Raw genomic sequence first — 229,011 nt, 5'->3', positions numbered from 1 at the left:
GAATATATCTTGTTTCATCTTGATTTTAATTGAGCAACCCTCAGGTTGCAAATATATATGCAACTTTTGAGTTGCGCAAATATGTTTGCATTTTTTTGGCGAGGTATAGTGACGGGAGATTGATGTTAGAAAAGACCTTAAAAAGATTTGCACAACCAAATGGTTGTATTATATTTGGCAACCATTTGGTTGTATTATGATAGAAAGAAGAGATGTTTTTCAGGCAATTGCCGATCCGACAAGAAGGGCTATACTTTTATTGGTTGCCTCGCAATCTATGACAGCAGGTGCATTAGCCTCAAACTTTGATACAGCAAGACCAACCGTTTCAAAACACTTGCAAATACTCACCGAATGCGAATTGCTTAAACAAGAGCAAAATGGCAGGGAGATTCACTATCATATTAACGCAAAAAAAATGAAAGAAGTAGCTGACTTCATTGAGCCATTCCGCCAAATGTGGGATGATAGGTTTAATAAATTGGAAACAATAATGAAAAAATATAAAAGCGAATAATATGGAACTAAAAACAAAAATTAATGCCGAAGATGGCAAACAGGACCTACTTATTACAAGGGAGTTTGATTTACCCCTAGAATTACTTTTTAAAGCGTATGCAGAACCCGAAATTGTTGCGCAATGGATGGGAACGAAAGTGCTGAAACTTGAAAACAAAAAGCACGGCAGTTACCAATTTGAAACATCCGATACTAAAGGAAATGTGGTATTTCGGGCTAATGGGGTAATTCATGATTTTGTTCCAAACCAAAAAATAATACGAACATTTGAAATGGAGAATACCCCTTTTGGAGTTCAGATTGAATTCTTAGAATTTGAACAACTTACTGACGACACCAGCAAATTGAGTATGCACGTAGTATATGAATCTAATGCAAAAAGAGACCAGATGCTGCAGTTGCCTTTCGCCCAAGGCATAAATATGGCACATAACCGATTGCAAGACATTTTAACCAAATTAAAATAACACATTATGCCAAAGAGAAATAAAATTATTTATTGGATCGCTACTATTTGGCTTGCCTTAGGAATGATATCAACCGCAATAGTACAGTTATTGAAACAGAAAGCGGGAGCCGGAGGACTAGATAGTATCACGCATTTGGGCTATCCCACTTATTTTTTAACGATATTAGGTATATGGAAAGTTTTAGGACTTGTAGCAGTGTTTATTCCTAAATTACCTTTACTAAAGGAATGGGCTTATGCGGGCTTTTTCTTTGCTATGTCGGGTGCTGTTTTTTCGCACCTGGCCGTTAGGGATAGTGCTAAAGAATTTTTTGGACCGATATTATTACTAGTTCTGACTGTGGTATCGTGGTATTTCAGGCCTAATGATAGAAAGATTAGTTCAGTAAATCAATAAAAGTATGGACAATAGCAATAACAAGTACTTATCGCCAGAACAACGTGAAGAACTATTAAGCACGCTGAAAGCCCGGTTTGAGAAAAACATCAGTCGTCATAAAGGTCTTGAATGGGCTAAAGTACAAGCAAAGCTGGAAACTAATACTGCAAAGCTATGGTCGCTTAATGAAATGGAAAGAACCGGCGGCGAACCAGATATTGTTGGTCATGATGAAAAGACAGGCGAATACACTTTTTATGATTGTTCAGCAGAAAGCCCTAAAGGCCGAAGAAGCCTTTGTTATGATGGCGCAGCCTTGGAGTCAAGGAAAGAATATAAACCAGAAAATAGCGCTGTTGATATGGCGGCGACTATAGGCATTGAACTTTTAACAGAAGAACAATATCGTGACCTTCAGAAACTTGGAAACTTTGATCTAAAAACATCAAGTTGGGTAAACACACCTGCCGATATCAGGAAACTTGGCGGGGCCCTTTTTTGTGACCGGCGCTATAACACGGTGTTTCTTTATCACAACGGAGCAGAGTCTTATTACGCCGCCAGGGGTTTCCGCGGCTCGCTAAAGGTCTAAATTTTGTACAGACAGTTAATATTAAACAAAGAGTGAAATGAATCCGAAGGTTGATTTTTATTTTACCAAAGCCCAAAAGTGGCAGGAAAAGATCACAAAATTAAGAGCTATTGTACTTGATTGCGGGCTTACCGAAGAGTTGAAGTGGGGTTGCCCGTGTTACTCGTTTAATAAAAACAACATCGTTTTAATACATGTGTTTAAAGACTACTGCGCGCTTTTATTTTTTAAAGGTGTATTGTTAAATGATGCAGATGGCATGCTGATCCAACAAACGGAAAATGTGCAGGCGGCGCGTCAGATCCGGTTCACCAGTCTTATGCAAATAGTAGAGATGGAACCTGTTTTGAAGGCCTATATTTTTGAAGCCATTGAAATTGAAAAAGCCGGCTTGAAAGTAGAGCTTAAAAAGACGGCAGAATTTAACATGCCTACAGAATTTCAATATAAATTAGATACTATTAAAGCTCTGAAAACTGCTTTTGAGGCATTAACACCTGGACGGCAAAGAGCATATTTGCTGCATTTTTCTGCTGCCAAACAATCAACAACCCGCCTGGCAAGGATTGAAAAATATATGCCGCAAATCCTTAATGGAAAAGGTTTAGATGATTAGATCATGAATAAATTATCAAACTTTATGATTATTTTACCTTTCAAATAACGTTATCCCGTTATATGTAACGGACATATCTTTACTAAACAGTCCAACCTGTGATGCAGGCCACGATCCTTTGATCTCGGCAACTTGTTTCCCATCAAGAAAGAGAATTACTTTGTCATCCAATTTAACAGTCCTTAAATTATAGTCGGATGTTTTTTCCTCGGTAACATAAAGTTTATAAACATGGACTGAATTATCAGCAGCCGAACTGACCAGCCTAAGCGCATTCGCAGTTATTTTACCGAACTCAATTTTATTCACAGCCTGATTATCACGCGCTGCTACTTTAAAATCCAAAGGATGCCATTCTCCATTATATCGGTAAACTATTTTCAAAGAATCAAACTGATTAACCAGAAACTCCCCTTTGTTATAAACCGATTTTACAATCTCCAATGATGATAGCTCCGTGTTTTTCTTTAACGGGTAAAACTTCATTAATCCATCGCCATATTTAGGATCGGGATATTTAACTACTTTTCGTTTCAATGGAAGCACTGAATTTACAATAGCTGCACCCTTTAATTTTCCGGAGATGTCCAGGTTACCGCTTTTAAAATTTAATCCTATTTGCAAATAATTGTCTTTATCAACATACACCGGATAGATACCCGCCGTTCCTTTATCGGGTTGGGCATTCTTATTTAAGTTCTTGTAAATCTGAATATCAAATTCATACTGGTTCAGCAAGTCGCCCTTAAAAGCCGAAAAACTTCCTTTATCTTCAGATTGAGAGATGCCATTTTTCGAAACTGTCCACCTTCCGGTGGCCTTTTCACCATTTGCCGAGTTATTCCATCCTGCGATAGTAGAATTGTATTCGTCCCATCCGGGAGTATAGATCGCTCCGTCAAATGAAGCGCTGCTGTTTTCGGTAAATAGCCCGGGGATTCCCTGTGCAGAGAAAGTAGAAGTTATTTTGTTGTTACCCGGTGCAGGGTTATCATCAATCAATACATCAAACTGTTGAGCATTTTTATATACCGACAGGCTATGGTAAACACTAAAATTGAACTCCTTAGATAACTTATTCTTTTTAACCAGTTCCTTCCCGTCCTTCATCAATCTTGAATACCACGTCCCCTCTTTGGGGTTAAACCCTACCTCCAAAAAATTTGCAGCACCCAAGTAATAAGCTATAACACCTGCATTTCCTTTTTTTGGTGAGTCGTTCTTTACACCAACCTTGAAAAGATAATTATCTGATTTGTGGCTTTTAATTAAGGCAAGAGTCTTGTTTAATGCATCGGTTTGTTTTAGTTCATTATTCTGTATCTGCCACTTACCTGCCTTAACCTCCCATTTGGTTTTAAGTTCCGTTTTATCAGCAGATTCAAAGCCATCACCAAATATGGGTAATGAAGGATTTGGATGATAACCAGATGTTTTATTGCCGGTTGGTCCGTCTACGGTTAATTCATGGTCGTTAAAAACAACACGGTTTACAAACTGGCCCCGTCTTCCTCCGTTTTTAATTCCAAAATATACCAGCCACCATCAAAACCGTTAGGCCCTTTAACAATATTAGGCTGCCCGGGGTTTAACAGAATGTCATCACCTGGTTTTGTCAATGGGTCTATTAATTCTACATCCACATTGGCAGATCTTCTTCCCTTTTTACTATGTACCGCAATTACGTTATTGCCGGCTTTTAATTTTTGTATGATATCGCTTTTAAGATCAATTGTCGCGTAGTTGGTTACTACACCGGTATATACCAGCTGCCCGTCAATATATACTTCAGTTGGCCCGGCATGGTTAACCAGTAGTTGTAGGTTATCTGATGGTGCAGGAGTCATAGTAAAACGCTTCCTTATCCAGATATCATCACTGTTCCATAAGGTTTGTCTTCTTATTAGGGTACTACCCTTTACCTCCTGGTTTGCAAATCCTTTTTCTCCGCTTTTCCAATCCGAATCTGTAAAGCCGGGTTTCATCCAATCGTCAGCGGGTTTATCAAAGGCATATTTCCAGTTACTAAAAGCTTCAAGGGACGAGGTGAAGAAGTATCTCATTTCATCCGGGTTATCCGTTAAATTTTGTTGTACAACAGGTTGCAAATATTTATTGCCACTGTTAAAACCAAGCGGATCATCAGCTTCGGCCACCCCCAACGCATAGTTACCGTATAGGTTTGCGCTATGGTTTGCATTGTACATCATGTAGTATTTTGAGCGGTATTTCATAACCCAGGGGCCCTCCGTCACATTATTATCGTACCGTTCCCAGGTTTCGGGTAATGAATTAAATATGTACTTGGGGTCTCCTTTAAGTGTCCATGGGTCGGCCATGGGCTGCCCCCAAATAGTATTGCCATCGGTAAACTTTACCGAATAGAAATAAAACGTACTATCGGTATTGATAAACAAATTTGCATCGATACGGTTGTCAAACCAGGTTTTTTTATTCGGCTCAATATAGGGGCCAAGGATATTGTCGGCAACGGCATGCCCTATATGCACAGTCATGTTTTTTATACCCCAAAAGTTAACAGACCAGTAAAAATGAAACTTCCCGTTCCAATATTTAATATCAGCAGCATGGATCTGGTTGTCGCCAAAAGGTTTTCCTTTTGTCCATTCATTATCCATTGAAAAAACATGGACCGGCCCGGTCCACTTTATAAGGTCGTCTGATATATAAAAACCGCCATTTGTAGCAACACCAGCCAGATAATATTTACCGTTAAAATTTATTACCCCGGCATCAGCAACCCCTTCAACAACCGGATTGCTCTGCGCATATAAGGAGTAATTTGACAAACCTGAAAACAGGAAAAACAGGATGAGTAAGGCGATTTTTAGATCTTTCATTTGGTTTACTTTGATCTAAATGTACAAATTGTTTTTTATCAGGTATTATATTCCCCGCCCTTGTGATGATAACACCAACAAAGGCGGGAAAATAAACGCGAGCGGATAATACGGTCCGGCTATACGCGGAAACGCCCTGTTTATTTCCTATCACTTCGCCCGGTATTACAAAGCACGGAAACCTCGCTTAATAAAATGGTGGCGTAACTTTGTTACCACATTTTAAGTTAAGTTTTTTAACCGGGGAGGGTGTTATTGTTAAGGCACCAATGAGTACGCATAAAGTATGGTAAAATATGGCAGTTTTGTGCAGTTACAGGTTCATATCGTGTGCACAAATGGAGGGTACAAGTATATAAATGACAGGTGCCGGTAGTTTTATATAAAAAACTATAAATCAATAATATAACAATAAAAAATCGCCCGGATTTCTAAATTATTCTGACATTTTTTGGCCCTTATTGGAGTTGTCAATACAAGGACGCAAAAATTAAAAAACGGCCATAAAAAAAGCCTATTCACTATACGCGAACGGGCTTTATTTTTTATTACATAGGTTACCTTCGCCTTTATTGATGCTATCATCAACTAAGGCCAGGGACTTTTCTATTTAGAAAGTTTGACTTTTACCGCGGTAGGTCCTTTTGCTCCCGGCTCTATCTCAAAGGTCACTTTGTTGTTTTCCTTGATGGGCTCGGTCAGGTTATTGACGTGAACAAATATGCTTTCCTGAGTTTGCATATCCTTGATAAAGCCATAACCTTTGGCTTCATTAAAAAAGCCAACAATACCATTCCTGACGATCTCCTGCACAACGTCCGCCTGTTTGGGGATAGCGATTTGAACATCTTCCGACTTGATCTTTAACTTTTTGGTAGGGTCCGGCGGTGTGGAGGTGATGTTCCCATATTCATCAATATAGGCCATCATATCTTCCAGAGTCTTCCCCTTAACAAAATTAGCTTTACGATCTTCGGCTTTTTCTCTTTTGTCCTGCGATTTTTTAAGTCGTTTCTTTTCTTTTTCTTTTTTACTGAAGGTTGCTGTTGATTTTGCCAAGACTAATTACGCTATTTTAACATTAACCGCGCTCGGACCCTTTTTGCCATCTTCTACTTCGTAAGTTACCGAATCACCTTCGCGGATCTCATCGATTAAACCCGTTACGTGTGCAAATACTTCTTTGCCACCTTGATCCGGAGTAATAAAGCCGAAGCCTTTTGATTCATTAAAAAATTTTACTGTTCCTGTTGCCATGATTTATATTGATTAAGCGTGCAAGATACGGCTTATTATTGATGACTTAGCATAAAACCGTCAATCACTAAAAATTCACCTGCTTGTCACACCTATTTATTGTAATTTTTAACCCTATAGGCAACCTTTTGCAAGCAACGCTCGTGTTCATAATAATCAATCCTGTTAAAAACATAATTAGCAATTTCATGATACCTGTTTCGGTTATTATTATTACCAAAAATGAAGCTGACATTATAGCCGACTGCATTGCTGCAGCTAAAATGATCACGGATGATATAGTGATAATTGACAATTACAGCACAGACGAAACGCTAAATATTGCCTTAACAGAGGGCTGCCGCGTATATCAAAAAAACTGGGACGGATACGGCACTAATAAAAACAAAGGCATTGAGTTAGCCAAATACGACTGGATATTAAGCGTTGACGCCGATGAAATAGCTGACCTGGAATTGGTGATGTCTTTACACAGTTTAAAGCTGAACGACCCAACTATGGTATATGATATCAGGTTCAAATCCTACTTCGGTAAAAAATTGATACGTTATGGTAGTTGGGGACGAGATCATCATATCCGCTTATTTAACCGAATATTGGTAAAGTGGGCGCAGTCTAATGTACACGAAACATTAATATTGCCAGACAATGCAAAAATGCAGCGTTTAGATGGCTACATCCACCATTACTCTGTAAAAGACAGCACCGAATGTAATAGCAAGGCCCTATACTACGCCCGCCTTAGCGCCGAAATGTATTTAAGTATTGGTAAAAAAGCAAATGCTATTAACCTACATATATCACCTCTATTTGGCTTTATAAAGGGCTATATTTTATTTGGCGGATTTTTAGATGGTAAAGAAGGCCTGCAGATTGCCCGCATTACCTACAAAAACAAATGGCTTAAATACCATTACCTGCTTCGACTGGAAAACAATCTCAAGAAAAAGCAATACATAAAACCTAATTTAGTAGTTGAATATTAAGTATTTAACCGGCTAGTGAGCAGCAATAATCTTAAAAACCTATCAGCGAATGCCTTGCAGCTTGTTGCCAACCAGGTTTTTGGGTTAGTCATATTTTATATCCTCTCTACTACCCTAAGTAAAGATGGCTTTGGGCAAATTAACCTGGCCTTAGCAATCTTACTATCGGCATTTAATATTCTTTCTTGCGGGATTGATCAGCTCATCATCAAAAAAATTGCCGCAGGGGATGATAAACAATCGGCGTTATCCCTATACATTACACATACATTATTTACAGGCTTGGTATTTTACGGGATATTGGTAGCGGTGTTATTTGTATTTCCGCACCCGCCGACTATATATAATTTATTGCTATTGATAGGAATTGGCAAACTAATGACCTATCTGTCTACCCCTTACAAGCAAGCAGCCAGCGGATTAGAATTATTTAAACTATTGGCTTGGCTATCAATCATATCCAATTTTGTAAGATGTATTCTTTTAGTGGTTTTTTTATTCCTCCATAGGCTTGACCTATATACTATTGTCGCTATTTTTATTATTGGCGATACTTTAGAATTTGTATTAGGGGTACCTTTATTTAAAAAATGGGCCAAAATACCGATAGCTATAAAATGGGATAAAACAAACTACGTTAACCTTGTTCGCGAAGCGCTGCCACAAATTGGCGTAGTGTTGATCACTTCCTCATTAGCCAGGTTTGATTGGATATTTATCGGCTTCATCCTGTCAGCGGCAAAACTGGCCGAGTATAGTTTTGCTTATAAGTTATTTGAGATCGCTACGCTACCCCTATTAGCTATCGCGCCATTGCTTATCCCCCGTTTTACCAAAATGTTTAAACAAGACGAGGTTAATACTGATGGCTTAAAGTTTTTAATCAGAATGGAAATGATCCTGGCTGCTTTTACTGTGCTGCTGTTAAACGTATACTGGGCACCTGTTATCGACTGGTTAACGCATAATAAATACGGAACAGTGAATATTAACACCATTTTTATACTATCGCTCTGTTTACCATTGTTGTACATAGAAAACTTTTTTTGGACCATCTTCTTTGCGCAAGGGCGGTTAAAAATGATCCTGAACGCGTTTATGGTGACACTGGCAGTAAACATCGCGGGTGATATTGTGCTTATTCCCATTTACAAAAATGAGGGAGCCGCTATAGCATTTCTATTGGCCTGTATTGCACAAATTGTATTTTACCTCAACAAAAACACTTTGCCCGAATTAAAAAAAACAGGGCAACCGTTAATTATTTGCACCATTTGTGCCTTATGCAGCGGGTTTGCAACCAAAGCCATTTTTGCAGATAATTGGCTGGTAATACCAACTGCGATATTAGGTTATTTGGCGTTGCTAATTATTACCGGGCAATTGCAATTAAAAGACAGGCAAAGACTTAAAGCAATTATCGGTTAATATGCCTCAACATAGTCGTTAGCAGGCAACCAAACTCCTTTTTTAATCGTAATCCCTCTATCGGGATTAACCATTTTATCGGGCCCCGAAAAACGCGGATGACCCAACTACTATCAGCTTTAAATTTAAAAAAACTAAAAAGTTATGCAGACTGGAAACTGCTGTTGTTTTTGCTGTTGTTTTTAAATGTGAAGCTGGCAGTAAAAATTCCGGCCATAGCTATAATTTATTTATTACAGTTTGATTTCAAATTTGGCTTTCAGTTAAAAAATTCAAGGCTGCCGCTGTTTTACCCGTTAATAATTATTGTGGCGCTGGTAGGTTTTGTAATCAATGGCAATTATTTCAACAGCAATTATAACCTCGTTTTTATAACAGGGATTGGATTTTGGTTAATCTGTATACTGGCCATACACCAGCTTAAATTATCGGTAGAAAAAAATGATGCGGAAGTAATTCACCGTACTATTGCGCTTTTCTTCATTATTAATGCGGTGGCCTCACTATTAAACCTGGCATTCATCGTATTAGAAATACATGCGCTTAACCCATACACTTATCAGGGTCAATATCAAAAATATTTTATCAGTACCGGCGATTTTGTTAAAGGGATCACCTTTGACACCTCGACAACCAATGCTGTATTAAATGCATTCGGGGTAATTTATTTCCTGACCAAAAAAAACACAGCGATGACGTTGGTTTGCATGGCTACTTTGTTATTTACGGGTAGCAACTTCACCAATATATTTACGCTTATAATACTTGCTGTTTTATTTATTTTTAACAGCAACAGAGATCAAAAAAGCGTTATAGTTATCTGCCTAATGTTTTTGGTGATATTTATGGCCAAAGTATCGCCACAGAATAATAATTATGTGGTAAACACTATTAAATCGATTTTTTACAAAAAGCAGATCATATCTCCCTGGCCTACTGACAACCATATACCTATTACCCAAAGGGCGGATAGCACATTAAATTCCGAAGAAAAAAGAGTAAAGTTTGCTACGCTTTATTTAGATAGTTTAGCCGCCTTACCTATTAACCAAATAAAACGCGAACCGCTACCACCGAATGTTTTGGCAACACCCACAGGGAAAATAGTTCTTCCCTGGCCTGATCTTAATGGGCCATCATATCAATGGCTTAAAACAACACCGCCCGAGCAACAGCAGTTGGTTGATTTTGTTCAGGCTCATAAAGAAAGGCTTCCTATTTCAGGCAATTCGCATTGGGGAACTGTGCCGGGAAAAGTTACAGGATTACTGCAAACAGTCAACTTTTTAAAGCAACATCCTACCAAAATTATAGCAGGTGATGGCATTGGTAATTTCTCTTCGAAACTGGCATTTAGGGCAACAGGGCTAAAGTTTACAGGTGAATATCCGCAAAAACACATTTATATCAATCCTGATTTTTTAACCAATCATTTAGATATCTATTTGAACTTTTTTAGCAAGGGCGCCAGTGCACATTCATTAACCAACAGCCCGTTTTCTGTATACGATCAGTTACTAGCAGAATATGGTTTAGCGGGATTACTGGCACTGTTTGTTTGCTACCTGTTTTTTTTTGCAAAGCATTATTTAACACTTACTTATGGCATACCCTTAGTTGCATTTGTGATGTGTATTTTTTTTATTGACTACTGGTTTGAGCAGTTATCGGTAGTAATATTTTTTGAATTACTGCTGTTTTTAAATATTAAAGAAGGACAAGAATTATTAAGCCAAAAATTGCCAATTACAAAATGAAAGCCACGCCTAACATAACTGTTTTAATGCCTGCTTATAATGCCGAAAAGTATATACGCGAGGCTATTGAATCTGTTTTGCTGCAAACGTATACAGACTTTGAGTTGTTGATTGTCAATGATGGATCAACCGATGGAACCGTGGCTATCATTAACAGTTTTAAGGATGATCGGATCGTATTGATCAATCAATCTAACAAAGGCGTGGCCAATGCTCTTAATACCGGTCTTAAATATGCAAGGGCTCCCTATATTGCAAGGTTTGACGCGGATGACGTGTGTTATCCCTATCGGCTTGAAAAACAAATACGTTTTTTACATGATAACCCCGAGTATATTTTAATAGGCAGCGAGGCTAAATATATTATTGAGAATGGCGATTTCCTGTTCGATTTTCATTGCATAGCCTACTCGCATGAGCAGATCATGGATAAGCTGTATTTCTATTGCCCGTTTGTGCATCCAACCGTCATGTACAAAAAAGAAAATGTAATTAATGCAGGTGGCTACCCTACTCACGCGCATAATTTTGAAGACTATTTATTGTGGACTAACCTGGTAAACGAAGGCCATTTTTGCAATTTGACAGAGCCGCTGATAAAATACCGCCTCAATTCATCATCAGTAACTATTGACGAAAAATGGCGCGGAAGAAGGTTCCGCGAATTAAAACGAGAGATAGTTTTACGTGGCTCTATCACCGCAGCAGAAGGCAACGAATTACTGGCAATTATCAAGGACCAGGATATACAAAAAATAAAGGAAGGCGCCTATAATGCCTTATGCGGCAAAAAATTCCTGACAGATAATCATCAGCCTGAAAGGGCGCGCGACTATTTTAACAAGGCGATAAAAATATACCCTTTACGGTTGGAAAACTACTTATTGTACTTGCTAAGCTATTTCCCGGAAAGCCTGGTGGCATGGTTACATAAACTAAGCCCGAACAAACTATAAGCAGCCATGAAAGTAGCCATCATAACCCGATCAACTTTATATAATGCCCCTGGCGGGGACACCATACAAGCTATGGAAACCGCCCGGCATTTAGCGGATATGGGGGTGATTGCGGAGATCAAACTTTCTAATGAAACAATAGCTTATGATAATTATGACTTGTTGCATTTTTTCAATCTGATACGCCCTGCTGATATTTTACACCACAGCAAAAAAGCGGGAAAGCCGTTTGTAGTATCAACCATATTGGTAAACTATAGCGAATATGATAAACATCACCGCAAAGGTGCAGGGATAGTGTTTAGCTATTTTTCATCGGACAGTATTGAGTATTTAAAAACTATGGCCAGGTGGTTCTTAGGCCGCGACCATTTAGCAAGCCTGAGCTATGTATGGAAAGGGCAACGCAAAAGCATTATGGAGATATTGAATAATGCCGCGTTTATACTGCCTAATTCAGAATCAGAATATAAGCGTGTTATACAAATGTATCCTGCGCCTGTAAGATACAGTGTGGTGCCTAATGGTATTAATACTGATCGTTTCCAATATAACGATGGGCTAAAAAAAGATGACTTATTAGTCCTTTGTGTAGCGCGAATTGAAGGGATTAAAAACCAGCTTAACCTTATTAAAGCATTAAACAATACCCGGTTTAAACTATTATTGATAGGCAATCACAGCCCCAACCAAACCGCTTACTATAATCAATGCCGCAGTATTGCCGCAACCAACATCAGCTTTATTGACCATCTGCCGCAGGGCGAACTGGTAAAATATTACCAGCGGGCAAAAGTGCATGTATTACCCAGCTGGTTTGAAACTACCGGCCTAAGTTCGGTTGAAGCTGCGGTAATGGGTTGTAACCTGGTAATTACCGATAGGGGTGATACTAAAGAATACTTTGAAGACTACGCCTTTTACTGTGATCCGACACAGCCGCAAAGCATATTCGCCGCCATTGAAAAAGCAAGCGCAGCTGCCCCCGATTATCAGCTCCGCGAAAAAATATTAGATAAATACACCTGGACCAAAGCCGCAGAGCAAACTTTTAAAGCATATCAAAAAACTGTTGTCGCATGAAACTTAAAATAGCCATATTAGGAACAAGAGGTATACCCAACCATTACGGTGGGTTTGAGCATATATCAGAGTATGTATCGGCAGGCTTAGCTAAACGTGGGCATAATATAAGCGTGTACAACTCGCATAATCATCCTTACACTAAGGATAGTTGGAACGGTGTAAACATTATTCATTGTTATGATCCCGAATATCTAATTGGCTCTGCCGGGCAATTTGTGTATGATCTGAATTGTATCCGTGATGCCCGCACCCGTAATTTTGATGTAATTATTGTAATGGGTTATACCAGTAGTTCGGTTTGGGGAAGCCTGTACCCGGAAAACAGCGCCATCATTACCAATATGGATGGGCTGGAATGGAAACGATCAAAATATTCGAAACCAGTACAAACGTTTTTAAAATATGCCGAGAAACTGGCGGTAAAACATAGCCAGTATTATGTATCAGATTCTATGGTGATAAAATCATACCTGGCCCGCAAGTATGATATCAACAGCCGTTACATACCTTATGGCGCTGATATGATCACCGAGATTGAAAGGGAACAGCTCTTCCCAGCCGAAGCTGCTAAAGAAGATTATTTTTTGTTGATGGCCCGCATGGAGCCCGAAAATAATATCGAAACTATTTTAGAGGGGTATAATCAAAGCAACTCTGATAAACCATTTAAAGTTTTAGGCGATACGCGTAACCGGTTCGGCAAGTTCATTACGCATAAGTTTCAAAACGATAGCCGTATTGAATTTAAAGGGTCAATTTTTGATACGGCGAAAGTACGCGCGTTGCAAAACAACTCATACCTGTATTTTCATGGGCATAGTGTTGGGGGCACCAATCCATCGCTTTTAGAAGCCATGGCCAGCGAGGCTTTAATAGCCGCGCATAATAACCCTTTTAACCAGGCTGTTTTAAGTACCGATGCCTTTTATTTTTCAAACCCTAATGATGTTAAGCAACTGGTAGAAACCGTGAAACACCAGGACACCGAGAAAACAATGGTTAGTAACAACCTCCAAAAAATAAAGCACCTGTTTAACTGGGAAAGCGTAGTTGATGGTTATGAGCAATATGCTATAGAGTGTTACCTGCATTACAATAATGGAAAGACTATTTATTAAAAACGATACGCTGGCTAATAAAATAAGCTATTACCATTTGATGGTATTTATGGCCAGCTTGCCGTTTGATTTTTTTTATAGCCACATTATACTGATAAGTTTTATTATTCACACCTTAATTCAGTTAAATAAAAAAGATATTAAACCTGTTTTTACGGTTAGGAATCTGTTATTGCAATCGGTATTTTTTGTTACGCTGCTAAGTACCATTTATACCATTAACCGCCAGCAAGCTTTTAATGAATTGGGGCGACATATTAGCATTTTGCTTTTTCCTATACTGTTCTGTTTAACATCATTTGATATTAGAAAATACCGATTTCAATTACTATTAGCCTTTTCATTGATCTGTACGGCCACGATAAGCTATTTGTATTTAAATGCTTTCCATACCATTAGGTTTTACAACCTACCTTACAAAACTATTGCAACATCCGCGTTTACCAATCAAAACTTTGCCGAGCCTATTGATATGCATGCTACATTTTTTTCATTGCAGGTAGCTATCGCGTTGATCTATTTATTGTCGGTATTACTAAAAGAACAATCTAATTATTACCGGGTTTTTTATGGTATTTGCATAGGCATCCTTTCTGCAGGTCTTATCCAGTTATCATCAAAATCTGTTTGCGTGCCTTTGTTTTTCATTATAAACCTGGCGGTTCCCTACTTTTTATTGCAGGGAAAGAGCAGATTTAGATTTATTGGAATTACAGCTTCATTATCTGTATTGGTCATTGCGACAATATTTACGTTAGGCATTTTAAAAGTGCGATATATTGCAGATTTTAAATATGATCTCAGGCTAACATCAAAAGATAACCGTTTTGATTCGCGGCTTGACAGGTGGAGTACAGCCGTTGATCTAATTAAGAGATCGCCGATTATTGGTTACGGTGCAGGTTCGGAGTTAGGCTTATTACACGAAAGTTTTTTCACCCGGAAATATTATAACTCATTTATAAACAACCTAAATGCGCATAATCAATATTTAAGTTTCCTGATAAAATCGGGCATAATAGGTTTGTTGGTCTATTTGGCTACGCTATGGTTCGGTTTTAAGCAAGCCTTGCAAAGAAAGGATTTGTTGTTTTTTACCTTTATAGCGCTGATAGTATCGGTGTCGTTCTCAGAAAATCTGCTGGATGTAGATAAAGGAATTATATTTTACGCGTTCTTCTTTTCGTTTTTCTTGTTCTCTGCAAAAGCTGAAACACGCAAAGCGTTATAGCGAGGCTTACTTTTTCCTTAACGAAATAATATAATAATCGCCGATAAAACGCCAGGGCCAGCTTAACCTATAACGGCCTTCCAACTTCTTTAGCCAACGATAGATTCGGGGATATTTTTCGGCAAAATGTTCTATGTATGATGGCGGTACAATAGTACATAAACCCTCTACAGACAGCAAATCAAATGAACCTTTAACCGTCTTAATGATGTAAGATGGGTTGTAATACCAACAAGTAAAATATGTACCTTCTACATGCGCCTTTACGCCGTTTTTGCTGAACCACCGGCGGATAGCCGGCTTAAATTTACCTCTAAACAACAATAACGACTCCCACAAACAAAACTTAGGCAAAATAACCAATGTAGCCACGCCATCTTTATTTAACAGCCCAGGTAACGATAGTAGAACTTTATCTAATTCGCCCGTGCAATTAAGACCGGCAAAGTTGGAAAAGATATAATCGTAAGGGCCTCTATTTCTAAGACTATCCAGTTGGGTAAATGAGCATAACTCGGTTGATATTAAATTATCCAGTCGGTGCCTCACCGCTTTTTCCCGAAGTTGTTGCTGCATGCCTTCGGCAATATCTGTAGCATGTACGGCATGGCCCAGGCCTGCAAAAAATATAGCGTCTTCGCCGGTACCGCTATTTAACTCCAATATAGATGCGTTGGGATTTATGTATTGCAAAACATGCGCCCTTACCCTATCGCGTTTGTATTTTACAATAGTGTTATCAGCATATATATCATCAAATACATTCGACTGTGCGGAAAAAGCTCTTGCCGCATATTGCTCGTTTATATTGTCTGCAACTGGCGTCATCACACTTTTTCTAATTGGTTAAGTTTTATACGCTCAATGTAAGTGGCCGGCGTGTAGTACAATACAGATGCAGCTTTTTTTAAGCTACTTACATTAACACCTAATGGGTTTTTAAGCAACTTAACCAAGCTATTTTTTGCCAGGTGCATGTGGTAATTTTTATGCACGTATTTATGTAATTGCTTATAATAAGTGGCAGGGAAAGTATTGGTAAACATTAAGGCCATTTCGTCACTATCTGTCCAATTGGTTTTTTTCTTCAGATCAGCTTTTACCCTATCATAAAAAACAGTACCCGGCAGTGGGTATGATACGGATATACCTATCTCGAACGGCAGCAATTCGTTTATCATTTTTATAGTTTGGGCTATATCGGTCTTCTCCTCGCCGGGATAACCAAACTGGATAAAGAACGAAGGTTTTATTCCCGCTTTCTTCATCGCTTTGGTGGATTTTCGTATCTGATCAACCGTAATGCCTTTATCCATGGCATCCAGTATTTTTTGTGAGCCACTTTCGGCGCCTATCCAAACATTTTCGCAGCCTGATGCAGCCAATGCGTTTACCAGTTCTTCATCAACCAACAGGTCGGCCCGCGATTGTATTTTAAAACGGGTACATAAATTTTCTTTTTGAATTAACTGCGAAAACTCCAGTACCCAACCCGGTTTTAACCCAAAAATATCATCGCAGAACCAGATATGATCAATAGGGTAGCGCTCTTTTAGCATTTTTAACTCTGCTATTACATTCTGCGGGCTGCGCGAATTATAGCGATTACCATAAATGGGTTTAGCGCACCAATTACATTTAAATGGGCAGCCGCGTGTAGTGCCCATGTTGATAGAAAAGTAACCGGCATTTTTTAACCAGCTATCGCGATAAAGTTCTATATCCACCAAATCCCAGGCAGGTAGTGGTAGGCTATCCAGATCTTTTAAAACATGGCGGGGTTGTGTTTTAACAACTTTGTTATCCTCACCTATAAAAGCTAAGCCTGGTATAAAAGCAACATTTTGTTCGCCCGCTTTAATGTTATTTGTTAATTCAAGCAATGTTTGTTCGGCTTCGCCGATGATCACAAAGTCGGCGCCTTCTTTTAAATATTCTTCGTACCGGTCTGTAGAGTCTGAACTGGAAACAATTACCGTACAGCCTTTAGCCTTCGCCATTTTACACATACTAAAGGCTGCCTCGCGCATATTGGTAAGGCACATTTTGGTGAGGTAATTAAAGCCATCATCGTAGATCACAAAAAAATCAGGGGCAGTTTCTTGTAATACAGGTTTAACTTCGGCGGGGTCGGTAACAAACATAGTATCGAATAACGAAACCTTGTAGCCATTTTCGCGCATTAAAGCCGCCGCGTATAGTGTACCCAGTGGTGCATAAGGCTGGCCTAGCGCCCATTGTTTGGGATCAAATCGTAAAAAATAGGAATGTGAAAATAATATATTATTCATAACCTATAATGTTGCAAAAGGCGATAGACTTAAACTGCAAACACACTTTACGCAAGTTGCATTTGTGCTCATATTTAATTCTTTTCTGAAACTTATGGCCTCTTTAGTATTCAATATATCCGCAAGTGAGCTATCCCTGATATTACCGATGCTATCGTGAAAAAAGCAAGGCCGCACACTACCATCAGCCTCAATAACGGTTGATACCCAGGGCGCATTACATTTTTTAAACGGGAACGCGTTTAAACCATAAAAGGCCGCGTAGTAATTATATATGTCCTGTATCTTCTCTTTTGATTCGGCAATAAACCGATTTTCAAAATCAGCCTCATTATCATTAATTATATTCGTAATAATTGATTGTAATTCGGGTAGTTCATGCTCATCAATTAATATTTCGTGCTGTTTGGGTTCGGCCCAGGCAGTTTGGCGGTTAAAGGCATGGCTGCTAACATCAGCAGGTAAAAAACTTACCTGGTCAATTCCCATTGCCTTTGCCGCGCTAATAATAGCCGGCCAGTTCCTGAAATTTAAACGATGAATAACCGTACGCGCCGTAATGCGATAGTTTGGATTGATTGATTTAATATGCTCCACTCCTTCTTTCAACTTTTTAAAAGCGTTGGGGATATTACGGATAGCATCATGCATAGCCTCATCACCATCTAATGATACCACCATATCATCAACCCATTTTAAGAGTTGATCTGCATTGTTTTTTATAGAAAGGCCGGTAGTTAACAGGCTGATCTTTATATTTTGCTTTTTAAGGATCTCACAAAGCTTAAAAAAGTTGGCATTCAGCAATGCCTCACCGCCAGACATAACCACTTGCTTTGTATCAAATTTTTTTAATGAGAAAAGCAGATCTGTTATATCACCCTCGGTAAGCTGTTTCAGGTTTTTATTATCTTTCCATATATCGCACATTACACAGCGGCAATTGCAGGCACTATGCGGCATCAATATAACAACCGGCAAAGCCGATATGTAGTGCGTTTGCAGTGTGCGGCAGCGCTTGTAGGTATGTACTATGGATGAAAACTGCATAATAGTTAAATTTTAAAACCCTTGTATTTCAGGCTGGCGGTATTTCCATACCTTTTGCAGTAGTTTTATCTCATAAGGGTATTGGTATACGTTTATTTTATAACGTAATGTTGATACCGCTTTTATTGCCGCGCGTTTTAGCTTGCTTAACCTTATATCGGTTGTTGTAGGGTAAACGCCATTTAATACCGTTTCAAAATTCCGTATCTTATCAATCATTTCGGCAGTTAGCCATGGAGTAAGCGGGTTTTTCCGCAGATCGAAATTCTCCCATGCCGGGCTTATCCAATCCTCCAGTGTTTGCGGGAATTTAAAGCCACTGGCTAATACCTGCTTATACATTTCTGACCCTTCGGTAGGTACCGGGCTATAGGTATAAATAATTATTTCTGTTTTGGGATTGATAGCTTTTACCTGCTTAATAAAATCAATCTCAAAATCTATCTGCGCCATTACCTGCTCTGGTGTTGGTGCAGGTGTACCTAGTACAAATGAATATTCGGGTATAATATCAAATTTCTTTAGTCGCTCGGCAAATTCCAGTATTTGGTCGCCGGTTTGTGTACCGCCTTTATCCATCTGCTCCAATATGGCATTGTTACCACTTTCGGCACCGAAGAATATTATTTTACAACCACCCCGGCGTATAGCTTCTAATGATGAGTCTTTAAATTTGCTCATGGTATCAATACGGGCCATGCCCCACCAGGTCATATTTTCAGGTTCTATCAATCTTGAAAACTCAACCGCGCGCTTTTCTGATACAAAGAAGTTGTTATCATGAAATTCTATAGCGGTAGCACCCCATTTATCCTTAATATATTTAACATCATTATAAACCGTTTGTGCCGACTTTGCCTTCCATCTTGCTTCATAAATAGGCACCACTGCACAAAAAGAACAGGTGAAAGGGCAACCGATGCTTGAGTGATAAGCCAGCGTTTTTTCGCCCAGGTAGGTTTTGCCTAAAAACTTGGGTATAGGATAAAGCTCATTTAACTTGTTATAAGGTAATGGCGGTAATGAGTCCTGATCTATCAGATCTTCTTTAGCTGTTTTAACTATACGGCCATCAGTGCCCTGGTATATCAGGTTCTTTATAAATTCAAATGGTTGATCATTCTCTAACGCATCTATCAATGCAGGGAAGGCATGATCGCCAGGGCCGTTGATAATAAAATCGACATAGCTTGAATACAATACTGACTCCGGCTGGTTTGATGGAAAGTACCCTCCCCATATCATTTTGGTAGCAGGATATTTTGCTTTAATTGATTTAGCGGCTATTATGGCCTGCCTTAATTGCGGGCCGGGCATTACCGTAAAGCCCAGATATTTAAACTCGCCGGTATCTAAATAAGATTCTATTTTTTTCTGCGGATCAGCCTCGCAATTGCCGTCAACAATAACCCATTCGTACTTTCCTTCAACGGATGCGGCTATGTTTAAAATAGAATTTGGGATCCTATATTTAGCATTGGCGCTTTTGGGATTGAACAATAATATCTTATTCATTTTTTTTATTAGGCGGCTAAAGTAAATAGTGGTGGATTTGCACCCCACCACTATTTATGAGAAACTAAAGTAACTATGAACTACTATCAAAATAATTACGCCCCATACTAAATAAAGGTTGCCCGATAGCCTAAATAAACTGCAGGGGGCAACCATTATAAATAACAGTCCGTAATTGGTTGTAGAAGTGCTTTAAGCCCTATATGGCATCTAATTAATACAGACCGATGATATTAAATAACGTTACAACAATCACCGGCAATACCCCTGTTAATATCCAGCTAAAAAACGGGGAGATGATACCTGTAAACAAGGGCTTTTATAGTGATGGGATACAGTTAACGTTTGATAACGCATTGGTTTTTCCGGGGCTTGTTAACTCGCATGATCACCTTGATTTTAATTTGTTCCCCCAACTAGGTGATAAGATCTATAGTAATTACACCGAATGGGGCAAATACATCCATGAAAATTACAAACAGGAAATAGCTGCCGTTTTAAAAGTACCACTTGCATTGCGTGTTAGCTGGGGGATATTTAAAAACCTGCTATGCGGTGTTACCACAGTAGTAAATCATGGCGAACAGCTAGCCATAGATAACCCGCCTATCAATGTAGAACAAAGCCATAGTATACACTCGGTACAGTTTGAAAAACGATGGAAGGTAAAGCTCAACAATCCTTTTAAACGCAGAGGGCCGGTAGTGATACATGTTGGCGAGGGTAGTGATGATAGCTCGAACAATGAAATTGACCAACTAATTAGATGGAACCTTCTTAACAAGAAATTGATAGGTGTGCATGGGGTAGCTATGACCGAAGAGCAAGCTAAAAAATTTGAAGCTTTGATATGGTGCCCTGAATCTAATTACTTTTTGCTGAATAAAACCGCGGCGGCGGATCATCTAAAAAAGCATACCACTATCTTATTTGGCACAGACTCGACCCTTACCGGTAACTGGAATATATGGGACCATATACGCCTGGCCCGCAAAACAAAAATGCTAACCGATACAGAGCTGTATAATTCGCTACACCTGGGCGGTTCCACCAGTTGGCAAACAACCACCAATAATGAAGGAACAGTTGTTGTTGTAAAAAAGAAAGATGATGAAACATCGTTGGAGTCTTTTTACGCTACGGATCCCTCAGATATTTTGCTGGTTGTGCATAACGAACATATCAGGCTGTTTGATGCCAGTTTATTAAATCAGTTAAACCATATCAACTTAAATGAGTTTAGCCAAGTTTATATAAACGGAACCTGTAAATATGTGCAAGGAGATTTACCAGGTTTAATGAAACGGATAAAAGAATATTACCCCGAAGTAGTTTTCCCTATAACCGTTAACTAATCCCCCCGCATGTCCCTCTCTATCATAAAGTACGTTCAAAACGGTGCAGCTACGAATTAAATTCGCCTTAACTGATATTGATTTTTTAATATTTAGCATCAATGCTTTGGTAACTACTGTTTTGATATTGCAAAAACCCAACATGATAAAGCGATGCAGGATTGGGGTTAATAACTTTGGTATTAACCACTTTTCCTACTAATAACATGTGGTAACCCATTTTTCGGTTAGCTATAATTTCAACTTCTTTATATGAACCAATAATGGCAGGCACCGGGAAGCCAAATAACTCGCTATCATTTATAGCAAAAGGCATTTCGTTCTTTTTAGTTGGCGATGTGCTGGGGTGTTTCCCTAACGCATAAACAGTTTCAATATCAATGGTATCAGTATCGCAAATAACCACCTTTTTTGCAGCCAGTATTTTATCAAGGGTAACGTTGGTGGTTCTTAACCCCAATATATAAATATCTTCTTCGGCAATATATCCTTGTATATCCATTGGGAATATATTGTAATAGTCTTCATCCTGGTAAGAAACAATAATAATTTTTCGGGGATACGAATACAGCGCGCTTATAACCCTGCGGCTTTGGTAAGTATTCTTTTTAGAGCGTAACAACCAGGCAAACAAAACCAGCCGGTGTATAGCATTGATCTGATAATTTTTTACACTTTCAATTTTATATAATAATAACGCGCCATTTGCTGTTGGCAAGATTTCTATTAAATCAACATTTATTTCGGCCATTGTTTTATCTGCTTTTGTAAAGTTGATCCCTACATTTTTAGGATCAAACAAATCCGTTTGATCTGACGGCAACCATACCGACATACAAAACGGATCAAGGCAGATCATGCTATGTTTGGCTGTTATGTCAAACCGTAGTTTATTCTTACAGAGCCATACTTTTTCTTCGATCTGGTTTTCGTGTAAACGGGTTATAAAAAAGGTATTTATAGCAGTATTTTTGAAAAATATATTTTTTACAGACAACCCCATCGGTTAGTTACAAGTATATGTTAGGTATGCTTTATCTAAATACGAATATAGCTGGCTTGAGGTTGCTTAAACAAGTATCTTACAAAATCAAAAACTTTAAATTGCACCAATAATGAACATTGTTTTTGTAAGTTATAATTACGACCCCGGCTATAATTCGCCCGAAAAATGGATCACGCGCATTAAAGGCTATTCGGGAGTGTTAACCTGCCTAAGCCAAAACAACAACGTTACCCGCATAAAACAAATAAATTATGAGGGCGATGAATTATACAATGGTGTTAATTTTAAGTTTGTAAACTATCATGACTACACTTTACGCTTTCCTTTAAAGCTACACCGGCTTATTAAAAGTTTATATCCCGATGTGGTGGTTGTACATGGTTTACATAACCCGTGGCAAGTTATACAACTACGATTTCATTTAGATAAAAAGACAAAGATCATTGCCCAAAACCATGCAGAAAAACCGGCCCGGGGCTTAAAAAAACACCTGCAAAAAATAGCCGATAAATATATTGATGCCTACTTGTTTGCATCAAAAGCTATGGGGTTGGATTGGATTAATAAAGGCAATCTATCATCTCCCGAAAAAATTCACGAGGTAATGGAAGTATCATCGGTTTTTTATCCGATAGATAAAGCAATTGCAAAGGCGAAAACTAATGTGGATGGCAATAATGTATTTTTATGGGTAGGCCGGTTAGATGAAAATAAAGATCCTTTAACTGTAGTTAAATCATTTTTAAAGTTTACAGCTATAAATCCGCAAGCCCGGTTGTATATGATCTATCAGACTGAAGGACTATTGCCAGAGATAAAAGCATTATTAGTTAATGAAACCAATACATCGGCAATTACTTTAATAGGTAAAGTACCTAATGACGATTTGCTTTATTGGTATAACAGCGCTGATTTTATTATTTCAGGTTCGCATTACGAAGGCAGCGGTACCGCGGTTTGCGAAGCCATGTCATGCGGATGCGTACCCATTGTTACAGATATATTTTCGTTCAGGATGATGACTAATGATGGGCAAATAGGCTTGTTATATCCTGCCGGGAATGAGACCGCTTTACTTACCGCCTTAACTGAAACACAACAAATAGATCTGCAACATGAGCGCGAAAAAGCATTATCTTATTTTGAGTCAAATCTTTCCTTTAAAGCTATTGCTCAAAAAATTCAGGATATAGCGGCTTCTTTGTAGCTCGGGTCGTCAAATAAATTCATAATACTGTTTGCCATTTGGGTCATTTCGTTTATTAGTACGGGTTCATGCCCCCTATCGGTATCATTTAACAAAGACAAAACTTTATCGCTCATTTCATCGGTACTATCAACAATATGGTGATGTAAAAATGAATCTTCCATCGGTTTAAAAAAAGAAACCACGTGTGCTCCGGCATACAACGCTTCCAACAGAACAGTACTAAAACCCTCATATTTTGATGGATGCAGCAATATTTTTGAACGCTGCATATATTCTAATACTTCTGGATGACTTAATTCACCTTTAAAAGTTATATTTTTTTCCAGTTGATAAGATCCTGCCCGGTCTTTTAACTTTTGCATTTCCGGGCCCTTACCGCATATCACGGCTTTAATATTGGGCAAATGATTTTTTAAGAATTTAACAGTTTCAATAAATAACTCAAATTGCTTTAAAGGGATTAACGAGCCTACGCCTAAAATATCAATATCTCTTTGGGATGTTGATGGTTTAAATAGTGCTGTATCTATTGCACCCGGCACAACATATTGCGGTGTAATACCATAGTTTTTGTTAAACTCATTTACCAGGTAATCAGATAAGGCTATTAAATTCTCGCCATTAGGCATAATGTGGTAAACATATTTATTTCCGGGCCGGGCATCCTGCCCCAGCAGCCATATATAATGTTTCAGCTTAAATTTATTAGCAAACCTATCAGCTATAAAGGCACATTCGTCCAGCCAAAAACTCAATAGGCCGATAACGTTATATTCTAAATCTATCTTTTTAAGTTTGCGCCAGGCATGTAGCCATGTCATCCGGCGGTACAGGCCGCTTTTGTTCTTTCCGCCCAGGGCAATAATTTTTATGCCATTCCAGTGGTATTCACGCGCTTCATAAGGATATTGAAAAGCTAATACCACAATATTTACATCCGGATAGGTTTCTTTTAAAACCCGTACAAATATTTGCCTGTCTGGCATACAGGTACTATCCGCCTCGTCTTTAGGGAAACCCGGAGTAACTATAACCAGCGTTTTACGCATAAGCTAAATCCAATGATATTACTCTGTCGCAAAAATCAAAGCTGGCGTTATTATGTGTTATCAGCATCACCATTTTACCCTTTTGTGTAAGTAATCTTAACTTTGAAAGAATGTTGTTTTCTGATTCAGTGTCCATTTCAGAAAAAGCCTCATCTAATATCAACAAGTCAAAATCATGATATAGCGCTCTTGCCAACATCAGCCGTTGCCGCTGACCGCCACTTATATTTTTGCCATTTTCTTTTATAAATTCATTTATTCCATTAGAATATTGAGCAATTATATTTTCCAGTCCGCAAAATGCTATCACATCATCCAATCTGGCCTTATCAAATCCATCATCACTAAGCGTAATATTTTTCAGTATGGTATCATTTATAATAAATGATTGCTGTTTAACGTATGATATCCGACTCAAATATTCCTGTCTTTTTATCCAGTTGGTTTTTACATCATTAAAATAAATATTGCCTTTATGGTGTTTTAAAAAACCAAGCAGCAAATGTATTATAGTTGTTTTGCCTTTACCTGATGCCGCGGATATTCCAACAAAATTGCCTGCTTGTATCTCAAAACTAATATTGTTTAATACTCTATTATCTTTATACTTAAATTTAACCTGCTCAAATATTATTGATCTGATAGGTTCAGTTTCGTCAGTTATAATAATTGCAGGTTCTACAGGTTGCAGATCTGTTATGGTAAATTGGTAAGTTTTTATCTGGCTGGCACTGTTTAATATCTTTACAACACCGGGAATGATCTTATAACTGGCTGCCATAAAAACACCAATGGTTAACAGGCTTACAGTTGGTGTACCTGCTGATAGTTTATTAATAGCTATCAAAATAAAAAAGCCAAGTATGACAAAAACCTCCACCAGTCTTGAGGTTAAGCCCTGCAAAGTTTGCTGGGTTGCAATATTGTTATTTAACTGTAATTGCTGTTTATAATATCTGTCAACAAAAAAATCACCTTTTCGGTAAATATTGCTGTCCATATACCCGGCAAGCGACTCCTGTAAATGCTGTATGGTTTTTTGGCTCACCACACGGTTATTTGCACGTATGGCTTTTAACTTATTCCGTATAAAATTGCCTAATAAAATTACCGGGGGCAGCAGTAATAAAAACAACATAAAAAAAAGGTCGGGGTGCCAAAAAAATATCCCGATAATAGTTACCAGTATCAATATACTTTGCGATACAATTTGCTGTAAATTGGTGAGTATATAGTTACTAAACTCTATTGGTTGCTGGCTTATTCGTCGGATAAGTACCGATGAATCAACATTCACAAAACGCAGGTAATCATCCGTTAAATAGCTTCGAATATTACGTTTAGATAGCCTTGAAGATATGCCGTAAAAAAAATGCTGTTGTAGTTTAGAATTTAAATACCCTATCCAATTTTTAAAACCAAATAAAATAACGAATAGCCCAATAAGCAGCAGCGAATCTCTGTTTGCTAATTTAGCAGGCAGAAAGGAAACTATTGCCGGTTGCTGGTTTTTAATGTAAAAGTTAATTACAACCAATATCATCCCCAAAAAGGCAACATCAAGCACACCCATTACCAGGTCAAACAAAATCAGCTTAGCCAATTTTATCCTTTCCTGTTTTTGCAGGATATTTAAAATATCGGTTAAAATTTGTTTCAAACTGACAGTAAATAGCTCAGTAATTACATTATTACTGCTACTTAACCATACGTATAAAAAACTTTATGCGTTGCCTGATATAATTGGATTACTATATATGAGATAAGCTAGTGTAATATTCCCCTACAACTTCACTTTGGTCGTCCCGCCCTGTTCCAGTAAAATATCTACCGGTTTATTGGTTTTCCACGAACCATTGGTAAAATCGGGGATATCAACAGCGGTTGAGCGGTTGGCTACAGATTTCTCGCTTAAAGGCGAAATTGAGCTCCAAAGCGCAGCATCATACACATCCTGATCAAGCGGCAAACCGTTGCGCAGGCAATCTATCACGCGCCAATCCATCAGGAAATCCATCCCGCCATGGCCGCCGACTTCTTTTGCCAGCTCACCCATTTTTTTAACTATAGCGGGTTGATACTTTTTCTCCAGTTCCTGCATCTCTTTATCAGATAGCCAGCTTTCTTTTGTATCGTTAGATATTTTACCCGGAAGCGGATACTTTAATGCAGTCCCCTTTGTACCAGTAATTTTATGTATCCGCGAATAAATGTTAGGTGAACTTACATCATGTTGTATCATAATAGTGCGGCCACTTTTAGTACGAATGCTGGTTGTATTCATATTGCCCCGATAATTTTTACCAGTAAAAGGTTTAAAGAAATCATCCTTGGCGGCCAACTCTTCCGCCTTTTTTTCCATCGAAAAATCATTACCCGACATAGATACCAGGTAATCCATCTTATCTCCCCTGTTAATATTCATCAACTGGCATAGCGGGCCCAAACCATGCGTAGGGTAGATATTTCCGTTCCGGGTGGCATTTTGTTTTAAGCGCCACATATCATAATAACCGTTCTTATCAAAATTCAAACCTAACAGGTTATGTAAATAAGCGCCTTCTGCATGCACAATTTCGCCAAAGTACCCCTGGCGGGCCATATTTAAAGTAAGCAATTCAAAAAAATCATAACAACAATTTTCCAGCATCATGCAATGCTTACGTGTACGTTCTGATGTTTCGACCAATTGCCAGCATTGCTCCAGGGTAACCGCCGCCGGTACTTCTACAAAAGCATGTTTGCCATGCTCCATAGCATACAAGGCCATGGGTACGTGCATATCCCAGGGTGTAGCAATATAAACTGCATCAATATCTTCACGCTCGCATAATTTCTTCCACGCATCCTTATCGCCCGAATAGAGAGTGGGCTGGTGTGCAGTACCATCCAATAACTTAGCAGCCTTTTTAACACTCGACTCGCGGATATCGCATAAACCATTAATCTTTACGCCCTCCAACTTGGTCATGTTGTTTAAATGGCCCGGGCCGCGTTGGCCCAACCCAATAAACCCTATGCGTACCGTATCTAATTTAGGCGCTGCATAGCCGGACATGTTAAATTGCTGTTTATAACCGGTGAGTTCTGAAGTACTCTCAGCTTTGCCTGGCATATCTTTAGCAAATCCTTTTAAAATACCACTGCCAAATACACCAAAGCCTGCCAGCCCGGTGAGTTTTAAAAAATTCCTGCGTTTGTTTTCCATCTTCTTAGTTTCAGTTGATGCGTTATTATTATGTATGATTATTTTTTTGTGCTGATGTGTTTCTGCTTTACTTTGGTTTGATTCCAAAAAATAAAAGTACCACGATCTGCAGAAGCTATAATATCAATTGCGCCATCATTATTTAGATCGGCAGCAGCAACGTCCGACCCTGCACCAGATCGATTATGGATCAATTCCGGAACAAACCTTGCCCCGCCAGGAGCTTTTTTATCTCGTACCGTTATATAAGCATATAATACGGCCGGGCCGTATGGGTCGGGATCAAAATAGCTATCCAAATGCGTCCAATAACGTTTACCTACAATAAAATCGGGTATTCCATCGCCATTAACATCAGCATAAGTTGAGCCATGCGATTGGGAAAATGTAACGCCACCTGCATTTTTATCCGTGCTTGAGTAATCATCCATTATCATATGTTGTACAAATGATATATTACCGCCCTTATCGCGTTTTTGCTCAAACCAAGCCATACCGAAACCATGTACATTTAAACTGGTTACTACATCATTTAAGCCATCGCCATTAACATCATATACAGCCATTACACTACCGCCAACACCCGAACTGCGATGCCCGTAACGGCCAAACGCTACCGGATGGTAGGTCCATAAAGCGGCGCTGTTAATATCTTTGGGTTGTTCCCACCAACCATTTGGATTAATAATATCTACCCGGCCATCACCATTAATATCGCCTGCACCCACGCCGTGGCCCAAGCCATAACCCTTTGCAGATACTGCGTGTTCTGTCCAGGGCTTAGTAGCATCTGCGGGGTTAGCTTTAGCATAACACATAGCATTACCGCCCGAGTAAACTAATTCAGGTTTACCATCACCATCAATATCTTTAAATATAGTTACTTCTGATTGTATCTCAATACCTATTTCGTATTTATCCCAACGCCTTGACTGGCCTTTAGGGTTAATATATATCGCTGATTTGGCACCGGGTCCGGTTAAAATATCCGGCCAGCCATCACCATTAAAATCAAAAGTGTACTGGCAGTTAATATTTGGGAACTCTCTTGATGGATTATAAGCCTGGGCAAAAAGCACTTCCCGGTAATGAGTATAATCAGGGCCATAATAAATATACGGCCCGGCCACTATGTCCATATGGCCATCTTTATTAAAATCAGCAGCGTTAGCGCTAAATGAATAAGACATATCACTTATGCGTTGTGCCTTAAAGCGCGGTGAAGATGCCTCTGCAGGCGTATACATTACATGCGCATCTTTGTATTTGATATCTTTAAACTGCACCTGCCCGGTACCATTAGCGTATAAAGTTATCGAGCCGTAACCGGTACCGTCATCATCTGTAGCGCCACCTGTAAAATCACCACTATCATTAATAAACTTACGGATGATGGTATAATCAATTACTATCTCAAACTGGTTCCAGTCGTTAGCTACTATAGTAGTTACCGGGCGTTGCATAGGCAGATCAGCAGGGCTAGCGAGCCTGTTGTTGGTATTGCCGCCATTACCGACCCGGCGTGGCGGAGTAGCTTTGGGATCAATCTTGGGCGCGGGAGGAGCCACACGTATAATATCCCCGGCTGTTCTTAGTTTATCGCGCGATAGTTCTTTCCCCTGCGCATCCATAGTAACACGATAGGTTGAGGCATCGCCATCTTTTACAGCAACCAAGAATGCTTTATAGCCATTAGCCGTTTTCTCCATCCGCACTAACACACCGGCTTCGCTGCCTGCAGGCGCTTTCATTAACAGGTGTATTGCTACATCCTGGTAGGATTTGTTTAAGGCCAATAATGCCGTGCCACCATTTGGATTCACCGCAATTTCGCCATTATTGGCTTGCCATGTAGAAGTGCCTATATTATGCCAACCACTAAGGACCGATCCTGTAAAAGAATAATCGGGCTTAAAACTTAGGCCGCGGCCATTTACCTCCCATGGGATCTCTTGCCCAAATGATAAAGCGGCTATGCCAAGCAATAAAGCAATGGATAAAAAGTATTTCATTATTTATTGGTTACCATTATTTCATATTATCAAACATATCGTTACGGACAGGTATCAGTTGCAAGCCTTTGGCCACAGTTTTTACGCCCCCTTTGGGTACTTCTATTCCGGCGGTCCAAACAATGGAATTTAGCATAAAACGTAAATAATTTTCATTCAATAAAGCAGAGTGGTAATCCATTCCTCCCCAAAGAATACCACGAGCTATGCCATTTTCATAGGCTGATGCTATGCCTCGTGGAGCTATTGTGCCCTGGTTAGTTTTAACAGCTTCGCCCATAAGTAAGTCGGTTCTGTTTGGGTCGCCCGGAGCTACAACCATTCTTGAAAATATCTCATCCTTATAATAAAACGGACCGACACCGCGCATTATAGGATGTCTTTTACCGCTTTCAATGGGTGTGACCGACCAATAGCCTAACGGATTTTGTGTATAATCCGGCATTGATGATTCGCCGAACCAGTTGATATAATAATCTCGCGCGCGTTGGTTATCAGTAACCACGCCCCAATGTATCACCATAATGCCCATTCCTGCTTTATGCAGGCTATCAACCTGTTTTAGATAAGCCAGCACCGCTTTATCGTATGTATTATTTTTTGGCGATGTATTAGGCGGGAATAAAGGATGGGTACGCTCTTTCGAGCTGGTTTCTGAACTACATTCAATAATAAGTGCCGCAGCATCTTTCAAATCGGCTATATCCAACGCGGTGCGTTTATATAGGAATTTGGTTATTATTTTAACGCCTTTAATATTAGTTACGCTATCTATACAACGTTGCAATACCAGCAGATCCTTCTCGGTTTCGTGTCTTGATGGTGGACCATGGTCTTTAGGGCCGGCCAAAAAATAGATCACTTTTGTTGCTTGTGCCGATGCCGAATTAAAGCAAAGCATAAAAGCAAAGAAGGTAGCTATAGTACATAAAATGACTTTATTCCTCATGATACGGGTTATGTAAATTGGTTTAAATTATTTCTTATCGGGTAAAGCATAAATAACATAGCTGCCCTTAGGTTTTGGCCCATTGTTGCCCTTGCCCAAGCTTGCAACTGTTGTTGCACACACAATTAAATATTGACGGCCATTTACCTCGTACATGGCTGGTTGCCCCTCGGTACCTGCAGGCAAGGCTATACTCCATAGCGTATTACCATTATCAACATCAAAAGCATATAAATGACCATCCTTAGAGGTTGCGAACAGAATGCCTGTTGCTGTAACTATCATCCCCTTACGCTGCCCGCCACCTGTAAGACCAGATGGCTTGCCTCCTTGCTTTTCAACATCTTTATCTATACCCAGTGGCACCTTCCATTTAATAGTTCCTTTGTTTAAATCATAGGCTACTATAAATGACCAGGGTGGTGCAACAATATAAGGAAAAAGCAATCCATTGTCAGAAATGTATCTATTAGTAGGGTGTTCTACTCCGGTAGGATAATCGCGCATACCGGCATTCCGGTCAGCAGTTTCTTTTACCGGCGCCCCGCCCGATGCTACAACCGGGCCTTCAATTTTAACATTGTCAGTAGGTTGTTGTCTGCCGCCACGCCGGGCTGTTTCCGGTTGCCCCCCTAAAAATACATGTATATCGGCGATGTCGGTTTCATTTAAATGCGGGAAACCCGGCATCTGCCCTTTACCTGTAGATAGTAATATTTTCAAACTTTCAAGCGTGAGTTTTGTACCGGCAGTAACAATATTGGGCCCAGCAGCTCCGGTACGCTCAACGCCATGACAGCCCTGGCAATTTTGTATGTAGATGATTTTTGCCCGTGCTGTTTGATCAGCTACATTTGGCGACCGTGTTTCAACATATTTTTTTATGCTGTATACTGATGGGTGATCCTGTCCTATTATAAATACCAAACCCTTATCCGGCATAGCTGCGGTATTACCAAAATTGGCGCCGCCAACGGCGCCCGGTAATCCAAAGGTTTCGCCATTTAATAATATTGGTTGAAACATACCCTTGCCTCCCGCCGCTATTCTTTTTTTCCATGACGCCTGATCTTCCGGTTTCATATAAGGAGAAACATCATCGGCAGTAAGCGTTTGCCTGCCAAATGGCGGCAACACCGTTGGGATAGGTTGTGTTGGCGAAGCTACCTCGCCGGGTACATCACTTTTTGGCACGGGCCTTTCCACAATCGGCCATAAGGGTTCGCCGGTTACACGATCGAAAACGTAAAGAAAACTGGTTTTAGAGGCTACAGCCACGGCATCAACACGTTTACCATTATGGGTTACGGTTATTAATTGCGGCGCGGTACACAAATCGTAATCCCAAAGATCATGATGCACGGTTTGGAAATGCCATAAGCGCTTACCTGTATGTATATCAATAGCAATAATACAATCACTAAACAGGTTATCGCCAATGCGGTCTCCGCCATAATAATCATAGGTGGGTGATCCGGTAGGGAAATAAGCTATACCTCGTTTTTCATCTACTGATATTTCGCCCCAGGTATTTGTGCCGCCTATATACTTATAAGCATCCTTTGGCCATGTTTTATAACCGTATTCGCCGGGCAGGGGGATGGTATGAAATACCCATGCCATTTTACCGGTAACAATATCATAAGCTCTCAGATCGCCAGGGCCTGAAAATATATTTTCGCCGGGCGATGAGCCTATCATATAAAAGTTCTCAAAAACAACGCCCGGTGTAGTGGGCTGTATGCGGTTAAATGTTGAAGGGTCGCGAATGGTGCCCAGTTTCAAATCTACTACCCCGTTATCGCCGAAGGTAAGAATTGATTTGCCGGTGACTGCGTTAATTTCCTGTAAGGTGCCGCCTAAGGTAAATATCAATCGGCGGTCAGTTTTATCTTTGCTTTCCCAATAATTAATACCTTTCCAGGTGATAGAATTCAGGCCCGCATGTATCCATATTTCTTTACCCGTAATAGCATCCAACGCAACTAACGAATGATTTTTAGCCAATACATACATTACGTTCCCTATAATTATAGGGTTAAACAGGTAGCCCGAATTATCATTAGTTGGATAGCTCCATGCTACTTTTAATTGGGTTACATTTTTCTTAGTGATCTGCTTAAAATCCAGGTACCTTGACTGATCTGCGCTGCCACCATACTGTTTCCAGCTTTTATGCTGACCTGTACCGGCAGGATCATCATTGACAGCATTGTGCGAAAAAATACTACAACCCACAAATACAGTAACTGCCGCGCCTGCGCACAATAAGGCAATACGCACACCCGGAAATGCTTTTTTATAACTACCGAAACTCATTAGGCTGTAATGTTTGCTTTTAGATGATCTATTGTCCAGGCTGCAACTTTTTCATAGTCTATATCAGGCGTGTTATTACCCCATTGGGCTACCATATAAGTACCTTTAAAGCCAAGGCTTTCTGCAAGGCGCACGCATTTATCAAAATCGTACGAGGTATGTTCAACCCCGTTTGCTGTATTTTTAAATAGGGCTACTTTTGCCGATACAATGTGGGCATAAGGAATGATCTTTGCCAACGAGTCGTACATATCAGGCGCGCCGTTGTAGTTTCCAAAGTCAGGCTCGGTATATAATCCCGTGCCGGCGCCTTTAACAATTGCCACATGCTTATCAGCATCAGTTTCAATCCCGAAATGGTTAGCCGCTATTATTATCAAATTTTTACTTTTTGCATAAGGGATAAGTTCCTGATAAGATTTAATACTTTGCTGTACCGTACCTTTTACCGTACCAGGATTTACCCGCACACATTTTGAACCCAGTAAAGCGGCAATATCCATCCAGTCTTTAACTTTTTGGATACTTGCAAGCCTTAGTTCTTCATTTAACGAAGCAAGATCGCATGGCCGCTTATCAAAAGGCGAGCTATCAACCTGTACATCCAACAATTCGCAGCCTGCTGTTTTAATTTTTGCCTTCAGGTCAGTTAAATATCCTTTATCGTTTGATGCAAAATGCTCACTCCAAAACTCCAGTTTTTTAACGCCATATTTATCCCGGTGATGTTGAGGGATATCCATCAGTGTTAATGTATCGGCAGGTAAAACGTTTTTATTGGTTTCTTTAAACCTATCATGATACAAGAGTGTACCCATAGCAATGCGGTCCATCTTATCTTTAGGCAAAGCTATTTTTGCTAATGCAGGCGACACGCAAGCCGTAAGCACTAAGCCCGATGACTGGAAAACAAATGATCTTCTGTTCATAATATTAAGCAAGTAATAACCATATTAAAGACAAATCTGTAGCAAAACACTAAACAATAAATGTTATTTTATTACTAATTGGTAACCAAATATATCATAATAATGATACATTTTTTTGGTTTCTTGTCAGGAAGTTAAGCTATTATCTAAGCTTCGAACTTTTATTGTTTAAACCAATTTAGCCGCCCAAAGCGTAAACTATAATATTTACCCCAAACTTGGTATTATCCTCGGCCAAAAAACGCTTGTTTCGGAAATCGTAATCCCATTCGCAACCGTAGTCTTTATTGCTATATAAAACTCCTATGCGGCCATTTATTTCAATAGCTTTAAGGTATTCGTGTACCAGGTCATCGCCCCAGCCATTTAATTCGAATGAGGTATTAGGCGGTCCTTTTTCGAATTTAAAAAACGAATGATAAATGGGATGGTTATTAGGTATTTTCTTTAATGCCGTCGGCCCAAATAATGAAGTCATTTGCGCATCGAAAGATTTAGCGAACAACCCATCTATATCATGATTACAGTCATCAACAAACACAAAGCCGCCATTATCTATATACTTTTTAAAGTTAGCACGTTCCTGCGTATTAAACTGCACCAGCTTATGCCCGCTCAGGTAAAAAAATGGATAGTTAAATATATCGCTACTACTTAGCGGTACCACTTTTTCTTTAGTATCTAACGGGATGGTAGTATACTCTAACAACGAATTAAGAATATTAGATGGCATGCGCTGATCTGTATCCCAATCGCCGGAGTGATAACTTAATCTTGCAAAAGTAAATTTTGAGCTGACTGGCATCTTATCCTTAAAACTCTAAAAATACTTTAAAATTTCATGCCATTCTCACTTTTACTTATCGAAGTTGTAATTTTTCAGATACTTTGTTAAAATATTTACAACATGCCGCTTTTTTGTGTAAAAAGTGCCTTATATTGTGATATTGAATAAATAGTTGCGTCCACGCAACTTATTACAAGAATAAAAATTAACTGATGACCGCTGAACTGACTGAAAAAGAGATTAAAACCCTGCTGGATAAACTCCCACAATTAAAAAACGAAATACAGAAAGTTATTGTAGGCCAGGATCATATACTGGATGAATTGCTTGTAGCTTTCCTGGCGGGAGGACATTGCTTACTGGAAGGTGTCCCAGGATTGGCAAAAACGTTGATCGTTAAAACCATGTCGCAGGCACTTAAACTAGCATTTAGGCGCATACAGTTTACGCCGGATTTAATGCCAACGGATATTGTCGGTACCGAAATATTGGAAGAAGACCACGCCACCGGTAAGCGTTTTTTTAAGTTTAATAAAGGCCCATTATTTGCCAATATTATACTGGCGGATGAGATCAATCGTACGCCGCCTAAAACGCAATCGGCACTTTTGGAAGCGATGCAGGAGTTTGAGGTTACTTATGGCGGGCAAACCTATCCTTTGGATAAACCTTTTTTCATCCTGGCTACACAAAACCCTATTGAACAGGCCGGCACTTATCCCCTGCCAGAAGCTCAACTGGACCGTTTCTTACTACTGATAAAAATAGGCTACCCTACCGATAAGGAAGAGTTTGATATATTGAACCGTACCACTGGCATCCAAAAAGCCGATGTACAAGCTATTATAACTGCCGAAGAAATACAACAAGCACAAGCTTTGGTAAGGCAGGTAAATATTAACGAAGATTTGGTTAGATATGTAAGCCAAATTATCAGATCTACCCGGCCAGATACCACTACCGTACCTTATATTAAAGAATGGGTACGCTGGGGTGCAGGCCCGCGCGCCGGGCAGGCATTAATACTAACTGCCAAAGCACGAGCGTTGTTAAAAGGCCGGTATGCGGTACTACCCGAAGATATTCATGCCATGGCCTACCCCGTGCTAAGACATCGTATATTGATGAATTTTAAAGCCGAGGCGGAGGATATAACATCTGACAGGGTTACCGAAGAACTGATCAAAGTAATTGAGCGGCCGAAGGCATTATAACCTGCACCGGCGAACTGATCTCTAATTAACTAATCTCCAATCATGCTTGATCCTAAAGTATTAATGACCATTAAGGATTTGCCATTACTGGCAAAAACGGTTGTTGATGGCTTTTTAAATGGGTTTAACAAAAGCACTGTAAAAGGCCCGGGACTAGAGTTTAGCCAATATCGCAGTTACCAACCCGGCGATGATCTCCGTTGGCTGGACTGGCGTATGTTTGCCCGGTCTGATCGATATTACATCCGCGAATCGGAGGTAGAAACCAGCATATCCGTACGTTTTTTGGTGGATGCCAGCGCAAGTATGAACCATGATGATAACGGTATAAAAAAAATAGATTATGCTCGTTTCCTTACCGCGTCATTAGCTTACCTGGCCAATTTACAGGGTGATGCTGTTGGTTTATATGTGTTCCAGGATGGCGGCTTATTTTCGCTCGCATCCAAACCCGACCCGCAGCATTTAAAGCGGCTTTACTATCAGCTTACACAAATTGAACCTGCCGGTACTTTTACCAAACCGGTACATTATAAAGAATTGTTTACTGGGTCAAACCGCAAAGAATTGTTGGTTTTCATAACCGATATGTACCAAACAAACGGCGAGATCAGTAAACTATTAGACTCGTTAGCAGCATTAAAGCACGAGGTTATTGTTTTCCAATTGATGGGGAAAAATGAACTGGAACTTGATTTCAAAGGGTTCTCTACCTTAGAAGATCTGGAAACCGGCGAAACCATACAGGTAAACACCGAACTGGCCAAAACTTATAAAGAAAACCTGCAGCAACACCTCGCGACGATCCGCATGGAACTGCTGGGTAAACACATTGTACACCAACTGCTCAACACTGCCGAACCACTGGATAAGGCCCTGCGCGATTTTTTAGTTGCCCGTAATAAAAGTTAATATGCTGCTTACAAACCCCATATGGCTATTGGCGCTGGCTGCTATCAGCATTCCGGTTATCATTCACTTATGGAACATTAAACCGGGCAAAACGCTCAAGGTGGGTAGTATTTCATTGTTTACGGAGTCTTCACCATCAAGCAGCAGGAGTTTTAAATTATTGGATATTTTATTGCTGTTATTACGCTGTTTATTGTTAACGTTATTAGCATTTTTATTAGCCGTTCCCCTTTTGCAGCAGCATTTAAAAACCAGCAAATCCAAAGGTTGGATATTGATACCTTATGCCGATTTTAACCAGGCTTATCGCAAATTTCAACCTAAAATAGATTCGCTTGCTAAAACAGGTTATGAGGTTCATTTTTTTAGGCCTGATTTTTTGAAGCAGGATTTGAACGAATTAGTGAATAGTAAAACAGTACCTGATAGTACACAAAAGAAAGACAACTTAAACTACTGGTCGCTTATTAACCAATTAACTGATAGAGTATCATCGGCTACTCCGGTTGAATTATTTACACCAAACACAATAACACACTTCAGAGGTGAAAAACCTGTAACGTCATTACATATTAACTGGCATACCTATACTCCGGCTGATTCGGTGAGCAATTGGTTGGCAGGTGCATGGCTTACTGATAACGGAAGTATCAGGGTTATGCAGGGCACTTCAACCCCATCGGGTACAACATATCAATATAACGATGTAAAAAATGGCGGTCAAAATAGTTCAGCGTACAGCGTTGCTATTGATAAAGGGTTGCCATTTGTAAACTTACAGGATACTAAAATACCTGTTGATACCGCTATTACCCACATTGCCATTTATACAGATAAGGCGGAGGTTGATGCAAGCTATTTAAAAGCCGCGTTGCAAGCCATCGCTCAATTAACCGGGCGCAATACGGTTATTAAATTATATAACCAGGCAGATGCTATTCCGGCTAATCAGGATTGGATCTATTGGTTGTCCGAAAAACCTGTAGGTACTATCCTATCAGCAAAAACAAAAAACCTGTTTAGTTATGAGGCCGGTAAAATAACCGAGGTGAACTCATGGATAAGCAATAACGAAAGCCATACTATTACTCAACGACAAACTAAAATAGCACTATATAAAACCATCGTTACAAAAACAACAAACGGCAGACCGATATGGACAGATGGTTTTGGCAATCCCATATTAAGCGCCGGGCAAAAAGGCAGCTCGATCCAATATTATTTTTACAGCCGCTTTAATCCAACCTGGAATGAGTTAGTTTGGAACGATGAGTTCCCAAAATGGTTATTAACACTTACACAACCAATAGTTAATGATGTAATGGAACATGACCACCGGATAATAAGCAACGCCCAATTACAACCCGATTTTATTGCAGATGCAAAAAAAGCACCGACACAACTAAACACCTATACAGATTTAACCCATTACTTATGGCTGGCCCTGGCATTAGCACTTTTTACTGAGCGCTGGCTGGCTACTAAAAACAAAACGGTATTAGCAAATGGGTAAACAAGGCATAGACATAATAAATAGCTTAAAGCAAAAATGGATTGGCTACCAATTACTGGCTGATGTTATTTTGGCGGCGGCGTATGCTTTGTTTGCTATCGCGATATTACATTGGTTGCTGCCTATATCGGGATGGTGGTCGGTGTTTATTTTTGTGATAGTTGGATGCGTATTATTATATCTACACCGCCCCTGGCAAATAACATCGCTTACTGTCGCAGCTTTTTTAAATCAGCATTATCCTATACTAGAAGAAAGCGCGGAGTTAGCTATCAAACCACCTGACGAATTAAATTTATTGCAGCGGTTACAATTAAGTAAAGTGGATTCTGCATTAAGCGGGATACCCGCCCTGCCCAAGCAATTTACTATTCATTTAAAACGCGCTTTGTTGCTGGTGATAGTTGCTGTTATAGTTTTTATTACAGCAAATAAATTCGCCCATCATAGTTATGTATCTAATAGTTTATTTAGCAATAATCAGCAACAAAAAGCAAGCCCGCCCGAAAAAGTATTACCACAAATCGATGCAGTTGATCTAACCATAACTCCCCCGGCCTACACCGGAAAACCCAAACGCAGTCAGGATAAATTTACTTTATTGGCCGAAGATGGTTCGACAGTTACCTGGGAGATCAGCACCAATATCGCGCTTAAACAGATAAGCCTGGTATTTAATGATAATGAACGCGTCCCGCTAAAACCCAATACCGATCATACCAAATGGGTCGTCCAAAAAAACATTAACAAACCCAGCTTTTATCAGGTTGACATAGATGGCAAATTATCAGACTTGTATCAGATAGAAATTATAAAAGATAATGCGCCCCAAATACGGGTTAAAACGCCCAAACAATACACTTATATAGATGCCGGCGAAACTTCAAAAGTTATGTTAAATACTACCCTTACCGATGATTACGGCGTTAGTAATGCCATGATCTACGCAACCGTTGCCAAGGGCAGCGGCGAGGCAGTAAAGTTTAAAGAGTATAAGATTGGTTTCGGTGACTCATTTGCGGCCCATAAACCGCAGTACGAGTTACAGCATTTGTTTGACTTGCCCAAACTGGACATGGAACCTGGCGATGAGCTTTATTTTTATATTGAAGCGACAGATAATCATCAGCAAAAAACACGTACTGATGTTTACACCGTTTCTATACAGGATACTGCCGCTTTATTAAGCATGAATGGATTGGTAAGCGGCGGCAATATTAAGCCGGAATATTTCCGAAGCCAGCGGCAGATCATTATGGATACCGAGCAATTGCTCAAACAAAAGGACAGTCTGAATAAAGACAATTTTAACAGCACCTGCAATAATATCGGCATGGACCAAAAACTACTGCGCTTGCGATATGGCAAGTTTTTGGGCGAGGAAGATGAATCAAATGTTGGCGGACTGGGAGAAAATACTGAGCTAAATAAAATTGAAAATTTCAATAATGCGGCCATGCTATTTGATGCCATAACCGACAAGCATGATAACGCCGAAGATGCCACTTTTTTAGAACCTGCAATTAAAGCCCAGCTAAAAGCAACCCTAACCGAAATGTGGAACGCCGAACTTCGCTTGCGTTTATACAAACCACTGGAAGCTTTACCTTTTGAATACAAGGCGCTGCGTTTACTAAAAGACCTACAGCAAAAGTCAAGATCGTACGTAGCTAAAACAGCTTATAACCCATCGCCAATAAAGCTGGAGAAACGCTTAACCGGCGATCTGAGCAAAATTACTCAGCCTGTAAATAAAGATAATATAAAAGCAAAGGCAGACCAGTTTGAAACACTTAAAACCGCCATACAATTATTAGAGCAAATTAAAACAACACGTTTGTATAGCAATAATGACAAGCATGTTTTACAGTTAGCCAAACAACAGTTAAGTGTAAAAGCATCTGCACAACCAGGTATTTACTTGCCGGCGGTTAATGCTATTAATCGCATCCTTTCAGCAACAAATCCTCAATTACAGGATATTGACCTGGTAGAACACAGCATACAAAAAACACTGCCAATAAGCGCGCAATTACCGCAAAGCAATTCGGCTAAACCTGATATGGGTTTGGCCCAACATTATTATCAAAACATTAAAAACAACCGCTAATAATGAGCTGGAATAGTATAGTGATCCTCATCTGCATAGCATTGGCCGCCTTCGGGGCGTACCGGGAATATGCGCGCGAGATCAGATCATACTTAACCTGGCGTATTCTGGCAATATTAATAGCGGCAACTATATTAGCTTGTTTGATATTGCCAATAAGTTACCCGGGCAACACAATACAAACAACAGGGAAGCATAAAATACTGTTGACACAGGGTTTTGATAAAGACAGTCTACAAGCAGAAAAAAGTGACAGCATCTACACGTTGGATAGATCAGTATTACAACAATATCCAAAAGCCATGTTTATAAATGATGCATCCATATTCTCTGATAATTTATCCTTAGACATTTTTGGGTTTGGATTAAATAAAGAAGAGCTTAACCAATTAGTCGGGCACCATATTATTTTTCACCCTTCGCCTATTCCCTATGGGTTTATTGCCGCCAACTGGACAGACCAATTAAAAGTCGGCGAGGTATTTGAGGTACAGATTAAGTATAAAAACACATTGGCAAAAGCCTGCAAAATTGTATTGAAAGGATTAAATACTACGCTTGATTCTGCCGAAATTTCTGCAAATACCAATTCGGACCTTACACTTAAATCTACACCAAAAAATATAGGAAAAGCAGTGTACACTTTATTAGTAATTACCAATAAAGACACGCTTGAGCAAGAACAGTTGCCGGTTATTATTAATCCTATAAAACCATTAAAAGTTCTTATTCTTTCGGCTTCGCCGGATTTTGAGACCAAATTTTTAAAAATATGGCTGAGCCAAAATGGTTATGGCGTGGCCTCACGGTCAACCATTACCAAAGGTAAATACAGCCTGGAATATATTAATATGGCTAAGCCGGATCTTACCCATCTATCCGCAGCTGTATTAGAAAAATTTGACGTATTAATTGGCGACCTATCCCTACTAAAAGGACTTCCCGTTACCGAAAACGCCGCATTACAACAACAAGTACAAAAAGGCATGGGTATAATTATCCGTGCAGATAGCTCGGGTAAGGCATCTTCATGGTTGCAGCGATATTTTTTGGTTACTTCCACATCGGGTAAGCAAACAATTTCAACCACACTTAACATACAGGGCAAAGGCAAAACTGCTAAATTAAATCTCGACCCTGCATACATCAACGCCCATACCAATACCCAAACATTGGTAACTGATGAGCATAACCACATAGCAGCGGCAGCGGCATTATTCGGCGCAGGCAGGTTGGTTTTCACTACCATAAGTAATAGCCATAACTGGTTATTAAATGGAAATAATAGTGATTATTACTTGCTATGGTCATCACTTATTAATAAAGCCGTCCGCAAAGAACCTATTACCGAAAATTGGGCTGTTAAAGGTGATTTGCCAGTCCCTAATAAACCGACAAGGATAGTTATTGAAAATACATCAATCATAAATAGTATTAAGATCAATCAAAGTAGTGTATATCCTTCGCAAAACCCGGCTGTTCCTTTTGAAGTGCTGGCCACTTATTGGCCAAACGCTCTTGGCTGGCAGCAATCTATATCAAATAATGGCACACCTTATTGGTGGTACGTATGGCGAAATAATGCGTGGAAAAGCCTTACAGCGGCAAATAAATTAAATACCACAAACCAATATGTACAGGAGCATAAAGGCACTACAATTGTAACAAAACAAATACGCCAAAAAAACTGGGTGTTGGTGCCCAAAATATATTTTTTTATACTATTTTTAATGGCTATGACTTTTTTATGGGCCGAGAGCAAATTCCTGGCCCGCTAAACATTTTTATAGCAAACAATTAACTGATTTCATAAAAACAAGGAGGATTAAATTGAGACGTAAAGATTTTATCTATTTAACAGGAATTGGTGCGGGAGCTATGATGCTGCCAAACTTTTCTGCCCTGGGCAGCCCTGTCGATGCTTCCAGGCTATTAGCCGAAGGCATGGACGTAGCAACCAAGAAAGCACTGGCCGACGTAGCGCTAAATACGGCAAAGGCAGCAGGTGCATCTTATGCCGATGTGCGCATTGGCCGCTACCTGTCGCAGTTTGTTGCTACACGCGAGCAACGGGTACAAGGTGTTGCTAATACGGAGTCATTCGGAGTAGGCATACGCGTACTGGCAAACGGATGTTGGGGCTTTGCTGCAACTAACGATGTAACTAAGGACGGTATGGCGAAAACTGCGGCACGAGCTGTAGCGGTGGCCAAAGCAAACGCCAAAATTGGCGGCAAACCTGTTGAACTAGCCCCGCAAAAAGGCTATGGCCAGGTAAGCTGGAAAGCGCCAATCGAAAAAAATGCTTTTGAAGTACCTATTAAAGAAAAGGTTGACCTGTTACTGGCTGCAAATGCCATTGCAACAAAAGGTGGTGCCAGCTTTGTAAACTCGTTCCTGGCCATGATCAATGAGCAAAAGTATTTTGCTTCCACAGATGGTTCTTATATCGACCAGGATATTCATCGTATATCACCTAATTTCCAGGTCACTAAGATTGATCAGAGTGCCGGCAGTTTCCAAACGCAATCATCCTTAAGTTCGCCGATGGGTTTAGGATATGAGTACCTTATTCCATCAGCAGCCGAGAAGGTTACCGGCGTTGTTACCCGCTATAAACAACGTTATGATATGTTGGAAGACATAGCCCAAGCGGCCAAAAACGTTAGTGAAAAAATAACCGCCAAATCTGTTGAGCCGGGTAAATATGACCTGGTGCTTGACCCATCACACTTATGGCTAACTATCCATGAATCGGTAGGCCACCCTACCGAGCTTGACCGTGTATTGGGCTATGAGGCCAATTTTGCCGGAACCAGCTTCCTGACATTGGATAAATGGAAATCTAAAAACTTTAAGTTTGGCAGCGAGCATGTAAATATCCATGCCGATAAATTGCAAAAGGGATCATTGGGCCAGGTTGGTTATGATGATGAAGGCGTAAAATGCGGCGAATGGGAATTAATAAAAGACGGCATATTGGTTAACTATCAAGCCACACGCGACCAGGCACATATTATTGGTTTAGATAAATCGCAGGGCTGTTGCTATGCTGATAACTGGGATTCTGTACAGTTTCAGCGTATGCCTAACGTATCGTTAAAGCCGGGCAAAACACCGTTATCACCAGATGACATGATTAAAAATGTTGAGAAAGGGATTTTTATCGTTAATAATGGTTCGTTCTCTATTGATCAGCAACGTTATAACTTCCAGTTTGGCGGCCAGTTGTTTTACGAAATTAAGAATGGCAAAATCATCGGCCAGATAAATGATGTTGCCTACCAGGCTAATACGCAAGAGTTCTGGAACTCATGTGTAGGTGTTTGTGATGAGAGCGACTATCGCCTTGGCGGTTCATTTTCTGATGGTAAGGGCCAACCGCAGCAGGTAAGCGCTGTGTCACACGGTTCATCAACCACGCGTTTTAATGGAGTAAATGTTATTAACACTAAAAGAAAGATCGGATAATTAGATATGGCGATATTAACTAAAGAACAAGCACAAGCTTTGTTAAAGAAGGTGCTTAGCTATTCAAAAGCCGATGAGTGTGAAGTGGCTTTGGGTGGCCGTATGGGCGGAAACATCCGTACAGCATTAAATGCGGTTTCAACCGCGTCAGAAACCAGCGGTACAACTTTATTTGTAAACTCAACATTCGGCAAAAAAACAGGGTCGGCAAGTATTAATGAGTTTGACGATGCATCATTAGAGAAAGTAGTGCGCCGTGCAGAAGAGCTGGCTCAACTTGCTCCTCCAAACCCTGAATTTATGCCGGCCCTGGGCCCGGCTACCTTTAAAGAATCTATAACCTGGAACGCGGACACTGCGGCAATGACCCCGGACACCCGTGCCGAACTAATAGCCCAGAGTATGAAGGCGACTAAAGAAGCCGGCTTAGTACAGGCAGGATTTTTAGAAAACACATCTGGCTTTAGCGCGGTAATGAACTCTAAAGGTTTGTTTGCATACAACAAATCATCAGATGTTACTTTCTCGGTAACTACCCGTAGCGAAGCAGGCACCGTATCAGGCTATGCAGCCCGCGGGTTTACAGATATTAAAAAGCTGGATACTTATGGCGCTACTAAAATTGCTGCCATGAAAGCCAATGCGTCTAAAGATGCAAGAGCTATTGAGCCCGGTAAATATACCGTAATATTAGAACCTACTGCCGGCGCTTATATGTTGGAAAATATGTTTCGTTTTGACGCGCGCAGCGCGGAAGAAGGTCGTAGCTTCCTGAGTAAAAAAGGCGGTGGCACACGCTTAGGCGATCAACTGGTAGATGAAAAAGTGACCATCTATTCTGATCCGTTTAATACGGAACTGCCCGGCGCAACCTGGGACAGAGAAGGACTATCACTTGAAAAAACCTATTGGATAGATAAAGGTGTAGTAAAAAATCTAAGCTACTCACGCTACTGGGCCGAAAAGAAAGGCGTAAAACCTGTACCCTTCCCAAGCAATATTATAATGGAAGGCGGCAATAGCAGCGTTGAAGAAATGATTGCCAGCACAGAGCGCGGTATCCTTGTATCGCGTTTATGGTATATCCGTATGGTCGATCAGCAAACATTGTTACTAACCGGCCTTACCCGAGATGGTACTTTTTATATTGAGAATGGTAAGATCAAATTCCCGGTTAAAAATTTCAGGTTTAATGAAAGCCCGGTAATTATGCTGAACAATGTAGAAGCATTAGGTAAACCAGAACGCGCTATAAGCGTTGAAAGTTACCGCAGCTACATGATCCCGCCAATGAAAGTAAGAGACTTTACCTTCAGCTCACTGTCTGACGCGGTATAACGTTTTTTATATCTATAAATTTAAAGACCGGCCAAACAGCCGGTCTTTTTTGCTTAACTTGTTCCTAAACTATATTTGATAATGAAAATTAAGGATGAGCTTAAAAACCTGATATTAGTAATTCTGGGTATACTATCTGCCGGTATGGGTTTAAAAGGTTTTTTACTTTCAAGCCATTTTATTGATGGCGGAGTTACAGGTATATCTATGTTATTAGCTGACATAACGGGTGTCCCTATAGCTATTCTTATCTTTATCCTCAATATACCTTTTATTTTTGTTGGTTACCGAAGGTTGGGTTCGCATTTTGCAATAAAAAGCGCGTTGGCTATAGCGGGATTGTCACTTTGTTTGGCCTTTATTAATTTTCCTGACATTACGCCCGACAAATTGCTCACAGCTGTATTCGGCGGATTTTTTATTGGAGTTGGTATTGGTTTAGCCATTAGAGGAGGTGCCGTGCTTGATGGCACCGAGATAGCCGCTTTGCTGGTTAGCAAAAAGCTGCAATTATTAAAAGTAAATGATGTGATCTTGCTGCTTAACGTAGCTATATTCTCTGCCGCTGCTTTTTTTCTGGGGATCGAATCAGCGTTGTACTCTATCCTCACTTACCTATCCGCATCCAAAATGATAGACTTTATTTTGAATGGTATCGACCAGCATACGGGGTTAACTGTGGTTTCGGCAAAAAGTGAAGAGATCAGGATAGCCATAACCGAAAAATCGGGCCGTGGCGTTACCGTTTACCAGGGCAAGCACGGCTACGGGAATGATGGGCATGTTAATGACCCACGGGATATTATTTTTACTGTGGCAACCCGTTTAGAAATACCTGCATTAAAACAGCAGATATTAAGGATAGACCCATCCGCATTCATAGTTCAGCAAAGCATTGATGATACTACCGGCGGCCTGTTGAAAAGGAAGGGACTACATTAATCAAACCAACCGCTTTCTAAAACAAATACTATCCGGTAGATCAACGTACGGCTCATACTTAGGTATATTTTCATATCCCATTTTTTGATATAGCCCAAGTGCTTCTATTTGGCGGCTACCAGTTTCGAGTATGGTAAAATTAAATCCTATCTCAAGCGCCCACTCTTCCAACGCTTTAAGGATAGCGGCGCTTATGCCTTTCCCGCGGAAGTTGTGCCGTACAAACATTCGCTTTATTTCTACAGCATTGGCGCTAAATTTCTTAAAACAGCCGCAGCCGGCGGGTATATTATCAACATAAGCTATAACTACCGTATCAATTTGCTCAATGATATTATGCTGGTCATAAATATCCATTACCTCGCCGTTGCGCAGGCGCAGATCTGCATCAAGTTCGCCTACTAATAATCTAAAGTCCGGGTCAGAGCTTGCGGTCCTTTTAAGTTTGATAGTTTCCATTAGTATTTAAGGAAGTATAGGCGCGGCCATTTCGGCTTTGGCTTCGCGCATTACAAATGTACTTTCTATAGAGCCGATAGAGAATTTTTCGAACAAATTATTCATCAGGAAAATATGATAGGCATCCAGATCTTTAACCGCCACCCGTAATATAAAATCATATTGGCCAGACATGTGGTAGCACTCCAACACCTCGGGCAGTTTTACTATTTCGCTTTCAAAATGATTAATAATTTCCTTGCTATGATCCTTTAAATGCACATGGGTAAAGGCGGTGAAACCACGACCGATCATTTTAGGATCAAGCACCGCAACATACTTTTTAATGTAACCCTTATCCTGCATCCGCCTTATGCGGTCATTAATAGTGCTGGCGCTTTTAAAAAGCTTCTCGCCTATTTCTTTATTGGTTAGGCGCGCGTTATTCTGCAAAATTTGCAGAATACGGATATCCGTTTGGTCTAGTTTATCAAGCATGTCGTTTATAATTCGGTTAAAACAAAAATAAAGTTAATTTTTCGTTTTACATCCAATTTATTGCCACAATATCGGACAAACAACGGATTATTTATAACCATACATACTTCTGTCCTGTAAAGCGCGAACTTTAGGTTATGAAATTGGTAACCTATCAAATCAATAACGAAGAGCGGGGAGGTAAAGTTGTAAATGAGCAAATTTATGATTTGCAGACTAATCAGCCAGTGTATAGCTATGAGCTTTTAGCCCCGGTACCGCACCCTACATCTTGTCGTGATGGTTATGCTTTTCGCCAGCATGTAGCATCGGCCCGCCGTAACCGCGGACTCGAAATGATAAAAGAGTTTGACCAGTACCCTATCTTCTATTTTACCAATCACAATGCTATCTACGGCCCCGGCCCTATTTACTGCATGCCCGATCATTTTGAGAAACTGGATTTTGAATTAGAGGTGGCCATCGTTATTGGCAAACAGGGCCGAAATATCAAAGCAGCAGATGCCGATAGCTATATAAAAGGCTATACCATTATGAATGATCTAAGCGCACGCACCCTGCAAATGGAAGAAATGCTGCTAAACCTCGGCCCCGCCAAAGGAAAAGACTTTGCCACCGTTATTGGCCCCTGGCTGGTAACTCCCGATGAGTTGGAACAATACAAATGCAATCCAAAACCCGGCCATGTGGGCACTAGCTATAATTTAACCATGACCTGTAAAGTTAACGGCATAGAAGTATCGCGCGGTAACATGGCTGATATGGACTGGACCTTTGCCGAGATAATTGAACGAGCGTCATACGGTTGCAACCTTTATCCCGGCGATGTTATTGGCTCGGGTACGGTAGGTACAGGTTGCTTTTTAGAATTGAATGGCACCGGCTTACTAAACAGCCCCAATTATAAAACCCAATGGCTTAAAGATGGGGATATAGTTGAAATGGAAATTACCGGGTTAGGAACATTAACCAATACCATAGTTGCCGAAGCAACCAATTGGTCTATATTAAAGCAAAAGAAATAGCCGATGAAAACCTTTGAAACCAACGAGATGACTACAGCGCAGGTACATAATTACCTACAGCATGCCATTGCGCCGCGGCCAATTGCGTTGGTATCAACCATTGATAAAGATGGTAAGATTAACCTAAGCCCGTTTAGCTTTTTTAATTTGTTTAGCGCTAACCCGCCGGTGTGTATCTTTTCGCCATCGCGCAGGGTTAGGGATAATACTACCAAACACACGCTGGAAAATGTTCAGGAAGTAGCAGAGTGTGTGATCAATATTGTGGATCATAACATTGTTTACAAAGTAAACCAGGCCAGCGCCGAATACGCTAAAGGTGTGAATGAATTTACTGAGGCCGGTTTAACAGAGTTAGCCTCGATACATGTAAAACCACCCCGCGTTGCCGAATCGCCGGTGCAATTAGAATGTTTGGTTAAACAGATCATTCCGCTAGGCAATGGCCCCGGTGCAGGCAACTTGGTTTTGGCCGAAATTAAGACAATCCATTTTAGAGAAGACCTTTTGGATGAAACAGGCAAGCCCATACAAGAAAATTTTGACCTGGTTGCCCGCCTCGGCAGCGACTGGTATACCCGCGTAACGCCGGAGAGTTTGTTTGCGTTACCCAAACCTATTAATGAAACATTAACTCAATAAATTATGCCAAGCTATCATACCTTAGGGAAAATCCCGCACAAACGGCATACCCAGTTCAGGAAGCCGGATGGTACTTTATATGCAGAGGAACTGGTTTCGACCGAAGGGTTCTCCAGCGTGTACTCGCTGGTTTATCATACCTACCCGCCAACGATGGTTAAAGAGTTAGGCGAACCATATTCGGTTGAACCAAAAATAGCCCGCGAAAAACATCTCAAACATACCAGCCTGATGGGATTTAACATAAAGCCCGAGGATGATTACCTGCAAAGCCGCAAACCGGTTTTGGTTAACAGCGATCTGCATATTTCGCTGGCTGCTCCACGCAAATCAATGACCGACTATTTCTACAAAAATAGCCAGGCCGATGAGGTGGTATTTATCCATGAAGGAACAGGCACGCTAAAAACCGGCTTTGGTAATATCAAGTTTGCTTACGGCGATTACCTGATAATCCCTCGCGGCACTATTTATCAGATGGAGTTTGATACCGAAGCTAACCGTTTGTTTATTGTGGAGAGCTTTAGTCCCATACGCCCGCCAAAACGCTATTTGAACAGTGCCGGGCAATTAATGGAACAAGCACCTTATTGTGAGCGCGATATCCGCCAGCCTGAAAATTTGGAGACTCATGATGAAAAAGGCGATTTTAAAATTCTGATAAAAAAGCAGGGTCTAATATATCCCTACATCTACGGCACACATCCTTTTGATTTTGTAGGATGGGACGGCTTTCATTATCCATGGGCATTTTCTATCCATGATTTTGAGCCCATAACCGGGCGCTTACATCAGCCGCCACCGGTACATCAAACTTTCGAGGGGCATAATTTCGTGATCTGCTCATTTGTACCACGCAAGTTTGATTATCACCCGCTTTCAATCCCTGCACCCTACAATCATAGCAATGTAGATAGTGATGAAGTATTATACTATGTAGATGGCGACTTTATGAGCCGAAAAAGTGTAGTAAAAGGACAAATCACCCTGCACCCCGGGGGTATACCTCATGGCCCTGCGCCGGGTTCGGTAGAGAAATCTATCGGTAAGGAATCAACCGATGAACTAGCAGTGATGATAGACCCTTTCCGACCGTTGATGCTGACGGAAGATGCGATTAGAATAGAGGATGAGAATTATTATAAGAGTTGGGTAAGCTAATAACTCAACTAACCCTCTTTACGCCAAGGGCGAAGAGAGGGTGGTCAAGTGAAGCGATGACTGGGTGAGTCGACGGCTCGCGTTTAAACATGGCGGCGAGGACTCACCCCGCGACCCGCGTACGGCGAGCGCGACCCTCTCTTTCGCAAGCGGGAAAGAGGGTTGTTTGAAATACAATAAAAAAATGCAAATATCTCCACATCATGACAACACAAACAATCGAAAATAAAAAAGTCTCCCCTACCGGGGGAGATTTAGAGGGGGCTGCCGATTTCCTACCCCTCAACGGCACCGACTACATTGAGTTTTACGTAGGCAACGCCAAGCAAGCCGCGCATTATTATAAAACGGCTTTCGGTTTCCAGGACCTGGCTTATGCCGGGCCCGAAACTGGTGTGCGTGACCGCGCATCGTATGTTTTGCAACAAGGTAAGATACGATTGGTACTGACCACTCCCCTGCACTCTGACCATCCAATTGCCGAGCACATTAAAAAACATGGCGATGGTGTAAAGGTGCTTGCACTTTGGGTTGATGACGCTTATGATGCCTTTAAACAAACAACCAGTCGCGGTGCCGAGCTTTACCAGCAACCCCAAACCATCACCGATGAGTTTGGCGAAGTGCGTACCAGCGGCATCAAACTGTATGGCGAAACGGTACACCTGTTTATCGAACGCAAAAATTATAAAGGTTTATTCCTGCCGGGATACCAGGCGCATCAGACTGCTTATCAGCCAACTGATACCGGTTTATTATATGTTGACCATTGCGTAGGCAACGTAGGCTGGCATAAAATGAACGATTGGGTTAATTTTTATGAAGACATTATGGGCTTTAAAAATATCCTGACGTTTGATGATAAAATGATCTCGACAGAATATTCTGCTTTAATGAGCAAGGTGATGAGCAATGGCAATGGCTACGTAAAGTTCCCGATAAACGAACCGGCCGAGGGTAAAAAGAAATCGCAAATAGAAGAGTATTTAGAGTTTTATGAAGGCGAAGGCGTACAACATCTGGCATTAGCCACACATGATATTGTAAAAACAGTAACAGAACTGCAAAGCCGTGGGGTTGAGTTTTTAACTGTACCGACATCGTACTATAAAGAACTAACCGCGCGTGTCGGCCATATTGATGAAGATTTAGGTCCGTTGGAGAAACTAGGTATTTTGGTTGACCGTGATGACGAAGGCTACTTACTCCAGATCTTTACCAAACCAGTTGAGGACAGGCCTACTTTGTTCTTCGAGATCATACAGCGTAAAGGTGCCAAATCATTTGGTGCAGGTAATTTTAAGGCTTTGTTTGAAGCGATTGAGCGGGAACAGGAATTAAGAGGAAACTTATAAGCAGCAATGGATAGCTTCGAAGATTTAAATAATCCGCAAGTAAAAGCGTTACCCAAACACTTGCGGCAATACATTGTAGACCAGCATTATGAGCATTATACGCCAATAGACCAGGCCATTTGGCGCTACGTTATGCGGCAAAACTATAGCTATTTAAAAGATGTAGCTTACTATCCGTATATCCCCGGTTTGGAGAAAGCGGGCTTAACTATCGAGCGTATTCCCAAGCTACAGGAAATGAACGATGCATTGGCTAAAATTGGCTGGGGTGCGGTTACGGTTGATGGCTTTATCCCGCCGGCTGCCTTTATGGAGTACCAGGCTTACAAAGTGTTGGTTATTGCTGCCGATATCCGACAGTTAAAGCATATTGAATACACGCCAGCACCAGATATTATCCATGAATCCGCAGGCCATGCGCCTATTATTGCCGACCCGGACTATCACCAGTATTTAAGTTATTTTGGGTCGATAGGTGCTAAAGCCATGTTCTCGGCGCAGGACTATGAGTTGTATGAGGCTATCCGCGCGTTATCCATTTTAAAGGAAATGCCCGATGCCGATCCTATCGACCTAAAAAAAGCCGAAGACCAGGTAGCCTACTGGCAAAAAAACATGGGTGAACCGTCTGAAATGGCTCTATTGAGTCGCTTACATTGGTGGACGGTAGAGTATGGATTGATAGGGAATTTGGAAAATCCAAAGATCTATGGTGCGGGCTTGTTGTCATCTATCGGCGAAAGCGCCACCTGTATGCGGCCTGATGTAAAAAAGCTATGGTATAACCAATACGCGGTAAATTACCCTTATGATATTACCCAGCCCCAGCAGCAGTTGTTTGTTACGGAAACCTTCCAAAATTTGATAGACGTTTTAGAGCAATTTGCCGACAAAATGGCGTTTAGGGTTGGTGGTGTTTATGGTTTGCAAAAAGCGATGGAGAGTAATAATACCTGTACCGTTGTATACAGTTCGGGCTTGCAGGTTACGGGGACATTAACTGATTTTATAAAGCATAATGGCAAACCATCATTTATAAAAATGACAGGCCCATCTGCTTTGGCTTTTGAGGATAAGCAACTGGATGGGCATGGCAAAAACTATCATAAAGACGGCTATAGCTCGCCGGTTGGAAAACTGATCGATGAAAAAGTTCCGCTTGAGTACCAATCTATCGAAATTGGGAAACTGCTTGTCCTACATTTTGAAAGCGGTATAATGGTTATGGGTACTGTTACCAAAATATTGCAACAGAATCATAAAAACATATTGATCTCCTTTGCCGATTGTACGGTTATGAATAAAAACGGCGAGTGCTTGTTTGATCCGTCATGGGGCGCTTATGATATGGCGGTTGGCGAGTATATAGTGTCTGTTTTTAGTGGCGCTGCCAACAAAAGCACTTTTGAAGAAATCGGTTATCGGCCCAAAACCACAACTTATCATCCTACTTATTCAGAAAGCACGTTAAACCTGCATCGTTTATATCAACGGGTAAGAAATTGTAGAGAACATAAAACAGGGCACGAACGCTTGGATCATTTATGGCAGACGTTGCATAAAGATTTCCCGAATGATTGGCTATGCGCAATGGAAATATTAGAATTATTGGATCAGCAAACAGCATTAGCCCAAACTATAACCGGCTATTTAAAAGACAAGGCTGCCCAACAACCCGAATTAAATAAATTGATCAATGACGGCTTATCCCTATTAGTTAACCAATAAACGCCTAAAAGAAAGGCTGTCGCCTTTAAAAGCATCAAAATCAACGGTATGAGCTATGCCGTTGATTTTGGCAATGTCTGAGTGCTGCCAAAACCACCAGTTAGTATTTTTCCCCATTTGCAACTCTTCCTGGTGATAATGCGCTATCCATAAATGATAATGATCAAAGTAACCATCCAGGTAGTCGTTATAAAAGCTTAAACCGGAATATATAATGGGCCTTACACCAGTGCTTGATTCAACTTTTGTTAAAAAAGCCTTTAGCTCCCTGCGCATTGTTTCGGGTGTCACTCCGTCTAATTGTTCAATATCAACTACCGGTGGCAGATCACCTTTTTCTGGTTTTACATTTTGCAAAAAGAAACGGGCCTGCCATAAACCGTTCTTTTCTGGTCTGAAAAAATGATAAGCGCCACAAGCAATACCAGCTTTAGGGCCTTCGCGCCAATTTCTTTTAAAATAAGGATCAACAGTTAGTAATCCTTCGGTGGCTTTTATAAAAGCAAAACTAATATGCACACTGTCCTCCCGCATTTTGCTTACCTTTTGCCAATCTATTTTTCCCTGTGCGTAAGATACATCAATACCATGAATAGTGTATTTAGACGGAATGGGGATGTTAAAACTTTTATAGGTGCGGTAATGAGGATTCTCGCCTATATCCCTGAACCATTGCCAGGTGCTGGTAAATAACTTTAACACATAACCATAATAAAACGGAGACAGTAATACAAGCAATATACCAAACCCCAACCATCTCCACGAAAATTTATACGATGTAGGTTTTTTCTTTTTTATTACCGCTTTTTTACGCGGACTTGACCTGGGTTTAGGTTTTGTTAACGGATATTTCTTTGGTATAGCCACACAGCTAAATTACTAACTTACATCCTACCGGATGAAATATACCGAACATTATATTTGTAGGATCATAGGTAACTCTTCATAAACGTAACGCAATTTTAACAGATTGCAACAGGTGCAAATCAAATTGTCGCGATTTTGGCTAAAGCCCTGTTTTAATGGCCCTTTATCCGTTGGCTAAAGCCAACGGCAATGAACTGATAAAGAATTGCCGCCCCTTTTAAGGGGCGGGTAAGAATAAATAAGAAACTAACGGCTTTAGCCAAAAGATCGTGGCGACAGTTTGATTTGCACCCGATTGCAACTTCCGTTTAAGCATCTGACTAAAATTTTATAGTTTCGCAAAATTATGTTGACTGTAGAAAAAATAGGCGGCACCTCTATGAGCGCGTTAGCCGATGTGATTAAAAACATTGTTTATTTTAATGACCAGCCCTATAACCGGGTATTGGTGGTATCCGCTTTTTCGGGCGTTACTAACCTTTTACTGGAAAATAAAAAGACCAAGGCCCCGGGCGTCTATCATCGCATAGTACAGCATGAAGATTTCCATACACCTTTACAAGAGCTAGTTTCAAAGCTAAAGGAGATCAACCAGCAATATCAATCACTAGGGCTTGACTTGGCTATTGCCGATGCTTTTATTGAGCAGCACGTAGCTAAAGCACAAACTTATTTAGAAAGTGCTGCCATTATGCTGGCATCAGGTTATGTTAACGAGGGGGTATTACAAGCCGCCAGAGAGATACTGGCTTCAATAGGCGAAACACATTCGGCTTACGTATTAACCAATATTTTACAAAATAAAGGGCTTAACGCAAGGCTGGTTGACCTGAGCGGCTTTGATGACCAAAAGCCTTTTACTATAGATCAACGCATTAAGGACGCTTTTGCAAACATCGACCTGCAAAATTGTATTTGTATAGCTACCGGCTACACCAAGGGTACCGAAGGCATTATGCGCGAATTTGACCGGGGTTATTCTGAAGTTACTTTCAGCAAGATAGCAGAGATCTTAAAACCGCAGGAAGCTATCATCCATAAAGAATACCATTTATCAACGGCCGACCCGGCATTGGTGGGTATTGATAATGTACAGCCCGTTGGTAATACCAACTATGACATTGCCGATCAATTGGCTGATGTAGGCATGGAGGCTATCCACCCGAAAGCATCAAAACCATTGGAGATAAACGGTATTCATCTCCGCATAAAAAATACTTTCGAACCTGCACACCCAGGCACGCTTATTACGCGCGAATATGTATCGACATTAAAACGTGTTGAGGTAATTACCGGCACCGATCAGCTATTGCTGATAGACATTTACGACCCATTGATGGTGGGCAACGTAGGCAGCGATATGCAAATTATGCAGCTGTTTTACCAACACAATACCAGCTATACCTTTAAAACAACCAGCGCCAATAGCATCACCATTGTTATTTGGGAGAATGATTTCAAACAGGAGCTAATTGACGACTTGCAAGCATTGTTTGAAAAAGTAACTTATGAACCCGTAGCCATGGTTTGCCTGCTAGGCACCAATATGGATCAGCCGGGATTATTGGCAAAAAGTGCTACCGCGTTGGCAAAAAGCGATATCAATATCATCAGCGCCGGTGTTGCTTTACGCAAGGTTAACATCCAATTTTTAATTGCGCGCGAGCAGTTTAAAACTGCAATTATCGCTTTGAATAAAGCGGTTGGGTAAGGTAATATTCATTTGATATCTTCTATGCAATCGATTGCATAAACATGTTACAGTAAGTAACTGGCTGATAGATTTTAATGATTGGATTTTATTTGTAAGTTTACCCTTACCAATATTAACCAACTATTAATAAATTGTTATAAACAAGCCGATGTTTACTTACCCGATGCTGAAAAACCTTGTTTTTTTAAGTTTGCTTTTTATATTTCCGGGCAAACCTCCAATTAAAAAAACTGCAGTAGCTACCCCTAAGTGGGTGCAAATGTTTAATGGTAAAGACCTTGCAGACTGGCACCCCAAGATAAGATACCATGATTTGGATGATAATTTTAAAAACACTTTTCGTGTAGAGAATGGATTGCTGGAGGTTAGATACGATCAGTACGATAATTTTAACGAAACTTACGGCCACCTTTTTTATAAAAAACCATATTCATATTATTTAATAGGTGTTGAGTATCGTTTTGTTGGCGACCAGTGTAAGGGCGGGCCGGGTTGGGCTTTCCGTAACAATGGTATCATGATCCATGGCCAGGCACCCGAGACCATGAAAAAGGACCAGGATTTCCCAAATTCGATGGAGGTACAATTGCTTGGCGGCTCGGGCAAAGGCAATCGCTCTACTGCAAATTTATGTACCCCGGGTACACAGTTTGAAAGGGATGGCAAAATAATTACACAGCATTGCACCGACTCTAAAGCGCAAACTTATAACGGCGACCAATGGGTACGTGTGGAAGCTTTGGTTTTGGCAGACTCATTAGTAGTACATTATGTAAACGGCGAAGAAGTAATGCGCTATCAAAAACCGCAAACTGATCCTCCGAAAGGCGAACATGGCGAAGGCACAATGCTTAAAAGCGGTTCAATTTCTATCCAAGGCGAAAGCCACCCTACCGATTTTAGAAAAATTGAGATCATAGACCTGGAGAAATATGCCAAAAATCCTAAACAGCTTCAGGAAGTGATAGCCAAGTTAATGTCAGAAAAAAGAGTAGCAAAACAATAACACTATACAACAGCAAATACAATGTTTAAATTAACTATAAGCCTTGCGTCAACCCTTATCCTGTTTATGGGAGTACAAGGGTTCTTTACTAAGCCTAAGCCGATGTCAAAACTGGCAGCACAAAACCCGCCTGAATTAAAAATCACGCCATTTACCGGCCCGGATATTACACCAAGCCCTGCTTGTTTAGCAGTTGCACCAACCGGCGAAGTTTTTGTTGGTGTAGACATGATCGGATCGTTAGGTAAAGATCCAGACAAAGGCAGTATTATTAAGCTGATAGACAGCGACAATGATGGCAAACCGGATAAGCATACCGTATTTGCTATGGTAGATAACCCTCGCGGTATAATTGTTAAAGGCGATAAGGTTTTTGTATTGCACACTACCTTCTCTAAAGAAACCAAAAAAGCTACCGGCATGGCCCTTGTAGTTTTTGAAGATAAAAATGGCGACGGCGTAGCCGATGGCCCTGAAAAACCGTTGATAGAAAACTTTAGCAATACCAGGTATCTGCAAGAACGTGGTACCGACCACGCTACAAACGGCATACGGATGGGTATTGATGGCTGGATCTATGTTGGTGTAGGCGATTTTGGCTTTTATAATGCTGTAGATCGTTCAGGCAAAAAATTGACCATGTTGGGTGGCGGTATTGTACGTGTTCGCCCGGACGGAACAGAGATGGAGATTTATACTCATGGTACACGTAACGTATATGATCTGGCTATTGATCCTTACATGAATATTTTCACACGCGAAAACACCAATGATGGTGGTGGCTGGAACATCCGTTTCTCGCATCATATACAATCGGGCGAGTATGGTTATCCAACCCTGTTTCAACATTTTACAGACGAAATATTACCGGCATTAGTTGATGTTGGCGGCGGCTCCGGAACAGGCGCGCTTTATATGGCCGAGCCTAACTGGCCCGAAAAATACACCAATGTGCCTATGATGGCCGATTGGGGACTTAGCATGTTGTACATCCATCGTGTAACGCCTGATGGCCCAACCTTTACTCAAAAGGACGAAGAGTTTATTAAACTACCTCAAATTACCGATTTGGACGTTGACGGATCAGGCAGATTATACCTTTCGGCATGGGATGGCGCGGGTTATAGCGGCAGCCCAAGTAAAGGTTATGTAGTTAGGGTTGTACCTAATAACTGGACCTATAAAGCATTCCCGGACTTGCCAAAAGCATCTGTAAATGAATTGGCAGAACTGTTAAAATCGCCAAGCGCGGTTGCACGTTTAAATGCTTCCCAAGAACTATTGGGACGTTCCGAAAAACAAGCCGCTGCTGCGGCTTTAAAGATCGCGTCAGACAAAAGTCTTCAATTATACAGCCGCGTAGCAGGTTTATATACCTACGCTCAAACAGCAGGCGAAAGCGCAATACCTACGCTGGTTAACCTATCACACGAAAGTGTGATGAGAGAATTTGCGCTACGCGCGTTAACAGATCGTAAAGGATTTTTAAAGAACGTACCTAACCAACCCTTCTTATCGGGATTGAATGACCCTGACCCTCGTGTACGTGTTGTTTCTATAGTTGGCCTGGGCCGTTTGGGTAACGCTGCTGTTGCACCTACCCTATTAAAAACTAAAGTGCCTGCATCATTTGTAGCGCCTGGTAAAGATGTTGCTGAAGGGCCGCATGCTACGCCAAACTCGCCTATTGTGCTTCCGCATTTGGCGGTAAGGGCGTTATTAGCACTTAACGCTGTTGACGCTTGTGTTGCGGCTATCGGCACACCAAATTCAACCCTGGCATTGTGGGCATTACGTTATATGCACGATGAGAGGGCAGTTAACGGTTTAATTGCAGCTTATAAACGTTCACAAAACGCGCAACTAAAAAAACAGATCACTATTACCCTATCACGTTTGTATAAAGAAGAAGCGCCTTATGACGCCTCATGGTGGTGGGGTACCAGGCCGGATTCGCATGGGCCATATTATAAAGCCATACTTTGGAAAGAGTCGCCTGTTATTGAGACATTCTTAAAGGCCCAATGGAACAAAGCTAATGCTAACGGCAAACAATTTCTTACTGATCTGAATTTCCGCCATAGAATGGGAATAGACGAATTTGGTGTAGAAGCAAAACCAATTGCTGCAGGTAACGAGCGCAAAGTAGATTTGGAGAAAATAAAAAACGATAAAGGACAGGTTGGTAAATCATCTATAGAAGATGTGTTATTGGCAGTAGCCAAAATAGAAGGCGACCCGGTTGTAGGTAAGGCCCTATTTAGCAAACAAGGCTGTATAACCTGCCATAGCCTTAACAAGGGCGATAAGTTAAAAGGTCCGTTTATGGGGCAAATAGGTGCTATTATGAATAAAGAGCAAATAGCCGAATCTATCCTTAAACCTAACGCGTCTATTTCGCAGGGCTTTGCTACCAATGTAATAACCGCTAAAGGCAACCAGATCTATATGGGTTTTGTAACCGAGCAAACAGCCGACCAGATTACCTTACGTAATATTACCGGCGATGTATTTACCGTTAAAACAAGCGACATCATATCACGCAAAGAACTGGAAACATCTATGATGCCGACAGGCCTTGCCAACCCATTATCATATAAAGAACTGGCATCGCTGGTTACTTTCTTATCTCAACAGAAAAAGTAATTAGCTATAGACTATAACAAAAGAGGCACCTTTCGGTGCCTCTTTTGTTTGCTTACTATTTCTTCTTTGGTAAAAAATCCTTCTCATCATCCTGGTATTTTACCTGTAGCGCTTTTAGGTGCGCTTTAAGATCGGTTACCGTTGCCTGGTATTCGGGTTTATCATAAACGTTGGTCATTTCGTGCGGATCGTTTTTAAGGTCGTATAGTTCCCAGCCATCAACCGGGTTATAAAAATGCATTAGCGCATATTGTTTAGTGCGGATACCGTAATGGGCAGTCAAATTAAACGATAATTCGTAATAATGATAGTAGATCTCATCGCGCCATTTTTTAACCAATGGCTTTTTATTGAGTAATGGTTTGATGGATTCGCCCTGCATATCGGCGGGTGGCTTTATTCCGGCAAGGTCAAGCAGCGTTGGGGCCACATCAAGGTTTAGTATAAATTGGTTTAATTGGGTACCTGCCTTTATCGCTTTAGGGTAGCGGATCATCATCGGTGTGCGGAATGATTCTTCGTACATAAACCGTTTATCATACAAGCCATGTTCGCCCAGGTAAAATCCCTGGTCGGACATATAAACTACGATGGTATTTTTTGCCAGCCCGGTTTTGTCCAAATACTTTAATACCCTGCCCACATTATCATCTAACGACATAATGCACCGCAAATAATCTTCCATGTAGCGCTGGTATTGAAAGCGGGTTATCTCGGCTTTGGTATGCAGCGTCTTAAATATCTCATACTTTTTCTGATAGGCTTTATCCCATATCACACGCTCGGCAGGTGTTAAACCGGCCAATTCTTTTTTATATTCGCCCGGTGCCCAATTGTTTATTTTGGTTATCTCGCAAGTGTCGCATGGTATTTTGGTATCGTAGCGTATATCCAAATCGTTTTTCATGGTGATGCTTTGGCGTTGCAAGCCGACCTTATTTTTATAATCATCATAAAAACTATACGGCAGTAGAAATTTCACATCGTTGAACTTATCCAAGTATTTAATAGGCGGCATAGCGTTACGGTGCGGGGCCTTATGGTGCAGCATCAAAAAGAAGGGTTTGCTTTTATTATCATCGATCCAGTTAATAGCCATATCGGTAATAATATCAGTTACATAACCATTGTACACGGTATCCTTACCCATTTTAATAAAGCGGGGATGATAGTAATTTCCCTGGTCGGGCAGTATGTTCCAGTAATCAAAACCAGTTGGTGTACTAAACAAATGCCACTTGCCCACAATAGCTGTTTGATAACCATATTGCTTAAATATCTTCGGCAAGGTTTGCTGCGCGCCGTTAAAATAGGTGCCGTTATCTTTCATCCCATTCAGGTGCGAATACTTCCCCGTCAATATAACTGCTCTGCTTGGACTGCATACCGAATTAGTAACATAGGCCGACCGCATTAACGCTCCCTCATGCGCTATCCTATCAATATTTGGCGTTTGTATGAATTTCGATCCGTACGCGCTTATGGCCTGATAGGCGTGATCATCGGCCATGATAAATATAATATTGGGTCTGTCAGTTTTAGGCGATGGGAATTGTTGTGCAAATAGTTGCTGTTGCGATAGCAGCAATAAAAACAAAAATAAACCGGTCTTTATTTTCATTATTTCTTTATCGAAAAACTATACGTACCCGATCCTATTTCTAAGGTTCTATGTCCATCGCTATTTACGGTTGACAGTATCATTTGTATTTTACCAACCTCATAAACCTGACCAGTTGCCGCATCAGGGAAATATACAACCGCTTTGGTATTAGCCGGAATTCTCACCTGTAGCTTAAACTCACTTTTACTGCTTTGCCATGAGGACGAGATAGCGCCATAAGGCGATTTAAAATGCCCACGTGCATAGGTTACATCACCAACCACACTTGGGCGAATGATGATCTCTTTTGATGCTATAATATCTTCGGATTGGCTTATACCGGCCAGGTTATTATAAAACCATTCCATTAAATGCCCTAACATAAAGTGGTTGTTTGACACAAAGCGATAGGCCTGCCATGATTCGGTAAGTGATGTAGCACCATGAGCCAACTGATAACCATAGCCCGGTACATCATCGCGACTATTCATTGCAAATATCACGTCAGATCTGCCTTCGTCTGCCAATACTTTTAATAAGTATCTAAAACCTATATCCCCGGCGGTGATGGCATTATTATGCGCCTGCAGATCCTTCACAATATTATCTACAACAGCTTTTTTATACTGCGGCTCTACCAAACCCATATAAACCGATATGGCGTTAGCTGTTTGGCTGCCTGTAGCGTATTGATTGGTAGCAGTATTAAAGAATACTTTATTATAGTTGTTTCGTACCCGTGCTGCCAGCGCGCCATAATGAACAGCATCGGCTTCATTACCTGTAATTTTGGCTATACGTGTTAAAATAGAAAGGTCATAAAAATAATAGGCCGTAGCGGTTAACGACTTCGGTGTAAGCTGTGCCGGACCTGGATTTTTAGGGCCGATATCAAACCAATCGCCCAAACCATAATCCAGTATGTCATTATTCGCTTTCGATTTTAAATACTCGACATAGCGTTTGATCATATCGTAGTTCTGTACTAATACATCTTTATTACCATACCATTGGTAAAGGTACCATGGCAGGATCACCCCAGTACTCCCCCATTCAGGCGAGTCTACAAAACCACCATCAAATTGCACATATTCGGGCGCTATATCCGGTATCATCCCATTTTCGCGTTGCGATGTGCGGATGTTCTCTATCTCCTGCAAAAACAAGTTGGTCATATCAAAATTATAACGGATAGAGTTCGCCATCAGGTGTGCCTCTTCCAGCCAACCTAATTTTTCACGGTGCGGGCAATCGGTCAATACGCTTACCATATTACTTTTAATCGCCCAGTTAATTAAGGTATAGGTGCGATTAAACAGATCATTAGAACAATAAAAATCGCCTGCTTTTGCGGCACTGTTGCGGATGTGTAAGCCACACAATTCAATTACTTCCGGCAGTTTATTAGCTCCGGCTTGGTTGTGCGGTTTGGCACCTGTTATCTGTAAATATCTAAACCCGTAATAACTAAACTTGGGTTGCCAGGTTTCAATAGCTCCACCTTTTAAGGTATATGCAAAATAATTAGGGGCGCCTGTTGCTTGTTGTGTAACCAGGCCATTATCATCCAACAACTCGCCGGGCACTATTTTTATGGCAGAGCTTTTTGCTCCCTTTATTTTTAGCTGCGGTATGGCTGATGAGTTTTGCCCCAGATCATAAACCCAGGTGCTGTCATTGGGGTGAGTGATCTTTTTTGTAGTAAGCGTATCCATCACCGTAACCGGGTCAGCAATTTGCGCCTTTAAGCGTGGCGATCCGTTAACAATCAGAGCCCGTTTCCAAGCGCTATCGTTAAAATTGGCGGTGTTCCAGCCGCTTTTTTCTAGCCTTGCATCGTAGTCCTCTCCCCCGTAAATACTTGAAAAGGTAATAGGCCCGGCGGTAGTTTTCCAGCTTTCGTCAGATATCACATTCTCGATACTGCCATCACTATATTCCAGTTTTACCAGGCATATCATTTTTGGGTAACCAAATGCCCCGGTTATTTTTCGGTACCGCTCGCGCGGAATGTAATACATACCGTTGCCCAACATTACACCAATGGCATTTGAGCCGGGTTTTAGTTGTTTAGTGATATCAAAACTAACATACATAGCCTCTTTATCATAGCTTGTCCAGCCGGGGTCCAAAAAATGGTCGCCAATTGTTTTGCCGTTTAGGCTTGCTTCAAAATGCCCTAACCCGCTAATAAATAAGGATGCTTTTTTTATAGCTCTATTAACTTTAAAATCCTTACACATTAAGGGCAAAACATCCTTACCCGGCCCTAAATTCTTTGGGCCATTGCCATGTATCGCGGGTACAATACGTTGTGCTGACGGTAGCTCCTCATAAGCTATCCATTTAGCGCCTTTCCAGTCGGTTGTCGATAAAAGGCCCATTTGCCATGATGAAACCGCGCTCCATGCGGATGCTTCTTTTTTATTATCCCAAACACGCACTTTCCAATAATAGGTTTTAGCAGATTGTAACTCCTTACCCCCACAAGGCACCATTATAGATTGGTCTGAATTTACTTTATGCGAATCCCATACATTGCCTTGGTTTTTATTAATTGTCGATAAATTATCAGCAACTATAATTTGATAGCCGGTTTGTAAAACATCGCGTTGGTCAGAATTTAGGTTCCAGCTTAGTTTTGGAGCAACAGCGTCAATGCCCAATGGGTTAGTTTTATTTTCGCATGTTAAATTATTTACGGTTAAGTGCTGTGCATTTACCATACAACTGAACATTAATAGCAAAGCCGCGCCTATATATTTCATAACAAATAAGTAATAATTGGTTATCTAATATAAGTTTTAACTTATCAGAATTAACTTAATAATAGAAATTAATTAGAGGTCGGCACCTATTTTTTTGTGTAAAACCTAAGCCTCTCCAATAAGATGTAGGGTTTTGCTGTCGGGTTCGCCGTTAAAAAATTTATCCAAGATAGATTGAAATACCGGATAAGCATCCGGCAATGAAGCAAACAACGTCATGGATGATTTAAGTTTCATATCGTCCGGACTACCAAATATGGCATAGGCATCATTGCTTTTTAATTGCAGCAGGGCGGTGCAGATCTCAATCAGGCGTTGACCTAAAACCGGATGCTGGATATAAGCTTCAGCTTCATCCAGGCTTTTTATGCCATAACGTTTAGCCATCTCGCTAAAGCCCAAACCCTGGATCTGCGGAAAGATATACCACATCCAATGGCTGCGTTTGCGGCCATTTTTAACTTCTGCAAGGGCAATAGCATAGTCCTGCTCCTGGGCTTTGATAAATCTTTCTAAATCTTCCATAAGCCAATTACAGCAATAAATCAGCCATTTTCAAAGCATTAATTTAGCCAAACAAATAATACATTTGTTAATAGCCATTTATAAAACCCCTGTTAATATGCAGTTCGTAAAAGTTTTACTATTGATCATACTTGTTTCATGCACTCAATTAGCCATATCTCAGCAAAAAACATACAATATAACCAACTATGGGGCTAAGTTTGATCTTAAAATAAATAATGCGGCAAGTATCCAAAAAGCCATAGATGCGGCAGCAGCAGGTGGTGGTGGCAAAGTGCTGGTACCTACCGGCGTATACATTACCGGCCCAATAGTACTTAAAAATGGCGTAGAACTGCATTTGGATGACAACGCCATTTTAATGGGGAGCAGCAAACGGTTAGATTATCCAAACGACCAATTATTTGTAATATCAGCCCGTAATCAAAAAAACATAGCTATAACGGGCAATGGTATTATTGACGGCAATGCGCACGAGTTAATGGCAGACGTTTTTAAATTATTGCGCGCCGGTACAATTATAGATCCTGAATATTTGTTAAAACGACCAACTGAACGAAACCGGCCCGAGATTATATCACTGGTTAGTTGCAGTAATATTGTTGTTAAGGATATCACTTTGAAAAACTCGGCCTCATGGGTGCAGGATTATACTAACTGTACCGATATGCTGATAGACCATATAAAAGTGGAAAGCACCGCTTACTGGAACAACGACGGCATTGACCTAACCGATTGTAAAAATGTAAAGGTTAGCAATTCATTTATTAATTCGGCTGATGATGGGATTTGCCTTAAATCGAGCGATAAAAACTCATGGTGCGACCATATAACCATAACTGATTGTACTATCCGATCGAGCGCCAGCGCGTTTAAATTAGGTACCGGCTCTACCGGTGGTTTTAAGAATATTACCGCCCGCAATTTGACTATTTACGATACTTATCGCTCTGCCATAGCGTTGGAAACCGTTGACGGCGCATTTATTGACAATGTAGACATCAGAAATATTATAGCCAAAAATACCGGCAATGCAATATTTATACGGCTTGGTCATCGAAACAAAGACAACCGCTATGGCTCCATCAAACACGTTTACATAAGTGATGTTAAAGCTGATATACCAAACGCCAAACCCGATATTGGTTACCCGATAGAAGGCCCCGCGCCAAAACCACTTATACAGAGAAATTTAACATCTGCCATAATCGCCGGTATTCCTGGTCATGCAATTGAAGATGTAACATTGGAGAATATAGAGATAACTTACGGAGGCGGTGGCAGTAAAAATATAGCTTATGTTAGTACCGATTCTTTGAACTATGTAAAAGAAAATATACCAGGCTACCCCGAGTTTACTATGTTTGGCGAGGTGCCATCCTATGGGTTATATGTTAGGCATACCGATAACATCAAGCTAAAAAACATAAAATTGCTATTAGCTGCTGATGATTTTAGGCCTGCGTTTATTTTTGACGATGTAAAACAAGTTGCCATACAAGGCCTGAGTTTACCTGCGACAACCACCTTGCCGGCTATTATTTTGAACCATATTACCGGGTCATCATTAAAAGAATTAAATATACCCGCCGACAACCGTTCTATAAAAAAACAATAACCTACGGCCGGCTTGCTATACCTGTTCCAAATTTATAATTAGGTTTACTGCCCATTACAATTTTCATAGTACCGCCTTTCATCATATTAGTATAGGTGATATAGCTATAAGGGTAATTTTTGCCGTTGAGCGTTATTTTTTGGATATAGATATTTTGCTCATTATTATTTACGGCTTCTACAATAAATGGCTTGCCTGATGTAGTTTGCAGCGTAGCCTTTTTAACAACCGGGCTGCCAATAACATATTTGCCCGAAGCCGGGAATACCGGGTAAAAACCTATTGACGAAAACACATACCATGCCGACATCTGTCCGCAATCTTCGTTACCGATAATTCCATCGGGATTATTCAGATAAAAGTTTTTCATGATATAACGCACTTTCTCGGCGGTTTTCCATTGTTGGCCGGTAAAGTTGTACAGGTAAGTTATATGATGGCTGGGCTCATTACCATGCGCGTACTGGCCTATTAAACCAGTCAAATCATCCAGCCCCTTAATATCACTTTGAACGGTAAACAAACTATCCAATTTATTATTAAATTGTTTTTCGCCACCTAACAGATTTACCAATCCTTTAACATCTTCGGGCACTAACCAAAGGTACTGCCAGGCGTTACCTTCGGAGTATTCATTACCGCCTGATTTAAAAGTCGAAAACTTAGCCGGAAAAGTTCCATCGGCAAGCCTGCCTCTCAAAAATCTATCTTCGGGGTTAAAATAGAGTTTATAATTTTTTGATCTTTTCAGGTAGTAGTTGTAATCGTCTTCCTTTTTTAATTGTTTTGCCATTAGCGCCGTACTGGCATCGCTTATAGCATATTCAAGCCCCCTTGCTGTAGAGCTGCCGATGGTATTTGAAGGGATATACTGAAAATCCTTAACATATTTTAATCCTAACAGATCAAGATTAGAGGTAGTTTTTATAGCATCAAACGCTCTATGCGCATCAAAACCTTTAATTCCTTTCAGGTAAGCCTCGGCAATTACCTGCATGCTGCCAATGCCAACCATTGTGCCGGTTTCATTACCCATCAGGTGCCAGATAGGTAAACGACCCTGCTGATCATAAATAGCCAGCATAGAGTTAACCATGTCACCTACCCTTTTGGGTTGTGTAAGCGTATAAAGCGGGTTTGCCGCGCGATAGGTATCCCATAAAGAGAATACTGAATAATTAGTAAAGGGCGCATTTTTATAAACTTTTTTATCCGTCCCCCTATAATCGCCATTATGGTCATTAAACATGGCAGGGTCTATCATAGTATGGTATAATGACGTATAGAAAATACGTTTATCTGATAAATTAGAAGTTTCAACTTTTATGGTACTTAACTCTTTGTTCCATTTAGCATCAGCCTGTTTTGCTACGCTGTCAAAATCCCAGCCGGGGATTTCGGCATTAATATTATCCAGCGCGTTTTCTGAACTTACCGGCGATATACCAACTTTTAATTTTAACGTAGACGGGGCCTTGTCAAAGCTAATGAGACCCTTAATGGCGTTGCCCTGCCCACTATTTCCATCTAATAATTGGCTGTTATTATAAACCGCGAATTTTGTCAAAGGCTCTGATGAACGGATAGCAAAAAATATCCATTGATCTTTAGCCCATCCTCTTGATTTACGATAGCCTTCCAGTGTATAGGGATCAACCTGTTTAATATAAGTGTCTGGTGTTTGGTCGTTAATCCCTTCTTTCAGATCAATAATTACATGCGCTTCCTTGCCCGCAGGGAAATGATATTGATGAAACCCAACCCTTTCGGATGCTGTAAGTTCAACATCAACATTATGATCTAATAACTTAACCGAATAATACCCTGGCCGGGCCTTTTCTGTCGCGTGCGAGTAACGCGACGCGTACGATCCTGTTTCTATTTGCTCATGATCTTTAGCGCCGTTCAACCCTTTAATTACCCTTACACCTTTATCTAGTTTCACACCGCCGGTATACGGCATCATTAAAATATCAGCCAGATCACCAATACCGGTCCCGCTTAAATGTGTTTGAGCGAAACCTATCAATATACTATCGGCATAATTATAGCCCGAGCACCAGTCCCAACCTTTATATAAATTATCGGGCCCAATCTGTACCGCGCCAAAGGGTACGCTTGCACCCACAAACACATGCCCATGGCCGCCTGATCCAATATATGGATCGACAAACGAAGTTAGCTTTTGTGCATTGGCTTTATTAATTGCACTTATTGAAAACAGGATCAACAGTGTAATTAATATCTGTTTATAGTTGCGGGAAAATTTCATATCAGGGTGTGGATTATTGGTTGATCAAACATAAGGAAACGAGCTTGTATATACAGAACTTTATAAGCCGAATTATTTGGTAGCTATTTTATAATTACGGCAGATGTTACCTGAAGCTTTACTTTTTATCATCTACAGATACCAATAAAACCGCATCGGCTACAACAACACCGTCCGCGCCCTGGTTAGATACCTGCACATAAGCTTTTTTACCTGCTGAAAACTGACTTATACCCATAGCTACCCATTCGCCCGATGTTTGGCCCACCACCTGTACATCTTTTTTATTGATGGTTTTTGCAGTGGTGTTTTGTCCGTCAAATATTTGTACCTGAGTGATGGTAGCGCTATGCGATACCTTGGGGACATATATATAAACCTGGTATTTGCCTGCCTTTTTTATTTGCGGCATAAACTTAATTTCGGTGGGTGCCTTTGCGGTATCCAATAAAAATGACGGACCGTAGCCGCCTACGGTTTCGCGTTTCCATTGGCCTGTTTTAATGATATTTTCGGTATCATCATTATCAACCAAAATTTCGGCGGTGCTATGGTCAACTAGTGGATTATTAGTTAATTCGGACTGCAATTGTTTAATATCTATTTGTTGCACGCCAACTTTTTTATCAATAGCCTGGCAAGCCGCAACAGCAGCCGACTGCGCCAATACCATAAACACTGGCTCCATCCGTATAGACCCATAGGCCATGTGGCTGGCAGACAAACAAACCGGTACCAATAAATTATTGCACTCCGCATTTTTAGGTGTGATAGACCTGTAAGCTATTGGGTACGGACTAATGCCCCTCAACTGCACATCGCCCTCATTCTTAACCATGCCATTAACCACCAAGCGCTCTGCATTGTGCGAGTCCATATTGTAAGCACCCATCCCTACTCCATCTTCAACTACTTCTTTACGCAAGCAGTTTGCTTCGGTCATGGTGTAGGCACCTAACATACGCCTTGCTTCGCGCACATATAGCTGCGGGGTAAAGTTGCCGTTGTTGATGTACTCGTCTTTTGGGTAGCCCCATTTAAGCATTTGCTGGCGCAGGTTTAACGGCATACGCGGGTCATGGCCTACAAAATACAGCAAGCCCTTGGTATAAACTTCATGATCTTTAATAATAGCCGTACGGGTTGCATAATCACCATCAGGATAGGCATAATTCATCCCTATCATATCGGTACTAAAAGGGCCATTATTGTTAATATCCGTTTTATGATTTGGCATCATATCCGGCTTTAAAAACGCGCTCCAATCTTTTGATGGTTTGGCGGCAAGGTAACGTAGCAACAACTCGTAATGTGTCGAGTCATACCCTTCAGGTTTGGTAATGTCTACCTTATTGGCCGGGTCATTGGTTAGGCAAAGCCTGAAATTGTAAGATTGGATCTTTTTGTCGCCACTGCCAATTGGTGCCAGCGTTTCATTACTTATCCCCCAAAGTAAACCACTCTCGGGCTTACCCGGAATTTTATATGGATCAATACCATCAGGAAACTGGTGCCCCTCTCTTATCTCAACCCCATTAACCGTTTCGTTATAAACAGAATTTGCTTCACGGCCCGTGGTGTAGCTAACACCAGCTTTAGCCATTAAATCACCCTCGTAGGTACAATCTATAAACTGGCTTGCTTTTATGATTTGGGGTTTTGATGCAGGATTTATCGAGTTTTCCAGTTCGATAGCCGTAATATGATTACCGGCTTTACTTACCTTTCTAAGTCGGTTATTATAGATGATCTTAAAGTTTCCTCTTTTTACATAGTCCAGGAAAATTGTTTCGGCTACTTTTGGCTCAAAGGTCCATTGCTCAAACTTGCCGTAATGTTGGCCTATGCGGCGATAAAAATCGCGGGCAAGGCCGGTAACTACGTATTTATTGCCAATGTCGGTAAAACCTAGTCCACCTGTTGAAAGGCCGCCCAAACGATTACCGGGTTCAATCAGCACCACACTTTTACCCATTTTAGCAGCGGCATAAGCTGCAATTACGCCTGCCGATGTGCCGCCATAAACGCATACATCAATTCCCGCCACTTTGGGCTTTGATTGCGCATACGCCGAATTAAATAACGATATAAAAGCGAGATGAATTAGAAAGGCTGATCTGTACATTTTCTATTGGTTAGAGAATAGTAAATGTCGCATAATTATTTTAGTTTGAAAATTTATAACTGCCGGTTTTAATATCAATACTCCATGGCTTTGGTTCATTTAGCCATAGCTTACCATTACTAATCTCTAGCGGCATCCATAAATAGCGCGAATCCCATTGTGCTTTTGGGTTCCATTTATCTGCCATAAAAATTACAGTAGTTGACTTTGTACCAACTACCTTTATCATCATGGTGGATTGCGACTGGTAAGTTTTGGTTTCCGGTAGTGCAATATCTTTAAATTCACTCCATGGGCCTTCCAATGACGTAGCTGTAGCGTATTTATTAGCATTAGGATTCCAACCTGTTAATGATGATCCGATGGCGTAATATAAACCATCATAATGAGCTATTGCCCCGCCTTCTAAAGGCATACGCACCAGGCTCATTTCTTTTTCAACGCCCATGTAGTCATCGGCTAGTTTAACTATATGAAATCCAAGCGCACGATCTTCGAAAACTAAATATGCCGTGCCGTCATCATCAATAAACTGCCCTATATCACGGCTTTGATGATCTAATGGCCTAAAGCTTTTTACGAATGTAAAATTGCCATCGGGTTTATCGCTCACCGCAATACCCACCCTTGCATACTGGTAATTCTTGGTATCGAGGTGAAAATACATGACATATTTTTTGGTTGGTTTGTTGTAATAAACTTTGGGGCGTTCTAATATCCAGCCCGCACCTAAATTCTCGGGGTCAGACATTTTCACAACATCACCCTTAAATTTCCAGTTCATCAAATCTTTTGATGAATAACAGCTTACGTACCGGTAACCGGGGTCTAATCCTTTTGAGCGTTCCTCGCCATACCAATAATAAGTATTTTTAATTTTAATGATACCGCCCCCATGCGCCTGAATATGGTTGCCCTTATCATCAGGCCATACCGCTCCCGGATCAATAACTTTGTTTTGTGCAAGCCCGGTTAATGATAAAAGCAAGAACAATGTAAATAGCGAGGTTCTCATCTGACAGGTAATTATTAAAAATTATTCTATCACCCTATCCAAATGCGTATAGCCGCCATCCACATGTATCAACTGCCCGGTAGTATGGCTTGATACTTCTGATAGCAGGAACACTACCATATTGGCAATCTCGCCGGCAGTGGTCATGCGTTTTCCTAACGGGATGTTTTTTACAATATCTTTTAGTTTTTCTTCGGGATTCGGCAGTGTCTTGATGAACATTTCATAAAGCGGTGTCCAGCATTCGGCTACAATTACGGCGTTTACCCTTATCCCATACGGTAAAAGTTCAACGGCCCATTCGCGGGTTAAGGCATTGCGGCCACCATTTGCGGCAGCATAGGCCGATGTATTTCCCTGCCCGGTATCGGCCACTTTAGAGCCGATGTTTACGATATTACCTTTTGATTTTTTAAGTTCGGGCAACGCGTATTTAGCCATCAGATAGTAATGTACCACGTTACGATGCAGGCTGCGTATAAAATCATCGTAGTTGCCTTTTTCCAAGCCAACGCTATCATTAACACCCGCATTGTTTATCAGGCCTTCAATACGGCCATATTTGGCTATTACCGCTTTTACTGCATTTTCACATTGGTCGGGGTCTGTTAGTTCGGCAACTACCTGGAAGGCTTCATGACCTTTTGCTTTCAGATCATTCACGATCTTTAAATTATCTTCTTCTTTACGGCCAATTATTACGGGGATAGCGCCCTCATTTGCCAGTAATCTAACTATACCTTCGCCAATACCTTTAGCACCACCGGTTACTATAACAACTTTATTTTTTATCTGCAGATCCATCTGTTTGTATTTTATTCTGTTTAAAGACTATAAAATTTAATCGCGTTATCACCCCAAAACTTACCCTGCTCATTCGCAGAAAGTTTGGCGACATATCCTTCACTAATGCTTAGCATTTCGCCATAAGTAGCAGCTACCCGACAAACCGGCCAGTCTGACCCAAACATTACCCTGTTGGCACCAAAAGCTTCAAATACCACATCCATATAAGGCGTAAAATCTTCGGGCTTCCAGGCTTTCCAATCGGCCTCGGTAACCATGCCTGATACTTTACAGCTTACGTTTTGGTTTTGGGCTATGACCTTCATATCCTTTGCCCAATCAGTAATATCACCATCTTTGATCTTTGGTTTTGCCAAATGATCTATTACAAAAGGCTGATCAGGGAAAGCTGCCGCAAACTCATTAGCATACCCCAACTGATCGGTATAGATCAAAATATCATAAGCATATTCAAATTGTTTTAGTTTAGATATACCCCTTTTAAAATCAGCATTTAGCATGTAGGCTCTATCAGTTTCGCCTTGTAAAATATGGCGGAAGCCTTTTAGTTTTTTAAATTGCTGATAGTAAGCTAATCTATCTTCAATATTTTCGGCTTTAAAGTCAACCCAACCTACAACGCCTTTTATAAAATCGTGCTTTGCAGCATCATCTAAAAGCATGGTATTTTCTTCTTCGGTTTGATCTACCTGTACTGATATACAACCATTAAAACCATATTCTTGCAAAATAGGTTCCAGATCTTCGGGCAAAAAATCTGCCTGGATGATCTCCATATCGCCATTGATCCAGGCGTGTTTTACCGGATCATAGTTCCAAAAGTGTTGATGTGAATCAATTCTTGGCATAGGCTTTTAACACTTGTTTTGATTCGCCTAAGCCATCAATACCCAGTTCCATTACATCGCCCGCTTTTAAATATATGGGTGGGTTAAAACCCAGGCCTACGCCCGCAGGTGTACCTGTTGATATGATATCGCCAGGCAAAAGCGTCATGAACTTACTTACATAAGCTATAACAAATGGCACATTAAATATAAAGTTTGATGTATTGCCATCCTGCATTGTTTTGCCATTAACTTTTAGCCAAAGTCGCAGGTTATTAATATCGCCCAACTCATCAGGCGTTGCCATAAACGGACCAACCGGCGCAAAGGTATCGCAACCTTTACCCTTATCCCAGGTACCGCCGCGCTCTATCTGGAACTCGCGTTCTGATACATCATTGTGCAAAGCATAGCCCGCCACATAATCCAGCGCGTCAGCCTCATCAACATAACTTGCTTTTTTGCCGATAACAACAACCAGTTCTACTTCCCAATCAGTCTTTACCGAATCTTTAGGGATGATCACATCATCATTAGGGCCAACCAACGCGGTAGTCGATTTCATGAACAATACCGGCTCGGCAGGTGGGGTGGCACCGGTTTCTTTAGCATGATCTGCATAGTTTAAACCGATACAAAGTATTTTTGACGGCCTGGCAATAGGGCTGCCTAAACGCTCGCTATCATTTACTTTTGATAGTTTGCCTTCATTATCAGTCAGGAATTTTTCAAGTCTTGCTAGTCCGTCAGTTTCAAAAAACTGCTCGTTATAATCTTCGCCGAAGGCGGATGTATCGTATTTGGTATCGTTAATAATTACGCCGGTTTTTTCTTTGCCGGGATTACCCCATCTTATTAGTTTCATTGTAGTGTGTTTAGCCTCACCCTAAATCCTCTCCAAAGGAGAGGGACTTCGATGCAGGGTTTATATTTATTTTCTTTTTTTTATAATTCTTTATTCAACCCCCTCTCCTTTGGAGAGGGTCGGGGTGAGGCCTAATTGTTCAATTTAACAAAGCCGCCATCCAACAAATAATCGCAACCGGTTACAAAACCTGCTTCATCACTGCATAAGTATAATGCTAATGAGGCAACCTCTTCCGGTTTACCCATGCGGCCTATGGGTTGGCTTTTTGATAATTTATCAAATATCGCGTCCTCTTGCCCTGCATAGTTTTTAGCGATAAAGCCATCAACAAATGGTGTATGTACACGTGCAGGTGATATACTGTTGCAGCGGATATTATCGTTCAAATAATCGCGCGCTACGGATAAGGTCATGGCAGATACCGCGCCCTTACTCATAGAATAAGCAAACCTGCTGGTGATACCAACCACCGCGGCTATTGATGCCATATTTAAAATAATACCGCCGCCTTGATTTTTCATTGCCGGGATAGCAGCGTACAGCGAGTTGTATACACCCTTTACATTGACATTAAATATCCTGGTAAAATCTTCTTCACTGGTTGTAGTGGCCTCGCCAATATGGGCTATGCCTGCATTATTAACCAAAATATTGATCTCGCCTATTTTACCATACGTATCAATAATTTGCTGCTGATCGCTCACGTTGCAGCTATACGCAAATGCAGAACCACCCTCTTTCGCTATCTCATCAACCGTATCTTTTGCGGCATCAGCATTTAATTCGATGATATGTACAATAGCGCCTTGCTTTGCAAAAAGCACCGATATCGCTCTGCCTATCCCACTGCCGCCGCCGGTTATTACAGCCGATTTTCCTTTTAAACTGAACATTATATTTACTTACAGATCAAAAATTTTATTCATTAACACCCATTTCTCGCCGGGTTTAGCGCCGGGTAGCGCCTGTTGGTATTTCCACATCAGGTCTTCCCACTCTTGTACTTTTGGATTGGCCGCATCTGCCGCACCTTTTTTATCAAAGCTGAAACTAGCATCCGTTTCCATTATCATAAACAAACGGTTAAAGCACCGGTATATTTCCAGCCCGGTGATACCACTGCAGGTAATACTCTCCTGTATCTCGGGCCAAATCGACTCATGATATTTTTCGTATTCGGCAATTAATTGCGGGTCGTCTTTCAAATCAAGCGCTAAACAATACCTGGCCATATTAGTGTTTAAATTCAACTTTTACTGAAGAGTTATCGCCACCCTTAACAAGATAGCCTTTCCAACCGTACCAGGCTACAACTATAAAGCAAATCAATGGTACGCTATAAGATGTAGCTGTCGAATATTTCTCGGCCAATAAACCCATTGCATAGGGCATTAATGCACCGCCAACTATCGACATAATAATAAATGATGAGCCTTTTTTTGTATGGTGACCTAAATCTTTTACACCTAATGCAAAAATTGTTGGGAACATGATCGATTCGAAAAAGAAAACTCCTAATAATGCGTAAACAGATAACCATTCTTTATTAGCTATAACCAATACACACAATAAAACGTTAATAACCGCATATATGGTTAGTAATTTATTAGGTGCAACCACCCGCATTAAAGCAGTACCAACAAAGCGCCCTGCTGTAAATAATATTAAACCAGCCGAAAGTAAACCGGCAGCCTTGGCATTGCTTATACCTATACCTGCTTCGGTGCAATAATTAATAAATAGTGCTGCAATACCAACTTGCGCTGCTACATAAAAAAATTGCGCTATAACACCATTGGTAAAATTACTATGGTTAAATAATGGTTTTTTAATTTGTTCTGTTGACGAAACTATTTCGTCTTCTTTAATTTCGGGTAAAGGAGTACGTATAAATAGCGCGGCAATGATCAATACTACTATACCAATAATAATATAGATCATTTTAACCGAATCAAGATTACTACTTCCTTTTTCACCACCAAAAAACAAATATGCTGCTATTATAGGGCCTAAAAAAGAGCCAACGCCATTAAAGCATTGCGAAAGATTTAACCTGGTTTCGGATGTTTCAGGACTACCTAAAACAGTAACGTATGGGTTTGCAGCCGTTTCTAAACAAGTTAGACCGGATGCAAGGATAAACAACGCAATAAGGAAAAAATTAAAACTTGATTGTTGTGCGGCAGGATAAAATAAAAATGCACCTGCTGCATAAAGTAACAAGCCCATAATAATGCCTTTTTTGTACCCATATTTATTCATGAAAATACCGGCTGGTAGGGCTATTAAAAAATACGCGCCAAAGTATGCTCCTTGCAACAAGGTTGACCTGCTTTTAGTAATGTTTAGCGTTTCCTGGAAATGTTTGTTGAGTACATCAAGTAACCCGTACGCAAATCCCCACAAAAAAAACAACGAGGTTACTAATACCAGTGGTATCAGGTATTTATTTTTCTGCATAATTAAGTTTAGTTTATAAATGGTTATAACAAAGAAAGCATATAAAGCAATTGCAAAGTAATGTTTTATCGTCAAATTATTAAACAATATTGGCATGGGCAGGCCAATTGTATCAATAATTAGCCAATTTATAGTTGATAACCGGACATTTTTCAAGTAAAATCTACGCAATCGTTGCCGGTTGCAATTTTAAAATTGAAGTGCTTTTAATAAACCGTATTTTTGGCTGACTTCTATAAACCAGGAGTTTGTTTTGGTTAATTTAATTGCCCCATTAATCTAATAATGTATAAGCCTGCTACCATAAAAGATATCGCACTTGCATTGAAACTGTCACCTTCAACCGTGTCAAGAGCTTTGCGTGATGGTTATGAAATTAGTACTGCCACCAAAAAGGTTGTTATGGAGTATGCAAAAAAGGTTAACTACCAATCAAACCCAATTGCATTAAGCCTTAAAAACCGGCGCAGCTATTCAATAGGCATAGTAGTACCTAAATTGGCTAATAGTTTTTTTTCGCAGGCGATTGCAGGTATTGAATCTATTGCTTACGAGCGGGGTTATCATACCATCATCACGCAAACACATGATTCGTCCGAAAGAGAATTGATCAACGTTAATCACCTGGCGCAACGCTCGGTTGATGGGTTGTTGATATCCATGTCGGCAGGCACATCTGATTATGGCTTTTTAAAACAACTGCATAATGATGGGTTGCCAATAGTTTTTTTCGACAGGATCATTGATGAGATTGAAACGTTTAAGGTAACGTCTGATAATTTTAGCGGTGCGTATAAAGCCACTGAGTCCCTTATCAAATCTGGACGTAAAAAAATAGCGCTGCTATCAAACGCTCCCCAGCTATCTATCACCAATGAGCGACTATCAGGCTACATGAAAGCGTTGGCTGATTACCACATCCCTTTCAGGGCCGAATTGATAAGAAATTGCAGCAAAGGCGGCAATGATTACCAGGAAGTTGAAGACGCGGTTAAAGACCTGTTAGCCACGCCAAATAAACCCGATGCGATATTTATCAGCAGTGATCGTATCAGTATATCCTGCATAAGAGCTTTAAAAAACCTAAACTTCGATCCAAAAGAAATAGCTATTGCCGGTTTCTCCAACTCGGACGTGGTAGATCTTTTACACCCCTCGCTATCCTATGTAAAACAAAAATCTTTCGAAATGGGTCAGATCGCAGTCGAAATGTTATTGAGATTAATCGAAAGCAAATACCCCATCACAGAATTTGAAACAAGAGTCCTGGATACAGAACTACATCTGATCAAGTAACAGATCAAACGCATTAAAAAATTTATTTTTTACAACCAATGTTATTAAAGGCGGCTCCTATGGAGCCTTCATTTTTGGATGTGTTGTTTCTATAAACAGGTAGCTCCTATGGAGCTAATGGTTACAACAGGGCTTCATAGGAGCCTCGTGTTTATAGCAAACACAAACAACGCGCCAGAGCTCCATAGGAGCCTCCTTTGATACTATTTTAATGTGTTTGTATTTAACTTTTACAACTGTTTTTTATCAGCTTCGGCCAGTTTGGTGTTGGGTAGTTGATCGCTATTGAACACTTTAAAGTTCTTCACTTTATTCAGCATAAATATAGATGCACCGTCTGCTTTTTGAGCACGGATATGTTGAAAGTCTACTCCATCTACATTATCTAAAACGAAGGCCGGGCGTAGGTCCTCCTTCATATAACTAACCTCAACATCGCTCATTTTTAGATCTTTTACATTACGGATAAAGAAACCGTAAGCTGGTGTGGTGCCAAATTGGTCGGGCTCCGGATAGCTTTTTATTAACGCGGGAACTTCGTTGGCAGCCTGCTCTTTGGTACCACCACCTTTAAAATAAATGCGAATGTTATTTAATGTCAGGTCCTCAATATCATGACCGGGTATCCCGCTGATAATTGCGCCTTGTTTGGCAGAAACATTATAAGCAACAATATTGCTCAATATCACCCTATGTAGCTGGCTGTATTGGAAACCTTCTGGGCCACGCTGGCGTGCGCCCAGGCGTATAAATATAGGCGCATTGGGGATGTCGCGCATGGTAATATTGCTGATGGTAATATCCTCCAGGGCGGCACCGTCAACAGTTTCTAAACAAAGGCCACGGCAATAATCAAAAGTGCAATTGGTTATGGTGATGTTTTTAAACCCACCGTTTGATTCTGTGCCCAGTTTGATGCGGCCTGTTGGCGATTTACCGCCCTTTACAAAAGTACCGTCTAAAAGGGTCCCCTCGTTATAGCCCGAAACCTGGCAATTGGTAATGGTAACATTTTCTAAAGCGCGGGGATAGTTTAAAGCGAAATCGCATTTCAACACAATACCATCATCGCCTGGCGAATTAACACTACAATTAGAAATATGTACATTCTTGCTTGATATCAGGTCAATACCGTCGCGGTTAGTATCCATTTTAATGTTATCGATAGTGGTATTATCAACAGCAGTCAACAAAAAACAAAACCAGCCCCCATGCGCAATGGTAAAGTCTTTAAATATTACGTTACGGCATAATTTAAGGCAGATAGATTTATTGCCCGAGCCATTATTCAAATCCTTTTTATCGTCCTTTATTAATCCTTTGCCCCAAATACGGCCCGGACCCAATATGGAAATATCATGCAAATTCTCACCAAGTATTAGGCTGTTATGGAAATGGCTGTGGCCGTAATCCTGGTAAACCTCGTTCTCGCCTTTTTCGGGCAGGTCATATTGTCCCTCACTCATAGCGGCTGCAACTATAGTAGCGCCCTGATCAATATACAAAGCAACATTGCTTTTAAGGTGTATAGTTACAGATAAATAATCGCCGGCAGGGAAATATACCGTGCCGCCACCCGCCGCGCTAGCCGCGTCAATTGCTTTATCAATGGCTTTGGTGTCGATGTTCTTACCATCGCCTTTGGCTCCATATTTTTTTACGTTGTAAACCGGGGCCTGTGCCGATGAAAGGTCAACAATTGAAAAAAGCAGGATAAATGTGCCCGTAAGTGCGCGATATAGTGTGGTCATAAATAATTGGTCTATTAAATTGGTTTACTTAACTGTGGCTATATTAGTACTTTATAATTATATAAATACTTTATGCCTAATTAAAATCTATGCAATCGATACCAATTAAGCTAAGTAAAATGTAAACAGGCGGGTTATAAATTATATTAGCATGCCTGCTTAGTAATTGGTTATTGAGTAGTTATAACTAACGTTTTTCCCTTTTTCAAATCGGCATCATCAACAAAATAATCTTTTATCTTTTTATCGCCGATTGTAATGCCGGTTATTTTTTTACCATGATTTTTTCTGAGGATGGTTGCTGTTCTGTCGCCCAGGTTTAAAGTAACTTTGGCAAACAGCGGTACAGAAACTATGTATTTAGGGTCAGCAGGCGAGAACGTGTAAATGCCCATAGCGTTAAATACAAACCAGGCAGACATTTCGCCGGCATCATCCATACCCGCGTAAGCCAGTTTATCTTTGCCCATATCATAATAATGATTCATCACACTATCTAACAGCACCTGTGCCTTTGGTTGCTTGTCTACAAAATAATAGTAGAATATAGTGCTATGATCAGGCTGGTTACCCTGGCAATAATTACCTATAAAACCCGACATGTTATCTGCTTCATGGCCATCATACGGCGTAGTAAACATATCATCCAGTTTCTTCTCGGCGGCGGCTTTGCTGCCGAACAATGATATTAAGCCGTGAGGGTCCTGAGGAGCAAAGAAAGTTTGCTGCCAGGCGTTGCTTTCGCGGTACATGTATTCGTAATAAACATAGTTGGGGTCAAAATTCTTAACCCAACTGCCATCAGCCAAACGTCCTTGCATAAATCCGGTAGCTGGATTAAAAACATTTTTATAATTACTTGTACGCTTCATCAGCATATTATAATTATCCATGTCGCCCAGTTGTTTGGCTAATTGTGCAGTTGCGTAATCATCATAAGCATACTCAAGCGTTTTGGTCACCGCTGCCTTTCTTACCGTGTTAACAACCGGGTGCTCTACTTCAGCCTCGGATATATATCCTTTGGTATTGTATTCATCCACATATTTACGGGTACCTTCAACTGTGGCATTTTTTAACATCAAATCATAAGCACCTTTTACATCAAAACCTTTTAAGCCTCGCAAATACGATCCGGTTACAATAGCAGATGCGTGATCGCCATGGAAGAATGTTGGCATAAAACCGCTTATCTTCCCTTTATCAACTAACGACTGGATAACGTCATTCATTACTTTAGGTGATAGCAAGCCTAACAATACATCTTTATTACGGTAATCATCCCATATTGATGGATCGGTATAATAGCTAAAGCCTTTATTCTGTACATTACCGGCTGCATCGGTAAAATCGCCATTGGCATCGCTTCGCAATGCAGGCCATAAGAATGAGCGATACAAACAAGAATAGAACAGGCCTTTTTGTTTATCAGTTCCACCTGTAACCTGGATCTTGCCCAGTAGGTTCATCCAGGTTTGGTTGGCTTCCTGCCTTACTTGCGTAAAGCTCTTGCCCAGCATTTCTTTCTCCAGGTTTTCTTTAGCATTTTTTACGCTTACGTATGAAAAACCTATGCGTAACTCAAGAAGTGGGTTGGCACTATTGGCAAAACTCAACACAGGTGTTTTTTTAGGGCCTGCCGGTGCCAGATTTTTTTGGCGTGCTCCGGCAGGCCTACCCATAGGATTGGTAGCCGAAGTTAACGTATCTATTGTTGTTATTTTTTGGTTAGATACCGCGTAGAAATACATCTTTTCGCCGCCTTGTTGGAAACCCGAAAAAATATTATCGCTTTCTTTTTTAATATCCCAGTTACGGATTCTTTCATTAGCCATAGCCAGATCGGCAATTAATCTTTTGCTTGCCCCCGCCTTAAAAGTGTATTTATGGAACGCGCAGCGCAAGGTTGAAGTCAGCTCGGCATTTACACCGTAACGCGGTAAATAAACCTGGTAATAGCCCGGATGTGCTGATTCGTTTTTATGGCTAAAGGCCGATTTATAATCATCGGCAGTAAAATTGTTTCCACTTGCAGGCATTAATGGGATATTAGCCAAATTCCAGTGCCCTTTACTGGTATGAGCAAAGCCATAGATCACGGTATCTTCATACTGGTACCCAGAACCACTATGAAACTGGCTTACCGGGGTTAACTGCACCATCGCATTTGGTACCGATGATCCGGGGAATACTTCGGCACCCCAGCTTCGGTGGGTCGGTACAAAACCCAGGTCCTTAGGGTCCCATAAAGTAGCGGTACCCAGCAATGGGTTAACATAGGCCGTAACCGGTTTTGGCGCAGCCGATTCTTGAGCCTGCGATGCTACAACTGTCAGCAAAAGTAACGCAACAAAAAGTATATTTTTCTTCATCGTTTTTAGTTTATCGGTTTTATATGACAACCGTGTTTTAAATTTTTGAACTACCATTCCAATCTCACTTTTATTCCATCAGGGCTATTATCAAAGCTTAAAAAACTTGTTTTTCCAATAGCATCCCATGAGGTTTTAACATCAGCGATAATTTTACCCGTGGCATCGGTCACTATTATCTTTTTTGGTTGCGATGGCAGTAATACCCGCATGGCGTTAGTGGTATTCAACGGGCTTTTTGCAATAAACGAGTAGCTGTTTTTTTCTACCTGCTCGTCATATACGCGTGCTGCTGTGGTCAATACCTGCGGTGTTTGCGGGTTAGGCACTTTATCAATATTATATAGATACCCTTGCTGGCCCGGCATAACCTGTTTTTGGGCGATGACAGGCAACGTTGGGTCAAACAGGTCTATCAGTTTTCCTTTTATCGTAAACGGATCAGCATTAACACTTTCGTCCATAACCGATATGATCTCGTAGGGGCCGCGGTTTAGATAAAGGCTGTTCTTATATTCTACTTTTTGCCCGGTTGCTTGTTGATAAAGTGTTTCTACTTTTTCGCGCAGCTCGTCATCTCTGTCGCTTTCCATTACAAATTCCTTAGGGTCCCTGCGGATAATACAGATCTTCCCTTTACCTACTGTATACGTTCCTGCTTTGGGGTTTTGGCCGATACCTAATTTATCAAACAGGTCATCAGCCGGGCATTTATATTTTTTATTGCCTTTGTTCCACCATTCCTGTACAGATTGGAAAGCATCATCGTCACGCCCCGAGTAAACAATTATGCCACCGTTACGCACCCATTTAGCCAAGTGCTCGTGTGGTTCTTCGGTCAACGGCTTCATGTTCGAGTATGACATCAGCAGGATTTTGGTATCAGCCAGAGCCTTTGCATACCCTACATTTTCTATATGCACAATATCCATCGGCACCCCTCTTTTCAGGAATGGCAATGCCTCGCCAAAAAAGTTTGACAGTTGCGGGTCCATCAGTTTATTGTTGGACGGAACACGGTTAAACATGCCCGATGTTTCGTAAAAACTGGTATAATATGGATCGGCCCAGGCCTTGCCGTCATCATGTGTTGGCAGGCGTTGAAACATCATGGAGTTACCCATCATCACACTAATACCTTGTGTACCTGATGTTTTATTTTTTGAGGTTTTGATATCATTTAATGAGTTGATCATCACCATCATTTGGGTCGAATAACTCTTTGGCATACCTGCCCGCTCATTACTGGTTCTGCTGGTAAAATACTTACCATCGAATATGCGATCGGGCCACGGCATTACCTCATAATTATCCACATCCGGGAAAAACAACTCGGCGGTAAAAGTGGTTTGATAGTTCTTTTTGTAATCGCTCCAGTCGCGGCGGGTATCTTCTACGGGGTCGTTCTCGAAGAAAAGTTTACGGCCTGTAGGGGCTGTCATCGATTTCATACAACAATATTCAAGGAAGGCTGTCTCAAATGATCGTTCTTTGGCAATGCCGTTAAAATAAGTAGGCTCGCGGGCAGTACCTGTCCATGATTGAACGATGTACCCATCTACACAATCCAATGATGCCAAACTGGCTTCGGGACTAACAATTTGCCACATCGAATAATTGATGAGCGAGTGCGTAGGCACATAGCATCGCACAGTCATCCCTTTACTTTTACCGTACTCTTTAGCGTAAGTAAATGATTCTTTAAGCGCCCGATAGAATAAATAGTACTTTAATTTGTTTGACAGGTAGGTATTCTCTGCCGACTCATGCTGGGGTCTCCAATCGAACCCATAATACTCTTTCCACTCACGTTTAAAACCTTCGCTATAGCCCGATTTTGCCCAAAATTCAGGTTCTTCCAGGTAAATAGCATCAACACCTGCATCTATTACTTTCTTGATTACCTGTTCTTTATAATATTTCAAAAAGTTCATGGTAGGCACTACGTAGGGCGTGTTTTTGCCATGCCATACGGTATCGCCATTCATCATCTTCTGCCCTTCGTCAAAATGCGGCTTGCCGTCCCATTTACCCATAAAATAGTCCTGGTAACCGCCCCATGCCATGCCGGTCATAAAGGCTACCTGGTACCCATGGTCGCGCCATGATTTTACCCTTTGCTCAAATTGTCCCGGCCTGCCCCCGGCACCGTATACAATAGCCACATCAGCCCTTGAATCGGTAGTAGCTTTCCATGCCGCACCTGTTTGAAAGGTTGTCTTTTCTTTATTGACGACTGTAGTCGGCTGTTTTGCTTTTGTTTGAGCCCAACCTGGTACAGTTGTAAACGACAAGAGAATGATTGCTAGCGCGATTATTCTCCTACCATTTTGATGTGCCTTTTTTGACATAAATGGTTCTTTAGGGTTATAATTATTGGTACCACTAAATTAGTCTTTATTGGCATTGCACTGTGTATCAATTTTGTTTCGGTTTGTGAAATCTAGTTTAAATTATAGTGACTTTCTAACCAGGCGTAACGAGCCAGTATTTCTAACATTCCGCCGTGCTCTACTAAATTTTGCACCCCGTCACGGCCGGTAAATAAGCCCTGTTCGTTCTTTTCATTTTTTAAAGAATTATCTAAACATTTTTTAAAGCCTATAATGTATTTGGTGTCTTTGTTATATTTTAACAAATGCTGATATGCTCTTAATAATACGGCATTAAACCAATAGCCGTCCCTAAACTTATCACGGCCATAAAAGAACTCCAGCGAGCTATCGGCAATAACATTTGCTTCATTCAGATATTTTTTATCACCCGTAATTTCGTACAGATACACATACGATTCGAGCATAGTACCTGTATTGTAAGAGAATGTAGCTTTACCAATGCTACCGTTTCTTACACGGATGTTATCATAATATAACTTTGCCGGGGTTTGCAGCTTACTATTTGTCCAGTTCACAATCTTTAAGGCAGTGTCCAGGTAAGCTTTATTTTTTGTAGCCTGATACAATTGCAATGCTACCAAAGCCGCCGGGCCATTGGAGCAAGTATTTTTTGAGCTCAGGTCGCCCTCTTTCCAATATACCCCACCGCCTAAAGCCTGATCATAGCCGGTCATAACAAAATCATACATCATTTTACCAAGCGCAAGGTCTGATTTTTTCTTGGTTCTGGCATAGGCATCCAAAGCAGCAATACCTATCCATTCGTTATCATCATAATAACGCTCGCCGGGTTTTAGTTTCATGATATAATCGGTATAACCCGGTGCCGGTGGAGCAGTATTTAAATAATAGCTCATGTTCTTCACCAATGGGTCCATCAGGTTGGCTTTCGGTTCTAACTTTTCTATCTCGTTAGCGGCCTGGTACATGGCGCAAAGCGACCATAAGTAGGTGTATTGACGGGTATAACCGTTCTTTTTTTCGCGCTTTGCAGAGTCTACTACTACAAAGTAATACCCGGACGCTTTGTCGTAAAAGTTTTTATTAATGGCAGCCTGTAATGCTTGCATTTCTTTTTTGTAAACGCCATTATTTTTAACGCTTTGCGCAAAAAGCATGCTCGAAAAACAGGTTAAAAATAAAACAAGAAATAAGGCTTTCTTATTGAAGATCATAATTAGATAGTTTAATGTTTAATAAATATATAATAGCTGTATGGTTGACAAAAATTGTTTTTCTGACCTTTTCAATATTGGTTTATTAGTGCTATTGGGATAGCCAACAATTGTAACATTAATATGCAATTATTCCAAACCAAATTCTGTAATACAGACGCAATACAGAAGTTTGTATCCATAAGTTTGCAAAACAGGCCCGTAATAGTTTTACTATAAATTATGCGGTTTCATATAAATTTATAAATTTGACATCACCATTTAAACATTAAATTAACAGCATAAATTCATGAAGAATGATCAATTATCAAGGCGCCGGTTTATTGGAACAGGTGCGCTTGCAGGTGCAGGGATGTTGTTCCTGTCAAAATCATCATTTGCACACTCAGTTTTGGGTGCTGCTGATAAGCCGGACTCGAAGATTGAAGGCGTACAGATAGGCGTAATAACTTATTCATTTAGAAGCATGCCGGGATCTGTTGAAGACCTGTTGAAATATTGTGTAGAATGCAATATCAATGCTATTGAGCTAATGGGCGATGCCGCCGAAGTTTATGCAGGCATACCTAAACGCGAGCAAGGCCAAAGCAATGCCGACCATAACAAAGCCGTAGCAGATTGGCGGGCTTCAGTTTCTATGGATAAATTTAAAGAGCTGCGCAAAATGTACAAGGACGCCGGCGTAACCATTTACGCCTGGAAACCAAGCGCGCTTGAGGCCCGCAATACTGACGAAGAAATTGGTTACGCGTTTAATGCCGGTAAAGCTTTAGGTGCAAGCCATTGTACCGTTGAATTAGGTAACGAAGCTCAAACCAAACGCCTTGGCGATCTGGGTACCAAATATAAAATGAAAGTTGGCTATCATGCCCACACTCAAGCTACCCCGACATTATGGGATACCGCTTTAAGCCAGTCAGAATACAATTGTATTAACCTGGATATCGGTCATTACACATCAGGCACCAGCAGCAGCCCGGTACCTTTTATTGAAAAATATCACGACCGTATAGTAAGCATGCACCTGAAAGACCGCAAGTTTCATGACGGCCCAAATACCCCATGGGGCGAGGGTGATACACCAATAAAAGAGGTATTGCAACTGGTTAAGAAAAATAAATATAAATTCCCGGTTACTATCGAGCAGGAGTATAACATCCCTAAAGGATCAGACGCCGTTACCGAGGTTAAAAAATGCCGCGAGTTTGCAGTGCAGGCTTTAAAAGCATAAGTAAAATGATAAAGAGACCTATTATAATGCAACTATCACTGATAGCTTGCATTATAACTATGGCTTTTTCTGCGCATGCAGCCAAATGGGGTTACGTACGCGCCATAGCCATAGAAAACCCGGCCAGCCCGGCCAATAATGTCGTGGTGCAGATACAGCTTACCGGGTTTGATTACTCAAAAACTGTTGCCGGCGGTGCCGATCTTCGCTTTGCAACTGGGTAATGCTTTATACCGGTGCCAGCATTAATAAAGTTGATGAGTCCCCGTTGGTTAAGGTAGCCAATAAAAAGATAACCGCTAACTGGCGCAAGGCCGCTTATTGGTACGATGGTACCAACCTTAATGGTAAGCAAGATAATGTGACAGCTACATTTACTACGCCGGATGCATCGTCAAAACTGGCATTGCGCACGTTGGATAATGACCAATGGGATAATTTTGGCTACGTTACTGTAAGCCCATATTCCGGCCCCGAACCGGTTGTTACTATTGGTGAGGAAAAGAAAAATTAGATAAAACTTGCTTCGTTAGGATCATCACCAGAGTGCAAAAAGAATCCTGATGGAATACAAGGGGTGTTAACTGCGTGTTAATTTAAATATATGCCGTCTCTTTTCTTAATATATTAGCCCAACAAAACCTAAAAAGTCTACTATGAGAACCTTCTTATTTATATTTCTTCTATTATCAACACCTTGTTTAGCGCAACAATCTAATGGAATCATCTTTCAGTCTGGTTTAAGTTGGCTTCAAATCCAGACAAAGGCCAAAGCAGAAAAGAAATACATTTTTGTAGATACCTATACCACTTGGTGTATCCCTTGTAAACAAATGGCGGCAGAAATATTTCCACAAAAAGAAGTTGGTGATTTCTTCAACAGTAATTTCATAAATTTTAAAGTGCAAATTGATAGATCGAAAAGTGATAGTTACGCAGTAAAAAAAGCTTATAGCGATGCAAAATTAATTAAGGAAACTTACAAGATCAGCGCTTATCCAACTTATCTTTTCTTTAATCCAGAAGGGGAGCTCGTACATTCTATAATCGGCACCAGTAGTGGCAAAGAATTTATCGTGAAAGCCCGCCAGGCACTCGACCCTTCAACACAGTATACTAAATTACGTAAAGAATTTGAAGAAGGCAGAAGAGACACTGCTTTTTTAAAATTGTTAATACGAATTTCTCGTTCAGTAAATGATATGATGAATTTGCCGAAGTATAGAAAAAGTTACTTAGAAACACAGGTAGATCTTTTAACTCCTCAAAATATTCGATTGATAGCTCAGAGTATTTCAAGCAGCAAAGATATTGGCTATAATGTTTTAATAAATTATCCAGAGAAGGTAGATGAAGTTATTGGAGCTAGATGGAGGAACGATTTAATAAATGATATTGCATTTGACGAATATATATTACCGAAAATAAGATTGGGTGGCAAGAAGGAAATTTATCCTGGCGGGATGGCAGGATATGTCGGAGAGCTTAATAAAAGTATTGACTGGGTTGCGCTGAATGACTCGTTACAGGTTAAATTTAACGAAAGGGCTGACAGGCTGCTGTTGGATGCGAAGACCCATTACTTTCGCTACAACAATGATTGGGGAAACCTTAACAAAACATTATTACAATATGTTTCTCAACATCAAAATACAGAAATATATATTATTAGCGATTGGCTTCAATATTTTACCTCATTTTGTAAGGAAAGTAAATATTTAGAAGATGTATTAATTTGGGCAAGAAACGTTCAATCAAATATAGAAGATCCAACAGCTATAAAAAACTATGGTTTAGTATTATACAAAGTAGGTAAAAAAGAACAGGCTATTGCGATGCTATTGAAATGCCAAAATTTGTTACCTAAACCTGATGAGAGCATAACAGCGCTTATAGCTAAAATCAAAAATGGGCAAAAAATTGATCAACATTAACTAGAATGATTACATTAATTTCCGTCCTCGCAGGGTCCTTTTCAATAGACCCTGCGGAAATTGTCAAATACATATGCTGGACCGAAAGAGTAATGGGCAGGTGTTTAGTTATACATTAAATTATTGGGAGTGCCTGCAATTGAGAATAGAAAAAATATACGTTGGGCCGCTTTGGGGGATTGTAGTGGGGCTAAATATTAATTAGATCAAAGTTGCTTTTAGCAACAAGTAGATCAATGCCACTCAATTGAAAATTAACAACATGCCATAAAACATAAACTCAGTACTACACCATAATAGATGCTAAAATCCCCATTCTATAAACAACAAGATCAGATGGATTGCGGCCCGTCATGTTTACGCATGATTATTAAACATTACGGACGCAATTATCCGATACAAAAATTAAGGGCACTATGCCAAACCAATAGGCGTGGTGTAAACTTGTTGGGTTTTAGCGAAGCGGCAGAAATATCGGGTTCAGGTCTTTAGGTGCTAAGCTTACTATCGATCAGTTAAAAACAGCTAAGCTCCCGGAGCAAAAGGTCGGTAGAAAAAAATTTAAATAATCTTCGCTCCGTTAGGTGCGAAACTTAAACGATAGTCTTTAATCACTCAGGTTAGTCGGCTGTATGGCGGATAAGTAATGTACCTACGGCACATATTATTCATTTATTTTCTTTTCTACCGACCTTTAACCCCTACGGGGTTTTATTTAAAACCCTACCACTATGCCCTCTTTCAACACCACATTATTTACACCTGCATTAGGCAGCCGGGTACCGGCATTGCTCATGTGCCTTAGGCCAAATCTTACATCGGCATATAGATTTTTGTAGATCTTTAGATTAACACCTGCAAAAAAATTATTCGAAAACAAAAAGCCGCTCATTTGCCTATGTGGTGTACCCGATGCATAATGCGGGCCGCTGCTTAATGAAATATACCAGCTAAGTGGTAAAGCCGACAGATGTTTACGATACAAAACACCCAGGTTTAATCCAAATTCATAGCCATCCAAATAATCGGCCGATGCAGATTCGGGGTACATGCCATACCTGTTGATGTTGTATTGCGGCTGCACCAAAACATCCCATTCTGCTGATCTTTTCTTTTTTATGGTGCGATAATATTCCAGCTCGTAAAAAGTTACGTGGTAGTAATAATTGGTAGCCACCGCAAAACCTTTGCTGCCATCCCCTACCAACTGCCCTATGTATTGATTGCCTGTGCCGATGACAAAACCCAGCCGGTTCTTCTTCGTAAATAAACTGTCTTGCGCGTATGCCGATTTAGAGGCAACAAAAACGATCAGCCCCAATAATATGATAAATACTTTTTTGCGCACGTTGTAATAGGTTTATCAATGCATTAATTACGGTAACCGATACAAATTAGTTGCTTTGGCTGCGGCTCTATCGAAATGACATTTTTTTTTCGTATATTAGTGTGATTCGAAACATCAGCCTTCAAAAAAACGAAGCCTTTTATAAAAAATTTATTTTTCGCTAAAACGAGCGTGCAATAGTGGGTAAATTATTCAAACAATTGACAATCAGTATATTAAACCAATATCTTACTACCGGCATTAACCCCTATACCCGATAAATGCCCTAAATTACTACCAGCATTAAAGCTAATACTTGAAAAATAGCAAAAATTACTACCGGCAAGATCCCTGATACCCGATAATTGCCTGAAATTACTACGCGTATAAGTTATTACACTGGTGTGAAATAAAAACAAAAACGGGCAACTTATGGTCGCCCGTTTAATAATAAGATTGGTTATTGCCGACCCTTTATTTTGTATTCCTTTGGCGGCTCGGCACCCAGTAAGTTCTTTACAAAATAATCCCAACGGCGGCGCATCATATAAGTAGAGTGCTGCCCGTAGCCATGCGGGCTATTAGGGAAGATCACCAGGTCATAATCTTTATTGGCTTTTTCCAACGCCTCTACAACCAGCAATGTATTTTGCGGTGGTACGTTATCATCCATTAAACCATGGGCCAGCATTAGTTTACCTTTCAGGTTCTTGGCCAGGTTTTGGTTGGCCTGCGCAGTATAATCAGAATTGGCAACTAAGCCGTTATAACGCTCGCCCCAGTTATCTTCATAGTTCAGGTTTTCGTGGTTGCCAGACTCGGCTATCCCAACTTTAAAGAAATCAGGATAACGGAACATAGCACCCGCGGTAGCAAAACCACCACCCGAGTGCCCCCAGATCCCTACCCTATCCAGGTCCATATAAGGATATTTGGCAGCCAGTTGTTTAATGCCGGTTACCTGGTCTGATAAAGTATTGTCGGCCATATTACCATAGCTCATGTCATGGAAACTTTTTGAGCGTAATGGGTTGCTGGTACCTTCAATTTCAACCACCACAAAACCAAGATCAGCTAATGCGCCGTTATCGCCCCTGGCGCTTGCAAACGACCAGCTACCCACGCTACCACCCTGCGGACCAGGATAGATATAGTCAACAACAGGGTATTTTTTATTGGGATCTAATTTAGCTGGCACCCACATTAAGCCATAGATATCGGTTTTTCCGTCATGAGCTTTTACCGAAAAAGGTATCACCGCTTTCCAGCCTGTGGCTGCTAGTTTTGAGATATCTGTTTTTTCCAGTTCAGTAATTGGTTTACCCTGCATGTTGCGCAATACGGTTACTGCCGGTACATCAGGTTTCGAATAGGTATCAATTATATAATTACCCATCGGCGAAAAACTGGCCGTATGGTTTCCGGCACCCGGCGTAAGTACGGTAAAACCTTTACCATCAAAACCAATTTTGCATAACTGGCTGTAGTAAGGATTCTCTGCTTCTAATCCACCTGCGGTAAAGTAGACAACCCGATTCTTTTCATCAACCTTAACAATGTTGGTTAAAACCCAGTCGCCTTTGGTTACCTGGTTCTTTAGCTTGCCGGTAGCGGCATCATATAAATATAAATGGCCCCAGTTATCACGCTCAGAGAACCATAGTATCTCGTTAGTTTTACTCAGGTAGCGCCAGTTAACATCGGCCCAGCCAGACTCAAATTGAGTTTTCACGGTTTCTTCAAAAACCTCACGCACGACACCTGTTTCGGCATCGGCTATGCGTACCTTTTCTTGTTTATGATCACGGTTGGTTGATACAAAAGCAAGTTTGGTTGCGTCATCGCTCCAATAAACATCGGCCCAGCCTGCACCACCTTTAATATCATCACTCAAGGTTGATCTATGCGGATCAGGATCACATTGCAGTTTAATAACTTTATGATTATCTACATTAATAATTACCCGCGTAAGCATTGGTATTTCCTTATCACCGGGGAAAGGATATTTCCACGCCCTTAAAGTTGGCGCACCTACCGCAGTTGGCACCAGGTACATATTATTCACTTTACGCTCGTCCTGTTGAAAGGTGGCTATCTTTTTTGAATCAGGAGACCATACCAATATCGGCCTGTCACCTTGTGCCCAGCCGGCATTATCGGTTCCATAACCATCGTCTGTTACACCATCAGTAGTTAGTTGGATTTGCTGATTGGTTTTAACATCGCGCATCCATAAATTAAAGTCTTTTATAAAAACTGCCTTTTGTTTGTCGGGCGATAAAACCTCGTTGGGATTACCACCAACCATACCTGCGCCACGGCGGCCACGTGCACCGGCGACAGCTATCGCCTTTATCGTGCTGTTATCAGCAACTACCTGGTTATTCTCAAACTTCCATTGCTTACCATCAACCGAGAAAATAACACCCTTACCATTTTCTGCAAAGCTAAAAGATTGAAAAGGCAGATCAGCAGCGGTATATTGTTTACCTGTTGCCGATGATAGCGCGGCAGCCAGTTTTTGATGATCAAACGCTGGCTCTTTGGTTCCCCTGGCCGGGTTAAATAACATAAATTGATTGCCGTCTGCAACTGATGTACGGTAATAAAACCGATCATCAGGCAGCCACGTTGGATGTATGCCTGTGCGTTGTATCAGGGGTTCTGTATTGTAAATCAGCATGCTTTCTGCATGCTCATAATCTTTAGCGGTTAAAACTGGCCTTTGCTGGGCATTAGCAGTTAAGGCTATTGCCAAAGGGATAGCGGTAAGTAAAAACTTATTCATTGCGTATAATAAAGCAGTTAATTTTAGACAACCAATATACGGCTATTAATAAATTTTTCAGGCAACATGATAAATTGTATATTGCAGTATGAAAACTATCCTTGAAAACCCTGTAGTTATTACTATTGCAAAAATTGCAATGTGCCTTATTATTATTGGTTTAGTACGTCGTTCTCTTGACTTAGGCACTGTTATACATTCTGCAGAATCTGTTGCTTATAAGATGGGTAATATCGCTGCATTAGCGATACAGTTGCTGGGGGCTATAACCGTATTGTTTTTATTGTTTAAAAAGCCTGAACAAGTAGCGGCTTAATCTTATTATAAAAAAAGCTACCTCATTCCATTTTTCAATATCTAATTTTCAATGCGTTACCCTGAGCTATCACTAAGGCATGTTTGTAATAGGTTATATTACTTTTCTGCCAATAGAGCAGTTAACTCTGCGGCTACTTTTTGGGCTAACGCCGTAAATCCGGCAGGAATTGGGTGCGTACCATCACCACCCTGGTAATATTCAGGACGATCAATAACCAGCGCCCATAGGTCATCCACCTTAATATCTTTTTGTGTGCTTATGTAATCCAAAGCTATTTTATTACGCTCTTTAACGCGATCTGTTTTGGGGTCTAATATTTTAGCATCTGCACGGGTATGCATTGGCGTTGTGCTTGCCCAAATCAACTTGGCATGCGACGCGCCTTTGCGTATGGCTTTAACAAAACCGGGGAATGCTTTTTTGTATTCATCTTCCGTATAATCAAACCCGTGCAGGCCATTATTAAAATGTACGATATCAAATTTATAATAGCTCATAATAAGGGCTATTTCTTTATTTAATGCCGGGTCGCAAATGCTTTTTGATGTTGCCAGTCGGGCAACATAGGCTTTACCGGCCATCAGCTTTACTACTTCGGGATAATAGCCGCGGGTAATAGAGTTGCCTATTAAAAGTATGCGTGGCAGGGCTGCATCATTGGTGTTAGGCATAAAAGCGTCAATCCACTCTGTACCTTCTCTTTTTGGTTGATCGTCCTGCGCCATTACAGGCATTGCTATAGCAAACAAAAGGACAGTGGTTAAGATTGATAATAAACTCTTACTTCTCATAAATATATTTTTAGCTGTTCGTTTCTTCTTTTTTACTTTCTTGAGGATCATGCCTTTCAACAATAACAGTGCACTCGCCAATTAAAGCTGCCAGTGCGCCCACGGCAGCAAACATAGGTAATAATAATACCCCTACCACACCTAGTGTTAGCGGGAAATTAACAATTTCCTTCCCTTCTTTATCAGCAATAGTTATACGGGTTACATTGCCTTCGGCTATTAATTCTTTTACCTTTTTTAAAAGGTTTTCGCCATTTATAGAGAAATGCTCTTTGTTGGCCATGTGCTTATTTTTTTATTCTCCAAAGGTCAATGTAATCATTTACAAATAAATCTACCCCATAAAAACTATTACCGCAATAGTTGGTTACATTTTTATGGAAACTAACAGATTATCAGCAACACTTGCAAGCGCGTTAAACAACCAAATGACCAACGAGGCACATAACGCGCAAATATACCTGGCTTACGCCTCATGGGCCAGTGATAATGGATATGATGGTATTGCAAATTTCCTTTTCAGGCATGCTAACGAGGAGCGTAATCACATGATGAAATTCCTGGAGTATATTTTAAAGCGTGGCGGCAAGGTGGTTGTTACAGCCATACCAGCGCCCGGCCCTGATCCGATAAGTGTAAATGATTGCTTTGAAAAGGTTTTTAAATCTGAAGTAGAAAATACTGCAAGCATATATGCCATTGTTGACATGAGCATGGCCGAAAAAGACTGGGCGACCTGGAATTTTATGCAATGGTTTGTAAAAGAACAAACAGAAGAAGAAACACTGGCTATGGACCTGTTAAGCAAAATAAAAGTTGCCGGCGGCGCTAATGCAAAAGACGATTCGCTTTACGCGCTTGACCGTGATCTGGGTACAATGCCAGATGATGCCACATTAGCGCAGGACGTAACGGTAGAAAAACCTTAAAGATAAATGTGATTGGCCCCGATGGAGAAATTCGAAATATCAGTAACTGTTGATAATGAAAACCAGCATTTTGAGGTGCGCGATTATATGCACCACGAGGGCGAACAGTGCAAATACGAGATATTTAAAGACGAGCAATTTATTGGCAGTTTTGAGCCCGATAATCATAAAATTCTGCACATCTGCAAAAATCCGGGTGTTGTACCCGAAGACACTTTGCACCTTATAGCAGAACAGTTAGAAGGTTATAATATTTAGATATCGCATAATTTTACCATACATTTAGGATATGAAAAAGTATTATATCCTGATCATTTTTTTCTTTGCCGGGTTACTAGGTTCTGCAGTTTATCCGCATGATTATTTTACCTGGATATTGGAGGTTTTTCCGGCAATAATAGGTTTCCTTATTTTAGTTTTCACTTTTAAACGTTTCCGGTTTAGCACATTAACCTATGTTATGATATTGGTACACTGCTATGTACTATTTATTGGGGGACATTATACTTACGCCCAGGTACCGTTGTTTAATTGGATAAGAGACATTTTTCATCAATCACGTAATAATTATGACAAACTGGGCCATTTTACACAAGGATTTGTTCCGGCAATAATAACAAGAGAACTCTTTATCCGTCAAAATGTGATACAGAAAAAAGCGTGGTTACCAATTTTAACAGTAACCGTATGCATGAGCATTAGTATGCTTTATGAATTTTTAGAATGGTTTGTATCTGTTACATCTGGCCAATCGGGCGATTCGTTTTTAGGCACGCAGGGCGATATTTGGGATACACAATCCGACATGCTTTTTGCCACTATTGGTGCTATATGTATGGTAGTATTGTTTACTAAGTTTCAGGATAAACAAATAAAACAACTTGATAAGCATTGATATTGACCTGTCTTTAATCAACCCCAAAAATGTCCCATACACACCCTGTTAATGCAATTAAACGGGGCTAACTTTGTTTATCACTAAAACAATAAACTTATGAGCAAGATAACCCCATTTTTATGGTTCGACGATAATCTTAGTGAGGCCATAACATTTTATTCCTCCGTTTTTAAAAACTTTAAATTACTTTACGAAGTAAAATATGGCGATGCCGGTCCCGGACCAAAAGGTAGCATCATGACCGCCACGTTTGAGTTAGAGGGCCAAAAATTTATGGCATTAAACGGTGGGCCGATGTTTAAATTTACAGAAGCCATTTCACTATTTATAAGTTGCAAGAACCAGGAAGAAATAGATTATTACTGGGAAAACCTTTCCGCAGGCGGCGAAGAAAGCAGGTGCGGCTGGTTAAAAGATAAGTTTGGCCTCTCATGGCAAGTTATACCCTATAATTTAGGGGAGCTACTACATAACAGCGACCCTAAAAAAGCCAACAATGTAATGCAGGCCATGCTTAAAATGGGTAAGCTGGATATAGCGATATTAGAAAAAGCCGGGGAATAACAGCCAGCGACAAATAAATTCCCTACATTTACTGTATGGAATCTACACCATCAACAGATCAGGCAAAACAGCTAAGGCTATCTATGTTTATTAACCTGGCAATGGCTATTTATGCCATTTGCACGTTTATTAAAGCCTTACAAACCCATGTAGCGTGGCGTATTATTATCTCGGGGGTTGGATCGGTATTTTTTGTCGCAATGTTAGTTATCTTGGTATTAAGGCTGGTCAAATTGCGTAAAGCCGGTTAGACATCACATAATTAGAACATAGTACGGATAATTATCATCAGACTTTAAGTCGATGCTAATTATCCGTATTTTTTTTGGAACTTTATCGCCGTAAATAGGTTCCCGAAATAATAAAAGATGAAGAAAATAACAGAACAAAACGCTGCAAAATATACGCTGGTACTAATTATTGTTACTTTTTTCATTCGCTTACTGATTGCAGCCTACACCGGGTTAGGTAATGGCGAATCTTATTATTTCCGCGGAGCGGTACATTTAGACTGGAGCTATTTTGATCAACCCCCATTATTCTTTTGGTTAGGTGGCGCAAGTATAAGACTTTTAGGATTAACCAACTTAGGCTTACGTTTCCCCAGTGTGTTAATGTTTGCTGGTACAAGCTGGTTGTTATTCATCTTATCCCGCAAATTATTTAATGCCGCCGCCGGGTTTTGGGCCGTAACCATCATGAATTTAAGCGCCTTGTTTACCGTAGGTGTTGCCTGCTGGTATCAACCCGATGCGCCGCTGATGTTTTTTTGGCTATTAAGTACCTGGTACATTGTTAAAGTATTAGGCATCCGCCAAGAAAAACCGTTAGACCCTAAAATAGATAAAAGCAAAATATATTGGTTGTGGATAGTTATCGGCACCTGTATGGGGCTGGCTACTTTAAGCAAGTATCACGTGCTGTTTTTATTCGCGGGGGTATTTATGTTTATCCTCACCAATAAAAAACAGCGGCATTGGTTAGCTCATCCCGGTCCATATTTGGCTATAATAATAACTATTATAATGGCTACCCCGGTAATATGGTGGAACTATAAAAACAACTGGGTATCATTTGTTTGGCAGGGATCAAGGGCTGGTACAAGGCATGAGCCATTTCAATTACATTTCGATTGGTTTATCCGCAGCATTGCCGGCCAGGCTGTTTGGCTATTACCGTGGATCTGGTTCCCTACTATAAGGCAAATGTTTGTAGCCTATAAAAAACGCATCCAGGCCGAGTATGGCTTTAACTTCTGGATGTCGGTATTGCCGATAGTATTTTTTACAGTGCTTACTTTATGGGCCGATCTGCAATATCATTTTCATTGGCAGGCGCCCGGCTATATGATGCTGTTTATGCCCCTTGGTTTTGCCATAGACCAAACTTTAAACGGTGCTAACGAGAAAGCTAAACGCCTTACACGCCGCTGGTTGAGGTTCTCTGTATACTTTACAGTAATAACTATAACTATTTTAGGTGCGCATTTGGTTACCGGGTTTTGGCAGTATTACGGCCCCAAATGGGTGGCAAGCCTGGGCGGCGGTAAAATTGACCCCACTATACAAGGTGTTGATTATGATGACATCATGGCCCGCTTTGAAAAAGAGGGTTGGATAAAAAATCCGAACGTATTTGCAGGAAGTACCCGCTGGTGGCTTGCCGGTAAAGTTGATTGGGCGCTGAAAGGTAAAAAAGACATCATCTGCTTTAACCGCGACCCGCGTAACCTGGCTTTCCTGGTCGACCCGAAAACATTATTAGGTAAAGATGCCGTTATTATTGGCGAAGCCCATGCCTATGATGAAACCATTTATGACGATGGCAAACCGTTCTTCGATAGCATTACCAAACTGGCTGATATCCCCATTATACGTGGCGGGATAGTAGAAGAACACTTACAGGTTTATTATTGCAAAAATTTTCATGAGTCGGCTAACAAGTTGCCTGATTATCCGTTGTACCGTCAGTTGATAGGATTGGTGCCATTTGGTAATTAGAGAACACAATCGTGTTCTATTACTTACTATTCCATTTAAATTTTTTAATGCCGATGCCTGCAAAAACAATAATATAACCTAAGCAAACCCAAACGGTAATAGTAGTATCATGAGTCCATTTAGCGGGTTCCATACTGGCGGCCAGCATTAACTTAACAGAACCGTAAGGCGACCAATGCACCCCCTCTTTTACTTGTGGGCCAAGTGTACCCATTTCGCCAAACATACCCACCATTATGAATAAGAAATAAGTAAGGCGCGTTACAGCGTTTATAGTTTCGGCGGTTTTTATCAGGCCAACAATTAGTTGGCCCAAGCTAAGATAAACCGCACCGCCTAAAATGGCTACGCCAAAGGTTAGCAAATAACCCTCCGTGCTCAATGTTATTTTATCATATTGATAGCCGACAATAAAGACCAACAACGTCAACACCATGATCATTACCAATTGGATAAAGATGCGGCTGGACATGATGGCCCAGGTTGGCACCGGCGCTACACGCAGACGCTGAAAGATGCCTTTATCCCTATCTCGCGATACGGATAGTGTGTAACCCATCAACCCAATAGCCATTAAACCTATGGTAATAGCTGTTGACAGCGCGAACGGACCGCCCATTACTTTTACTAATGGTTTCCATGATACCAGGATAATAAGCGGCACCAATAATGATATGACAACCGACCGGCGGTTACTAAACAAGGTTGCCATATCTGCCCTTACAAGGGTCTTAAATACGGCTGATGATTTAGGTATAACTGTAGTTTCCATTTTTATTTCCTGATTTAATCGCGAACCGCGGTACCTGTTAACCCAATAAACACATCCTCTAAAGTAATCTTTCCACGGCGCGATACGGCAATTACTTCCGGGTCGTCGCGGTGCTTATCAACCAATGCCTGCGGCGTGTCAATAGCGATAACCCGACCATGATCTATAATAGCAATTCTGTCGCAAACGGCTTCGGCCTCTTCCATGGAGTGTGTGGTTAGCAAAACAGCATGGCCCTTTGCTTTAATAGCCTCAATGCGCTCCCAAAGCTGGCGGCGCGATTGCGGGTCAAGGCCTGTTGTCGGTTCATCTAACAATACCAATTTAGGGTTATGAATAGTCGCTATCACTAACGATACACGCTGCTGTTGACCACCGGATAGTTGACCAAATTTCTTATGAGCGTGATCCTCCAGCTTAATATCTTTCAGCATCTCTTTTATCTCGTCTTTGTTTTTGGGCACGCCATATATGCCGGAGAACAGTTGTAGTATTTGCACCACGTTTAACTCGGGCTGGAAGCTTGTTGATTGCAGCTGTACCCCCATCGATGCTTTTGCATACAATGGCTTTTGCTGCACATCCTGTCCATCAACTATTATAGTGCCCTGTTTAAATTTTAGCAGGCCTTCGATAGCGCTCAACGTGCTGGTTTTGCCTGCGCCGTTAGGCCCAAGCAAGCCGAATATCTCGCCTTGCAACACGTTAAAGCCAACGTCCTTTACGGCAACAAAATCGCCATAGGTAACACCCAGGCCATCTACTTTTAAAATATACTTATCAGGATCAGCAGTCATAGTTAATTGTGCTTTATTGTTTAGAGTGTGATAGCGTTATATTATTACAATTCTATCGAACTAAATATATAAAAAAACTCCTGTAAAGCCCGCTTCCATAAAAGAAGTTTGCAGGCACTACAGGAGTTAACTGTTTAATTGATTGATCTTAAAATTCAAACCATAATGTATTGCTAATAGGCTCGCCGGTAGTATGATTTTTCTGGCTTTGCGGCCCCATTTGTTTAGCGGCCTGGAACTTGGTACCAATGGCACTAATGCCATTTAAAAATCCAATATTACCATCAGGAAATGGTGGCTCTACATTGTTATTCTTCAACGCGTCCTGTTCCCTGGCCGGGTGATACATTTGCAGGTACATGTTTTTATTATCCGTATAAACCGTAAACGGCGATTCTTTATTTTCTATCACCGCCCAGTTAACTTCGCCATGGTAGCCTTTAAATTCGGGATAGCCCCAGTCTTGCCCTGTTATGGTATTATTGTAGGCTTTATGCCATACACCAAACTGCTGCCCCGGTACACGGTTTTTCCAAACGCGATACGGGCCACGACCCAGCCATTTCATACCTGTAACTTTTTCTTCGGGATAATTAAAGGTGATGCCCATAAAATCAAAATCACCGGTTTGAGCGTAGGTGTACTCCAGTTTAACCGGTTTGCCCGGCGTGAAGGTCCATTTTACATTTAGGGTTGCATCGCCCTGGTAATTGGCCTCAACAATAAATTGCTTGCCTGCAGTTTTATAGGTAAAATCTTTTAAAGTAGTATTCACTCCTGCCAAAACAGGTCCACCAGATAGCGAGATCTCGGTTTTACTTTTAATCACCTTCTCAATATACCCGGTAGTTTTATCGAAATAATATTTTTTACCATCGCTGCTAACAACCAGCTCATTGCCGTTAACCGCACCTGCTATGGTTGATTTAGCAGCCAATATCGGCGCCTTAGCTATCGCCGCAGGCGACTTAATAGCCCAGCTCCAGGTAAATAATTCTTCGCCATGCGGACCGTAGGCAGTTAGGTATAGCGCATCGCTTTTTGCCCAGGTTGCAGGTAGATGCAGGTTGAGGGTACCCTTTTCACCGGGAGCCAGTTCTAATGGTAATGGTAAGCCGATAGCGGTGGTTATTGCCCTAGTACTTTTGTCTTGTGCCGATGGTAGTTTTACCAATTGCCATTTAAACTTACACTGGCTTAGTTTGGTAAAAGTGTAACGGTTCTCTACCTCGATTTTACCATTAAATGTTTTATCAATAGGTGCAGGGTGGATGTATACCGGCGACCAGATCTCTTTTATCGTATAAAAGCTGCCTTCCTTTTCACGGTGCGGACCTAATATGCCGTCTGGTGCGCGGTTACCCACGCCGTCATAGGTGTTATTCTTATCGGTACGGATCACATCTTCATCTATCAAAGCCCAGATAAAGCCACCCGCCGCATGTGGGTATGACATCATCTGCCCCCAAAAATCTTCTAAAGCCGCGCCTGCCCCGCCATCATATAACCCGTGCATAAATTCGGTAGGCATAAATACTTCTTTGCCGGATGTTGCTTTTAGTATTGCATTGTAATCAGGGTAGTGGTGCGTATCAACATTGCCAAATAATGCCCATGGATGCAATACGTTACGTTTCTGCGGATCATACAATGCGTAGTCATTATCCAGCATTACGTTCCAGCCGCCCTCGTTACCATTATCCCAAAACAAGATAGAAGGGTGGTTAACATCGCGTACCAACATTTCTTTAACCAGTTTATGTCCCACTAACGTGTCGTATTTATGTTGCCAACCAGTTAGCTCATCCAACACATAAATACCAAGCGAATCACATACGTCCAAAAAATCCTGATCGGGCGGATAATGCGACATACGTACTGCGTTACCATTCATATCTTTCATTGCCTTAACATCCATCAAGTGAATCTTATGGCTAAGTGTACGGCCCGTTTCCGGCCAGAAACTATGGCGGCAAACACCTTTTAATATTTCTTTTGTCCCGTTAACATACAAGCCATCCTGCGGGCGAACCTCGACAGTACGAAAGCCAAATTTTTGTTTTACACTATGCCCGCCACCTTGTTTACTTTTAATGTTTACTACAACCTGATATAGGTTAGGATACTCGGCACTCCATAATAATGGTTTATTAAAACTGGCTTTTAGTTCTGAATGATCGGCTGACAGATCGGCGGTTACAGAAAAAGGCTTGCCTACATTTTCGCCATTTAATTTTTTAACCTGGCCTTCAATTACATCGCCATCTTTAAGGTTTTTGGCATAAACATCTAATTGAAAGGAGCCATCGGCCTTAGCATTTACTGCGGTATGGTCGATATAAGTTTCTGGTACCATCTCTAAATAAACCGGGCGATAGATGCCGCCGAATACCCAAAAATCGCTGTAGTTACGCTCGGCATCGTTTACACCGGCGTTTGCCGACATCTTATCAACCGTAACCTCTAACAGGTTTTTGGCGTTAAACTTTACCAGGTCGGTTATATCATATTTAAACCGGTAAAAACTGCCCTGGTGTATGGGGCCGGCTGATTTACCGTTTATTGTCACTTTAGTATCGGTCATAGAGCCTTCAAAGACAATAAAGACACGTTTGCCTGTATAGTTGCCTACAGCAAATTCATGCTTGTACATGCCTGATTCATGAGCTTTGTTTCTATCGCCGCCATAGTTATAGGCGCCAAATCCTTGTAGTTCCCAGTTAGATGGTACCGGTATGGTTGTCCATTTACCGCTTAACCGGCCATCGGTGCAGAAAAAATTCCATTGTACAGTATGGTCTTTATCTTTACCTGATAAATATTCGGTGATGGTTGTTTGCGCGAATGAGCTTATAGCAAAAAATAGCCCGAAACAGGCTAAGGGAAACTTCTTCATAACTAAAAACTAAAATTGGTTTAATTATGCTAAGCTAATAATACTAACGCGTATTAAAGATTGTTAAAAAACGGTATCGATTGCGTAATAAATATGTTGCAAACAGCGTATTCCACTTTGAGTGAGCGGAACAACTTAATAGTTAAATAAATTACCTCTATACTCATTTTATAAAGGAAAGCGCCGGATTTCTATACAACGGCTTTTGCAGTTGAAGCTTTAATTTTTTAAAACTTTGCATTGGCCCATCGGATATAAACAGATTGATAAGCCATGTAGGTGCGCGGCCATCCGGTTCTATTTGCAGGTAATAGATTACGTTAACCTGATTTTTACCGACCGGTGTAAGCACCCATTTACCAACTGATTTACGGACGCGTGTAACCCCTTCCTTCTCGGGCACTAAACCTGTTACCGAAGGTGCATCAACGGTAATAACTTTAGTATCGGGGTTTTGAGTTGCGGTAATGTGTGCCGAAAAATCGCGGTTTTGAGCAGGCCATGGCATATTGATCTCGGCATAATAAAACAGCTCGGTTGGCGATACTTGTTTAACCAAGGCGGTCAGTTTGGTTTTATAAATCCAATCGGTATAGTTTTTAATATCCAGTAGTACAGCGGCCAATTGTATAGGTGTAGCGTTAAAAGTATATTCAACTTTAACCGGCTTAACTTTTAAGGGCGATTTGGTGTTACTATAAATCTTAATGCCATCACTTTCGGTTTTGAAGGTCCATTCGTCTTGCGCGGTGGCAAGTTTGGCGGTTAGGGTTAGGGTTAGGAATATTAGTGTGTTTAGTTTCATAGTTTAATTCATTAGTTTAAATGCGTACCGTTTACTCACCCGCCAACCACTTACCCACAACCGGCAACTTACTCAATAACCACACCAACAATAACGACAAAGTAAAACATATAATTGCCGTTACCGGAATGCTTACCAAAGGTGTACATAGTTTAAAGCTTATGCCAAACAGGTCATCCAAAAAATACAGCACCAACGCATGGCTTAAATAGATGCCGAAGTTAAATTTGCAGGCGAAGTCTTTTGCTTGTTTTAAAAATGCGGGCAACTGTATTTTACTAAATCGCCCTATTAAAAATACGGTTGACGCTAATAATACAATGGCAGGGCCAAGCGGCTCGTACAATAAGGTTATTAATCCGGTAGGGTATTTATACAGCAAGTACGTCCCCCAGGTTATAATAATTAGCATCACCAAAAACAACATAACCATTAACGATATTATGTTCCTTTTTCTGTCGAAATTAAAGGTAAGATAATGCCCTAAAACCAGGTAGCCAACATAGCCTGCAAAATTATGAAGATCGACCTGAGGGTTAAATCTTGATATTAATGGCTGGCTAATAATCATAGCAATCAGCCACATCACCAAAAAGTATTCTATTTCGCGCTTGCTGGCGTTACGGACGAACTTGCTGATAATCGGTATGAAAAAATAAAGACCTATCAGCATATAAACATACCAAAGGTGATATGAGCTGCCATATTTTAGCTGATGTAATACCGTTTTAGTATTCGTCCAGGCATCCCCATCAAAAGGTAATTCTTCGTTATACCACGAGTAACCTACATATACCAAACTCCAGAATAAAAAGGGAATCACTACCCTGCTTAGCCGTTTCTTCAGGAAATCGCCCAGTTCATATTCGCGATGCAATGACAATGCGCCGGTTATCATTACAAACACGGGTACGGCAAAACGTACCAGGGCGTTATAAAAATCGGCAGTAAGCCAGGTGTTAAGGAGTACATGGCCATATTGCCCTAACGGGATAGCGGCAACGTGCAGCACAATTACAGCAAATAAGGCAATAAGCCTTAAACTATTTATCCAATCAAGGTTTTGGGATCTTGCTGTAGTCATTCAGTGAAAAATAATGGATTAAAAGTAACACAATTCTATATAAAACAGGTTAAGTTAAATGTAAGCACAACTAACACAAACTTAATTAAGCCTTAACATTGGGGCATTACTTTTGTGGTGTTATTCATTTGATGTACTAACCAAATCGTTCTTTTTTCATTGAACTAATAAGATCAGTTAATAGTAAAGAGAGCTCGGCCGCTCTCTTTATTTATTTAAAACTATTTCCTCTCAAATTATCCCCCTATATAACCATGAAAATTTTATATGCCATACAAGGAACAGGTAACGGCCATTTAAGCCGATCAATGGATATTGTGCCCCTGTTAAAAAAGATGGGCGATGTTGATGTGCTGGTTAGCGGTACGCAAGGAGATTTGAACCTGCCCTTCGCTATAAAATATAAGCTACATGGTTTTGGCTTCGTTTTCGGCAAATCTGGCGGGGTTGATCTATGGGGGTCATTTTTAAAATCGCGGTTTCGCAAGTTTATTAAAGAAATCAATACTTTGCCTGTTGATAAATACGATCTGGTGATCAATGATTTTGAGCCGATATCTGCCTGGGCCTGTTATTTAAAAAACAAGCCTTGTATTGGATTGAGCCACCAGGCTGCCGTGTTGCATGATAAAGCACCCAAGCCGGATGAAGCAGATATGATAGGTCGCCTCATTCTTAAAAACTATGCACCGGTTACCGCGCAATATGGTTTTCATTTTAAATCATTCGATAAAAATATATTTACCCCGGTAATACGCCAGCAAGTGCGCGAGCAGGAGATTATGAACAAAGGGCATTATACTGTTTACCTGCCTGCTTATGACGATAAGCGATTGATAAAGCGATTGTCGGAATTTAAAAATGTGGAGTGGGATGTTTTTTCTAAACACAATAAAAAGGTGTACAAACATAAAAACGTTTATATACAGCCTATAGATAATAAGGACTTTATAAAAAGCATGGCCCAAAGCGCTGGCGTATTATGTGGCGGTGGTTTTGAAACACCCGCCGAGGCTTTATTTTTGAAGAAAAAGCTATTGGTTATACCGATGAAAAACCAATACGAGCAGCAGCTAAACGCTGCCGCGTTAAAGGCTATGGGTGTACCGGTTATTAAAAGCCTTAAACCCAAGCATGACGAAAAGATACTGGATTGGTTAAATAACGGCCAACCCATAAAAGTAAACTACCCGGATAATACCCAACAAGTGCTGGACCTGTTGTTTGAGCAATTTGCAGAGACAAGCTATTTTAAGACGGGTTTGGTAGCGCAGTAGTAAATTTTTATAATTGAAATACCTGCTCAAGCTGAACAGCAACCGGCGAGTTATCAGGGTTTACATCCATCAAATCGGCCATGTGGGCCCACCATTTTTCTAAGATTTCTTGTTTTCCAAAAATGGCCCCTTGTTCATCCGCATTATGCACGGCAAATAAAATATCGGTTTCCTGATCGTAAAAGATATGATAATCACGAATACCGCCATCTGCTAACAGTTGGCGTATCTCGGGCCAGATCAAAGCGTGCCTGCGTTTATATTCGGCTTTGGCTCCGGGCTTTAATTTCATTTTAAACGCTACCTGGTTCATAACAGATCTTATTTCGTCAACTCTATCAACTTAACGGCAAATGGTTTCATCTCAATATTCTCGTCATTAACTATTGATCGGGTTGCTTTATTATCGCCAGAGTCGCCATCAACCGTACTTATCTTTGCACCTTTAAATCCGGCAGGTAGTTTAACAAAAATGCCCTTGTTTCTTTTATTAAGGATTAGTACCTTTTTCACACCACCGACAATAAATCCCTGTGCTAAAATATTATCGCCGTTGTTACCACTTATATCGGTTTTTATCAGGATACTACCTGATTTAATATTATCCTTTATCATTTTTAATACCCAGAAACGGGCGTTAGGCTTGTTATTGATATAGTTGATCATGCTCACATCAGGAAATTGCGTTGGGAAGCCAACCAGTTGTGATTCGCCTATTACATCAATTCCTCTTTTGCTTAGCTCAATAAAAAAATAGGCATAAACACTTGCAGAGAGATTCCAGTAAGCAGGCGTAATTGGCTGATTGCGCATTTCATCACTTACAAACGTACCAAGTTCATCGATATCCGTTTTGGTATTTGGCGATAAGCGTTTACGAATACTTTCTATATAGTTAACCGAGTTTATAAAATTTTCGGCCTTATCAAAAACAGCATATTCATAAGCATCAAATTTTTGATTGCTGTTTGCATTTGCATAGCAATGATAAGATATCATATCCAACGGGATACCGGATTTATGATTAGCCGGATTAAGGAAATACTCAAACCATTCGGGGTTTTCATAAGCCAGCGCCATACCAATAAATTTAGTGTTGGGCAATACTGCTTTAATAGCGGTAACCATTGCATCATATATCCTGGTATATGTTTGCGGCGACATTTGATGTTCCAAATCCGGCTCATTTAATACTTCCCAATATGGGATATCGTAATGATGGCCTGATTTATGATATTTTCCAAGTTCGTCTGTAAAGCCACCCTTTGCATACCAGCTGATTAATCTGACGTAATAATCAGTTAATTCTTTCATTGTAGTATCTCGCAACTGCGTCCCTCCGGCATACCCCCATCCTACTTGGTTAGCATCAGCAGGATAAGCTACCGGCTTATCGGTTTTAAACATCCACTGGGGTATGGTACTAAAATTTAATATTACGGAGTGCCCTTTGGTATTTTCCAGGAAGTCGATCGTCATCGGATCAATCAAACTAAAATCCCAAGATGTTTTCTCCGCAGGAGGTTCCAGCTCAGCAACCGCTAATTTGGGATACGGAAACCATGGGACATATCTAACAAAGTCGGCATTAAGATTTTTTAACGCACTAAACGAGGCGTCATGCATGGCAGCCTTACGGCGCAACATTGGGTTGCCAACCACCTGCAAAGTAGGGGTCGATTTTGATACAGATACAGTTTGGTCCCAATTAACCTTGAGTGACTGGCTTTGTGCTTTGTAATTGGCCAGAAAAAATAAACATAGAATAGTGGCAGTTATCTTTTTCATATCCTAATAAGTTTAAAGCTAATATAGGCATATTGATTATTTTAATACCACCCTTGTAGCCCCATAACCAAACTTCTCTTTCAAGGCATCCATAAAAGTTTGTACTTTGGGATGTTTGCTTAGCACCTTTTGTATCTCATGACGTAACGTACCATTGCCTGCCCCATGTATAAAAACAACATCGTTCAACTGGTGCACAATAGCGGCATCAAGGGCCTTATTAAAATAATCAAGTTGAATCTTTAATATCTCGGCGCTATTAATAAATTGGTAATCATCGCGCAGCTTTTCTATATGGAGATCAATTTCACGGGCGGGTTTATTTATTGTCACTTTTTCTTCAGTCGATGAGTAAAAGCTTTCTTTTAGCTGTTGCGCGTCAATTATAAAATCGGGATCATCCAGTTGTATTAACCAGCCTTGTTCTTTTAAAACAGGTAATTGCTTTTTACTGCCGGCGAAATCTTTAGCCTTAAATTTTTCGGTTATTGTTAACGGTGCAGGTGGCTCAACATTTTGCGTGGTGTAATACAACACGTTAACCATAAACTTTGGCCATAATTGCAAATCGGCCAACTGTGCCGAGTATATTTTAACTGATGAGCCCGGCGCTACTATCCCGGCATACTCTCCTTTAAAGGTGTGCTTCTCGGTTGTGAGGGTAGTCAATAATTGGAACGAGGTATCATTTATCAGATAAAAATGCACTACCGAATTTGCTTTGGCATCGTTAACAAAGCCCAGGTATACGCCTTTGTTTTTAAACTCGGCCTGCGGTATTGTTGGTTCATCGGCTGTAGCAACTGTTTTACTTCCTGCGGCTTCATAGCCATGCACCAGGGTTACTTTGCGGGCCAGTACCGGTATCTCGAAATCATCCTCGCCGGTTACACCTATCATTTCCTCATCAATAATGCGGGTAATAAAACCCTCCATCTTCTCGTCAACAAACCTTACAAAGTCGCCTAATTTATATTTCATGTGTAGTAGTAAAGAGGCAAATCTACCTTATAATAATGCTATTAAAGAATGCTTTGATGAGTGTGTGTATAACGATAAGCTTTTTGTACCGATTGCGAAGGATTATGTGCAGTAAGTGGATAGAAATCCCACTAAAAAATTAAGCCGCTTGTATAATACAAGCGGCTCGTTATAGCTATTTAATACCCCTATTAAAATAACCTGATGTAAAGTAAAAGATTATTTTATTCGCTACCAAAATAACTGACCAACTATTATTAAAAACTGACGTATTAGTCAGTTTTTAGACTGTTTTAGGATATTTTTTGAGGTGACGAATCAATGCTTTTACGTTTTTGGCTATAAAACCATCCCTTATCATGGCCATCCGATCATCAGCTCCCATTTCATTTTTATCATTTTAGTATATAATATAGTGTGGTTAAAATCATAATTTAGACGCCTCAAACATCATCGATCGAATATCGATAGTAATGGGTAAACAAGAACAAAAAATGAAAGTTTTAAAATTTGGTGGCACGTCAGTAGGAAGTCCGGAGCGAATGAAGAAATTGCTGGACATTATTGATGCTTCAGAAAGGCAAATTGTGGTGCTGTCAGCCGTATCGGGCACAACAAATAGTTTGGTTGAAATTGGACAAGCCTATCAAGCCGAAGATAAGACCAAGGCCGCCTCACTCATTGCCACATTAAAAGGCAAATACGAAGTTTTTATAAAAGAACTATTTGCCAAACCCGAGTTTTTAGTACAAGGCAAGGAGGTTATTGATTACCATTTTTCGTTACTAAGCGGCGTAGCTAATGATCTGTTTACATCTATTGAAGAAAAAATTATACTGGCACAAGGCGAGTTATTGTCAACCACGCTATACCACGTTTACTTAAAGGAGATAGGCATATCATCTGTTTTATTACCTGCTTTAGCGTTTATGAAAACCGATGAGGACAATGAGCCTGTTGTTGATCATATCACATCGCACCTTACCCCTTTACTGGATAAAGCTCCGGATAATAAACTATTTATTACCCAGGGATACATTTGCCGCAACGCTTTTGGCGAGATTGACAACCTGCGCCGTGGCGGCAGCGATTATACCGCATCATTAATTGGCGCGGGCATACGCAGCGAAGAGGTACAGATTTGGACCGATATTGACGGCATGCACAATAATGATCCGCGGATTGTTAGCGGTACCAAACCTATAGCGCAATTATCATTTGATGAAGCGGCTGAGCTGGCTTATTTTGGAGCCAAGATATTGCACCCTCAAAGCGTTTTTCCGGCGCAGAAATATAAAATACCGGTACGTTTGTTAAACACTATGGACCCGCAAGCAAAGGGAACTCTTATAACTAATGATAGCGAAAAAAACCAGATCAAATCAATAGCCGCTAAGGATGGCATAACAGCGATCAAAATAAACTCGAGCCGTATGTTGCTGGCTTATGGTTTTTTACGCCGCGTGTTTGAGGTTTTTGAGCGTTATAAAACATCCATAGATATGATCACCACATCAGAAGTCGCGGTATCATTAACTATTGATGACACCACGCACATTGCTGAAATATTGAGTGAGTTAAAAGCCTTTGGCGATGTTGAGGTAGATACCAACCATACCATTATTTGCGTAGTTGGCGATTTTGCTGCGGATAAGCATGGTTTTGGCTCGCGGGTGTTGGAGGCGATAAAACATTTACCACTGCGCATGATATCATACGGAGGCAGTAACCATAACTTATCTGTACTGGTTAAAACCGAGGATAAGGTGGAAGCTTTGAGGAGTTTGCATAGCAGGCTGTTTTAAGCCCCATCTAAATCTCCCCCGGTAGGGGAGACTTTTAAAAATCGCCCTTTTGGGCGAGGGAGCAAATAATTATTATGTTTAAAAGATTTAACAGATATATTTTACTAAAACAAAATTAAAGTCTCCCCTACCGGGGGAGAATTAGAGGGGGCCCAATGTTCAATCCAAATACTATAACTCGTTTTAACAATACCGAAACACCTTTTTATTATTATGATATGGAGGTGTTACGCCAAACTTTACAGGCTTGCCATATTGCTTCGGCTAAATATGGTTTTCATGTGCATTATGCGCTGAAGGCTAATTTTAATCCAAAGGTTTTGGACATGATACAGTCGTTTGGTTTTGGTGCCGATTGCGTAAGCGGCGGCGAGGTTAAAGCGGCTATTGAACATGGCTTTAGCAATAAGCAAGTTGTGTTTGCAGGTGTGGGTAAATCAGACAAAGAAATAAACCTGGCGCTTGACGGTGATATATTTTGCTTCAACGTAGAATCTGTACAAGAGCTGCATATTATTAATGATCTGGCGAAAGCCAAAAATAAAACTGCTAAAGTTGCTATCCGTATCAACCCTAATGTTGACGCGCATACCCACCATTTTATTACTACCGGATTAGACGAAAACAAATTCGGTATTAACACCTGGCAATTGGATGATGTTATTATAGCCTTACGTGCTTGCAGTAATATTCAGTTTCTGGGCATTCATTTCCATATCGGCTCACAAATAACAGATATGGAGGTTTACAAAAGCCTTTGTATACGGATAAATGAAATACAGGACTGGTTTGAAGATCATGGCTTCCCTGTAAAAATTTTAAATGCCGGTGGTGGCCTGGGGGTTGATTACCATAATCCGGATACCAATACCATAAGCGATTTTGAAAGTTATTTTAAAGTATTTAAAGACTTTTTAAATGTAAAACCGGGACAAGAGGTTCACTTCGAACTGGGCCGCGCGTTAGTGGCACAATGTGCTTCTTTAATATCAAGAGTACTATACGTTAAAAACGGCCAGAAAAAGAACTTCCTGGTGTTGGATGCTGGCATGACCGAATTAATTCGCCCAATGCTATACCAGGCTTATCATGAGATAGAGAACCTAACTCAACACTCAAAACTCAAAACTCAAAACTTAGCTTACGATGTTGTTGGCCCGATATGCGAAAGCACAGATTGTTTCCGTAAGGATGTGGAGTTGCCGGAATCATTTCGCGGCGATTTGATAGCTATACGCACCGCAGGCGCTTATGGCGAGGTGATGGCATCAGGCTATAACTTACGTGATAGGGTGCAAAGCGTGTACTCAGACTAGGATTTAATCAGGATTTAGGACGGGAAGATTATAAGATGGATTGTATAATTGTTATCCTATAATCTTTTCATCCTGAAAATCCTAGTCAGAACTTATACCCCACCCTCAACAATACCCCACTACCGGCTTCTATTGTGCCGAAGTAATCTTTAAACTTTATAAAATAGCTGGCTTTTGGATAAAGGCTACGAAACATTTTAGTAGTGGCAGTTTCGTGTGTATAGTAAGTATCATTTAAATTATTGTGGCCAAAGGTGGTGCCTAAAAAGCCACGGATGCCATGTTGAAAATCGGTATTATCGCGATTGTGGAATATCACTTCGGTAGTTAGGCCTATACTAAACAAATCAACACGCGGATCAACATAAAAGCCGCCTAAGTTTTGCAGCATCTGCCGGTATGGAGCATAATCGCCAAACTCATGGCTAAACGCGGCCTCTACACCAATAAACCTAAAGTCGGCCCTATCATTGTGTATATAGGCATTAATGGATGCCCGGCCACCTACGGCTCCAAAAAACTTGTCCTTAAAATAAGCTGCCGATTTGGTATCGCTTGACCCGTTTTGATAATCACCAAAAGACGCGAAAGCACCATAAGAAAAGTTAAAATTATCAAACACCATACCCTGACTTAAATTAAGCTGGCCACTTACCACCGCATCGTTAAAGCTACTGTTAGTATAAGTATTCATCCCTGCCGAAACATAAGTAGCTATTTTTTCTTTATCAAACGAGGTTGGCTTTGGCTGATACGCGATATCCTGGTGATAAAGCGCCGGTGAATAAACACGGGTACATGAGGCAAATAATGTGGCCACCCCGCATAGTAACAACAGATATTTATTATTCATAGATCTAAGATAAACTTACCCTAATATACAACATATTTAATTTGGCATTAATAATTTACCAGCTTATGGTACCGTTCAGGTCGAAAATAAATGCTTTCATTAAATAATCCAACTACTGCAGTTTTATCTGCAAGGTATCCGTAATCATAATTTCCGGTTTGCCTTTATAATCAATTATTTGCCCGGTTATACATACCTTTTTGCCTTTAAAGGTTTCTTCGGGGGCTGTCTTAAACTTTTTGCGGTCATCGCCTTTGATAATCAGGGTAAGTAACTCGTTAGGATGACTGCCACCTACATCTATCAACGTAATATTTGAACTGCTTAAAAATTTACCGCCGTAAACCTGGTCGCAAACCATTACTTTTTCGTTTAAATGCTTGGCCGCTTCTTTTGCAGTTATACTTTGAGCTGATGAGGTTATGGCAAATGCCGCTATAAAAAGGCCCGCAAGCCCGATGATTTTTTTCATGTTTTATATTTATGATCTACCGTAAAAATACGATTTATAACGGCTGATAAAAGCCGGGTATTATAGTAGCGCCCATTATAATTACTTGTGCATTGCAATTGTTACAGATAATTATGCGTACCTTGCGCACTTTAATAAATAAAATAATGCAAAAAGAAGGAACAGTAAAATTTTTTAATGAAACAAAAGGATTCGGATTTATTACACCAAACAGTGGTGGTCAGGATGTATTTGTTCATTCAACAGGTCTAATCGATGAAATCCGTGAAAACGATAAAGTTGAGTTCGAAGTAGAGAACGGCAGAAAAGGCCTTAATGCGGTAAATGTAAAAGTTATTTAATTATAATATTTTCTAGACGTATTCAAAAACATCCGCCCAATGGGCGGATGTTTTTTTTTGCCTCACCGCGGCCCTCTCCAAAGGAGAGGGAGTGATTTGCAGGGTGCAATTAACGTTATTATTACACTTGCTAAACATAGAGTGCAATTTTAAATACATATTAAAGCCCCCTCTCACTTCGAAAGGAGTTGGATTGAAGCTTGGCACTGTTGTTGTATTAATTATAACAGCAACACAAATGAACAATATTATGAAAGATCAATCAAAACTTATAGCAGCCTTATTAGTAGGTGCAGCCGCAGGAGCGGTATTAGGATTATTATTTGCACCGGATAGTGGTGAAAGCACAAGAGGCAGTTTAGCTGGTTATGCGGATGATTTAACCGGCAAAGCAAAAGATAAGGCCCGTACTGCATCTGACAGTTTAAAAGACTATGGCAGTAACTTAGTAGACCGGGTTAAATCAAAATACAGCGATGCTGTTAATGATTTGTATAACTACAGAGACGGCGTATCAGACGAGATCAGATCGAAAGTAAATGATGTTGCTGATGATGCCCGTAATCATGTTGAAAAAACAAAATCAAAAGTAAAAAGCGCATCTGATGATGTGAATGATTCTATTCAACAAGCTTAAAATGCATTATTGTTCAATAGAACGGTAATCAACATAAAAACAAAAAAAAAGACTGCCTTAAATAAGGCAGTCTTTTTTTTTGTTTTTATGTTGGTAATAATTTTTTATGAATTAAAAAAAATAATGTTATATATTTAACACATGTCATTGATTTGTTAGATACAAATAATAACACACCCGGTAACTGCTAAGTACCGACAAACCATTATAAATTATAAAAGTATTAAAGGAAGCTGTTAGCGTTATTGCTGTGCATTTTCCCCGGTATCCATACTGGGATTTATGCACTATTTTTCATAGTAAACTACTGTTTCATGAAAGGAATGACTATTATACTTAATATTAGAACCCCTATATGTTAAAAATTTACGTAGCTATTTGCTGTATTGCTATTTTATCCGGGTGTGGCCGTTCAGACAAGGATAATTCAAATATCGCGACAGAAAAACCACTCTTTACATTACTGGATTCTTCTAAAACAGGTGTTTTGTTTAATAATCAGATCACAGAAGATTTTAACAAAAATATTTTAAACTATCAGGCCTTCTATAATGGCGGTGGTATAGCCGTTGGCGATATTAACGGCGATGGCTTAGAAGACATATATTTTTCGGGTAATATGACTCCGAATAAATTGTATCTAAATCGTGGTAATATGAAGTTTGATGATATTACCGACCAAGCTGGCGTAGCAGGACGAGACGACGGCTGGAAGAACGGTGTAAATATGGTTGACGTTAACGGTGATGGTAAATTAGACATTTACCAATGCTATTCTGGCAAAGGCGACGGCGATAGCCGTAAGAATCAGCTTTTTATTAATCAGGGTTTGGATTCGCGTGGTGTACCAATATTTAAAGACGAAGCAGAATCGTACGGCCTCGCCGATTCGTCGTATAGTACCCAATCTTACTTTTTCGATTATGACGGTGACGGCGACCTCGATCTTCTTTTGGTAAATGAAAACATCAAGGCATTGCATGATATGGATGATGCCGTCATTCAGAAATTAAAAAACTCAGTAGATCCGCAGGCGTGCTCAAAATTGTATAGAAATGATAACGGCCATTTTAAAGATGTAACCAAAGAAGCCGGGCTAGATATGTCGACGCTTTCTTTTGGCTTAAGTGCCGCTATTGCCGATATCAATTGTGACGGCTTGCTGGATATTTATTTATCCAACGACTTCTCTATCCCAGATAAGATGTATATCAACAATGGCGACGGCACTTTTACTGATAAAATGCGCAACACGGTTGATCATATTAGCTTTTTTTCGATGGGTAACAGTATAACAGATGTTAACAATGACGGCCTTCCTGATATTTTCACCCTTGATATGCTTCCCGAAGATAATAAAAGGCAAAAACTACTGTCAAGTGTGGACAATTATGAAGCCTTTAATATTAACTTACGCAATGGTTTTTATTACCAATATATGCGCAATATGTTGCATATTAACAATGGCAATGGTACATTTAGTGAGATAGGCCAGTTGGCCGGTATTTCAAATACAGATTGGAGCTGGGCACCTCTATTTGCCGATTATGATAACGACGGATGGAAAGACCTGTATGTTACAAACGGTTACATGCGCGATTTTACCAACATGGACGTTATCAAGTTCAATGAAAGTTATTTTGCGAGCATTAATGGCGAAATAGAACCCAGGCACGTATTAGACATGCTAAGTAACATGCCTTCGTCCGACGTTAAAAACTACATCTTTAAAAATAACGGGGGGCTTAATTTTACCAATAAAGGGGTTGCCTGGGGCGTTAACATTCCATCAAACAGTAATGGCGCAGTTTATAGTGACCTGGACAATGATGGGAATCTGGATCTGGTGATAAACAACATCAATCGCTCTGCGTTTATATATAAAAACATGGGCAATCCAGCTAACCATTACCTCAACGTAAAGTTAGTTGGAGCCGGCAAAAACACTGGTGGTATAGGCGCATTAGTAACCGTGTTTAATAACGGCAGGCAACAAGTTATTGAAGAAATGCCCTCAGCGGGGTACTTGTCGTCAGTATCTGCACAGCTGCATTTTGGTTTGGGCGGTGATAAAAAAATTGACTCAGTAAGGGTAGTATGGGTTGGTGGCAAACAACAGGTTATAAAAAATGTGCCAGCTAATCAACTAATAACATTAAGGCAAAGCGAAGCTACAACTACCTATCAAAAACCTGCGGCGGTACCGCCAGTATTCAAAGAGATATCATCGCCGCTAACATCAACACAGCAGCCTAATGAGATAAACGATTTTAAGCGCCAGCCGCAACTGGTTAACCCGCTTTCATTTGTGGGTCCGTGTATGGCCAAGGGCGATGTAAACGGTGATGGGCTGGAAGATGTATATATTGGCGGCGATGGTAAAGAGGCCGGTACATTGTTTATACAACAACGTGGTGGTAAGTATATTAAAAACCAGCAGCCCTTTGTGGCCGACAAAGAAAGCCAGGATGCCGACGCGGTATTTTTTGATGCCAACGGCGATGGGCATATTGATTTATATGTGGTAAGCGGTGGCTATGCTAATTTTAAAGATGCCGATCCACTATTTCAGGACAGGCTATACCTTAATGACGGTAAAGGAAACATGGTAAAGGCTACGGGTGCTTTACCCGCAATGCTGGTAAGTAAGAGCTGCGCGCGCGTTGGCGACTTTAACGGCGACGGCAAACCCGACCTGTTTGTAGGCGGCCGTAACTCTGGTTCAAGGTACCCCGAACCGCCTAAGAGTTTCATGCTTATTAATGATGGCAAGGGGCATTTTACAGATCAGATCAAAAGCATTGCTCCGGATCTGGAATATATCGGCATGGTGACCGACGCGGCAGTGATTGATATGAATGCCGATAAAAAACAAGACCTGGTATTGGTGGGCGACTGGCTGCCCATTAGTGTTTTCTTAAATCAGGGAGGCAAACTAAAAAACCACACCGATCAATATTTTGATAAGCAATACACGGGTTGGTGGAATAGCTTAAAGGTAGAGGATTTTAATGGCGATGGTAAACCAGACCTGGTAGTAGGCAACCTGGGGCTTAACAGTCAATGTAAAGTAAGCGACTCCGAACCTGCCGAACTTTACTATAAAGATTTTGATGATAACGGTGCGATAGACCCCATACTTTGCTTTTATGTTATGGGCAAAAGTTACCCCTACCTTACCAGGGATGAACTGTTAGACCAGATGAGCATTATGCGTGGCCGTTTCTCTGATTATAAAAGCTATGCCGATGCCGGTATTAATGATGTGTTTACCGCCGATGAAATACGGGGAGCCAAAATATTAAAAACCAATTATTTAGCAACGGCTTATTTTGAAAGCACAGCGAGCGGCAAATTCAAAGAGAAAGCATTGCCTGTGCAGGCCCAGTATTCGCCGGTTTACACCATTACCACACTTGATTATGACGGTGATGGACATAAAGATCTTTTGCTTTGCGGCAATATCTATCAATCGCGTATTCGTTTTGGGCGATACGATGCCAACCATGGTATATTGTTTAAAGGCGATGGCAAAGGCGGGTTTAAGTACGTGCCTGAGCAGCAAAGCGGCTTAAAACTAAAAGGCGATGTCAGAAGTGTGATCACTGTCAACAATACTTTGTTTGTAGGTATCAATCAGCAAAAAATGAGAGCTTTTAAGTTTAAAAAAAGTAAATTATAACCTATATAAAAATTATACACAATTGAAACGATTAATAATTTACACTGCTTTACTTAGCTGCTTGTTTGCCTGTAAAAAACACCAAAGCTATCCGCAGTTAAGTAATAAAGACATTGCTAAAGTATTGGATAATATGACAAAGTTCATGATCCATGATGTTACTAATCCGCCGTTAGCTGCACGGTTTTATTCGTATGCCTGCATTTCGGGCTATACAGTACTGTCTTTTAATGATAAGAAAGTGTTACCATTAAAGGGGCTTTTAAATAAGTTCCCCGATATTAAAAAACCGCTTGACTCGGGCGAATACTCGCCTCAACTTAGTGCCATATTAGCAATGAGTGGTACTGCTAAAAAAATGCAGCCATCAGGCAGGCTGTTTAAAGATTTCGAAAAACTCTTTTTAGACTCATGCCGCAAAATTGGTTTTAGCGATGATGTTATTGAGCATTCGCAGTCATACGCTAACCAGGTTGTAAAACAGGTGATGTCATATGTTAAATCTGACCGCTATAACCGCATCAGTAATTATCCACGGTATACACCAGTTGGTAAAGAAGGCACGTGGTATCCCACGCCACCCGCTTTCTTTGCACCGGTAGAACCATATTTTAAAACTATCAGGACCTTTATTATTGACAGCTGCTCCCAGTTTAAGCCGGTACTACCGGTACCTTTTTCAAAAGACAAGAATTCGGCCTTCTTTAAAATGTTGAAAGGTAATTATATAGATGGCGCCTCGGGCCTTACCCCAGAGCATAGAATTATTGCCGGATTTTGGGATTGTAATCCGTTTGCTATAAAAAACGAAGGCCATTTAATGGTAGGTATGAAAAAAATATCGCCGGGGGCGCATTGGATGGGTATAACCGGCATAGCTTGCCAGCAGTCTAAATTAAACTTCTCTAAATCGATGGAAATTTATAGTATGGTAGCATTTGGGCTTACCGACAGTTTTATAGGCTGTTGGGATGAAAAGTACAGAAGCAATAGGATAAGGCCTGAAACTGCGATACGTAAACTGATAGACCCCAACTGGAAACCGATGCTTCAAACCCCGCCATTTCCCGAATATCCGAGCGGGCATAGCTGCATCTCGGCCACATCATCTATTATTTTAACCTATTATTTTGGTCCTGATTACAAATTTACTGATTCGGTTGAGGAAACTTACGGATTAACTCCGCGTAACTTTACCTCTTTCAAACAAGCGGCTGCAGAAGCAGCCATGAGCCGTTATTGGGGCGGCATCCACTTTATGGATGGCAATACCAACGGCGTAGCTTTGGGGCAAGGTGTGGGCAACTTTATAGTTACTAAGCTTAAGGGCCATAATATGGTACCGGTGATGTGAGTATCATAAAATTGGCAATAACAAAATAGGCTACCTTCAAAAGGCAGCCTATTTTGTTTGTATATAAATTTTAAACTTTTTTATCCTTTAAAGGTATTTTGATTTATAATTTACCTAATTCTTGAACAAGGTCGATCAATTTGTTTGAGTAACCCCACTCGTTATCATACCATGATACAACTTTAACAAAGTTGTCATTTAAAGCTATACCCGCTTTAGCATCAAATATTGATGTGCGTGGATCACCTTTAAAATCTTCAGATACTACGTCATCTTCGGTATAACCTAAAATTCCTTTTAAGTCGCCTTCTGATGCTGTTTTCATAGCTGCTTTAATTTGCTCATAAGAAGCACCTTTTTTCAAACGTACTGTTAAATCAACAACTGATACGTCGGCAACCGGAACACGGAAAGACATACCTGTTAATTTACCTTTTAACTCAGGCAATACCAAAGTTACCGCTTTAGCAGCACCAGTTGATGAAGGGATGATGTTTTGGTAAGCACCACGGCCACCTCTCCAATCTTTAGCCGATGGGCTATCAACCGTTTTTTGAGTAGCAGTAACCGCGTGTACAGTGGTCATTAAACCTTCTTCAATACCGAAGCTATCATTTAACACTTTAGCAATTGGCGCCAAACAGTTAGTGGTACATGATGCATTTGATACGATAGTATGCGCGGCAGTTAAACTTTTATGGTTAACACCCATTACAAACGTAGGGGTATCGTCTTTTGCCGGAGCGCTCATAACAACTTTTTTAGCGCCTGCGTCAATATGTTTTTGTGCTGATTCTAATGTCAAAAATAAACCGGTCGATTCGATAACTATTTCTGCACCTATTTCACCCCATTTAAGATTAGCAGGGTCTTTCTCTGCAGTTACACGTATAGTTTTACCGTTTACAACCAAATGTCCGCCTTCAACAGCAATTGTGCCTTTAAAAGGACCGTGAGTTGAATCGTATTTTAACATGTAAGCCATGTAATCAGGCTCAACAAGGTCATTTATACCAACAACTTCAATGTCTGATCTTTCAATTGCAGCTCTGAATGCCAGGCGGCCAATACGGCCGAAACCGTTAATTCCTATTTTCATGATTTTTTTAATTTTTATTTGAATAATACGTTAATAGATTGTTTATAGGTTCTTTTATAATGCCCGCTATTTCAAGCCCGGCTTCGGCAGTCGTCTCCCGCAGGTAATCCTGGAAAGCGAAAGCTACCGAGCCTTCAAAATGTAAATACGCTTGCGGGTATTGCTTATGTAAAGGTAACAAGTATGTGGTTATAAGTCTATTAAATCCGTCTTTTATGACGTTTTTAAGATATTCATCGCCATCGTTCTCTATATAAAACTCGCTGAACGAGCTTAAATATAAGGCGGTTTGTTTTTGACGATAGACTTTTTCCAGTAGCGTTTTACGGTCGGCCTCATATTTATGCACAAACTTTTTCCGCAGGTTTTCGGGTAGCGTTTCGTTCATGAAAGCCTTTATCAACTGTTTGCCCAACCAGTTACCTGATCCTTCGTCAGCCAAAATATAGCCTAAACCATAGTTATTAGGTTTAACCTTGCGGCCATCATACCAGGCCGCGTTTGATCCGCTGCCGCAGATACCGATAATGCCCGGCGTGTTGCGGCAACAGGCAATAGCTGCGCCCTCAATATCATGCGATACAGTTACCTTACCAAATTTAAAAAATGTGGAAAGTGCATTATGCACTATAGCCTGCAACTCTTTTGATGATGAACCGGCACCAAAAAAATAAATACGCTTTATTTCTTCGGCATGATGTATCAAATTAATGTTTTTGTTGAGTAGTTGTATGATGTGTTTCTCATCAATAAAATAGGGATTGATACCATTTGTTTTAAAGGACGCAATAGTTCTTCCTTTATCTGAAAGTCGCCAGTCAGCATGATTTGATCCGCTATATACAACCGCGATCATTATATGGAAAGTACCTCCACCATTTGTAACAGATCTGCTTCCAGCTTAAAGTCGTGATGGCTCAATGCCTCATCAAGCGGGGTTAATTTAATATGATTTGCTTCCAACCCAACCATTTTCTGGCTGTGGCCTGCAATTAGCGCGTTAACGGCTGCAAAGCCTAAACGGCTGCCCAATACACGGTCAAAGCTACTTGGCGCGCCACCTCTTTGCAAGTGGCCAAGCACGGTAACTTTTATATCGTAGTTGGTTATCTCTTCTTGAACACGTTTAGCAAGGTCATAAATACCACCGGTTTTATCACCTTCGGCAACAATAACTATGCTGGATGACTTTTTATTGGATTCGCTGTGTTTTAATTGCTTGATCAGGTCATCAATAGCTGTTGATTTCTCGGGCAATAAAATAGCTTCTGCTCCGCATGATATACCGGCACGCAAAGCAATAGCGCCCGAGTCGCGGCCCATCACTTCAACAAAAAATAGACGATCATGCGAGTCGGCAGTATCACGTATTTTATCAATAGCTTCAATAACAGTATTTGTTGCGGTATCAAAACCCAAAGTATAGGTAGAGCCGTACAGGTCATTATCAATTGTGCCCGGTATACCTATTACAGATATATCCGGATACTTTTGCGAAAAACGTAGTGCCCCTGTAAAAGTTCCGTCCCCCCCTATCACTACCAATCCGTCAATACCTTGTGCTTTTATATTTTGGTAGGCGGTTTCCATACCTTCGTCCGTACGGAAAGGCAGGCAACGCGCAGTTTTTAATATAGTTCCGCCTAAATTTAATATGTTACTTACAGAGCGGGTTTCCATATCATACATATCATTCTCGATCATTCCCTTATATCCCTGCTTTATACCAACAACTTGTAATTTGTTATATATAGCCGTACGTACAACCGACCGGATACACGGGTTCATTCCCGGTGCATCACCGCCTGATGTAAGTACCCCAATTTTCGAAATTTTACGCATCTTTTTACCAAAAAAATTTTGCACGAATATAAGGTGTGAAAATTACACCGTTAAATTTATTTTTATTTATTTTTGATGCCTGTAAAGCCTATTAAATTAATAAATTACAAACTTAATTATAACGCCATTTTGGAAGACAAATTACCTTCGTTTGAGTCAGTGTTCTCTATTGACTGTTTAATTTTTGGCTTTGAAGCCGGAGAACTTAAAATACTCTTAATAGAACGTAATGACGAACCTTTTAAAGATTGGTTTGCCTTACCCGGTGATATTGTAAAGCAGGATGAAAGCCTGGATGATGCTGCTGACCGGATACTATATGAACTTACCGGCCTGCGCGATCTGCAGATGAAACAGTTCCACACCTTTGGCGAAGTTAACCGCCACCCGCAAGGGCGAGTGATTACTGTAGGTTATTATGCATTGATACGCATTAACGGGCAAAAAGAATTAAGGCCTGTAACCCAATATGCCCGTAAAGCCGTGTGGCATCCTGTTAACAGCTTACCCAAACTGGCGTTTGACCATACTGAGATATTTAATAACGGCTTTAGCAAAATACGCCGACGTTTAAACCATCAACCCATAGCTTTTGACTTATTGCCCGAAAAATTTACACTTACCCAACTGCAAGGTTTGTACGAAGCTATTTTAAACAAGAAGCTTGACAAACGTAACTTCCGCAAAAAGATGTTAAGCTACGGCTTTTTGAAAGAATTGGTTGAAAAACAAAAAGGCGTATCCTATCGCGCCGCTAAACTGTATAAGTTTGACAAACGCAAATACGCCAAGATATTTCAGAATGAATTGACAGCTTAATTTAGAGTCAAGATACAAGAATCAAGAGCCAAGATTATATTTTGGCTCTTTTTTTGAAAAAAAATCGGCATAAAAAAGAGTCAAGAACTAAAATGGATAACCCATCTTGATTCTTGACTCTTACTTCTTGATTCTCTCTCCCTATACCTCTGAGGCCAGCTCCATGTGGAACTTAACTAAGCTATCTATAGGTGAGCGTATAATGTTACCAACTACCATTCCGTTTTCTGTAGCAACTTCTTCTAAAACATTACGGAAGTTATAACCAACAGAACCAATGCAATTAAAAGTATATTTTTGATAATCGGGATAATGTGTTACCAGGTTCTTGAAAAAATCTTCGAACGAAGTTCTAACCAGGTTACGCGAATATTCAATATGGACATTATTGTCGTAAACAAACTTGCTAAAGCTGGCGCAAAAACGATTTGCTAAAGGTTTGGTATAAACTTGCTCATTCACATCATCAGGTGTTAGTTGAAAAGTCTCCCAAAACAACGCACGTACAGCCTCAGGCATATAACCTCTTATATAATCGGTTAATAATTTTTTGCCTATGTAGCAGCCACTACCTTCATCGCCCAAAATATAAGCGCCCGAATCAATATTGTTTACAATGTCTTTACCATCATAAAGGCAGGTATTGGTACCGGTACCTAATATAGCGGCAAAACCAGCAGTTCTGCCTAGCAATGCACGGGCTGCTGCAAGCAAGTCATGGCCTATATTTACTTTGGCCTTTGTAAAAACCAGGCTCATAGCATCTTCTACCTGTTTGCGTTTGTCGGCAGTCGAGCAACCTGCACCGTAGTAATTTACCTCGGTTATTTTATCTTTTTCAAGATCAATAGGTAAACTTTCATTTAATGAATTAACAATGTACTCAATACTTGAAAAGTAAGGGTTATAGCCCTCTGTATTAAAATACACCTTTTTACCATCCTCGTTTAGTAAACACCAGTTCGTTTTGGTTGAACCGCCGTCAGCAATTATGATCATACCTTTAAGTTTTTTAAAATAGTGGCTAAATGTATAACTTCTTATTGTAATTTAAATACTTGTATCTAAAAAATTATGACCAACCTTATGCTTTATGTTAATATTAGGTTATACTTTTAGCTAAGTTAATAGCCGGTGCAATAAATAAAAGTGAAATTCCTGGTTTATTTTTAGCAGATTTTTGCATCTTTGCACCGCGAAATCCATTCGCGATGGTCCCATAGCTCAGCTGGATAGAGCAACTGATTTCTAATCAGTAGGTCTCAGGTTCGAATCCTGATGGGATCACTTAAGGAAACAACCACTTTTGGTTGTTTCCTTTTTTTATATCCATAAAAATCTCATAGCAAACAGTTAGCATGCAGCGAAAAGTGGTTCGAATTTTATCTTTCTGGTTTTACACCGTTTCTAAATCTGGTCTGTTTTTATGAACTACTGATGGTTTAATTATCGTTTTCAAGATTCGATTTCCACTTAAGGTGCTGTATATAAAAGGTAGTGTGAATTGCATTAATATATTTTTAATAGTTTTGTGCTATGACTGCTAAAACGTTTTATAATAAAATTATAAATAAGATATTACTGCCCGGTTTATTTCTTTTTATTGTTAATATCAGCTGTGCCCAAGTTATGCTGCCTGCCTGTTTTACCGATAATATGGTTTTACAACAACAAACAAAAGTGAACCTTTGGGGTACTGAAACTCCTGGTAAAAACTTTACCATAATAACCTCATGGAACAACAAAACCTATAAAGTTACCGCGGATGCATACGGTAGCTGGGAAATAAAAGCAACCACCCCAATTTACGGCGGACCCTATACAATAACCTTTAATGATGGCAAAATAACGATCTTGAAAAATATTTTGATAGGCGAGGTCTGGGTATGCTCAGGTCAATCAAACATGGAAATGCCGTTAACTGGTTTTTATGGCGATGTGCTGAACCTGAACTATGAGTTGGCTGATGCGGCTAATTACCCCGAAATACGGATGCTGAAAATTGATAATAAAACCAGCTTTACACCACTTTCCAACTTACAAACAAAAGGCGACTGGATGATATGTACCCCAAAAACTGTACGTGATTTCTCTGCTGTCGCCTATTTTTTTGCAAAGAATTTATTCGTAGGTAAGCACATACCTGTGGGTATTATAAATAGCACCTGGGGAGGCACCGTTGCCGAAGCATGGGCCAGTGGCAGCACCTTAAAAACAATGCCTGCCTTTGCTCCATTTGTAAATGCTGTCGAAGGCGGCCTTACGCAACAAAAGCTTGATCTGCAGTATCAAATGGAGGTAAGTGGGTGGATTGATTCTATAAATGCAAAAGACCCGGGCTTTCAACAGGGTAAACTACTTTGGACCGAACCGGGTTTTGACGATTCCGCATGGCAAAAAATGATTCTACCGACTTACTGGGAGCAAGCCCACGTTCCGGGTTATGACGGTACAATGTGGTTCAGGAAAAAGGTCATAATTCCTGCAGCATGGGCCGGCAGGGACTTAAATCTAAACATGGGCGGTATTGATGATTACGATGTTTCTTATTTTAATGGGGTGGAAATCGGGCATACGGAATCTTTTTATTATAAACGCAGCTATACCATACCCGGCAATCTGGTAAAAACCGGCGATAATACTATTGCCATACGTGTTTTTGATAATGGCGGCCTTGGCGGTATAAACAAGGGCCCATTGCAGTTGTCATTAGCCACTGATACCACTGGTCAATTTGATTTAGCAGGCCAATGGTGCTATCACAAAGCCAATATGCTCATGCTATTGCCGCAACCGCCTTCACTTTCAAACAGCCCTAATCGGCCGACACTTATTTATAACGCCATGATAAACCCCATTTTGCCCTATACTATAAAAGGGGTAATCTGGTACCAAGGCGAAAGCAACGCCGACAGGGCCACGCAATACCGCTGGCTGTTCCCTCTGTTAATTAATGATTGGCGACAAAATTGGGGTGAAGGCAATTTCCCGTTTTATTTTGCACAGATAGCAAATTATGCCGCCACCGATCAGCCACCCGCTGCCGACTGGCCTGCCCTGCGCCAAGCCCAGTTAAGCACGCTTAGCATACCTAATACAGGCATGGCTGTGACCATTGATATCGGCGATGCCAACCGTATACACCCACAAAACAAGCAGGAAACCGGCCGCCGACTGGCATTAATAGCACGCGCAAAAACCTACGGCGAAAAGATCCCTTACTCGGGGCCGATTTATAAATCACAGGTAATTAATGGCAACAAGATCGAATTGGAATTTACCCATACCGATAATGGCCTTATTGCAAAAGGTGACACTTTAAAAGGATTTACTATAGCAGGTTCTGATAAAAAATTCCACCCTGCTTGGGCTATTATATCCGGGAATAAAGTCGTAGTCAACAGTGGCGATGTTGCCAACCCTGTAGCAGTGCGGTATGCTTGGGCAAATAACCCGTCTTGCAATTTATATAATGGAGCGAATTTACCAGCCTCACCCTTTCGTACAGATGATTGGTACGATATTTAGATAGGTAAACTTACCAGCACGGCATAAAGACTTATTACAAGATGCTGAATTAGCCTGGAAAAAGATGCAAGACGTGAACGAGTTGCTGCACATTTAAATAATTTGATTCTCGCCAAAAAAACCCCTCAAATTGTCCATATTTTAAATTGGATTCAATTTTTTTTTCTATCTTGACAAATCGATTTAGCAATTCCAAATACAGCCTTTATGAAACATTTTTTTGTACTTTTTTTAGCTATTGCAAATTTAATTTACATTCAATCCGGTCATTCACAATCCACATCTGCTCAAACCGATAACCGACCCTGGAATGCTAATTGGATAGCGGCACCTAATGATGCCGGCAATTCGTATGGCATCTACTATTTTCGCAAAAGTATAGATTTTGTTGCCAACCCCACGTCGTTTATTATCCATGTCTCTGCAGATAACCGCTACAAGCTATATGTTAATGGCACACTCGTATCCCTAGGCCCTGCACGCGGCGATACCTACTACTGGAACTATGAAACGGTTGACATCGCACCATATCTCTCTAAAGGAAAAAATACAGTAGCTTCACTCGTTTGGAATGAGGCCCAATACCGTCCTGAAGCGCAGATTTCAGTACGAACGGCTTTCATTATACAAGGAAATTCCGCCAATGAAGAAATATTGAACACTAACAATACCTGGAAATGCATTCGTGATATCGGGCATCAGCCTATCCCAGGTTATTTCTTTGCGGCCAGTAAAGGCGAAATGGTAGATATGAATCAAGCTGTTAAAGGCGATTGGACATCGGTAAATTATGATGACAGTGCCTGGCCCCTGGCGGCTAAAATAATGGACGGAAAACTCAAGGGCATGGCATGGGGTATAGACTGGGCATTGGTGCCCTCAACATTGCCCGCGAGGGAAATGACCTACCAGCGCATCCTAAAATTGCGCAGTGCGACCGGCCTGCGTGTTCCGCAGGCATTCCCGGAGCAAAAGACCTCATTAACGATACCTGCCAATACATCAGTTTCGTTGTTGCTCGATCAAACTTTTGAAACCAATGCCTATGTAACGCTAAATTTTAGCGGCGGCAAGGGTGCGGGGATATCTCTGGGCTACGCCGAGGCGCTTTTCGATAAAGGCAGCAACGGTACGCGCAAAAGTAACCGCAATGATGTGGAGGGTAAGGAATTTGTAGGGCGAAAAGACAGCCTGATTGCTAACGGCAGTCAGGGGCAGTCGTTTACAACGCTCAACTTTCGTACTTTTCGTTACGTCAGGGTGTTTGTACAAACCGGCAATGAGCCGCTGGTTATTGATGATCTTTACGGCACTTTTACCGGCTATCCTTTTAAACAGACAGCGGTATTTAACACAGATAACACCGAAATAAAGCAAATACTGGATATTGGCTGGCGTACCGCGCGGCTTAACGCCTGGGAAACTTATACAGACTGTCCTTATTACGAGCAGTTGCAATATATTGGCGATACCCGCATACAGGCCATGGTATCTTACTACAATACCAACGATGACCTGCTCGCGCGTAACGCCCTTTCCCTAATGGACCACTCGCGTTTAGCCGAAGGCATTACCAAGAGTTGTTACCCTACCAAAGGTACGCAGATCATTACCCCGTTCTCTTTATGGTATATCGGTATGCTGCATGACTATTGGATGTACCGTAACGACAATGAATTTATAAAAGATAAATTAGTGGGCGCGCGGGATATCCTTAATTTTTTTAATAAATATCAGCAGCCGGACGGTTCGTTAAAAGACCTCCCATATTGGACGTTTGTTGACTGGGCCGGCAATTTGGGCGGGGGGATAAAGGGCAAAGACGGCTGTGCAGCTATTTACGACTTGCAACTGCTTTGGGCGTACCAGTGGGCGGCAGAAATGGAAGCCAAAATTGGCATGCATGACTACGCTGTTATTTATGGTCAAAGAGCCGCGCAGTTAAAAGCCACCATACAAAGCAAATATTGGGACCCTGTAAAAAAATTGTATGCCGATACCAAAGAAAAAAACGGGTTTTCGCAACATGTTAATGCGCTGGCGATATTAACAGGCACAGTAAAGGGTGCAGACATGCAGGCTGTAGCCAACGGGTTGCTTAACAGCAAAAATTTAACGCTATGCACCGTTTACTTTAAATATTACCTGCGGCAGGCGCTGGTAAAAGCGGGCTTGGGCAATGATTATATGAACTGGCTGAGCATTTACCGCGAAAATATAGCCATGGGCCTTACGACCTGGGCCGAGTACTCGGATATTAATAATTCGCGGTCTGATTGTCATGCATGGGGTAGCAGTCCGAATATTGAATTTTTTAAAACGGTATTGGGCATTAATAGCGATGCACCGGGTTTTGTTAAAGTAAAAATAGTGCCGCATTTGGGTACTTTAACCGATGTGAGTGGTAGTATACCCCATCCTAACGGAAAAGTTTCAGTTAGCTATAAATTAGAAAACCGTAAGTGGCAAATCAACATAAGGCTCCCTGAAGGAACGTCGGGGATCCTGGTTTGGAAAACAAAAGCTTACGTTCTCAAAGCAGGTGGAAATTCATTTTTGATTTAGGCAAAACTAATTGTTTGTCAGGGCTGTTGTTATCGCTTTCACGGCCAGTGGCTCCATAACTTTATATCCTGCTAAATTGGGATGTACCCCATCAACAGTGAGTTCTTTTTTAAAGCCTTTATCTCCGTTTACCGTGGCCGAATAATAATCGACATAAATCAGCTGATTTTTTTCGGCGTATGCCTTCAGCATTTGATTTAATTTAATAATACCTGGCACCGGATTGATGCCCGGATGCCATGGAAAAGCGGATGCCGGAAGAACTGACGATAAAACCACTTTAATATGGTTTATCTGTGCAAGTTCAACCATTGAGAAAATATTACCAGCTACATTTTCAATTTTTGATGGGCCCGTATTTTCGGCAATATCGTTGATGCCTGCCAGTATAATTACAACTTCGGGTTTTAAATTGATCACATCTTCCCGAAAACGCACCAGCATTTGCGGGGTAGTTTGCCCGCCAATGCCCCGGTTGATATAATTTTTGTATTTAAAAAAACCAGGGTCTATGGTTATCCAGTTCTCAGTAATGGAGTTACCAAAAAAAATAACGCGGTTTTCACCAATTGCAGGTGAAGGTAACATTTGGTTGTCACCCTCATAGCGTCCCAACCAGGCCCAGTCGTTATGTATCCTGTATTCAATAACCTTTTGAAAGTTTTCCCAGGCTTCTTTCTTTTTTTGCTCTTCAGTCTTTTCTTCAACAGGTTTTTGACCGATTTGAGCAAGTGACGTTTGGCAAAATAACAACAGCGCTAAAATTTTAAGGTATTTCATTGTTTTTTATTTTCAATATTTAAACTGAGGCGTAATCGAAGTAAGTTATGCAAGTATTAAACTTTTGATTTGTAAAATAGATCAATCCGCAAAAATTTAACGATTATGACTCGAAATTAGCAAAAACAACACTAACAAATGAATGTAACTAATAAAACGATTTAGCAAACTCTCATTTTCATCCAGAATCAAATTACACCAGCAGCTTTTTTAATTTTTTATTCGTCGATGCGGATGAGCTTCGGATATTAAGTTCGGTTGAAAGTATAATGGTTTTAACTGATTTATCTTTAAATGGAAGATTCAGCTTGTTTAATAAAGTAGTGATCACGTTATCAGCTATTTGAACAATGGGTTGAGCAATCGCAGAGATAGGTGGTGTAAACAATTGAAAAACCTCATAATCGTCAAAAGAAACCACCGCAATATCTTCGGGCACTTTTATGCCTAATTCCTTGAATAATCTGAGTCCGCAAACACCAATATGGTTCGTGCCAAATAAGATGGCATCAATATCGCCTTTTCGCTTGTTTAAAAATGTTCTTATCGGATCCATGATAATATCATTATTATGATTAAATAATACTTCTTTAACAATAGGCTTTAAATTGTGCTCTTTCAAAGCATTCTTATAGCCCTGCATCCGTTGGGTTAACTGTGCCTGTGACGACAAAAAAGAGATATAAGCTATATTTTTATATCCCTGACTTATTAAATGCTTTGTCGCATTGTAGGTACTAAAAAGATTATCAACTATAACGTAATCTGCGTTTACGTTCTCTATGTTCCGGTCAAACAAAACAACCGGAAACCCTGCCTTTATCAACGAGTTAATTTCATCCTCAATACCCTCAGGCGGCGCGATAATGTAACCGTCTACATGCCGATCACGGTACATTTCAATCAGATCTTTTGTTTTCTCTGTATTGTTATCAGTGCTGCAATAAATTATCTTATAGCCATTATTATAAGCGCGGTCCTCTATCAGCCTGGCGATATTAGCGAAAAAGGGATTAGCAATATCCTCCACCATAAGGCCAATAATGTTCGATTTCCCAGTACGCAGGCTCTTTGCAAGGTGGTTCGGCTTGTACCCAACCTCATCCACAAATTTCAAAACACGCTCAACTAATTCAGCGCCTATTCTCTTTTCCTTAGCTCTGCCGTTCAGGATAAAAGAGATAGTTGTTTTGGATACGTTTAAGCTGTTGGCAATATCAACGATAGATAACTTTTTCTTCACTTTAAATAGCTTTTTTCAAATATATGCTGTAATAACTCATATTTTTTTTATATTAAGCTATTTCGGCCGATTTATTTATAAATCAATTAGTTTATCACAATGCGCTTTAAACGGGGGTACATAAAGCCAAATAAAAATATAACTATATAGCATATTATCGGCAAATAATATGCCGTAGCGACATTATGATCGGCCACCCACCCCATTAAAAAAGGAAAAAGTCCGCCGCCAACTACCCCCATGACGATAAAAGATGATGCCTGCTCTGTTGATTTCCCTAAATCCTTCAGGCCGAGGCTGAAAATAGTAGGGAACATAATACTGAAAAAGAAATTAATCATTATCAATGCAATAAATGATACCGGTCCCCAATTTTGAGCAACGATCAGGCACATTACAATATTGCAAACTGCAAATATCCAAAGCAATTTGTTTGGCGCCAAAACGTACCTCATCAACAATGTTCCTACTAAACGACCTAAAACCATCATCAGCATACTTAGTCCAAAAAAGTAACCCGCTTTCTCAGACGACAGTCCCATGATGTCATGACCATAATTAATAAAATAGGCCCACGTGCCGCCCTGAGCAGCCACATTAAACAATTGAGCAATTGCCGCAAACACAAAATGTTTTTGATGAAATAACTTCTTTGGAATATGCTCGGTAAAGCCTACGGCATAAGAATCGACAGCCACTAAATGCGGATCTGAAAGCGCTGGAACTTTTACAAATGAAAACAAAACAGCTACAACAGCAATAGTCGTCCCGATAACGAAATATAAATTTCTCACAGCAATTAAATCATTTGAGTGAGTCTGTCCAGCTTTTAAAATAAAAAAACCACCAACTACGGGGCCGATAATACCCCCAAGCCCGTTAAAAAACTGGGAAAAATTTATCCGCTGGTCGCTGGTACGCTGGTCGCCTAATGCAGCTACAAAGGGATGCGCTACCGTTTCAAGCGTTGCAAGGCCACATGCAAGAACAAATAAAGCAAATCTAAAAAAGCCAAATGAACCGGAGTTTGAAGCGGGTACAAAAAGAAATGCTCCAACAGAATACAAACAAAGGCCCAATAACACGCCCCATTTATAACCAAATCTCCTCATAAATAAACCCGCAGGTATGCCCATTACTGCATAAGCACCAAATAAAGACAGTTGCACATATGCTGATTTAGATTTTGATATATGCAGTACATTTTGGAAATGCTTATTCAAGGTATCTCCCAATGACATTGCTATCCCCCAAAGTAAAAAAAGTAAGGTTACAAATAGCAGTATCATTAAATATTTACGCTCGGTAAAATTGGGCTTGACCTCCATATTTCTTTTGGTATATTAGTTTAACTGCCGTAAATTAATCGAAAAAATTATCAAGTTTTAAAATCTTGCTTAATTATTTAATTTGACCGCTCTCTTTTATGCCTGGTTACCGTTAAAAAATCCACTCCTTATTTTACAGGTTGTTAACGGGTTGTACCAACAGGCTGATTTTTCACTGCATAATGAAGGCCGGCTTACCTAATTAGTTCCGTATATATATCGTTTTTAACGACTTTGCCTTAAAGTCAGCTCTGGCTTTTATCTTCCACGAAATTTTCGGATTAGAAAGAGGGCGGGGTCCTTTGTGGTACCTCAAAATGAGCCATAATTTTATTACTTAAAAACCAGGCTTCCTTCTTTGCCGATAAGTTTGCCCTTTTCTTCCTTGCCCAAAACTGCCTTAATTGTCTTATAACCGTTTTTACCGGAATAAGAACCGCTTACTTTCCATGATAATGTTTTAGCGGCTTCGTTCCAATAATAAGCAGTTGTTCTTGTATCGCCTTTGGTGTAATTGTAGGATAATCCATCATCTTCAACCATTTTAAAGTTACCATTTTTCCCGGGTAGATGTGGATTTCAAGAGAAGCATCGGAAGCTTGTTCCGAACATTGATGGTTCCCGCGCGTACATATACTGGTATTTCATCGAGTGCCTTTTCAACTGAAATAGTTTGGAGGCCTTTAATTACGTTGCCGGTATATTAGTCATACCAGGTCATTTGGTAATATTCTCACAAGCAGTTTATCGCTGCTTAGTGTCATTGACACCTATCTAAAACCTCTATAAATAACTCCTTGTTATAGTTATTTATATTTTTTAATTTTATCTCACTGTACAACAATTATCAAATTGCTAAATCGATTAAATAAAATGAATAAACCCAGCTATGTTGCCGCCTTTTTATTATTGTTTATAATTGTATTTAACAGCAATGTCACTTTGGGGAATGCGTTTTTAAAACATCGTACTGTTGAGATTGATACTGCCTTTAAACTAGCAAACATTTTCCAGTCGAACATGGTTCTGCAGCAGCACAAACCATTTAGGATATGGGGCAAGGCCTCCCCGGCAAACACGATCACCTTAAAAGCCGACTGGAGCACTAAAACCATTAAAATAACTACTGATGAGCAAGGGAATTGGAAGGGGGAAATAGCTGTTCCAAAAGCTGTTATCCGCGATTTTACACCGCACTCCTTAACATTGACAGATAATGGCACAAATGTTAACCTAAGCAATTTATTGATTGGCGAGGTTTGGCTTGCCAGCGGGCAATCGAACATGCAATTTTCCCTGAAAGGAGAAAAAGGCAAAAACAATGGCGCTTTAAATTATGAAGAAGAAATGGCTGCTACGAATCTTCCAAACATTCGTTTTTTCTATACCGATCTCAATTTCAAAGCACAACCCTACAATCAGGTAACGGGTAAATGGGTATTGTGCACACCCGAAACAGCCGGTCATTTCAGCGCGGTAGCTTATTATTTCAGCAAAGAACTATATGAACATCTAAATATTCCGGTTGGTATTATTCTTTCAACTATAGGGGCGTCAACCGGCCAGGCATGGACCAGCAGAAAGGTACTGGAAAGCGATACTATTTTGTATAACAAATACCTGAGGAGCTACGATAGCAGCCCGAAATCAAAAAATTTGGTTACTTCGGGGTTTAGCTTTGAAAAAGTTACCTTGCCTACCCTTTTATATAATGCTATGATACATCCTTTAGCGGGCTTTAGCATTAAAGGATTCATATGGTACCAAGGTGAATTTAATAGAAGTGATAAAGATTTATATACACGTTTACAAACCGGGATGATTAAAAGCTGGCGCGAAGATTTTGACCAGGGTGACCTGCCTTTTTACCTGGTGCAAATGCCACCCTATTATTGGGGAAATGAAAATACCGAGGCAAATGACTATGCTTACTTCCGCGAGGCACAGGCAAATATCAGGAAACTAAAAAACACCGAAATGGCAGTTATCATAGATGATGACGAAGCCAGGAACCTGCATCCCCGGAATAAGAAACCGGTTGGGATCCGCTTATCAAAAGTAGCGTTGAATAAAGATTATAAATTTAAAAACATCCCCTATTTAGGCCCGCACTTTAGCAAAATGAAGATTAACGGTAGCACCGTTGAAATCTTATTTAAAAAAAGCACGTTAGCTGCCGGCTTAATAACTTCGGATAACCAGCCACCAAAAGAGTTTTACATAGCCGGAAGCAATAAAATTTTTTATGAGGCAACAGCCGCGATTGAGGGTAATAAAATAATTTTAACTTCAGATAAAGTAGCAAACCCGATAGCTGTGCGATATGCATTTAGAAACATTGCTGTAACCAACTTAACCAATAAGGCAGGATTGCCGGTTGAACCTTTCAGAACAGATAACTGGGAGCAAGACCCTAATATGAAGGTGATTATAAAAAGCTAAATGAAAATAAATAGGCTATAAAAATTCGTAAAGTGTTAAACGTAGAACTGCCTGGTTTGAATTATGAAGCATTTACCATTAGCATCGGTGTTAAAAAAGATCTAAGCATCTGGTTATGACAGAGTATAAATAGCATTAAATCGCGAATTACAGCAAATACACCAGCTTACTGATTATCTTTCAAAATGCCGATCCTGCATAAGCCAGTTAATTAATCCATACTAATAAATATTCCATGAAAAGAAATTTTTCCATTGCAATTTTGAGTATGTTTTTTTGCGTCATCTGTGCTTATGGCCAGCGCGTGAATCAAATTAAAGCTAATATTCCTGCTCTTGAGGATATTTCCGGAAGGTGGATGAATGCCGATACAATGGCAATTCAGCCCTCTATTCGCAACTTTAGAGCCCAGGCGCTATTAAACGGTGATATGTCTTCCATCAGCTGGTTTGCTTCAGCCCCTTACAGTGGCGGCTACCATTCTGGTGTATTAAAAATCAATGGCGACGCTCCACGGGCGCAACTATTAAGATGGCTGCCTTGGGAGGGTTTAAGAAAGGTCGGCGCTCCCACTTATCAGATCAGTTCTTCGGTACGGATGATACCTGATAATGATGCAATAATGTGGGAAATAAAAATCACCAATAATACCAAAAGGAACCAGCATTATACGATTGAACAGGACTTGATTGGATTTATCAGCAGGTACGATAAAGAAACATGGCCCTGGCCCTATCCTTATCCAACTACACATGGTAAAACAAACCTGAGGGACGATGAAATCGTAAATGTGGTAAAGAATGTTGGCCTTAAACCAGAAAAAACTCACCTTTATAAGGCCGATGAATCCATGCCTGATCCAATTAAAGATAAAAACATCATAAAATGGCCTTCAGACATTGAGATTTTGAACAGCAAAAAGTATGAGGTAATTGAACATACCAGCCATAAAATTATTATAGCCGATACCGAGACTAAATGTTTTATAGCTTTTGACATGATTGATATTCCGGATAAGTTATTAACAAAAAACAGTGGCGGAACAGCCTTTTGGTCGTTAAACTTAAAGCCAGGCGAAAGCAAAAATATTCGTTTTTTTATGACTTATGCGGCTTCAAAAGAAGAGCTTACTGATAAAGTAAATAAATGGGATAATCATTTTGACAAGACATTTTCAGGTGTTGAAAATGAGTGGAAAGCCCGGTGGAAAGAAATATTTGAGCCTGGCAATAAATTATTTTCAGGGTGTTTCCCCACTCTGGAAACTAATGATAAAGCAGTAAAAAAAGTATATTATACCGGCCCTTTAACGCTTTTATACCTGCTTAATACCAATCTTCCGGCACATAAACGGGTGTTTTTAACAGGCGGGCCGCGCTGGGGTGCTACGGTGATGTTTTTTTGGGATACTACGGAATGGTCATCAATGTTAGCGATAGTCGATCCCGAAATGCTGAAAGAACAGCTAAAGTCATGGGTAAGTATTGACCCGAGCAAATATTTCGGTCAGGACAATTATACTGGTAAAGGGGTCGGAAACGGATATGTTGCCAATTATTGGGCATTATTCCAGTTAATTCATTCTTATATAACAATTACAAAGGATTATGCTTTTCTAAATGAAGTTGTAAATGGAGAGAAGATAATTGATCATTTACACGATTACGCATACAACTGGAGAAAAATATCTATTTACGGGAAAAAAGGCAGCACCGATGATGTTTACAAACTGGCTGATTTTGGCGATAACCCCTGGAATTTGCTGGAATGCGTGCCAACCTATATCCATATCGTACCATCATTTAACGTGGCCTACGTATGGATGATGCGCGAAACAGGGAAATTTTATGAATATTTGAAAGAACCATCAAAGGCTAAAATTATAAAAACAGATGCGGACAGCATGGCGAAGCGCGTTTTGAAGCTGTATGCCGGGAATGGCGTATGGAACAGCCTGTATCCGGATAATAAAAAGGTTGAAGTGAGGCATGTGCTGGATTTTATGTATTTCGGAAAATATATGAACAATGATTTGCCGGCGAATGTCAGAAAAGAAATGGTGGGCTTTGTGTACCGCGAATTAATAACCGACAAATGGATGCGCGCGCAATCTTTGCAGGATATTGCCGCTAAATACTCCGACAGGCCGGATCACGGCCCGTTAGGTGCTTATGATGGATGGCCCGCCGGAACGATAGACGCCTTATCACAAATGGGTTACACCGATAAAGCACTACAGTTTTATAGAAGCATTGCTCCGGTTACGAATGAAGGGATCTGGGCGCAGGCACACGAGCTTTGGGGAGAACATAAGTATGGTAACCATGCAAAAGTAAGGGTACCCGAGAGGGGATGGACCAACCGTGACGGAATTGAAGGCATAGAATTTTCGCAAGATGTATTGAAAGATTTTATGGGTTTTCATCCCGAAATTGACGGCAAAACTTTGCAGCCAATGCAAGGGAATAATTTTTCTGGCAAACTATATCACGTGTTATACGGAGGGAAATACTACGATATTAGTTGCAGGAGTGGTCGGGTAACTATGCAGCCATCCGCCGGTAATTGAATAGTGTCGTGCCATTCATCTATTGATATTTAAGCCCACCTTGGGAAAGGAATCATCATCACAGTTTTTTGGTTGAAGAATCCCGGATATTTAGTACTGTGGATATCGTGATGGTTTGCTTTTCATCTGCTTTCAGTTTCCCGTTAAGCCTGTTTAATAAAAGGGTGATTACATGGTCGGCTATACCTTCAATCGGTTGTGCAATTGCCGAAACTAATGGCGAGTGCAATTGAAACACCTCGTAATCATCGTATGAAATGATTGCCAAATCATCTGGCACCTTCAGTCCAAGCCTGTTAATGGCTAACAGCCCGCAAATACCTATGCGACTAGTGCCGAATAATATCGCATCCAGCCGTTTATTTTTTGACAAAAAATCATAAATAATTTTGCTCATAAAATCTAAATCCAGCGTGAGGGGCAGTATAATTTGGAGATAAAAAAATGCAATCCCCTTTGTCGAAGTATTGGATTATTGAAACTTGATTTTTATAAATCGTGGCCGGTATAAATTGGGCGATTTTTCCAATTCTCCATTAAAATCAAGCGCGTTTATATTATATGAAATCAACAGTTCTCCGGGCTTTGATAAAACCGGGTGCGCCTTGGCATTGTACACCAGGTAGTTTTTGTTAATCAAATCCTTTTTACAATCCCATATTTTTATTATAGGGCCAAACGGGCCGGCCGGTGTTTTACCAATACGCAAGCCTATACTGGGCGACATCCCTCCTACCTGGAATACCAAGGCAAACCTGCCGTCCGGCAACGGCGATAAGCTTAACTCGTTTGATACGTTGTCTGTCACTTTCGTTGCAGTTTTTATATTGGCGTTCCAGTTGTTTCCGTCCCAATAGGTCCATTTACCAAAATCCTCGAAATCTTTTGGTAATATGCGGGCAACCAATAAATTTTTGGTTTTGCCGCTTACCCCATATATGTATATATAACCATCCGGCGCAGGCGCCCCGGCCTTTTTTGTATTGACGTAAACTCCCGCGCCAAATGAGCCCGAGTCACCTCGTTCATCAGTAATAAAAAATGGTGTATCCATTTGCTGCTGCTGGTTAAATTTGCCCGGTTTAGCTGGTATTTTTATTAAGGTATTACCTACTTCCCTAAATCCAAATGGCCCACTTTCTACATTTCTTACCCGGTAACCAAAAATGTAAATATTATTTCCCAATTCCTGGTTAACAAATCCGGCGCCTAACCAATAATAATCGCCCGGTTTGGTATGGGTGGTCTTTGGGATAAATATGGACTCTGGTTTACCCGCGTCATCTTTATCCCAATAAAATTCCATTTTTTCATTGTCCGGAAGTTTGCCTTTTAAAATGGCTAAAGAATTATGTATCATTTTAAAACCAGGAAGCAATGTACTGTCTCTAATTTCGCCTATCATACTATCGCTAAAAAGAAAAAGAATATTATCGCCGGTGCCGGCCTGCTTATTGGCTTTGCCATTAAGCGGTATGGTATAGATGCCGTCACCGCCGAACCATCCTGAGGTTCTTTTTAAAAGAGCAGACCATTCGGGTGCTTCAGATACGGAAAATTTTAGCGTAGTTAAATCAGTGGCCTGGCAAAATGCTTCCTGCCTGCTTAAAACGGCCAAAAAAGTTAAACATACAAAGACAACAAATTTCTTCATATTAAATCGGTTCGGATTGGTTTATTCCTGGTGAGGATCAAATATACAATTCCTGTTATACCTCCTGTAATAATTATTAAACAAATTAATTCTGCTTGTGTAAAAGTAAGACCCATCCAATGATATTTTTCGGTTACCCGTATCAATTCTATCAAAAACCGCTCTGTGCCATTCAAAATCAAAAATAAATAAAACATCAGGCCCGGCGTATGGATATGCCTTCTTATTAACCACATAAAAACGAATAATAAAATACAAATGGTTGCTTCGTAAAACGAAGTTGGATACACCCCTGCGCGAAGTATATTACAATGCTGACCGAAACAGCCATTTATATGCGCCCCCGCATTAATAGCATTATGCGGAAATTTGTTGGCCCACATCCAATCGGGCAGCCATTGCAGCCATCCGGGTTTAACATGCCGGTTAACAATGCCCCAATCTCCGTCGCCTGATAAGTGGCAGCCTACCCGGCCAATGCCGTAAGCCAGCATCGTGCCAGGCGACCCGATATCAGCCAAATGGATAAGCTTCATTCCTCGTTTATGGTTAATATATAGCCAGGCTATGGAGCCAAATATTAAGCCCCCGTAATAGGTAAATCCATTCGTAGAGAATATTACGTCAACCGGGTGAAGCAAAAAGATATGAAAATCTTCGATAATGCTAAACAACTTGGAACCGATAACCCCCCAAAAACCTAATATAAAACCCAGGTATGCCATTGTTTGGTACGGATGTATAACCCGTTCCACCACTATGGGCTGGGGTAACTGTTCCTTTTTTCGGTCGGTGTATATCCAAAGGGTGAAGCCTATACCTACTAACAAGCCGGCTACCAGATTTCCTTGTAAGGAGAAAATGAAAGCGATGGGATTGACCGTAAACGTGGCGAAATTAATAACAGCGCCAACTGCTTTAAAGCCAAATAGGAAACCGGCAAGGCCATTAAGTGCTATCTCCAAATATGAAGCCGGCGCGCCTACCACATCTTTTTCTGTAAACGCTGATATCAGCCCTTCCTGTTCTTTGCGCTTCAGCTCAGCAACAAAAACAAAATAGGCAAAGAAGAAGCAAAGGGCAATAAAAAATCCAAATGTCTGGATAGGGACAAGAATATGGACGTGAAATAGATATTCTATAAGATCCGTCAGGGTTGGAAACATGGATGCAATTTATATAAAAAAGCATTTCAAATTATGAACACAAGTGGTCCATAATTTGAAATGCTTAAGCGGTTGTTTTTATCAGAAGCCCAACTGTAAACCTAGGGTGATTACACGTTGGTTGATATAAGCGTCACCCGCAGTATTAGTAGAAATTTCAGGATCTTGCTGATACATTTGATAGTTATCCCACGTAAGTAAATTGTAAGCGCTCAAATAGATCCGCGCATTATTTAAATGAAACGGCAGATTTTTGCTTGGGAACTGGTAGCCCATATCTACCGTTTTTAAACGAATGTAGTGAGCGTTAACCTGCCAGTAATCCGAAGGATAAAAACTTGGGCTGTTTATAGTTGACGGATTGCTCGTTAGCCTTGGGAATTGGGCATTAGCTGCGTTGGCAGGTGTCCACGCCTTTTCATGTATAGGTTGAAACTGGCTTTCAAATGGTTCGATACCTGTACCAGTGATGATAAAGCTATACCCAAATGAGCCCTGGAATAATACGCTGATGCTGAAGCCTTTGTAGGCTGCTGATAAATTCATACCTAAAGTGGTTGACGGCGGAGAGTTTGGATGGCCTATGGCTTTTTGGTCAAACACGTTGATATAACCGTCATGGTTAAGATCCTGGTATTTTAAGTCCCCGGCCTGTATCACTTCGCCATTATCAGGTACTGCAATTGTGTTACCTGTGTTACTGTTACCGTGAGCAGCTTTGTAAGTAGTTATCTCGGCAACATCAGCCTGGGTGTAATAGCCTAAAGAGTGGTAGCCGAACGGTTGGTTAATAGGTTGACCGGTACGCGACAGCCATGGGTAGGCCGGTGCAGCTTCGCCCTGGAACAATACCTTGTTATTAGCTATAGAGAATACAAAATTGGCTCCCCATTGTAATTCGCCAATGTGGTTATGATAGCCTACTGAACCATCAAAACCCTGGTTTTGTGTCCGACCTAAGTTAACAGCTGGTAGCCCTACACCTAATATCAACGGGATATTGCCAGGGGTGATCAGCTGATCGTAACGTATGTTATGAAAATAATCGAACGTAATGGACAGCGCGTTGTTTTTTAACATATTTAGGTCAATACCTATATCTGTCTCCTTCTGCTTTTCCCAAACTACATTGGTATTTGACAATGCACCTTCAGCATAGGTACTTATAGGGGTTGAGCTAGTACCGAAATTGTACCCGCCTGTTTGCGTATAAGTTTGCTGATAGATATAGGTGTTACCCGGGGCAACGTCAGATCCTACAATACCATAAGATCCGCGAAGCTTTAATAAGCCGATTGTATTGGCAAACGGTTTAAAGTACTTTTCTTTCGAAATATTGTAACCCGCGCTAAATGCAGGGAACCATCCATAACGATGATTAGCAGCGAAGCGGTCAGTGCCATTATAGGCAGCATTCACATCAAATAAGTACCTGCCATCATAATCGTAACCACCTTTTATGGAAATACCCCTAAATTTTGCCGGCACGCCAACTTGTTCGCGGGAAAGAGTGGGCCCCACTAAATTTTGGGCATCATAAGTTTGCGCCTTTTGATTAAATAACAGGAAGCCCGTAACATGGTGTACCCCAGCAAAAGTATGGTCATAATTAGAAAAAAGCTGGATGTTAATGTTGTTGGTGTACAAATTAGTACCACCTATATAATTGTACGTAGGGAACACATAAGCGCCATTGGGGTTCAAAGTAGTTGTCCCTGTTGCCGAATTATAGTGATAGCTTGGAATAGGCGCGTTGAAATTGAATATCTGCCTTGTGTACGCCTCTGAGCTTGAGTAGGCAACGCGGGCGGTAGCCGTTAAACCATCAGTGATGAAATTCAATTTTTGTATACCACTAAATAAAACGGTATAATCCGTCCTTTTCAGATCCGAGTATCCCTCTGTAGCGATACGGGCATTCAGGGTTGGCAAGTGCGCAGGATTGAACGGCGAATATGCATAAGCGTAACTACCGTTAGGATTTAAGAATGGAGCGGTAAAAGGCGTCTCCTTTGTGAAATCATAAATTTCACCTACTGTAGATGCTTCACTTTCTGCCGGAGAGTTAATGTCATTAAAACGGGTAGTAACATCTAACCGTAGATCCAAGTTTTTATTAGCTTTCAGATCAATGTTTGAGCGGAAGTTATAACGTTTAAAATCATAGTTTGAATTTACGTTAGCCACTGGATTTGGAAAATCGCGCTGTAAACCATTTTGTTGTAAAAAACCTCCTGAAATAAAGTATTTTACTTGGTCATTACCGCCAGATATATCCAGGTTGGAGTTAACCTGCTCGGCAAATTTTTTGAATATTTTGTTGTACCAATCTACATTTGGGTGGCCATATGGGTCGGTTCCGTTCTGGAACGCGTTAAGATCAGCCGGGGTAAATGAAAGGGGTTTACCATCATTGGCCTCGGCCTGGTTGACTAATACAGCAGAGTTATATGAATCAAGAAACACAGGCACCTTGGTAGGCGATTGTAAACCAGCCTCATTACGGAAATTAACCTGGGGCTTGCCACTTTTACCTCTACGTGTAGTTACTACCAATACGCCGTTAGCGCCTTTTATACCATATACAGCTGTTGTGGCGGCATCCTTTAAGATAGATATTGTTTCTATTTCGTTTACATTGATCTGCTGCAGTTGATCATAGGTATATTCAACATCGTCCACAATTATCAACGGCTGATTTCCATTTGGATTTAATGAGCTGACACCACGAATGAAAAAGTCGGAGGCGTCTTTACCAGGCTGGCCTGACGCTTGTGTTGAAAAGAAGCCCGGCAGCTTACCCGCCAGCGCGTTCTGCACATTGGCGGTCGGTACGGTGCGTATCTCAGATGCAGATATAGAACTTACCGCACCTGTATTAGTTATACGGGTGGTTTTACCGTAGCCCACCACCATTACCTCGGTAAGGCCATTAGCGCTTGAACTAAGCGTAACATCTATATTGTCGCTTTTAGCCCCAATCCTTATACGTTGGGATACGTAGCCAATGAAGCCTACTATAATGGTGTCTGATTTGCCTTTTAATGTTAACTGGAAGAAGCCATTGTTGTTAGCGATGGTACCATTACCGGGTACTCCTTTTTCTACAATAGAAGCACCAGGTAAAACTCCGCCAACATCTCTTACTGTACCCGTTACAACTTTATTTTGCGCATATAACAAGGCCGGAATCATGCTGGTGATAACAAGAAAGAAAAGTATTAATTTTCTCATAACTGCTTATTTAAATTAGTTAAATGATTAATAGTTGATTACCAACCCGGATTTTGTTTCATATTCGGATTCTTCAGCACCTCGTTCAATGGAATAGGGTACAGGTATTGTTTGGTAGCAAAAACAGTAGTTAATACGTTTATTGGGTTATATATCGTTGTTGTACCAATTTTTGCAATAGATAGCCCGGTCCTTGGTTGGTTCATAACTGTTTCGGCAAGTCTCCATCTGCGGATATCAAAATACCTGTGCTCTTCCAAAAAGAATTCAATACGCCATTCGTTCTGTATAAAAGCACGCATCTGGGCAGTTGTCATGCCTTGTGGCACACCATAGGTATTACCTGTACCGGGCTTGATACCTGCCCGGGCTCTTATAGCGTAGATCTGTGTATAACAATCAGAAGGCGGAGTTCCTGCGGCCTCATTTTCGGCTTCGGCCAATCCTAATAAAACTTCGGCATATCTAAATACTATCCAGTCTTCAGAATGTGAAGGATACGGCGGGGCTATCTTCTGATCAACACCCATAAATTTAGAGGTGTAATAGCTGGTGACAGTTTGCTGTGTATTGATATTTGGCTTGTTGACGCCACCTTCGTAAGTTTGAATAGTGGTATTCAACCAACTACCGCCGTTGTAGATCAAATTGGCATCAAACCGAGGGTCGCGTTTAGTGGTATTTAATAACGAATACGGATCAGAAGCATTATAACCAGAGGTGGGATCCGTTATGGCCAAACCATTGATCATAGGGAATGCGTTCACAAATTCTTGGGTCGGGCTGGTATTACCCGCTGCGGCAGCAGGCTGTATGCCTATAGGGCCATTAGTTTTTTCGTTCTGGGTACCTATATCATTAGGCCTGATAAAGATCCGCTCTGAATTATTCTGTGTTAAAAATATATCTGTGTAACTCGGATCTAATTTATACGTACCTAAATTAACCACATCGCTGAAGGCATTGGCAGCCAATGTCCAGCGGTTAACATCATAGTTGGTGTAGCCGGTAAGCGGATTGGCCGGGTCAATATTACTGCCATTAAATAAAGGGCTCGCCGCATATAATAACGCCTTCGCTTTAAGCGTCAAAGCGGCGCCCTTCGTAACGCGGAAATTATCAGCGCTTGGGTTTGCCAGCGGATATGTTATTAAACTGTCTTTAATGGCATTACACTCACTTACTATATAGCTGATACAATCGGCAAAACTATTGCGCGGCAAGTTCAAATTATCAGTTATATTATAAACCTTATTACCCAATAACGGAACGCCGCCATAACGTTTTACCAATTCGAAATAAAAGTAAGCTCTTAAAAATCGGGCCTCATTGCGCCATATATACCGGGTACCTATGCCATTGGTTGATCCCTTAACGGGCACGACACCTATGTTAGCAATAAATTCATTTGCCGTACGTATACCTGCCCAGTATGAATCAGCGTTACCTGTATAGGCTATCGGTGTATTCCCATTATTGGTGGTAGTACCTTGCCATACATCTTCGGCGGTGGGCAATGTTGCCGAATTGTAAGCCCCTGTGGAAATGAGCTTTATAGGCGTAGTTGCGCTTGTTTGCGATGATACTGCATCATCAGAGGCTGCATCAAGGAAGTCGCTGCTTACGCGATTGTTTCCGTTTTTTACCGTAGCATAAATATTATACAGGTAATACTGCGCCTGTTTTCCGGCAGAGTCAAGCGGGCTGAAAATGATATTGAGAGTATTTTTATCCACTGGGAATTGCTCGTACTTTTTGCATCCGCATAATGCTACTACAAGCACCGTGATAAGCAAAATTTTATTTATATAGTTTTTCATTATCTGGATTTTTAATAATTATCAATTAAAGCTTAATGGTAAGGCCCGCGTTAAGCACCCTTTGTATAGGGTAACTGCCGGGCGTCACCTCCGGATCCATTCCTTTAAAGCCTGCCAGGGTCACCAGGTTTTCACCGTTCACAAAAAACCTTATGCCTGCCAATTTAAGGTGTCTGGTAGCATTGTAAGGTAGTGAATAACCAATTTCGGCATTTTTTAACCGTACATAGTCACCGGATTTAAGCCAGAAGCTGGAGAACTGCGCATTACTGCCTGCAGTTGATACCGCCAATCTTGGTAAGGTGGCAGTGCTGGCAGTCTCAGGCGTCCACCTCCCTGTAGATGATAAATAAGCTTGCCCGTTATTGGTAGAAAAGTCAAGACCGAAATTGTCTATTACGTTATTTTCTACACTTATCTGCCTGTTAGTAACACCTTGTATAATAGCCGAGAAGCTGAAACCTTTATAGCTAAAACCGAAATTTAAACCATAAAAGATCAATGGTTTGGTGCCGCCGATGGTAGACTGATCATATTGATTGATTACACCGTCGCCGTTAAGATCTTTATATTTGATATCACCTGGTTGTGGCGTGTAACCAACTATATGCGCGCTGGTTGCCGCATCCTGTGCGGTTTGATAAAAGCCGAGAGAGGTGTATCCATAAAATGTACCGGAAACAGGAAGGCCAGTCCGTTTGTTCCAAGGATATTGAGGAGTTAATTCATCGTTATAAATAATTTTTGACGCCTGTAAGTTACCATTGCCGGTTACAAAATAATTAAAGTTGCCCACATTGCCTTTATAGGTCAAACTTAACTCAACTCCCTGGTAAAGATTGATACCAATATTTTCGATCGGGTATTGCGCACCAAGCAGGGCAATGGTATTGCCCCTTATGCCAAGCACATTAAAATAACGATCATGATAGTAATCGGCAGTTACCATGAAATGGTCTTTAAACATGCTTATATCGGTACCAAAATCAATTTTGTCTGCACTTTCCCAGGTAATGTAAGGGTTAGCCAGGCTATTGTCATAACCATAATAAGCTGGACTATAGCCGGTGCCTATATTTAAAAATTTGCCGGCGGCCGCATTGCCCGAAGCATAAGTTTGATTGTATGCAAAATACAATGAACTATTGGAGGTTATGTTGGCATTGCCTGTACGGCCGTAAGTACCGCGCCATTTCCAACTGCTTATCCATTCAACATTATCCTTGATAAAATCTTCTTTACCCATTTGCCAGCCTAATCCGCCTGCATAAAAAGTACCGAACTGGAGGCCCGGCGGATAATAGTTATTACCACTCCGGTTCACGGCAGCTTCCGCCAGGTACTTGCCGTTATAATTATAACCAACCCTCAAGGCAATATTAGTAGTATTCTCAGTTAGGTCGTAATTGGAGTTAAATTCTTTAATGTCATACAAAGCCACAGCGCTTATACTATGTTTGCCAAATTGCCTGTCATAATTAAGGGATGCCTGGCCGAAGGATTGGCGAGAGGTATATACTTGTGAAAACACATTGGTTTGCGCAGATTGCCCACCGATAACTGAGTAAGTACTGTCTTTATTGTACAAATAAGAATTATTTTGTATGCCACGATTAAGCGTAGAAACCGACTGGTAAGAAAGGTTACCTTTCATTTTAGCCGTTAATCCTTTGGTCACACTGTTTAGGTTATAAGTAAGGTCAAGATTGGCTAATATATCGTTTGCGTTATTCTGTACGTAACCAGAATATTCGGTCATAGCCAATAAGTTATTACTAAAAGTACCTGTATTACCGCCAATGTTGCTGCCACCAAAAGATCCATTACGGTTGATTGGAGTATAAGCGTTACTGGGGGTATTGAACAATGAACTTAATACGTAGTTATATCCTAAAGATCCATTGTTATTAGTTGCACCAGGCTGATTGGTAGTTTGCACGCGACCGAATAACTGCAGGTCGACGTTCAGATTTTTATTAACCTGCACAGCAATGTCCGAATTGATAGTATAACGGGTGAGATCGTTATTGGTATTATACGGAATCTCGTTGGCAGTTTTAAATATACCGGTCTGGTCATAGTAACCTAATGATACGGTGTACTTGGCTACATTTGTACCGCCGTTGATATTTAACTTATAGGCAGTTTGCGGTGCCTCGTTGTTGAGTATTGTATTAAACCAGTTAATATCCGGGTGACCGTATGGATCGCTATGGTTACGATAGGCAGTAAAATCTGCAGCCGAATACTGTGGTAATTTTCCGTCGCTTGTCAGTGTTTCGTTGATCAGATAAGCGTATTCATAAGCCGACAGCGGAGTTGGGATACTCAATGACTTCTGTATACCTTCTTCAGCGGTAAAAGTGATCTTCGGCGGGCCCTCTTTACCACGTTTAGTAGTAATTAAAATTACTGGACGTGAACTATTTACGCCTAAAAGAATGGTAGATAACCCGTCTTTCAGCACAGATATTGATTCAATAGATTCCGGATCGATAGAAGATATCTCACGTTGAACACCGTCAATAACCGTTATAGGTGTTTGGCCCCTAACGGTAACGGCAAACTCTGTATTATCAGTTGATACTGCGTTACGTGTTGACCCGGCTATGGTGTTTCCTGGTATGCCACCAGAGACAGTTAATGATGTGGTGTTAAAAGCGGTAAAGCCACTGGATTGCTGCGTATATAGGCCAGAAAGCTGCCCAGGAAGCGCGTAAACATCGAGTGATGCCGGAGTTGTTGTCAGCTGATCTGTATAAACAGTAGCTATAGAACCAAGCATGTTCGATCTATTGGCAACGCCATAAAGCACCTGCACCTTATCAGGAAATATCAAATGATCTTGTTCCAGTTTAACGGTAAAGTTATTAGATGTGTTGGAAACAACTTCACGCACTTCATGATCCTTAAACTTAAAAACCAGCACAGCTCCAGTGACAGCTTTTATCTCAAAAAATCCGATAGCGTTAGACACAACATGGGTAGTATCGCCTTTTATCGATACAAATACACCTTGTTGTGGCCTGCTGAATTCATCAAGCATTGTACCGCTTATGTAGCCAGGTCGCACGGACCCAATGGCAGCCGGCGTTTCCTTTTGAGCGTAACTTACAGTAGCCATCAGCAGCATAATGATCCCTGTTAAGTATTTCTTTGAGTAGCAATAGAGCATAGAATCAGATTTAAATTGTTAATATAATTGAAACATAATTAGGGCCTTTATATCTCGTTTTGCGCTATACAAAGGCTGATATAATCACTTAGATACCTGTTTTAGGCCGGGCGTAAAAAGCCCGGCCTGGTATTATAAACATTTAAATTTATAAGTAAACGCGGCGGCGGTATTGCCATACCCTACCTGTATAGTACCGGCCTGGTTAGTGATATAATAGGTCATACTTACTATAGACTGTCCGGTGGTTGCGCCGAATAACGCCTTTGGCCAGAAAGTGATCTGGTACACTCCGCTGCCGGCGGACGTCTGTGTCATCATTGTTTTAGGTCCTGGCGTACATGCATTTAATGTTTTACCATCGCTGGTGGTGGCGGTAGCACAAATATAAACCGCCGGGTTTGCCGCGTTTGTTCCCAATGGAGTGCTCACTATGTTATTGTTGTAAGTAAGTGTTACAATATCATTATCTAATGATTTTGGGGGATCAATGGTGGTTAACTGCGGGTTACAAAAATCTACCAGGTCTCCGGTTCCGCCGGTGAGCGAAAAACATGGTGTGGTAAACTCATTATAATATTCACTTGTCGGGCTGGAATCACCGTCGTTACCGTCAAAAGTAAAGGCGTTCACATCGTTAGCAATAACATAAGCAAGCTTTACCAGGGTAGGATTGTTATCCGCTCCAATATTTGTGATCTGTATGTTAATAGCTACGGTCATTAGATCACCATTGGCGTAAGTAATTATGGCGTCGCTTTGAAAAGGTATCCATTCCATATCATCTATCAGGTTTCCCTCCAGGCCAAAAAAAGATTTCATGTAGGCTGCCCAACTTAAACCACCTGCATGGTTATTAATTATGGCGGCTGGTATCAGGGTCATGTTTCCATTTCCTTTGCTGCTTGTATAAGTTACTTTAGCATTTTTTGAAAGGTTCCATCCTTTTGGAGCCAGGATGCCAAATATCATGTGTGCCGTGCCGCTGCTATTGGTATGCGAAGTAGCATTAACCGTTATAGAAACGGTTGAACCAACAACCGCGCTGGCAGGTTGGTTAACGCTGTTAATAATTAAATAACAACAGCTTAAGGAAATGCCCAGCAATACTACTGCGCACAGCAACCATAATTTTTTTCCTTTTATACGTAAACGTGTTTTCATCTATATAAATTTAGTATAGGATTATTTTTTAATCAATGTATATACATAACTGTTTTGAGCGCATCCCGGGCTGAAAGTGAGCGTTATTTGCCTTGCACCTGATACTATGGGATAATTAAATACTGTAGTAACAGATGATGAACCAGTAGCGGTAAATGTTATCTTGAATGGAAAATTCGGATCGTCCAAAGCGAACTTACCGTCGGCAGCGATGATAAACGGAACAGGATTCACCAAACTATAAGTTCCTGCCGATGCATCAAATTTTATATTGAACTGTGAAAAATCAAAAACAGGAATTAGGTTAGTGCCGTTGCGTGTAGCGCTTATTACTTTCCATGTACCGGTAATGTCTTTAGCAGACTCGGCCACCGGCGATATCTTTTCAAGCCTACATGATGTCCAAACAAAGGCTATACACGCCACAAGCAGACAAATATTCTTTTTTAATGTAAATTGGATATTCATAATGGTTTTTTAATTTATCGTCTAACAACTTTTATTTTTTAATTAATAGCCCGGGTTTTGAACAAGTGTGGGCGATTTACCCGTCTCAGATAACGGGAACGGCCATAAATACATTGCCGGGCGGAAGTTGTGCTTGGTAACATTAAATAAATTATAAGCTGTTGAAGTGGTTGTTTTATCAACCTCCATACCTTGCGCCTGTATATTTTCGGTCGTAGTTGCTATTTTCCAGCGCCTTACGTCCCAAAACCTAAATCCCTCATAAGCCAGCTCAATGCGCCTTTCGTTTTGAATATAAGTACGCATTTGGCTTTGGCTAAGACCGGTAGGCAATGCGGCAGGATTTAAGCCTGCACGTGTGCGTACAGACTTAATGGCGTCATAAACATTGTTAGTTGGTCCTTCAAATTCGTTTGCAGCTTCTGCATAGTTAAGCAATACCTCAGCGTACCGCATAAGAGGTATACAACGATTGGTCGTGTTGAAAAGAGTAGCGGCAAGCCCATTAGGATCAAGCATTTTATTATGATAATAACCGGTAACTGTTCCTATATGAACTGCATCGGGAGTTCCGTCGTTACCTAAACCATTATAAATATTTACAGGACCAGTTCCTATGGCCTGGCCCGAACTGTTCCGTATCAATAGCGGAGTTTGATCATGGATAATAGTGTAATTAAACCGGGGATCGCGATTGCTATAAGGATTAGCAGGATCATAACCGGATGTTGGGTCGGTTATTAACTTACCATTGTTCATAGGGAATGCGTCCACCATATCCTGGTAAGGAAACCCGCCGCCGCCGCCAGAACGGGAAGGAGGAAGAAATAAGCTTTCAAGATCATAATTCGCACCCTCCATTACTTGTAAAATACACTCAGGATTTGTCCTCATCGTAAACAAACCCTGGAATCCTGCACCCGGCACTGTAGTAGCTATGCCTGTAGCGGGCGTAGTATTTAAGGAATATTGTCCTGATGAGATAACTGCCAATGCCGCATTCTCGGCCAGTTGCCAGCGGGTTGGATCAGGCGTTGGATACCCTACCAATGAAGGATCCACTGCGCCGGATGAGCTTGCACCGGCATCAGTTGGCAAAGTAGTACCGTTAAACAATGGGCTTGCGGCCCACAACAACACCCTTGCCTTTAAGGCCAAACAAGCGCCGCCAGATGCACGGCCATAATTAAGCCCACTTTGTGTAATGGGAAGAATAGGCTCAACAGCATCACACTCTGAAGTAATGTAGCTTACAGTAGCAGCAAAAGTGGCCCTCTTTACATTAATAGGTGTAGTATAAGTAAGGAGGCTATCGCCAACTAACGGAACGCCGCCGTAGTGTTGTAATAAAATTGCATAATACCATGCACGTAAAAACCTGGCCTCTGCAACAACCTGTGTTTTGTTTACAGCTTTCATAGCAGTCTTGCTAATATTCGCCAATAACTGGTTCACCGCCCTGATATTAGTATAGCAAGTATTATACGCCTGATTACTAATAGTACCAGCGTTTATTGTACCGGTGGCAAAACCAGAAGCATCTGTCGCTTTGGTGTTGAAAGGTTCAGCTTCATCACTGGCTGCGTCTAAACCGCCATTGCCAAACCTGTTAGCGGAACTACTAAACCCAATGCTGGTATAAATATTAGCAAGGAAGCCCATAGTTTTAGCACTATCGGCAAATACGGTAGTTTGATTTAGATTGGTGGTTGAAGTAGATGCTAAAAAGCTTTCACTTTTTTTACACGACTGTATAACTAAAGTAAAGCTTAGCGAAGTAACAACCAGAAAAGCAACTAAAGGAAAGTAAATTTTCTTCATATTAAGTTTTTATAATTAATAGTATAATCAATTGAACCCCCAACAATTTAAAACTACTCGAAAAAACGATTTAGCAACTAATAGTAAACTGTGTTTGCAACAAAAAATAAAAATGATATAAGTATAATTGGTTTTATAAACAAAGTGGTCAACTTTGATGACACTAAGATACGGGACAAAAACGATTTAGCAAATTTATTTTTATATTATTCTAATTATTATTTCCACGTTTATTTTCGCAAATATCATTTTCTGTTTGGAGCAAGCGATTTTTTGAAAATAACGCATCCCAATGATTTGAATTTTATTATTTGTTTAATACTCCTCGCCCTTTTTGATATTTCATTCTCTTAATTTTTTATAGATTTATTAAAAAAACGACTGAAATATAGCATCTGGTAGTTAATAGAATTGCTCCAGTACTCCCAGGTATGCGCTCCGGGACGCACTGTAAAGTCATGCGGAATCTTTTTCTCCGTCAATTTTTCATGAAGGTTAAGATTAACTTTGTATGAAAAATCATCTACACCTACGTCAAAGGTTATAGCCAGCGACTTGGTGTTTATCAATCCTATTAAATTAACAACACTGCTTTGTTCCCAGTTTTCGCGATTGGTATTATATTTTCCGAGTACCTGGTCAATGCCAAAACTTTCTGAAAAAGGCGACAGATCAACAATTCCGCTCATACTGCCCGCCGCTCCAAAAACATCCTGGTGTTTAATTGCCAGGTATAATGCGCCATGCCCGCCCATACTCAATCCTGTTATTGCTCGTTCTGACGGGTCGGTTATAGTATTATAATGTTTATCAATCCAGTTTACCAACTCAACGGCCACGTAAGTTTCGTACCTTAAGTCTTTATTCACCGGGCTATTTAAATACCAGCCAGCAAAAGCGCCATCGGGGCAAACAATAATTACATGATATTGGTCTGCAAGTTTCTTTATCGCCGGCACCTTCGTAATCCAATCGGTATAATTACCGCTGAAACCATGTAAAAGATAAAGGGTTGGGTACCGGTTGTCTGAATCATAATTGTCAGGTTTTATCACAACAGCTTTAATGTTTCTATGCATTGCGTTGCTGTAAGTAAGCGCGGTATCAACTGTGGCTGCGTTAGCTATCACGCAGCCAGCCAATACAAGCAGCAAAGCGGTAATAAAGTGTTTTAATATTGGTTTTTTCATTTTATTTCCTTTATCTGTATATGATGTTTTTGTGGTTTGTTGATTGCATAAATTTCATCAGTTAGTACATCCATCTCCTTTTGCCAGGCGTTACGCAACGTTTTATATTGTGCCTTCATGTAGTTATCCTTATTGCCGCGAATAAAAATATCTTTAATAGACGCCTTTTCAACCGTGTCCATCGCCGCGCGATTATCGGCAAACAATAGGCCCTTATTTTTCAACAAGCCAAATTCTACATAGCCATAATTACGCAGCCTACGCTCAATTTCCCATCGTTCTTCATTTAATTCCCGTATTTGGATAGCTTGCTGGTATTGCGGCGTATTGGTTTGTTCGGCCAGGTTAACGCCTTCAGCCAACTCCTGTGCCGTATAGTTGATTATTGGTTCGTTATCGATAGTTAGCTGGTAAATTCCGCTTTTTAACCCTCGTACAGTTAACAACTCCCGATTAAACTCCTGCATAAAAGGTATCAATGTTAAAGCTTCTGACTGCTTTTTCCTATTACCCCAAGCGCGTGGAATGGTATCGATAGGATAAGGCAGCGAATTGGCCATGTAATCAAAGGCCAGTTCATCATCCGATCCGGTCAAATTAGTTACAGTGCTATTAACAGATTTGGATACCTTTCTATCTAAAGCATTAATAGCTACATCGGCAACCACTTTGTTAGCCAGTCCCTGTGTTTTTAAAAACAGGTAGGCCATCACCAAGTGGCCGTCGTTATCGGGATGGATGCGATCATTGGGGGTTAAGCTAAATGCAGGGTTTTTGGCTTGCTCGCGCAGGTTGATGGCCGACATCGGCCGGTCAAAATCAACAAAGTCCCACCCATTTTTCTGAGCTGTAGCCTGCTGAAAATCTATCAATTGCTGAAAAGCTGCAGCTTTGCCGTGATATAACCGGTTAGGATTACTGGTGGTGGTTTCATCATACGGTGAACCTAAAATAAATATCTTTCTTACGCCGAATATTTTTTTTAATTTTTCATCCAATACCGCGTACCGCTGTTCGGCTAATTGTACGCTTTTTACGGCATAATCAGCAGCATCAGGCTTATACCATTCAAAATACCCGCTATCGTTCATCCCCCAGGTTACAGTTAATACGGTTGGTTTTTTTGGTAATATATCATCGTCAAACCGGTCCGCCATTTGTTTAACATTGTCACCGCCAATCCCCGCGTTAATACAGGTTATCCGCATATTTGGGAAATGTGTCATATAATACAGCCAGATGTATGAATGGTAGTGCCCGCCATCGGTGATACTATTACCTAAAAAAACCACACGGTCGCCCGCATGGAACGGGCTTATCGTCTGCGCCTGGATATTAATGCTTGCACAGCCTATTGCCGAAGCAGTGATAAATAATTTGATAAAGTTTTTCATATAAATTGTTATTTAACTTATTCAATACGGCAAATCCAACCGTCGCCCTGGACCATATCAGCAATATAGCTTAGCTGTCGCCCTTTCGGCGCTGGATCTTTTTGCCGGGTGACGGCAGGCTGAAAACTGGTCGGCTGAATAACATGCCTGCAAATTCAATGGTTGATACTTCCCGGCCATACTCCTTTAATTAGCGATACCCCAGTTTTTATTCGGTGCTGCGCCCATGGTAAGTTCTAATGTTCCCCCGTTAGTTACATCCCTAAAATCAATGTAACATTTGTTGTAACTCAGCCCATTTAACTTAGCGTTTTGTATATAAATGTTTGCCGCCGAGTTATTATGGGCTATTATCGTAAACGTTTTGCCTTTTGCATAATGCGGGTCGAGCTTAAAAACAACTTTGTCAAACACGGGGCTCGTAATTTCCTGCCGGGTATCACCGGGACAAACTGGGTACATACCGCTTGCTGCCAGCACATACCAGGCCGACATTTGTCCTACGTCCTCATTGCCTACCAGGCCTTCAACATTGTTATGATAGGCACGCCTGCAAATTGCACGTGTCCATTTTTGAGTTAACCAGGGTGCGCCCAGCCTGTTAAATAAAAAAGGTACATGATGAACAGGCTCGTTAGCATGATTATAATAATCATTCCACATCATGTTATCCGGCGTTTTGTTGAACATGTTCTCCAGGTCGGCAATTACCTTTTGATTTCCCCCCATCAGCTTTGCCATACCAGGCACATCCTGGGGCACAAAAAAACCTTGCTGGTAAGGATTACTTTCAATAGTGCCATACCATTGCTTCTGGCGGCCCGAATCTGGCCAGCTCGTCCATTTGCCGTCTTTATCACGGGGTCTGAACCAGCCTTTTTCGGCATCGAAAATATTTTTATAGTCCTGACCCCTGCCCATATATTTTTCAGCATCAGCGATTTTACCCATAGACTTTGCCATTTGGCCAACACACCAATCGGCGTAGGCATATTCCAGCGTGTAAGAAATACTTAGCGGTTCCGCAGTATAGCCTTTCGCGCCGTTTCCAAACTGATCTACTGAGTTTACGGCTAACTGGTAGGCTTTGGGCACGTCAAAATTGCGGATGCCTTTCTCATAAGCGTCGGCAATAACCGAGACTGCCGGATTGCCAATCATACAGCCACTGTAAGCGTTCATCATTTCCCAGCGCTCCAGGTAATTTTTCTTCTTTTCATCCGCCAGCGAAACCAGCGAATTGATCATATCATTTACCAGCGAGGGATTAATGATAGTTTGTAAAGGCATTTGGCTCCTGAAAACATCCCACCCGCTAAAAATGGTTCGTTTGGTAAACCCAGCGGACCGATGCGCTTTCCCATCACCCCCCGGGTATTGGCCATCCACATCTTCCATTATTCGCGGATCAATCATGGTGTGGTATAATGCAGTATAGAAAACTGTCTTTTGTTCTTTATTACCACCTGTAATAGCCACTTTTGACAAAGCATTGTTCCAAAGCTGCACGGCTAGCTGGTGCACCGCGTCAAAATCAAACCCTTTGATCTCAGTTTCCAAATTATGTTTTGCCCCGGCAATGCTGACAAACGATATGCCCGATTTAAGCAAAACCTGTTCGTTGGCTGTTGTGGCAAATTCGGTATAAAAGCCCATATGCTTACCCTCCATTCCGTTAATGCCTTTTAAAACTGCTGCATCAGCAATTAACTTTTGATATTTTGCGCTTTCTACATCTTCAGTCAATCTCGGCTGGTTATCAGGGATATTAGCGCTCCAAACACCATAATTTTTCAATGGCTTACTAAACTGGGCATAAAAGTAAACGGTATAATCGGCGCTTCCCTTGCCATCGCCCCAGCCGCCGCCTAAGGGGCTACATTTCATCCAGCCTTCGATCGTATGATCGCCAATGACTTTGACGTACTGCGAGGTAGAAGTGCCGCCTACACGACGGGCCAGATCAATTTGAATGCGCGACCGGGTGTTCGGTGCAAAAGTAAAACGCAGTATTCCGCTATGCGCTGCAGCAGTTGCTTCAGCTTTAATATGATGATCGGTCAATAAAACGGAATAATAACCTGCCGAGGCTTTTTCGCTTTTTTTTGAAAAATGAGACCGGTAGCCGCCTTCGGGATGGTCAACCTTACCAGCAACCGTTATTAGTTTTCCTGCTGTGGGCATCACCAAAAAGTTACCCAGGTCACCGTCCCAGCCCACGCCGCTCATCTGGGTAAAGGCAAAACCTTCTATGCTGGTATGTTCATGGCTATACCCCGAACCGTTATCGCCGCCGGTTATGGTGTTGGGGCTAACCTGCACCATACCATAGGGTGTAGCTGCACCGGGGAATGTTTTACCGAGACCATGGTATACTCCGGCATCTGCCGCGCTTGTACTGGCGCCAATAAACGGATTAACATACTGTGCCGGGCCCTGCGCCTTAGCCAATGTCCCTAACAAAAGGAAAAAGATTGTTAAATATTTCTTTATCATCAACAATATGAGTTATAGCACTAACTGTATTTCTATTTTATGCTTTACTGGATTATTAATTCTGGAAGTATCATCGCGCAAATATTTATACAAACCGTCAATAATATGAGCAAGGCAAATGAAACTCTGTCGGTCATTTAATTATTATATTAACAGACAAGATGATCTATTATAATTGGTTATTAAGCTGCAAATTAGATAAAAAAAACGATTTAGCAAATTTGAAAATATTTTATGGATTATTGCGCCGCACTTAATTTTAGTGTTCGGATGGCAAACTGCGGCATACTGATTAAAACAGATGATTTGTTGTTACTGGCCGTTACTTTCAGGTTCGCTTTTATCTCACCGTTTAATTCCACCAACTGAACATTGGCGGGCCTGTAATCAAATGTAATTTTGTTTTCGTTGGCCTCCCTCTGCATTAAATAACCTCACAGCATATCCGTTCCGTCAAATACAACAGACGATACTTCCATGCCTTTGTGTTCTATTTGAATTAATGACCGGTGTTCATCGCCTGCTGCGGGTTTAATATCGGTGATTTCTAGGAATTAGATCGAGAAATAACAGTAAGGGTCCTAACCTAGCCAGCTGAAAAGTCGGCTTGAACTCACCGATTATAAACACCCAAACAATATTATTTCTAATAGGTTACAGATTTTGCAAAAGACTCAATCCATAAAATTTAAACTCGATCCTGATATTTTAATTATTATGTTAAGTAATAAGGGGATTTCAAACTACTAAAATTTAGTATCTAAAAGTTAAATTATTATATTCAGTCGTTTAAATTCTGCCATCTGCTTTAATTCCTGCATAAAATGGTTCGAAAAACGTCCAATAGGTTCACACTGTGAAGCCTTTTAAAGAAATTTGAGAGGCTTTTTTATTTACTAAAACATCAAAGCTATAGTTTATGCTGTGTTTCAATGCTAAAATAGAGATAGTAGGTATAAATCCTTACGTATCGTTACCTGATGATGTATTAGCCCAACTTTTTACGCAAGCGCAAAAAAATAAAGGCCCCATACCGGTTAAAGGTTTTATTAACGACAAACCTTTTTTACAGCGGTTAATAAAACTAAAAGATATCTGGAGATTATATATCAATACTTCCATGCTTAAAAACTCGCCAAAAAAGATAGGCGAAACCATTGCTGTTAAAATAGAATTTGATCCTGCTGTACATGTAATAACACCACACCCTAAACTGGTAAAGGCTTTATCGCTTAACAAAGAAGCTAAAGCCATTTTTGACGCTTTAACACCTTCTTTACAATTTGAGATGATTAGATATATTTCTAATTTAAAGAATGAAGAAAGTATAGATAGAAACGTTATAAAAGCAATTGACTTTTTGTTGGGAAATGACAGGTTTATAGGAAGAGCGCCAATTAGGAAACAATAACTTTTAAACTTCCAGGTTGAAAATATCCTTCAAAACCTTCTTAGCCGCATTATACCCACACATACCATGCACACCGCCACCTGGTGGTGTAGATGATGAACAGATATATAATCCTTTTGCTGATGTTTTATAAGGCGACCAACGCAAAGCCGGCCTGGTAAACAATTGGCCGATATCCAGTATCCCACCGTTAATATCGCCGCCTATATAGTTGTGATTATATGCCTCAATCTGAGCAGCGTTCATAGTATGTTTAGCTATTATACTATCGCGAAAACCCGGCGCAAAACGCTCTACCTGATTTTCAATAATGGCGGTCATATCCTGGATAGATCCGTTAGGGACATGGCAATATGCCCAGGCGGTTTGTTTGCCTTCGGGCGCGCGCGTTTTATCAAACAAGCTTTGCTGGGCCAGCAGTACAAAGGGCCTTTCGGCTTGTCGGCCCTTGCTTGTCATCAACTCTCCTTCTGCAATCTCTTCAAAAGTATTACCTAAGTGTATGGTGCCGGCTTGCTTACATTCATCAGCAGTAAAAGGTATTGGGCCGTCTAACGCCCAGTCAATTTTAAATACACCCATACCATAGCGGTAACGCTCCAACTGCCATTTGTAAATAGATGAGAATTTATGTCCTGCTATCTGCAAAATTTGCTTTGGCGTTACATCGAATAATACCGCTTGTGCCGATGGTAGCTGATCTAATGATGTCACATAGGTTCCGGTTTGTATCGTCCCGCCTATCGACTTAAAATAACCAGCTAATGCCGTTGCTATACTGGCCGAACCACCTTTGGGTATAGGCCATCCTTTTAAATGCCCGGTAGTCATTAGTACCAAACCAATTGCGGTAGTGCTTAAATTACTTAAAGGTTGTATAGCGTGTGCCGCCATGCCGCCAAATAAACCGCGTGCCTGTGTAGTTTTAAAGCGTTTGGCAAAGGTGGTAGCACTGCTTAATGCTTTCAAACCAAACTCTGCCATTGCCAACGGATGTGCCGGAAAATGTAACGGACCTAAAGCGTCCTGATCAATTAAGGGCCATGCGCCGGTTATCGAGCGCATTAGAGCGGTGTAGGTTTGTACATCTTCGCCCAGGTAATCAGCGGTTTTTTTAATGGAGTTATCTAAAATTGCGGCCGTACCATCATCAAATGGGTGTGCTGCTGCCAATGTAGGTTGTATATATTCCAATCCATGATCTGCCAGCGGCAAAGTTTTAAAAAATGGCGATGCTACTGCCAATGGATGAATTGCCGAGCAAACATCATGGATAAAACCCGGTAATGTTAATTCGGCCGAGGTTAGCCCCCCACCTATCACATCCTTACCCTCCAATATCAAAACGGATAACCCTTGCTGTTGCAATAATATAGCGGCGGCAAGCCCGTTTGGCCCGGAGCCTACTACAATGGCATCATAATCGCGTTTTTCTAAAGTCATATAGATTTAACAAATATAGCTTATCCTGATTTAAGAAAACATGAGCTGACAGGCTAATTAAAATCCAAAATTTATAATTAGCTTTGATAACCAAACCACTATTTCACATGAAATCTTTTTTCTGTTTTTCTTTAATCTGTGGCCTGTTTTTAAGTAACACCACTTGTGTGCATGCGCAAAGCACTGAAGACATCCACGCAAAAGCTATACGATTGGCACTGGAAGCCGGTGGCTTAAATACTACCGGACATCCCTCGGCATCAAAAGACTACGGACCTTTTTTAATAAAAGCAGGTTTTGATACGGTAAGCATGGTCAACTATAAACCTACACCCGGTGATATCAGGGTAATTCAACCTTATCCAAACGGAGAAGTTTCAGGCTTTATTGATATGTTTGATGGGCAGATCTGGGTTTCTGAATATAAAGAAGATGGTTTTTGGCCCACTCCGCAATACGAGAAATATAAACCAAAGTACCAGATTTTTAGATGGGCAAAAAAAAGCCGGTAATAATCTCAACAAAAAGTCCCGACCATCATAGCCAGGACTTTCACATTTAAAAAAATATATAGTTTAGATATACCTATTTATCAAATTCTCTATATACTCCTGTTTACCACTGCTGACAGCAGGCTCACCGTTTTGTATGGCATAAGCTCTCAGGTCCTCTAAAGAAAGTTTACCTTCTTCAAATTCTTTGCCTTTGCCGGTATCGAATGACGAGTAACGGTCTTTACGCAGTTTTTTATATGCTGATTTTTGCAGTATGTTATCCGCAGTGATCAAAGCCCTGGCAAAAATATCCATACCACCAACGTGCGCATAGAATAGATCAGCAGGATCGGTTGAGTTACGGCGGATCTTGGCATCAAAATTAATACCACCGCCTTGTAGGCCGCCGGCTTCTAATATGATCATCATAGACTCGGTTATCTCATTAATATCATTCGGGAACTGGTCTGTATCCCAACCGTTTTGGTTATCGCCACGGTTAGCATCTATCGAGCCTAATAACCCTGAATCCGCTGCAACCTGTAACTCATGCTGGAAGGTGTGACCCGCCAATGTAGCATGGTTAACCTCAATGTTCAATTTAAAATCGTCCAGCAAACCATATTTTTGCAAAAAGCCAAATACAGTAGCCGAGTCATAGTCATACTGGTGCTTGGTAGGCTCGCAAGGTTTTGGTTCGATAAAGAAGTTTCCTTTAAAGCCTTGTTTGCGTGCATAGTCTTTCGCTGTATGTAAGAACTTTGCAAAATGCTCTTGCTCGCGTTTCATGTCGGTATTCAATAAGGTCATATAACCTTCGCGTCCGCCCCAGAAAACGTAATTCTCGCCACCTAATGCGATAGTTGCATCAATAGCTGCTTTAACTTGCGCGGCACCATGCGATAATACATGAAAATCAGGATTAGTAGCCGCGCCATTCATATACCTGCGGTTAGAGAATAGGTTTGATGTACCCCAAAGCAATTTTACACCACTGGCGGCTTGCTTTTGTTTGGCATAATCAACCAGGGCTTGTAAGCGGCGGTCGTTTTCATTAATATCATTGCCATAATCAACTACGTCAACATCATGGAAGCAATAATAAGGCAGGTTCATTTTGGTTAAAAACTCAAATGCTGCATCCATTTTGTCTTTGGCGCGCTCAATAGGGTCGGCTTTTTTGTTCCATTCAAATATGTGGGTTGGTTCGCCAAACGGATCGGCACCATTACCTACAAACGAGTGCCAGTAAGCACCTGCGAAGCGCAGGTGATCTTTCATTGTTTTGCCGGCTACAACTTTATCCGCGTCATACCATCTAAAAGCCAATGGATTATCAGACCCTAAGCCCTCGTATTTAATTTGGCTAATTCCTTTAAAAAACTCTGTTTCGCCTGTTACTATACTCATAATATTATTTTTTTGATTTCACTGATTATTGGATTGATTTCACCGATTGTTAGGGTGATTTCACTGATTACTTTTTAATTGTTTTTTCAATAGTGTTTTCCATTCCTGGTAGACAGGTTCAAAGCTTGTTGATGTCGGTTCAATTACCTGAATGCGTTCCATTTTGGCAAATGCTTCGGCTGGCGATGCAAATATGTTTGCACCGATACCCGCCCCTAAAGCGGCACCTACACTGCCGTCATTATTATATAACTCAACCGGGATACCGGTAGCGTTTACAAAAGTTTGCGCAAAAAGGTCGCTTAAAAACAGGTTAGCTTTACCTGCACGGATGATGTTGGGGCTCATACCATTCTCGCGCATAATATCAACACCGTAACGGAAAGCGCAGGCAATACCTTCTTGCACCGCTCTAAATATATGTGCCTGGGTATGAAGGTTTAGATCGATGTTTTGCAGATGTACCCCTATCTGTTCATTATTCAGCATACGTTCTGCACCGTTACCAAAAGGCAATATACGCAAGCCATCGCTGCCGAGCGGCGCTTTTGTAGCCAGCTCATTCATCTGCGTATAGCTAACTGCCGATCCAAAAAGGTTCTTAGTCCAACGATATAGACTACCTGTGCCATTTATGCATAACAGTACGCCCAGACTTTTTTGTTGCTCGGTATAATTAACATGTGCAAAGGTATTAACGCGCGATTGCGGGTCATAGGTTAACTCATCGCTTACACCATATATAACGCCCGATGTTCCTGCCGTGGCGGCAACCTCACCCGGGTTTAATACATTTAATGATAGCGCGTTATTGGGCTGGTCGCCGGCTTTATAAGCTATCGGGATACCTGCTTTTAACCCCAACTGCTGCGCTACAGAAGCCAATACACCGCCATGATTGGAAAATACTGGCTGAATTGACGGGAACAAGCTTTCGCTGAACCCATAATATTCAATAACGTCTTTTGATAAACTGTTGGTCTGAAAATCAAAAAACACCCCTTCAGACAATGCCGATATAGAAGTAGTGATCTCACCGCTTAGCTTCATGGCAATAAAATCGCCTGGGAGCATTATTTTATCTATTTGGCCGTATACCTCGGGCTCGTTTTGCTTTACCCAGGCCAATTTGCTGGCGGTAAAGTTGCCTGGCGAGTTCAATAAATGCGACAAGCATTGTTCGCGCCCAATGGTATCAAATGCTTTTTCACCGATCTCAACCGCGCGGCTATCGCACCAAATAATGCTATCACGTAATAATTTCTGGTCTTTATCAACCAATACCAAGCCATGCATTTGGTAAGCAATACCAATGGCCGAAATATCAAGCGGGTTATATTTTTTAGAGCTATTGCACAGTTCAATGGCTTTTTGGGTTTGCTCCCACCACATTTGTGGCGATTGCTCTGCCCACCCTGGCTGTAGCGCGGTAATTGGCGATTCCATATCCGGATATTGCGCCGTAGCTACCGTTTTTTGGGTAGAAGCATCAACTACTGATACTTTTACAGACGAGGTGCCTATATCAATTCCTAACAGTAACATGTTGTTTATTAGTTAGTTGTATTAAAAAATTCGATTTACTCTTGGTTATTAATTGCTGACGCAAATTAATTTTTTTTTAATACTTAATGTACAAATTACACTATTATTTTTCGGGTTACTTATTACGCTTAATTTTTTGCTCAAAAATGTTAATTCAATTTTAGGTAAATGCTAATATTCTTGTATGTTTAGCAAATTAATTATAACCAAATAGATTTTCCCAGGCACATCGCCAATTATAACTATGCAAAGACGACATTTCCTTCAATTTTCGGCAACTACTGCTGTGGCTGTATTATTAAGCCGTGTAACTTATGCTACATCAGCACAAACGACTGCTATAAATTTGCCAAACGAAGTTTGGGCACAATCAGGCGATGAATGGTTTCAATTGAAAGGCAGTAACGGTTCTAAGTTTAGTTATCAAGATATTGAAGTAACCGTAAAAACAAACGGTAATGCCAAAGGGGTTTATGTAACATCGCCAACAGTACAATTAAACGCGGTACGTTTAAAATGGGCGCATAATATGCCGTCAAACGCTCTATTTTTAGGCGATCATTGGGAACGCTCATACGGCGACCTGCAATGGAAAACCAATACATCCGGGGTAAAAAATCCATGGTATGTGTTAATACATGACACCAAACAAACTGCCTGCTTCGGTGTAAAAACCGGCACTAACAGTATTTGCTGGTGGGGTTTAAGTAATGATAGCTTAGAACTTACTTTAGATACACACTCGGGCGGTAATGGGGTAATGTTGGGTAACCGTACCTTACATGCCGCTGATATTGTTACCACCCAAAACAAGTCCGGCGAATCACCTTTCCAAGCCGATCATCGTTTTTGCGGGATAATGTGCGAGAAACCACGCCTGCCTAAGCAACCTGTTTATGGTATTAACGATTGGTATTTTGCTTACGGCAGAAATAATTTCGATCTGATCAAACAAACCACTGCCGCCATGAGCGAATTGGTTACCGATACGCATAACAAACCATTCTCTGTAATTGACGCGGGTTGGGCAACTTACTCGCCTTATTTGCCGGGCGATGGCGGCTGGAACGATGATTTCTCTAAACCCAACGATAAGTTTAAAGACATGCACCTGCTGGGCGATGAAATTAAAAAAAGCGGTATGCGCCCGGGTTTATGGATGCGCCCGCTTTGTGCCCGCCACGATGAAAAGCCAAGCCTGCTTGCGCCAAAAATAAAAGGCCGAAACAATCCTAAAAACCCGGTGCTCGACCCAACCATACCAGAAAACGTAGCACGTATTAAGCGCAATTTTGATTTTTATAAAGATTGGGGCTATGAAATGGTAAAGCATGATTTTAGCACCTATGATATTACCGGCCGCTGGGGTTTTGCCATGAAAGACAGCATTACCGAACCAGGCTGGAACTTTAATGACCGCAGTAAAACTACTGTCGAGATCATATTGGACCTGTACCGTAACATTCGTGACGCGGCTGGTGACGGTATTTATATTATAGGCTGCAATACCATGAGCCATTTAAGCGCGGGCATTTTCGAGCTATGCCGAATTGGCGATGACACCAGTGGTAACGAATGGGACAGAACGCCAAAAATGGGTGTAAACACTCTTGGTTTCCGTTTGCCGCAGCATAACAAATTTTATGCGGTTGATGGCGATTGCGTGGGCCTTACTACCAAAATTGAATGGAGCCGTAATAAACAATGGCTTGACCTGCTGGCTCAAAGCGGCGCGCCGTTATTTATCTCCGCACAACCCGAAGCTATGGGAGAGGCACAAAAAGCAGCCATAAAAATTGCATTTGCACAAGCTGCAAAAGTACAGCCACTAGGGGAGCCGCTGGATTGGATGACCAACCTTCAGCCTAAAAAATGGAAGTTAAACGGAAAAACAGTTGACTTTGATTGGTCATAAGACAATCTAAAAACGAGTTGTCATTCTGAGCGATAGCGAAGGATGACAACCTTTATAAATTTTTTCTTTCCGTCCCATCAGGGTCCCCCAACGGGGACCCTGATGAGCACAATGCGCACAGCGCAGGGTCCCTTCCAGGAGACCCTGCTGAGACTTTCTTGAGACTTTCTTTTCCTTTCGCAAACGTTTCCGCAAAAACTTTCTGCACCAATAATAAAAAAACCTACTTTTAGGCCGCTATAATAAACCAACAATAAACCATGAAGTTTACCAATAAATTTATATGCTGCCTTGTGCTGTTATCCATTTCGGCAACGCAGCTTTTTGCACAAAAAACTATCGACCTAACATCACCCAATGGCGAGCTAAAAGTATCTATTAGTTTAGGTGATAAAATATACTACTCGGTATCCGGCAATAGCCAGGACTTATTAACTAAAAACCATTTAGCGTTAACCTTACGCGATGGCGCGCTTGGCGAAAACCCTAAGTTAATATCAGCCAAAAAAACTAAAGGAGAAGAAATTATAAAACCTTATGTTTCGTTAAAGTTTTCGACTGTAAAAAGTACTTACAACGATCTTTTAATGACCTTTAAAGGCGATTACTCGGTAGAGTTTCGTGTATTTGATGATGGTGTAGCCTATCGTTTCATCACCCGCAAAAAGGGCGATGTAGAAGTAATGAACGAGGATTTTGCTATCAATTTTCCGTCTGAATACTTATTGCACTTACAGTTGAACAATGGTTTTAAAACTGCTTATGAAGAGTTATATCAACATATAGCATCTACAGACTGGAAAGCTACCGATAAAATGGCTAACCTACCGGCGTTGATCGATACCAAGAAACAATATAAGATATTGATCAGCGAGTCTGACCTGTCTGATTATCCGGGTATGTTTTTAAAAGGTACCGGAAGCGGCGCGGAAGGCACTTTCCCTAAAACACCGCTTGAGTTTGAGCCGCAAGGTGATCGTAGCCAGAAAATTTTAAAATCGGCAGATTATATAGCCAAAACAACCGGAACCAGGAATTTCCCGTGGCGTTATTTTGTTATCACTAAGGATGACAAACAGCTATTAGAAAATACCATGACCTTAAAACTGGCTGCAAAAAGTGTGATTGCCGACCCATCATGGGTAAAACCGGGCCAGGCCAGCTGGGAGTGGTGGAACGATGCCGCACCTTACGGACCTGATGTAAACTTTGTATCGGGCTATAACCTTGATACTTATAAGTATTATATAGACTTCGCCTCAAAATATGGTGTTAAATATATTGTGATGGACGAAGGCTGGGCCAAAAGCACCACCGACCCGTACACGCCAAACCCAAAGGTTGATGTTAAAGAACTGATCCGTTACGGAAAGGAAAAAAACGTGAGTATTATTTTATGGTTAACCTGGTTAACGGTGCATAATAATATGGACCTGTTTAAAACCTTCCACGAGTGGGGCATAAAAGGCGTCAAGATAGATTTCATGGAGCGTACCGACCAATGGATGGTTAATTTTTATGAGGATGTAGTAAAAGAGGCGGCCAAACATCAAATGTTCGTTGATTTCCATGGCGCGTTTAAGCCTTCCGGTTTAGAGTATAAATATCCCAACCTCATATCCTACGAAGGTGTACGTGGTTTGGAGCAAATGGGAGGCACAGCGCCTGATAACAGCACTTATTTTCCGTTTATGCGTAACGCTGTTGGCCCAATGGATTTTACGCCGGGTGCTATGATTAACATGCAGCCAGAGGTTTATCGCGCAACACGCCCTAACGCTGCCGCTATTGGCACGCGTGTTAACCAGATGGCTATGTATGTAGTGTTTGAAAGCGGCGTACAAATGTTATGCGACAACCCCACCCTTTATTACCGCAGCCCTGATTGTACAGAGTTTATTACCAGCGTACCAACTACCTGGGACGAAACCAAAGCACTGGCAGCCAAAATTGGTGAAGTAGCCGTAGTTGCCAAACGCAAAGGCGAAAAATGGTTTATTGGCGGTATAACCAATGGCAAAGAAAAAACCAGAGAGGTGGAATTGAACTTTGACTTTTTAGAAAAAGGCAAAACCTATACCATGACCTATTTTGAGGATGGCATAAACGCCGGCCGACAGGCAATGGATTACCGCCGCAAAACAATGCAGGTAAAAGCAGGCGACAAGATGACCATTAAAATGGTACGCAACGGTGGATGGGCAGCTGAATTGAAATAAGATTATCTTTTTAATATTAAAAGCTCAACTTTAAACAGTTGGGCTTTTTTTGTTTACTGGCATGACTTTAGATGTATTACATAAATTTATAAGTAACTCCATCGCCATGAAAAAATCATTACTAATAATTCTACTGGTTGTGGGTCTGGGTTTCACCTCGAAAGCCCAACAAACGGCAATGAAACAAACCATAGACCTTGCCGATTCTAAAAGCCACTTGGGCAAAATTGTTACGCTTTGCGATATAGTTTATGGCGTTAAAATAGTTAGCGATACCTTAACCCTGTTAAATATGGGCGCCGCTTTCCCTAATCAAAAATTCACTATTGCTGTAAAGGGTAATAAACTGCAATTGGATTGGGTTAATCTTAAAAAGAAACACCTATGCGTTACCGGGGTATTAGAACTGTATAAAGATACATTGCAAATTGTAGCATCTGAGCCGACACAGGTTACGGTGAGTAAGTAAGACATTTTCATACAAAATGTAACAAACCCCATATATATTTTGATAAAGCGTGATATAAAGTTTATAATTGTCAAACCATTATAAACTTTATATAAAAATGAATAAGCTGACAAACGGCGATTATGTAGTATTTGCAATTTACTTTTGTGTTGTTGCCATTTACGGATTTTGGGTTTACAGACGCAAACACAATGCGGATGCTACCTCTAAAGATTATTTCTTAGCAGAAGGTTCACTTACCTGGTGGGCCATTGGCGCCTCATTGATCGCATCAAACATCTCTGCCGAGCAATTTATAGGCATGAGCGGTTCGGGCTTTAAAATGGGCCTTGCCATTGCTACTTACGAGTGGATGGCCGCAGCTACACTGATAATCGTAGCGGTTTTCTTTATCCCCGTTTACCTTAAAAATAAGATATTCACCATGCCGCAGTTTCTTAACCAGCGGTATAATGGCACGGTAGCTATGATCATGGCTATTTTCTGGTTGTTATTATATGTGGTGGTTAACCTTACCTCTATACTGTATTTAGGTGCATTGGCAGTAAGCAGTATATCGGGCGTTAGTATAAATGCCTGTATTTGGGGGATGGCCATATTTGCCGTAATTATCACTCTGGGTGGTATGAAAGTAATTGGCTATACGGACGTTATACAAGTATTCTTTTTAATACTGGGCGGTTTGGTAACTACCTATATTGCTGTTAACCTGGTAGCTGACCACTTTGGCGGCGGCGGCTTTTTACACGGTTTATCTGTAATGAAATCGCAGGCTGGCGATCACTTCCACATGATCTTTAAAACCGATAACCCCAACTACCTCGACCTACCGGGCCTGAGCGTATTAATTGGCGGTATGTGGATAGTTAACTTAAACTATTGGGGTTGTAACCAATACATAACCCAACGTGCTTTAGGCGCCGATTTGAAAACAGCCCGTAGCGGTATACTTTTCGCTGCTTTCTTAAAATTATTAATGCCGGTAATTGTGGTATTGCCAGGTATAGCAGCTTTTATTTTATACAAACAAGATGTATTTAGCTTCCATGATAAAATGACTATCGGCGGCGAGGTAAATCCGGATAGGTCATACCCTATCTTGCTTAACCTGTTACCTTCAGGCTTAAAAGGTTTGTCATTCGCGGCGCTTACCGCGGCGGTTGTAGCCTCATTAGCAGGTAAGGCCAACAGTATCGCTACCATATTTACGTTGGACGTTTACAAAAAGATCAATCCTGCATCAACAGATAAAAACATGGTTGTTGTTGGTAAGATCACCGTAGTGGTAGCCATGTTATTGGGCATTGTTTTATGTACGCATTTAGGTATTGATAAAAAAGGTGGTTTCCAATATATACAAGAATATACAGGGTTTGTATCGCCGGGTATATTTGCCATGTTTATATTAGGTTTCTTCTGGAAAAAAACAACCTCAAGCGCGGCTTTATTTGCAACTATAGGCGGGTTTATCCTTTCTGTTGGATTTAAAGTTATGCCGACCTATATCAATCTTCAAGGACTTGCTTCATATGGCTTTGCCGACAAAAACGCAGCGGGTGTTTATGAAATGCCGTTTATTGACCGTATGGGATTTGTATTCCTGATCTGCGTAGCGGGTATGTACATTATATCAATGATAGAAAACGCCGATGGCAAAAAAGTTCATGGATTGGAAGTAGATGCCAGCATGTTTAAAACATCAAAAAGCTTTGCCGTGGGCACCCTTATAGTTGGTGGTATATTGGTTGCTTTGTATTCTATGTTCTGGTAAGATCATCAAATAGATAATTTAAAATCCCGGTCTGCGACCGGGATTTTTTTATTAAACAAATATTCTTGTCATCTTATTTCACTACGTCAAATCAGCTTATTTGCAATTATTTGACTATCAATTTAATGCATCAAAATTACCTATAAAGCCACTGACGGATAAGTTGTTTCATTTTGTTTCACCATATTTTCGCAACACACTAACTAACAATAGTTTAAGTAAAAATATTGTTTCACTTGTTTCACACTCGCGTGAAACAAAACAAGAGGGGATACTAGCCGCAATATAATGTCTGCCTCTCGGCGATGGCCGAAAGAAAAATCAAACAAATTAGTCCCTCATCGCCTAAAATAATGTTTATTTGTATCAGATAACATCACCTAATAATGATCAGTAATTTAGAACAAACTTTCCGCTGGTATGGCCCTAATGACGCGGTTACATTAGCCGCCGTAAGTCATACTGGTGCTACCGGCATTGTTAACGCGTTACACCATATCCCAACAGGTGAAATATGGAGCCTGGATGAGATAAAAAAACGCAAAGCCATTATTGAGGCCGGCGGTTTTACATGGTCGGTTGTAGAGAGCGTTAATGTGCATGACAGCATTAAAACTGCCGCCCCAGAGCGCGATCAGCATATCAAAAACTATATCGAAACGCTAAAAAACTTATCTGCCGCAGGCATAAGTATAGTATGCTACAACTTTATGCCGGTATTGGATTGGACACGTAGTGATATAGACTACCGTTTACCTAACGGTGCCTCAGCATTACGTTTTCATACCCCTGCCTGGCGGGCTTTTGATCTTTATATATTAGAGCGTCCCGAAGCCTTTAACGAATTTACCGCAGAAGAACAACAAGCCGCAAAAAAATACCTGGACAGTTTAAGCAGCGAAGAAATCACAACCCTAACCAATAACATGATGGCCGGCTTACCTGGCACCAAAGACGTACTTACGGTTGAGCAGTTTAAAGGCTTCCTGAGCAGGTATGATGGTATAGACGTGCAAGCATTAAAAGCTAATATGGCCTATTTTTTACAAGCCATTATACCTGATGCCGAAAAACTAGGCATAAAGATGTGTGTGCACCCGGATGATCCACCGTTCCCGATATTTGGTTTGCCGAGGATAGTATCTACAGAAAAAGATTTGAATGATGTGGTTAATGCCGCACCTTCGCCAAGTAATGGCCTAACCTTCTGCACCGGCTCGCTAGGTGCCCGCGGCGATAATGATTTGCCGGGTATAGTTGAAAGATTGGGCCAGCATTTTCATTTCCTGCACCTACGCAATGTTAGGCGAGAGGCTGACGGCAGTTTTTATGAGGATAACCACTTAGAAGGTAGTACAGATATGTATGCTGTAATGAAAGCCCTGGTGCTTGAACAAAAGAAAAGACAAGAAGCGGGCCGTACAGATATTGCCATCCCTATGCGCCCGGATCACGGACATAAATTATTGGATGATTTTAATTATGACACCTTCCCCGGTTATTCGGTTATTGGCCGGTTAAAAGGCCTGGCAGAGTTGCGTGGTTTAGAGTTGGGGGTGAAAAGAAGTTTATTATAAACTCCATAACAATATTACTGTAGCAGGCTGTATCGATGTGTATATGGTACATTTTTTGACGAGATCTATACGGGTTAATTGTTAACCCAAACAATTAACCCGTATAGTCATTTATATAGGGCAACTACACGTCAAAAAACTACGTAACTACAATATGCCCTATATATCAGCAACATCTACCATAGATTTCCCTTATAAAACCCTGCAACAAGACGTAAAAAAACAGGCGCATGATCTTTTCTCGGCCAACTTCCCGCAAACAGATCGTTTAATTTTTGCTTTTGATAATACAGAAATCATCACCCGTAATTTTTGTAAACCCCTATCCTACTACGCCGAACCTAATACTTTTGAGGAACGGAATAATGATTACCTGCAAATCGCGCTCGAATATTCTGTACAGGCTATTGAAGATTGCGTATCTAAAGCCGATATTAAAAAAGAAGATATCACCGATATCATATTTGTATCAACAACTGGTTTAGCTACGCCGAGTATGGACGCGCTGATCATAAATAAAATGCGGCTTAACCCGCACGTTAATCGCAGCCCACTGTGGGGATTGGGTTGTGGCGGTGGTGTTTCTGGCATGGCTAAAGCTAATATGGCGGCAATTGCCAATCCTGATGCTGTAGTTTTGTTAGTTGCGGTTGAACTATGTTCATTAACGCTTATTAAAAGTGACTATAGCAAGAGCAACTTTATAGGCTCAAGTCTATTCTCGGATGGTATAGCTACTTGTATTATCAAGGGCGATAATTATACCCAACCAAACAACAAAGTTGATTACATAGCCTCAAGTAGCAAATTATATTATGATTCGCTGGATGTAATGGGCTGGGATTTCCAGGATACGGGTTTTAAGGTACTTTTCTCTAAAGATATACCTACATTCATAAATGAAAATGTAAAAGCTGACATTACCGAATTTTTAACAAAGCATAACTTACAACTAAGCGATATTAAAAGCTTCATTTTTCATCCCGGCGGCAAAAAGGTTTTGGATGCCTATACAGATGCCTTAGGTGTTGAGGGTGATTTTTTAAATAAAACCCGCGCGGTAATGAATGATAACGGCAATATGAGCAGCGCCACCGTTTTATATGTACTAGAGCGGTTTATAAGCGAAGGTTTTGAAAATGGTTATGGTTTAATGATGGCTATGGGACCCGGATTTTCGAGCGAGATGGTATTGCTAAAGCTAACTAACAACTAAGCATGTATTTTATATTATTCATTTCCTTTTTGATAATGCAACGATTATCAGAACTATACATATCCAGCCGTAACGAAAAATGGCTGTTGCAAAACGGCGCTATACAATATGGGCAAAGTCATTACCCTTTTATGGTGGCCATGCATACCCTGTTTATCATATCAATAATTGTCGAGTATAATTGGCGTGGCGGCACACCTATTAGCTGGGGATTTTTAATAGCGTTTCTGTTGGTACTATGCTTTAAATTCTGGGCGCTATCATCACTGGGAAAATACTGGAATACTAAAATTTACCGTATACCAGGCGTATATCCTGTAAAAAAAGGGCCATACAAAATATTTAAACATCCTAATTACATGGAGGTGGTATGCGAGATAGCCCTTATCCCTTTAGTATTTCACCTGTATTACACGGCAATAATATTCACCCTGCTTAATGCAGCTATGCTAACGGTGAGGATTGGTGTAGAAAATAAAGTATGGGCCAAGTAAGGTGAAAGATAAATATCTTTGGTAATAAAGCCTTTTACATTACTATATTAACTTACTGTTTTTTAGTCTTGCTGTGTTTTATAGGCCAGGTAATAAAATACCAGGAACATACCGCCGAATATAAACACTTCGGGATCATTGGTAATATAAGGAAAAACAGGGATTGATTTGTAAATTGTGAACGCAAGAGTAACTAATGCGGACAAAGCGAATAGGTATGAGAACCATCGTTTCATAATAATTAGGGTTAGGTTATATGGTCATCAAATTATTTGATGACCAACTACAACGTACCTAATTTACTCCTTTTAAGTTTTAAATAAAGAGGCGGTGTTAATTGTAATTTTCTTTTTACACAAAATGCGTTAAACGATATTTTTTTCTTTTAACGACTATAAATCAGGCAATTATCGCTTAATATTACGTTCATAAACCGCTATATACTGCTGCGGGGTAACCCGGGCTGCAAGCTGGCCGATGAGTTCGAGCGGTATCTGATCTGGCTTTTTAAATCGAACACATCCCTTACCCATGTCTAATTTGTATTTGCTGTGTTTGGGATATTCGGCAACAAACCAGTCTAATAGGTCTTTATCGCAATATAAACCCAAATGATGTAGGGATATAAAGTTTTTTTGCGAAGCTATATTAATAAGGCTTAACGGTAGCTTGGGGTCGCAATGATAACCAGCCGGATATAAAGAATGTGGCACAACAAATGATGGCATTTTATAGCATAGCTGCCCTTCAAAACCTTCGGGCATGTTTGTCTTTAGCACGTCCCAAAGTGCAAGCATAGGGGCTTTACGGTCATCGGGTAAATTATCAAAGTAATCCTGTATAGTCATAGCTATTGTATTTGTTATACTCTTTTAAATACGGAGGCTGCGAGGGGTGACAATATTATATTAATAGAATTGTCTTTACCATGCCAGCTAACCGTTTCGCTTTTCAAGGTTACATTATTTGTTATACCACTACCCCAGAATTTCTGCGTATCCGAATTAAAAATCTCTTTCCAGTTACCTGCCGCAGGTACACCTACCCTAAAGTCATGGCGAGATACGGGTGTCATGTTCAGTACGATCAATAAGTCGTTTTTAGCGTCATGTCCTTTGCGCACAAATGCCAGTACAGAATCGTTGGCATTACCGCCATCTATCCATTCAAAGCCTTCGGGGGCAAAAGCCTTTTCATATAAAGCCGGTTCAGTTTTGTATAACAGGTTAAGCGCCATTACCGTTTGGCGTATGCCCTGGTGATTAGGATACTCTAACACGTGCCAAGGCAGCGCGTTTTGAAAGTTCCATTCATCACCTTGTCCAAACTCGGCACCCATAAATAATAACTTAGCGCCGGGATGAGTAAACATATAGCTATAAACTAAACGCAGGTTAGCAAATTGCTGCCACTCATCACCCGGCATTTTGCGCAGCATTGAGCCTTTGCCATACACCACTTCATCATGTGAGAAAGGCAGCATAAAGTTTTCAGTAAAGGCGTATAATAAGCTAAAAGTAAGCACGCTATGATGATATTTCCTGTTGATCGGGTCTTCAGAAAAATACTTTATGGTATCGTGCATCCAGCCCATCATCCATTTCATCCCAAAACCTAATCCGCCTAAAAATACCGGGCGACTTACGCCTGTAAATGAAGTTGATTCTTCGGCAATAGTTTGTATATCAGGAAAATGACTATAGCAAGCCTCGTTAAATTCTTTTAAAAATGATATGGCTTCCAGATTTTCATTACCGCCATAAATATTGGTTTCCCATTCGCCATGTTCGCGCGAGTAATCAAGGTAAAGCATAGAAGCCACCGCGTCAACACGTAAACCATCAACATGGTACCTGTCCAGCCAGAATATGGCATTGCTTATCAGGAACGCTCTAACCTCATTGCGTCCATAATTAAATATGTATGATTTCCAGTCCGGGTGAAAGCCTTTGCGCATATCGGCATGCTCATATAAATGCGTGCCATCAAAATTGTACAATGCCATGGCATCTCCGGGAAAATGCGAAGGCACCCAATCTAATATCACACCTATCCCTTCCTGGTGAAAACGTTCTATCAACAGCATTAACTGCTGCGGCGTACCATATCTTGACGAAGCGGCATAATACCCGCTAACCTGGTAACCCCAACTTGGGTAATATGGATGTTCGGCAATAGGCATAAACTCTACATGTGTAAAGCCCATATCTTTTACATAAGGCACTAACATATCTGCTAACTGCTCATAGTTGTAAAACTCATCAGGTTTATCAAAATCGCGCGCCCATGATCCCAAATGCACTTCGTAAACCGAATATGGTTTATCCAAACCATTATGCTGATAACGGTTAGCCATCCAACTGGCATCTTTCCATTCGTAAAACGTATCAGCTACAATTGAACCTGTAAGCGGCGGCACCTCCCAACGCAAAGCAAAAGGGTCGCTTTTTTCAAGATCCTCGCCGGTTGATGAATTGATAAAATATTTATAGATCTCGCCAACCCCAACATTCGGAATAAAGCCTTCCCAAATACCCGAGCCATCCCAACGGATATATAATGCATGCGAAGCCTTGTTCCACCCATTAAAATTGGCAATAACAGAAACGTAGTGCGCGTTAGGTGCCCAAACTGCAAAGTAGGTACCCACTACCCCATTATGCTCCACCACATGCGAGCCCAATTTTTCATACAATTTATAGTGCTTGCCCGATTGAAAAAGCGCGATATCAAAATCACTAAAACGGCTATGTGGTATAACGGCTTTATGTTCGTCACTTATAATTGTTACAGCTGTAGATTTAGCAGCTTTTTTAACCTTAGCTTTCTCTTTTACAACTTTGGCTTTATCAGTTTTGGCTGGTTTTACTTCCGCAGATGCAGGTTCGGGTTTAGCTATTTTTTTTGCCATGGTGGATAGCCCTTGGGGCATTTAGATTGAACTCATTTAAGTTAATGAGTTTATTTATAACAATCAAATATATCATTATTGTTTGGTGTGTAATAAGTATTTAAAAGATTGTGATGATTGGCTAAAGCCTCATGCCTATAAACAAAAAAGACTAACGATGTTTTAAAAAACTTCGTTAGTCTAAATGATATAATCCTTAAATCCTATAGATCTTAGTCTTATTTGGCTATTTCTATTTTCTTAAAATTCTTACTGTGCTTAAACTCCAGTATCTTATCGGCATTAACAGCAAAGTGTGTTACTGTTTGACCGTCAATAATAAGTTTTGATGGTTTAAACGGCAAACCGGCTACGTTAAACTTATACGTTTCATAACGCGGAGTATATAAACCCTCCATGCTTTGCTGTATGGTAAAGCTGGATTTGTTACCATTTACTGCGAATTTTTTCTCAGAGTATATATCCTGCTCATAAGCAAACGTTTCGCCATAATCTTCAAAGAAGAAGGAGTTTGCTTCATAATCGCTGTAGTAAACATTTAGGATAACTTCTTCAATTTCTTTTTCGCCAACATACTGCATTACCGGGTATTCTGGTATAACCGAGCCGCCTTTTACAAAAATTGGTATAGTTTCTAACGGTGTAAGCACCTCTACCTCTTTACCGCCGTCAACCAGTTCAAGCGTCCAGAAATTGTACCATTTACCAACAGGCAGGTAAACTATGCGGCTTTTTTGTCCGGGTTCCAGTACCGGGCAAATCAATATTTTATCACCATAAGTAAACTCATCCTGGCGGAAATAGTTGTCAGACTCAATTTGCTCCTGCATAACTATCGGCCTTAAAATAGGAAAACCGTAACGGTGATGCTCCCAAAAGGTCGAGTATAAGTATGGTATCAATTTATATCGCAGCTCAATAAACTTACGATTGATAGAAGTATAAGGCTCGCCAAAGCTCCATGGCTCACGCTCTTTAGTATCACCTGCAGAGTGCGCGCGCATAAACGGCGAGAAGGTACCCATTTGTATCCAGCGTGTAAACAGCTCGCCATCAGGCTCGCCGCTAAACCCACCTATATCAGTACCGCAAAACGATATGCCTGACATAGATAAACGCTGCAACTGTATATTACCCAGTTTTAAATGTTCCCAGGTAGCCACGTTATCACCCGTCCAAACAGACGAGTAGCGTTGCACCCCCGAGTACCCCGCCCTGGTAATAGTAAATGGGCGTTTATTTTTCATGATGGTACGCAAACCTTCGTAAGTAGCGCGTACCATTTGCATACCATAAACATTATGTGCTTTACGATGCGATCCGCGATGCCCGTCATATTGGTGGCGTACATCATCAGGAAATGTGCTAGTGCCAAATACGGCAGGCTCATTCATATCGTTCCAGACACCGGCAACGCCGGCATCAACTAACCCCTGGAATAACCCGCCCCACCACTCTCTAACTTCAGGGTTAGTAAAATCAGGAAACTGGCAACGGCCAGGCCAAACATGGCCCTCCATAAAGTAATCATCGCTTCGGCGGCAAAAATAACGATTCTCCTTACCCTCTTTAAAAACCCAGTAATTATCATCCACTCGTATTCCAGGGTCAATAATCACTACTGTTTTAAAACCATCATCGGCCAATTCCTTCACCATCTTTACCGGGTCAGGGAAATACTTTTTGTTCCAGGTAAAGCAACGATAGCCATCCATATAATCAATATCTAAATAGATAGCATCACACGGGATTTGCTCTTTACGGAAAGTATTAGCTATAGCCCTAACTTTTGCCTCGGGGTAATAGCTCCAGCGGCATTGATGATAACCAAATGCCCAAAGCGGTGGCATTGGGTGTGTACCTGTTATAATATGGTAGTTTTTAACTACGTCCATCATGTGCGGGCCGTGGATATAATAGTATTGTAATTCGCCGCCATCAGCCCAGAAGCTGGTTTTATTTTTTTCTTCGGCACCAAAATCAAAATGCGATTTAAAGGTATTATCAAAGAAAATGCCGTGCGAAATACCTTCATTTATACTGATATAAAAAGGTATGGTACGGTATATTGGGTCCTGGTTCCACTGGAAAGAATACGCATCCGTATTCCAGTTAACAAACCTTTTACCTTTTAAATTAAGTTCGGTTGGTTTATCACCTAAGCCAAAAAATGCTTCGTTGGGTGCGCAGGTTTTAGTACAGAAAACGTAATAACCGCCAAAGGCAACATTTTCTTCCCAGTGCATTGGCACCGCATCAATACTCGTAACCTTATCATTTCTATCAGAAAAAGATATAAAGAAATCTTGCTTTCGTATATGACAATTAATAACGCCTGTAGATACTTTAAATTCCGCATCGTTTTCAAACAAAGTAAATGCTGTGGCTTTTTGTACCAGCTTAGGTACAGCATACGAAAACTCTTCCAGGAAAACGCCATGAGGGGCTAATCTAACCCTTATTATTTCATCAGTAACAACAACAATTTCAACTTTGGCTTCGCCATCTGTAAAGAAAAATTTATTACCTATCTGGTCTGCGTGATTGGGGATACCCAGGTACTTTTTTATAATGGGTTTTATTCCAATGATCGGATTATTAACGTGTTGAAACGTTTCATCATTAGCTGCAACTATCTCTTTTTCTAATTTGGGATCTATTGTATTCTCTTCCATATAACTATTCAAACTATTCGTTCCTGCCCACAAACAATTTATTGTAAAAGTTAAAAACAAGTTGGCAATTGCCTGTTTCAACAGCTAATAAACGATTTTTATTCAATAAATAAGTTATAAAGCAGCCGGAAAAGAGTGGCAAGAGCAAAAAATTATGAAAGTCATAATTTTAAATACCATAAAGTTAGTTTAATAGCAATAGGCATAAATCCATTGCTATTAAACCAATAATAAATTTATTAAGCGCTCAATATTGTCTTTAGGTGTACAACGGCAGCATCTGTGCAAAAAGATATAAGTGTTTGTTTCTTTATTAAATTGCGCCCTTTAATTACTTATTATAATGAGCGATCAAAACATCCCTTTCCAGGTAATAAACTGGGATATTATACCCAAAACAAACCACCCCGGCGAGGTAGGTAATTCAACCTGGCAAACACTACAGTTTACGGGTTTACGTGTAAGATTAGTTGAATATTCTGCGGGTTATATAGCCGACCATTGGTGTCAAAAAGGCCATATTGTACATTGTTTAGAGGGCGTTGTTATTTCTGAAATGGAAACCGGCGAAAAATCAACCCTGACCAAGGGTATGACCTATATAGTTACCGATGAACTAAGTTCCCACCGCTCATTAGCACAAACACATGTAAAACTATTGATTATTGATGGGGACTTTTTAAAATATCAGCCGTAGTAAATGATTAATTGGTCAGGCCAACGTCCTATCTGCATATCCACACATTTGCATATCTGTACATCTGCTTATCTTTGCAGTAATGAAGCCCAATAAACAGCAGGTATTTTCTATAAATAACGATGAGCAATTTAATGCTATTGCCCTGCAGGTTTTTAAATATCAGGCTAAAAATTGCAGGGTTTATGCTGATTTCATTAAGGGTTTAAATATTAATACCGATGGAATAACGAACATACAGCAAATTCCCTTTTTACCTATCCAGTTTTTCAAAGCGCATCAGGTACTAAGCTCTGTGGATGACGTACAGGTAACTTTTACCAGTTCGGGTACAACGGGAATGACCACCAGCAGCCATTATGTAACGGATGTTAGCTGGTATAAAGAAAGTTTCCGCAAAGCGTTTCAATTATTTTATGGTGATATAAAAAATTATACCGTACTAGCTTTGCTTCCCTCATATTTAGAACGACAAGGATCATCGCTTATTTACATGGCTCAGGATCTGATCACACAATCAAACAACCACGATAGTGGTTTCTACTTATATAACTACGATGAACTGGCAACTCAACTTAATAAACAACAATACGCTAAAAAGCCTACTTTATTAATAGGTGTAACATTTGCTTTATTAGATTTTGTAGATCAATATCAAATTAACTTCCCCAAATTGATTGTAATGGAAACGGGTGGTATGAAAGGTCGCCGTAAAGAAATGATCCGCGAGGAATTGCACAACACTTTACGTAAAGGTTTTGGCGTTACAACTATACATTCTGAGTATGGAATGACCGAATTATTATCACAAGCCTATTCAAAAGGCGAGGGGATATTTAACTGCCCGCCATGGATGCGCATTATTACGCGCGATACTAATGATCCCTTAAGTTTAGTTACCAACGGCAAAGCCGGCGGCATTAACATTATCGACCTGGCAAATATTAATTCATGCTCATTTATAGCAACACAGGATTTAGGAAAAGTGTATGCCGAAGGCGAATTTGAAATACTTGGCCGGTTTGATAATGCTGATATCCGCGGATGTAATTTATTGATAGCGTAAACTTACTGTACAACTAACAGAATTTATATATTTTTGCACTTTAAAAAAAAGAGATAAGATGATCGATAAATTTTTGCGCGATGAGCAGGACCCAAAAGCAATTGAAAAAGTTTATACCCGTTTGGTTGATCTGTTAACCACCGGCGAAGAAATTATATATATAGCTGTACAGAAAAAACCATTGGTAAATCTATTGCCCGATTGTATTGCTATAACAAACAAACGCGTACTATTTTTTACCCCGGCAAACCTGGGCCTATCTATAAAATTTGTTGATTTTGTTTGGAAAGACGTAGTTGACGTTTACACCAAAGAAGAAATTATAGGTGCCATATTTAGCGTAAAAACCACCAATGGTGCCGAAATGGGTGTTGACTACTTGCCTAAAGTGCAAGCTCGTAAATTATACCAATACGCGCAGGAACGTAAAGAAGCCGAACGCGAAGCACGCCGCTTACGCGATCTGGAAGAAAAACGTGCAGAATCAGGATCAGTACAATTTGAAACACCATCGCAACCTGTTGCTGCTTTCCAGGCAACACAACCCGCTAATCAACCCGAGTCGCAACCAGAACCAATTGTTTATCACGAAGAAGTAAAACCTGATGTACTAACCGAGAAACTTAAAAAATTAAGGACTTTGTTTGATAACGGGTTAATATCGCAAGAAGAATATAATCACAAAAAACTAGAACTACTAAATGATTTATAGATAATTTTCAAATCCGTCCTTTGGCAGAAGGGCTTTTAAAAATTTCTAATTAAAGTCTCCCCTACCGGGGGAGATTAGAGGGGGCTAGCCGTTCATCAAAACTGAACGGCTTTTTTGTTATTATTTTAACCGAGGTTGCCAGCTTGTGGAGTGGGTTCATCAGGTAATTAAATTCCTCATTAACCAATGCCGAAGGTACCTTTAAAAGCAATTGTTTGTTTTGCTGCAAAAACCGATTGCCTATCTGCTTTAAAATATTTTGCTCAGGATATTCATTCCAGTTTTTAGGTAGTGTATTAATGTTTAATTCATCAATACTGTCTGGTGCCTCTATCGTGATCATACAATAATCATCAGGCATATTGGTGGGACTTAAATGCGCCAGCGCCTCTAATACAGCTAACGATCTTGACGATGCCAGGTAAACCATAGCCTTGCCTTCGCTGTTCCAACGGCCACCGTATAGACGCGCCCCATTACCACTCAAATCATCGGCATAAACACTTCTAACTAAACGGTAAAGTATCATCAGGCAAAAATACCATGTTCAATACGGCCCAGCTCTTTAAAAACCATATCAAAACCAATAGAAGTATCTAAAAGCGAAACCGGGGTATCGCCTCTAAAAACATGAACAGGGGTTTTCATCCATATTTTAAATTTATCCATCGAGCCAAAAACTTCTTCGCCGCGGGTATATAAACGCGCTAGCTCAACGGCTTTCTCTGCGTATTCTGTTTTAATGATCTCATCATCATCATAACGCTGTAACGTGCGCTCTGAGATATGCATGATATTTGCAAACTCCTGAAGTGTCAACGATATTTTTTTAGCCAGGGCCATCAGGCCATGTTTAGGCAGCCCTTGTCGAGTGGCTTTTAAAATATCATAACTACCCATTATATTAAATTGCCTTGCTGCATTACCTATTGCTGTTGCAAACAAATTGGTTGATGAAACATTATAAGCAACTGCTGGTTCACCTAATTCATTTTTGGCTATATCATCTTTTTTATGTTTCATAATTACGACATTTATCCAAAAATAAATACTTTTTGTCGCAATATCAAATTATTCTACAACTATTAAAAAATAATTTTTCTTACCTTTTTGCGCTATCAGAAATTTCCCTCCAATTAAGGCTTCATTATTATATACAGTTTCTGGTGATTCTATTTTTACTTTATTAATAGCTACCCCACCTCCTTGTATCATTTTTTTAGCTTCACCTTTTGATGCAAATACGCTGGTACTAGCAGCTAACAAGTCAGTTGCATTTATACCCGCTTGTAAATCAGTAAAAGTTATTCTAAAGTTAGGCACTCCTTCAAATAAAGCTATTACTTCAGTTTCATTTAATTCATTTAAAAACTCGATGCCTGTGTTGCCAAATAAAAACTCTGACGATTTAATAGCCTTTTCGTACTCAGCTTCGCCATGTACACGTATCGTAATATCTTTAGCTAAAGCTTTTTGTAATATACGTAAATGCGGCGCGGCATCTTGCTCCACTTCTAAACCTTTTATAGTTTCCTCATCAAACAAAGTAAATATGCGGATGTAAGTTTTAGCATCCTCATCACTGGTATTTAACCAAAACTGATAAAATTTATAAGGTGATGTTTTCTCCGGATCTAACCAAATGTTTCCACCTTCAGTTTTGCCGAATTTTGAACCATCAGATTTCTTAATTAGTTGCGTAGTTAAAGCAAACGCCTCACCGCCTCCTTTGCGGCGCACCAATTCTGTACCGGTAACAATATTACCCCATTGGTCAGACCCACCCATTTGCAGTTTACAATCATTATGTTTCCACAAATAGTAAAAATCATAACCTTGCACCAATTGGTAGGTAAATTCAGTAAATGACATCCCGGTTTCACCCTCAAGCCTTTTCTTTACCGAATCTTTTGCCATCATATAATTAACAGTGATATGCTTGCCAACCTCGCGTATAAAATCAAGGAAAGTAAAATTCTTAAACCAGTCGAAATTATTAACCATTTCGGCGCTGTTGGCACCAGTACTAAAATCAAGGAATTTCTCTAATTGCGCTTTTATCCCTGCCAGGTTTTTCTGTAAAACATCTTCCGATAGTAAATTACGCTCTGCAGATTTTCCTGAAGGATCACCCACCATGCCGGTAGCACCACCAACCAACGCAAAAGGCTTGTGTCCTGCACGTTGAAAATGTATCATGGTCATGATCTGCGCCAGGCTGCCAACATGTAATGAATCGGCAGTTGGGTCAAACCCAATATAGCCGGATGTCATTCCTTTATTTAACAGGTCCTCGGTTCCGGGCATAATATCATGCAACATGCCCCGCCAGCGTAATTCTTCAACAAAGTTCATTAGTATAGTAATATTTCAATCCCGAATAGCTATCGGGAGGCCAAAGATAGTAGAATATGTGCTTTTGTGCAGAAAAGAAAAACAATAGCCTAACAGTTAATTTAATAATCTAATAACTATGTTAAACTTATTTGCGTTAAATATACTATACCAGTAATATATTTTTCTTATTTTTAGATTGAAGGTGCTTTTATGAATTTTTTATCTCATTATTATTTCGACCGTAATGTTACCGACTGCTATTTTATACTAGGCACGGTATTACCCGATCTTTTAAAGAATGCGGATAAGAATATTATACTCCACCCCGAAAAACTACACTACCAAAATACACATCTGAATGGCTTGATCGCTGGCTGGAACAAACATTTGGATGTTGATCGTTATTTCCATTCGTCTGATTTTTTTGCTATCCACTCTCATCAATTGAAAAAACTGCTTACACCAGTAATTGAAGGATCGCCGGTAAAGCCTTTCTTTTTAGGGCATATAGCTATTGAGCTAATAATTGATAATTTGTTACTTACTACAGGCAAGATCACTGTTGATGATTTTTATGCACACCTAAAAGGTTGCGACAACACTATTATAGAAGAGTTTCTTACTACTGCCGGGCTAAAAGACACCACCCGCTTCTTCCTTTTTTACGAAGGATTTAAGCGGGATGGTTATTTACACACCTACTCAGAAACGCCGCAAATTGCCTACGCGCTTAAAAGAATTTGCATGCGTGTTTGGGAGAATCCGTTTACACCAGAGCATGAGGCCCGAATGAACGAGGTATTAATAGCTTATCGCCAGTTATTATTGTTCGATTTTATGGCGATATTTAATGAGATAGAAAGTAAATTAGTTGCTCAATAAGCCTACTTTTTATCTATGTAAAGTATTGTGTTCTAATAATATTGCCAAAAAACTGCTATTAAACCTCAAAAACCCTTAAAAATCAGCATTTAAGAGTAAATTAATTTTTTTAGAATAAAATAATAGTCCTACCTTTGCAGTCCCAATTAACAAATTGGGAAAAGGAGATAAATTATTTAATGGCAAAAAAACAAGAAGCAGAAAAAGAATTAAAAGCTAAGGAAGCAGAACTGGGTACAGTTACCGCAACCAGCGAAAAAGAAACTATTGAATCAGAGGCTGATTCAATATCAATCGAAGAGATCAAATCTCAAATTGCAGTTGCTCCCCGCGAAGATTTTGACTGGGATGCTGACGACAAAAAATTTGGTAACTACAGCGACAGCGAGCGTGAAAAAATGGAGAAATTGTATGATGGAACCTTCAGTTCAATCACCAAGGGCGAAATTATCACCGGTACTGTTGTAAATGTTAACAACAAAGATGTAGTATTAAACGTTGGATTTAAATCTGATGGTTTGGTATCTGTTTCTGAATTCCGTGATACACCTGATTTGAAGATCGGTGACACAGTTGACGTATTTGTTGAATCACAAGAAGATGCTAACGGACAGTTAGTTCTTTCTCGTAAACGTGCAAAAACTCAAAAATCATGGGAAAAAATTAATTCTGCATTGGATAACGATGAGATCATTACCGGTTTTGTTAAAAGCAGAACTAAAGGTGGTCTGATTGTAGACATTATGGGCGTTGAAGCCTTCTTACCAGGTTCACAGATCGACATTAAACCTATCAGGGATTATGACGTTTATGTGGGCAAAACAATGGAATTTAAAGTTGTTAAAATAAACCACGAGTTTAAAAACGTTGTGGTATCGCACAAAGTGCTTATTGAAGACGATTTAGAAAACCAAAAAACCGAAATTGTTGCCAAACTGGAGAAAGGCCAGGTATTGGAAGGCACAGTTAAAAACATTACAGACTTTGGTGTATTTATTGACCTTGGTGGTGTTGATGGTTTATTACACATTACAGATATTTCATGGGGCCGTATTGAGCATCCAAGAGAAGTTTTGGCATTGGATCAAAAGATCAACGTTGTTGTTCTTGATTTTGATGACGAGAAAAAACGTATCGCTCTTGGTTTAAAACAATTAACTCCTCATCCTTGGCAATCACTTGACGAAGGAATCCAAATTGGTTCTAAAGTTAAAGGCCGCATAGTTACTGTTGCCGATTACGGCGCTTTCTTAGAAATCATCCCGGGTGTTGAAGGATTGATCCACGTGTCAGAAATGTCATGGTCTCAAAACTTGCGTAACCCACAAGAATTCTTGAAAGTTAGTGACGAAATTGAAGCACAAGTATTGACATTAGATCGTGAAGAGCGTAAAATGTCATTAGGCATCAAACAATTAACCCCAGATCCTTGGCAAAATGCTGCTGAACGTTATTCTGTTGGAACACAACACGTAGCTACAGTTAAAAACATGACCAACTTTGGTGTGTTTGTTGAGCTAGAAGACGGCATTGACGGATTAATTCACATCTCTGATCTTTCATGGTCTAAAAAAGTAAATCACCCTAATGAATTCACTAAAGTTGGTGAAAAATTAAATGTGGTTGTTCTAGAACTTGATGTTGAGAACCGTAAATTAAGCCTAGGCCACAAACAACTGGAAGAAAATCCTTGGGATACTTTTGAAAGCATTTTCACTATTGATTCAATACATGAAGGTACCGTAATAAAAGTAACTGACAAAGGCGCTATTGTTGCTTTACCTTACGGTGTTGAGGGCTTTGTGCCAACCAAACACTTGGTTAAAGAAGATGGCAAGAGCTTAAAAGCCGAAGAAGCTGCTGAGTTCAAGATCATTGAATTTAATAAAGAAAACAAACGTATAGTGATCTCTCACTCACGTATTTGGGAAGAAGCTCGTGCTGACGCTCGCGTACAAGATTTCGAAAACCGTAAAAAAGAAGCAAAATCTTCTAATAACGCGGTTAAGAAAGTGAAAGAATCGGTTGAAAAATCAACTTTAGGTGATTTAAGTGTACTTGCCCAATTGAAAGAACAAATGGAAGGTGCAGAAACTAAAGCAGCCGTTAAAAAAGCAGCCGCTAAAAAATCTGAAGAAGAAGCTAAATAAGCTTTAACCAAATATTTTCATTAAGCCTTATCGAGCAATCGGTAGGGCTTTTTTGTTACAAAGAATTCTACCTCGTAAACAAATAATGAAGTAATAGCTTTATAAGCCTGACAATTACATCCACTGCAATTAACGCAATTATTAATCCAGACAAAAATTGCACTATATTTTCATGAAAACGATTACGTACCGGCATAGATTTAAGGTTTAACTTCCTAGGTAAGATCGAAGTAAATATAGATTTTTTTTCTCAAAAGGAGTGAAATTATATTTAATTATTAATTATTTAATTATTAATTAATAATTAATAATAGGTATTTAACCGGGCAATGGGTGTAAATTAAAATGTCGCTATTTTGGCTAAAGCCCTATTTAATGGCCCTTATCCGTTGGCTGAAGCCAAGGCAATGAACTGATAAGGAGCAGGCTTTTTAAGAGGTGAGTAAGAATAAATAAGAAACTAAGGGCTTTAGCCAAAAGGCCTTGGCGACAATTTGATTTGCACTCCAGACAATCTTTAATAAATTATCCTCAAAAAAATAATTATCTTTGCCCAAATCCACCCAAACGATGCAAAACATTACACTGCTCGACGGTCAAAAATTTCAAATTACTATACAACGTCTATGTCGTCAGTTAATAGAAAATCATAACGATTTTTCAGAGTCTGTATTGATAGGTATACAACCACGAGGCATTTACTTAGCCAAGCGTGTTGCCGAAGAGCTTCGCAAAATATTACCCGGTAATAATATCCGGCAAGGTGATATGGACATTACATTTTATCGCGATGACTTTCGCCGCCGTAGCGCACCGCTTATACCCAGCGAAACCAAAATGGATTTTATAATTGAAGGAAAAAAGGTTGTTTTAATGGACGATGTATTATGGAGTGGCCGTACCATACGCGCAGCCATGGAAGCCATGTTGGCCTATGGCCGCCCGCAAAAGGTGGAGCTGCTAGCCTTAGTTGATCGACGATATTCGCGCCATCTGCCGATAATGCCAGACTATGTTGGTATCGAGGTAGATTCAATTGCATCGCAAAAGGTAGTGGTGAGTTGGGTCGAAACTGATGGCGAAGACAAAGTTGTACTATTATCAGAAATAGAAAATAAGCAAACAGATTAATAAATCCGAAATCGAACATTCGAAATCCGATATATAAACATGGCAGAACTAAGCACAAGGCATCTACTAGGCATTAAAGGTTTAACAGCCCAGGATATTGAATTAATATTTGAAACCGCCGACCGCTTTAAAGATGTGCTAAATCAGCCGCAGATACGTAAAGTACCTTCATTGCGCGATCTGACCATTGCCAATATATTTTTCGAAAACTCTACCCGTACCCGCTTATCGTTTGAACTGGCCGAGAAACGCTTATCAGCCGATGTAGTAAATTTTGCTGCCTCATCATCATCAGTAAGTAAAGGCGAGACGCTGATAGATACCGTTAACAACATACTGGCCATGAAGGTTGATATGGTGGTAATGCGCCACCCATACGCTGGAGCCGCTACCTTTTTATCAAAACATGTAAAGGCTCAAATAGTAAACGCAGGCGATGGCGCGCATGAGCACCCTACCCAAGCTCTGCTTGATGCTTTCTCTATCCGCGAAAAGTATGGTGATGTGGCAGGCAAGAAAGTGGTTATTGTGGGCGATATATTGCACTCGCGTGTAGCATTGTCAAACATTTTATGTCTAAAACAGCTTGGTGCCGAAGTAATGGTTTGTGGCCCTACTACGCTTATCCCTAAATATATTGGCGCATTGGGTGTACAGGTTGAGCACAACTTGATAAAAGCCCTTAATTGGTGCGATGTGGCCAATATGTTGCGCATACAACTGGAACGCCAGGATATTAAGTATTTTCCGTCACTACGTGAATATACGATGTTGTATGGATTAAATAAAGATATACTGGACTCTTTAGACAAAGAGATCACCGTAATGCACCCCGGCCCTATTAATCGCGGTGTAGAAATCACCAGTGATGTTGCCGACAGCAAGCAATCTATTATATTGGACCAGGTAGAAAATGGTGTTGCCATACGCATGGCGGTACTCTATCTTTTGGCCGGGCAAACCCCGTAATTCCGATGCCATGAAACTTGCGCGCGTTATATGGGTTTTGTTTTTTGGGATACTAATATCCGCAAACACTTTTGCCCAAAGCCGCCAACTGCAAAAAACAGATTCTGTATTCAGGCTTATTAAAAAGTATGTGCAGACTAAAGATGCAGATGCCATTTATGATCTTGCCGGACTTCGTTTCAAACAATCTATTAGTCCGGGAGTGTTTAGAGATTTCCTCTTCCGGGATCTGTTCTCGTTAGGCACAATAAAAAAAGACTCACTCATCAGCTTTGTCAATAATGTAACAGCTGCCTTTAAAATACAAATGGATGCGGTAAATATGCAGTTGGGCATAGGTTTGGATGAGAACGATAAGCTGAGCTATTTTAAGTTAGAACCTTACAAAGAAGTAGCTGTTAATAAGTCAACACTTGTTAAATCAAGTAATCCTTTAAAATCAGAATTGGATAAAAAGATTGATTCAGTTGCCAGGAAATATATCCAAAAATCAAATACAGTTGGCTTAAGTATAGGTGTATTTAAAGGCGGGAAAATAAGCACTTATAACTATGGTGAAACCAAGAAAGGAAATAATGATTTACCCACTGCCAATAGCATTTTCGAAATAGGCTCCATCAGCAAAACATTTACAGCAACCGTACTGGCCTGGTATGTCAACGAAGGCAAGCTCAATTTATCTGACCCGATAACCAAATACCTGCCCGACTCGGTAGCTGCCAATCCCGAACTAAAAAACATAGCTTTGGTTAATTTAATTAATCATACATCCGGCTTGCCACGAATGCCCACTAATTTTGCATCCCAACGATTGTATGACGAATCAAATCCTTATAAGAGCTATACCAGGGAGTTATTATTCGGCTACCTAAAAAGCTGTACGTTAAAAAGCACGCCGGGTACAAAATATGCTTATTCTAATTTAGCTGTCGGCTTGTTAGGTATAATTTTAGAACAAATAAGCGGTAAATCTTATGAGCAATTAGTAAGCGAAATTATTTGTAAGCCTTTGGGGATGAAAAGCACAGTTCAACATCTTTATACTTTGATGTCATCACGCTTTACAACAGTTTATGATGAAGAGGGCCAGCAAACACCTGCCTGGGATTTTGACGCGCTTGCATCATGCGGATCATTAAAATCAACTGTAAATGACCTGCTATTATATACAAAAGCCAATATGATAAAGACTGATAGTAAACTATCAAAGGCTTTAGAATTAACCCACCAAATTACGTTTTATAACGAACCTAAATTAGGTTTGGCCTGGCATATTATAAAAGTAGATGGCATAAGCTATTATTTTCATAATGGGGGTACTGGTGGCAGCAGTAGTTTCCTGGCCTATAATATAGAGAAGAATATTGCTGTTGTTATCTTATCAAATGCAAGCACAAGTACTGATGGTATCGGCGTTGGTATTTTGAAGAAATTGTAATAAGGACTAATCCTTCACCTTCTGTCCGTCTCTTATCTCATCGGTAGCGTTTTTAATTACTTTATCGCCTTCTTTTAAATCGCCGTAAACTTCCATTTTATTACCGCCCTGGAAACCTTTTTTAACCTCAACCCACTTGGCGCGATGATCAACAACCTTAATAACAAATACCTTTTCGGTTGATGAAACTACGACGCTTTTTGGCACCAATAGCGTACTATCATGTGATGGCAATGGCACATTAACATCGGCATACATGTGGGGTAAAAGCTTATTGCCTTTATTATAAACATCCATCTCCACACGTTCAGAACGTAGTTTATCATCAAGCGCACCGGCTAATCGGGCAATCTTCGCGGTAAATTTTTGTCCGGCTAATTCTCTAACGGTAAACTTAACTTCGCTTTTATTGCTTAGCCCACCCACATAACTTTCGGGCACAGATATTACCAAACGCAACCGACTTTGGTTTTGCAACACAAATAGCGGATCAGCATTTTTACCACCCGGTCCAACATAAGCGCCCAGGTTAATATTACGGGCGGTTATCACACCATCAAAAGGTGCACGGATCTCTAAATATCCCAAGCTTGACGATACTTCTTTATAAGCCGATTTTGCAGCTTCAACATTGGCCATATCGGCATTCTTTTTTGCTTCGGCTTGCTCCAGGTCATTCTGCGAAATTGTGCCGGGAGTTTTGCTGGTGTTTAATAACCTGTCGTAAGTTGCTTTACTGGCATAATAAACTGCCTGCTGCTGTTTTATGCGTGATTGTGCGCCTGTCAGTTGTGAAACCATTTCGGGTGCTTCAAGGGTAGCCAATAGCTGCCCGGTATGTACCTGCGAACCAATATCAACCAATAATTTCTTTACATAGCTGTTTATCTTGGCATACAGGTCAACTTGTTGATAAGGCAACAACTCTCCCGGAACGGCAATGGTCGAGCTTAACTTACCCTTCTCAACAGATGCAACATTAACCGTTGGGAAATCAACCGCGTCCTGTTGTGCCTTTTGTTCTTTGGCATCCTCTTTTGCCTTATCATCCTGATGACAGGCAACCAGCAGCAAACTGGTAATTATAGCCAAGCCGGCCAATGCAGTTATTGATCTATTTTTCATGATGGTGCAGGGGAACATAAAATTTACTTTCTTTATCTTCAGGATCTAACGAAACAGAATCAGTACTAGCGTTGCCTTGTACCCAGGCAAATACCAAGGGCAATATTAACACAGCGGCAAAGGTTGATGCTATCAAACCCCCAATAACCGCACGGCCCAATGGCGATGTTTGATCGCCACCCTCGCCTATCCCTAACGCCATTGGTATCATACCTACAATCATGGCCAGGCTGGTCATTAAAACAGGTCTTAAACGTAGTGCAACAGCTTCGCGGGCCGATTTAAGGGCATCTCCATTATGCTTACGCAATTCCTCGGCATTAGTAATTAATAATACAGCGTTGGATATGGATACACCAACAGACATGATCATACCCATATACGATTGCAGATTTAACGTTGCGCCGGTTAACTTAACCAAAAATAAGGAGCCAAACAATACAGCCGGAACTGTAGATAATACTACAAATGACATTTTGAAGGACTGGTAATTAGCTGCAAGCATTAAAAATATTACGATTACAGCTACTAGTAATCCGTTTTGTAAGCTATCTAAGGTGTCTGTTAAAGTAGTGGTTAATCCGCGTGGGGCAACAGTTAAACCACGGGGCAGTTTACCTAATGATTTTAAGGCATCATTAACGGCAGTTGATGCCGAACCCAGGTCCTTGTTGTTGATATTGGCGGTAACGGAAAGCATAGGCACACTGCCTATATCGTCGTTTTCGCCATTGGTAACTCCTGTAGTAATATCTGCTACATCGGCCAACACCGGTCTCGATTGGCCGCTTAGTACCGGTATTTGCCGTATATCATTCACACTGGTCATTTGATATTCGGGTATTTGTACTTGTACCGAATAGCCTAATCCTACCTTTTCATCCAGCCATATATTTTTTTCGGTATAACGTGATGATGAGGTTGATGCCACCAGCGACCGTGATATATCATTTAAACTCACTCCCAATTGTGCCGCCCGCGCTCGGTCAATATTAATATTTAATGCCGGATACCTAAACGACTGCCCTATCTGCACATCGCGCAGGTAAGGTATTTTTTTCAGCCGATCCAGAACTTTAAAGGCAAAGTCAACATTTTGTTTTTTGTTTTTGCTGGATATGGCCACCTCTATAGGTGTTGGAGATCCCTGGCTCAATATTTTATCGGTAAGCTCTATCGGCTCGAAGGAAAGCATAATGCCCGGCAGTTCTTTCTTCATGGCCACTCTAAAACGTTCTTTCAGTTCATCTAAATTAACTTTATAATCTTCCTTTAAATTTACCTGCATTACGGCCTCCTGCGGGCCTGCCATAAATAAATAGATTGGACTGGTTGAGAATTGCCCCGGATGCTGACCCACCAGTGCAGATGTAATTTCAATATTTTGCCTGCCTACTAAATTGTTTAATACATTTAGCGCTTTTAAGGTAATAGCTTCTGTACGTTCTAAACGGGTGCCATCCGGTGCGCGTAATCTCACTTGGAATGTACCAGAGTTTACCTTAGGCAATACATCGCGGCCTATAATATTAAACATTAAAAAAGCCAGGCCGCAGGCACCAATCACGTATAATGACACGATGAGTTTACGCTTTGGCATCATTTGGTCTGTAAGATCCAAAAACTTAATCCTGAATTTATCAAACCGGGTTAATTTTTTGCCTTTGGTTTCGGTAGCGTTTTTTATGGCGAGTTCTTTTTGTTCCCAGGCATCGCCTTCGTCTTCCAGTGCGAAACCATCGGGATGGCTTTTGTCTTCATGCTTGTTTTTCATTACCCAGTTAGCCATAACCGGCACAAAGGTTTGTGATAACAGGTAAGAGGTTATCATGGAGAAACCAATAGCCAATGCTAGCGGTAAAAACAATGCGCCCGGAATACCCTTCATAGTAAACGCCGGCGCAAACACCGCCAGGATACAAAAAAGGATCAATAACTTAGGGAAGGCAATTTCTTTACAAGCATCCCAAATAGCCAAAGCCTTAGGTTTACCCATATCAAAATGCTGATGAATATTTTCGATAGTTACGGTAGACTCATCAACCAAAATACCTATAGCAAGCGACAGACCGCTCAGCGTCATAATATTGATGGTTTGATGAAACAGCGACAAAAAGAATATGCCCGATATAATAGCTATAGGTATAGTTAAAATTACAATAAGCGCGCCGCGTTTATCCCCCAAAAACAAGAGTACCATTAAGCCGGTAAGTACCGCACCTATCGCGCCTTCTTCGGCTAAACTTTTTACAGCGTTTATTACATATACAGATTGATCGAACACGTAAGAAAGCTTCACATCCTCTGGCAATAACCCCTGGAAACGTGGAATAGCTTTTTTAAGATTTTGCACCACATCCCATGTAGATGCATCGGCAGATTTGGTGATAGGTAAATAAACAGAGCGTTTGCCATTTACCAAAGCGTAACTTGAGGTAATATCAGCACCATCTTCTACTGTTGCTACATCGCGCAAAAAAACAGTTTGTATACCTTCTTTATATAAGGGGATGTCACCAAAATCAGACACCTTTTTCATGCTGGTGTTTGCCGGGGCCATGTAATTATAATCGCCTATGCGGACATTACCTGCGGGTGTGTTTTGATTATTTTCTCGCAAAGCAACAACTACCTGGTCGGGTGTTAAATGGTGTGCCCTTAATAATTCCGGATCAACCTTAATTAAAATAGTACGCGCGTTACCCCCAAACGGAGCTGGTGCAACTAAACCAGGTATAGAGGTAAAAGAAGACCGTACATAGATATTAGCCAGGTCAAGCAGCTCATTGTTGGTACGTGTGGGGCTACTTAGTACTAACTGACCTACCGGGAGTGTAGACGCGTCAAAGCGCAAAATAAACGGCGGCTGCGAGCCGGGCGGAAAGCCTGCCTGGGCCCTGTTGGTATAGCCTGTAACTTCGGCGGCGGCTTGCGCCATATTAGTACCTTCGTAAAAGGTTAACTTTAATAAAGTTAAACCACTTATGTTACGGGTTTCGATACTTTTCACACCTGATACATACAACAATAAATTAACGTACTGCTTACCAAAGTATGATTCCATTTGGTTAGGGGTATAACCACCGTATGGATGCGATATATAAATTACAGGTAGGTTAAGGTCCGGGAAAATATCAATTTTAATACTCCGTATCGCGCTTATACCAAAAAAGAACAGTCCCGCTACTATAACCAGTACGGTAATTGGCCTTCTAAGTGCACCCTTTATTAATCCCATTTTATATACCTGTATATTTTAAAAATTATTCATAAACACACCAAAATCGCCGGTAGCGGCGGCTTTTGATAGTACAGCCTGCCATACATTATTCGAAGCGATATCCTGGTCAACCTCTGCACGATTTAACACATACAGCGCCTGGGTAAAATCAACAATGTTTGATAAGCCGTTTTTATATAAAGCAAATTTTTGATTATAAGCATCGGTAGCGGCTTTCACTTCGATAGGCGCCTCATTATAATTTTTAAGAGCGTTGCTTATTCTTGTTTCGGCCAATAATTGCTGATCTTTTAATCGCTGGCTTACCAGGTTATATTCGTCACGATATTGATCTGAGGTATACTTTTGCGACTTCACCTGGTAATTTACCCTAAACGGACTGGTGATGTTCCAGATAACGGCAGCGCCCAATAAGTAGTTATAGCGGGTTGGTTGTATACCGGCACCATAACTGCTGCTATAATCATTTAAATTAGTAGCATAATCTGATTTAAAACCTGAGCCTCTGCCTTGATAAACTCCAAATAAACTAAAGGTTGGATATTTAAACGTATTTAAATAATTGGCTTGCTCATCGCTCACGCCTATTCTATTTTGATAATATCTTAATTCAGGGTGATTATCAAAGCTAATTGCAGATTGTACATCAGGCCTTGGTGGTGCTTTGGTTACAAAGGCACTATCTAACACAAAATCTTGTGGGGTAATGCCTAAGTAATTTGCCAGTTGACTGCTTTGATCCTGTACAATTTGCTGGGCGTTAATTAATGCGATGCGCGCGTTTGATACCTGCGCATTTGCCAATGAAGAATCAACTCCGGGATTTAAACCGTTTTTCACTCTGGCAACAACCACGTCTTTCAGTTGTATGGCCCGGTTAAGGTTGTCCTGCTGGGCTTTACTCAATTGTTGCGCAACCAATAAATTTAAATAAGTGCTGGCTACCCGTACCTGGTGTTGAAATTGCTCTTGCGCCAGATCAGTCTCGTTAAGTGATACTACTGCGCCCTGTACTTTTATCTTTTCTTTTGTTTTACCGAATGCGAAAAAGTCCCAATTAATATTGCTTACATACAGCGAACCGAAAGCTGCGTTATAGTTTTGATTAGGTAAGGTAGGTCCTGCTGAAGCTACTGCTAAACCACGGTATCCAAACAACGGTCCGTTTTGGCCGTTAACGGTTCCGTAATCTTGCTGAATTGAAACATTCAAATCAGGCAAGGCTTCGGTATGAGTTTCTTTTAATGATGCTTTTGAAGCGTTAAGTTGACTTGCTTTTGCTTTTATACTGCCATAGTTAGTAAGTGCAATTTGCTCGGCATCTTTTAAGCTTAATACTTTTTGTTGTGCATAAACATCAACTTTATAAATAAGACTGAAAACACTTAATAAAATATATTTATAAACAGATTTAAACATTACCCGACTTTAAGTGGAGTAAATTTATAAATTAGTTGATAAGATAAACTAATTTACAGCTATGTAACAAAAATATCGCTATAAACTGACGCAAAAGTAAGTATGAGTAGCATAAATTAACCCCCTGCCCCTCTCTTTTGAAGAGGAGCATAAAATTACCTTAGGGGAGAATTTTATAAAGGGGCTATATCTATAATTTTTAGATAAATGTTGCAATTACTATGCCTATAATGGCAAAGCTAATTAAATAGTTATGCTATCGCCAACTTTATAAATATTATGGAATTTAATTCCTTGACTATCAAAATGCTTAGTATAAGCCTCATAACGCTGCTTAATAAAAAACTCTTTGGCATAACCATCATGCACAGGTAGTATTTGTTTAGGTTGCAGTTTGTCAGCAAAGCCGCTTATACGCATTTCATTGGCGAAGGGTGCCATGGTTACCATTATTAATAGCTCAATACCGTTAAATTTTAGTAAAGCATCTTCCATCGAATCAACCGGGTGCAGCACTTTATCGTTTATTAAAAAGCCGGTCATCTGCGGTAGCGGATTATCTAAAATAAGCTCATGAACAACAGGAATAGCCTCCAATTTAAACGGACCAACCTGGTGTATACCGTCATGCCAAACGGTGTGAGCAATGCCGGCTTTATGCAAAGCTTCGCCAACCTGCGCATTGGTGTAAATTGTCGCCTCACTTAGGTTGGCTATCTTTTTAAGGTTTTCAGCATCCAGGTGATCAGGGTGAATATGGGTTATGATGATGCTGTTAACATCAGCAAACATTTCGGGTTTTACTTCCCCCTCGGCAAACGTAAACTTGCCAGGATCGAACAATAGCTTATGCCCATCTAACTCAAAAACTAAACAAGAGTGCAGGTATTTAGAGATTTTCATAGTACTAAGATAACTATGGGCTGAGAGAAAAGTTTGCAGTTACTCCACCCCCGACATCGCTTTGCTGCGCACAAAGAGGATGAGTCACCGCCGCTATATTTACAATATATCAACCAAATCTTCAAGCCCACTAATAGTCGCTACCTGGTCTTCCTTTACAACACCAAATCCATAATCAGCAAAAATAAAAGGTATGCCTGCCTTGGTTGCGGCGGTATAATCGCCCATGGTATCACCTACATAAATCGGGGCTTGTAGGTTATGGTCGTTAACAATATCTTTAATGTTATCTGCTTTAGGCAAACTTTTGGTGCCGTAACATTGGTGGCCTAAAAAATAATGCTCCAATCCGCTTATTTTAAAAAACACTTCAATGTAACCGCTTTGGCAGTTGCTCACTATAAATAGTTTGTATTTGGCGGATAGATATTTTAACGCTTCTTCCAATCCGATATAAAGTTCACCGCCTTTTTCATATAGTATTTCCAACTCGTTTTTACCGGCTATGGTTTTAAACTCCTCGCGTTGCTCTTCATTAAGGTAAGGCAACAGGGTCTCAAAAATCGCCTTGTAAGTCATCCCGGTTATGGAATGGATCATTGGTTTGGTAAAATCTTCTTTTATATAATCAACCTGTTCTTTAGCCGCTTGCCAGGCTAGTACTACGTTAGATGAGCTGTCCCAAAGTGTGCCGTCAAGGTCAAAAATTATGCTGTCGTATTTGTTTTTCAGTGTAGTATTCATGTAGCGGCAAAAATAGTATTTATTTTTATAGGCGATTGTCTGCTATTATCATAGATGCTTCAAATTTTCCTCAAATTCAATCATTATATTTATAAAAAACTTTTTTTGAAACTACTAATAATAGAAGACGAGCAGGGACTTAGGGAAAGTATTGAAAAATACTTTACCGAGGCAGGCGTTTTATGCGAAAGCTGTAGCAACCTGGCCGGCGCTATCAGCAAAACATCCATGTACCAATACGATTGTATTTTGCTGGACATTGGCCTGCCCGATGGTGAAGGATTTACCCTATTGGAGCATTTAAAGGCTAACGGAAAAAATGAAGGTGTGTTAATAATTTCTGCAAGAAACTCATTAGACAACAAGATAAAGGGATTAAATCTTGGTGCTGATGACTACCTGATCAAACCCTTCCACCTGGCCGAATTAAAGGCAAGAATAGATGCTATTTACCGCCGTAAATATTTTAACACTACCAACTTATTAAATTATGATCTGATAAGCGTTGATCTGCTGGGGCATGAGGTTACTGTAAATGGCATAAATATACTCCTTACCCGTAAAGAGTATGATATGTTGCTGTATTTTATAGCCAACAAAGGCAAGGTTATATCAAAAAACGCCATTGCCGAACATTTATGGGGTGATGAGATTGACCTGGTTGATAGCTTTGATTTTATATATACCCATATTAAGAACATCCGTAAAAAAATAATGGAAGCTGCTCACAAAGATTATATAAAGGCAGTATATGGTGTAGGCTATAAGTTTTTATAAAGATGAAATTAGCGGCCCAATACAATAAAGCAACCCTGATAATTACTTTTATAGTGCTGTTTATTGCCGGTTGCGTTTATTATACAGCTATAAATTATATAGTTAACAAGCAACTTGATCATGATCTGTTAGGTGAAACAGGTGAGGTAAAAGAATATATAAATCTTCATCGACAACTACCTAACCAGTACGAGGGCGACCAAACTACTTTTATCAAAACCAATATAGCCGCTTTTAAAACACTTTTTGTTGATACACCCTATCATAAAAACCGGGGTAATAAAAGAGGTAATAAAATTGAACCCGGCCGAGCTATTAAAACTTTGGTAGATGTTAAAGAAGATCATTATATACTAACCATCGTTGAATCAAAAGAAGCTTCAGAACATTTAACACAACTAACAATTGGCATTACTATTTTATTAACGGTAATACTGCTATTTATATTAGCGCTAACAAACCGATATATATTGAGTGGTTTATGGAAACCTTTTTATCATATTTTACAACAATTAAAGGCATTTAACTTAGCTGATAGCAGCATTATCAATTTAAATACAACCAATATTGATGAATTTACGGAACTAAATGACGCAGTTACGGTAATGTCAACAAGAGTGAAAAGTGATTACCAAAATTTGAAAACCTTTACCGAAAACGCATCGCATGAAATGCTTACTCCTATTGCTGTAATAACTTCAAAATTAGATACACTTATACAGGACGAAAAACTAAAGGCCAAACAGTTTGAGCAGATAAATGATATTTACGCAGCTACTAATAAACTATCGCGCTTAAATCAATCACTTTTGCTATTAGTTAAAATTGATAATGATCTGATACAAGATACGGCTACTTTTAATTTAAAAGATGTCATTTTGGAAAAAGAACATCAATTGCAGGAATTAGCTCAAAACAAGGGCATAGAGTTAATACATTTATTAGAGGATAAAGAAATCACCGCCAGCAAATATTTAATAGAGATATTGATTAACAATCTCTTTAATAATGCCATAAAACACAACCCCATCAATGGCAAACTGTATATTAAACTAACAAGTAAAGAGCTAATATTTCAAAACACCGGCGACCTCGACCCATTGAATAGCGAGGAGATCTTTGAGCGATTTAAAAAAGGCAAAAACTCTGATGGCACCGGCTTGGGGTTAACCATAGCTAAAAACATTTGCAGCCAATATCATTACAGGCTTAGCTATAGTTTTGAGACATCATTTCATACCTTCAGGGTAACTTTTTAAGGGGTTACTATTACTACTTCGGTTTCGGTTAACTCCTTAGCGCGTGTAGCTTTATTTAAAAAAGATGGCTTCAACCTACTGATCCAATAGCGCTGGAATGTTTTTATCGGTAGTATCTTCCAACCTTTCGCTGCCAGATCATTTACCTTATCTTTAGTAGTATATAATATAAATGGTTTGGGCGGATAGTTGCCTGCCCCATCTTCAGTCACCGTAATTACAGGCGCATCACTATAAAAATTCATGGCTGATACATAATCATCTTTAAGCTGTACTACCGGCAAATTTTTAGGATTATTGTGGTTAATAAACATAGCGGCTTCACTACCCGATTGATAATGCAGCAATGAACTATAAAACACCATATTTAAATAAACATTGATAAAAAACGAGGCCAACAACGTGCGTAAAACTATTTTGGACATAGTGTTGGCTGTAATTACCTGCGGTAAAAAGATCAATGCGATGAGCAAGACAAATAAACAGCTTCCAATAGCTATCGTAAATGTTTCGGGTTGATAAAAATAGTGCAGTATACCAATAACCACCAAAAGTAAACAAATAACTACCGTTTGTATACCGCGTATAGTCGTAATACTACTTGTTTCCACCAAATTACACAAGTATTGCGCAGTTATAATGGCGAAGAATGGGTACACAATATTTAAATAATGCGGTAACTGAAATTTAGATGCCGAGAACAGCAGGAACGTCAATAAAGAGCCGCAGATACAATACCACTCGATAGTTTTAATCTGTTTGCTGCCTTTTTTTATAAACTGATATATCGCCACTAATAATAAAAGCGACCATGGCAAAAACGCCCACAAGGTGGTATGTACAAAAAAGGTTGGGTCGCCATTACCTTTGATGGGGCCGGTATTAAAAAATCGCCCAAACTGGCTATCCCAAAAAAAGAAGCGGATGCCCGATACATTATGTCTATCAAAGATCAGTTTCTCCGGGTGAAGGTCAAACTGCTGGTTAAGGCAGTATAATTCTGGTAGGATAAATATCAGTACCAATACTATAGCTATTAGCCAACGCAGGTTGAACAATTGTTTCCATTGCCGGGTAATTATAAAATGGCCGGCTATTGCACCCCCGATAGGGATAATGGCAAACATACCTTTGGTCATGATGGCGCAGGCGGTAAACAGGCATCCCCATAATAATTGCCAGTAATTAGTATTGGCTTTGTGCAGGTGATAAACGGCGGCTATGATCAGGCCCGTTAAATAAGGTTCGGCACGTACATCGTTGTTTGATAGTACAATGTGTTGGGCGGTTAGTAATATCAGCACAGCCCATAGGCCTATTTGTTTATTATAAAGCGCCTTACCAAATAGGTAGGTATATAAAGCGCCCATCAGCAAAAACAATATGCCCGGCAGCTTATAGGCCCAGGTGGTAAAACCAAATAACTTAAAAGAGAGCGCCGTAACCCAAAACGGAAAATGGGGTTTATCCAGCCAATCTTTGCCATAGGCAGACAGGTTTACAAAGTCATTACGCTGTGCCATGGTTTTAGCAATGCTGGCGTAAAGCGTACCATCCGGGCCGGTTATCGGTATAAATAGCCCGCTAAAATTTACGGCAACGGCTATGCCAATAAAAAGGCACAGCCATTTAGCAGCAATTGCGGGGTTTTGTTTATCCATACAGCAAGTAAAGGTAAGCAGAGTTTTGTTATTGCCTGATAATGAATTTTTATATTGTCGTTTGTATCAGAATCGTTTCATCAGTATTAAAAAAAATAATATTAGATTTATTGTGCCAACATTTCTCAACCTGTTGGCCCACCAATAAAAACCATATGATAAAAAAATTACTTATTGCAGCAATCGCGTTATTAATAAGCCCCTGCTTAGTATCGGCACAAACCGGTAAGGTATTTGACGACCTGTCCCTACCCAGTAAAATATTAAAAATGGACCGCAAGTATGCCATTTACTTACCGCCAGATTATGAAACATCAAACCGTAAATACCCGGTGCTATACTTACTACATGGATCTGGTGATGACCAAACCGGCTGGGTACAGTTTGGCGAGGTATTGCATATTACAGATAAAGCTCTAGCTGACGGCACCGCAACCCCCATGATCATCGTAATGCCTGATGGCAATACCGGCCGTCGTGGCTATTTTAATGATATTAAAGGCGATTGGAACTACGAGGATTTCTTTTTCCAGGAGTTGATCCCTTTTATCGAAAAGAAATATCGTGTTAAAGTTGAAAAACGTTCGCGCGCTATTGCCGGCCTGTCTATGGGCGGCGGCGGTACTTTTATGTATGCCTTGCATCATCCCGAAATGTTCTCGTCTGCCTGCCCGTTAAGCGCGGCTGTTGGGCCTTTTACGGTTGATGACGCGCGTAAAATAGTTACCCGCGCTATCCCTAATGCAACAGACTCAGTAGTAACTAAATATTATAACCAATACAGCGCCATAGCATTAGTAAACAACATGCCCGAGAGCCAGAAGAAAGCCGTACGCTGGTATATTGATGATGGAGATGATGACTTTTTATATGAAGGCAACGCCCTGGTACATATCGCCATGCGTAAAAAAGAAATTCCACATGAATTTAGAATCAGAGACGGCGGCCATACCTGGACCTATTGGCGCGCTTCACTACCGAAAGTATTGGAGTTTGTGTCTGATGCTTTCCATCAGTTTTAAGCCCCTTTAACCTTCCTGTAGGGCTACCCTTGTGGACGCATCTTTTAAGAGCCTGTTTAACTTTCCAGTAACAAATTTAAACAGGCTCTTAATCTTTTTTTACTTTTTTTCTTTTTGGACAAATATTTCAAGATGTTTGTTTCCTAATGAAGAGTGAGTGGCTTGTAGGGAAATTCGGCCGAAACTGCCTTTGATTGTCTTTACCCAGACAGCACCCACGCCGCCGCTTTCTTCCAGATCAAAAGGGTTATCACCTACAATGGTTCCAGGCCCGTCAATTTTCAAAACAACTTTTCCACCGGCGAAAGGTCTTGGTGCCCCGAATTTATCAGTTATGCGAAAAACCACCCTGGTGGCATCTGAGCCATTTCCAATCAATTCCTTGTCATCTGCAGCAACCAAAAATTGATCCTTTTCCGGATTAGATGAGAAGGAACGGGAAAGTAACAATATATCCCCAATATAGCCGTCGATTCTAAGTTCCGGATGAGATGCGCCGTTATCAATTTCCAGGTCAGTGAAAAAAGGCGGATGCATTAGATTGGGGAAATTCTTTGAATCAGGATGGAGGATGGAATGATGGCGGCCATTTATGAACAGTTTCAACTGGTCGCAATTGGAAAAAATAGCAACGTTTTTCCCTGGGCCTTTTGGGGATTTAGGCCCAAAATCCCAATAAAAATTGGGACTGATTACCGGGCCCGATTTCGGATCTCTTTGGGTCTGATAAAACGAAGCACCCAGTTTGGGAATGCGGAAAATATCTGCCACTCCTGGATATTTTACCCCACGATATGGGTTGATTAAACTGGCATATTCAAATGCGCACCAGCCAATTAACCCACAGTTACGTGGATTGGCCGCCGCCTTGCTATGTGCCTGCGCATGGCGGATAGCTTGCTGTTGCTGAACCACGGTTTCTGCTGCACGGCGATATATACTATCAAAGGTGCCGTTTTTATAGTTAAATTGTCCAACTGCTTCGGTAAATAAATAGGGAAATCCTTTAATAGGTTCCTCCAGGCCCACACTGCCATCTTTATCAGCATGATAGTCGTCAAAGGCAAAAACGTCTTCATCCCATTCCCGCTCCCAATTTTTCCTGGACCATGGAGCCATAGAACCTGAACTGGGCCGTGAATTGTCAAGAGATTTGGCCAGCGCTTTTGTTTTCTGGTAAAGCTCTGGTGCATTTTGTGACTCGTTAGCTCGTGTCCCCCAGATGATGACCGAAGGATGGTTCCGATCCCGGACGATCATATCTTTTACATCGCGTAACATCAGTTCTTTCCAGGGCTCATCACCTAAATATTGAAATCCCGGAACCTCCTCCCAAACCATCAGGCCTTGCTCATCGCAGGCATTCAGGAATGCTTCATTCTGAGGATAATGAGAACAGCGTACAATGTTGCAATTAAATTCATGACGAAGGATCTCTACATCCCGGCGCATTACCCTTTCCGGCATTGCGAAACCAACATAGGGAAAAATCTCATGCCGGTTCAATCCAAAGAGCTGTAACCGGTGTCCATTCAGAAAGAATCCATCCAATTTAAAACGAGCATCCCGCAATCCTATCCGGTTTTGGTAGTCATGTAACGGTTTACCTTCAATGAATAATGTGGTTATAATGTCGTAAAGATGAGGATTATTTATATCCCAAAGTGTGATGTCCTTTAGGTTTGTCAACGATAGTGACACTTCCAACTGACCGGTTTTTTCAATGCTAAATGTTTGCTGCGAACTGGAAATAACATGATCTCCCTGCTTCATTTCAACCTGAATGCGAACCGGCTTATTGGGCAGTAAGCCAGCATTGACAGAACAGGTAACTTCAATCCGGCGGTTTGCTTCAAGCACCTGGACCGGTTTGGCAAATACATCGCTGATATAAATCTGCGGCACCACCTCCAAACGCACGGAACGATGAATGCCTCCTGCTTCCAGATAGTCGATACGTTTTGCCCCGAGGGGTGAACCCTCAGGCGGTACATTGCTCCAGCGGGAATCCACTGCTACAGCCAGTACATTTCCTTCATTTTTAAGCCAATCCGTAATTTCATATTGGAAGGGTAAATAACCTCCAAGGTGTGGAGGAAGAATATGGCCATTTATTGATGGTGCAGCTCCTACCATTACCCCATCAAAATGCAGTAACACACGCATGTTTTTTAATTCATTAGGAAGGGTAAAGTGTCGGCGATAACCCCATACATCCTGCCATGCTTCTGGTTTCCAGTCCTGCCACGAAAGATCAGCCACACAGTGGGGAAGGTTGATCTGTGAAAATTCGGAGTCGTCAAAAAAGGGATCAAGCGAAGCCGGGTTAAATTTCCCACCGAAAAGCCAGTTCTGATCCAGGGAGATCTTAAGACTGGCCGGTCCTTTACCATGTTTTCCAATTGCATTTTTTAAACTCAAACAGCTTGTCCAGGAGCCGGATGCCAAAGCTAAAACGCCTATGGCACAACTGTGAACAAAATTTTTCCTGGAGATCGTAGTGGAATTCTTTCCTAAAGGGTCCATATTATTTAAAATAGAGGCTTTAAATTTTGGATAATTATTCAATCAATCGTTCACAAATTTTCTTGTTGCAGGCTATTTTATTTATTTATACCCCTGCGCCTGCAACTCGAACAATTCGGCATAAATGCCGCCTTTGGCTAAAAGCTCTTCGTGGTTTCCTATTTCTTTTAACTCGCCTTTTTCTAACACCAATATTCTGTCTGCCATGCGTACGGTACTAAATCGGTGTGATATTAGTATTGCCGACCGGTCTTTTGTTAGCTCTGCAAAGCGTTGAAAAACCTGGTATTCGGCACGGGCATCTAATGCCGAGGTGGGTTCATCCAGTATCAACAATTGGGCATCGCGCATATAGGCGCGTGCAAGGGCTACCTTTTGCCATTCGCCGCCTGATAGCTCGACACCATCCGCAAAGCGTTTGCCTAATTGCTGGTCGTAACCACCGGGCAGTTTTGCCGCCAGTACATCGGCCAGGCTTTGTTTTGCTGAGCGTTCAATTAATTCGCGATTAGCTATTTGGTTAATATTGCCTACCGCTATATTTTGCGCAAACGTCATTTGGTAGCGCAAATAATCCTGGAAAATAACACCCACGTTCAAACGCAGATCAACCAGGTCATATTCGCGCAGGTCTATCCCATCTAATAATATCCGGCCCTCGGTGGGGTCATAAAGGCGCGAAAGCAGTTTTACCAGTGTAGTTTTCCCGGCACCGTTCTCGCCAACCAGCGCCAGTTTTTCGCCGGGGAATAAGGTAAAATTAAGATGCCGGTTTGCCCATCGCTCCGAATTAAGGTACCTAAACCCAACATCCTCAAAAACAAAACCCTGCTTTATAACTTTAGGAAATGGCCGCGGGTTTGCCGACTGTATTATTTTAGGCTTAATATCAAAAAACTCAAAGAAATCGCGCAGGTAAATAGCGCCTTGGGATACGGCGCTAAACCTGGTTAAAACACCTTCCAGCAAAGACCGCAACTGCCTGAAGGACCCGGCCAAAAATGCCAGTTCGCCCACCGTAACTTTACCCTCGACCGTGCTGATGATTATAAAGACATAGGCCGCGTAATACCCGATGCTGCCCAGCATAGCAAAAAAAGTCCCCCATAATGACCGTTGAATAGACAGACGTTTGCTGGCCATATAAAAGCTATCCGATAATTGCTTAAAGCGCGCAATAATAAAGTCCGACAGATCAAATGTTTTTATTTCTTTAGCCGTTTGGTCGCTCGCTCCTAAATAACGTATATAGTCGAGCTCCCTGCGTTCGGGGGTTTGGCCGCGGGTTAGTAAATAATTTCTGTCGTTAAAATAAGACTCGCCTAAAAATGCAGGGATAATGGCGAAGAAAAGCAAAATGATCAACCAGGGATTAAATGCCATCAACCCCGTTGCTAAAAAAGCCATGGTAATAATGTCCTGCAACTGGCCCATTATTTGGCTTAATAAAATGGTACGGCCGGTTGTTTGCTGGCGTGCTCGCTCCAGTTTATCATAAAATACAGAATCTTCAAACTGGTCAAGATCCAACGTTGCCGCATGGTTCATTATCCTAACTGAAGTATAATTACCGAACCTATCGCCCAACAAACTTTCTATTAACGTTATAGCACGACTAAGGGCATCTGTAAATATCGCCAAAGCAAATTCGACCCCAACCAATTGCCATAAATAGTGAGTATCACCGTGGGTATGCCTTATCAGGATCACGCCGTCAATAATCAGCTTACCTATGTATAACAAAGTCACCGGCATAGCCGATCTTATAATACGCAGCAGCAAACTAACCACCGTCATTAACGGACTTGTTTGCCAAACTAATTTAAAGAAAGCAGGCAGGTTGCGCAGTGCTTGCAGCCGCTCTTTAAAGGTTAAGGTTTCTGTATTTGTACTTACTTGTGGGCGGGCCATTATTTCTTCACTGTATTTAATAAACGGTACCCAACCAGCTCTTCCCAGCGGGCATTAGCCGGGCGGTAGTAAATCAATAGCTGGTACTCGTTCTCTGTTTCAAAATGGGTGCCTTCAATGGGTGTGTCATCAGGCTTGCCGGTGTGGCTATCCACCCAAATATATTCGTAATCATAAACGCCTTGTTTTAAAAACAGGCTGGTAAAGAAGCGGCCTTTAATGGGTTCATAATCCATTTTGCTATTAGCATCCAACTTATAATCATTAAACTTTCCAACTATGTAAGCGGTGCCTTCCTTGTCAGTTTTGTTGGCGGCGAGGCTAAAGTATATGTGCGCGTAATCCGCGTCTTTTTTAGGGTCATAGCCTTCCTGGTTAAGTATAAAAAAACTACCGTCATTATCGTACTGAAATGAATAACCGGCCTGGTTACGCAACGGATCGCCCAATAAAACAACCGTATTAGCCGTATCCCGATAGATGTGCCCTACCCTTTCAGAGTTTAGTTTAAGGCTACGGGTATCAAAACGCCTAAACTCGTTACGGCCGGGATAGTCGTTTATATGTACATCGTTATAAATCAATTGCGTTCCCCTTATATTTGTGGGTACAGTGTTCCAGGTAGCTGTTTCGGGGCGGGCATTTTGCATCAGCAATACTTTAATATCGTTATTAGGGTTTTGCACATTCAGCCCTGAATAGTTAACCTGGAAATTAACTTTCTGATTAGTTTGCCGTAGGGATGGATTATTTGAGGTAACAATATCCGTTGCTACCCCCACCTTGTTACCTACTACATACAACCTGCGACTAAGTACCATTTTAGTTTTATCGCCATCCTCATAAACCTTTACAATATAATTGCCTGATATTTTAGGCGCAACGGTTTCGTTAGGCAGCTTTAATTCGTAGTGTGTATATTTTTGTAAAGTGTTGGTTGAGTAGGTATAATCAGTCAGCCTATCTTCCTGGAAACCCTGCACATATTCGGCAGGCGATATATTAGAGGGATGCCATTTACTATCGCAATGCTCAATGGAGTAATAGTAGTTCTTGCTGCCGCCGCGCAGATCGTCAAAGGCTAAAAGTACCTGCTCACCGGATTGTAAAGTAATTTGCGGGAACGAGGCCTGTTTTTTTGTATTATAAAACTCGATGGTTTTAATGTGGGCGTTGTAAACGCTATCAGCATACGGCTGTTGGGCAAAACTTTTTAGGGTGATGAATAGCAACAGAATGATGCAGGCGTTTTTACTCATATCGCAATATTAACTAAAAAACCAAAGTGATTAGTATGTCACTATAACAATGACATAAAAGTGTTTATCCATCGTAATGGCCCATTGCAGAAATGACAAAAACTGTCACTATATTTTCTTCAACTTTATAAATCAACCTATCCTTTTGATTTATTCTTCGAGACCAAAAACCAGTAAGTTCATATTTTAAAGCTTCGGGATGGCCTATTCCGATATATGGAGTTTCAGAAAGTTCCAGAAGTATTTTTTCGATTTTTTTGATGCTGGCCTTATCGCCCGATCGATAATGTTGCTTCAAATGCTTTTGAGCTAACTCTTCTATTTTAAGTTTAAACTGCCCCATACATCTTTAGGATCGATCTCGGTATAATTACCTCTTTTTTCGGCTTTCTTCACCATATTAACGAAATCCGGATCATACGAACTTGTTTCTACATTGATCTTCCAGGCTTTAGCAATAGCTTTTAATGCCGTTTCCTGTTCTTTGTTTTGAGGATGCATTATTAATGTGGTCATAGTCAAATTTAAGTATTAAGATGCAAAAAGCCTCACAAAGTTTAAACTATGTGAGGCTCATCAATATTTATGTAGAAATAGACTTACGAAATTTTAAAAACTTCGTAAGTCTGACAGGATATTACGCCTCCAACTCCATTATCTGCTCTGCCAAATCTTCCCATTGCTGCTGAACTTGTTTTAGTTCGGCTTGTTTTTGGGAATAAGCGGCATTGGTTTCTTTTAGCTTGGCGCCGTCATTGTATATTTTATCATCAGCCAGTTTAGCTTCCAGTTCTTTAACCGTTTTTTCTAAAGAAGATATCTTATCTTCCATATTGGTCAAATCCTGGTTCAGTTTTTTTAACTGCTGATGTTTATTTTCTGATGGTTGTTGTTGTTGCTTAACAGGTTCCGGCTTTTTTTCTTCCTTTTTAGGGGCAGGCGCTTCTACCTTTGGATCAAGCTTGCGTTTAGCGTTCCACTCATCATATTCGGCATAAGTACCCGGGTATTGTTTGATCTTTTGATTCTCAATAAACCAGATCTTGTTAGCTACGTTATCCAGGAAGTACCTATCGTGGGATACCACGATCACCGTACCTTCGTACTGCTGCAATGCCTGAATCAATATGTTAACTGAAGCCATGTCCAGGTGATTGGTAGGCTCATCCAGCACTAAAAAGTTAGCATCGGCAGTTAATGCTTTGGCTAAAGCTACGCGCGATTTCTCGCCACCCGACAATACTTTTATTTTCTTAAACACATCATCGCCAGTAAACAAAAACGATCCTAATATGGAGCGCAGCTCAGTGTCAGTATGCTTTGGCGCAAAAGATTGCAGCTCCTGTAAAATCTGGTGCTCTAAATGCAAGCTCTCTAACTGGTGTTGTGCAAAGAAAGTTTGGGTTACATTATGGCCGGTTATGGCTGTACCTCCAAACTCTTTATCGGCACCGGCTACAATACGCAGCAAAGTTGATTTACCTTTACCATTGGCACCTATCAGGGCAATTTTATCGCCTTTTTCAATAATCGCTTCGGCATCATCTAAAATATCAATAGCCGGATATTTTTTGGTAATATGCTCTAAAGTAGATACGTGACGGCCCGATTGCTTGCTGAATTTGAAGCTAAAATTAACTTCAGGGTTATCATCATCCACATCCTCAACACGCTCCAGTTTATCCAGCATTTTGATACGCGATTGCGCCATTTTTGCTTTAGATGCCTTGGCACGGAAACGCTCAATTAAACGCTCTTCTTGTTTTATTTTTGATTGCTGATTTTTAAACTCGCCACGCTGGATTTCGGCACGCTGCGCTTTTTCTTCCAGGTAAAAAGTATAGTTACCCGCATAAACATTCAGTTTGCCTTTGCGAGATTCGACCGTGCGGTTAATTACTTTATCTAAAAACCATCTATCGTGCGATACGATGATGATAGCGCCGTTAAATGCTTTCAGATAATCTTCCAGCCATTGTATAGATGGTAAGTCCAAGTGGTTGGTTGGCTCATCCAGTAACAAAATATCGGGTGCCTGTAATAATATTTTGGCCAGCATCACCCGCATGCGCCATCCACCCGAAAAGGTGCTTAACTTACGCTGGCAATCAGCTTCGCTGAAACCTAAACCCGCTAAAATTTCGTGTGCTTTGTATTCGATATTATAGCCGTCAAGCGCCTCAAATTCGTGTTGCTTGTCGCTTAATTTATGTAGTAAGTCTTCACTATAATCTGTTTCCAGTTTTTTAAGCAAAACCTCTATCTCGTCATGCAATTGATTTTGGCGCTCAAAAGCCTCCATAGCCACATGGACGATGTTTTTATCGGAAGAGTATGACAGCAGATCCTGGTTAAGATAACCCATAGTAAGGTCCTTAGCCATTGATATGGTGCCCGATGTAGGTTTATAGTCACCTACAATAATTTTTAAAAGGGTGGTTTTCCCGGTTCCGTTAGCGCCAATAAGGCCTATTTTTTCACCAGGTTTAATATGCCAGTTGGCTTCATCATATAATGCCCTTGCACCTATCTCGAACGTAAGATTATTTATAGCTATCATTTGGCCGCAAAGATAGCGTTTTTAAGCTAAAAGCCGAAGGCTGAAAGCTTAAGCACAATAATATAACAAGCAGAAGACAATAGCTTTTTGCTTTTTGCCTTCTGCTTTAAGCTCATGCTATCCTTTAACTGCCTTCAGCCATGTCTCTGCCATTAGCGCGGCACCGGCTATTGATGGATGTACGCCGTCGCCTGTCCAATAGGTTGGCGGGGCCATCGTTATTGCTTTATCAAATGCGGCCTGGTATGGCACAAATGGGGCGTTATATTCGGCAGCTATCTCTTTAGCTGCTTTTTTAAACAGATCAAAAGTTGGGTACCAGTCTTTCGTTACCGATTTTACGTCTAATACGCCAAAAGGCTCGCATATTACCAGTTTTACATTTGGCAGTGCGGCTTTGGTGCTGTCTATTAGTTTTTTATAATCGGCTATGTAGTTGTCTATCGTTCCTTTATAGCTGCCGTTTAGGGTATGCCAGTAATCATTTACGCCTATGTGGATACTTAGCACGGTTGGTTTAATTGCCAACGTATCAGCATCCCAACGGTCGGCCATTTGGTAAACTTTATTACCGCTTACACCCTTATTATAGATCTGCAGGTTCTTATCCGGATTTTTCAATAACAATTGGCTGGCGGCCATAAAAGCATAGCCATTACCCAACGCGCCGGTATTATTTGGCACAATGGCATTGCGGTTACCACGGCCCGAGTCGGTAATTGAATCACCCTGAAAAAGAATGATATCATCTTTTTCAATATTAACTCTTTTGGCGATAGGCGCGATAGCCAATGCCGCCGATACAATTTCGGGGATGCTTATAGCCGCTAATGTACCTAATGATGCGTTCCTGATAAAACGGCGACGGTTATTCATAGATTGATCTTCCATAATTTGGTATTAAGTTTTGAAGTGCAACGGGTACTGCTGCGGTGGTTTATTTATTGACGAACTAAAGTACAATATTCTTTTACAATTAAACAAGTAACTTTGTTGCTATGTATTCGCTTTTAAAACCCATACTGTTCCGGTTCGACCCGGAAAACATCCATTATTTTGTAACCCGAAATTTAAAACGCTTTAACCGTTTCCCCGGTGGGACAACATTAAGCAGGGCCCTATGGGATTTGAAGGATTATCGGCTTGAAAAAGAAGTGTTCGGCCTAAAATTCATTAACCCCGTTGGTTTAGCCGCCGGATTTGATAAAAATGCCGAAGTAATAAGCGAACTGGCTAACATGGGTTTTGGTTTTATTGAGGTAGGTACTGTAACCCCGTTGCCACAGGCTGGCAACCCAAAACCACGCATGTTTCGCAGCCCTGCCGACAAGGCAATTATTAACCGCATGGGTTTTAATAATTTAGGGGTTGATGTGATTGCCGAGCGTATTGCGGCCTATCGCAAAAACGCATCGCCCAAACAAAAAGGATTGCTTATTGGCGGCAACATCGGCAAAAATAAAAATACACCAAATGAGGATGCGGTAAACGATTATATTAAATGCTTTGACCGCCTGTTTGATGTGGTAGATTATTTTGTGGTAAACGTAAGCTCGCCAAACACACCCGGCCTGCGCGAGTTGCAGGAAAAAGAGCCGCTAATGCAGTTATTAAATACGCTACAGCAACGCAATAACAAAAACGATATAACGAAACCCATCCTGCTAAAGATAGCTCCAGACCTTACTAATGAGCAATTGGATGATATTGTTGAGATCGTCCAGCAAACTAAAATTGCCGGCGTAATTGCTACCAATACTACTATTGATAAATCGTCTTTATCGATTGATAAACTAAAAGAGGAAGCCGGCGGATTAAGCGGCGCGCCGTTAACCAAACGGTCGACCGAGGTAATACGTTATTTGGCGGCTAAGTCGGGCCGGTCATTCCCGATAATTGGGGTTGGCGGCATACATTCGGCAGATGACGCCTTGGAGAAGCTGGATGCAGGGGCATCGTTGATACAATTATACACCGGGTTTATTTATGAAGGGCCTGGGTTGATTAAGCGGATTAATAAGAGATTGCTGGCAATATAATTAAGCACCTGTCATTGCGAGGAACGAAGCAATCGCGAACTATTATCCGTATTGCATCCTTGCGATTGCCATGCTATCGCTCGCAATGACAAAAGGGGATTTTTTCCCATAAAAAAATCCCATCGGTATAAAACCAACAGGATTAAAAAAATCAAAATTTCTTTAAATATTATTTGTTTGCAGCAGCTGCTTTAGCTAAAACAATGTTGTTTAAAGTTACCTGGCTTCTAGGTGACTCTGCAGAACGGCTACCTGCTTCAAGGTTAGTAGCATTCTTTAAAAACTGAACTTCTAATCTTGAAAAAGTTTTGTTTCTTCTATCTTTTCTTTTTAAACGTGTTACGCCCATGATGCTTATTTTTTTAATGTTTTGTTAACCTTGTGAGGTCGGGAGCGGATTCGAACCGCTGTAGGAGGTTTTGCAGACCTCTGCCTAGCCACTCGGCCACCCGACCATTTTTAAGGATTGCAAAAATAACAATTATTATTTGCCTGCCAACATTTATTTAAGCTTATTTCTACTTATTTCTGAACAAAATATAGCTGTAGCTATAGCTACGTTTAATGATTCGGCATTACCGGCTCGCGGTATAGTGATAGCTTTGGTAACCAGTTGCTTAACTTTTTCGCTTAAACCGTTGCCTTCGTTACCCATTACTATTAATCCCTCGGTGCCAAAATTGGCGTTGTAAATATTTTCGCCATCCAGCAAAGCACCGTATATAGGCAAGTTAATTTGCGATAAAACCTGGGGCAGATCAACATAATGAACATTTATCCGCGAAAGTGAACCCATAGTAGCTTGTACTACTTTAGAGTTATAAACCTCTACGCAGTCTTCAGAACAAATAATATTTTCAATGCCAAACCAGTCGGCCGTACGTATAATTGTGCCCATATTGCCCGGATCTTGAATTGCATCCAACACAATGGAGAATTTTTTGTTAAGGGTAGTATAATTTAAAACCGGCCACTGTGGTATTTTAACTACTGCAATAACGTCGGCCGGGTTTTTAAGGGCGCTTATTTTTTCAAGTATAGCAGATGAAATTTCCTGAAAGTTCATTTTCTGCGATAATTTGAGCATTTTTGGGGCAATATTGGCCGTATGGTAAACAGCTTCAATTTGGTAAGCCGAATTAATAAATTCGGAAACCGATTTGTAGCCTTCAACTAAAAACAAGCCATGTTCCCTGCGAAATTTTTTATGTTGTAAGGACTGTAGTAAACTAATATTAGATTTTGAAAGCATATATAAGCATTAATAAATACCGTATTGCAATATTAAGTATTCTTCTGCTCTTTATAGGCTCGGGGTGTAGTTTAACACGCAGGCTAAAAGGCAATGAAAAACTGGTACGTAAAGTCACTATCAGGGGAATGGATGGTGAATTTGCCGAACTGGCGGTAAATTATGTTGATAAGCAACAGCAGCCAAACAACGTAATTAACCTGCAACTGTATAACCTATTCAACAAAAGCGGTAAACATAACATTGGCGAACCGCCTGCCATACTGGATAGTAACCTGGTTGAATTTTCGCGGGTACAAATAGAAAAATTTATACGGAGCAAAGGCTATTTAAAAGCTAGGGTTATTGATACCATCCTGGTAAAAAACAAAAGGGCCGAGTTAATTTTTACTACTACCGAAGGGCCAATGTTTAAGATCCGCAAGATTGACGACAGTATCCCCGATAAAAAAGTACGCGAACTATACAGATCAACCCGTAAACAATTTTCGCATTTACAACCAGGTGGGCGCTTCGATACAGATAGTTTAGCTTTTGACCGCGATGCTTTTTTTCAGGTGATGAAACGTAATGGCTACTATGAGTTTTATCGCCAGTACATCAATTTCGCGTACGACTCGACCTTTAACAGCAGTGTTGTTGACTTGCGAATGATTATAGATAATCCGGCTGATAAGCCCGAGCACCCCATTTTTACGATCAACAATACATTGATCACCATATCAAAAAGTAACGGCACCAAAATTGGTAAAGCAGATACTATACAAGTTGGCTCACAATTTAAGTTTGTTGATTACTCGGGCAGGTTTAAGCCACAACCGGTTGTTGATTATATCTACCAGAAAAAAGGCGAACTTTTTAATTCTGACAATCAAACCATTACAACATCCCGATTATCTGAGTTAAATGTTTTCAGGAACGTACCCAACCCGGATTATGAAAAAACAGCCGATAGTACAAATCGCCTAAATTCAAAAATAGAATTGATACCCCTCAAACAAATGTCGGACCGTGTCGAGGGTGAATTTTTGTTCAGCGGAGGGCGGTATGGGTATAATGCAGGCAACACCTTTACAGACCGTAACATTTTTAAAAGGTCGGTTGCGCTGCAGATAAAATTGAACTTGAGTATGCTGTTCGATATTGGCCGTAACGCGTTAAATAATAGTGGTGTTGAAAACCAGGATTTTAAAGTTGGCGCAAGTTTAATATACCCCTGGATAGTCACGCCCTTTAATTTGGCAAAACCAGGCAAACAGGGCGTACCGCATACCACTTTCTCTACCAATTACTCGCGGTTTTATCAAAAAGGATTAGTGGAAAGAACCAGTTTTATCAACTCGGTAACTTATGATTTCCTTGAAACTGCAAACAAAGTTCATAGTATAACGCCTATTGATATTGAGTTCTCAAAAGGTACTATCGACCCTATTGCCTACCAGCAATTATTGAAGCAGAACCGTTACTCGTACGTCTATTTAATAGGCCGTACCATATTTACTACGGGTAGCCAATACACCTACCAGGCAAATGGCAACTTATTAAATACTTATGCCAATTTTTCTTATTTCCGCGGATCGTTGGATGTTGGGGGTAATATGTTATATGCAGCAAGTAATATATTTAATTCGCACAAAGATACTTTAGGCAAGCGCACACTTTTTGGCTACACATTTGCACAATATGCCAGGGGCGAGATAGACTTTAGGATATACCGCAGCTTTGGCGGCGAGCGACAGTTTATATTTCGTATAAACCCGGGTATTGGCGTTCCGTTTGGAAACAGCAACCAACTTATTTTTGAGAAAAACTTTTATGCCGGCGGCGCTAATGATATGCGCGCCTGGCTGCCGCGCACCCTTGGGCCGGGCCAATTTAACCGGGCCACAACTTACGGGCCGGCAGGTACCGCAGATGCACCCACAACCGGCGATACCTTACGTACACGCTTAAAATACATTGATCAGTTTGGCGAAATAAAATTTATCACCAATGCCGAATACAGGTATAAGCTGGCTGATGACTTTTTTGGATCTAAATTAAAGGGTGCTATTTTTATTGATGCCGGCAACGTTTGGCGCTTACATAAACAAGCCGATAACCCAGGTGGCGAATTTAGATTTAACAACATCCTGCAATCATCAGCAATTGGTATTGGTACCGGCTTACGGTTTGATGTGAGCTTCTTTGTTTTCAGGCTTGACATGGCATTTAAATTTAAGGACCCGCAGTTTAATGGGTCAGATCAGTGGGTGTTGATCAAACACTCGAACGAGTTATTCCACCCCGGCGTATTTAAAAACAACTACCTGCAAGCCAATGGCGAAAGCTATAATTTTATGCAGCTAAACTTTGGTATCGGGATGCCGTTCTGATGTGCAGATGCTTAGCAGATATGTATTAAAGCTTATCAATTAATTTGCACATCTGCATATTCGCATATCTGCACATCAAAATCATTTGCACATCTGCACATCAAAAAATCCCCTTCAATCCATCAAATATACTCTCGAAGAAAGTAGGCACCGTTAGGCCGTTATGATGGTTAAAGTACAGGAAGATACAGAAGATAACTATGGCGATTATGATAAACCGTTTAAACATATAGCCCAGTAAAACCAATGCCAATGGTATAATTACCAATAGCATCCAGCTTACATGCATAGGGCGCAGTTTGCCATCTTGCTTGTAGATGTAATACAGCATTGAATGTGTACCGGCATCATTAATATGCTTTACATAAAAAAAGCTTGATTTATCCAGTTTATGGCGATAAAAGGCAGTACCCTTTTCAAATTTCATTTGCTCCTGGAAACCGTTGATAGTGAAAGCAAACACACCATCAACCTTTTCCTGCACGTTACCTGCCGAATCAACTGCAACAATGGCCACCTCGCTATCGGCAAAGGGATTTTCTTTTATAACAAATTGTTTAATAGTTATTGTATCCGCAAAAGCAAAACTGCTTGCAACCAGTATCAGGCAAACAACAAATAATATCTTTTTCATTTTTTAGTATTAGGTTTGAACTTTACAAACAACCCGCAATAAAATTAGTTAATATAATCTTATGATCGGGCTATCAAGATCATTTGAATTAAACTACCTACATAATGCTGTATAACCAATTAATGTTTAAATTTTTAATCTTATTTTTCTTAACAGGATTTACTACCAAAGCCACCCAGGCCAATAATGCTGACAAGATATGCGGCAAATGGATATCATCAAGTAAAAATATTATAGTACTGGTTTACAGAGAGGGCAATACCTTTAAAGGTAAAATGGTATGGTATAAAAACACTGATACCAGCAAAGGCATGGACGAATGGACGGACAAACACAACCCCGATCCGGCTTTAAGAAACCGCAAAATATTAGGATTAAATATATTAAAAGAAATGACTTACTCGCCACAATCTGACAGTTGGGAGAATGGTAAAATATATGATATAGGCAGCGGCCACGAATACAGTGCAGCGGCGCATCTGGGTAAAGATGGCGTACTTAAAGTTACCGGCTACTGGCACTTCAAATTTATTGGCCGCACCATGACGTTTACTAAAGCGTAGTTTAGTGATTAGTTAGAGGTTAGGCCAATCATCGGTAAAGTAAAAAGGTAATGAATTTCAAAATTCATTACCTTTTTTAGTAATTTGGATATCCAAAAAAATCTCTAATCTCTAATTTACTTTCCCAAACTCGCCGTTAGCTTTTATTTGTACTTCATCGCTTAGTATTGGTGAGCTGTATTTAGCGCCAATATTAAAATCAGAACGTTTTATTTCGCCCGTAAGCTGGAAACCTGCATCGGCAGCATTACTCGTCGCTTTAATAATTGTACCACGGTACCATAGGTCCATAGTAACCGATTTAGTCACACCATGTATGGTTAAATTACCTTTTAGTTTAAAATGGTTTGGTGTAGTTTTAGTAATATCGGTACTTGTAAAAGTAATGGTACTGAATTTAGCTACCTCAAAAAAATTCGCGCTTCTTAAATCGTTATCACGTTTTTCAACATCAGTATTAACAGATGCTGTTTGAACTACCAAGGTAAACTTAGCATCACTGAAATCTGGTTGGTTTGTTACAATAGTAACATCAAAATCTTTAAACACACCTTCTACGTCTGATACAGCAAGGTGAGTAATAATAAATTTAAGTTGAGAGTGAGCCTTATCTACCTTCCAGGTAGTTTGGGCAGACACAGCAGTTACTGATAATAACGTTGCTGTTAAAAGGAAAATAATTTTTTTCATTTTTTTGATTTATAGTTTTAATATTTAAAAGTTTGTCTGCATATATATTTAACACATATTTTACTTTATATGTATTTCCCGCTATTTTTTTGGCGCATTTAAATTAGGCAGATTGTTATTGCCTTTTAAATATTTCTCCAAATATTGAAAATTTACGTTCTGTATTAAAAGATAGCTTGCCAGGTCATAAGCCGCTCCGTGTGCCCCTTTTGGATAGATCCGTACGTCAACATCTTTACCGGCCTCTGTTAGTGCTGTAAGTAACTGCATGGTGTTAGCAGGGTGCACATTATCATCACTCATGGAGTGTATCAGCAATAAATGATCTTGCAGGTTAGCTGCATGGGTTAAGGTCGAGCTTTTATCGTAGCCATCCTTATTTTCTTTTGCAAGGCCCATATAGCGCTCGGTATAGATATCATCATACAAACGCCAATCGCTGCCCGCCGAGTTGGCTAAGCCTGCCTTAAACACACCCGGATGAGTAAGCAAAGTGTACACCGTCATGTAACCACCATAGCTGCCGCCCATTATGGCCATATTGCCTTTATCAACAAACGGCAGGGTGTTCATGTACTCAGCCGTCTCTGCAAAATCCTGGCTTTCGTATTTACCTAATTGTTTGTAGCCAATCTTTAAGAAAGCGCTGCCATAATTTGATATGCCACGATTATTCAGATCGACAACAATATACCCGTTTTGGGCCAGCCATTGCTGCCAGGCGTTGCCTGTAAATTTATTATACACCGCGTGCGATTCGGGTCCGCCATAAATGGTAAATACAACCGGGTATTTTTTCTTCGGATCAAAATTAAATGGCTTAATCATGTAGGCATCTAAGGTAGCGCCATCACTGGTTTTTACCTTAAATAATTCGGGTGCCGAGTAAGCGTGCGACTTTACAAACGCGCTAACCCCTGTATTATCTTCCAGCATTTTTAGCGCCTTGCCGCTATCGTCAAATAAACCTACATGGGTAGGTGTGGTTATGTTGCTGTAAGTATCTAAATAATACTTCGTATCCGGCGACATATCAATGGTGTGAAAGCCATCTACATCACTCAATTTCTTTTTGCCGGTGCCATCAAATTTTATCGTATAAAACTCCTGCGCTAAGCCAGATGACTCGGCCGATAAATAATAAATATTTTTGGTCTGCGGATTAATGCCACTCACTTTTATCATATCCCAATCGCCTTTTGTTACCTGGTTAATTAGTTTACCATCATAACTGTAACGATAGATATGGTAATAACCCGAGCGATCTGATACCCAGAAAAACTCTTTAGTTTTTTCGGGGAAGTACACCATATCGTTAACATTGGTATAAAAATCAAATATGGCTACCCAACTGGTATTCTTTTCTTCTAACACTACATGATGCTCGCCGGTTTTTACATTGAAGAAGTATAGCTTCATGTGGTTTTGCTCGCGGTTAAGCGTCATCATGGCTAACACATCAGGGTTGCTTGTCCAATAAATGCGGGGGATATAAAAATCGCCGGTTTCATCCGGCTTTAACCAGATCTTTTTACCCGTAGTTACATCGGCTACGCCTATACGTACAGAAGCATTTTCATCGCCAACCAGTGGCACACGGAAATGTACAATATCGCTATGATGGCCCTCAAAATTGGTCATTTCAAAATCGGGCACCTTACGCTCGTCAAACTGCCAGTAAGCTATGTATTTACTATCAGGCGACCAGTTCCAGGCTTGCGGCTGGCCAAATTCTTCCTCATAAACCCAATCATAGTGGCCGTTAAAGATCGCGTTTTCGCCGGTGGCATCGTTGGTTAATTGTTTCTCTTTACCGGTAGCAAAGTCATATACATACATATTGCCTTTACGCTCAACACCTACCTTTTTGCCATTCGGCGATAACTCTACCGAACGCGCATCCTTAGCGGCTTGTTTTAGTTGTTTACTTTGCAGGTTATAAACATAATAATCGGCTATGCCCGATTTGCGGTAAATGGGCTTAAAGTCTGATTTAAAAACCAGGTTCTTTGAGTCGTGCGACCATTGGAACGATTCGTAATCAAACGGTTTTTTTTTGCCGGGGAAAGTAAGTCCTTTTTTGCTAAAGATCAGTTCGTCTTTTAAAGTGGCTGGTTCCATCGAGCGGATCTCTTCGCCGGCGATGTACGAATATTTTTGTCCATCGTTTATCCAGTTAACACTTGCCGGTCCGCGTTTACCGCTTAGTTTCCCGGCAGCATATACGGCATCTGTAAGGCTTGAATATTCTGCTTTTGATTGTGCCTTTACGGCATAAGGGAATGCGCCCATTAGCGCGAACGCGATGCACAGGTATTGTGCAGATAGTTTTTTCATATAAGAAATCAGTTTGGCTAAAGCTAAAGCATTTATGGCATTTGGACAATTTTATGAGGGATAAATTACACCTAAAGCCGTATATTTACGCTAAACACTAACTAATGATCAAAAAATCGCCCGTACAATCTCTGACTATAATGAACGAGTTGGTGCTGCCCAATGATACCAATACATTAAACAATTTAATGGGCGGGCGTTTGCTACATTGGATGGATATCGCGGCAGCTATATCGGCACAAAAACATTGCAACCGTATTGTAGTGACCGCCTCGGTTGACAATGTATCGTTTAAACACTCTATTAAACTGGGTGATGTGGTAACTATTGAAGCTAAAGTTTCAAGAGCTTTTAATACTTCTGTAGAGGTACGCCTGGATGTTTGGGCGCAGAACATACCATCAGGTACGTTAGTTAAAAGTAATGAGGCCTATTATACTTTTGTAGCGTTGGATAAAGATGGTTCTAAAATAGAGGTGCCGGAACTTGTCCCAGAAACCGCAGAAGAAACCGAATTATACAACGGTGCCCTGCGCCGCCGACAGTTAAGATTGATACTTGGCGGTAAAATGAAAGCTGATGAAGCTACCGAGTTGAAAGCTTTATTTTTTGGGGAACAGAAGTAATTGATCCCTCTCCACCCGTCATTGTTGCGAGGAACGAAGCATTCTCTATACTTGCAAATGTCGTATTTGAACGTGTCGCAGCGTTCTAGGCCGCTAGGACCCTTTACTTCATCAATCTTTTAAACAAGCAGCATTCACGCTTAAAAAGATCCACCGCTCATAGCCGCGGAGGCCTATTTCTTTTTCCTTAGATGAAAAAGAAACAAAAAATCAAGTCAGCCCAATCGCTGCCACTTCACAGGCCAGACACCCGGCCGCGTGGGCTGACAGGTCTCTGCGCTCTTTTTGATTGCTCATTTATACCAGAATGTTGGTTTATTGAGCAAAGTGTCAGCAAAAAAGATTCGGATGAAATTAAGTAAAACAGGTGAGGCTGTGCGGCGGGAAGGGCATAGCAAGTTTTTACTGAAGCGGGGGCTATAGTGCGACAACAGGGGTAAAATAATTGCAGCCGTGGTTTTACTAATTTGCAGCGCAAAAGCCTGAGCGCAGAGAAGCCTCTTTGCTGACTTGATTTTTTGTTACTTTTTGATCAAGCAAAAAGTAAAGGGCACTAGCGGCCTAGAGCGTTAATTAAGCGATAAGTAGCCCTAGGCAAGCACCCAGCCATCAAGACAATATTTTCACCATTTCCCTACTCAAAATATCCAAAACACTCTGCTTAACATCACCAAAAAACGACACCCCGGCTGCGCCATTTTTTAGCGCCAGCCTTATGCTTTCAGCAATTTCATCATCGCTTTTAAAGTCAGATAAATAAAGGCCGGCATATAGCGGGAATGCGCCACTTAGAAAGTGTACACCCTCGGTAACGGCATCGCCTATCCAGGTTACTTTTTCTTTATAGAAGCCATGATAAGTCATCGGGAAAACAGCGTCAAGTTTCCAGTTTGTCCAGTCTTGCCGCACGTTGCGCCGGGCAATCTCGGGTGTAGGGAATACCGCCGCTGTTATCATTTTTTTATGCTGATGTGCTACAGCCGATAAGCTGTTAACTATCCGCGTTATATTATTATACCTGAATAACCGCCACGATAGGCTGGCTTCAGGGTATTGGATGCTATCTATATCGGCACCGTATTGCTCTTTAAATTTTGCTTTGCACACCTCGCAATAGCAATAATCATATTCTGGCAGTTCTTTGGTTTGGTCGATGTTGTAATTGGCCCATAAATTAACCGGCAATATCACATCGCAATAGCGCACATAATCCAGATGTATGCCGTCAACATAATCTTTATCTAACGTGTCGCTTACATATTTTTCTAAATGCTGCATCACCTCCGGGCGAGATGGACATAGCCAACGATAATAATTTACATAAGGCGGTTTATCAGCGCACGAGTCGCCTTTGCGGTTTTTGCTGTACCAGTCGGGATGCTCAGTTACTAGGTCGGGCTGGTTCATTGTCCACATCCAGCGATGCGCCTCTAAACCCATGGCCTTAGCCGCGCGGAAGTGGCGCTCACTATCATACTCAAAAAACAACCCGGCTATTCCGGCAGTTTTAAAGGCGGCATAGCGGGTTTTAATATTATCATCCGTATCAAGCTTGTTAGGGCGTACCCAGATCCAGTTTTTGTGTTTTACTTTACGTTTTGCCACGCTAATGGCTGCCGAACTTTGCAGCGGCAATTGCGCTGCCGCCCCCATTAATAAACCTACTTTTAAAAACTCGCGCTTGTTCATCTGCTTTAATTTATTTCACTGATCAGTCCATCCTGGTTGATGGACCATCCGGTATTCTCGTATCCATCTTTTATAGATACCATAAACTGATGGGCCGTTGCCTCCATCCTTACATCATTTATACGGCTGGCTATATAAATCACCTTACCTATATCAAGATCTTTTAAAGTGGCTATGTAGTTATGATGCTCGTCCGCCCATTTCTTTTGTTTATAATATGCCAGCCATAAATATTGCTTTTGCTGCTCTGCATAAGACGGGACAAAGTCTGCATTTGTATATGCTTTGTTAAACAATAAATAGCCCCAGCGCTCCGGGTAGTGCATATTGATAATCCCTTGCGGCGACCATACCCAGTTATGCTCGGGCAGGTTACGGCCATTGCTATCTTTTGCTTTAACGTATTTGCCATCAATAACATTAGTGTCCCACTCTACCCGCGAAAAATTGATGCGCCAGGTAACGCCCTCTGCAGGTGTCTGAATATTATTGCCGATGCTGATGGCGCGGTATGGGATAGCCATTTCTATAGTCCAGCCCTTGTCAACATCAGCCGCATTATTTAGTGTGCCCAATACTTTTACTGCCGACTTTAACCCCGGCGCGTTCCAACCGAACATGGCGCTGCCGCCATTGCGGTACGGCTTATTTAAAAATAGGTCGAACACGGTATTGAGCGCGTTAAACTCTAGCTCGAAATATTGGTGGGTAGTGTTGTTTGGATCGATAAATACTTCGAAGTCGTTATCAAAAAACACGATCTGATCGTGCTGTTTGATGTTGGCCCAAACATGTGGGTCCATAATTTTAGCGGCTATATAGAGGCAGGTGTCGCCCCAAAGCATTTTAACATTGGTTTGCAGCTTAGGCTCGGGTTTTAGGTCGCCCTCTATATCACGGAAATTATCGGTCCACGGGGCTTGCTGCCAAACAGCATCATTTATATCGCCATCAATAACCGGCGGCGTTTTTACATAATTAACCGTATAGATTTTGGGTGGAGTAAATAAATTTTCGAACCCTTTAAACGGCGATTGTGCCCTTAGGCTAACCGGCAATAGCAATAAAATAATTAAAGTTAACCGGCTATTCATTTTATGATGGATTAACTACCTAGCTCAACAATGCGGTCAAATTCCTCGCGTTTAAGGCCTATTACCGACAGACGCCCCTGACGTACAAGGCCGATGTCTTTAAGACGTTCGTCGGCTTTTATTGTTGCCAGGGTAACCGGGGTTTTCAATGTCTCAACTGGCGACAACTCAACAACCAACCAGTTTGGATCTGTAGTGGTAGGGTCCTGGTAAGATTCTTTAACAACTTTGGCAATACCGACAACTTCTTTACCCTCATTACTGTGATAAAACAGCACCAGGTCGCCTTCTTTCATTTCGCGTAAATTATTACGTGCCTGGTAGTTACGTACGCCGTCCCAAAAGGTGCGGCCATCCTTATTAAATTTTTCCCAGCTATATTTATGCGGCTCTGATTTTACTAACCAATGGTTCATAGTTGTGCTTAAAGTTATGCAGTAAAGCTATTAAAAACGGGATGAAATAAAAAGCGGGTTGGTGTAAAGTTTTGGCCTACTGCTCAAGACTTAATGCAATATTTTAAACATCAACTCCTTCATCAACCCACCATGGTCGGTGTTTGACTCAACGCCTTTGCTCTTCACATCATACTCGCGCAGGTAGCTGATGATCTGCATGGTTTTGCCGTAAGGATAGCTGCGCGCGGCCTGCTCATAGTCTTTCACAAAAAATGGGCTGATGCCCAGCTCGCGCGCCAGGTTTTGCTGTGATTTATCACGCGAGTAATGATACATCAACACCTTGGTGAAAAAGTTATTGAGGTTGCCCAGCACCAATACTATAGGGTTTGCCTTTGGATTGGCCTCGAAGTAGTTAATGATCTGGTTAACTTTTAAAGCGTCCTTTTTACCGAGGGCGCTTTGCAGCTCAAATACATTATATTCTTTGCTTATGCCAATGTTGTCATGGATGTGCTTTAGGGTGATCTCCTGCCCTGCCGATACGTTAAGCATTAGCTTATCCAGTTCATTTACAATTTTGGATAGGTCGTTACCTAAATACTCAGCCAGCATCAATGAGGCTTGCTGATTAATTTTATAATTCTTTTCGGTTAAATAACCTTCAATCCACGCGGGTATCTTACTATCATACAAAGCTGCCGATTCAAAAACCAACCCGTTTTTCTCTATCGCTTTATAGGTTTTTTTGCGCTTATCAAATTTGCCGTATTTATAGCAAAACACCAGTATAGTACTTGGCAGCGGGTTTTCTAAATAGCTCAATAATGGATTGATACTTTTTTTATCATCGCTCTCGGTGCCCCATTTCATTTCCTGGGCTTCTTTTACCAATACTACCTGGTAATCGGCCATCATGGGGTAACGCTTGGCGGCGTTAAGTACGGTCATTATATCAGTGTCCTTACCGTATAGTACGGTTTGGTTAAAGCCTTTCTCGGCATCTGGGAGTAACTTATGCTCTATATGGTTGCCTACCAGGTCAATAAAATAGGGTTCATCTCCATGTAAAAGGTAAAGCGGTTTGTATTTACGGTTGGTTAAATCTTTTATTATATCGGCAGCGGTCATTAAGTCAAAAGTAAAAATTCAAAAGGCAAAAAAACATAGTGTGAACAAATAGATTTGACAACTTTTAAAAAGTTGTCAAATCTAAATAATGAATAACGCTTTTGAATTTTTACTTTTGATTTTTGACTTAACTTAAATGCTGCAACCCTTAAATCTGCCACCCTATCCTTTTAAAATAACCGATCAGGACGGACAGCTGAGTTTATTTGATGAAATAAGGAAACGAAACATCATCATCACTCCCGAAGAATGGGTGCGCCAGCATTTTGTACAGTACCTGATCGGGCAAAAAAATTACCCTAAAAGCTTAATAAAACTAGAGGGCGGGCATAAGCTGCACGGCAAGCAAAAACGATCTGATATACTGGCTTTTAACTCGGCAGGTGATAAAATCTTATTGGTTGAATGTAAAGCGCCTTCTGTTGCTATTGATCAAAAAGTATTTGACCAGGTGGCGCGTTACAACATTGTACATAAAATAGCTTTATTGGCGGTTACCAACGGCCTGCAACATTATTATTGCCGCATAAACTTCGAGCTACAGAATTACCAATTTATTGAGGAATTACCAGAGTATCAGAAAATTTAAACTTACCGGTAGACGATTTTGCTACCAGCATCTTTATTTTCTCGAACAACTCGTTAGGTTTAAATGGTTTCGAAACGTAATCATTCATACCCGATTCCTGCACACGTTCCCTTATATCAAACAAAGCTGAAGCTGTTAAGGCGATAATTGGAATACTTGATTTTTGATGGTCGGCCATTTTACGTATCTCTTTGGCCGCGTCAAAACCGTTCATTACCGGCATTTGCAGGTCCATTAAAATAATATCGAAATTACCGTATTGTACTAACTCAACCGCACGTTCGCCATTTTCGGCAATAGACGGTACGATGCTCCATTTAGAAAGCAGCTTCTTCATCAGCATCACATTCACCGGGTTATCTTCGGCAATAAGCATGCGGATAGCGCTTAGTGTTTCGTCATTTTCTGTAGCATGTTGTGGCTGATTATCAGAAGGTTCAAATACTTCGGTTGATACCGGGAATTCCATATTGAATGAAAACTCAGACCCCACACCCGGCTGGCTGTTTACTTTAATTTTTAAGCCCTGTAACTCTAGCAAACGTTTAACAATGGCCAAACCTAAACCCGTACCACCATACTGACGGGTTGTACTTAGTGACTCCTGTATAAATGGTTCGAAAATAATATCCAGGCGATCTTTCTCAATACCTATACCGGTATCCTTTACCAAAAAATTAACGGTTACACGGTTATGCCTATCTTCAATACAGGTTGCTTTAACCCATATATTTCCATCGGCCGTGAATTTAAGAGCATTGCTTACCAGGTTAAAAACTATCTGGGTTATACGGGTAGGATCACCAAATAATACTTTTCTGCTTAGTATGCTATCAACATCTAATTTAAATAAAAGGCCTTTTGTCCGGGCGGTCATCATTTGCCCGCCGCAAATATTTTGCATCAATTCAACCATGTTGAATTTGATATTTTCAAAAACAAGTTTGCCCGATTCTATTTTGTTAAAGTCGAGCACATCATTAACAATAGATAATAAGTTACCTGCCGAAAACTTTAACACTTCCAGGTTTTCTTTTTGATCTGGCCGTGGGTTACCGGTTATTAATAAATTACTCATCCCGATAACGGCATTCAATGGTGTCCTGATCTCATGAGACATGGTAGACAAGAAATCTGATTTTGCCTCGGATGATTTTTGGGCCTTTTCCATAGCCGATTCAAACTCGGCTGTTAAACCGCTTTGTTTATCGCTGGTTTCTTTAAGCTGTGTTATAGTCTTGATAAAAGCTTTGTAGAAATGGCTATGTATAAACGCTATCAGGATGAAGCAGGCAGCAATGGCTATAATGGTGGTAGTTTCGTCTACTTTCTCCGGCTTAAATGGCGGCACATAGTTGTTACTATATTGAAGTAACGCCAGTGTTAACACGGGTACTACATTAAGCAACGAATAGATCAACCCCGCTTTTTGCCCCAGCATATAAAAGCCGAACAGCATTATCATTATAATAACCTCAACTGTAACTACATCAACATTTTGGATAGCAATAAAAATATCAATGATGTTAACTATAGTTGCAACAATCAAGATCAAATGCGCGATCAGCATCCACCGCGGCTTGTAAGTAAGAAATTTAAAAAGGACCGCCGAAGCTAGAAACATTATACCTGTAGTAATACTCAGGATAATATGGCGCTGGTATAAAACATCAGCCAGGATCACAAACAGGGTGAAAAATGCTAATGCGAGGCCATAATACAACAAACGCAAGCGGGCATTGTCAAGAATAGACAGATCCTTTGAAAGGATCTTATCGAGCGATAAGTTAAAAAACCGTACTTTCTTGTTCATAACCAATTGTTTTAGCGTTGCTGCTATAACAATGGATTTGTAAATTAATGATTTGTAATCAATCCATTAATTTAGAAAGTTCAACGATAGCTTACTACCACTAATACAATTAGTTTGCCAATCCTGACAATCCCTCTTCAATGATCTTTAATTTGGCTTCCGCATCGGCTTTCTTTTTTTGCTCGGCCTCAATTATCTCCGGCTTGGCATTACTCATAAAGCGTTCGTTAGTTAATTTTGCATTAACCGATCTTAAAAACCCAATTAAATAATCCTTTTCTTTTTGCAGCCTTTCTGTTTCGGCTGCAACATCAATATTCTCGTTCAAAGGCACAAAAAACTCATCGGTTGATACTAAAAAACTGCTTGCACCAGTCACTTTATCATTTACAAAATTTAACTCGCTTAGGTTGGCTAGCTTGCTTAATATTGCTTTATATGCTAAGTAATTAATCCCCGAATTTGCTTTAACAGAAAGCACCAGCGCCTCTTTTGGCGATATTTGTTTGCTGTTACGAATATTTCTAACCTGCGTTATAATTTGTTTTACGTTTTCAACATCAGCCAATAGGCGGGAATTAATTTCCCCATTAATTGGCAATTGGGCAACAATACAACAATCAAGCCTATCGCGCTCGCCAAACAACTCGTCATGCCATAGCTCTTCGGTTATAAAAGGCATAAACGGATGAAGTACTTTCAGGATGTTTTCAAAGAAAGCAATGGTACGTTTATAAGTTTCACTATCTATGGGTTGCAGGTAAACCGGCTTTATCATTTCAAGGTACCAGGCACAGAAATCGTCCCATACCAGTTTGTATGTCGCCATCAAAGCTTCTGATAATCGGTATTGCCCAAAGTTATCTTCAATCTCTATCATCGCCTGGTTAAAGCGGCTATCGAACCAATCAATAGCAACCTGGTTAGGGTTTGTTAAACTATTATCAACTTCCCAACCTTTAACTAAGCGGAACGCGTTCCAAACCTTATTGTAAAAATTACGGCCCTGCTCGCAATAGCTGTCATCAAACATCAGGTCATTACCGGCAGGCGAGCATAACAGCATACCTACCCTAACGCCATCGGCACCGTATTGACCAATCAAATCTAAAGGATCTGGCGAGTTGCCTAATTGTTTTGACATTTTACGGCCCAGTTTATCCCGAACGATACCCGTCAGGTAAACATTTTTAAACGGTATCTCGCCCCTAAACTCGTGCCCGGCCATGATCATACGTGCTACCCAAAAGAATAAGATTTCGGGCGCGGTAACCAAATCGTTGGTTGGGTAATAGTAATTGATATCGGCATTATCAGGGTTCTTAAACCCATCAAAAACAGATATCGGCCATAACCATGATGAGAACCAGGTGTCAAGGACGTCTTCGTCCTGTACCAAATCTTCAATTCTTAAATCTTGATTCTTGATTCTTGATTTTTCAAATGCTTCTTCTCTTGTTTTAGCAATAATATATTCGCCATTTGGCAGGTACCATGCCGGTATTTGTTGCCCCCACCAAAGCTGCCTGCTAATGTTCCAATCCCTCACATTCTCCATCCAGTGGCGGTAGGTATTGATAAATTTTTCGGGGATCAGTTTAATATCGCCAT

General features: G+C 40.7%; 184 protein-coding genes, 2 tRNA genes and 1 pseudogene (1 of these 187 running past the window's edge). 82 read left to right on the top strand and 105 right to left on the bottom strand.

Annotated features, from left to right (window positions below):
- Positions 1 to 196 precede the first annotated feature (196 nt).
- Genes JWQ34_RS04260 through JWQ34_RS04240 form a run of 5 tightly spaced genes read left to right on the top strand, consistent with a single transcriptional unit; the run spans position 197 to position 2,575 of the window.
- On the top strand, positions 197 to 517 hold the full coding sequence (locus JWQ34_RS04260; protein WP_299354356.1) for a metalloregulator ArsR/SmtB family transcription factor: 321 nt from the start codon (positions 197 to 199) through the stop codon (positions 515 to 517).
- Position 518: 1 nt separating this feature from the next.
- Positions 519 to 986 (top strand): SRPBCC domain-containing protein, encoded by a 468-nt coding sequence (locus tag JWQ34_RS04255; RefSeq protein WP_299354353.1) that lies wholly within the window; start codon positions 519 to 521, stop codon positions 984 to 986.
- A gap of 6 nt (positions 987 to 992) precedes the next feature.
- Positions 993 to 1,385, top strand: coding sequence for a DoxX family protein (locus tag JWQ34_RS04250; RefSeq protein ID WP_299354351.1), 393 nt, complete (start codon positions 993 to 995; stop codon positions 1,383 to 1,385).
- A gap of 4 nt (positions 1,386 to 1,389) precedes the next feature.
- Positions 1,390 to 1,959: a DUF4256 domain-containing protein gene (locus tag JWQ34_RS04245; protein WP_299354348.1), complete on the top strand. Its 570-nt coding sequence runs from the start codon at positions 1,390 to 1,392 to the stop codon at positions 1,957 to 1,959.
- A gap of 37 nt (positions 1,960 to 1,996) precedes the next feature.
- Positions 1,997 to 2,575: a YdeI family protein gene (locus JWQ34_RS04240; protein ID WP_299354345.1), complete on the top strand. Its 579-nt coding sequence runs from the start codon at positions 1,997 to 1,999 to the stop codon at positions 2,573 to 2,575.
- 33 nt (positions 2,576 to 2,608) lie between these two features.
- On the opposite strand, the gene JWQ34_RS04235 is transcribed toward JWQ34_RS04240, so the two are convergent.
- From JWQ34_RS04235 to JWQ34_RS04220, 4 genes are all read right to left on the bottom strand, one after another.
- Positions 2,609 to 3,751 (bottom strand): hypothetical protein, encoded by a 1,143-nt coding sequence (locus JWQ34_RS04235; protein WP_299354342.1) that lies wholly within the window; start codon positions 3,749 to 3,751, stop codon positions 2,609 to 2,611.
- A 314-nt stretch (positions 3,752 to 4,065) separates the two neighbouring features.
- Positions 4,066 to 5,436 carry a family 43 glycosylhydrolase gene (locus tag JWQ34_RS04230; protein ID WP_299354339.1) on the bottom strand — a complete coding sequence of 457 codons (1,371 nt, stop codon included), beginning with the start codon at positions 5,434 to 5,436 and terminating at the stop codon, positions 4,066 to 4,068.
- Positions 5,437 to 6,042: 606 nt separating this feature from the next.
- On the bottom strand, positions 6,043 to 6,495 hold the full coding sequence (locus tag JWQ34_RS04225) for a cold shock domain-containing protein (RefSeq protein WP_299354336.1): 453 nt from the start codon (positions 6,493 to 6,495) through the stop codon (positions 6,043 to 6,045).
- Between the two features lie 6 nt (positions 6,496 to 6,501).
- Positions 6,502 to 6,693, bottom strand: coding sequence for a cold-shock protein (locus tag JWQ34_RS04220; RefSeq protein ID WP_299354333.1), 192 nt, complete (start codon positions 6,691 to 6,693; stop codon positions 6,502 to 6,504).
- A gap of 188 nt (positions 6,694 to 6,881) precedes the next feature.
- Here JWQ34_RS04220 and JWQ34_RS04215 point away from each other — a divergent pair, with 188 nt between their 5' ends.
- The 7 genes from JWQ34_RS04215 to JWQ34_RS04185 all read left to right on the top strand — a co-directional run bounded on the left by JWQ34_RS04215 (position 6,882) and on the right by JWQ34_RS04185 (position 15,255).
- Positions 6,882 to 7,679 (top strand): glycosyltransferase family 2 protein, encoded by a 798-nt coding sequence (locus JWQ34_RS04215; RefSeq protein WP_299354330.1) that lies wholly within the window; start codon positions 6,882 to 6,884, stop codon positions 7,677 to 7,679.
- A 15-nt stretch (positions 7,680 to 7,694) separates the two neighbouring features.
- Positions 7,695 to 9,107 (top strand): oligosaccharide flippase family protein, encoded by a 1,413-nt coding sequence (locus JWQ34_RS04210; RefSeq protein WP_299354327.1) that lies wholly within the window; start codon positions 7,695 to 7,697, stop codon positions 9,105 to 9,107.
- Positions 9,108 to 9,205: 98 nt separating this feature from the next.
- Entirely contained in the window at positions 9,206 to 10,864 is a 1,659-nt protein-coding gene (locus JWQ34_RS04205; RefSeq protein ID WP_299354324.1) for a hypothetical protein, read from the top strand.
- Positions 10,861 to 11,820 carry a glycosyltransferase gene (locus JWQ34_RS04200; protein ID WP_299354321.1) on the top strand — a complete coding sequence of 320 codons (960 nt, stop codon included), beginning with the start codon at positions 10,861 to 10,863 and terminating at the stop codon, positions 11,818 to 11,820. Before JWQ34_RS04205 ends, JWQ34_RS04200 begins: the two co-directional genes overlap by 4 nt.
- 6 nt (positions 11,821 to 11,826) lie before the next feature.
- Complete coding sequence (locus JWQ34_RS04195) at positions 11,827 to 12,903, top strand: glycosyltransferase family 4 protein (protein ID WP_299354318.1); 1,077 nt, start codon at positions 11,827 to 11,829, stop codon at positions 12,901 to 12,903.
- Positions 12,900 to 14,024 (top strand): DUF1972 domain-containing protein, encoded by a 1,125-nt coding sequence (locus JWQ34_RS04190; protein ID WP_299354316.1) that lies wholly within the window; start codon positions 12,900 to 12,902, stop codon positions 14,022 to 14,024. The genes JWQ34_RS04195 and JWQ34_RS04190 overlap by 4 nt, the downstream gene beginning before the upstream one ends.
- Complete coding sequence (locus JWQ34_RS04185) at positions 14,005 to 15,255, top strand: O-antigen ligase family protein (RefSeq protein WP_299354314.1); 1,251 nt, start codon at positions 14,005 to 14,007, stop codon at positions 15,253 to 15,255. The genes JWQ34_RS04190 and JWQ34_RS04185 overlap by 20 nt, the downstream gene beginning before the upstream one ends.
- 6 nt (positions 15,256 to 15,261) lie before the next feature.
- Here JWQ34_RS04185 and JWQ34_RS04180 read toward each other — a convergent pair whose 3' ends face one another.
- Genes JWQ34_RS04180 through JWQ34_RS04165 form a run of 4 tightly spaced genes read right to left on the bottom strand, consistent with a single transcriptional unit; the run spans position 15,262 to position 20,111 of the window.
- Positions 15,262 to 16,083 carry a methyltransferase domain-containing protein gene (locus JWQ34_RS04180; protein ID WP_299354311.1) on the bottom strand — a complete coding sequence of 274 codons (822 nt, stop codon included), beginning with the start codon at positions 16,081 to 16,083 and terminating at the stop codon, positions 15,262 to 15,264.
- Complete coding sequence (locus JWQ34_RS04175) at positions 16,083 to 17,546, bottom strand: radical SAM protein (protein ID WP_299354308.1); 1,464 nt, start codon at positions 17,544 to 17,546, stop codon at positions 16,083 to 16,085. The genes JWQ34_RS04180 and JWQ34_RS04175 overlap by 1 nt, the downstream gene beginning before the upstream one ends.
- Positions 17,547 to 17,549: 3 nt before the next feature.
- On the bottom strand, positions 17,550 to 18,596 hold the full coding sequence (locus JWQ34_RS04170) for a radical SAM protein (protein ID WP_299354305.1): 1,047 nt from the start codon (positions 18,594 to 18,596) through the stop codon (positions 17,550 to 17,552).
- A gap of 12 nt (positions 18,597 to 18,608) precedes the next feature.
- Positions 18,609 to 20,111 carry a radical SAM protein gene (locus JWQ34_RS04165; RefSeq protein WP_299354302.1) on the bottom strand — a complete coding sequence of 501 codons (1,503 nt, stop codon included), beginning with the start codon at positions 20,109 to 20,111 and terminating at the stop codon, positions 18,609 to 18,611.
- Positions 20,112 to 20,338: 227 nt separating this feature from the next.
- Here JWQ34_RS04165 and JWQ34_RS04160 point away from each other — a divergent pair, with 227 nt between their 5' ends.
- Positions 20,339 to 21,466, top strand: a complete 1,128-nt coding sequence (locus JWQ34_RS04160; RefSeq protein ID WP_299354299.1) for a hypothetical protein — start codon at positions 20,339 to 20,341, stop codon at positions 21,464 to 21,466.
- A gap of 85 nt (positions 21,467 to 21,551) precedes the next feature.
- Here the strand turns inward: JWQ34_RS04160 and JWQ34_RS04155 are convergent, their stop codons facing one another.
- The gene (locus tag JWQ34_RS04155; protein WP_299354296.1) at positions 21,552 to 22,469 is read right to left on the bottom strand and encodes a hypothetical protein; all 918 of its coding nucleotides are present in this window, start codon (positions 22,467 to 22,469) and stop codon (positions 21,552 to 21,554) included.
- Positions 22,470 to 22,581: 112 nt separating this feature from the next.
- Between JWQ34_RS04155 and JWQ34_RS04150 the strand changes: the two genes are divergently transcribed.
- Positions 22,582 to 23,679 (top strand): glycosyltransferase, encoded by a 1,098-nt coding sequence (locus JWQ34_RS04150; protein WP_299354293.1) that lies wholly within the window; start codon positions 22,582 to 22,584, stop codon positions 23,677 to 23,679.
- Here JWQ34_RS04150 and JWQ34_RS04145 read toward each other — a convergent pair.
- From JWQ34_RS04145 to JWQ34_RS04110, 8 genes are all read right to left on the bottom strand, one after another.
- A complete protein-coding gene (locus JWQ34_RS04145) occupies positions 23,655 to 24,731 on the bottom strand; it encodes a glycosyltransferase family 4 protein (protein WP_299354290.1) in 1,077 nt (358 codons plus the stop codon). The genes JWQ34_RS04150 and JWQ34_RS04145 overlap by 25 nt on opposite strands.
- Positions 24,724 to 26,391: an ABC transporter ATP-binding protein gene (locus JWQ34_RS04140; RefSeq protein WP_299354287.1), complete on the bottom strand. Its 1,668-nt coding sequence runs from the start codon at positions 26,389 to 26,391 to the stop codon at positions 24,724 to 24,726. Before JWQ34_RS04140 ends, JWQ34_RS04145 begins: the two co-directional genes overlap by 8 nt.
- A gap of 123 nt (positions 26,392 to 26,514) precedes the next feature.
- Positions 26,515 to 27,939 carry a Gfo/Idh/MocA family oxidoreductase gene (locus JWQ34_RS04135; RefSeq protein WP_299354284.1) on the bottom strand — a complete coding sequence of 475 codons (1,425 nt, stop codon included), beginning with the start codon at positions 27,937 to 27,939 and terminating at the stop codon, positions 26,515 to 26,517.
- A 38-nt stretch (positions 27,940 to 27,977) separates the two neighbouring features.
- Entirely contained in the window at positions 27,978 to 29,951 is a 1,974-nt protein-coding gene (locus tag JWQ34_RS04130; protein WP_299354281.1) for an FG-GAP-like repeat-containing protein, read from the bottom strand.
- 16 nt (positions 29,952 to 29,967) lie between these two features.
- Positions 29,968 to 30,900 (bottom strand): hypothetical protein, encoded by a 933-nt coding sequence (locus JWQ34_RS04125; protein ID WP_299354279.1) that lies wholly within the window; start codon positions 30,898 to 30,900, stop codon positions 29,968 to 29,970.
- 27 nt (positions 30,901 to 30,927) lie between these two features.
- Positions 30,928 to 33,219, bottom strand: coding sequence for a PQQ-binding-like beta-propeller repeat protein (locus JWQ34_RS04120; RefSeq protein ID WP_299354276.1), 2,292 nt, complete (start codon positions 33,217 to 33,219; stop codon positions 30,928 to 30,930).
- On the bottom strand, positions 33,219 to 34,148 hold the full coding sequence (locus tag JWQ34_RS04115) for a TIM barrel protein (RefSeq protein WP_299354273.1): 930 nt from the start codon (positions 34,146 to 34,148) through the stop codon (positions 33,219 to 33,221). The genes JWQ34_RS04120 and JWQ34_RS04115 overlap by 1 nt, the downstream gene beginning before the upstream one ends.
- Positions 34,149 to 34,326: 178 nt before the next feature.
- Positions 34,327 to 34,953, bottom strand: a complete 627-nt coding sequence (locus JWQ34_RS04110) for a DUF4159 domain-containing protein (protein ID WP_299354269.1) — start codon at positions 34,951 to 34,953, stop codon at positions 34,327 to 34,329.
- Between the two features lie 194 nt (positions 34,954 to 35,147).
- Between JWQ34_RS04110 and JWQ34_RS04105 the strand changes: the two genes are divergently transcribed.
- The 8 genes from JWQ34_RS04105 (at position 35,148) to JWQ34_RS04070 (ending at position 46,435) form a co-directional block, all read left to right on the top strand.
- Positions 35,148 to 36,149 (top strand): MoxR family ATPase, encoded by a 1,002-nt coding sequence (locus JWQ34_RS04105; protein ID WP_299354266.1) that lies wholly within the window; start codon positions 35,148 to 35,150, stop codon positions 36,147 to 36,149.
- Positions 36,150 to 36,191: 42 nt separating this feature from the next.
- A complete protein-coding gene (locus JWQ34_RS04100; RefSeq protein ID WP_299354263.1) occupies positions 36,192 to 37,061 on the top strand; it encodes a DUF58 domain-containing protein in 870 nt (289 codons plus the stop codon).
- A 1-nt stretch (position 37,062) separates the two neighbouring features.
- A complete protein-coding gene (locus JWQ34_RS04095; RefSeq protein ID WP_299354261.1) occupies positions 37,063 to 38,574 on the top strand; it encodes a BatA domain-containing protein in 1,512 nt (503 codons plus the stop codon).
- Positions 38,567 to 40,684 (top strand): DUF4175 family protein, encoded by a 2,118-nt coding sequence (locus JWQ34_RS04090; protein ID WP_299354258.1) that lies wholly within the window; start codon positions 38,567 to 38,569, stop codon positions 40,682 to 40,684. The genes JWQ34_RS04095 and JWQ34_RS04090 overlap by 8 nt, the downstream gene beginning before the upstream one ends.
- A 2-nt stretch (positions 40,685 to 40,686) precedes the next feature.
- Entirely contained in the window at positions 40,687 to 42,462 is a 1,776-nt protein-coding gene (locus JWQ34_RS04085) for a hypothetical protein (RefSeq protein ID WP_299354255.1), read from the top strand.
- Positions 42,463 to 42,514: 52 nt separating this feature from the next.
- Positions 42,515 to 44,155 carry a TldD/PmbA family protein gene (locus tag JWQ34_RS04080; RefSeq protein WP_299354252.1) on the top strand — a complete coding sequence of 547 codons (1,641 nt, stop codon included), beginning with the start codon at positions 42,515 to 42,517 and terminating at the stop codon, positions 44,153 to 44,155.
- Positions 44,156 to 44,161: 6 nt separating this feature from the next.
- Complete coding sequence (locus JWQ34_RS04075) at positions 44,162 to 45,493, top strand: TldD/PmbA family protein (RefSeq protein ID WP_299354249.1); 1,332 nt, start codon at positions 44,162 to 44,164, stop codon at positions 45,491 to 45,493.
- An 81-nt stretch (positions 45,494 to 45,574) separates the two neighbouring features.
- The gene (locus JWQ34_RS04070; protein ID WP_299354247.1) at positions 45,575 to 46,435 is read left to right on the top strand and encodes a YitT family protein; all 861 of its coding nucleotides are present in this window, start codon (positions 45,575 to 45,577) and stop codon (positions 46,433 to 46,435) included.
- Here the strand turns inward: JWQ34_RS04070 and JWQ34_RS04065 are convergent, their stop codons facing one another.
- Together JWQ34_RS04065 and JWQ34_RS04060 are read right to left on the bottom strand one after the other, a co-directional pair.
- Entirely contained in the window at positions 46,436 to 46,894 is a 459-nt protein-coding gene (locus tag JWQ34_RS04065; RefSeq protein WP_299354244.1) for a GNAT family N-acetyltransferase, read from the bottom strand. It abuts the gene before it with no gap.
- 6 nt (positions 46,895 to 46,900) lie between these two features.
- On the bottom strand, positions 46,901 to 47,371 hold the full coding sequence (locus JWQ34_RS04060) for an Lrp/AsnC family transcriptional regulator (protein WP_299354242.1): 471 nt from the start codon (positions 47,369 to 47,371) through the stop codon (positions 46,901 to 46,903).
- 137 nt (positions 47,372 to 47,508) lie between these two features.
- Between JWQ34_RS04060 and JWQ34_RS04055 the strand changes: the two genes are divergently transcribed.
- From JWQ34_RS04055 to JWQ34_RS04035, 5 genes are all read left to right on the top strand, one after another.
- Positions 47,509 to 48,396 (top strand): fumarylacetoacetate hydrolase family protein, encoded by an 888-nt coding sequence (locus JWQ34_RS04055; protein ID WP_299354239.1) that lies wholly within the window; start codon positions 47,509 to 47,511, stop codon positions 48,394 to 48,396.
- A 3-nt stretch (positions 48,397 to 48,399) separates the two neighbouring features.
- The gene (locus JWQ34_RS04050) at positions 48,400 to 49,038 is read left to right on the top strand and encodes a flavin reductase family protein (RefSeq protein ID WP_299354236.1); all 639 of its coding nucleotides are present in this window, start codon (positions 48,400 to 48,402) and stop codon (positions 49,036 to 49,038) included.
- Between the two features lie 3 nt (positions 49,039 to 49,041).
- The gene (locus JWQ34_RS04045; protein ID WP_299354233.1) at positions 49,042 to 50,199 is read left to right on the top strand and encodes a homogentisate 1,2-dioxygenase; all 1,158 of its coding nucleotides are present in this window, start codon (positions 49,042 to 49,044) and stop codon (positions 50,197 to 50,199) included.
- Positions 50,200 to 50,402: 203 nt separating this feature from the next.
- Positions 50,403 to 51,554: a 4-hydroxyphenylpyruvate dioxygenase gene (gene hppD, locus JWQ34_RS04040; protein ID WP_299354230.1), complete on the top strand. Its 1,152-nt coding sequence runs from the start codon at positions 50,403 to 50,405 to the stop codon at positions 51,552 to 51,554.
- A 6-nt stretch (positions 51,555 to 51,560) separates the two neighbouring features.
- Positions 51,561 to 53,282 (top strand): aromatic amino acid hydroxylase, encoded by a 1,722-nt coding sequence (locus JWQ34_RS04035; RefSeq protein ID WP_299354227.1) that lies wholly within the window; start codon positions 51,561 to 51,563, stop codon positions 53,280 to 53,282.
- Here JWQ34_RS04035 and JWQ34_RS04030 read toward each other — a convergent pair.
- Complete coding sequence (locus JWQ34_RS04030; RefSeq protein WP_299354224.1) at positions 53,268 to 54,149, bottom strand: glycoside hydrolase family 25 protein; 882 nt, start codon at positions 54,147 to 54,149, stop codon at positions 53,268 to 53,270. The two genes, JWQ34_RS04035 and JWQ34_RS04030, sit on opposite strands and share 15 nt — an antisense overlap.
- Before the next feature lie 346 nt (positions 54,150 to 54,495).
- Here JWQ34_RS04030 and JWQ34_RS04025 point away from each other — a divergent pair, with 346 nt between their 5' ends.
- The 3 genes from JWQ34_RS04025 to JWQ34_RS04015 all read left to right on the top strand — a co-directional run bounded on the left by JWQ34_RS04025 (position 54,496) and on the right by JWQ34_RS04015 (position 59,515).
- Complete coding sequence (locus JWQ34_RS04025) at positions 54,496 to 55,860, top strand: aspartate kinase (protein WP_299354222.1); 1,365 nt, start codon at positions 54,496 to 54,498, stop codon at positions 55,858 to 55,860.
- A 166-nt stretch (positions 55,861 to 56,026) separates the two neighbouring features.
- Positions 56,027 to 56,869: a DUF1080 domain-containing protein gene (locus tag JWQ34_RS04020; protein ID WP_299354219.1), complete on the top strand. Its 843-nt coding sequence runs from the start codon at positions 56,027 to 56,029 to the stop codon at positions 56,867 to 56,869.
- Between the two features lie 21 nt (positions 56,870 to 56,890).
- On the top strand, positions 56,891 to 59,515 hold the full coding sequence (locus tag JWQ34_RS04015; protein WP_299354216.1) for a c-type cytochrome: 2,625 nt from the start codon (positions 56,891 to 56,893) through the stop codon (positions 59,513 to 59,515).
- 55 nt (positions 59,516 to 59,570) lie between these two features.
- Here the strand turns inward: JWQ34_RS04015 and JWQ34_RS04010 are convergent, their stop codons facing one another.
- From JWQ34_RS04010 to JWQ34_RS04000, 3 genes are all read right to left on the bottom strand, one after another.
- Positions 59,571 to 61,136: a sulfatase gene (locus tag JWQ34_RS04010; RefSeq protein WP_299354213.1), complete on the bottom strand. Its 1,566-nt coding sequence runs from the start codon at positions 61,134 to 61,136 to the stop codon at positions 59,571 to 59,573.
- Positions 61,136 to 63,886: an alpha-L-rhamnosidase gene (locus JWQ34_RS04005; protein ID WP_299354211.1), complete on the bottom strand. Its 2,751-nt coding sequence runs from the start codon at positions 63,884 to 63,886 to the stop codon at positions 61,136 to 61,138. Before JWQ34_RS04005 ends, JWQ34_RS04010 begins: the two co-directional genes overlap by 1 nt.
- Positions 63,887 to 63,991: 105 nt before the next feature.
- The gene (locus tag JWQ34_RS04000) at positions 63,992 to 64,411 is read right to left on the bottom strand and encodes a DUF1810 domain-containing protein (RefSeq protein ID WP_299354208.1); all 420 of its coding nucleotides are present in this window, start codon (positions 64,409 to 64,411) and stop codon (positions 63,992 to 63,994) included.
- A 97-nt stretch (positions 64,412 to 64,508) separates the two neighbouring features.
- On the opposite strand from JWQ34_RS04000, the gene JWQ34_RS03995 reads away from it, so the two are divergent.
- On the top strand, positions 64,509 to 66,029 hold the full coding sequence (locus JWQ34_RS03995) for a glycosyl hydrolase family 28 protein (protein ID WP_299354206.1): 1,521 nt from the start codon (positions 64,509 to 64,511) through the stop codon (positions 66,027 to 66,029).
- A 1-nt stretch (position 66,030) separates the two neighbouring features.
- On the opposite strand, the gene JWQ34_RS03990 is transcribed toward JWQ34_RS03995, so the two are convergent.
- From JWQ34_RS03990 to JWQ34_RS03950, 9 genes are all read right to left on the bottom strand, one after another.
- Positions 66,031 to 68,301: a GH92 family glycosyl hydrolase gene (locus tag JWQ34_RS03990; RefSeq protein ID WP_299354203.1), complete on the bottom strand. Its 2,271-nt coding sequence runs from the start codon at positions 68,299 to 68,301 to the stop codon at positions 66,031 to 66,033.
- Between the two features lie 118 nt (positions 68,302 to 68,419).
- A complete protein-coding gene (locus JWQ34_RS03985) occupies positions 68,420 to 70,426 on the bottom strand; it encodes an FAD-dependent oxidoreductase (protein WP_299354200.1) in 2,007 nt (668 codons plus the stop codon).
- Positions 70,427 to 70,466: 40 nt separating this feature from the next.
- Positions 70,467 to 71,441: a family 43 glycosylhydrolase gene (locus JWQ34_RS03980; protein ID WP_299354197.1), complete on the bottom strand. Its 975-nt coding sequence runs from the start codon at positions 71,439 to 71,441 to the stop codon at positions 70,467 to 70,469.
- A gap of 21 nt (positions 71,442 to 71,462) precedes the next feature.
- Complete coding sequence (locus JWQ34_RS03975; RefSeq protein ID WP_299354194.1) at positions 71,463 to 72,245, bottom strand: SDR family oxidoreductase; 783 nt, start codon at positions 72,243 to 72,245, stop codon at positions 71,463 to 71,465.
- A gap of 20 nt (positions 72,246 to 72,265) precedes the next feature.
- Positions 72,266 to 73,096: an amidohydrolase gene (locus JWQ34_RS03970; protein WP_299354191.1), complete on the bottom strand. Its 831-nt coding sequence runs from the start codon at positions 73,094 to 73,096 to the stop codon at positions 72,266 to 72,268.
- Positions 73,083 to 73,940: a fumarylacetoacetate hydrolase family protein gene (locus JWQ34_RS03965; protein ID WP_299354189.1), complete on the bottom strand. Its 858-nt coding sequence runs from the start codon at positions 73,938 to 73,940 to the stop codon at positions 73,083 to 73,085. Before JWQ34_RS03965 ends, JWQ34_RS03970 begins: the two co-directional genes overlap by 14 nt.
- Positions 73,941 to 74,071: 131 nt before the next feature.
- Complete coding sequence (locus JWQ34_RS03960; protein WP_299354185.1) at positions 74,072 to 74,836, bottom strand: glucose 1-dehydrogenase; 765 nt, start codon at positions 74,834 to 74,836, stop codon at positions 74,072 to 74,074.
- A 9-nt stretch (positions 74,837 to 74,845) separates the two neighbouring features.
- Entirely contained in the window at positions 74,846 to 75,175 is a 330-nt protein-coding gene (locus JWQ34_RS03955) for an L-rhamnose mutarotase (RefSeq protein ID WP_299354182.1), read from the bottom strand.
- A 1-nt stretch (position 75,176) separates the two neighbouring features.
- Entirely contained in the window at positions 75,177 to 76,403 is a 1,227-nt protein-coding gene (locus JWQ34_RS03950; protein WP_299354179.1) for a sugar MFS transporter, read from the bottom strand.
- Positions 76,404 to 76,688: 285 nt separating this feature from the next.
- Here JWQ34_RS03950 and JWQ34_RS03945 point away from each other — a divergent pair, with 285 nt between their 5' ends.
- Positions 76,689 to 77,699 carry a LacI family DNA-binding transcriptional regulator gene (locus tag JWQ34_RS03945; RefSeq protein WP_299354176.1) on the top strand — a complete coding sequence of 337 codons (1,011 nt, stop codon included), beginning with the start codon at positions 76,689 to 76,691 and terminating at the stop codon, positions 77,697 to 77,699.
- A 230-nt stretch (positions 77,700 to 77,929) separates the two neighbouring features.
- Here the strand turns inward: JWQ34_RS03945 and JWQ34_RS03940 are convergent, their stop codons facing one another.
- The 4 genes from JWQ34_RS03940 to JWQ34_RS03925 form a co-directional block, all read right to left on the bottom strand.
- Entirely contained in the window at positions 77,930 to 79,450 is a 1,521-nt protein-coding gene (locus tag JWQ34_RS03940; protein ID WP_299354173.1) for a glycoside hydrolase family 28 protein, read from the bottom strand.
- A gap of 170 nt (positions 79,451 to 79,620) precedes the next feature.
- The gene (locus JWQ34_RS03935) at positions 79,621 to 81,822 is read right to left on the bottom strand and encodes a GH92 family glycosyl hydrolase (RefSeq protein ID WP_299354171.1); all 2,202 of its coding nucleotides are present in this window, start codon (positions 81,820 to 81,822) and stop codon (positions 79,621 to 79,623) included.
- Positions 81,823 to 81,872: 50 nt separating this feature from the next.
- Complete coding sequence (locus JWQ34_RS03930; protein WP_299354168.1) at positions 81,873 to 84,173, bottom strand: hypothetical protein; 2,301 nt, start codon at positions 84,171 to 84,173, stop codon at positions 81,873 to 81,875.
- Positions 84,174 to 84,265: 92 nt separating this feature from the next.
- Positions 84,266 to 85,336: a glycoside hydrolase family 76 protein gene (locus tag JWQ34_RS03925; protein ID WP_299354165.1), complete on the bottom strand. Its 1,071-nt coding sequence runs from the start codon at positions 85,334 to 85,336 to the stop codon at positions 84,266 to 84,268.
- 346 nt (positions 85,337 to 85,682) lie between these two features.
- Here JWQ34_RS03925 and JWQ34_RS03920 point away from each other — a divergent pair, with 346 nt between their 5' ends.
- The 5 genes from JWQ34_RS03920 (at position 85,683) to JWQ34_RS03900 (ending at position 89,050) form a co-directional block, all read left to right on the top strand.
- A complete protein-coding gene (locus JWQ34_RS03920; protein ID WP_299354162.1) occupies positions 85,683 to 86,624 on the top strand; it encodes a sugar phosphate isomerase/epimerase in 942 nt (313 codons plus the stop codon).
- 5 nt (positions 86,625 to 86,629) lie between these two features.
- Positions 86,630 to 86,848 carry a hypothetical protein gene (locus tag JWQ34_RS03915; protein ID WP_299354159.1) on the top strand — a complete coding sequence of 73 codons (219 nt, stop codon included), beginning with the start codon at positions 86,630 to 86,632 and terminating at the stop codon, positions 86,846 to 86,848.
- Positions 86,848 to 87,138, top strand: coding sequence for a hypothetical protein (locus tag JWQ34_RS03910; protein ID WP_299354156.1), 291 nt, complete (start codon positions 86,848 to 86,850; stop codon positions 87,136 to 87,138). The genes JWQ34_RS03915 and JWQ34_RS03910 overlap by 1 nt, the downstream gene beginning before the upstream one ends.
- Before the next feature lie 142 nt (positions 87,139 to 87,280).
- Positions 87,281 to 88,558, top strand: a complete 1,278-nt coding sequence (locus tag JWQ34_RS03905) for a thioredoxin family protein (RefSeq protein WP_299354153.1) — start codon at positions 87,281 to 87,283, stop codon at positions 88,556 to 88,558.
- 300 nt (positions 88,559 to 88,858) lie between these two features.
- Entirely contained in the window at positions 88,859 to 89,050 is a 192-nt protein-coding gene (locus tag JWQ34_RS03900; RefSeq protein WP_367278590.1) for a cysteine peptidase family C39 domain-containing protein, read from the top strand.
- 223 nt (positions 89,051 to 89,273) lie between these two features.
- On the opposite strand, the gene JWQ34_RS03895 is transcribed toward JWQ34_RS03900, so the two are convergent.
- On the bottom strand, positions 89,274 to 89,906 hold the full coding sequence (locus JWQ34_RS03895) for an acyloxyacyl hydrolase (RefSeq protein WP_299354150.1): 633 nt from the start codon (positions 89,904 to 89,906) through the stop codon (positions 89,274 to 89,276).
- Positions 89,907 to 90,345: 439 nt separating this feature from the next.
- Positions 90,346 to 92,673: a DPP IV N-terminal domain-containing protein gene (locus tag JWQ34_RS03890; protein WP_299354147.1), complete on the bottom strand. Its 2,328-nt coding sequence runs from the start codon at positions 92,671 to 92,673 to the stop codon at positions 90,346 to 90,348.
- 88 nt (positions 92,674 to 92,761) lie between these two features.
- Between JWQ34_RS03890 and JWQ34_RS03885 the strand changes: the two genes are divergently transcribed.
- Entirely contained in the window at positions 92,762 to 92,989 is a 228-nt protein-coding gene (locus JWQ34_RS03885) for a hypothetical protein (protein WP_299354144.1), read from the top strand.
- Positions 92,990 to 93,087: 98 nt separating this feature from the next.
- On the opposite strand, the gene JWQ34_RS03880 is transcribed toward JWQ34_RS03885, so the two are convergent.
- Both JWQ34_RS03880 and JWQ34_RS03875 read right to left on the bottom strand, forming a co-directional pair.
- Entirely contained in the window at positions 93,088 to 93,783 is a 696-nt protein-coding gene (locus JWQ34_RS03880) for an SGNH/GDSL hydrolase family protein (protein WP_299354141.1), read from the bottom strand.
- Between the two features lie 10 nt (positions 93,784 to 93,793).
- Positions 93,794 to 94,066 (bottom strand): DUF4342 domain-containing protein, encoded by a 273-nt coding sequence (locus JWQ34_RS03875; protein ID WP_299354138.1) that lies wholly within the window; start codon positions 94,064 to 94,066, stop codon positions 93,794 to 93,796.
- A 94-nt stretch (positions 94,067 to 94,160) separates the two neighbouring features.
- On the opposite strand from JWQ34_RS03875, the gene JWQ34_RS03870 reads away from it, so the two are divergent.
- The 6 genes from JWQ34_RS03870 to JWQ34_RS03845 all read left to right on the top strand — a co-directional run bounded on the left by JWQ34_RS03870 (position 94,161) and on the right by JWQ34_RS03845 (position 98,174).
- A complete protein-coding gene (locus JWQ34_RS03870; protein WP_299354135.1) occupies positions 94,161 to 94,712 on the top strand; it encodes a ferritin in 552 nt (183 codons plus the stop codon).
- 21 nt (positions 94,713 to 94,733) lie between these two features.
- Positions 94,734 to 94,970 carry a hypothetical protein gene (locus JWQ34_RS03865; protein WP_299354132.1) on the top strand — a complete coding sequence of 79 codons (237 nt, stop codon included), beginning with the start codon at positions 94,734 to 94,736 and terminating at the stop codon, positions 94,968 to 94,970.
- A gap of 31 nt (positions 94,971 to 95,001) precedes the next feature.
- The gene (locus JWQ34_RS03860) at positions 95,002 to 95,607 is read left to right on the top strand and encodes a DUF2238 domain-containing protein (protein ID WP_299354129.1); all 606 of its coding nucleotides are present in this window, start codon (positions 95,002 to 95,004) and stop codon (positions 95,605 to 95,607) included.
- Positions 95,608 to 95,706: 99 nt separating this feature from the next.
- Positions 95,707 to 96,174 (top strand): VOC family protein, encoded by a 468-nt coding sequence (locus JWQ34_RS03855; protein WP_299354126.1) that lies wholly within the window; start codon positions 95,707 to 95,709, stop codon positions 96,172 to 96,174.
- Positions 96,175 to 96,209: 35 nt separating this feature from the next.
- Positions 96,210 to 96,425 (top strand): hypothetical protein, encoded by a 216-nt coding sequence (locus tag JWQ34_RS03850; protein ID WP_299354123.1) that lies wholly within the window; start codon positions 96,210 to 96,212, stop codon positions 96,423 to 96,425.
- 117 nt (positions 96,426 to 96,542) lie between these two features.
- Positions 96,543 to 98,174: a glycosyltransferase family 39 protein gene (locus JWQ34_RS03845; protein WP_299354120.1), complete on the top strand. Its 1,632-nt coding sequence runs from the start codon at positions 96,543 to 96,545 to the stop codon at positions 98,172 to 98,174.
- A gap of 19 nt (positions 98,175 to 98,193) precedes the next feature.
- Here JWQ34_RS03845 and JWQ34_RS03840 read toward each other — a convergent pair whose 3' ends face one another.
- The 5 genes from JWQ34_RS03840 to JWQ34_RS03820 form a co-directional block, all read right to left on the bottom strand.
- On the bottom strand, positions 98,194 to 98,946 hold the full coding sequence (locus JWQ34_RS03840) for an ABC transporter permease (protein WP_299354117.1): 753 nt from the start codon (positions 98,944 to 98,946) through the stop codon (positions 98,194 to 98,196).
- A 14-nt stretch (positions 98,947 to 98,960) separates the two neighbouring features.
- The gene (locus JWQ34_RS03835; RefSeq protein WP_299354114.1) at positions 98,961 to 99,743 is read right to left on the bottom strand and encodes an ABC transporter ATP-binding protein; all 783 of its coding nucleotides are present in this window, start codon (positions 99,741 to 99,743) and stop codon (positions 98,961 to 98,963) included.
- A 148-nt stretch (positions 99,744 to 99,891) separates the two neighbouring features.
- A complete protein-coding gene (locus JWQ34_RS03830) occupies positions 99,892 to 102,639 on the bottom strand; it encodes a glycoside hydrolase family 2 TIM barrel-domain containing protein (RefSeq protein WP_299354113.1) in 2,748 nt (915 codons plus the stop codon).
- Between the two features lie 163 nt (positions 102,640 to 102,802).
- Positions 102,803 to 103,444: an START domain-containing protein gene (locus tag JWQ34_RS03825; protein ID WP_299354111.1), complete on the bottom strand. Its 642-nt coding sequence runs from the start codon at positions 103,442 to 103,444 to the stop codon at positions 102,803 to 102,805.
- A gap of 31 nt (positions 103,445 to 103,475) precedes the next feature.
- Positions 103,476 to 104,528: an acyltransferase family protein gene (locus JWQ34_RS03820; protein ID WP_299354109.1), complete on the bottom strand. Its 1,053-nt coding sequence runs from the start codon at positions 104,526 to 104,528 to the stop codon at positions 103,476 to 103,478.
- A 254-nt stretch (positions 104,529 to 104,782) separates the two neighbouring features.
- On the opposite strand from JWQ34_RS03820, the gene JWQ34_RS03815 reads away from it, so the two are divergent.
- Positions 104,783 to 105,805, top strand: a complete 1,023-nt coding sequence (locus tag JWQ34_RS03815) for a glycosyltransferase family protein (protein ID WP_299354106.1) — start codon at positions 104,783 to 104,785, stop codon at positions 105,803 to 105,805.
- Positions 105,806 to 105,812: 7 nt separating this feature from the next.
- On the opposite strand, the gene JWQ34_RS03810 is transcribed toward JWQ34_RS03815, so the two are convergent.
- From JWQ34_RS03810 to JWQ34_RS03800, 3 genes are read right to left on the bottom strand one after another with little or no spacing between them, the layout of a single operon-like run.
- Entirely contained in the window at positions 105,813 to 106,118 is a 306-nt protein-coding gene (locus JWQ34_RS03810; protein ID WP_299354103.1) for an L-rhamnose mutarotase, read from the bottom strand.
- A gap of 8 nt (positions 106,119 to 106,126) precedes the next feature.
- Positions 106,127 to 107,593 carry a glycosyl hydrolase family 39 gene (locus tag JWQ34_RS03805; protein ID WP_299354100.1) on the bottom strand — a complete coding sequence of 489 codons (1,467 nt, stop codon included), beginning with the start codon at positions 107,591 to 107,593 and terminating at the stop codon, positions 106,127 to 106,129.
- Positions 107,594 to 107,629: 36 nt separating this feature from the next.
- A complete protein-coding gene (locus JWQ34_RS03800) occupies positions 107,630 to 108,574 on the bottom strand; it encodes a Smr/MutS family protein (RefSeq protein WP_299354098.1) in 945 nt (314 codons plus the stop codon).
- Positions 108,575 to 109,068: 494 nt separating this feature from the next.
- Here JWQ34_RS03800 and JWQ34_RS03795 point away from each other — a divergent pair, with 494 nt between their 5' ends.
- Both JWQ34_RS03795 and lysA read left to right on the top strand, forming a co-directional pair.
- Positions 109,069 to 110,379 (top strand): aspartate kinase, encoded by a 1,311-nt coding sequence (locus JWQ34_RS03795; RefSeq protein WP_299354095.1) that lies wholly within the window; start codon positions 109,069 to 109,071, stop codon positions 110,377 to 110,379.
- A gap of 155 nt (positions 110,380 to 110,534) precedes the next feature.
- On the top strand, positions 110,535 to 111,695 hold the full coding sequence (gene lysA / locus JWQ34_RS03790; protein ID WP_299354093.1) for a diaminopimelate decarboxylase: 1,161 nt from the start codon (positions 110,535 to 110,537) through the stop codon (positions 111,693 to 111,695).
- Between the two features lie 85 nt (positions 111,696 to 111,780).
- Here the strand turns inward: lysA and JWQ34_RS03785 are convergent, their stop codons facing one another.
- Both JWQ34_RS03785 and JWQ34_RS03780 read right to left on the bottom strand, forming a co-directional pair.
- Complete coding sequence (locus JWQ34_RS03785) at positions 111,781 to 112,548, bottom strand: hypothetical protein (RefSeq protein ID WP_299354090.1); 768 nt, start codon at positions 112,546 to 112,548, stop codon at positions 111,781 to 111,783.
- A 112-nt stretch (positions 112,549 to 112,660) separates the two neighbouring features.
- The gene (locus JWQ34_RS03780) at positions 112,661 to 113,020 is read right to left on the bottom strand and encodes a hypothetical protein (protein WP_299354087.1); all 360 of its coding nucleotides are present in this window, start codon (positions 113,018 to 113,020) and stop codon (positions 112,661 to 112,663) included.
- Positions 113,021 to 113,166: 146 nt separating this feature from the next.
- On the opposite strand from JWQ34_RS03780, the gene JWQ34_RS03775 reads away from it, so the two are divergent.
- From JWQ34_RS03775 to JWQ34_RS03760, 4 genes are all read left to right on the top strand, one after another.
- Positions 113,167 to 113,361, top strand: coding sequence for a cold-shock protein (locus JWQ34_RS03775; protein WP_144916608.1), 195 nt, complete (start codon positions 113,167 to 113,169; stop codon positions 113,359 to 113,361).
- Between the two features lie 250 nt (positions 113,362 to 113,611).
- Positions 113,612 to 113,998 (top strand): YtxH domain-containing protein, encoded by a 387-nt coding sequence (locus JWQ34_RS03770; RefSeq protein ID WP_299354081.1) that lies wholly within the window; start codon positions 113,612 to 113,614, stop codon positions 113,996 to 113,998.
- Positions 113,999 to 114,353: 355 nt separating this feature from the next.
- The gene (locus JWQ34_RS03765; protein WP_299354079.1) at positions 114,354 to 117,680 is read left to right on the top strand and encodes a VCBS repeat-containing protein; all 3,327 of its coding nucleotides are present in this window, start codon (positions 114,354 to 114,356) and stop codon (positions 117,678 to 117,680) included.
- A gap of 22 nt (positions 117,681 to 117,702) precedes the next feature.
- The gene (locus JWQ34_RS03760; RefSeq protein ID WP_299354076.1) at positions 117,703 to 119,034 is read left to right on the top strand and encodes a vanadium-dependent haloperoxidase; all 1,332 of its coding nucleotides are present in this window, start codon (positions 117,703 to 117,705) and stop codon (positions 119,032 to 119,034) included.
- Positions 119,035 to 119,137: 103 nt separating this feature from the next.
- Here JWQ34_RS03760 and gap read toward each other — a convergent pair whose 3' ends face one another.
- The 3 genes from gap to pfkA are packed head-to-tail and all read right to left on the bottom strand — an operon-like array spanning position 119,138 to position 121,975.
- Positions 119,138 to 120,133 (bottom strand): type I glyceraldehyde-3-phosphate dehydrogenase, encoded by a 996-nt coding sequence (gene gap, locus JWQ34_RS03755; protein WP_299354073.1) that lies wholly within the window; start codon positions 120,131 to 120,133, stop codon positions 119,138 to 119,140.
- A 7-nt stretch (positions 120,134 to 120,140) separates the two neighbouring features.
- On the bottom strand, positions 120,141 to 120,989 hold the full coding sequence (locus JWQ34_RS03750; protein ID WP_299354070.1) for a hypothetical protein: 849 nt from the start codon (positions 120,987 to 120,989) through the stop codon (positions 120,141 to 120,143).
- Positions 120,989 to 121,975, bottom strand: coding sequence for a 6-phosphofructokinase (gene pfkA, locus JWQ34_RS03745; protein ID WP_299354067.1), 987 nt, complete (start codon positions 121,973 to 121,975; stop codon positions 120,989 to 120,991). Before pfkA ends, JWQ34_RS03750 begins: the two co-directional genes overlap by 1 nt.
- Positions 121,976 to 122,104: 129 nt before the next feature.
- On the opposite strand from pfkA, the gene JWQ34_RS03740 reads away from it, so the two are divergent.
- Positions 122,105 to 122,794, top strand: a complete 690-nt coding sequence (locus JWQ34_RS03740) for an NUDIX domain-containing protein (RefSeq protein WP_299354064.1) — start codon at positions 122,105 to 122,107, stop codon at positions 122,792 to 122,794.
- A 141-nt stretch (positions 122,795 to 122,935) separates the two neighbouring features.
- On the opposite strand, the gene JWQ34_RS03735 is transcribed toward JWQ34_RS03740, so the two are convergent.
- A complete protein-coding gene (locus JWQ34_RS03735; RefSeq protein WP_299354061.1) occupies positions 122,936 to 123,793 on the bottom strand; it encodes a BadF/BadG/BcrA/BcrD ATPase family protein in 858 nt (285 codons plus the stop codon).
- A gap of 214 nt (positions 123,794 to 124,007) precedes the next feature.
- Here JWQ34_RS03735 and JWQ34_RS03730 point away from each other — a divergent pair.
- The 3 genes from JWQ34_RS03730 to JWQ34_RS03720 all read left to right on the top strand — a co-directional run bounded on the left by JWQ34_RS03730 (position 124,008) and on the right by JWQ34_RS03720 (position 128,887).
- A tRNA-Arg gene (locus tag JWQ34_RS03730) sits at positions 124,008 to 124,081 on the top strand.
- Positions 124,082 to 124,330: 249 nt separating this feature from the next.
- Entirely contained in the window at positions 124,331 to 126,322 is a 1,992-nt protein-coding gene (locus tag JWQ34_RS03725) for a sialate O-acetylesterase (protein ID WP_299354058.1), read from the top strand.
- A gap of 207 nt (positions 126,323 to 126,529) precedes the next feature.
- Complete coding sequence (locus JWQ34_RS03720; protein WP_299354055.1) at positions 126,530 to 128,887, top strand: alpha-L-rhamnosidase C-terminal domain-containing protein; 2,358 nt, start codon at positions 126,530 to 126,532, stop codon at positions 128,885 to 128,887.
- A gap of 6 nt (positions 128,888 to 128,893) precedes the next feature.
- Here JWQ34_RS03720 and JWQ34_RS03715 read toward each other — a convergent pair whose 3' ends face one another.
- From JWQ34_RS03715 to JWQ34_RS03700, 4 genes and pseudogenes are all read right to left on the bottom strand, one after another.
- Positions 128,894 to 129,667 carry an SGNH/GDSL hydrolase family protein gene (locus tag JWQ34_RS03715; protein WP_299354053.1) on the bottom strand — a complete coding sequence of 258 codons (774 nt, stop codon included), beginning with the start codon at positions 129,665 to 129,667 and terminating at the stop codon, positions 128,894 to 128,896.
- Between the two features lie 193 nt (positions 129,668 to 129,860).
- Positions 129,861 to 130,910 carry a LacI family DNA-binding transcriptional regulator gene (locus JWQ34_RS03710; protein WP_299354052.1) on the bottom strand — a complete coding sequence of 350 codons (1,050 nt, stop codon included), beginning with the start codon at positions 130,908 to 130,910 and terminating at the stop codon, positions 129,861 to 129,863.
- An 86-nt stretch (positions 130,911 to 130,996) separates the two neighbouring features.
- Complete coding sequence (fucP, locus tag JWQ34_RS03705; RefSeq protein WP_299354050.1) at positions 130,997 to 132,199, bottom strand: L-fucose:H+ symporter permease; 1,203 nt, start codon at positions 132,197 to 132,199, stop codon at positions 130,997 to 130,999.
- Positions 132,200 to 132,571: 372 nt separating this feature from the next.
- Positions 132,572 to 132,790 (bottom strand): annotated as a pseudogene (locus tag JWQ34_RS03700) (DUF5110 domain-containing protein); the annotation flags it as partial.
- A gap of 321 nt (positions 132,791 to 133,111) precedes the next feature.
- Between JWQ34_RS03700 and JWQ34_RS03695 the strand changes: the two are divergent.
- Both JWQ34_RS03695 and JWQ34_RS03690 read left to right on the top strand, forming a co-directional pair.
- A complete protein-coding gene (locus JWQ34_RS03695; protein ID WP_299354048.1) occupies positions 133,112 to 134,680 on the top strand; it encodes a sialate O-acetylesterase in 1,569 nt (522 codons plus the stop codon).
- A 304-nt stretch (positions 134,681 to 134,984) separates the two neighbouring features.
- Positions 134,985 to 137,249, top strand: coding sequence for a hypothetical protein (locus JWQ34_RS03690; RefSeq protein WP_299354046.1), 2,265 nt, complete (start codon positions 134,985 to 134,987; stop codon positions 137,247 to 137,249).
- A gap of 58 nt (positions 137,250 to 137,307) precedes the next feature.
- Here JWQ34_RS03690 and JWQ34_RS03685 read toward each other — a convergent pair whose 3' ends face one another.
- From JWQ34_RS03685 to JWQ34_RS03630, 12 genes are all read right to left on the bottom strand, one after another.
- Positions 137,308 to 137,646: a substrate-binding domain-containing protein gene (locus JWQ34_RS03685; protein WP_299354044.1), complete on the bottom strand. Its 339-nt coding sequence runs from the start codon at positions 137,644 to 137,646 to the stop codon at positions 137,308 to 137,310.
- A 75-nt stretch (positions 137,647 to 137,721) separates the two neighbouring features.
- Entirely contained in the window at positions 137,722 to 138,903 is a 1,182-nt protein-coding gene (locus JWQ34_RS03680; RefSeq protein WP_299354042.1) for a DUF4185 domain-containing protein, read from the bottom strand.
- Positions 138,900 to 140,069: a prolipoprotein diacylglyceryl transferase gene (locus tag JWQ34_RS03675; RefSeq protein WP_299354040.1), complete on the bottom strand. Its 1,170-nt coding sequence runs from the start codon at positions 140,067 to 140,069 to the stop codon at positions 138,900 to 138,902. The genes JWQ34_RS03680 and JWQ34_RS03675 overlap by 4 nt, the downstream gene beginning before the upstream one ends.
- An 81-nt stretch (positions 140,070 to 140,150) precedes the next feature.
- The gene (locus JWQ34_RS03670) at positions 140,151 to 143,303 is read right to left on the bottom strand and encodes a TonB-dependent receptor (protein ID WP_299354038.1); all 3,153 of its coding nucleotides are present in this window, start codon (positions 143,301 to 143,303) and stop codon (positions 140,151 to 140,153) included.
- Between the two features lie 38 nt (positions 143,304 to 143,341).
- A complete protein-coding gene (locus tag JWQ34_RS03665) occupies positions 143,342 to 145,039 on the bottom strand; it encodes a RagB/SusD family nutrient uptake outer membrane protein (RefSeq protein ID WP_299354036.1) in 1,698 nt (565 codons plus the stop codon).
- Positions 145,040 to 145,148: 109 nt separating this feature from the next.
- Positions 145,149 to 148,298: a SusC/RagA family TonB-linked outer membrane protein gene (locus tag JWQ34_RS03660; protein WP_299354034.1), complete on the bottom strand. Its 3,150-nt coding sequence runs from the start codon at positions 148,296 to 148,298 to the stop codon at positions 145,149 to 145,151.
- 132 nt (positions 148,299 to 148,430) lie between these two features.
- Complete coding sequence (locus tag JWQ34_RS03655) at positions 148,431 to 149,462, bottom strand: DUF4961 domain-containing protein (RefSeq protein ID WP_299354033.1); 1,032 nt, start codon at positions 149,460 to 149,462, stop codon at positions 148,431 to 148,433.
- A 21-nt stretch (positions 149,463 to 149,483) separates the two neighbouring features.
- The gene (locus JWQ34_RS03650) at positions 149,484 to 149,930 is read right to left on the bottom strand and encodes a DUF5004 domain-containing protein (RefSeq protein WP_299354032.1); all 447 of its coding nucleotides are present in this window, start codon (positions 149,928 to 149,930) and stop codon (positions 149,484 to 149,486) included.
- A 42-nt stretch (positions 149,931 to 149,972) separates the two neighbouring features.
- Positions 149,973 to 151,751: a RagB/SusD family nutrient uptake outer membrane protein gene (locus JWQ34_RS03645; protein ID WP_299354031.1), complete on the bottom strand. Its 1,779-nt coding sequence runs from the start codon at positions 151,749 to 151,751 to the stop codon at positions 149,973 to 149,975.
- Between the two features lie 350 nt (positions 151,752 to 152,101).
- Positions 152,102 to 152,941 (bottom strand): alpha/beta hydrolase family protein, encoded by an 840-nt coding sequence (locus JWQ34_RS03640; protein ID WP_299354030.1) that lies wholly within the window; start codon positions 152,939 to 152,941, stop codon positions 152,102 to 152,104.
- Positions 152,938 to 154,335, bottom strand: coding sequence for an SGNH/GDSL hydrolase family protein (locus tag JWQ34_RS03635; RefSeq protein WP_299354029.1), 1,398 nt, complete (start codon positions 154,333 to 154,335; stop codon positions 152,938 to 152,940). The genes JWQ34_RS03640 and JWQ34_RS03635 overlap by 4 nt, the downstream gene beginning before the upstream one ends.
- Positions 154,336 to 154,521: 186 nt before the next feature.
- Entirely contained in the window at positions 154,522 to 156,831 is a 2,310-nt protein-coding gene (locus JWQ34_RS03630) for a GH92 family glycosyl hydrolase (protein ID WP_299354028.1), read from the bottom strand.
- Positions 156,832 to 157,750: 919 nt separating this feature from the next.
- On the opposite strand from JWQ34_RS03630, the gene JWQ34_RS03625 reads away from it, so the two are divergent.
- Positions 157,751 to 158,242 carry a YdeI/OmpD-associated family protein gene (locus tag JWQ34_RS03625; RefSeq protein WP_299354027.1) on the top strand — a complete coding sequence of 164 codons (492 nt, stop codon included), beginning with the start codon at positions 157,751 to 157,753 and terminating at the stop codon, positions 158,240 to 158,242.
- Between the two features lie 3 nt (positions 158,243 to 158,245).
- Here the strand turns inward: JWQ34_RS03625 and JWQ34_RS03620 are convergent, their stop codons facing one another.
- Positions 158,246 to 159,685 (bottom strand): NAD(P)/FAD-dependent oxidoreductase, encoded by a 1,440-nt coding sequence (locus tag JWQ34_RS03620; protein WP_299354026.1) that lies wholly within the window; start codon positions 159,683 to 159,685, stop codon positions 158,246 to 158,248.
- A 107-nt stretch (positions 159,686 to 159,792) separates the two neighbouring features.
- On the opposite strand from JWQ34_RS03620, the gene JWQ34_RS03615 reads away from it, so the two are divergent.
- Positions 159,793 to 160,197: a hypothetical protein gene (locus JWQ34_RS03615; RefSeq protein WP_299354025.1), complete on the top strand. Its 405-nt coding sequence runs from the start codon at positions 159,793 to 159,795 to the stop codon at positions 160,195 to 160,197.
- A gap of 63 nt (positions 160,198 to 160,260) precedes the next feature.
- Here JWQ34_RS03615 and xylA read toward each other — a convergent pair whose 3' ends face one another.
- Positions 160,261 to 161,589 (bottom strand): xylose isomerase, encoded by a 1,329-nt coding sequence (gene xylA / locus JWQ34_RS03610; RefSeq protein WP_299354024.1) that lies wholly within the window; start codon positions 161,587 to 161,589, stop codon positions 160,261 to 160,263.
- A 60-nt stretch (positions 161,590 to 161,649) separates the two neighbouring features.
- Positions 161,650 to 163,134: an FGGY family carbohydrate kinase gene (locus tag JWQ34_RS03605; protein ID WP_299354022.1), complete on the bottom strand. Its 1,485-nt coding sequence runs from the start codon at positions 163,132 to 163,134 to the stop codon at positions 161,650 to 161,652.
- A 244-nt stretch (positions 163,135 to 163,378) separates the two neighbouring features.
- Between JWQ34_RS03605 and JWQ34_RS03600 the strand changes: the two genes are divergently transcribed.
- The 7 genes from JWQ34_RS03600 to JWQ34_RS03570 all read left to right on the top strand — a co-directional run bounded on the left by JWQ34_RS03600 (position 163,379) and on the right by JWQ34_RS03570 (position 172,795).
- Positions 163,379 to 165,049: a hypothetical protein gene (locus JWQ34_RS03600; RefSeq protein ID WP_299354020.1), complete on the top strand. Its 1,671-nt coding sequence runs from the start codon at positions 163,379 to 163,381 to the stop codon at positions 165,047 to 165,049.
- 260 nt (positions 165,050 to 165,309) lie between these two features.
- Positions 165,310 to 167,268, top strand: a complete 1,959-nt coding sequence (locus tag JWQ34_RS03595; protein WP_299354018.1) for a glycoside hydrolase family 97 protein — start codon at positions 165,310 to 165,312, stop codon at positions 167,266 to 167,268.
- Positions 167,269 to 167,374: 106 nt separating this feature from the next.
- The gene (locus JWQ34_RS03590) at positions 167,375 to 167,737 is read left to right on the top strand and encodes a hypothetical protein (RefSeq protein WP_299354016.1); all 363 of its coding nucleotides are present in this window, start codon (positions 167,375 to 167,377) and stop codon (positions 167,735 to 167,737) included.
- A 97-nt stretch (positions 167,738 to 167,834) separates the two neighbouring features.
- Positions 167,835 to 169,508 (top strand): sodium/solute symporter, encoded by a 1,674-nt coding sequence (locus JWQ34_RS03585; RefSeq protein WP_299354014.1) that lies wholly within the window; start codon positions 167,835 to 167,837, stop codon positions 169,506 to 169,508.
- Between the two features lie 386 nt (positions 169,509 to 169,894).
- Positions 169,895 to 171,085: a mannonate dehydratase gene (gene uxuA, locus JWQ34_RS03580; RefSeq protein ID WP_299354013.1), complete on the top strand. Its 1,191-nt coding sequence runs from the start codon at positions 169,895 to 169,897 to the stop codon at positions 171,083 to 171,085.
- Between the two features lie 154 nt (positions 171,086 to 171,239).
- On the top strand, positions 171,240 to 172,301 hold the full coding sequence (locus JWQ34_RS03575; RefSeq protein WP_299354012.1) for a type III polyketide synthase: 1,062 nt from the start codon (positions 171,240 to 171,242) through the stop codon (positions 172,299 to 172,301).
- Positions 172,302 to 172,336: 35 nt separating this feature from the next.
- Positions 172,337 to 172,795, top strand: coding sequence for an isoprenylcysteine carboxylmethyltransferase family protein (locus JWQ34_RS03570; protein ID WP_299354011.1), 459 nt, complete (start codon positions 172,337 to 172,339; stop codon positions 172,793 to 172,795).
- Between the two features lie 62 nt (positions 172,796 to 172,857).
- Here JWQ34_RS03570 and JWQ34_RS03565 read toward each other — a convergent pair whose 3' ends face one another.
- The 4 genes from JWQ34_RS03565 to JWQ34_RS03550 all read right to left on the bottom strand — a co-directional run bounded on the left by JWQ34_RS03565 (position 172,858) and on the right by JWQ34_RS03550 (position 178,381).
- A complete protein-coding gene (locus JWQ34_RS03565) occupies positions 172,858 to 173,031 on the bottom strand; it encodes a hypothetical protein (RefSeq protein ID WP_299354010.1) in 174 nt (57 codons plus the stop codon).
- A 171-nt stretch (positions 173,032 to 173,202) separates the two neighbouring features.
- Positions 173,203 to 173,643, bottom strand: a complete 441-nt coding sequence (locus tag JWQ34_RS03560; RefSeq protein WP_299354009.1) for a DUF1801 domain-containing protein — start codon at positions 173,641 to 173,643, stop codon at positions 173,203 to 173,205.
- Positions 173,644 to 173,657: 14 nt separating this feature from the next.
- Complete coding sequence (gene glgB / locus JWQ34_RS03555) at positions 173,658 to 175,706, bottom strand: 1,4-alpha-glucan branching protein GlgB (RefSeq protein WP_299354008.1); 2,049 nt, start codon at positions 175,704 to 175,706, stop codon at positions 173,658 to 173,660.
- 218 nt (positions 175,707 to 175,924) lie between these two features.
- A complete protein-coding gene (locus tag JWQ34_RS03550) occupies positions 175,925 to 178,381 on the bottom strand; it encodes a glycoside hydrolase family 31 protein (protein WP_299354007.1) in 2,457 nt (818 codons plus the stop codon).
- A gap of 343 nt (positions 178,382 to 178,724) precedes the next feature.
- Here JWQ34_RS03550 and JWQ34_RS03545 point away from each other — a divergent pair, with 343 nt between their 5' ends.
- The 3 genes from JWQ34_RS03545 to JWQ34_RS03535 all read left to right on the top strand — a co-directional run bounded on the left by JWQ34_RS03545 (position 178,725) and on the right by JWQ34_RS03535 (position 180,856).
- A complete protein-coding gene (locus JWQ34_RS03545) occupies positions 178,725 to 179,078 on the top strand; it encodes a DHCW motif cupin fold protein (protein WP_299354006.1) in 354 nt (117 codons plus the stop codon).
- Positions 179,079 to 179,160: 82 nt separating this feature from the next.
- Complete coding sequence (locus JWQ34_RS03540; protein WP_299354005.1) at positions 179,161 to 180,144, top strand: acyl transferase; 984 nt, start codon at positions 179,161 to 179,163, stop codon at positions 180,142 to 180,144.
- Positions 180,145 to 180,202: 58 nt separating this feature from the next.
- Positions 180,203 to 180,856: a PH domain-containing protein gene (locus tag JWQ34_RS03535; RefSeq protein ID WP_299354004.1), complete on the top strand. Its 654-nt coding sequence runs from the start codon at positions 180,203 to 180,205 to the stop codon at positions 180,854 to 180,856.
- A 61-nt stretch (positions 180,857 to 180,917) separates the two neighbouring features.
- Here JWQ34_RS03535 and JWQ34_RS03530 read toward each other — a convergent pair whose 3' ends face one another.
- From JWQ34_RS03530 to tyrS, 3 genes are read right to left on the bottom strand one after another with little or no spacing between them, the layout of a single operon-like run.
- Positions 180,918 to 181,385 carry an RES family NAD+ phosphorylase gene (locus JWQ34_RS03530; RefSeq protein WP_299354001.1) on the bottom strand — a complete coding sequence of 156 codons (468 nt, stop codon included), beginning with the start codon at positions 181,383 to 181,385 and terminating at the stop codon, positions 180,918 to 180,920.
- Positions 181,385 to 181,879 (bottom strand): antitoxin Xre/MbcA/ParS toxin-binding domain-containing protein, encoded by a 495-nt coding sequence (locus tag JWQ34_RS03525; RefSeq protein WP_299353998.1) that lies wholly within the window; start codon positions 181,877 to 181,879, stop codon positions 181,385 to 181,387. The genes JWQ34_RS03530 and JWQ34_RS03525 overlap by 1 nt, the downstream gene beginning before the upstream one ends.
- A gap of 48 nt (positions 181,880 to 181,927) precedes the next feature.
- Positions 181,928 to 183,211: a tyrosine--tRNA ligase gene (tyrS, locus tag JWQ34_RS03520; RefSeq protein WP_299353996.1), complete on the bottom strand. Its 1,284-nt coding sequence runs from the start codon at positions 183,209 to 183,211 to the stop codon at positions 181,928 to 181,930.
- Between the two features lie 192 nt (positions 183,212 to 183,403).
- Between tyrS and JWQ34_RS03515 the strand changes: the two genes are divergently transcribed.
- The 5 genes from JWQ34_RS03515 (at position 183,404) to JWQ34_RS03495 (ending at position 189,763) form a co-directional block, all read left to right on the top strand.
- Complete coding sequence (locus tag JWQ34_RS03515) at positions 183,404 to 184,075, top strand: hypothetical protein (RefSeq protein ID WP_299353993.1); 672 nt, start codon at positions 183,404 to 183,406, stop codon at positions 184,073 to 184,075.
- Between the two features lie 179 nt (positions 184,076 to 184,254).
- A complete protein-coding gene (gene rpsA, locus JWQ34_RS03510; protein WP_299353990.1) occupies positions 184,255 to 186,225 on the top strand; it encodes a 30S ribosomal protein S1 in 1,971 nt (656 codons plus the stop codon).
- A gap of 570 nt (positions 186,226 to 186,795) precedes the next feature.
- A complete protein-coding gene (pyrR, locus tag JWQ34_RS03505; protein WP_299353988.1) occupies positions 186,796 to 187,356 on the top strand; it encodes a bifunctional pyr operon transcriptional regulator/uracil phosphoribosyltransferase PyrR in 561 nt (186 codons plus the stop codon).
- 39 nt (positions 187,357 to 187,395) lie between these two features.
- Complete coding sequence (locus JWQ34_RS03500) at positions 187,396 to 188,325, top strand: aspartate carbamoyltransferase catalytic subunit (RefSeq protein ID WP_299353985.1); 930 nt, start codon at positions 187,396 to 187,398, stop codon at positions 188,323 to 188,325.
- Between the two features lie 10 nt (positions 188,326 to 188,335).
- Positions 188,336 to 189,763, top strand: a complete 1,428-nt coding sequence (locus JWQ34_RS03495; protein WP_299353983.1) for a serine hydrolase domain-containing protein — start codon at positions 188,336 to 188,338, stop codon at positions 189,761 to 189,763.
- A gap of 6 nt (positions 189,764 to 189,769) precedes the next feature.
- On the opposite strand, the gene JWQ34_RS03490 is transcribed toward JWQ34_RS03495, so the two are convergent.
- From JWQ34_RS03490 to JWQ34_RS03470, 5 genes are all read right to left on the bottom strand, one after another.
- Complete coding sequence (locus tag JWQ34_RS03490) at positions 189,770 to 190,888, bottom strand: efflux RND transporter periplasmic adaptor subunit (RefSeq protein ID WP_299353980.1); 1,119 nt, start codon at positions 190,886 to 190,888, stop codon at positions 189,770 to 189,772.
- Positions 190,878 to 194,126: an efflux RND transporter permease subunit gene (locus JWQ34_RS03485; protein ID WP_299353977.1), complete on the bottom strand. Its 3,249-nt coding sequence runs from the start codon at positions 194,124 to 194,126 to the stop codon at positions 190,878 to 190,880. Before JWQ34_RS03485 ends, JWQ34_RS03490 begins: the two co-directional genes overlap by 11 nt.
- Positions 194,127 to 194,144: 18 nt before the next feature.
- Positions 194,145 to 195,548 carry a TolC family protein gene (locus JWQ34_RS03480; RefSeq protein WP_299353974.1) on the bottom strand — a complete coding sequence of 468 codons (1,404 nt, stop codon included), beginning with the start codon at positions 195,546 to 195,548 and terminating at the stop codon, positions 194,145 to 194,147.
- A gap of 243 nt (positions 195,549 to 195,791) precedes the next feature.
- Positions 195,792 to 196,451, bottom strand: coding sequence for an MBL fold metallo-hydrolase (locus JWQ34_RS03475; protein WP_299353971.1), 660 nt, complete (start codon positions 196,449 to 196,451; stop codon positions 195,792 to 195,794).
- A 99-nt stretch (positions 196,452 to 196,550) separates the two neighbouring features.
- Positions 196,551 to 197,195 (bottom strand): HAD family hydrolase, encoded by a 645-nt coding sequence (locus JWQ34_RS03470; RefSeq protein WP_299353968.1) that lies wholly within the window; start codon positions 197,193 to 197,195, stop codon positions 196,551 to 196,553.
- Between the two features lie 105 nt (positions 197,196 to 197,300).
- Between JWQ34_RS03470 and JWQ34_RS03465 the strand changes: the two genes are divergently transcribed.
- Positions 197,301 to 197,972, top strand: coding sequence for a response regulator transcription factor (locus tag JWQ34_RS03465; protein WP_299353965.1), 672 nt, complete (start codon positions 197,301 to 197,303; stop codon positions 197,970 to 197,972).
- Positions 197,973 to 197,974: 2 nt separating this feature from the next.
- On the top strand, positions 197,975 to 199,231 hold the full coding sequence (locus JWQ34_RS03460; protein WP_299353963.1) for a HAMP domain-containing sensor histidine kinase: 1,257 nt from the start codon (positions 197,975 to 197,977) through the stop codon (positions 199,229 to 199,231).
- On the opposite strand, the gene JWQ34_RS03455 is transcribed toward JWQ34_RS03460, so the two are convergent.
- Positions 199,228 to 200,892: a glycosyltransferase family 39 protein gene (locus JWQ34_RS03455; protein ID WP_299353961.1), complete on the bottom strand. Its 1,665-nt coding sequence runs from the start codon at positions 200,890 to 200,892 to the stop codon at positions 199,228 to 199,230. The two genes, JWQ34_RS03460 and JWQ34_RS03455, sit on opposite strands and share 4 nt — an antisense overlap.
- Before the next feature lie 155 nt (positions 200,893 to 201,047).
- Here JWQ34_RS03455 and JWQ34_RS03450 point away from each other — a divergent pair, with 155 nt between their 5' ends.
- Positions 201,048 to 201,914 (top strand): alpha/beta hydrolase-fold protein, encoded by an 867-nt coding sequence (locus JWQ34_RS03450; RefSeq protein ID WP_299353958.1) that lies wholly within the window; start codon positions 201,048 to 201,050, stop codon positions 201,912 to 201,914.
- Positions 201,915 to 202,013: 99 nt separating this feature from the next.
- Here JWQ34_RS03450 and JWQ34_RS03445 read toward each other — a convergent pair whose 3' ends face one another.
- The 7 genes from JWQ34_RS03445 to JWQ34_RS03415 all read right to left on the bottom strand — a co-directional run bounded on the left by JWQ34_RS03445 (position 202,014) and on the right by JWQ34_RS03415 (position 211,061).
- Positions 202,014 to 204,440 carry a glycoside hydrolase family 2 TIM barrel-domain containing protein gene (locus tag JWQ34_RS03445; RefSeq protein WP_299353955.1) on the bottom strand — a complete coding sequence of 809 codons (2,427 nt, stop codon included), beginning with the start codon at positions 204,438 to 204,440 and terminating at the stop codon, positions 202,014 to 202,016.
- Between the two features lie 81 nt (positions 204,441 to 204,521).
- Positions 204,522 to 206,351, bottom strand: a complete 1,830-nt coding sequence (locus JWQ34_RS03440; RefSeq protein WP_299353950.1) for an ABC transporter ATP-binding protein — start codon at positions 206,349 to 206,351, stop codon at positions 204,522 to 204,524.
- Positions 206,351 to 207,610, bottom strand: a complete 1,260-nt coding sequence (locus JWQ34_RS03435; RefSeq protein ID WP_299353948.1) for a DUF5103 domain-containing protein — start codon at positions 207,608 to 207,610, stop codon at positions 206,351 to 206,353. Before JWQ34_RS03435 ends, JWQ34_RS03440 begins: the two co-directional genes overlap by 1 nt.
- Positions 207,611 to 207,674: 64 nt before the next feature.
- A complete protein-coding gene (locus JWQ34_RS03430) occupies positions 207,675 to 207,953 on the bottom strand; it encodes a Txe/YoeB family addiction module toxin (RefSeq protein WP_299353945.1) in 279 nt (92 codons plus the stop codon).
- Positions 207,929 to 208,126 (bottom strand): DUF2683 family protein, encoded by a 198-nt coding sequence (locus tag JWQ34_RS03425; protein ID WP_299353942.1) that lies wholly within the window; start codon positions 208,124 to 208,126, stop codon positions 207,929 to 207,931. Before JWQ34_RS03425 ends, JWQ34_RS03430 begins: the two co-directional genes overlap by 25 nt.
- A 121-nt stretch (positions 208,127 to 208,247) precedes the next feature.
- The gene (locus JWQ34_RS03420; RefSeq protein ID WP_299353939.1) at positions 208,248 to 210,170 is read right to left on the bottom strand and encodes an ABC-F family ATP-binding cassette domain-containing protein; all 1,923 of its coding nucleotides are present in this window, start codon (positions 210,168 to 210,170) and stop codon (positions 208,248 to 208,250) included.
- Between the two features lie 117 nt (positions 210,171 to 210,287).
- A complete protein-coding gene (locus tag JWQ34_RS03415) occupies positions 210,288 to 211,061 on the bottom strand; it encodes an SGNH/GDSL hydrolase family protein (RefSeq protein WP_299353936.1) in 774 nt (257 codons plus the stop codon).
- 107 nt (positions 211,062 to 211,168) lie between these two features.
- Here JWQ34_RS03415 and JWQ34_RS03410 point away from each other — a divergent pair, with 107 nt between their 5' ends.
- The gene (locus tag JWQ34_RS03410; protein WP_299353933.1) at positions 211,169 to 212,209 is read left to right on the top strand and encodes a quinone-dependent dihydroorotate dehydrogenase; all 1,041 of its coding nucleotides are present in this window, start codon (positions 211,169 to 211,171) and stop codon (positions 212,207 to 212,209) included.
- A gap of 169 nt (positions 212,210 to 212,378) precedes the next feature.
- Here the strand turns inward: JWQ34_RS03410 and JWQ34_RS03405 are convergent, their stop codons facing one another.
- From JWQ34_RS03405 to JWQ34_RS03395, 3 genes are all read right to left on the bottom strand, one after another.
- Positions 212,379 to 212,558 (bottom strand): spore protein, encoded by a 180-nt coding sequence (locus JWQ34_RS03405; RefSeq protein WP_299353930.1) that lies wholly within the window; start codon positions 212,556 to 212,558, stop codon positions 212,379 to 212,381.
- Positions 212,559 to 212,593: 35 nt separating this feature from the next.
- Positions 212,594 to 212,664: transfer RNA gene (locus tag JWQ34_RS03400), tRNA-Cys, on the bottom strand.
- A gap of 47 nt (positions 212,665 to 212,711) precedes the next feature.
- Positions 212,712 to 213,461, bottom strand: a complete 750-nt coding sequence (locus tag JWQ34_RS03395; protein WP_299353928.1) for an RNA methyltransferase — start codon at positions 213,459 to 213,461, stop codon at positions 212,712 to 212,714.
- Here JWQ34_RS03395 and JWQ34_RS03390 point away from each other — a divergent pair.
- The gene (locus JWQ34_RS03390; RefSeq protein WP_299353925.1) at positions 213,452 to 215,836 is read left to right on the top strand and encodes a BamA/TamA family outer membrane protein; all 2,385 of its coding nucleotides are present in this window, start codon (positions 213,452 to 213,454) and stop codon (positions 215,834 to 215,836) included. The genes JWQ34_RS03395 and JWQ34_RS03390 overlap by 10 nt on opposite strands.
- A gap of 100 nt (positions 215,837 to 215,936) precedes the next feature.
- On the opposite strand, the gene JWQ34_RS03385 is transcribed toward JWQ34_RS03390, so the two are convergent.
- Positions 215,937 to 216,470 (bottom strand): hypothetical protein, encoded by a 534-nt coding sequence (locus JWQ34_RS03385; protein ID WP_299353922.1) that lies wholly within the window; start codon positions 216,468 to 216,470, stop codon positions 215,937 to 215,939.
- Positions 216,471 to 216,592: 122 nt separating this feature from the next.
- Between JWQ34_RS03385 and JWQ34_RS03380 the strand changes: the two genes are divergently transcribed.
- Positions 216,593 to 217,033, top strand: a complete 441-nt coding sequence (locus JWQ34_RS03380) for a DUF2147 domain-containing protein (RefSeq protein ID WP_299353919.1) — start codon at positions 216,593 to 216,595, stop codon at positions 217,031 to 217,033.
- Positions 217,034 to 217,144: 111 nt separating this feature from the next.
- Here JWQ34_RS03380 and JWQ34_RS03375 read toward each other — a convergent pair whose 3' ends face one another.
- Together JWQ34_RS03375 and JWQ34_RS03370 are read right to left on the bottom strand one after the other, a co-directional pair.
- Positions 217,145 to 217,723: a YceI family protein gene (locus JWQ34_RS03375; protein WP_299353917.1), complete on the bottom strand. Its 579-nt coding sequence runs from the start codon at positions 217,721 to 217,723 to the stop codon at positions 217,145 to 217,147.
- 81 nt (positions 217,724 to 217,804) lie between these two features.
- Complete coding sequence (locus JWQ34_RS03370; protein ID WP_299353915.1) at positions 217,805 to 220,060, bottom strand: S9 family peptidase; 2,256 nt, start codon at positions 220,058 to 220,060, stop codon at positions 217,805 to 217,807.
- A 104-nt stretch (positions 220,061 to 220,164) separates the two neighbouring features.
- Between JWQ34_RS03370 and JWQ34_RS03365 the strand changes: the two genes are divergently transcribed.
- Positions 220,165 to 220,686, top strand: a complete 522-nt coding sequence (locus JWQ34_RS03365; protein ID WP_299353912.1) for an acyl-CoA thioesterase — start codon at positions 220,165 to 220,167, stop codon at positions 220,684 to 220,686.
- Positions 220,687 to 221,295: 609 nt separating this feature from the next.
- On the opposite strand, the gene JWQ34_RS03360 is transcribed toward JWQ34_RS03365, so the two are convergent.
- The 4 genes from JWQ34_RS03360 to holA all read right to left on the bottom strand — a co-directional run bounded on the left by JWQ34_RS03360 (position 221,296) and on the right by holA (position 224,998).
- Positions 221,296 to 222,375 carry a family 10 glycosylhydrolase gene (locus JWQ34_RS03360; protein WP_299353909.1) on the bottom strand — a complete coding sequence of 360 codons (1,080 nt, stop codon included), beginning with the start codon at positions 222,373 to 222,375 and terminating at the stop codon, positions 221,296 to 221,298.
- Between the two features lie 5 nt (positions 222,376 to 222,380).
- The gene (locus JWQ34_RS03355; protein ID WP_299353906.1) at positions 222,381 to 223,469 is read right to left on the bottom strand and encodes a carbohydrate-binding family 9-like protein; all 1,089 of its coding nucleotides are present in this window, start codon (positions 223,467 to 223,469) and stop codon (positions 222,381 to 222,383) included.
- An 11-nt stretch (positions 223,470 to 223,480) separates the two neighbouring features.
- Entirely contained in the window at positions 223,481 to 223,885 is a 405-nt protein-coding gene (locus tag JWQ34_RS03350; protein WP_299353903.1) for an EVE domain-containing protein, read from the bottom strand.
- A 90-nt stretch (positions 223,886 to 223,975) separates the two neighbouring features.
- Positions 223,976 to 224,998 (bottom strand): DNA polymerase III subunit delta, encoded by a 1,023-nt coding sequence (holA, locus tag JWQ34_RS03345; RefSeq protein WP_299353900.1) that lies wholly within the window; start codon positions 224,996 to 224,998, stop codon positions 223,976 to 223,978.
- Positions 224,999 to 225,134: 136 nt separating this feature from the next.
- Here holA and JWQ34_RS03340 point away from each other — a divergent pair, with 136 nt between their 5' ends.
- Positions 225,135 to 225,587 carry a type I restriction enzyme HsdR N-terminal domain-containing protein gene (locus JWQ34_RS03340; protein WP_299353897.1) on the top strand — a complete coding sequence of 151 codons (453 nt, stop codon included), beginning with the start codon at positions 225,135 to 225,137 and terminating at the stop codon, positions 225,585 to 225,587.
- On the opposite strand, the gene JWQ34_RS03335 is transcribed toward JWQ34_RS03340, so the two are convergent.
- Both JWQ34_RS03335 and JWQ34_RS03330 read right to left on the bottom strand, forming a co-directional pair.
- A complete protein-coding gene (locus JWQ34_RS03335) occupies positions 225,553 to 227,400 on the bottom strand; it encodes an ATP-binding protein (RefSeq protein ID WP_299353894.1) in 1,848 nt (615 codons plus the stop codon). The genes JWQ34_RS03340 and JWQ34_RS03335 overlap by 35 nt on opposite strands.
- Before the next feature lie 109 nt (positions 227,401 to 227,509).
- Positions 227,510 to 229,011, bottom strand: partial view of a valine--tRNA ligase gene (locus JWQ34_RS03330; RefSeq protein WP_299353892.1) — the 3' portion only. 1,174 nt of this gene lie beyond the right edge of the window; the window shows 1,502 of its 2,676 coding nt (coding positions 1,175-2,676); its start codon lies beyond the right edge, outside the window — the gene reads right to left on this strand; its stop codon occupies positions 227,510 to 227,512.

The organism is Mucilaginibacter sp. (genome assembly GCF_028288185.1).
GTDB lineage: Bacteria > Bacteroidota > Bacteroidia > Sphingobacteriales > Sphingobacteriaceae > Mucilaginibacter.
Note: the sequence above shows the minus strand (reverse complement) of the source record. Positions and strands in the feature narration are given on the sequence as shown.

Bases quoted from the DNA above. Each gene is read 5' to 3' on its own strand.
- lysA (WP_299354093.1), top strand. From the start codon at position 110,535: ATGTTCAATCCAAATACTATAACTCGTTTTAACAATACCGAAACACCT.
- JWQ34_RS03450 (WP_299353958.1), top strand. From the start codon at position 201,048: ATGATAAAAAAATTACTTATTGCAGCAATCGCGTTATTAATAAGCCCC.
- JWQ34_RS04010 (WP_299354213.1), bottom strand. From the start codon at position 61,136: ATGAAAATAAAGACCGGTTTATTTTTGTTTTTATTGCTGCTATCGCAA.
- JWQ34_RS04190 (WP_299354316.1), top strand. From the start codon at position 12,900: ATGAAACTTAAAATAGCCATATTAGGAACAAGAGGTATACCCAACCAT.
- JWQ34_RS03570 (WP_299354011.1), top strand. From the start codon at position 172,337: ATGCAACGATTATCAGAACTATACATATCCAGCCGTAACGAAAAATGG.
- JWQ34_RS03830 (WP_299354113.1), bottom strand. From the start codon at position 102,639: ATGAAGAAGTTTCCCTTAGCCTGTTTCGGGCTATTTTTTGCTATAAGC.
- JWQ34_RS03765 (WP_299354079.1), top strand. From the start codon at position 114,354: ATGTTAAAAATTTACGTAGCTATTTGCTGTATTGCTATTTTATCCGGG.
- JWQ34_RS03795 (WP_299354095.1), top strand. From the start codon at position 109,069: ATGAAAGTTTTAAAATTTGGTGGCACGTCAGTAGGAAGTCCGGAGCGA.
- JWQ34_RS03985 (WP_299354200.1), bottom strand. From the start codon at position 70,426: ATGTACAGATCAGCCTTTCTAATTCATCTCGCTTTTATATCGTTATTT.
- JWQ34_RS03360 (WP_299353909.1), bottom strand. From the start codon at position 222,375: ATGAACAAGCGCGAGTTTTTAAAAGTAGGTTTATTAATGGGGGCGGCA.
- pyrR (WP_299353988.1), top strand. From the start codon at position 186,796: ATGCAAAACATTACACTGCTCGACGGTCAAAAATTTCAAATTACTATA.
- JWQ34_RS03655 (WP_299354033.1), bottom strand. From the start codon at position 149,462: ATGAAAACACGTTTACGTATAAAAGGAAAAAAATTATGGTTGCTGTGC.
- JWQ34_RS04185 (WP_299354314.1), top strand. From the start codon at position 14,005: ATGGAAAGACTATTTATTAAAAACGATACGCTGGCTAATAAAATAAGC.
- JWQ34_RS03560 (WP_299354009.1), bottom strand. From the start codon at position 173,643: ATGACTATACAGGATTACTTTGATAATTTACCCGATGACCGTAAAGCC.
- JWQ34_RS03420 (WP_299353939.1), bottom strand. From the start codon at position 210,170: ATGATAGCTATAAATAATCTTACGTTCGAGATAGGTGCAAGGGCATTA.
- rpsA (WP_299353990.1), top strand. From the start codon at position 184,255: ATGGCAAAAAAACAAGAAGCAGAAAAAGAATTAAAAGCTAAGGAAGCA.
- JWQ34_RS03625 (WP_299354027.1), top strand. From the start codon at position 157,751: ATGCTGTGTTTCAATGCTAAAATAGAGATAGTAGGTATAAATCCTTAC.
- JWQ34_RS03735 (WP_299354061.1), bottom strand. From the start codon at position 123,793: ATGATCATAATTGCTGACGGCGGTTCAACCAAAACGAACTGGTGTTTA.
- JWQ34_RS04055 (WP_299354239.1), top strand. From the start codon at position 47,509: ATGAAATTGGTAACCTATCAAATCAATAACGAAGAGCGGGGAGGTAAA.
- JWQ34_RS03885 (WP_299354144.1), top strand. From the start codon at position 92,762: ATGAAAACTATCCTTGAAAACCCTGTAGTTATTACTATTGCAAAAATT.
- JWQ34_RS04120 (WP_299354276.1), bottom strand. From the start codon at position 33,219: ATGAGTTTCGGTAGTTATAAAAAAGCATTTCCGGGTGTGCGTATTGCC.
- JWQ34_RS04045 (WP_299354233.1), top strand. From the start codon at position 49,042: ATGCCAAGCTATCATACCTTAGGGAAAATCCCGCACAAACGGCATACC.
- JWQ34_RS04075 (WP_299354249.1), top strand. From the start codon at position 44,162: ATGGCGATATTAACTAAAGAACAAGCACAAGCTTTGTTAAAGAAGGTG.
- JWQ34_RS04165 (WP_299354302.1), bottom strand. From the start codon at position 20,111: ATGAATAAGATATTATTGTTCAATCCCAAAAGCGCCAATGCTAAATAT.
- JWQ34_RS04025 (WP_299354222.1), top strand. From the start codon at position 54,496: ATGTTGACTGTAGAAAAAATAGGCGGCACCTCTATGAGCGCGTTAGCC.
- JWQ34_RS04100 (WP_299354263.1), top strand. From the start codon at position 36,192: ATGCTTGATCCTAAAGTATTAATGACCATTAAGGATTTGCCATTACTG.
- JWQ34_RS03945 (WP_299354176.1), top strand. From the start codon at position 76,689: ATGTATAAGCCTGCTACCATAAAAGATATCGCACTTGCATTGAAACTG.
- JWQ34_RS03515 (WP_299353993.1), top strand. From the start codon at position 183,404: ATGAATTTTTTATCTCATTATTATTTCGACCGTAATGTTACCGACTGC.
- JWQ34_RS03585 (WP_299354014.1), top strand. From the start codon at position 167,835: ATGAATAAGCTGACAAACGGCGATTATGTAGTATTTGCAATTTACTTT.
- JWQ34_RS03910 (WP_299354156.1), top strand. From the start codon at position 86,848: ATGCTTTATACCGGTGCCAGCATTAATAAAGTTGATGAGTCCCCGTTG.
- JWQ34_RS04130 (WP_299354281.1), bottom strand. From the start codon at position 29,951: ATGAAATACTTTTTATCCATTGCTTTATTGCTTGGCATAGCCGCTTTA.
- JWQ34_RS03375 (WP_299353917.1), bottom strand. From the start codon at position 217,723: ATGAAAAAAATTATTTTCCTTTTAACAGCAACGTTATTATCAGTAACT.
- JWQ34_RS04245 (WP_299354348.1), top strand. From the start codon at position 1,390: ATGGACAATAGCAATAACAAGTACTTATCGCCAGAACAACGTGAAGAA.
- JWQ34_RS03395 (WP_299353928.1), bottom strand. From the start codon at position 213,461: ATGCTTTCAAAATCTAATATTAGTTTACTACAGTCCTTACAACATAAA.
- JWQ34_RS03980 (WP_299354197.1), bottom strand. From the start codon at position 71,441: ATGAGAACCTCGCTATTTACATTGTTCTTGCTTTTATCATTAACCGGG.
- JWQ34_RS03350 (WP_299353903.1), bottom strand. From the start codon at position 223,885: ATGAACCATTGGTTAGTAAAATCAGAGCCGCATAAATATAGCTGGGAA.
- JWQ34_RS04220 (WP_299354333.1), bottom strand. From the start codon at position 6,693: ATGGCAACAGGAACAGTAAAATTTTTTAATGAATCAAAAGGCTTCGGC.
- JWQ34_RS04015 (WP_299354216.1), top strand. From the start codon at position 56,891: ATGTTTAAATTAACTATAAGCCTTGCGTCAACCCTTATCCTGTTTATG.
- JWQ34_RS03600 (WP_299354020.1), top strand. From the start codon at position 163,379: ATGCAAAGACGACATTTCCTTCAATTTTCGGCAACTACTGCTGTGGCT.
- JWQ34_RS03620 (WP_299354026.1), bottom strand. From the start codon at position 159,685: ATGACTTTAGAAAAACGCGATTATGATGCCATTGTAGTAGGCTCCGGG.
- uxuA (WP_299354013.1), top strand. From the start codon at position 169,895: ATGATCAGTAATTTAGAACAAACTTTCCGCTGGTATGGCCCTAATGAC.
- JWQ34_RS04000 (WP_299354208.1), bottom strand. From the start codon at position 64,411: ATGGAAGATTTAGAAAGATTTATCAAAGCCCAGGAGCAGGACTATGCT.
- JWQ34_RS03475 (WP_299353971.1), bottom strand. From the start codon at position 196,451: ATGAAAATCTCTAAATACCTGCACTCTTGTTTAGTTTTTGAGTTAGAT.
- JWQ34_RS03410 (WP_299353933.1), top strand. From the start codon at position 211,169: ATGTATTCGCTTTTAAAACCCATACTGTTCCGGTTCGACCCGGAAAAC.
- JWQ34_RS03860 (WP_299354129.1), top strand. From the start codon at position 95,002: ATGAAAAAGTATTATATCCTGATCATTTTTTTCTTTGCCGGGTTACTA.
- JWQ34_RS03540 (WP_299354005.1), top strand. From the start codon at position 179,161: ATGAAGCCCAATAAACAGCAGGTATTTTCTATAAATAACGATGAGCAA.
- JWQ34_RS04020 (WP_299354219.1), top strand. From the start codon at position 56,027: ATGCTGAAAAACCTTGTTTTTTTAAGTTTGCTTTTTATATTTCCGGGC.
- hppD (WP_299354230.1), top strand. From the start codon at position 50,403: ATGACAACACAAACAATCGAAAATAAAAAAGTCTCCCCTACCGGGGGA.
- JWQ34_RS03950 (WP_299354179.1), bottom strand. From the start codon at position 76,403: ATGCAGAAAAATAAATACCTGATACCACTGGTATTAGTAACCTCGTTG.
- JWQ34_RS03820 (WP_299354109.1), bottom strand. From the start codon at position 104,528: ATGACTACAGCAAGATCCCAAAACCTTGATTGGATAAATAGTTTAAGG.
- JWQ34_RS04240 (WP_299354345.1), top strand. From the start codon at position 1,997: ATGAATCCGAAGGTTGATTTTTATTTTACCAAAGCCCAAAAGTGGCAG.
- JWQ34_RS03640 (WP_299354030.1), bottom strand. From the start codon at position 152,941: ATGAAAAAACCAATATTAAAACACTTTATTACCGCTTTGCTGCTTGTA.
- JWQ34_RS03535 (WP_299354004.1), top strand. From the start codon at position 180,203: ATGATCGATAAATTTTTGCGCGATGAGCAGGACCCAAAAGCAATTGAA.
- JWQ34_RS04065 (WP_299354244.1), bottom strand. From the start codon at position 46,894: ATGGAAACTATCAAACTTAAAAGGACCGCAAGCTCTGACCCGGACTTT.
- JWQ34_RS04110 (WP_299354269.1), bottom strand. From the start codon at position 34,953: ATGCCAGTCAGCTCAAAATTTACTTTTGCAAGATTAAGTTATCACTCC.
- JWQ34_RS03565 (WP_299354010.1), bottom strand. From the start codon at position 173,031: ATGAAACGATGGTTCTCATACCTATTCGCTTTGTCCGCATTAGTTACT.
- JWQ34_RS04090 (WP_299354258.1), top strand. From the start codon at position 38,567: ATGGGTAAACAAGGCATAGACATAATAAATAGCTTAAAGCAAAAATGG.
- glgB (WP_299354008.1), bottom strand. From the start codon at position 175,706: ATGGCAAAAAAAATAGCTAAACCCGAACCTGCATCTGCGGAAGTAAAA.
- JWQ34_RS03935 (WP_299354171.1), bottom strand. From the start codon at position 81,822: ATGAAGAAAAATATACTTTTTGTTGCGTTACTTTTGCTGACAGTTGTA.
- JWQ34_RS03365 (WP_299353912.1), top strand. From the start codon at position 220,165: ATGATCAAAAAATCGCCCGTACAATCTCTGACTATAATGAACGAGTTG.
- JWQ34_RS03810 (WP_299354103.1), bottom strand. From the start codon at position 106,118: ATGAACCAGGTAGCGTTTAAAATGAAATTAAAGCCCGGAGCCAAAGCC.
- JWQ34_RS03660 (WP_299354034.1), bottom strand. From the start codon at position 148,298: ATGCTCTATTGCTACTCAAAGAAATACTTAACAGGGATCATTATGCTG.
- JWQ34_RS03770 (WP_299354081.1), top strand. From the start codon at position 113,612: ATGAAAGATCAATCAAAACTTATAGCAGCCTTATTAGTAGGTGCAGCC.
- JWQ34_RS03480 (WP_299353974.1), bottom strand. From the start codon at position 195,548: ATGTTTAAATCTGTTTATAAATATATTTTATTAAGTGTTTTCAGTCTT.
- JWQ34_RS03900 (WP_367278590.1), top strand. From the start codon at position 88,859: ATGCTAAAATCCCCATTCTATAAACAACAAGATCAGATGGATTGCGGC.
- JWQ34_RS03530 (WP_299354001.1), bottom strand. From the start codon at position 181,385: ATGATACTTTACCGTTTAGTTAGAAGTGTTTATGCCGATGATTTGAGT.
- JWQ34_RS04155 (WP_299354296.1), bottom strand. From the start codon at position 22,469: ATGGGGTTGTCTGTAAAAAATATATTTTTCAAAAATACTGCTATAAAT.
- JWQ34_RS03965 (WP_299354189.1), bottom strand. From the start codon at position 73,940: ATGAAACTAATAAGATGGGGTAATCCCGGCAAAGAAAAAACCGGCGTA.
- JWQ34_RS03650 (WP_299354032.1), bottom strand. From the start codon at position 149,930: ATGAATATCCAATTTACATTAAAAAAGAATATTTGTCTGCTTGTGGCG.
- JWQ34_RS03430 (WP_299353945.1), bottom strand. From the start codon at position 207,953: ATGGGGCAGTTTAAACTTAAAATAGAAGAGTTAGCTCAAAAGCATTTG.
- JWQ34_RS03615 (WP_299354025.1), top strand. From the start codon at position 159,793: ATGAAATCTTTTTTCTGTTTTTCTTTAATCTGTGGCCTGTTTTTAAGT.
- JWQ34_RS03460 (WP_299353963.1), top strand. From the start codon at position 197,975: ATGAAATTAGCGGCCCAATACAATAAAGCAACCCTGATAATTACTTTT.
- JWQ34_RS03415 (WP_299353936.1), bottom strand. From the start codon at position 211,061: ATGGAAGATCAATCTATGAATAACCGTCGCCGTTTTATCAGGAACGCA.
- JWQ34_RS03990 (WP_299354203.1), bottom strand. From the start codon at position 68,301: ATGAAATTTTCCCGCAACTATAAACAGATATTAATTACACTGTTGATC.
- JWQ34_RS03575 (WP_299354012.1), top strand. From the start codon at position 171,240: ATGCCCTATATATCAGCAACATCTACCATAGATTTCCCTTATAAAACC.
- xylA (WP_299354024.1), bottom strand. From the start codon at position 161,589: ATGAGTATAGTAACAGGCGAAACAGAGTTTTTTAAAGGAATTAGCCAA.
- JWQ34_RS03385 (WP_299353922.1), bottom strand. From the start codon at position 216,470: ATGAAAAAGATATTATTTGTTGTTTGCCTGATACTGGTTGCAAGCAGT.
- JWQ34_RS03340 (WP_299353897.1), top strand. From the start codon at position 225,135: ATGCTGCAACCCTTAAATCTGCCACCCTATCCTTTTAAAATAACCGAT.
- JWQ34_RS03630 (WP_299354028.1), bottom strand. From the start codon at position 156,831: ATGATAAAGAAATATTTAACAATCTTTTTCCTTTTGTTAGGGACATTG.
- JWQ34_RS03845 (WP_299354120.1), top strand. From the start codon at position 96,543: ATGAAGAAAATAACAGAACAAAACGCTGCAAAATATACGCTGGTACTA.
- JWQ34_RS03915 (WP_299354159.1), top strand. From the start codon at position 86,630: ATGATAAAGAGACCTATTATAATGCAACTATCACTGATAGCTTGCATT.
- JWQ34_RS03445 (WP_299353955.1), bottom strand. From the start codon at position 204,440: ATGGACCCTTTAGGAAAGAATTCCACTACGATCTCCAGGAAAAATTTT.
- JWQ34_RS03995 (WP_299354206.1), top strand. From the start codon at position 64,509: ATGCAGTTCGTAAAAGTTTTACTATTGATCATACTTGTTTCATGCACT.
- JWQ34_RS03815 (WP_299354106.1), top strand. From the start codon at position 104,783: ATGAAAATTTTATATGCCATACAAGGAACAGGTAACGGCCATTTAAGC.
- JWQ34_RS03720 (WP_299354055.1), top strand. From the start codon at position 126,530: ATGAAACATTTTTTTGTACTTTTTTTAGCTATTGCAAATTTAATTTAC.
- JWQ34_RS03930 (WP_299354168.1), bottom strand. From the start codon at position 84,173: ATGTCAAAAAAGGCACATCAAAATGGTAGGAGAATAATCGCGCTAGCA.
- holA (WP_299353900.1), bottom strand. From the start codon at position 224,998: ATGACCGCTGCCGATATAATAAAAGATTTAACCAACCGTAAATACAAA.
- JWQ34_RS04150 (WP_299354293.1), top strand. From the start codon at position 22,582: ATGAACATTGTTTTTGTAAGTTATAATTACGACCCCGGCTATAATTCG.
- JWQ34_RS03645 (WP_299354031.1), bottom strand. From the start codon at position 151,751: ATGAAGAAAATTTACTTTCCTTTAGTTGCTTTTCTGGTTGTTACTTCG.
- JWQ34_RS04125 (WP_299354279.1), bottom strand. From the start codon at position 30,900: ATGAGGAATAAAGTCATTTTATGTACTATAGCTACCTTCTTTGCTTTT.
- JWQ34_RS03840 (WP_299354117.1), bottom strand. From the start codon at position 98,946: ATGGAAACTACAGTTATACCTAAATCATCAGCCGTATTTAAGACCCTT.
- JWQ34_RS03975 (WP_299354194.1), bottom strand. From the start codon at position 72,245: ATGGATCTGCAGATAAAAAATAAAGTTGTTATAGTAACCGGTGGTGCT.
- JWQ34_RS03715 (WP_299354053.1), bottom strand. From the start codon at position 129,667: ATGAAATACCTTAAAATTTTAGCGCTGTTGTTATTTTGCCAAACGTCA.
- JWQ34_RS03905 (WP_299354153.1), top strand. From the start codon at position 87,281: ATGAGAACCTTCTTATTTATATTTCTTCTATTATCAACACCTTGTTTA.
- JWQ34_RS04115 (WP_299354273.1), bottom strand. From the start codon at position 34,148: ATGAACAGAAGATCATTTGTTTTCCAGTCATCGGGCTTAGTGCTTACG.
- JWQ34_RS03825 (WP_299354111.1), bottom strand. From the start codon at position 103,444: ATGAAACTAAACACACTAATATTCCTAACCCTAACCCTAACCGCCAAA.
- JWQ34_RS04060 (WP_299354242.1), bottom strand. From the start codon at position 47,371: ATGCTTGATAAACTAGACCAAACGGATATCCGTATTCTGCAAATTTTG.
- JWQ34_RS04095 (WP_299354261.1), top strand. From the start codon at position 37,063: ATGCTGCTTACAAACCCCATATGGCTATTGGCGCTGGCTGCTATCAGC.
- JWQ34_RS03875 (WP_299354138.1), bottom strand. From the start codon at position 94,066: ATGGCCAACAAAGAGCATTTCTCTATAAATGGCGAAAACCTTTTAAAA.
- JWQ34_RS03680 (WP_299354042.1), bottom strand. From the start codon at position 138,903: ATGAAGAAATTTGTTGTCTTTGTATGTTTAACTTTTTTGGCCGTTTTA.
- JWQ34_RS03925 (WP_299354165.1), bottom strand. From the start codon at position 85,336: ATGCTTTTTGCGCAAAGCGTTAAAAATAATGGCGTTTACAAAAAAGAA.
- JWQ34_RS03685 (WP_299354044.1), bottom strand. From the start codon at position 137,646: ATGAGCAAAATTATTTATGATTTTTTGTCAAAAAATAAACGGCTGGAT.
- JWQ34_RS04180 (WP_299354311.1), bottom strand. From the start codon at position 16,083: ATGACGCCAGTTGCAGACAATATAAACGAGCAATATGCGGCAAGAGCT.
- JWQ34_RS03865 (WP_299354132.1), top strand. From the start codon at position 94,734: ATGGAGAAATTCGAAATATCAGTAACTGTTGATAATGAAAACCAGCAT.
- JWQ34_RS03405 (WP_299353930.1), bottom strand. From the start codon at position 212,558: ATGGGCGTAACACGTTTAAAAAGAAAAGATAGAAGAAACAAAACTTTT.
- JWQ34_RS03435 (WP_299353948.1), bottom strand. From the start codon at position 207,610: ATGAGTAAAAACGCCTGCATCATTCTGTTGCTATTCATCACCCTAAAA.
- JWQ34_RS03550 (WP_299354007.1), bottom strand. From the start codon at position 178,381: ATGGAAGAGAATACAATAGATCCCAAATTAGAAAAAGAGATAGTTGCA.
- JWQ34_RS03355 (WP_299353906.1), bottom strand. From the start codon at position 223,469: ATGAATAGCCGGTTAACTTTAATTATTTTATTGCTATTGCCGGTTAGC.
- JWQ34_RS04200 (WP_299354321.1), top strand. From the start codon at position 10,861: ATGAAAGCCACGCCTAACATAACTGTTTTAATGCCTGCTTATAATGCC.
- JWQ34_RS03590 (WP_299354016.1), top strand. From the start codon at position 167,375: ATGAAAAAATCATTACTAATAATTCTACTGGTTGTGGGTCTGGGTTTC.
- JWQ34_RS03835 (WP_299354114.1), bottom strand. From the start codon at position 99,743: ATGACTGCTGATCCTGATAAGTATATTTTAAAAGTAGATGGCCTGGGT.
- JWQ34_RS03920 (WP_299354162.1), top strand. From the start codon at position 85,683: ATGAAGAATGATCAATTATCAAGGCGCCGGTTTATTGGAACAGGTGCG.
- JWQ34_RS04145 (WP_299354290.1), bottom strand. From the start codon at position 24,731: ATGCGTAAAACGCTGGTTATAGTTACTCCGGGTTTCCCTAAAGACGAG.
- JWQ34_RS03635 (WP_299354029.1), bottom strand. From the start codon at position 154,335: ATGAAAAACTTTATCAAATTATTTATCACTGCTTCGGCAATAGGCTGT.
- JWQ34_RS03455 (WP_299353961.1), bottom strand. From the start codon at position 200,892: ATGGATAAACAAAACCCCGCAATTGCTGCTAAATGGCTGTGCCTTTTT.
- JWQ34_RS04255 (WP_299354353.1), top strand. From the start codon at position 519: ATGGAACTAAAAACAAAAATTAATGCCGAAGATGGCAAACAGGACCTA.
- JWQ34_RS03500 (WP_299353985.1), top strand. From the start codon at position 187,396: ATGGCAGAACTAAGCACAAGGCATCTACTAGGCATTAAAGGTTTAACA.
- JWQ34_RS03695 (WP_299354048.1), top strand. From the start codon at position 133,112: ATGAATAAACCCAGCTATGTTGCCGCCTTTTTATTATTGTTTATAATT.
- JWQ34_RS03545 (WP_299354006.1), top strand. From the start codon at position 178,725: ATGAGCGATCAAAACATCCCTTTCCAGGTAATAAACTGGGATATTATA.
- JWQ34_RS04250 (WP_299354351.1), top strand. From the start codon at position 993: ATGCCAAAGAGAAATAAAATTATTTATTGGATCGCTACTATTTGGCTT.
- JWQ34_RS03670 (WP_299354038.1), bottom strand. From the start codon at position 143,303: ATGAGAAAATTAATACTTTTCTTTCTTGTTATCACCAGCATGATTCCG.
- tyrS (WP_299353996.1), bottom strand. From the start codon at position 183,211: ATGAACTTTGTTGAAGAATTACGCTGGCGGGGCATGTTGCATGATATT.
- JWQ34_RS04195 (WP_299354318.1), top strand. From the start codon at position 11,827: ATGAAAGTAGCCATCATAACCCGATCAACTTTATATAATGCCCCTGGC.
- JWQ34_RS03605 (WP_299354022.1), bottom strand. From the start codon at position 163,134: ATGTTACTGTTAGGAATTGATATAGGCACCTCGTCTGTAAAAGTATCA.
- JWQ34_RS03525 (WP_299353998.1), bottom strand. From the start codon at position 181,879: ATGAAACATAAAAAAGATGATATAGCCAAAAATGAATTAGGTGAACCA.
- JWQ34_RS04085 (WP_299354255.1), top strand. From the start codon at position 40,687: ATGAGCTGGAATAGTATAGTGATCCTCATCTGCATAGCATTGGCCGCC.
- pfkA (WP_299354067.1), bottom strand. From the start codon at position 121,975: ATGCGTAAAATTTCGAAAATTGGGGTACTTACATCAGGCGGTGATGCA.
- JWQ34_RS03490 (WP_299353980.1), bottom strand. From the start codon at position 190,888: ATGAAAAATAGATCAATAACTGCATTGGCCGGCTTGGCTATAATTACC.
- JWQ34_RS03960 (WP_299354185.1), bottom strand. From the start codon at position 74,836: ATGTTCAGTTTAAAAGGAAAATCGGCTGTAATAACCGGCGGCGGCAGT.
- JWQ34_RS03940 (WP_299354173.1), bottom strand. From the start codon at position 79,450: ATGACCACACTATATCGCGCACTTACGGGCACATTTATCCTGCTTTTT.
- JWQ34_RS04105 (WP_299354266.1), top strand. From the start codon at position 35,148: ATGACCGCTGAACTGACTGAAAAAGAGATTAAAACCCTGCTGGATAAA.
- JWQ34_RS03805 (WP_299354100.1), bottom strand. From the start codon at position 107,593: ATGAAAAAGATAACTGCCACTATTCTATGTTTATTTTTTCTGGCCAAT.
- JWQ34_RS03335 (WP_299353894.1), bottom strand. From the start codon at position 227,400: ATGAACAAGAAAGTACGGTTTTTTAACTTATCGCTCGATAAGATCCTT.
- JWQ34_RS03470 (WP_299353968.1), bottom strand. From the start codon at position 197,195: ATGAATACTACACTGAAAAACAAATACGACAGCATAATTTTTGACCTT.
- JWQ34_RS03675 (WP_299354040.1), bottom strand. From the start codon at position 140,069: ATGTTTCCAACCCTGACGGATCTTATAGAATATCTATTTCACGTCCAT.
- JWQ34_RS03750 (WP_299354070.1), bottom strand. From the start codon at position 120,989: ATGATCGCGGTTGTATATAGCGGATCAAATCATGCTGACTGGCGACTT.
- JWQ34_RS03495 (WP_299353983.1), top strand. From the start codon at position 188,336: ATGAAACTTGCGCGCGTTATATGGGTTTTGTTTTTTGGGATACTAATA.
- JWQ34_RS03775 (WP_144916608.1), top strand. From the start codon at position 113,167: ATGCAAAAAGAAGGAACAGTAAAATTTTTTAATGAAACAAAAGGATTC.
- gap (WP_299354073.1), bottom strand. From the start codon at position 120,133: ATGAAAATAGGAATTAACGGTTTCGGCCGTATTGGCCGCCTGGCATTC.
- JWQ34_RS04005 (WP_299354211.1), bottom strand. From the start codon at position 63,886: ATGAAATATATAGGCGCGGCTTTGCTATTAATGTTCAGTTGTATGGTA.
- JWQ34_RS03485 (WP_299353977.1), bottom strand. From the start codon at position 194,126: ATGGGATTAATAAAGGGTGCACTTAGAAGGCCAATTACCGTACTGGTT.
- JWQ34_RS03440 (WP_299353950.1), bottom strand. From the start codon at position 206,351: ATGGCCCGCCCACAAGTAAGTACAAATACAGAAACCTTAACCTTTAAA.
- JWQ34_RS04070 (WP_299354247.1), top strand. From the start codon at position 45,575: ATGAAAATTAAGGATGAGCTTAAAAACCTGATATTAGTAATTCTGGGT.
- JWQ34_RS03955 (WP_299354182.1), bottom strand. From the start codon at position 75,175: ATGGCCAGGTATTGTTTAGCGCTTGATTTGAAAGACGACCCGCAATTA.
- JWQ34_RS03780 (WP_299354087.1), bottom strand. From the start codon at position 113,020: ATGAAAAAAATCATCGGGCTTGCGGGCCTTTTTATAGCGGCATTTGCC.
- JWQ34_RS04205 (WP_299354324.1), top strand. From the start codon at position 9,206: ATGACCCAACTACTATCAGCTTTAAATTTAAAAAAACTAAAAAGTTAT.
- JWQ34_RS03595 (WP_299354018.1), top strand. From the start codon at position 165,310: ATGAAGTTTACCAATAAATTTATATGCTGCCTTGTGCTGTTATCCATT.
- JWQ34_RS04035 (WP_299354227.1), top strand. From the start codon at position 51,561: ATGGATAGCTTCGAAGATTTAAATAATCCGCAAGTAAAAGCGTTACCC.
- JWQ34_RS03370 (WP_299353915.1), bottom strand. From the start codon at position 220,060: ATGAAAAAACTATCTGCACAATACCTGTGCATCGCGTTCGCGCTAATG.
- JWQ34_RS03850 (WP_299354123.1), top strand. From the start codon at position 96,210: ATGGAATCTACACCATCAACAGATCAGGCAAAACAGCTAAGGCTATCT.
- fucP (WP_299354050.1), bottom strand. From the start codon at position 132,199: ATGATACTGCTATTTGTAACCTTACTTTTTTTACTTTGGGGGATAGCA.
- JWQ34_RS03870 (WP_299354135.1), top strand. From the start codon at position 94,161: ATGGAAACTAACAGATTATCAGCAACACTTGCAAGCGCGTTAAACAAC.
- JWQ34_RS03800 (WP_299354098.1), bottom strand. From the start codon at position 108,574: ATGAAATATAAATTAGGCGACTTTGTAAGGTTTGTTGACGAGAAGATG.
- JWQ34_RS03725 (WP_299354058.1), top strand. From the start codon at position 124,331: ATGACTGCTAAAACGTTTTATAATAAAATTATAAATAAGATATTACTG.
- JWQ34_RS04050 (WP_299354236.1), top strand. From the start codon at position 48,400: ATGAAAACCTTTGAAACCAACGAGATGACTACAGCGCAGGTACATAAT.
- JWQ34_RS03785 (WP_299354090.1), bottom strand. From the start codon at position 112,548: ATGAATAATAAATATCTGTTGTTACTATGCGGGGTGGCCACATTATTT.
- JWQ34_RS04160 (WP_299354299.1), top strand. From the start codon at position 20,339: ATGATATTAAATAACGTTACAACAATCACCGGCAATACCCCTGTTAAT.
- JWQ34_RS03380 (WP_299353919.1), top strand. From the start codon at position 216,593: ATGTTTAAATTTTTAATCTTATTTTTCTTAACAGGATTTACTACCAAA.
- JWQ34_RS04260 (WP_299354356.1), top strand. From the start codon at position 197: ATGATAGAAAGAAGAGATGTTTTTCAGGCAATTGCCGATCCGACAAGA.
- JWQ34_RS03425 (WP_299353942.1), bottom strand. From the start codon at position 208,126: ATGACCACATTAATAATGCATCCTCAAAACAAAGAACAGGAAACGGCA.
- JWQ34_RS04215 (WP_299354330.1), top strand. From the start codon at position 6,882: ATGATACCTGTTTCGGTTATTATTATTACCAAAAATGAAGCTGACATT.
- JWQ34_RS04175 (WP_299354308.1), bottom strand. From the start codon at position 17,546: ATGAATAATATATTATTTTCACATTCCTATTTTTTACGATTTGATCCC.
- JWQ34_RS04170 (WP_299354305.1), bottom strand. From the start codon at position 18,596: ATGCAGTTTTCATCCATAGTACATACCTACAAGCGCTGCCGCACACTG.
- JWQ34_RS03855 (WP_299354126.1), top strand. From the start codon at position 95,707: ATGAGCAAGATAACCCCATTTTTATGGTTCGACGATAATCTTAGTGAG.
- JWQ34_RS03880 (WP_299354141.1), bottom strand. From the start codon at position 93,783: ATGAGAAGTAAGAGTTTATTATCAATCTTAACCACTGTCCTTTTGTTT.
- JWQ34_RS03970 (WP_299354191.1), bottom strand. From the start codon at position 73,096: ATGCCAAGAATTGATTCACATCAACACTTTTGGAACTATGATCCGGTA.
- JWQ34_RS04135 (WP_299354284.1), bottom strand. From the start codon at position 27,939: ATGGAAAACAAACGCAGGAATTTTTTAAAACTCACCGGGCTGGCAGGC.
- JWQ34_RS03890 (WP_299354147.1), bottom strand. From the start codon at position 92,673: ATGAATAAGTTTTTACTTACCGCTATCCCTTTGGCAATAGCCTTAACT.
- JWQ34_RS04230 (WP_299354339.1), bottom strand. From the start codon at position 5,436: ATGAAAGATCTAAAAATCGCCTTACTCATCCTGTTTTTCCTGTTTTCA.